The following is a 230,686-nucleotide window of genomic DNA, read 5'->3' as shown; positions in this document are numbered from 1 at the left end:
AAGCATTTGTACGGCGGTAAGCAAACAATGAAGCTGTAGCTGAGATGATAAAGATAACGATACCAATAGCTGAAGCGATGTTATAACTTGGAATCGACTTCATGGTTAAGCTATAAAGCCAGGTAATTAATAAGTCAGTGGAACCTGCTTGGAAGTATTCGGCGTTCAGTGGTCCACCACCAGTCAAAAGGAAAATAACGTTGAAGTTGTTAATATTCCCGATAAATTGTTGAATCAAGGCAGGGGTCATAACGAACAAAATTTGAGGGAAGGTAATAGAGCGGAAAATATCAAAACTGTTGGCACCATCAATTTTAGCTGCTTCAATCTGATCTGATGGCAAGTTTTGGATAATCGCTGTTGAAATTAACATAGAGACAGGAATACCAATCCACATGTTAACGCCGATAACAGAAAACTTCGCTAACAAAGGATCCATTAAAAATGGAATAGGATGATCAATAAGACCGATACTTTGGAGCCAACTGTTGAGCGGCCCATTGTTGTCTAGGAACATGTTCATCATTAAGAGTGAAACAAAAGAAGGAACAGCCATAACGATAACAAAGAGTGTCCGCCAGAAAGCTTTAAATTTAATTCCAGATGATTCAATCAAAAGAGCAAGTAAGACACCAAAGAAGAAAGTTGTCGCTGTTGCAGCCACAGCCCAAACGAGAGTCCAGCCTAAGACAGGGAAGAAAGTTCCAGCGATGTTACCGGTCAGAATCTCACCAAATGAAGCGAACCCCGTCCAAGAAAATCCAATAGGATGATCTTGATTAAAATTGGTAAAAGCAATGGTAATCATGAAAAGCAAAGGAGCAATCGTGAAAATTAAAATACCGAGTAAGGGAATCGCCATCAGTGTGTAATGGAGGCGACTATCTAAGAGCGTAGCCAAATCCTCCATAGTCGTAGGGATATGCTCTCCGTCACGATTCAAGACATAGAGATGACGTGTGGAACGAAGGCTTGTAATATAGATAACTGCAACCATTGCAATGAGCACTAAGGACATGACACCAAAAAGGAGGATGAGCATGGAGTTGTCAGGTTGTTGAGTGACATAAATTTGTCGTGCTTCATCAAAAACGACTTGCTTAGTCTTGACATGTCCAAGGCTACTCAAAAGACTGATGGAGCTAATGCCATTGAAGATGAGCCAGAAAAGGAAGACAATTTCGATAATGAGGAAGCTAAGGCCCTTGAGCCATTGTTTATTTTTTAGTTGCGCTAAACCCATGATAAAGAAGCTGAGTTTTGTGAAAATATCACCTTCATGCCACACCTCTTTGTATGTTGCTTCAGGAGATGGTTTAATTTTCTTTTTAAACATATATTTTACCCTTTTGTATATAAAAAATAAGAGGATTAGGATGAGCCCAATCCCCTTAAGTTAATCAAAAATTATTCAGTAGCTGATGAGATTGATTTTACGAAATTATCAAGTTGTGCTTGGTATTGTGTAGCCGGAGTCTTACCTGTGTAGGCATTCTCAATAAGTGGGGCAGCCAAGTTCCAGAATGTTGCCATTTGTGGCATCTTAGGCATCAATGTATCGTTTTCTACTTGTTTGATAACTGCAAGAGCTACGGGATCTTTTGCAACTTCAGAATCTTTTTGGGCTTCTTTTGAAACTGGAATTGCATTATTAGCTTTATAGAGTGCTAATTGTGATTCAGTATTTGATAGATACTGAGCTAAAGCAGAAGCAGCAACAGGATCTTCTGATTGTGAATTCACAGCCAGTGTACCGACACCGGAGAAGGCTTGCATTTGTTTAGATCCTGATCCAAAATCAGCAGTTGGTAAGGTTGTTGCACCAAAGTTGTCGCCAAGGATTTCCTTCACTGTGCTACCGTCCCATGGGCCATCGAGGATTGCTTGTGTTTTACCAGATTTGAGGTCGGCCAGGAGGGCTGTACCTGACTGTTTAACACCAGGATTTGCTTTTTGTTGCGCAAACCAAGTCATAGCTTGAACGCCAGCTTTAGTATTTGCATCTGTACCGTCAACCGTTTCACCATCTTTACCGAAGAGCTGTGTTCCATTAGCTAGGAATACAGGATACCAGTTGTAGGAGTTTGTAAAATCTGTTCCAATTGGTGTTTCTGCTGTAAAATCTGCCCAATCTTTTGGAGCTTCACTAAATTTTGCCTTGTTGTAGTAAACAATATTTGACTGTTCATCTTGTGGATAAGCGTAGAGTTTACCTTTCCAAGAGACAGCATCAACAGCGATAGAAATATCATTTGATTTCACCCAATCTGTTGCTGATGGTGAAAGAGGATTGATGTAGCCCGCTTCAGCCATGGCCCCCAACTGGTCGTTGGGTACTTTAAAGACATCTGCGGCTTGTCCGGGGTCTTTACTCACATCTTGTTTTGCATTTGCAGAACCATTTGGAGACTGTGTGACTGTAACTTTAATGTTTGGATATTCTTTGTTGAAGTTTTTAATTAAATCTTTATAAGAAGCAACATTTGCTGGATCGACCCAGAGTGTAACTGCACCTTTATGGTCTTTAGCATCTGAAGATGAAGAAGTTGTGCTTTCACTACCCTTACTATTCCCACAAGCAGCGAGGCTAGCAAGAGCAATCAGAGAAACGCTACTCAGAGCGATTTTTTTCCATGTGTTCATAAAATATTTCCTCCTAATGAAAATAATTATTCTAATTTGTAATTCTATTTTATGCAAACGCTTCCGTTTTGTCAAGTGCAAACTTATTACAATTTGATTACTGTATGTGTTGGTATATACATGTTATGGCTGCATATAATAGAAAGTTTTACAATGGTTTTTATTTTCGAGAAAAAAATATACTGCAAACGGTTGCGCAAAAGATGAGCTTGTGCTAAAATGAAAAAAACAAGAAAAAAAGAGGTATTTATTCATGAATAAAGCAGCCATTTATCACCGTCCAGAATCAGAATTTGCTTATCTCTATACAGAGGAAACAATTCATATCCGTTTACGTGTTGCACGTGACGACGTTCAAAGTGTTGCATTGATCTATGGTGACCCTTATATGTTTGTAAAACGCGATGATGAATCAGAAATGGTTTGGGATTATCAAGAAGTAGAAATGAAACATGGTTTATCCACAGCAGAAAGTGATTTCTATGTGACAGAGGTCGGCGTTCCACATAAACGTATGGACTACTTGTTCGTGATTACGGATTACGATGGGGAAAAGGTTGTCTATAGCGACTCTGGTATTCTTCCTTACGAAGTAAAATTACTCACAAAAAAATATGCAGCATTTCGTATGCCATTCTTCCATGATGTTGATCGTTTTAAGGCTCCTGAATGGGTTAAAAATACAGTTTGGTATCAAATATTCCCAGAACGCTTTGCTAATGGAAATCCAGCTATTAATCCAGTTGGAGTGAAAGAATGGGATCCAACTGAATCTCCCAATCGTCAAGACTTGTATGGCGGCGATCTCCAAGGAGTAATTGATCATTTGGATCATCTGACAGACTTAGGCGTAAATGGCATTTACTTTACTCCTGTTTTCCAAGCCTATTCTAACCATAAGTATGATACGGAAGATTATTTGAAAATTGATCAGTATTTTGGTGATTTAGAAGTTTTCAAAACATTAGTGAAAGAGGCACACCAACGAGGGATTAAAGTAATGCTTGATGCTGTCTTTAATCATATCGGTGATACTAGCCCGCAGTGGCAAGACGTTCTCAAGCATCAAGAAAATTCAAAATATGCAGATTGGTTCCATGTTAACGAATGGCCAGCAACCTACACACCGACCGAGGATTTTGAAGTTTCTGAAACAGCAACTTACGATACATTTGCTTTTACACCACATATGCCGAAACTAAATACTGCCAATCCAGAAGTTCAAGAGTATTTGCTCAATATTGCAGAATACTGGATCAAGGAATGTGATATTGATGCGTGGCGTTTAGATGTAGCAGACGAGGTCGATCATGCCTTCTGGAAAAAATTCCGTACAACATGTGATTCAGCAAAAGAAGATTTCTATATCTTAGGAGAAGTTTGGCACTCAGCACAACCTTGGCTCGTTGGCGATGAATTTTCAGCAGTTATGAACTATGCTTATACCAATGCAATCATTGACACTTTTGTGAAAGAAGATCTAAGTTTAGAACAAATGGTTTCGACAATTAATGCGCAGCTTATGCTTTATCGTCAACAGACGAATCAAGTCATGTTTAACATCTTAGATTCACATGATACACCACGTCTTTTAACACAAGCCAAAGGAAGTAAAGACTTGGTCAAACAAGTTCAAGCCTTTATGTACCTCCAACCCGGTGTTCCATGTATCTATTACGGTGACGAATATGGTCTAGATGGTGGTGCTGATCCAGATTGCCGCAAATGCATGCCTTGGACTGAAGAACACCAAGACTTAGAAATGTTTGCTTTCTTCAAAGCTTTGGTAGCTTTCCGTAGAGAATACGCAGAGACACTTAGTCAATCTGATTTAGAATGGCAGAGTGTTGATGACACTCAAGGAGTGGTGAAACTGGAACGTGGCGCACTTAAGGCAGTCTTTAATAAGGGGGAACAGCCGGTTAGTGTTGAAGAGGGAGAAATAGTCTTGGCCCACTTGGCTGAAGACAATCATGTTCAGAAAAACGGATTTATAATCTATAAATAGTAGAAATTAAACAAGAGATAGAGATGAAACGATAGCTCATTCTTCTAAAAGATAACTCTGCCCAGATATTGCTTCTTATATGGAAAAATTTTGACATAATAGAGAAAAAGCCCCTCGGTTTCGAGTGAGTGGGTGCAGGGAAACACCTAGAGTAAAATATTTAAGCAGAATTATAGACAAATGTCTTTCTGACTCTATTTATTGTTTGCGAAGGACTAGCTTTAATTTCAAGAGAGATAATCAAAAGGAAAAAAATGAAAAAAGACGATTTTGCGAATTGGACAGGTTACCAGATTTATCCCAAGTCTTTTAAAGACAGTAATGGTGATGGTATGGGGGATTTACAGGGAATTATCGAAAAGCTGCCTTACTTGAAAGATTTGGGGATAGATTTTATTTGGCTTAACCCCATTTACACAAGTCCACAAGTGGATGGCGGCTACGATATAGCTGATTTTTATAGTATTGATGCTCGCTTTGGTAGCTTGGAAGATTTAAAAGAACTTCTGCAAAAAGCGCATGATAACGGCTTGAAAGTGATTATGGATTTGGTTGTGAATCATACTTCCGATCAGCATCCTTGGTTTATTGAAAGTCAAAAATCAAAGGATAATCCCTATCGAGATTACTATCACTGGGCAGATGCAACACCCGAAAAAATGCCGAATGAGTGGCAATCTTTCTTTGGTGGCTCTACTTGGACTTATGATGAGCAGACGCAACAAGCTTATTTTCATGTCTTTGCGAAAGAACAACCTGACTTGAACTGGAAGAATCCCCAAGTGCGTCAGGAAATCTATACGATGATTAAATGGTGGTTGGAATTAGGTATAGATGGTTTTCGTTTGGATGCGATTTCTCATATTCAAAAGGAAGACTGGTCTTTTAATATCAAGTCTCTAAGAGGGAATGACCCTTGGCAGCCTTTTATGAATGTGTCAGGTATTGAAAATTATATGGCTGATTTAAAAGAAATATTTGACCAATATGATGCTTTAACAGTTGGGGAAGCTTCAGGTGTGACTTCAACTGAGGCGCCTGATTGGACGGATGCAAGGTCTGGCTACCTTAAGATGATTTTTGAATTGGAACACAATGTACGTCAGAAGAATTACGCAGGACGTGGCTGGATGTATGGTTACAAAAAGACAATTATACGTTGGCAAAAGGATATGCTTGCACGAGGTTGGAATGCACTTTATTTAGAAAATCATGACCAACCACGAGCAATCAGTTGTTTTGGTGATGGCAGCATCGCGTCGGCTAAAGCTTTAGCCGTATCTTATATGCTTCTTCGAGGGACTCCATTTATCTATCAGGGACAAGAAATTGGAATGAGTAATTTTCCTTTTACAGATATCACCCAGACAGATGCAACTGAAATCAAGCAGGCTTATGAAGCATTAATTTCTCAGGGAATGACTAAAAGTGAAGCTTTGGATACAGTGATGGCAAACAGCAGAGATCACTCTCGTACACCGATGCAATGGGACGCGAGCCCAAACGCAGGATTTACCAGCGGCAAACCTTGGATGCCTATTCATCCAGATTATAAGGAAGTAAACACAGAAAAATCACAGGAGCTTATCGATCTTTATAAAGTCTTAATTCATCTTCGCCATGAGGAAGAAGACATTGCGCGTGGGTCAATAAAGTTTTGGTTTGAGCAACATCTGACAGCCTTTGTTTACGAACGTGACTCATTTTTGATTATTACGAATTTAGGTACTAAAAAGGCACATCTGGAGTTTAACCAAGTAGAAATAGAAGATTACCAGCATATTTTAGGAAGCCGCCCAAGAAAGTTGGAAAAGAAGATGACTTTCCTTCCTTGGGAATATCAAGTGTTTAAGAAAAAGTAAGAAAAGAAAAAGATAGGAAAAAAGATGAAAAAAATCAGCAGAATTATGGAAATTGATCCTTGGCATATCCAATCCAGTAAATTAGAAAAGGAAGAACGCCGTCTTCAGGAATCTTTAACCTCAATCGGGAATGGTTACATGGGAATGCGCGGTAATTTTTCAGAAAAGTACTCAGGCGATCACCATCAAGGTACATATATTGCAGGTGTCTGGTTTCCAGATAAAACGCGTGTGGGGTGGTGGAAAAATGGTTACCCAGAATATTTTGGTAAGGCAATCAATGCTTTAAACTTCTCGGGAGTTTCACTTTTTATCGATGATGAAGAAGTTGACCTTTATACTGATAGTATCACTAATTTCCACCTTTCCTTAGATATGCAAAAAGCAGTTCTCTCTTATTCTTATGAAAAAGCTGGCGTTGCTGTTTCCGTTGAGCGTTTTATGTCGATCGTTCATCCAGAATTAGCTGTCTTCTCCTTCAAATTCTCTAGTGTGGATGGTCAATCGCACAAAGTACGTACTGCTTCATTTATTGATGCTGATGTGCACAATGAAGATTCCAATTATGAAGAAAAATTCTGGACTGTTTTAGATAAAGGAGGCGACAAAGAAGGAACTTACATTGCCAATCAAACGATTGCTAACCCCTTTGGCGTAGAGCAATTTACCGTACTGGCAGGGCAAAGTTTTAAGGGAGATTTTCAAGCTCAAGGGCAAGAAACTCAAGAAGAAAAAGTTATTAATTACCATGAAGCAACTGTGGAACAGGAAACACTACATTTTGAAAAACGTGTGCTTGTTCTGACGAGCCGTGATTATAGTAATTTAGCTGCAATGCATGAAGCCTTAGCAAGCCTAGAAGAAGTAATTCAAGTGAAATCTTATACACAACTTTTACAAGAGCATGCAGAAGCTTGGGGCGAACGTTGGGAACTTGCGGATGTTGAAATTAAAGGTTCTGATCAAGCACAACAAGGTATTCGTTTCAATCTCTTCCAACTTTTTGCAACTTATTATGGTGAAGACGAGCGCCTCAATATTGGTCCTAAAGGCTTTACAGGGGAGAAATATGGCGGAGCAACTTATTGGGATACTGAAGCCTATGCAGTTCCGCTTTATCTTTCTTTAGCAGATCAGCAAGTGACGCAAAACTTATTACGCTACCGTCATAAACAATTGCCCCAAGCACAACACAATGCAAGACAGCAAGGCTTGGTTGGAGCACTTTATCCAATGGTGACTTTTACAGGTATTGAGTGCCATAATGAATGGGAAATCACTTTTGAGGAAATTCACCGTAACGGTGCTATAGCTTATGCTATTTATAATTATAGCAATTATACTGGCGATGAAACCTATTTGGCTCAGGAAGGTCTTGAAGTACTTGTAGAAATTTCACGCTTCTGGGCAGACCGTGTTCACTATTCGGAGAGACAAAAAGCTTACATGATTCATGGGGTTACAGGACCAAATGAATATGAAAATAATATCAATAATAACTGGTATACCAACACATTGGCAACTTGGGTTTTGAATTATACAATGGAAGGTTTGAAAAAATACCCTCGGCCAGATTTACAGGTTTCGACAGAAGAATTATCGCAGTGGACTGATATCACTACCCATATGTATTATCCAACAGATGAAGAGTTAGGGATTTTTGTCCAGCATGATGGCTTTTTAGACAAGGATTTGACGCCAGTTGCGGATTTAGATCCCAAGCACTTGCCTTTGAATCAAAACTGGTCATGGGATCGTATTTTGCGCTCACCATATATTAAGCAGGCAGATGTTTTGCAAGGGATTTATTTCTTTGGCAACCAATATAGCTTAGAAGAAAAATGTCGTAACTTTAACTTTTATGAGCCATTAACTGTTCATGAAAGTTCACTTTCTCCATCCATTCACGCAATTTTAGCTGCCGAACTTGGAATGGAAGATAAAGCAGTTGAAATGTATGAACGGACTGCACGTTTGGACCTTGACAACTACAATAATGATACAGAAGACGGTTTACATATTACCTCAATGACAGGTTCTTGGTTGGCGATTGTGCAAGGTTTTGCCCAAATGAAAACATGGAACGGTCAGTTAAGTTTTGCGCCTTTCATTCCAAATGCTTGGGATGCTTATAGCTTCCGTATTAATTATCGTGGGCGTCTGCTCAAAGTCAGTGTAGGAGAAAAGCTTCAGATAAAATTGCTCAAAGGTGAACCGATTGCCTTAGAAGTTTATGGTGAATCAGTCCAATTGGAAGGTACTTATGAAGCAGAGGTGAAGCATGTTTAAAGCAGTATTATTTGATCTTGACGGAGTAATTACCGATACCGCAGAGTATCATTTTCAAGCCTGGAAAGCTTTGGCTGAAGAATTAGGAATAGCTGGAGTAGATAGAACTTTTAATGAACAGCTCAAAGGTGTATCCCGCGAAGATTCTTTGAAAAAAATATTGGAGCTTGGTGGAAAGAGTGAAACATATGATGCCGAAAGTTTTGCTCAGCTTGCTAAGCAAAAAAATGATAACTATGTCCAAATGATTCAAAAGGTAGGACCAGAGGATATTTATCCTGGCATATTAGATTTGCTGAAAGATTTACGCGCCCAAAATATCAAGATTGCTTTGGCTTCTGCCTCAAAAAATGGTCCATTCCTTCTTGAAGCGATGGAGTTGAGCACGTATTTTGATGCCATTGCTGATCCGGCAAAAGTTGCAGCTTCAAAACCTGCACCAGATATCTTTTTGGCTGCTGCAGCCGGTGTTGATGTTCCTATTACTTCATGTATAGGAATTGAAGATGCCCAGGCTGGTATTGCAGCGATAAAAGCAGCAGGCGCATTACCTTTAGGTGTGGGTTCTGCTGAAGACTTAGGAACGGATATTGCTTTAGTTTCAAATACAAACAGTCTGTCTCTTGAATTATTAACAAAAGTTTGGGAAAATAAGTAGAAGAGAGTAGAATCAGGAGATAGTATATGGCCGTTACGATAAAAGATGTAGCAAAAAAAGCGGGTGTGAATGCTTCAACAGTTAGCCGTGTTCTCAAAGATAGTTCGGAAATCAGTGAGAAGACAAAAGTTAAAGTAAGAAAAGCAATGCAAGAACTCGGCTACACGCGCAATGTGGCGGCTCAGATTCTAGCATCAGGGAAATCTAATACGATTGGAGTCGTCTTTCCTCCTGTCGAAGACAAATCAAACCAACCTTTTTATATGAAAGTTTTGACTTCGATTAATGAAACAGCACGCAAATACGATGTTTCAATTGCTGTTGTGACTGGTTATCAAGAGAGTGAGCTGAAACAACAAGTTGAGTTGATGTATTCCGAGAAGCGCGTGGATGGTTTTATTGTCCTTTATGCGGGGAAAGCAGATAGTGTTCGCAATTACCTTTTTGATAACAAGATTCCTTTCGTTCTTTTAGGCACGCCAACAGAAAAGCAAAATGAAATTACACATGTGGATAACGACAATGTCTTGATGGGGCATGAGGCGACCAAATATTTGATGGATTTGGGGCATTCGGAGATTTCTTTTGTGACCGATACGAAAGATGGTGAAGTCTTTGAGGAACGCTATCAAGGCTATCAAGATGAGATGCTGAAAAAACAGAGCAAGCCGAATTTACTCGTTTTTGAAGAAAACATGACCTTGAAAGAAGAAACAGGCCTTGTTGTTATGGATGAAGTCTTAGCTTTGAAAGTAATCTCTCGCTTGTCAGAGCAAGGTGTAAAAGTACCAGAAGATGTTAGCGTGATTACTTACAACAACTCTGCCTTTTCAACACTTGTTCATCCTTATCTGACAACCTTTGACATCAATATCGTACGTCTTGGAGCAGCAACAGTCGAGAAGTTTCTTGGGCTGACACAAAATGAGGAAGCCTTCCATGATAAAACAATTATTCCTTTTGAGCTTATCTTAAGAGAAACGACAGCGCCTAAAGAAAAAGAGTAAAGAAAAACAGTGAAGAAATCCCTTCACTGTTTTGTAATGAGTAAATTTCAAAAAAAGATTGGCTTTCACCTCCTTTTAGCTTTAAATAAGAAAAAAAGGTCATAATAGTGTAAAATAAAGGGAAGGATGGGCAAATTTCTCGTGTAAATTTTCCCGTTAGTGTAAGAAAGATGGATGCGATGATTAAAATATTATTAGTTGAAGATGACCTCTCTTTGTCAAAATCAGTTTACGATTTCTTGAAATCTTTTGCTGAGGTAAAGCAAGTTTTTGATGGCGAAGAAGGACTTTATGAAGCAGAAATGGGGATTTATGATTTAATCCTCTTAGACTTAATGTTGCCTGAGAAAAACGGATTCGAAGTACTCAAAGAATTACGTGATCAGAATATTGATACACCAGTTTTAATTATGACTGCAAAAGAGTCTTTAGATGATAAGATGCACGGTTTTGATGTTGGAGCAGATGATTATTTGACGAAACCTTTCTATCTTGATGAGTTGAAAGCGCGTATTCAGGCGCTCTTAAAACGTACAGGAAAACTGGAAGATGCTAACGGTCTTTCTTATGGCAATGTGCGTTTGAATTTGACCAATAAGTCAGCATTTGTGAATGACACACCAGTGGAATTAATCGGTAAAGAGTTTGATCTTGTAGTTTATTTGATGCAAAACCAAAATGTCATCTTGCCTAAAGAACAAATCTTTGACCGCATTTGGGGCTTTGACAGTGACACGACAGTAACTGTAGTTGAAGTTTATATGAGTAAAATCCGTAAAAAACTTAAAGATACAGACTTTGCCCAAAATCTAGCTACATTGCGTAATGTCGGCTATATTTTACGGTAAGCTTTATGAAAAAGATAATTGAAAAAATAAAATCGATGCCAATTGTGAAAAATGATGGGAAAAATTTCCTTCATTTTTTTCTAGATTTCACGATCATCTTCTTTGCACTCACAGTAATTATTTTGCAAGTGCTCACAAGCGGGGTCTATAAGTCCACTGACCAAAATTTACGGGATTTAGCAGCTAATCCCGATATATTAAGAGCGCTGGCACTTGATCAGGCGGGAGTTAATCAAGGAACATTTGAAATTAATCAAGGCAATTACAGTCCAACAAACAGTATCGTCATGTACGATGAAAAGGGCAATGTCTTAGGACCAACAGGCAGTGTTGATGCAACAACGAAACCAGGAAGCAGCAGTCAGCAACAAATCATACGTGTCGACCTCGTACGTTATCAACTTGAGAAGACAGCTAAGTTAGACAAGGACGCCCTTGGACAAATCAAGTCGATTTCTATTCGGAATCCTTATGGTCCTGATTGGCATTATCGATATGTTACCTTGGCGATGCCACAATCAAACCTGGACACAACCTATGGTGCAAGTAACATTGCTTATATTCAAGTTTTTAGTAACGTGGATCAACTTCAAGATAGCTTGAGCCGGAGTAATTTTATTATCATTACAACAATGGTTATGTTCTGGTTTATTTCCGTGATTATTAGCTTGTATCTTGCCAACTGGACGCTGCGTCCTGTTATGGTTGCCTATGAAAAGCAGAAAGCTTTTGTCGAAAATGCAAGTCATGAGCTAAGAACGCCTCTCGCTATTTTACAAAATCGCTTAGAATTACTTTTCCAAAATCCGAATGCAACAATAATTGAAGAATCTGAAAATATCTCGGAGAGTCTTTCGGAAGTACGTAATATGCGACTTTTGACGACTAATCTGTTGAACATGGCACGACAGGACAATAACATTAAAACAAATCCTGAGCCAACAGATAAGGAATTCTTTGAAGCCATCTTTAGCAATTACCAGCTCTTGGCAGAAAGTTCTGATAAGTCTTTAAAAACTTCCTTAAAATTTGAAGGAGCTTTAAGTCTAGATCAAAGCTTAGTGAAGCAACTTTTAACGATTTTGTTTGATAATGCGATGAAATATACAGGCGAAGATGGTGAAATTCAAGTTGATGTTCAAAAAAATGGAGCAACCCTTCTACTGAGTGTGTCTGATAATGGAGAAGGAATTACAGCAGCTGATAAGAAAAAAATATTTGACCGATTTTACCGTGTGGATAAAGCAAGAACACGACAAAAAGGTGGCTTAGGTCTTGGCTTATCCCTTGCACAGCAAATAGCTGAGGCACATAATGGCCGAATCACGGTTGAAGATAATCAACCGCGTGGTACAAAATTTACTGTCCGTTTACGGACAAGTCCATCTCCCAAATCAGCAAAAGTGAACAAAAAGTAATAGAATAGATTGTAAACTTATGCACTATGAATAAAAGTGAAAAATGAGTAGAAAGAGGCAAAGATGACTATTTTAGATAAAGTAAATGCGCCAGCAGATTTAAAAAAGCTAAGCGCTGCTGAATTAACCGAACTTGCTCAAGATGTTCGAGGAGCAGTGCTCAATAAAGTCAGTCAGATTGGGGGACATACAGGACCAAATCTGGGTGTCGTAGAATTAACCATTGCTTTGCATAAAGTCTTTCAATCGCCTGTGGATAAATTCGTTTGGGATGTTAGCCACCAAACTTATCCACATAAAATTCTAACAGGACGTAAACACGGTTTTCAAGATGGTCATTTTCATGACATCACGGGTTATACAAGTCAACATGAATCAGAACATGATTTTTTCACTGTTGGACACACCTCAACGTCTGTTGCAAATGCGATGGGGCTGGCTAAAGCACGTGATTTAACAGCGCAAAAAGGTAATATTATTGCTATTTTAGGTGATGGTTCACTTTCTGGTGGCTTAGCATTGGAGGCAATCAGCAATGCAGGTGCTTATGATAAAAATTTCATCCTGATTCTCAATGATAACCAAATGTCAATCGCTGAAAATCATGGTGGGATTTATAAAGGATTAGCTGAATTACGCGCAACAGATGGACAATCACCAAATAATCTGTTTAAAGCATTTGGATTAGATTATAAGTATTTAGCAGATGGTAATAATCTTGAGGCGCTCATTTCTCTTTTTGAAGAAGTAAAGGATATTGACCATCCGATTGTTTTACATGTCAATACCGAAAAAGGACATGGTTATCAACCTGCTGTTGACATGAAGGAAGCCTTCCACTGGCGCTCTCCCTTCAATTTAGCAGACGGCTCTTTGAAAAATATAAGTTCAGCGAAAAATTATACCCGTATTATTCTTGATTATATGGAAGAAAAAGTTGCTGAGGGTATGCCTTTAGTCGCAGTCAATGGTGGAATTCCAATGGTGAATAACCTAAAGGAATTTGCTGAAAAGCACCCAGAAAACTATGTTGACGCTGGGATTGCTGAACAATATGTGACGACCTTTGGCGGAGCGGTTGCAGCAGGTGGGGCACGTGCAATGATTTTTCACAATTCGACCTTCATGCAACGTGCTTATGATCAATTTTTACATGACTTGGCAATCAACAAGGAACCAGCGGTCGTTATTGTAAAATCAGCCTCCATCTCTGGTTCGGATAAAACTCACCAAGGGAGCTTTGCAATAGGTATGCTCTCTAACATTCCTGATTTGGTCTACTTGGCGCCAACGAGTGAAGAAGAGCTTGTAGCGATGTTGGATTGGGCACTGACACAAAAAGACCATCCAGTGGTACTACAAATTCCTGAGCATGGTGTGGAAAATCGTTCAACCGTGTTGACTGATTTCAGTAAAGCACAGTATGGAATTGTGCGTAAAGGTGAAGAAGTTGCCATTCTGGCCTTGGGCGGTCTTTTTAGTCACGGTCAAAAAGTAGCAGAAGAATTGGAGAAATTACAGATCAATGCTACGCTAGTTAATCCAATGTTCGTTGCAGAACTTGATAAGAAAACCTTGAAAGAATTGACTGGGGACCATAAAGTCTTTGTGACCATCGAGGATGGTATTCTTGATGGCGGTTTTGGTCAAAAAGTTGCTGGTTATCTTGGACAATTTGGTGTGAAAACATTGAATTATGGTGCAGATAAAGAGTTTAATGACTCTGTTGCTGTGGATGAACTTTATGATCGTTATCATTTGACGCCAGAACTGATGATTGCAGATATTCTAGAAGCCCTAAAATAAAAGGAAAAAATGAAAAAAGTTTTAGTCAAAACTGTACATGGTTATCAGAGATTTATTTCCCCTCTGTTACCGCCGGCTTGTCGTTATTATCCAACTTGTTCGAATTATATGATTCAAGCTATTGAGAAGCACGGAGCGACCAAGGGAATTGCAATGGGAACCTCAAGGCTTTTACGATGTCATCCATTTTGTAAACCAGGTTATGACTTGGTACCTGATAAGTTTTCCCTGCGAAGAAATTACGAGACACCTGAGGATAAAAAGAAGAAATCTTGAAAAATTTGTTATAATCATAGGTGAGGATGAATTTCCAAGACAGATTTAAACAAATTCATAATTAAAATAAGTAAACAGGACAACCTTCAAGTCATTGGGCTTGGGGGTTTTACTCTTGTAATTCTTACATTATAAGTAAAACGATAAAAGATCAAGATAGGGAAAATATCTGACTTAAAATAATTTAGAAAGTACTTGTTAACTTTTATAAAGTATGCTTTAATTAAATATGTAAAAAGTATTTGACATTATTGGCATCTTCGAGTGACTAGAGCTAAAAAGGAAGAACTCATGTATTTTGGGGCAAAAAATTTAAATGTATATTACGGTAAAAAGCAGGTTCTAAGAGATGTATCTTTGGAAATTGAGCAGGGAAAAACGACAGCGATTATCGGAATAAATGGCTCAGGGAAGTCGACATTACTCAAAGCCTTGGGACGTTTAATCAAGTATGAAGGGGAAGTTATCTATAAAGATGAACGTCTTTCTAATCGTAAAAATCTAGAAATCGCTAAAATATTGACCTTGCTCCCACAAGCCATGCAAGCCCCGAGTGATATAACTGTGTATGAGCTGGTCAGTCTTGGCCGCTTTCCACATCAAAAGCTTACTCAACAGAACTTATCTGAAGCAGACAAGCGCTTTGTGGAGCAAGTCATGAAGGAAACTGAGATTTGGGAGCTACGTAACCAAAGAGTTGCTCAACTTTCTGGCGGACAGCGTCAGCGTGCTTTTATCACGATGATTTTAGCGCAAGACAGTGAAATTATTCTTTTGGATGAGCCGACAACGTATCTCGATCTTTTGCACCAACTTGATATTTTAAAACTGTTAAAAACTTTTGCGAAAAAGATGAACAAAACAGTAGTTTATGTCATCCACGATTTAAACCACGCTGCGCGTTTTGCGGATAATTTAGTTATTGTAAAAGAGGGTGAAATCTTTGCTTCAGGTCCGGTGGAAGAATTATTTACAGAGGAAATTATTCATGAGAGCTTTGGATTACACGTTCGATTAGGTCGTGATCTTTTCTGCCAAACTCTTATGATTACAGGGGTTAAAAATGAAGATTAGGAAGTTTTCTTATCAAGTTGCACTGGCTTTGGTGACAATTATGGTCTTGTCTTTCTTATATCTCATGCTCGGTGATCAAAACTATAGTTTCAGCCAGATTTGGCACGAGAGTGTCGTCTTGCACTTGCGTTTACCGCGCTTATTGGCCTTAATGTTTGTAGGAATTCTCCTCTCCAGTAGCGGACTTCTGGTTCAAAGTATGACAGGTAATCCTATTGCCGAGATATCCACATTGGGGATATCAGGTGGTGCAAGTTTTGCACTTGCTTTGCTTTTAGTGTTCAATCTTTCCACAGGTGGATGGTTGGGCACTGCTGTAGCAAGCTTAGGAGCATTTATTGCTCTCGTTACTGTAGCTGTCCTTACCGTGAAAAGTAAATTTCAACCGATGAAAGTTGTTCTTGTGGGAACTTCTGTTGGCCTTTTTGCGACAAGTCTGGCAAGTATTTTGACCTTTTATAGTAAAAATATGCAGTCTTATTTTTTATGGATTGTAGGTTCCTTTTCCGGAATCACTCCACTAAAATTGGAAATTTTAATGGTTGTGACTGTACTGTTTGTATCAATGGTTCTTTTATTTGCAAATCAAATAAAAGTTTTATCCTTTGGTGAAGAGATGGCAACCAGTCTAGGTATTTCTGTAAATCGTCTCAGATTGTTGATTATGGCTATGGTGGCTCTGGCAAGTGGGGTGACAGTTTCGAGTGTCGGTGTGATTAGTTTTGTCGGACTCATGGCGCCACATTTGGCAAGGCGACTGGTAGGAGGACATTTTTTAAAAAGGTTCTTTATGAGCAATTTATTAGGCGTGATGCTATTACTTGTAGCAGATGTGTTGGCCCGTAATTTGTTCAAGCCTTATGAATTCCCAGCAGGCAGCTTAACTCTTTTATTTGGCGCAATTTTCTTCATTTATATGATGAGTAAGGAGGAAAAATGAAAAAGAAATTTTTATTTTTAATATTCCTCTTGGTTGCCTTTATTATTATCGACTTGACGCACTTTTCGACAGATTGGGATTTACTATCCATATTGATTCCTCAGTTTAGAATGCCAAGGACACTTGTGGTACTTATTGCAGGAACTGCTTTGGCTATGGCTGGCTATATTATTCAGACTGTAGTGGATAATCCTTTAGCAGATGCGGGTACACTTGGAATTACAAGTGGGGCCAGTGCAGGTGCGGTACTGTTCCTTTTTCTTAGTCAGTGGTTGAAACTTTCGGGCTCTTGGATCTTTATGTATCCTTTATTTGCCTTGTTGGGAGGACTTTTTTCCTTTACCTTGCTCTATCATCTTGCGCTAAAGAAAAATGTAAGTAATATCCAAGTCCTTCTGATTGGATTAGGAATTACCGCTCTATTTCAGGCCTTGATTACCTTAGCTCAACTTTCCATTAATCGGTTTGATTTTCAGCAAGTAGCGGTTTGGTTATCCGGAGACATCTGGCAAACAGATAAAACCTTTATTAGTGTGAATCTGGTCCTGTTGATAATTGGTCTGGTTATTTTCATTTTTTTCCGAAAAGAGTTAGACTTACTAAGTTTGGGTCAAGAAATGGCAACAAGCCTTGGATTAAATGTGAAAAAGAGTAAAATACAATTTTATATATTGGCACTACTTTTTGCATCAATTGGCGTTTTATTAGTTGGCGGTCTTGCCTTTATTGGCTTGATTGCACCACACATAGCCCGCGAACTGGTGGGATTTGAAAGTAAAAAACGAGCTTTGATGACTGCTTTGGTCTCAATGATTATTTTACTTTTAGCAGATAGTTTATCGCAAATTATTATTGCACCGTCAAGCTTACCGCTTGGTTTTGTGGTTGCTCTTATAGGTGCGCCTTACTATATATACTTAATACAAAAAATTTGAAAGAGGATTTCATGAAACACCTTAAATTATATTCTATAGCTTTAGCAGCAGTTGGCCTTTTGGGCCTTTCTGCATGTTCAAACTCAGATGTATCACAATCCCAAAAAGAGGAAAAGGTAACCTTCACTGCCTTAAATGGTGAAGTAGAAGTTCCTGCGCATCCGGAACGTATTGCAGTACAGAATTATCCGGATGATGTTGCAACCTTAGGTGGAAATGTAATTGGGACGGATTCTTGGGCTTTTCCTAATCCTTATTTGTCAGATAAACAAAAGGAAAATATGGTTGATCTTGGTTCGCCAAGCTTTAATATTGAAAAACTTATTGGTCAAAAGCCTGATTTGATTGTGACAGTGGATAAAACTCAAGTTTCTGATTATGAAAAAGTAGCACCTACTGTACTTGTTAACTATCAAGATTTGAATGATATGGATAAATCTTTGGATTTCTTTGCCAAATTGTTGAATCGTGAAGATGAAAAGAAAGAGTTTCTCAAAACTTTTGACAAAAAAGCTGAAGAGCAAAAAACAAAGCTAAAAGCTCAAGGCATAGATACTGCACAATCAAGCATTTCCTTGCTAGAGCTCCAAGGCGATAAAATTTACGCTTATGGCGATAACTTTGCGCGCGGTGGTCAAGCACTTACGCGTGGTCTCGGATTCCAAGAATCGCCAAAAATGTCGGAATTATCCGAAGGAACAGGATATGCAGAAGTCAACGCTGAAAGCCTCAAAGATTTTGATGCAGACTATATTTTTATCGATTTTAAAAATGCAGATAAAGCACAATATGAAGCACTTCAAAAAAATCCTGTGTGGAAAAATCTCAAGGCAGTTAAAGAAGGGCATGTCATCACAATGGATTATGAGAAGGTCTATTTCTTTGGTGGTCCCACAGCTTCAATGGCGCAGCTGACTGATTATACAGATGCACTATTAAAACAAACGAAATAAAAATTTGGATACATAAACTCTTGGAAGCTTTTTCGAGAGTTTTTTTAGACAAAAAGAGGGATAGTGTTATTTAAAACTCTTTTTTTGAGCAAAATTCACAAGAAAACAAGAAAAACAGAAAATTTTAGACTTTTATTTTGCTATAATGAAAATAAGCATATAGTAGATGTGTTAAAGTCTCAAATGTTAAAAATAAAAAGGATTTTGCGATCCTTTTTAAAAAGGAATTTTTTCATAAAAAAAAGATGAAATACCATGATTTCATCTTTTTGCTGTCGACTACATTTGGAAATTTTTCTTTATGAAGCAGGATAAAGACGTTATCCAAGCCATCAGAGGCATTTTTCAAATCTACTTAGCACTTGCAAATTATTTTTATTATGGTACAATTTTGTATTGTAAATGGTTTGTATCATCAAAATATCAGGAAGTACAAATGAAAACAGATTTTGACAAAATTAATGAATGGTTGATTCAACTTTTCCACGACTGCATGAACTTAGAAGAACAGTTCTTGAAGGATTCTGATTACCCAGATGTAACTGTGAAAGAACTTCAACAAATGACACTTATCCATACTTTGGGAACTTGCCGCGCTACAGACATTGCAAGGAATCAAAAATTAGCCCTTTCAACAATCACCATTACACTCAATCGCTTGGAAACTAAGGGATATATCAAGCGCGAACGATCAGATCGTGACCGTCGTGTGGCTTATATCGTATTGACTGAAAAAGGTATGGCTCTCTGTGCATCGCACAGCGAATTTTTCCGTAGCATTTCAGAAAAACTTATGTTAAGTGTTTACGGGACTACCGAAAACAAACTTGCAGGCGAACTTGAAGAATTACATAAGTCATTGGAGAATATGAAATAATGCCTTTCGCTAAAATTACCCAGGTGGCACACTATGTGCCCGAAAATATTGTGTCAAACGATGATTTGGCAAAAATCATGGACACGAGTGACGAGTGGATTTATTCACGGACGGGTATTAAGCAGCGACACATTACAGTTGACGAAAATACCAGTGATCTGGCTGCTAAGGTTGGTGAACAACTCTTAGCTCAAGCTGATTTGTCAGCAGACCAGATTGATTTTATTATCGTGGCGACTATCTCACCTGATAGCAGTATGCCAAGTACGGCAGCCTTGGTCCAAGCAAAAATTGGTGCACATCGTGCCTTTGCTTATGATTTAACAGCTGCTTGTTCGGGTTTTGTTTTCGCTTTATCAACGGCTGAGAAGCTTATTGCCGGCGGCTACAAACGTGGTATGGTTATTGGTGCAGAAGTTTTGTCTAAATCTTTGGATTGGTCGGATCGTTCTACCGCTGTTCTTTTTGGAGATGGTGCAGGTGGTGTTCTTTTGGAAGACACAGGTACACAACCTTTGATTATCGCAGAAAATCTAAGAACAGATGGCTCTCGAGGTGATTCCCTTACCTCAAATTATTTAGCACTTAATCCTGAACTTAGTGGTCAAGTTAACCATGTTACAGAGTTCATAAAAATGGACGGACGGGCGGTCTTTGACTTTGCGACACGTGACGTTCCAAAGAATATCCAAGAAACCTTGGAAAAAGCAAATCTGAAACCTGAAGATATTGACTATTTTTTATTGCATCAAGCAAATTCTCGAATACTTGATAAAATGGCTAAGAAATTAGGTGCTGAACGCAGTAAATTCCTGCAAAATATGCAAGAATATGGCAATACAAGTGCAGCTTCGATACCTATTCTCTTGTCAGAATCGATAAAAAATGGTAAACTTTCTTTGGACGAAAATTATAAAATTGTCCAGACAGGTTTCGGTGGCGGCCTCACATGGGGGACGCTCATTATTAATCTTTGATAAGATTGATAACATTTAAATTTGGTTATATGAGTGATTTATCACGCTATAATATATATACTTTCTACACATTAAAGGAGAAATAACATGGCAGTATTTGAAAAAGTACAAGACATCATCGCTGACGAACTCGGCAAAGAAAAAGAAGAAGTAACACTCGAAACTTCATTTGAAGAACTCGATGCTGACTCACTTGACCTTTTCCAAATCATTAACGATATCGAAGACGAATTCGATGTTGAAGTAGATACAGAAGCGGACATGAAAACTGTTTCTGATCTCGTTAAATATGTTGAAGCTCAACAATAAGAGAATTAATGGGGTGAAAGCCCCGTTTTTCACTTATAATAAATTTTGAAAATTAGGAAAGTGTCACAAAAATCTAAATTTTGTGAAATCTTAAAAATATGAAAACAGCATTTCTTTTTTCTGGTCAAGGCGCTCAAAAATTGGGTATGGCTAAAGACCTTTATGATGAATTTGACATTGTCAGAGAAACTTTTGATCAAGCAAGTCAAGTCTTGGGTTATAATCTTCGGGAGTTAATCGATAATGATGAAACAAAACTCAACGAGACACAATATACACAACCAGCTATTTTAACAACATCTGTAGCAATCCTTCGTTTGCTTTCAGAACAAGGTATTAAGCCAGATCTTGTGGCTGGACTTTCTTTAGGCGAGTACTCTGCATTGGTAGCCAGTGGTGCACTTGATTTTGTGGAAGCTGTTGCTTTAGTAGCAAAACGTGGTCAATATATGACTGAAGCTGCACCAACAGGATCAGGTAAAATGGTTGCTGTGATGAATACTGAAGCTGCTTTGATCGAAGAAATTTGTGAACAAGCAGCGGAACGTGGAATTGTAAGCCCAGCAAACTATAACACTCCGGCTCAAATTGTTATTGGTGGTCAAGCTGAAGCCGTTGATTACGCTGTTGAACTTCTAAAAGAAGCTGGCGTAAAACGTCTGATTGAGCTGAAAGTATCTGGTCCTTTCCATACAGCCATCTTAAAACCCGCGAGCGAAAAGTTAGCCAAAGAACTTGAACAGGTTAATTTTAATAGTTTTAAGTTGGAACTGATTTCAAATACGACAGCGAAAGTGATGAAAGACTCAGAAGTAAAAGAACTTCTCACGCGTCAAGTTATGGAGCCGGTACGTTTCTACGAATCCATTGAAACAATGAAAGCACTTGGTGTACAGCGCTTTATTGAAGTTGGACCTGGTAAAGTTCTTTCTGGTTTTATAAAAAAAATCGACAAAGAAGCAAGCTTTACGAATGTTGAAGATCTTAATTCATTCAAGGCTTTGGTGACAGAAGAAGCTTAAACTTATTTAATGAGTAAAAGTTGTCACTGTAGAACTTGGTTTGAGAGCAATTAAAAATCATAAGAACAGGAAAAAATAATGGAAATTAAAAATAAAAATGTCTTTGTGACGGGCTCAACACGTGGTATTGGTAAGGCGATTGCTTTACAGTTTGCTCAAGCTGGGGCAAACGTAGTTATCAATGGACGTTCTGCCATTTCTGAAGAACTTTTGTCAGAGTTTACTTCTTTTGGTGTTAAGGCTGTTGGCGTATCTGGTGATATTTCCCAGTCGGAAGATGCTAAACGTATGGTTGCTGAGGCAGTAGATGCTTTGGGGTCGGTTGATGTTTTGGTTAATAATGCGGGAATAACTCGTGATGGTTTATCATTGAAAATGAGCGAAGAAGATTTCGAAGCTGTTTTAAAAATAAATCTCACAGGTGCCTTCAATATGACACAGGCAGTTCTAAAACCAATGACGCGTGCGAGAGAAGGGGCAATTATTAATATTACTTCTGTTGTCGGTTTAATTGGGAATGCCGGCCAAGCTAATTATGCAGCTTCCAAAGCGGGATTGATTGGTTTGACAAAATCAATTGCACGTGAAGTTGCTGGGCGCAATGTCCGCGTCAACGCTGTTGCTCCAGGATTTATCGATTCTGACATGACTGAAGTCCTTTCGGATAAAGTCAAGGATACAATGAAGGCTCAAATCCCAATGAAACGATTTGGTCAACCAGAAGAAGTTGCTACAGTTGTGAAATTCCTTGCAGAGCAAGAATACATGACAGGGCAAGTATTGTCTATTGACGGTGGTATGGCAATGTAGCCTTATATCAGATTAGACTAAAAAGAAGTTTGTAACAAACTCCAAAGGAGAAAAAAATATGAATCGTGTAGTCATTACAGGTTACGGTGTAACCAGTGCTATCGGTAATACACCAGAAGAATTTTGGAATGGCCTAAAATCTGGTCAAACAGGTATCGGTCCAATTACGCGCTTTGATGCTGAAGCGACAGGAATCAGTGTAGCAGCTGAAGTTAAAGATTTTCCATTTGAGAAGCATTTTGAGAAAAAAGATGCCCGTCGTATGGATACTTTCTCACTTTATGCTGTCTATGCGGCTCTTGAAGCTATGGAAATGTCAGGCATAACTCCAGAGAACACAAATTACGATCGTTTGGGCTGTATCATGGCCTCAGGCATCGGTGGCTTGGAGCAGACACAAAAGAACTCACAAGCACTTCTTAAAGGTCCACGTAAAGTAACACCACTTTATGTACCATTGGCAATTGCCAACATGGCGACAGGTAATGTTGCCTTGCGCACAGGTGCTCGTGGTGTGTCGCGTGCTGAAGTAACAGCATGTGCAGCAGGTGCAAACTCTATTGGTTCAGCTTTCCGTGAAATCAAACACGGTTATGCAGATGCTATTATCGCTGGTGGTGCTGAAGCTGCAATTTGTGAGCTTGGTATTGCTGGCTTTGCCAACTTGACTGCTTTGACAAAAGAGGCAGACCCTTCAATTGCTTGCCGTCCATTCGATAAAGACCGTTCGGGCTTTGTGATGGGTGAAGGTGCAGGTGTCTTGATTTTGGAAAGTCTTGAACATGCTCAAGCACGTGGTGCAAATATCTTAGCTGAAATTGTTGGTTATGGTAACACAAACGATGCTTACCATATGACAACTCCATCAGGTGTTGGTGCTGAAAATGCGATGAAGCTTGCTTTAGAAGAAGCAGGGATTTCTGGAGCAGATGTTGATTATATCAATGCACATGGTACATCAACACATGCTAATGAAGAGACGGAAGCAAAAGCTATCCACAATGTTATTGGGGATAAAGCTCTGGTTTCATCAACAAAAGCTTTGCACGGGCATGCTCTCGGAGCGACAGGAGCTATCGAAGCAGTAGCAACTGTACAAGCTATTTTAAATCAGTTTGCACCAGTTAACGCTGGAACAAAAGAATTGGACGAAGGCATGACAATTAATGTCGTTCTTGGCCAAGGTCAAGATGCTGAAATCAATTATGCATTGTCACAAGACTTTGGGTTTGGTGGACACAATGCCGTATTGGCCTTTAAAAAATTCACAGATTAGTTTAAAAGAAAGATAAGCACTCTGCTTTCTTTCTCAGAGTCTAAGTGCACTTTAACTTAGATTGTGGAAAAGAAAGCGAGCGGGATATAAAAATGAATATTAATGAAGTAAAAGATTTGATGACACAGTTTGATGGTTCGAGCTTGCGTGAATTTTCTTGGCGCACAGCAGAAGGAGAACTGTCTTTCTCAAAAAACGAAAATAAAATTCTTGCAGCGCCTACAGGAACAGCACTTCCAGAAACAAAAGTAAGTGCACCAATGCCTGTAAGCGAAAGTTCTACAGAACTTGCAGTAGAAACAGAACTTGTAGAAGAAGTTGCTACAGTAGAAGGTGAAGCAGTAACAAGTCCTTTAGTTGGTGTAGCTTACTTACAACCAGCTCCAGGTAAACCTGAGTTCGTTAGTGTGGGAGATTCAGTTAAAAAAGGTCAAACCTTACTCATCATTGAAGCAATGAAAGTTATGAACGAAATTCCAGCACCTAAAGACGGTGTTATCACTGAAATCATGGTTAATGCTGAAGATGTAGTTGAATTCGGTCAAGAGTTAGTACGCATTAAATAAAGGAGCGGTAAAAATGGCAGAAGTAAATATTGACGTCACAAAAATTATGGAGGCATTGCCTCACCGTTATCCTTTCCTTTTAGTGGATCGTGTTATTGATATCGCGGATGATGAAATTACCGCCATTAAGAATGTGACGATTAACGAGGAATTTTTCCAAGGGCATTTTCCCCAATATCCAGTAATGCCGGGTGTTTTGATTATGGAAGCCTTGGCACAAGCTGCAGGTGTTTTGGAACTTTCAAAACCTGAAAACAAAGGAAAACTCGTATTTTATGCAGGAATGGACAATGTAAAGTATAAAAAACAAGTTGTACCTGGCGATCAATTGATCTTGCATGCAAAATTTATCAAGCGTCGTGGGCCAATTGCTGTTGTTGAAGCGGAAGCTAAGGTTGATGGTAAATTAGCTGCAAAAGGCACACTAACGTTTGCTTTAGGAAAATAAAAAAATAATCAATGCCACAGTTAGTCTGTGGCAACTTTTAAAAGTAAGTATACTTTGAAGTTTCAAAGCTTTGAGTTTACTGATCGTGGCCTTTGCCACTATAATCCCAAATAATGCACCGAGCTCAAGGCCTGGTGACACTCTTTTATACCAGAAACAGAGGATAAAAGAGAAATTGGTAGGAGTTATCAATCTATGTTTAATAAAATTTTAATCGCCAATCGTGGTGAAATTGCTGTACGTATTATCCGTGCGGCACGCGAACTCGGTGTCGCTACTGTTGCCGTATATTCAGAAGCTGACCGTGATGCATTACATGTAGCACTGGCAGATGAAGCTATTTGTATTGGCCCAGCCCGTGCAACAGAGTCTTATCTGAATATGAATAATATTCTAGAAGCCGCTGTTGCTACTGGAGCCCAAGCTATTCATCCAGGTTTTGGTTTTTTGAGTGAAAATTCAAAGTTTGCACGTCTTTGTGAAGAAATGAATATCAAATTTATCGGTCCCTCAGCCCAGGTCATGGATATGATGGGAGATAAAATTAACGCGCGTGCAGAAATGGTCAAAGCAGGCGTTCCTGTTACGCCAGGTTCTGAAGGTGAAGTGTATACGAGTGAAGAAGCACTGGATTTAGCCAATAAGATCGGTTATCCTGTCATGCTGAAAGCCTCAGCCGGTGGTGGCGGAAAAGGTATCCGTAAAGTCAGCAATGCTGAAGAACTCGTCCCCGCTTTCGAAGCAGCTACCGCTGAAGCCAAAGCAGCTTTTGGCAATGGTGCAATGTTTATCGAACGAATGATTTTCCCTGCACGTCATATTGAGGTCCAAATCTTAGCAGACCAACATGGTAATGTTATTCACTTAGGAGAACGTGATTGTTCCCTCCAACGTAATAACCAGAAAGTTCTTGAAGAAAGCCCATCTGTCGCGATTGGACATACTTTACGCGAACGTATCTGCCAAGCAGCTGTCAAAGCAGCAGCGCATGTGAACTATGAAAACGCAGGAACAATTGAGTTTCTTTTGGACGAAGCTTCAGGCGATTTCTTCTTCATGGAAATGAATACACGTGTACAAGTTGAACATCCCGTAACCGAGTTTGTTTCAGGTGTGGATATTGTTAAGGAACAAATTCGAATTGCAGATGGTCAAGAACTGTCTGTGAAACAAGAAGATATTGAGTTCAAAGGACATGCTATTGAGTGCCGTATCAATGCAGAAAATCCAAAATTTAACTTTGCCCCAAGTCCAGGTAAAATCACGAATCTGTTTCTACCAAGTGGTGGTGTAGGCTTACGTGTGGATTCCGCTATGTATACGGGATATACTATTCCACCTTATTATGATTCAATGATTGCAAAAGTCATCGTTCATGGCGAAAATCGTTTTGAAGCCTTGATGAAAATGCAGCGTGCCTTGATGGAATTCGATGTGGAAGGTTTAACAACTAATATTGACTTCCAACTGGAATTAATTTCAGATGATAATGTTATTGCCGGGGATTATGATACTAGCTTTTTAGCCAATACATTTTTGCCGGAATATTTGGAAAAATAAAAGCATGAAGTAACTTGATGAGTAAATCATCAAGTTTTTCTATCCTTGTAAAGTTATGTTGTGATGTAGGTAAAGTATATCTCGCAGTTTTAAACCTCTTGCTATTAGCTTGGTGCGATGTTATAATGAGAGTAAATAAAAAGGACTTGCGCTAACAAGTCCCAAGTAGCCGTATTTAGAGCGGTAGCCGATTTTTTGTTATAAATAACGTCAACGGGCTAAAGTTGGACGTTATTTTTTATTGTCTTTATCATAAACTTTGAGCACTAATAATGCAAATGCAATCATGAGTGTCAAGGTTTCATAAGTTGACAAGAAAAATTGTCGCCTTTCTGCATTGTGAAGTTATCGCCTACAATTTTTCATAAGCATCACCTCCCAGTTGGGCTACCGTCCATAAACTTCTACTTTCATTATTATATCACATGAAAAGCAACTAAAATAGGCCATAATTGGCTTATAATACTCACAGACACAATAAATCCTATCGTCAAACGATGGGAGTTATTTTGTTACAATATTACTTAATGTAACTAAAATGAAATCGTTTTATCTTAAAAGACACAAATGGTATAATGGAATTGGGTCTAACCGTAAAATATAAAAATACTTGATGGGGTAAAATTGATGTCTTATAATCTTTCAGCACAGCACAGCACAGCACAGCACAGCACAGCACAGCACAGCACAGCACAGCACAGCAATAATTTTCTGTCTAGGTGTAAGCTTTCTTTGTTTTAAGGAAAGGGGAAGCTTATGACACCAGAAAAGAAACGGAAATTGCGTAATATTGCACTTCTAACTTTATTAGGCTTAATCGGTGGAACCTTTGCCTTCATAGCCTTCAACCAACAGGTCATTAATGACCGAGCAAATGACATCGCAACCAATGTTACCGGACGTGTGCACGACTACTACAACCGTGACACAGGCAACAAGGATGTCTTTGTCGAAAACTACGGGCATGATGTGGCAGCCAATCCTGTTATGGTGCGCATTCGTCTATCCGAGTACATGGAAATACAAAGACAAGGCGAGGATTATCCCACACCTCTAGTTGATACTGCCCAGCGTGAAAATATCAATACTTGGACCACTTATCTCCCAGAAGAAGGGAACATTAATCAACGTAGAGGAGAAGATTCCTCACAATTTAACCGCTATTCTAACCTGACCTTTGGGCGAGAAGGTACAGCCCCTTGGTACATGCCCACCTTTAATCGTGACCTCGCAGACCTTAGGTCAGCCGCCGCAGGTCATGCCCGTGACTATATCCAAGGTGGTGGTGCAACAGATGCCGAAACAGACGGTAGGACACACCCGGGAGATGGTACAGAGAATTACTGGCAGGAAGGACAAAGCTATGACAATAGCGATGGTGATTGGCCGGGCGAAGCTATTGAGCAAGACACTAAACAACACTTGCAAGAAGACCGCCCACCGATGACTATTGAGCAATGGAACACGCTCTCTATCAGAAACAGAGTGGGAAATTACTGGGTCATTGACCACAATACAGGCTGGGCTTACTGGGCAAATCTTCTGGAGCAAGGTCAAGCCACCTCTTACCTGCTTGATGCGGCTAATATGACTGATGAAGTCGTGACCTCTATTGTCAATGGTTCCTATTATTACGCTATTCATGTGGATAGTCAAGCCATCTCGTCCGTGAATATGGATCGATTTTTGGAGGAAGACACGCAAGGCAATCATGACACACGCTTAGCGGCTTTCCTTGAAGGGGTCAAGAATGGTTTCTATGGCGATGGAAACCCACCAGCAAATGAGAATAATAATCCGAGTGAGTTCCAGTTCCACCTCATGAGTCCGGGGCGTCTCTTTAGAATGTGGGGGCATGACTTCCGTTATCTGGAAAATATGGGAGATGGTTACCATATGATTATCCGTAATGAAACAATTGGGGGAGCGAATTGGAATGACCTAGACAATGTACTGACCAGCTGGTACACTAACGATGTTGTCACAACTGTTCCAGCTATTCGAGCGCAGCGGGAACCGTATATTGCACCAGTAGCCAGCTCTTTCCCTACTACAGGCACTACAGCATTCGTGCCTTGGGAGGGTCCTGACCGTGCGGATGATGGGACTATTCCTAATCTGTCTAACTGGTCTGTTCCTTATGGAGATAGAACAGTAGTTGTCCCAAACGGTGTCCGTCGTGCCTTTGCTCTTTCTGTCGCAGATGTGAATCATTTGACGGCCATAGGCTCTTTCTCTAGTGTGGCAGACCGTGGCACTGGTGCGAATTGGTGGTTACGTACTCCTAATAATCCTACCTTTGGTTGGCGCGTGACTACCGCTGGCGTGTGGGGTCGCAGTAATTACTCCACTCCAGGTACTGCAGTTCGTCCAGCCCTTATTATTCATCAGCAACCCTAATTCCATTTTTCATCGTGAAAATACAAAAAACAGAAAGTTCCCACTTTCTGTTTTTTTATTTATCAATATTATCCTCTTTCACAAAGTAATTTGGACGTTGTTTGGTTTCGAGGAAGACCTTAGAAAGGTATTTTCCAATGATACCGAGAGATAAAAGTTGTAATCCACCAAGCATAAGAATAAGAATAATCAGAGTAGGAAAACCTTGTACAATTTCGCCCCAGATGATGGTTTTCAAAGCATAAAAAAGGCTCATACAAAGCGAGATAAGGAAGCTAATAAAACCGATAAAGGTAGCTAGGCTAAGTGGGGCATCTGAAAAGTTAATGATACCGTCAATTGAGTAGTGCAACAAGCCCCAAAAGCTCCAAGAGGTTTTGCCAGCTACCCGCTCGACATTATTGTATTCCAAATAGAAAACATCGTAACCCACCCAAGAAAAGAGACCTTTAGAAAAACGATTGTGTTCAGGTAGCTCGAGGATGCTATCAACGACTTGCCGTGTCATCAAGCGATAGTCTCGCGCTCCATCCACCATTTGAGTGCTTGAGATTGTGTTCATAATCTTATAAAAAGCTCGAGCAAAAATTGAACGAATAAAGGGCTCATCTTTCCGTGAAATTCTTCGTGTTCCCACAATATCGTAACCTTCTTGAAGCTTATCATACATCTCGTTGAGCATACTTGGGGGATCTTGAAGGTCAGCGTCCATCACAGTTACAAAATCACCTGAAGCAGCACGAAGACCTGCCAAAAGCGCTGCCTCTTTACCGAAATTTCTCGAAAAGCTAATATATTTAACATTGGGATGCTTTTGACTCAGCGTTTTTATCACATCAAGTGTACGATCAGAAGAACCATCATTTATAAAATAAAAGGTTTTATCAAGTGGTAAGTCTAAAGTTTGGGCATTAACTTCATCAAAAAAGAGTTCAATCGTTTCTTCCTCGTTATAAGTAGGAACGATAATCGATAAAGTTTTATTTTTCATGAAAAACTCCCTTCTTCTTGATGAGAAATACGTACATAGACCTTGTATTTTAATAGAATTAAACTCTTCATATTATAACATAGTTTGAAAGAGGTAAAGGAAGTTATGACGAAGTTTTGGCGAAATGAATACGTGTGTGTTCTTATATAATTCCGCCATTTTTGGACACTTATCTAGTTCTTGACGAATTTAATTTTTGCGTGTATAATTATATAATTAGACAATTAAAATAAAAAGAACGTAAGCAGATAGAAATCTGCTTAAAGACGTTCGTTATCAAGATGTAAAAATTTTTGATACAAAGGAGAAATAATTGGCTCTCTTTCAAAAGAAAAAATATATTAAAATTAACCCTAATCGTTCAACAGTTCAGGGAGAAATGACAAAGCCTGAAGTGCCTGACGAGCTTTTTGCTAAATGCCCGGCCTGCAAACACAGTATTTACAGCCAAGACCTTGGTGCAAGTAAAATCTGTCCGCACTGTAGCTACAACTTCCGTATTACTGCGCCAGAACGTTTGAAGCTTTTAGTTGATTCAGACTCATTTACAGAAATGTTCACTGGAATTGAAAGTGAAAATCCGCTAGATTTCCCCAACTATAGGGAAAAACTTGCAGCGATTAAGGAGAAGACCGGGCTGGATGAAGCTGTAATGACTGGCACAGCGATGATTAAAGGCCAAAAAGTGGCTTTAGCAATCATGGATTCAACTTTTATTATGGCTTCTATGGGGACTGTTGTCGGTGAAAAAATCACACGACTTTTTGAAATGGCAACTGCTGAAAAACTTCCAGTGGTTATTTTTACGGCTTCTGGTGGTGCACGGATGCAAGAAGGAATTATGTCTTTGATGCAGATGGCGAAAATCTCAGCAGCTGTCAAGAAACATTCTAATGCGGGTTTGCTCTACATTACAGTGTTAACGGATCCGACAACAGGCGGGGTAACAGCTTCTTTTGCCATGCTTGGCGATATTATCTTGGCTGAGCCACAATCTTTGGTTGGTTTTGCGGGACGTCGTGTGATTGAACAGACAGTGCGTCAAACGCTACCTGATGACTTCCAAAAAGCAGAATTTCTGTTGAAACATGGCTTTGTCGATGCGATTGTTAAACGTCAAGAAATGCGTGAGAAATTAGCCTTACTCTTGAAATTTCACGGAGGTGTAAAAAATGTCTGATATAGCAGAAATTATTAACAAAGCACGTGCTAACGATCGCGTTTCAGTACGGGAAATTATTTCAGAAATTTTTACGGACTTTTTTGAACTTCATGGCGATCGTCAGTTTACAGATGACGAAGCTATTGTTGGAGGGATTGCAACTTTTCAAGACAGAGCTGTCACCGTCATTGGTATTCAAAAAGGAAAAAATCTTGAAGAAAATTTAGCAACAAACTTTGGTCAACCTAGTCCTAATGGTTACCGAAAAGCCTTGCGATTAATGAAGCAAGCAGAGAAGTTTAAGCGTCCAATCATTACTTTTGTCAACACTGCCGGGGCTTATCCAGGGATTGAAGCAGAAGAACGTGGGCAGGGTGAAGCGATTGCGCGCAACCTTTATGAGATGTCCGATTTGAAAGTTCCTGTTTTAACTTTTATCACTGGTGAGGGTGGTTCTGGTGGAGCCTTAGCTTTAGCAGTCGCAAACAAGGTTTATATGTTGGAAAATGCCATGTATTCGGTTCTTTCTCCAGAAGGTTTTGCAACAATCTTGTGGAAAGATGGCTCACGTCGTGATGAAGCAGCCGATTTGATGAAAATAAAAGCTGAAGATCAGCTTGAAATGGGTATCGTTGAGGGTGTTGTTCAAGAAGAAAACCTTATGGAAAACTTGAAAACGATTATTGAAAAAGATCTCAACAGCTTGGTACAACTTTCAGAAGAAGAACTTCAAGAAAGCCGCTACCAACGTTTTAGAAAATATTAATTTTATACAAGCAAGTAAGATATAATTGCTTGTTTTTTTGTAAAAAAAACGCTCTATGAACGTTTTAATTATCCTTTTTTCCGAATAAAGCGGAAGCTACAAGTACAACAATAATTGCACCAACGATTGAAGGGATGAGTGACATTCCAGCCAATTGTGGTCCCCAGTTTCCTAAAAGCTTTTGTCCAACAAATGAGCCTAAAAGACCCGCCACAATATTTGCAATACAGCCCATACTTGAGCCTTTTGATGTGATTGCTCCAGCGGCCATACCAATGAGAGCACCAACTATAAGTGACCAAATCATAAAATAATCTCCTTAATTTATATTCTTATCTTATTTTAACATAATCTTTATTTTCTTTAAAATTGCATCCCCCTGTAAAAGTAATAAAAACGAGCAGCTTTGCCCTAGTTTTTGTTAAAATAGAGAACAAGGGAGGATGACAAATGTACGACTTTTATGAATATCCTAAATGTTCAACTTGCCGTAAGGCAAAGGCGACTTTGGATAATCTAGATATTGATTATAATGCTATCGATATTAAGCTAACCCCACCAACAGCTGAGCAATTTGAAAAATGGTTTGCAGAGGTTCCTGTTAAAAAGTTTTTCAACACCAGTGGCTTGGTTTATCGTGAGATGGGCTTAAAAGACAAGTTAGCAGACTTGAGCGAGCACGAAGCAGCGGAACTCTTAGCTTCCAATGGGATGTTGGTTAAGCGCCCACTGATTGTTAAAGATGATAAAATTATTTTGATAGGTTTTAAAGAAGAAGCGTATCAAGAGCTTGCACATTAAGAAAGAAAAGCACGACAAAAGTCGTGCTTTTTAGATATTGATTTCTAAAACGATGGGAACATGATCTTGACGAGCACCTGAATCTAAAGGTTCTGCGCGTGTAATCTGCTCGGCAATGCGGTCAGAAACCAGCCAATAATCGATTCTCCAGCCAGAATTATTGATTTTAGCTGTACGAGAGCGTTGAGCAAACCATGTGTAGATACTACGGTCTGGCGCATAGTAACTTTCTACATTGCCATGAATTTTACGGAAGCTGTCTGTAAATCCAGCAGCTAATAAAAGCCCAAACTTTTCACGTTCTTGATCAGTAAATCCGGCAGAATTACGGTTTCCTTTAGGATTGGCAAGATCGATTTCTGTGTAAGCAGCATTAAAATCACCACATGCTAAGACAGGTTTTTGGAGGTCAAGCATTTGTAAGTAGGCGCGATATTGATCATCCCATTGTCCACGTAAGTCCAAACGGTTAAGACCATCACCCGCATTTGGTGTGTAAACTGTTGTGATGAAAAACTCGGGGAATTCTAAGGTGATGATACGACCTTCGCTATCCATGGGCTCTGGCGCTCCAATCTCAGGCATGGTGATGATTGGTTCAGGCAAACTTTTCTTATAAAGAAACATCGTTCCCGAGTAACCTTTACGTGCAGGTGGTGTACTGATACGGTGAACAATTTCATATTCTGGGAAATGGCTGGCTAAAACATCAAATACTTTGTTTGTTTTTTTGAGGTCACCATTGAGCTTGGTTTCTTGAATAGCGATAACATCGGCTTCAGATGTGGCAAGTTGGTCAACCACAGCCATTGATAGAGCTGCACGATCACTCGTACCGGTCAATGCCGCGTTCAACGAATCAATATTCCATGAGATAAATTTGTAAGTCATAATAAAATCCTTTTGTCTTTATTAGGTTAATTATAACATACCTTATCGATTGGCAAATAACACGGGAAACTGAGAGTAAATTTATTTTAGCGAAAAATCAGTAAAACTTATTTAGAATAAGATTTACTTGAAAAGGATATGCTATAATAGAAACAAGGCTTTTTTCAATCTACAATTGGAAAAATACTAATCAAGTGGCTTTCATTAGGGCACGAATTAGGAGAAAAAAATGACTGAAAACAAAAACTTTTATATCACAACGCCGATTTATTATCCCTCAGGAAAATTACATCTCGGTTCAAGCTACACAACGATTGCTTGTGATGTTCTCGCACGTTACAAACGTTTGATGGGCTTTGACACCTTTTATTTAACAGGCCTTGATGAACACGGCATGAAAATTCAACGTAAGGCTGAAGAGTTGGGAATGACACCTAAAGAATATTTGGACCCAATGGCGGAAGATGTTAAAGAACTGTGGAAAATGCTGGATATTTCTTATGACAAATTTATCCGTACTACAGATAAATATCATGAAGAAGCTGTTCAAAAGGCATTTGAACAACTTCTAGCACAAGACGATATCTACTTGGATAAATATGCGGGTTGGTATTCTGTTTCTGATGAAGAGTTCTTTACGGAGACACAGTTGGAAGAAGTTTACCATGATGCAGACGGTAAAGTCATTGGTGGTAAAGCACCATCAGGGCACGAAGTAGAATGGGTCGAAGAAGAGTCATATTTCTTCCGTATGAGCAAGTATGCGGACTGGCTCTTAAGTTATTATGAATCACATCCAGATTTTATCCAACCTGAGATTCGCAAAAATGAGATGATCAACAATTTCATCAAACCGGGCTTGGAAGACTTGGCTGTGAGTCGTACGACCTTCACTTGGGGGATTCCTGTAAAATCCAATCCGAAACACGTGGTTTATGTTTGGCTTGATGCCTTGCTTAACTATGTAACTGCTTTAGGTTATGGTTCAGATGATACCAGCAAACTAGATAAATTCTGGCCCGGTGTGAATATGGTCGGAAAAGAAATCGTACGTTTCCACACTATTTACTGGCCAATCATGCTCCATGCTTTAGGTATGCAACCACCAAAACAAGTCTTTGGTCATGGATGGTTGGTGATGAAAGACGGTAAAATGTCAAAATCTAAAGGAAATGTCGTTTATCCTGATATGTTGGTGAATCGCTATGGTTTAGACCCAGTGCGTTATTATCTCATGCGCGCATTACCTTTTGGTTCTGATGGTGTCTTCTCACCAGAAGACTTTATTGACCGTATCAACTATGATTTGGCAAATGATCTTGGAAACTTACTCAATCGTACAGTTGCTATGGTCAACAAATATAATGGTGGTGTTTTGGTTAAGAATGACGCAACAACAGAATTTGATGCTGCCTTGGAAACAGTTCTTGCTGAAACTTTGGAAAAATTCCACACAGCTATGGATAAGTTTGAATTCAATGTTGCTTTAAATGAAGTTTGGGTTCTTATCTCACGTACAAACAAATATATCGATGAAACAGCGCCTTGGGTCCTTGCAAAATCAGAAGATGACAAAGATAAACTTAATAATGTGCTTTATCATTTAGCAGAAAATCTTCGTGTTGTTGCGGCACTCTTGCAACCTTTCATGCGTGCAACAAGCAAGAAGATTTTTGGTCAATTAGGTTTAACTGAAGAAGAGTTTTCTTTAGAAGATTTAGCTTTTGGTTACGAATTTACGCATAAAGTTGTAGAAAAAGGTGAACCTGTCTTCCCTCGTTTGGATAAGGAAGAAGAAGTAGAATACATCAAGTTACAAATGGCTGGTGGAAAACTTCCTGAAAAAGAATGGGTGCCAGAGGATGTTAAACTCAATCTTACTTTACCAGAAATTAAGTTTGATGATTTTGAAAAGATTGAGTTGAAGGTCGCTGAAGTTCTGGAAGTCAGCCGTGTTGAAGGTTCAGATCGTTTGCTTCGCTTTAAGTTAGATGCAGGTGATGAAGAACCACGTCAAATCTTGTCAGGAATTGCCGAATTTTATCCTAACGAACAAGACTTTGTCGGTAAAAAATTACAAATCGTGGCGAATTTAAAACCACGTAAAATGATGAAGAAATATGTCAGTCAAGGGATGATTCTCTCTGCTGAATTTGATGGTAAGTTGCGTGTGCTTGAAGCGCCTGCTGACGTACCTGCCGGATCATTAATCGGGTAATAAAAATAGAGAGCAAGAAGTGCTCTCTGTTTTTATTTTTTACGCTTGCCCATTTGTTTCAATCCGAGATTAAAAAATTTAATATAAATTTTAGGATGCGCACGCGCTGTATGTACCATCATACGGTCCAAAAAGGAGTTGTAATAACGAGCTTGAGCTTTCTTATCTGTTGCAGCTTTATAAAAAACTTGTGCCAAATCCGCCGAAGTTGCTGAACTCCCAAAGTTACCACTGAGTGCTGCGCGTACAGTTTGAACTAAGGGCTGGTAAGGGCTATCTGGATGAAGATTTTTTTCGGCATTTTCCATAGCGATGGTACTCCAGTTGGAAGCAGTACCGCCTGGTTGTACAACGATTGATCGAATGCCAAAAGCTTTAACTTCCGTATCAAGAACATCAGACCATTGTTGCATTGCAGCTTTCGTCGCATGATAAAAAGCACCTAGCGGCATGTAGACATCACCACCGATACTTGAAATGTTAACGATTCGTCCAAAGTGTTGTTGACGCATGATGGGAAGGACCAACTGTGTCAATTCTACAGCTCCAAAGAAATTTGTCTCAAACTGTTTGCGAACATTTTCCATGGGAATTTCTTCAGCGGGACCATACTCACCGTAGCCGGCATTATTAATTAACACATCGATTCGTCCTGCATGATTAATGATATGTTGGATAAAGTTTTGGTTACTTTTGCTGTCTGTAACATCAAGTTTTAGTGGGATAATTCCCTCATCAGTGGGGATTTTTTCAACACGACGTGCGCCAGCATAAACCTGCCAACCGCGTTGAGCAAAAGTTTTGGCGGCTTCATAACCCATGCCGTTTGATGCACCGGTGATGATAACAATTTTTTGATTATTTTCTGTATTTTTCATAGCTTCATTCTAGTTGAAGCACAGCATCTTGTCAAGTTGAAACAAAAAATGACAAAATAAAGCACAAAATGTTAAAATTAAAACACTACTAATATAAGAAGAGAGATTCAGTTTCAGAAAGGAATTAAAGATGACATTTGAAGAAATTCTTCCAGAACTTAAGGCTGGAAAAAAAATAGTACGCACAGGCTGGGGAGGCGCAGAAAACTATGTTGCCTTATATGACAGTATTACACTTGATAATGGTGAAAAACTGCAAGTTACCCCTTACTTTCTGATTAATGTCACAGGAGAAGGTGAAGGTTTTAGCATGTGGGCGCCTACACCTTGTGACGTATTGGCGACAGACTGGATTTTAGTGAATGACTAATCAAAAATTTAAAGGGAAAAAGGTTCTAGTAACAGGAGCAGCCAGCGGAATTGGTCAAGCCCAAGCGCAGGCTTTTATACAAGCAGGTGCAGAAGTTATTGGCGTGGACTTACAAGAATTCACTGCAGATTTTAGGACTATCGTCTGTGATGTTTCCTCTCCTGAAAAGGTAGCACAATTAGCCGCACAGGTAGGTGAAATTGATATCTTGCTTAATACAGCAGGTCGGCTCGATGACTATCGGACGATGGAAGATACGGACTTTTCACTTTGGAAAAAAATCCTAGCAACTAATCTTGACAGTATGTTTCTCGTGACCTCTGCCTTTTTGCCTCAAATGAAAAAGCAAAAGTCTGGTGTAATCATCAATATGGCTTCAGTTGCCGGTCTAGTTGCCGGTGGTGGAGGTATTGCCTATACTGCAAGCAAGCATGCTATTGTTGGTTTTACAAAGCAACTTGCCTTAGATGAAGCGCAGCATGGTATCCAAGTTGCCGGTATTGCTCCTGGCGCCATCGATACACCGATGAACGCTAAGGACTTTACTGAAAATAATGGAGAAATGGCAAAATGGGTAGCAAAAGAAACTCCAGCAAAACGCTGGGCAAAACCTCAAGAAGTTGCAGATTTGACCCTATTTCTAGCCAGTCCAGAAAGTTCCTATTTGACGGGGGCAGTGGTTCCTATCGATGGCGGCTGGACAATCAAATAAAAACTCAGTCTTTAAGGCTGAGCTTTTTTATACCTCAGAGAAGTCTTTTCATTCTTCCAGAAAATTGATATAATATAAAAGTTGCAAATTATCAGCAATCCTCAGGACTTTTAACCTTTGCCTGAGCATATTACAGGCGGTATTCAGCCGCTAAAGGAGAAAAAATTGAAAAAATCTACTGTTTACGACATGGTGACGATTGCCATTGTTGCTGCTCTTTACGTTGTCCTTACGATGACACCACCACTCAATGCCATTTCATATGGTCCCATGCAATTTAGGATTTCAGAAATGCTCAACTTTACAGCCTTCTTTAATAAAAAATATATTATTGCTGTGACTATTGGATGTATGATTTCAAACTTCCTCAGCTTTACTTGGGTTGATGTTATTGTGGGTGGTCTGTCAACGCTTATCTTCTTGACTTTAGGAGTGCTACTTTTTGAACGCTATATGAAACAGTACTTTTTCAATGGTCAGCTTAATAAAGCCTTTTTCTACTTTGCAATATTTTTCTCAATCAGTATGGTAACTATCGCTTTGGAAATGCATTTTCTTTTCGGAATGCCTTTCTTCTGGACCTGGTTTACATTAGCTGTGGGTGAATTTGCAAGTTTGCTTATTGGTGCAATTATTATGGATAAACTGGGCAAGCGGATTGATTTGACCAGATAAAATAAGAGAATAAAAAAAGCAGTGTGTCTAGAGGACGCTCTGCTTTTTGGGTGTCTAAATAAAGTTCCAATGTTTAAAGGCATTCACAATACCTTTTTCTGTATTTTTACTGCTGATAAAATCAGCGATTTCTTTGAGTTCAGGTACCGCGTTACCCATAGCTGTACCATGATCTGCAGCAGCTAAAAGATGCAAATCATTTCGTCCATCACCGAAAGCATAGGTTTCCCCCTTAAAGTTGAGGACGTCCTTCACATGTGTAATCCCAGTACCTTTATTGGTCGAGATGTTTGTAATATCGATAGAAGTAGGAGCATTCATAAAGAAATTAAGCTCGGGCATCTGTGCTTTGTAATAATCCACTTGTGACAGTTTATCAGTCAATAACAAGAGCATATTGACTTCTTCTGATTTGTAACCTTCGGGGTCAATCTCGGGAAGTGGCATATGTGTATAAGCATAAGCTTGACGGACAAAATCCGTATGACGATCTACCCAATAGCCCTCTTTGCCATAAAAGGCAAGTGCTTCGTCTTGCTCGATAGCTAACGTGTGTAATTTTTCGATGTTTTCAATTGAAATAGGATCTTTATATATCGTTTGGCCATCTAAAACAATATATTGTCCATTCATAGCAACAGCACCGGTGATGCCAGTGGCTGCCATAATATTGTCAAGCTCAAAATGTCCACGTCCTGTGGCAATAAAGGGAAGGACACCATTACGGCGAATTTCGTGAATAGCATCGATGACATCAGGGTCTAGCTGACTCTGTCCGTTAAGTAAAGTTCCGTCAAGGTCAAAAAAGGCTAAAGCCTTGTAAGCGTTTATATTTTCCATAAGTTCATTGTATCACAATAGTATATTCTATTGTTAATAATCTTCTTTTAGTATTATCTATCCTGGATTATTTCAAAACCACTCTAAAAGTTATAAGTCAGAATTTTTTAAATAATATACGATAAATGTTAAGATGAACTTATAGCATAGAATGAAACGAAAGGATGTGGTTGTTTTGAGGAAATATCTGATTCTCTCTGGACTAGCCTTTGTTCTTTTAGTAGGCTGTTCCAAACAAGATAATCAAAGTTCTCATGAAGGCGAAGCTAAACAAAGCACTACGATTTCGACTTCACAAAAGGCAGCATCCACCAACGAAAAGGCAACTTCGAAAAAAGAGGAGGTCAAACCGATGAAAGTTTTAGAGGCTGTAACAGAAAAGAAGAGCTTATCTGAAATTGAAAAAAGTATCAAAGCTAATCAGTCAGATATTAATGAGAGAAATGCACAAGGAGAATCACCTTTACTTATCGCGACTCATGAAAATAATGTTGCCCTAGCTCAGCTATTGATAGATAATGGGGCAGATGTTAATTTACAAGATCACATTCAAGATTCGCCTTACCTTTACGCAGCGGCTCAAGGTAAAACCGAAATCCTGCGATATATTTTGCAGCACAGTAAACCTAACCAAAAAGTCTATAACCGCTTTGGAGGAAATGCTTTGATTCCAGCAGCTGAAAAAGGACATTTAGAAAATGTAAAAATGTTACTGGAAGACGGTCAAGTGGATATTGATCATCAAAATAATTATGGATATACAGCATTGATTGAAGCAGTGGCATTGAGAGATGGTTCAGCACACTATCAAGAAATCGTGAAGACCCTCTTGCAATATAAAGCAAACACTGAATTACGTGACAACAATAATTTAACAGCCTTAGATTATGCCAAACAGCTCGGATATTCAGGTATGATTAATTTATTAAGTTAAATAACATGGATATAAATCAGTTCAATGAGAAAAAAGTGATAAAAAACAAAAATTTTAAACTTTTTATTGGACTTTGATATGAAAATATCTTATAATAAAGAAAAGGAGGCGTTTACAATGAGAGAAAATTACAAAAATATTTTAGTCGCAGTAGATGGATCTGACCAAGCAAATCAAGCTATCCAAGAAGCTATTGAGATTTCTAAAAGAAACCAAGCATCTTTATTTGTAGTACATGCTAAAGATGTTGCGCAACTTTATGGCACAGCTTACATCATGCCAGCTGTTTTGGAAGAAGCGGAAAAACAATCAACAGAAATTCTTGATGAAGCAGGAAAACTTATTGGTGACAAAGTTGAGTACAAAGCTTTTCAAGTGAGTGGTTCTCCTAAAAAAGAAATCGTTGATTTTGCTGAGGAAAATGATATTGACTTGATTGTTATGGGTTCAACAGGTAAAGGCGCTATTGACCGTGTACTTGTGGGATCAACTGCAAGTTATGTTGTTAACCATGCACCATGTAATGTTATGGTTGTAAAATAATGAAGCAAGATAAAAGTCGAAAGCACAAGCTTTCGGCTTTTTAATGTCTTAAAAAGCCAGTATTGAAAGATAAGCCTGTAAAATGTTACAATAAAGAGTAATATTAAGTTTTAGAACAGAGAAATAACATGCCCGCAAAAAGAACAACAAAAAGTAAATCAAAACCAAAAGCGAAGCGTTCAACAGCAAAGAAACCATCGACTAAAAAGTCAAATACTAAATTTTGGACGGCTAATAAAAAAATGGCGGCTTTTTTTGGGAGCTTTATTATCATTTTATTTGCTTTAGCACGTTTGGGCTTATTTGGTGTCTTTTTATATAATGTCACCCGACTGGCTGTAGGATCATTAGCAATCACTTTCTTATTAATCGTTTTATTCGTCATGTTTATGACGGTTTTCAAAAAGGATTTCTTTCGTGAAAACAAACGCTTTTTACCAGGGTTAGCTCTCTTTTTCTTTGGACTTCTTCTTGTTTTTCATGCAAGATATGATGTCCTGTCTCCCAATAAAAATGCTTTAGTTTTAGCAATGTCTGATCTGAAAAAAGGACAGGTGACGCATTTTCTTGGCGGTGGTTTTTTAGGAGACTTGTTTTTTGGTCCAGCTAAAGCCCTCTTTTCCGTAATAGGTGTTTATATTATTGTGGGAATTCTGTGGCTTGTCGCATTGTATCTTATGGCACCCGCTTTGATTGCACGGCTACGCATTTTTCTTAAAAGAAATATAAGCGAAACACGTACGCGTATGGCAGATCGTGCTGAAGCAAAACGTGCAGCAGCACTCTTAGAAGAAAAAGCCAAAGCTCAAGAAGAAGCTGAAAGAAACTTACGGGCGATGGAAGCAGAAGAAGTTCCTCTCCCCAGTGAACCCCTGTTTGAAGAAAGTACAACTTCCGACTTTTCCGAAATTCCTATAGCTATTCCTGATACGCCAGTATCACCTACAAAAGAAATGGGGGCTATACAACCGCAAGAGGAAGTAGAGGATGACCAAGAGCCAATCAGTTTTGAACGTTCTGTTGACAACGAGTTTTATCAACTTCCGACAATTGATTTATTGGAAGAAATTCCAACAAAAAATCAAGCGGGAGAACGAGAAAATGTCCGCAAAAATATTCAAATCCTAGAGCGAACATTAGAATCCTTCAAGATTTCAGCATCAGTTGAATCTGCTGTTGTAGGCCCATCCGTTACCAAGTACGAAATTAAATTAGCTACCGGGGTGAAAGTTTCGCGTGTTGTCAACTTATCAGATGATCTAGCTTTAGCTCTGGCAGCAAAGGATGTACGGATTGAGGCACCAATACCTGGGAAATCCCTTATCGGTATCGAAATTCCTAACAGTGAAGTTGCAACCGTTGGTTTCCGTGAACTTTGGGAAAATGCTCAACCCAAAACGAACAGTTTGCTCGAGTTGCCTTTAGGAAAAGCTTTAGACGGTACGATTCACACTTTTGATATGACACGGATGCCTCACTTACTTGTAGCAGGTTCTACAGGTTCAGGTAAGTCGGTTGCTGTGAACGGTATTATCACTTCTATCCTGATGAAAGCCTTGCCTAGTGAGGTTAAATTCTTGATGGTCGATCCTAAAATGGTTGAACTTTCTGTTTATAACGATATTCCTCATCTTCTTATTCCTGTGGTAACGAACCCTCGTAAAGCATCACGTGCCTTACAAAAGGTGGTAGATGAAATGGAAAACCGCTATGAACTCTTTAGTCAAGCAGGGGTACGTAATATTGCAGGTTATAATGAAAAAATAGAAAAATACAATGCACAGTCGAATGAAAAATATCAAACCTTACCATTAATCGTCGTTATTGTCGATGAGCTCTCTGACTTGATGATGGTAGCCAGTAAGGAAGTTGAAGACGCGATTATCCGTCTTGGACAAAAAGCGCGTGCAGCTGGTATCCATATGATTTTAGCAACGCAACGTCCATCCGTTGATGTCATCTCTGGCTTGATTAAGGCAAATGTTCCTTCACGTGTCGCTTTTGCTGTATCCAGCGGGACGGATTCTCGCACAATCATTGATACAAATGGTGCAGAGAAACTTTTAGGACGGGGGGATATGCTCTTTAAACCCATTGATGAAAATCATCCTGTACGTTTACAAGGTGCCTTCTTATCAGATTCTGATGTTGAGTCAGTCGTGAACTTTATTAAAAATCAATCCCAAGCTGACTATGATGAAAGCTTTGATCCTGGTGAAGCTGAAGAAGACAGCAGCCGTGGCACAGCAGCACCATCAAATTCAGCTGATCCCTTGTTTGAAGAAGCGCGCAATATGGTTATTTCTGCTCAAAAAGCCTCGACGGCCCAGTTGCAACGTGCGCTTAAAGTCGGTTTCAACCGCGCTTCCGATCTGATGAATGAACTGGAGGCAGCAGGTATTGTCGGCCCAGCCAAAGGTACAACACCACGAAAAGTTCTCGTTACAAAAGATGGAGAATTTTTAGAAGGACAGGAGTTTGACGAAGCATGAGCGCTTTTGAAGAATTAGAAAAAATAAAAAAAGCAGGTCTGCCTCAAATATTGGTACTTTACGGAGAGGAAGAAGACCTTGTTCAAGAACTAAAAAGTCGACTTTTAGAGTATGTCCATTTTGACAGTACGGACTTAGGGCAAGCCTATTTTGACCTGAATAATGCCAATGCAAATCTTGCCTTAGAAGAGCTAGAGAGTTTGCCTTTCTTTGTTGAGCAAAAGCTGGTTATTTTAGAAAATCTCACAAATCTTACAACAGTAAAAAAAGCGGTTTTTGATGAAAAACAGACAGTGCGTTTTGAAAATTTTTTGAATGATCCAGTCGAAACTACACAGCTGATTCTTATTTTACATGGTAAGTTAGATAGTCGACTGAAACTCACGAAAAAGCTAAAAGCACAAGCCACTCTGCTCGAAGCACAAGAACTAAAACCTCAAGAGTTAAGTCGAGTTTTTGCCGATACAGGCCTTTCTGGAAATATTCTCCAAAGGATATTTGAAAAATCAAATTTTTCTTTTCCAGTAATCAAACAAAACATCTCCTTGTTAAAAACATATGTGGGAGAACGAGCAATCACTCTTGCGGATGTCGAAAAAGTTGTTCCTAAATCTCTCCAAGATAATATTTTTTTGTTAACTGACTTGATTTTGAAGGGTGATGTGAATCAAGCACGTGATTTAGTACATGATTTGACTTTGCAAGGTGAGGAGTTAATCAAAATATTGGTTATTTTGACAAATTCCTTCCGGCTTTATTATCAGGTAAAACTGATGCAAAATAAAGGTTGGAATGAACAGAAACAAACTTCTTATCTTAAAATTCACCCCTATCGTGTCAAGTTAGCAAACCAGCAAGTACGTAATATGCAGGAAAACTTTCTGGCACAAGCTACATTGTCCCTCATTGAACTTGATTATAAAATAAAAAGCTCAGGAGTAGATGCAAATTATTTGTTTGATTTAGCCTTGATTAAGTTAGCTTTGAAAGACTTATAACAAGCCATTTATCCGGATATTTGCCAGTGGATAATTGACTTGAAAAATTAAAAAATTTCTGCTATGATTAAAGATGATAAAACTTTGATATGAAATGATAAAAGAGGACGATATGGCAACATTTAAATTTACACCTAAAGATATCTATGAAGCTGACTTTGGAACAAAAATGCGTGGTTATGATAAAGAAGAAGTTGACGAGCTCCTCGATGACGTCATTCAAGATTACGAAGCTTTTCAAGCAGAATTATTGCGCTTGCAAGAAGAAAACGAGTTTTTGAAGAAAAAAATCGTAGAACTTGAATCTCAAGCAAGTCGTCCTAACCAAGCAAATTTGGAAGAAACACAACGTTTGGATAACATGAGCCGCGTGGTTTCAAGCCGAATCAATAAACCAAAAACAGAAATTGGTCAACCAAGTAATTTTGAGCTTCTTAAACGGATTAACCGTTTGGAACAAGCTGTTTTTGGTCCAGGAAGTACTTCAAGTGAAGAAGCATAAAGCTGACTTCATAATTTAATGAAAAAGAAAAAAACAGTTTTTGGATAACTGCGTGATACCTTTGGTATCATGAGGAAAGTCCATGCTCGCACGGGCTGCGATGCCCGTAGTGTTTGTGCTTGGTGAAATAATAAACCAAGGTAGGAGTGTCATGCCTAACGGCTGAAGAAAGTGCTAAGTCTTTTGATATGCATGAGTATTCTGTAAAAGTGCCAAAGAGACGAGGCTTACTGGAAACGGTAAGATTGGAACGTGGTAAACCCCTCAAGCGAGCAACCCAAACTTATGGTCGGGGCACTTGACTAGCCGAATTGAAGGCGTGGTCGAGGGGGAAGACTATCTTCCCCAGACAGATGGTTATCGACGGTCGCAAGACCTGAACAAAACATGGCTTATAGAAAACTGTATGACACGCTGGGCTAGTCCCAGCTTTTTTTAGAAAGAAACAAAGGAACAAATGAAAAATAATTTTAAGCTGATAGCGACTGCTGCAGCAGGTCTTGAGAGTTTAGTGGCTCGTGAATTACGCAATATGGAAGTCGAAAATGTTACGATTGACGATCGTTCTCGTGTTTTTTTTACAGGAGATACAAGAACGATTGCTCAAGCAAATACTTGGCTTCGTACAGCAGATCGTGTAAAGATTGTTGTGGGTGAATTTAAGGCACGTACTTTTGATGAACTCTTTGAAAATGTATATGCGCTTGATTGGGAAGATTATATTCCTTTTGGTTCAGCCTTTCCTGTAAGTAAAGCGAAGTCTGTGAAATCAACTTTACATAATGAGCCAAGTGTTCAAGGGATTACTAAAAAAGCTATTGTGAAGAAATTGCAAAAAGCCTATCATCGTCCAGAGGGCGTACCTATACCAGAAAATGGTGCAAGCTTTTCCATCGAGATTGCGATTCATAAAGATAATGCGACGGTAATGATTGATACCACCGGCGATTCACTCTTTAAACGAGGTTATCGTGTTGAAAAAGGTGATGCACCATTAAAGGAAAACATGGCAGCAGCGATTATTATGTTGACAAACTGGCTGGCAAATCCAAAACGTATGTTTGTTGACCCGACATGTGGTTCAGGAACATTTACGATTGAAGCTGCGATGTTGGCACTTAATATGGCACCCGGTCTTAATCGCAAGTTTGCCTGTGAAGCATGGTCATGGATGAAGCCAGATGTTTTTGAAGAAGTACGCCAAGCCGCAAAACAAGCTATACGTAAAGATTTAGAGCTTGATATTCAAGGCTTCGATATCGATGGTCGAATGATTGAAATTGCAAAAGGAAATGCACTTGCAGCTGGACTTGACCATGTGATAAAATATAAACAGATGCGTCTGCAAGATTTTCATACAGATGCCCTTGATGGGGTTATTGTATCGAACCCGCCATACGGAGAACGTTTGGGAGATGAAGATTCAGTTGCAGGGCTCTATAAAGAGATGGGTGCAACTTTTGCGCCCCTCGAAACTTGGAGCAAATATATTCTGACAAGTGATATTGCTTTTGAAACACATTACGGAGCTAAAGCAACGAAAAAGCGTAAGCTCTATAACGGAACATTGCGTACAGACTTGTATCAATATTTTGGAAAAAGAATAAAAAAATAAGCAAATGCTATGGAGATCTAAATGACAGAAGAAAAAGATAAAGATATCAAAAATTCTGGCGAAAAAGTCTTAAAACTGGGCGATGTCTCAGATTTCACTGTAGGCGAAATTGTAAAAAAAGCGCAAAGGGTAGATAAAGAAAATAGTGAAAGCGAAAGCGTACTTGACAAATACATTCGTCAACATCGTGGAGAGATTGAAGCTGTTAAAAATCAAGCCTTAGAAAAATATATCCAAACTGAGCGTAAGAAAATGGATCAAGAAGAAACTGTTGATCCTAATGAAGAAGTGATTGTGGCTAAAGAAGAAGAAGCTGAAGAAAAGTTAGCTGAGGCGTCAGAGACACAAGATTCAGAAACTGGCACTCAAGAAGCAGAAACAGTTACTCCATCTAAGGAACCAAACTTCAAAGAAAAAAATAAGTCAGAGTTTGATAAAGTGGAGATTGCTGATGATGTACCTCCTGTTGTTCCTGTACCGGTAGAACTTGTCGATAAGGAAAGTGCAGCTGAACAAGCGGAAGAAACAGAAAGTACAGCACAAGATTTCCCAGAGCTTTCCAATCAAGTTCCTGACTCAAAAGAAGAAGTTGCGGAAACAAGCCCTACAGAAGAGTCAGTTTCGACTGCTGACGAGGAGCTGGAAAACTCAATAGAAGCAAATGAAAATGTACAAGATGAGGAAAAAGAAAGTGCACCTATCGAAGAGGCACAGCTTTCACAAGAAGAAGTTGTTGTGCCTCTAGAAAAAGCACCGGTTGCCGGTGAAACTGTGCCAACACCCTTACCTGTTACACCCGTAGTTGAGTCGGAAGCTTCTGCGCAAGAAGAGCAATCAGAGAAAAAGAAAAATAAGAAACCTTTGATTATTGGACTTTGTGCATTGGTCCTTTTGGCTGCAGGAGGCGCTGGTTATGCACTCTATAATCATAATAATAATGAAAAAGCAGTCAATCAAGCAGCTGTGGAAAACAAAGCTAACTTAAATGCTTTTAATAAAGCTTACGATGAATTTTTTACTGACTCAGATCATCAAGTACTGAAGAATTCTAATTTTGATCAATTGTCAGCTTTGAAAAATAAGCTCAAAACTTTAAAAGGAAGCGATTTTGATACCGCAGAAACAAAGGTAAATGCGCTTGAAGCACAAATAAAAGCAGTTGAAAAAGTTAACGCTCTCTTTAATAAATCAGCTATTGTAGATGGTGAACTTAATAAGGAAGCTCAAGTAAAAGAGGCAGTAAGTATACCAGCGGTTCCAAAGACTGAAAATGAGAAACTGAATAAAGTATTGGCTCAAGCAATTAACTTAGCAAAAACACAGCAATCAGAGGCTAAAGCTAAAGAAGAGCAAGCAGCGACGGCTACGCAAAATAATGCAGCTACTCAACCTGGAAATCAAACCTCAGATCAAACTGCAGGAACATCAGCTTCTACTGATACATCAAATGGAACAACAGGAGCCCCAACACAACAACAAACAGATAAAAATGCAGCACAAGGTGGAGCTTCATCTGCCACAGCCGTAGCGGCTGATGGTGCCCAAAATCCGACAGGTGCTACGCCAGATAATTCCAATGCGCGTGTTCAACCCCAAGCTAATCTTAATCCTCAAGATCCAGCTTTCACTTGGAATCCTGGAATCAGAGATAAAGTATTGAATATTGCGCGTCAGCGTGGTTATATCTCAGGTAATGATTTTATTCTTTTACCAGTAGCTATTCATACAATGACTTCCGGTTTCATGGCTGGTCAAGTTGCAGGTTATTTCAACTTGTATCGTCCAGACGGCAGTTACCTATTAACAATAAATAATAAAACGGGATATTTCTTCGGAAATGGTAAAGGTTTACCTACCGACTTTGGATAAAATAAAAACTTCTTTGTGGATAACAAAGAAGTTTTTTTATATCTAAAATTATATCTATTGCTTTTCAAGATTTTGCACAATTCTGGATAGAATTAAATCAATAACTGCGACCTGAAAAGTTCGAGGGGTAACATCATAGTTGTGGTAGCTAGCAGTCGAAGTATTAGTAGAGATATTTATTTTGCTTAAACGCCCTAGATGACTACTTTTAGCATTTGTTAGCGAAAGAACTGTGGCACCAGTATGATTGGCTTTTTGCGCAGAATTCGTCAGCCGTTTCGTCTGTCCTGATATGGAGACGTAAATAACCAGACTATGGCGATTAAGAATATTAGGCAATAAATCTAGGAGGGTAGCATCCGAAACATGAACGGCAGCATAGTCAAATTGATTTAACTTATGGCTGAAGTAAGTAGCAAGAGATTTAGAAGCTTCAACCCCGGCGATATAAATAGTTTTCGATTTAGATATTTCTTGCGCAAATAACCGCACTTTATCTGTGATAATATCTGTGGATAAAAAATTGCAAAAGTTTGTAAGCTCCTCTAAAAAGGAAATCTCGTATTTATTACTTGTCAAACTGAGCAGTTTCTGTGTTTCAAATTTAAACTCCGAAAATCCTGAAAATCCTAATTTTTGGCAAAGTCGTATGATTGAAGTTCCTGAAGAATGGAGCTCGACTGCAAGTTGTGTTAGATTATTATCTAAAAGCTCTGGCTGGCTATCCAGCTTTAACAATATGGATTGTTCTGTGTTGGAGAGCTGTGTACTCTGATAATTGTCAATAAATATTCCCATAAAATTATTATAACATGATTGTGGAGAATTCTCCGTTTTTTGGAGAAAGCGTTTACTTTTTCCGTGTTATAATATTTAAGAAGTAAGGAAGATAAATATAATGTTTTTCTTATAATAGCCATATCAAATAGGAGAGAATATGAATTTTGGACTTATCGGGCTTGGTAAAATGGGACTTAACCTTGTAAAAAATGCAGTTGATAAGGGTATGAAAGTGACTGTCTTAGACAACGACGAAGCACAAATCAGAAAAGCAGAACTATATTCTGAGCAAGTGATAAGCTGCTCTACTTTAGAAGAATTTATTGAAGTCACACCACAGCCACGTGTCATTTGGCTGATGTTGCCTGCAGGAAGCATAACAAATAGTATCGTTGAGGAATTAACCCAAAAGTTATCCGCTGGAGACATCCTTATTGATGGAGGAAATTCATATTATAAAGATAATCTCCAACAAAATGAAAAGCTAAAAGCTAAGAAAATTGATTTCTTTGATGTTGGTACTTCAGGGGGAATGGCTGGTGCACGTTCGGGGGGAAACTTTATGATTGGTGGTGATAGCAAAAAATCTTGGGAAAAATTGGAACCCCTCTTTCAAAAATTGGCCCAAAAAGATGGCTATCTTTATACAGGTCCGCTTGGAAGTGGCCATTATCTTAAAATGATTCATAATGGCATTGAGTATGGCATGATGCAAGCTATTGCAGAAGGCTTTGAGATTTTAGAAGCTTCTGCCTTTGAATACGACTATGAAGCAGTAGCCAAATTATGGAATCATGGGTCAGTTATTCGTTCGTGGCTTATGGAGCTTGCGGAAGAACAATTTGCAAAGGATGCAAAATTAGATCAAATTATAGGGCGAGTCCAAGCCTCGGGAGAAGGAAAGTGGACAGTCGAAGAGAGTCTAGACTTAGAAGTTCCTGCACCTGTAATTGCCATGTCTTTAATGATGCGTAATCGTTCCTTACAGGAAGATAGCATGAGTGGAAAAGTAGTCGCAGCCCTCAGGAATGGTTTTGGTGGACATGCTGTGGAAAATAAAACTAAGGAGTAAGAGAAAATGGCGCAAGATTTTAATATAATGGCGGAGACTATTCTGCAAGCAATAGGTGGAGTCGAAAATGTTGAAAATTTAACACATTGTATGACACGACTACGTTTTATCTTAAAAGATGAAAGCAAAGCAGATGATGATAAAGTAAAAAACATCAATGGGGTAATGGGGCTTGTCAAGCAAGGTGGGCAATACCAAATTATTGTTGGGAACAATGTAGCCGCAGCTTACGCAGCTATCTTAAAAAAGGGTGTTGCTGGCGGTGCTGTGACGAACGAGTCAGGTAAACCGAAAGAAAAATTAACCTTGAAAAAAATAGGAACAAACATCCTTGATGCCATTATTGGAACTATGTCTCCTTTGATACCAGCTATTATTGGCGGTTCAATGATTAAGTTGCTCGCGATGCTTTTGGAAATGACGGGGCTTCTAAGTATTGATGGTTCAACCTATAACATCTTGAATACCATTGGGGATGCTTCATTTTTCTTTTTACCACTATTAGTCGCTGTTTCTGCTTCTAAAAAATTTGGCTCAAACACTTACTTAGCGATGGCTATCGCTGGTCTAATGGTACATCCGGTCTTTATGGAATGGATGGCAAAGGCTGCTGAGGGTACTACTGTAACTTTTGCGATGATCCCTATGACATCTGTAAAGTATACTTATACTATTATTCCCGCTATCGTGATGACATGGCTCCTTAAATATATTGAAAATTATGTTGATAAAATCACGCCTGTGGTAACGAAAAACTTTTTGAAGCCAATGCTTATCCTACTTGTAGCAGCACCAATCGCTATACTTTTAGTAGGTCCAGCAGGAGTTTGGTTAGGGACAGCTATTTCTAATGGTGTGTTCTTTATTCATGATAAACTAGGGTGGTTAGCAGTAGCAATTGTTGGCGCACTGTGGCCGTTGCTTGTCATGACAGGAATGCACCGTGTCTTCACTCCGACAATTGTACAGACTATTGCGGATACAGGTGTTGAGGGAATGGTTATGCCATCAGAAATTGGTGCCAACCTCTCATTAGGCGGTGTTTCTCTAGCAGTTGCTTTGAAAACAAAAAATAGAGAATTACGGCAAACAGCTTTAGCCGCAGCATCTTCAGCTATCATTGCAGGGATTACTGAGCCCGCACTTTATGGTGTAGCTGTACGTTTGAAACGACCGATGATTGCCTCAGTGATTACAGGTTTTGTTGCCGGAGCTGTAGCTGGAATGGCAGGACTTGCCAGCCACTCAATGGCCGCTCCAGGTTTGTTTACGAGTGTTCAATTTATTGACCGTGATAATCCAATGACCATCGCTTGGGTAGCTATCGTGATGATTCTCTCCATTGTATTGTCATTTGTCTTAACCTTGGTTATCGGGTTTGAGGATTTGCCTGTGGAAGAAGAAAACTTAAAAGAAATCCATCTGGATCAAGTTGCTCAGACTGTAAGTATTAAATCTCCAGTAACTGGAAAAGTTAAAAAACTTTCAGAAGTTGCAGATGAGGTCTTTTCAAAAGAAGTACTGGGTAAAGGCTTTGCGGTTGTACCAAGTAATGGACAAATTGTTTCACCAATCACAGGGACGGTTACAGCTGTTTTTCCAACAAAACATGCCATTGGAATTACCAGTGATAAAGGATTAGAAGTTTTGGTCCATATTGGTATCGATACAGTAACTTTAGAAGGCAAAGGTTTTACTTCAAACATCAAAATGGGCGATAAAATTTACCAAGGAACTCCAATAGTAGAAGTTGATTTAGCACTGATTGAAGCAGCAGGACTTGCCACAGATACGATAGTTGTTGTGACAAATTCTGCAGAATATGCGAATTTTACGCTTTTAGAAAAGGATGAAGTCAGTGTGGGAGAGGTAATTTTAAACGTTGAAAAATAAAAAAGAAGCAGGAAAATTTCCTAAAGATTTTCTTTGGGGTGGAGCTATTGCGGCAAACCAAGCTGAAGGAGCATGGTTAGAAGGGGGGAGAGGAGCCAGTAATATTGATATGCTGCCTTTAGGTGAAAAACGCTTGCCCGTTAAATTAGGTGAAATTTCTCATCCAATCTTAGAGGAATCAGAATTTTACCCCAGTCATCAAGGCATTGATTTTTATCACCGCTATGAACAAGATATAGCACTGCTCGCAGAAATGGGATTAAAAATATTCCGCACATCAATCTCTTGGTCTCGTCTTTTTCCCAAGGGTGATGAAAGTGAGCCTAACAAAGAGGGGATAGCCTACTATCGTCAAATGTTTGCAGAGTGTAAAAAGTATGACATGGAACTTTTGGTAACCTTAGGACATTTTGACGTTCCGATGGGATTAGTTGAAAAATATGGCTCTTGGCGCGACCGTAAAATGATTAGCTTTTTCGAAAGATACGCTCGGACATGTTTTGATGAATTTGGAGACGATGTAAAGTACTGGATTACTTTTAATGAAATAAATATCATTCTACATAGCCCCTTTTCAGGAGCAGGATTGGCCTTCCAAACAGGTGAAAATAAAGCGCAAGTAATCTATCAGGCTGCCCATCATATGCTCCTTGCAAGTAGTTTGGCTGTGAAAGCTGCACATAAATTGGATAAGGATTTACAAATCGGCTGTATGATTGCTGGAGGTGCTTTTTATCCCTATTCCTGTAAACCTGAGGATGTCTGGCAAGCCTTGCAAGATGAACAGATGAATACATTTTTTACGGATATTCAAGCTCGAGGGTATTATCCTTCTTACACACAAAGGATTTTCCGCGAAAAAAATATCGAGTTAAAGATGGAAGTTGGTGACGAAGACATCTTGAAGCACACTGTGGACTTCGTTTCTTTTAGTTACTACGCTTCGCGTTGTTCAGTTGCAAGTTTTGATGATTTAGAAGTTAATGCAGGAAATGTGGTCAAGTCGGTGAAAAATCCATATCTAAAAACAAGCCAGTGGGGGTGGGCTGTTGATCCACTTGGGTTAAGGATTACCATGAATCAAATTTATGATCGCTATCAAAAACCTATTTTTATAGTTGAAAATGGATTGGGAGCGTCGGATAAGATTGTTGATGGAAAAATCAATGATGATTACCGTATTGCGTATTTAAAAGAGCATATCAAAGCGATGGCAGACGGTATTTCCGATGGAATACCCTTGATGGGTTATATCGTTTGGGGAGTCATTGACTTAGTTGCAGCTTCCACAGGCGAGATGAGTAAAAGATATGGTATGATTTATGTGGATAGAAAAAATGATGGATCAGGCTCGCTTGCACGGATGAAGAAAAAGTCGTTTGATTGGTATAAGTCTGTTATTGCATCAAATGGAAATGATTTATAAAATAAAAAGGCAATGGAGACTTGCCTTTTTTTGAAAGGAAACACATGGATTATTTAATAGGTATAGATTTAGGTACCACTGCGACAAAAGCAGTTCTCTTTGATCAATCAGGGATTCAGATCGCCACAAGTTCTCAGTCTTACCCACTTTATCGTGATGCCCAAGGAATGGCGGAAGAAGATTTAGAGGAGATATTTACTGCGATGATAAGTGTTGTTGAAAAAATAACACGCCAAATAAAAACAGGAGATTCTATTTTAGCATGTTCTTTCAGCACCCAAATGCATGCCTTGATTGCCTTTGATCAGGAATGGCAGCCTTTAACGCGTGTCTTAACTTGGGCAGATACTAGAGCTGAAAAATACAGTAACGATTTAAAAAGTGAAGATACTTCAAATGCTATATATCATAAAACAGGAACACCTTTACATCCGATGTCGCCTCTTGCCAAATTATTATGGCTCAAGAATGAAAGAAAAGAGATTTTCAAAAATGCAGCGCATTTTATGGATCTCAAAGGCGCAATCTTTCAACGCATTTTCCAAAGTAATACGATGGATCTATCAGTTGCTACAGGTACAGGTTTTTTTAACAATCAGAAAATGACCTGGGACGATGATATTTTAGACCTGTTAGGTATTTCAAAAACAAAACTTCCTAAAATCGTATCACCTTATGCAATAGAGAAAGGTTTACCAGAAAAATGGATACGAAAGATGGGGCTTTCACCAGATACCGTTTTTGTATATGGCGCTGGCGATGGTCCTATGTCAAACTTAGGTGTTGAGGCAATTAAAAAAGGTGAATTGGCAATTACAGTAGGTACTTCAGGCGCCCTTCGCATGGTAAGTGATGTACCTCAGCTAGATGAAGCAGCGAGAACTTTTAGTTACGCACTTGATGAAGACCATTGGGTAAATGGTGGAGCGGTAAATTCTGGAGGCGATGTTTTTCGGTGGTTAAAAGATAACATACTTGAGAAGTCTTATGACTTTGCAGCGATTACTGATTTAGCAAGAGGTGTGTCTCCAGGTTCGGATGGATTAATCTTTCATCCTTATCTAGGTGGAGAACGAGCACCATTGTGGAATGCAGCAGCTAGGGCTTCTTTTTTTGGACTTAGCTATCGTCATACAACAAGTCACATGGCGCGTGCAGTTCTTGAGGGCATTTCCTTTAACTTGCGTATGTTAGAGGAGACACTCACAGAAAATTCAGCATGTCCTACAAGTATCAAAGTTACGGGAGGTTTTTCTCAGTCGGAGCTTTGGTTGCAAATTCTTGCGGACATTTTTGAGTTACCAATAACGGTTCAAAAAGACCATGAGGCGGGATGCTTTGCAGCACAGATCATGGCTCAAAAAGCTTTGGGGATGATTGATAGTATTGAAGATGTTGCTAGTGGAACGATGGAAATAGTTTATAAGCCTCAGCCAGAAAATTTTAAATACTACCGCGCTTTATACCCTCTCTTCAAAAATTTAACACAAGAGTTTGCGAAAAGCTATGCCGAAATAGCTAAATACCAGCAAGAATTTTCATAAGCTCCGTACAGTTTGAGCGAGTACCGGGGGAAAATAGTGTATAATATGTAAAAATAGTTGAGGAGAGTTACTATGCTCAAAATCGCATTTATCTGTGTGCATAATTCTTGCCGTTCACAAATTGCAGAAGCTTTGGGGAAAAAATTAGCTGGGGATAAGTTTGAGTTTTACTCTGCGGGTACTGAGATAAAGCCACAAATTAATCAAGATGCTGTCCGTTTGATGAAAGAAATCTATGACATAGACATGGAAAAAACACAAAGTTCAAAGCTCTTACAGGATATTCCACCTGTGGATATTGTGATTACGATGGGATGTAACGTTGACTGTCCTTATCTTCCTTGTCAATATAGGGAAGACTGGGGCTTAGAAGATCCAACAGGTCAAAGTGATGCAGTCTTTAAGGATATCATCCAGCAAATTGAAACGAAAATACTTGCTTTAAGAAAACGAGACTTTGGTTAATAAAAAAAGCACTGATTCAGTGCTTTTTCATTTTCGATGACTTTAGAAAATCATCAATTCTTTATTTGTTTTAGTTAAAGGCTCACATCCTGTTTCAGTGACATAGAGACAGTCCTCGATACGTACGCCAACTTTACCTGGGATATAAATTCCTGGTTCATCAGAGAAGCACATGCCTTCTTCGATGATGATGTCCTCAGAACCACCAATAGATGGGAATTCATGGACATCCATACCGATACCGTGTCCAAGGCGGTGGACAAAGTATTCGCCATAACCAGCTTTAGTAATCACATCGCGGGCTACTTTATCAATCTCAAGTGCAGATACACCAGGTTTTACGAAGTCCATAGCAGCCATTTGTGCTTCAAGTACGATTTTGTGGATATCTGCATCAAAATCAGAAGGTTTACCGATTGAGATAGTACGTGTAGCATCAGAAGCGTAGCCATTTTTCATAACACCGAGGTCAAAGAGCAAGAGTTTATTATCTTGAATTTTGACATCTTCTGGCATACCGTGAGGATTAGCTGCACGAGCGCCTGAGAGTACGATTGTTTCAAAACTCATTTGAGGTACGCCCATACGCTTCATTTCGTATTCGATTTTTGCAACAACATCTGTTTCTGTACGATCTGAATTTGCATATTCAAAACCAATTTCGAAACATTTATCTGCGTAATCCCCAGAAATTTTCATTTTTTCGATTTCATCGGCAGATTTGATCAAACGCATACGTTCTACCAATGGTGTCAAGTTGACAAATTCAACACCAGAAAATTGAGATTTGAGCCCTTCAGTTTTTGACAAAGGGATGTCAGAAAATTCGACTGCAATTTTTTGGATATTTTTTGATCCCAAATGTTCTTTTACAACAGCCCACGGATTTTGTGAATCTTCATAGCCAAAAATATCAAAGCCAGTAGTGTTTTCTTTGGCTTTTTCTACCTCCAAAGCTGGAGTGAAGAGAGATGGCGCTTTATCCGGGAAAACCATCAAACCAGCAATACGTTCATGCGGGTCAATGGCAAGACCTGTTAAATAATTCAAGGTCGTAGGATTGGTGATGAAAGTCATGTCGACTTCATTTTCGTTCAGAAAATTAGAGATACGTTCGAGTTTGCTCATAGTATCCACCTTTCTATAATTATTATCTCTATTGTACGCTAAATTCTGAAAAAAATCATGTGCGACAATATCTACAATATACTACCAAAAATTATTGAAACGGTTTTCAAAAAGTGATATAATTAAATTTGGAAAAACTTTTCATAAATATTAAAAGATATAAAAAACAGACAAAGATTATTATAATTGAGGTTTAAAAAGAATGGAAGAATCAACAACAACAATTTATGACGTTGCTCGAGTTGCGGGCGTGTCAATGGCTACCGTAAGTCGTGTAGTCAATGGTAACGCCAATGTCAAAGAGAAAACACGTCAAAAAGTCCTTGATGCAATTGAAGAATTGGACTACCGTCCAAATGCGGTTGCACGTGGATTGGCAAGCAAACGTACAACGACAGTTGGGGTTGTTCTCCCAACAATCACGTCGCCATATTTTGCTGAAATCGCTCGAGGCATTGATGATATTGCTTCAATGTACAAGTATAATGTCATTCTCGCAAATAGTGATGGTGATGAAGAAAAAGAACTTAAAGTTATTGAAAGTCTCTTTTCTAAGCAAGTTGATGGTATTGTTTATATGGGCAGCTTCATGACAGAAAAAGTTCGTAAACAGCTTAAATCAACCCGTACACCGATTGTTCTTGCTGGAATGATTGATGTTGACAAACAAATGTCATCTGTAAATATCGATTATCATCTTGCAGCACACCAAACAACTGCTGAACTGGCAAAAAACAATAAACGTATTGCTTTTGTGTCAGGTTCTTTAGAAGAAGTTGAAAATACAGAACGTATGGTTGGTTATCAAGAAGCTTTGAATGAAGCTGGTATTGATTTTGACGAGTCACTTGTGTTTGAAGGTAATTACACTTTTGAAAATGGACAAGCTTTAGCAGAACAAATGCTTGCCAAGAAAATTAATGCTGCCATCGTGTCTTATGATACTGTAGCAGTTGGCTTACTCAATGCTTTGCTCTCAAAAGGTATCAAAGTACCTGAGGATTTCGAAATTATCGCAGGTTCAAACAGCCCGATTACAGCATACACTTACCCAGGTTTGACTTCTGTCAATCAACCGCTTTATGACTTGGGTGCAGTTTCAATGCGTTTGTTGACAAAACTTATGCACAAGGAAGAAGTTGAGGAAAACCAATTGATCCTCGCTCATCAAATCATTAATCGTGGTTCGACAAAATAAAAAGAAAAAGATACAGTGACGTATCTTTTTTTTATAAGCTCCAAGATTGAGGGATAGCACGACTTTGCGCATGGTGAGGAGAAGCCATTTGACTTTCTGGACAAAGCATGATACTATTAAGAGGTAAATTTAGTCTAAGTTATATATTTTTAATGTTTTCTTTCACATAATGATTTACAAATATGACGAAAGGAAAATATATACTATGACAAAAGGAACTGTAAAATGGTTTAACGACTCTAAAGGTTTTGGTTTCATCACTGCTGAAGATGGTACTGATGTGTTTGCACACTTCACTCAAATTCAAAGCGATGGCTTCCGTAAACTTGAAGAAGGCGAAAAAGTTACATTTGATATTGAACAAGGTCAACGTGGCCCTCAAGCATCAAACATTACTAAAGCATAATGATAAGGCACTCTTGGGAGTGCTTTTTTTATTTTAAAGTGCAAGATTAGGACTTTAGCTAAAAGTGTGTTACAATAGGTGTACCATTTGGATACATCCATAATGGAAGATCTCGTCCACTCAGTTATAGCGTGACTTTGGGATAGTTCAAATTTCTTCCATTTTTATTAGCGCGGGATGGAGCAGCTAGGTAGCTCGTCGGGCTCATAACCCGAAGGTCGTAGGTTCAAATCCTGCTCCCGCAATTGAGATATAGATTCCTGTTTTTCAGGAATTTTTTATTTAGTTCAATTGAAAAAATATCTTCAGTGACGTTCAGGATTATGTTTGGTACGCATGCAAATGTGTGCTAAACTTAAAATATGAGGAAAACGAAAATTGTAGTACCCGTTCTTCCGACAACAGTGGCGGAAGTACAGGCATTAAACGTAGAAAAGTACAGAAAGGCTGACATTATTGAATGGCGGGCGGATTTTTTGGGAGATATAGAAAGCATTCTTCAGGCTGCGCCTTTTATCTTTGAGAAATTTAAAGATTTTTCCCTTCTTTTTACTGTACGCACAGCCAATGAAGGCGGCAATATCTCCATTTCTAAAAAAGATTATGTCACTCTTTTAAAAAAAGTAGCCAAATTTGACCCAGATTATATTGATATTGAATATTTTTCCTATCGAAAAGCCTTACCACAGCTACTTGAATTTAAAGAAAAAATTGTCTTGTCTTATCATAACTTTTTCGAGTCACCTACAGATTTAACTGCTCGAATGATGAAAATGCAAAGAGAAGAAACAGGCTTTGTAAAAGTGGCGATTATGGCACAACGCGAGTGTGATGTTTTGGATTTGCTACAGATTACACGTGATTTTACGATGGAATATGGACCAAAATTTATCGGTATTGCAATGGGAGAACTGGGTAAAATTTCCCGCGTTGCCGGAGGTTTGACCGGATCTGTATGGACTTTTGTGGCACTCGATAAGGAAGAAGGAAGTGCTCCCGGGCAATTGACATTACCTCAGATGCTGGATGTTCTTGATGCCTTAGAAGCTTAACATTCGTCTTTTCCACATATTCCGTCAATAAATTGAGAATATTAGAGAAATTCCCGAAAAAATTTCTCCAAAATGGTATAATTTATAGTAAGTTAGAAATTTGGAGGAACTATGGTTATCAATCGTTACAGTCGCCCAGAAATGGCGGCAATCTGGTCGGATGAAAACAAGTATAAGGCGTGGCTTGAAGTCGAAATTCTTGCGGATGAAGCTTGGGCTGAACTCGGAGAAATTCCAGCAGAAGATGTAAAAAAAATTCGTGAAAAAGCAAGTTTTGATGTTGATCGTATCTTGGAGATTGAAAAAGAAACGCGCCACGATGTGGTTGCCTTTACGCGTGCTGTTTCTGAAACACTTGGCGAGGAAAGTAAGTGGGTACACTATGGACTTACTTCAACCGATGTTGTAGATACAGCTTATGGCTATCTCTACAAGCAGGCTAATGATATTATCCGCCGTGATTTGGCTAACTTTTTGGAAATTATTGCTGATAAAGCGCGTGAGCACAAGTACACTGTATGTATGGGACGTACGCACGGTGTCCATGCAGAACCAACAACTTTTGGCCTTAAATTAGCAACTTGGTATTCTGAAATGAAGCGTAATATCGAGCGTTTCGAACATGCAGCTAAAGGGGTTGAAGCGGGTAAAATTTCTGGTGCTGTAGGTACATTTGCCAATATCCCGCCTTTTGTTGAAGAATATGTATGTGGCAAACTTGGAATTCGTCCACAAGAGATTTCGACACAAGTATTACCCCGTGATTTACATGCAGAATACTTTAGTACACTGGCACTGATTGCGACTTCGATTGAGCGTATGGCGACAGAGATTCGTGGTCTTCAAAAATCAGAACAACGCGAAGTAGAAGAGTTCTTCGCTAAAGGTCAAAAAGGTAGCTCAGCAATGCCACACAAACGTAATCCAATTGGTTCTGAAAATATGACTGGCTTGGCGCGTGTTATTCGTGGACATGTTGTGACAGCCATGGAAGATGTTGTTTTGTGGCATGAACGTGACATTTCACACAGCTCGGCAGAGCGTATCATTACCCCAGATACAACTGAATTAATCAACTATATGTTAAATCGTTTTGGTAATATTGTTAAAAATCTGACTGTATTCCCAGAAAATATGAAGCGTAATATGGATGCAACTTTTGGATTGATCTATAGTCAACATGTTATGCTTATGCTTATTGAAAAAGGCATGACACGTGAAGAAGCTTACGATTTGGTTCAACCATTGACAGCAAAAGCTTGGGATGAACAAATCATGTTCCGCCCACTGGTAGAAAGCAATGAAAAAATCCGTGAAAAACTGACAGATGAAGATATTGATGCAGCTTTTGATTATAATTATCATTTGTCACGTGTAGATGTCATCTTTGAACGTCTTGGTTTGTAAAAATAATAAGATCCTAACACTTTCGTTTAGGATTTTTTTGTACAAAAAATTTAGATTTGAATAGATTTAAACAATTCAGTATTGACTAATATGAGTAAGTTTGATAACATATTAGTACAAACTAATATAAAGAGATGAATAATGAATTTAACCGAAAAACGTCAAAAAGTGATTCATGCCTTATCTAATACGACAAGGCTTAATGTCCTTGAAGCATTACGTGAAAAGGAAATGACAGTCACAGAACTACTTAATAAAACTAAATCAGGACAATCTAATCTCTCGCAACATTTATCATGTTTGCGTGATTGTGGGTTAATCACAAGTCGCAAAGAAGGAAAATATATTTATTATTCCTTGACAACCCCTGAGCTTAACCATTTACTAGAAGTCATTGATGCTACAGTTGAGTCAATGCACTGGTCCCCAACAGAAGATATCCATTGTGATACATATATAAAATAAAAGGAGTTTCATATGTTTAAATCTACTCAAAACAAGGCAACACATGATGCACGCTGTGTAAAAGGTACATGTAATTGCCTCAATCACAAAGCCAAAGCAGCTCTTACTACTGCTGAAGAGAGTGAGGGCTCAAGTAGCTCAGAAGTCACAGGGAGTTCTGACGATTCAGACCCTGCCTGTTGCAACACAACAATACATCTAAATACGAGTTTAGATGAAGGTGAAGAAGAGGGTAAATATGAGCTGTTGATTATTATCATCACCGCTTTATTATTGGCCGCCTTAAGTTTTTTAGACTTTACACCACAGTTTAAAATATCACTTTTCATTTTAACGTACTTGTTGATTGGGCACAGTGTTTTGCTCAAAGCAATCAAACAATTGCTTAAAGGAGATATTTTTAACGAATTCTTCCTCATGAGTATTGCAACTGTCGGGGCATTTGCTTTAGGAGAATATGCTGAAGCAGTTGCTGTTATGCTTTTTTATCAAGTCGGAGAATATTTCCAAGATCGTGCGATTGGGAACAGTAAAAAGTCAATCACAGCTTTGATGGACCTTCGACCAGAAGTTGCGACTGTTAAGCGACAAGGAAAACTTATTGATATGTCTCCAGAAGAAGTCAATATCGGTGAAGTTATACAAGTGAAGCCTGGAGAAAAAGTACCACTTGATGGTCTTGTATTATCGGGAAAATCAAGCGTTAATACAGCAGCTTTGACTGGTGAATCACTGCCACGTGAGGTGAGCAAGGGAGAAGAAGTTCTTTCAGGTTTTTTGAATATTAATAGTCTGCTGGAGATCAAGGTTGAAAAAACGTTTGGGGAATCATCAGTATCTAAAATTTTAAATCTCGTTGAGAATGCTCAAGAAAATAAAGCACCGACTGAACAATTCATTTCAAAATTTGCACGTTACTATACTCCAGTTGTGGTATTTGCAGCAGCGATAATCGCTCTGGCACCTCCACTTTTCTTCCGGCAAGATTGGTCAGACTGGTTAACACGCGCCTTTACGTTTTTAATTATTTCGTGTCCTTGTGCGATGGTAGTTTCCATTCCCCTTGGATTCTTTGCTGGGATTGGCGCTGCATCCAAAAACGGTATTTTAGTTAAAGGAGGTAATCACCTTGAAGCTATGACCAAGATAAAACACGTGCTCTTTGATAAAACAGGTACGTTGACACAAGGGAACTTTAAAGTTACTCAAGTTTTCCCTGCAGAAGATGTTGCACGAGAAGATTTGCTCTATCTGGGAGCTATCGGTGAACTTAACTCCACCCATCCCTTGGGACTTGCGCTTAAAGAAAATCAAAACTTAGATACAGTAAATGTAACAGAGTCGGAAGAAATTTCAGGTCATGGTACACGTACAATCTATGAGGGTGATGAGATTCTTGTCGGAAATGCAAAACTGATGAAAATGTACAACGTTAACTTTACCAAAAGCGACGCCTTAGGTTCTTTGATTTATGTTGCTAAAAATGGTATATATCAAGGTGTTATCCTTGTAGCGGATGTCCTTAAAGAAGATGCTGAAGAAGCAATTGCGGCTTTGAACCAGCTTCACATTTCCCAAACGATGCTGACAGGCGATAGTGAAAAAGTTGCCGCTCAGGTTGCTGGGAAACTGAACATCACGGATTATCATGCCAATCTTTTACCGGAGGATAAAGTTACTTTATTAGAGAAAGTACTTGATAAAGGTGATGGTCTTACCGCTTTTGTTGGTGATGGAATTAACGATGCACCAGTTATTGCGCGTGCTGATATCGGTTTTGCGATGGGGGGATTAGGCTCTGATGCTGCGATTGAAACAGCTGACGTGGTTTTAATGACAGATAAACCATCAAGTATCGCGAAGTCTGTTAAAATCGCCAAGAAAACTAAACGACTGGTGGTCCAAAATATCGTTTTAGCTCTTGGTGTAAAAGCCGTTTTCCTCGTCCTTGCGGTCTTTGGTATTGCCACGATGTGGGAAGCAGTTATCGCAGATGTTGGAGTAACACTCATCGCTATATTGAATGTTTTAAGACTCTTAAAATAAGACGAAACTCCCAAGATGGGAGTTTTTTTGCGCTTGCTTTTATCAGATGAAAATATGCTAAAATAAGGACATGAATGGTTTAAAAAACGGTGTGATCTTGCTTTTCAACTTTGCAAAAATCCAAGCCGCTTGTTGTCTCTTTCCACTTGCCGTTTTTGCTACCTTAGCGATAACACGTGGATTGACTTTTCCCAATATCCCACGTTATGATTTAATTTTTGTGATTTTACTTGTGTTTCAAGTTTTGATGGTTAAATTAAAATTTGAAACACTTGAAGAGTTAAAAATTATTTGCTTGTTTCATATCTTAGGGTTAATTTTAGAGATTTTTAAAGTCAATATCAGCCATAGTTGGACCTACCCTGAGCCGGCTTACTTAAAAATTTGGAATGTCCCTTTTTACTCGGGGTTTATGTATGCCAGTGTCGGGAGTTATGTTGTTCAATCGAGGAAAAAGTTGCAGCTAAATGTGGAATATTGGCCGCCATTAGGGCTTAGTTTTGGCTTATCCACAGTTTTGTATCTGAACTTTTTTACCAATTATTTCTTCCATGATTTACGGTATTTTATTATTCTGGCTATTGTCTTAATCTTTTGGCGCACTCAGTTCACTTTTTGTATTAATGGAAGAAAAAGATATAAAATGAAGGCACTCTTCTCTTTTGCTCTGATTGGCTTCTTTATCTACATAGCTGAAAATATTGCTTCATTTTTTAATGCTTACCGGTATCCTAATCAAGCAGAAACCTGGCATCTCGTAGGATTTGGGAAAATGTCTTCATGGTTTTTACTGGTCATTGTCAGTATTGTTTTAGTCGTTAATCTCAAATTAAAGCAGTCATCGAGAGAAAATAAGTTAATAAAAAAGACAAGGTAAAACTTGTCTTTTTTTGTTTAAGTAGGAAGGTTTATAAAACATTGCACAAATGCCGCAATCATAAAAAGAAACAATTCCCTTCACGACAGATAGTTCCAATTCATGATTAGCCCCTCCAGAATATGCTATAATAAGACCATGAATAACACGATTAAAGCAAAGCTGGAGCTCTTACCGGATAGTCCAGGATGCTACTTACATAAAGATAAAAATGGGACAGTTATCTATGTAGGGAAGGCGAAAAATCTGAAAAACCGCGTACGCTCCTATTTTCATGGCTCCCACAATACAAAAACTGAGCTTTTAGTCAGTGAGATAGAAGATTTAGAATGGATTGTTGTTGAATCAAACATTGAGTCTTTGGTTCTTGAAATTAACTTAATTCAACGTTACAAGCCCAAATATAATATCATGCTTAAGGATGATAAATATTATCCTTTTCTCATGATTACAAATGAAAAATATCCACGTTTGATGATTACACGTCGTGTCAAAAAAGATGGGGCAATGTATTTTGGACCTTATCCCGATGTTAAAGCAGCCAATGAAGTTAAGCGCCTCTTAGACCGCATCTTTCCTTTTAGAAAATGTGGTTTGCATGAAAAGAAAGTTTGTTTCTACTATCATATCCATCAGTGTCTTTGTCCAGTCGTTAATCATGTAGACCCTCAAGTTTATAAAGATATGGCTCAGGAAGTGAAGCATTTTTTAACGGGTGATGATAAAAAAATCATCAATGAACTTAAAGCAAGAATGTTTGCAGCTTCGGAAAAAATGGAATTCGAGCAAGCTGCAGAATACCGTGATGTGATTAATTCTATCGGTACTTTGAGAACAAAACAACGTGTCATGAACCACGATTTAAAAGACCGTGATGTTTTTGGTTACTATGTAGATAAAGGTTGGATGTGTGTGCAGGTTTTCTTTGTACGACAAGGTAAAATGATTCAACGTGATGTCAATATGTTCCCTTATTACAATGATGCAGAAGATGATTTCTTAACTTATATCGGACAGTTTTATCAAGAAGCTGAACACATGGTACCTAAAGAAATTTTAGTACCATCAGGAATTGATGTAGAGGCTGTTGAAGTGGTAACTCAAACTAAAGTTCTCAAACCAAGTCGTGGAGAGAAGAAGCAACTTGTAGCAATGGCGACTAAGAATGCACGCACACAATTACAATTAAAATTTGACCTCCTTGAAAAAGACCTGATTAAAACTCAAGGTGCTATCGAAAATCTCGGTAAAATTCTCAACATTCCTACACCAGTTAGAATCGAATCGTTCGATAACTCTAACATAATGGGGACCTCACCTGTTTCGGCAATGGTTGTCTTTATTAATGGCAAGCCCTCAAAGAAAGATTATCGGAAATATAAAATCAAAACTGTCGAAGGTGCCGATGATTACGCATCAATGCGTGAAGTGATTACGCGCCGTTATAGTCGAGCCATGCGTGAAGGGACTGCTTTACCTGACTTGATTGCAATGGATGGTGGTGCAGGTCAAGTCAATGCAGCCAAGGCTATTCTGCAGGAGATAGGGTTAGATATTCCTGTTGCAGGTATGGCTAAAAATGATAAACACCAAACCAGTGAGTTACTTTTTGGCGATCCTTTGGAAGTTGTGCCATTGAGTCGACAATCGCAAGAATTCTTTCTCCTTCAACGCATTCAAGATGAAGTTCACCGATTTGCGATTACTTTCCATCGGCAAGTACGTGGGAAAAATACCTTTTCTTCAAAACTGGATGGTATTACAGGTCTTGGACCAAAACGTAAGCAAAAATTAATGACGACCTTCAAGTCACTTAAAGCCATTTCTGAGGCTGATGTTGCTCAAGTCGCTGAAGCAGGTGTACCATATGAGGTCGCTGAAAGGGTAAAGGAAGTTTTGGGAAAAGAAAATTATTAATTCTTTCAGAAAAAATTCTCTCAACGAGGGATTTTTTTATTACAAAAGTGTAAGAAATTTGCTTTAAATTAGGAGTAAAATAGTTTTGAAAATAAAAATTGAGGTATAAATAAATGAAAAAAATATTGGTGACTCTTATTGCTGGAGCATTGTTGATTATTGGTGGCGGCTATACTTGGTATAATTACGAATATGGCGGTCAAGAATATTATGTTCAGATACACACAGATGGGGATAAAATTTCGAGCAAAACTACTGATGGTGGAACTTGGCAGGGATTTAACTATAAACAAAAAGGTTATGCAGATTCTGGCAAAGAAAAGGATCTAGAATTTACTTCAATTCATAATCTCAAGCATGATGCTTATTTGAAAGTTACTTATAATAATAAGAATGGTGTGACTAAATGGGAAGAAGTTCAAAGAAAAGATGTGCCCCAAAAAGCATTAAATAATATTTAATTAGCAAGCCTGTTTAGGACAGGTTTTTTTGTTCCCCAGATAAAGTCCTCTTTAAGAGCTTACTATTTGACTTTGTTTTATATAAATTTAATAATAGAGCTTATGAATAAAACCGAAATAGAAAAGTTCCAGCAGGATTTATTAGGATGGTACAATATTCACAAAAAGCCTTTGCCGTGGCGTAAAAATACAGAGGCTTATTCTGTTTGGATTTCTGAAATCATGTCTCAACAAACACAGGTTGAAACAGTAATGCCCTATTATCTGCGCTTCATGGAGAAGTATCCTCAGATTGAGGATTTGGCAGCCGCAGATGATGATGAGCTGCTGAAACTTTGGGAAGGGTTGGGTTATTACTCGCGCGCTCGTAATTTAAAAATTGCAGCTCAGCAAGTCATGACAGAATTTGATGGGCAATTTCCTAAACAATTAAAAGACATTCAAAGTTTGCAGGGGATTGGTCCTTACACAGCAGCGGCTATTGCTTCGATTTCTTTTGGCTTACCTGAACCGGCCATTGATGGAAATTTGATGCGCGTGACCAGTCGATTATTTGAGATTGAATCAGATATTTCTAAGGCTGCTTCGCGGAAAATATTTGATGAAAAGCTGAGAGAGCTAATCTCGGAAGAAAATCCCGGAGATTTTAACCAAGCACTCATGGACATAGGTTCCATGGTTTGTACGCCCAAAATTGCCAAGTGTGAGATTTGCCCCTTAGCTGCGTATTGCCAAGCCAGACCTAAAGGTACGCAACTGAAGTATCCTGTCAAAAGTAAAAAGATTAAGCAGCAGCATATTTACTACAATGCTTATGCATTAAAAAATTCGCAAGGCGAATACTATCTACAAAGACGTCCTAGCACAGGTTTACTTGCTAATATGTGGACTTTTCCTATGCAGGAGATATCTAAAGAAGAATTCAATAATGATAGGTTAGTGCCGCCAATAAATGTGCCAGATAGCATCTCACGTATGACAAAAGTTGGAGAAATCACACATGTTTTTTCTCACTTGAAGTGGTTTGTTCAAATTATTGAATGTATCCCTGAGGAAAATTTTATTGTTCAAGAAGAAAAACTGGATGAAAATCAATTTTGGGTAAAATTGACGGACCTTTCAAAAGTCGCTCTGCCTACACCACAAGTCAAAATGTTTAAGTTTTTTAAAGACTAGTTTTCACTTTATAAATGCAAACGTTTTACTTTTTTGGTATAATTATAGGAGTTTAGAAAACCGACTTTTTGTGAATATATTATCAAGAAGTCAAAATAATGGAGGCAATCATGACAACTATTGATTTTACTGCAGAAGTAGAAAAGCGCAAAGACGCAATGCTCGAAGATTTGTTTGAACTTCTTCGTATCGATTCAGCAATGGACATGGACAATGCGGACAAAGAAAACCCATTTGGCCCTGGACCTCGTAAAGCCCTTGACAAATTTTTGGAATTGGCTGAACGTGATGGCTACCAAACTAAAAACTATGATAACTATGTTGGTCACTTTGAATACGGAGAAGGTGATGAAGTTTTAGGCATCTTCGGTCACTTGGATGTTGTACCTGCCGGTTCTGGTTGGGATTCAAACCCATTTGAACCTGAAATCCGTAATGGAAACCTTTACGCACGTGGAGCTTCAGACGATAAAGGCCCAACTATGGCTTGTTACTATGGTTTGAAGATCTTGAAAGACCTTGGTGTGCCATTATCTAAAAAAATCCGTTTCATCGTTGGTACAAACGAAGAAACAGGTTGGAAAGATATGGATTACTACTTTGAACACTGTGAATTGCCATTGCCAGATTTCGGATTCTCTCCAGACGCTGAGTTCCCAATCATCAATGGTGAAAAAGGTAACGTTACAGAATACCTTCACTTTGACGGAAAAAATGCTGGTGCTGTAGTACTCCACTCTTTCAAAGCTGGTTTGGCTGAAAATATGGTCCCTGAATCTGCAACTGCAGTAATTTCAGGTGCGACAGACCTCCAAGCAAAATTGGAAGCATTTGTTGCTGAAAATGCAGACAAAAACTTACGCTTTGACCTGGAAGAATCTGACGGTAAAGCAACAGTAACAGTTTATGGTAAATCTGCACACGGAGCAATGCCATTTAAAGGTATTAACGGTGCAACTTACCTTGCTAAATTCCTTAACCAATTTGACTTTGAAGCAGGTGCAGCTGCATACATCAAACTTGCTGCTGAAACATTGATTGATGACCATGAAGGTGAAAAATTAGGTACAGCCTACAATGATGACCTTATGGGTGCAACTTCAATGAACGCTGGTGTTTGGAACTTTGACGAAAACGGTGAAGGTACAATTGCATTGAACTTCCGTTTCCCACAAGGTACTGACCAACACAAAATCAAAGCAGTTCTTGAAGCTCTTGAAGGCGTAAAAGAAGTGACTATGAACGATCACGTGATGGAACCTCACTACGTACCAATGGAAGATGAACTCGTTTCTACATTGATCAGTGTTTATGAAAAACACACTGGCCTTAAAGGTTACGAAACAGTAATCGGTGGTGGTACATTTGGTCGCCTCCTTAAACGTGGTGTTGCTTATGGCGCAATGTTTGAAGGTGAAGAAGATACAATGCACCAAGCAAATGAATACAAACCATTGGATGCTCTCTTCAAATCAGCAGTTATCTATGCTGAAGCAATTTACGAATTGGCTAAATAATATGAGAAAATTAAAATCCCCCTTATCGGGGATTTTTTTTTATTATTTTTTACATGAAATTTCATTCCATTATTTAAAAAACGATTCAAGATAAATTCAGTTAAACAACGGTTTTACAGGATTTATCTTTTTTATTTAAAAATAATGTGGAAAAATTTAAGTAAATTGTTGAAATAAAGTTTTGGATATGTTAAAATGAATGCGTTAACAAAAGAAATAAAGTTTCAGAGATAGAGAGGTGTTTATGTTTGGCTTTTCAATTTTTATGAATGAAGATCTTTCTACAAAAGATATTCATTATATAAAAAGTATGAAACAAGCAGGATTCAAGGGGATATTTACTTCAATGCATATTCCTGAAGATGATGCTCAAGCGTATAAAATGCGCTTAGAAAAATTAGGAGCTTGTGCTAAAGCAAACCAATTGGAGCTGATGGTAGATATTTCAGGTGAAGCTCTAGAACGTGCAGGTTACTCATTTGATCATTTAGAAGAACTTATTCACCATGGTGTCACAGGTTTACGGATGGATTATCATATTGACAATAAACAGATTGCCAAAGCCAGCCATAAAATGAAGATTAGTTTAAATGCCAGCACGTTGGTAGAAGATGAGATAGAGGAACTAAGAAGATTAGGAGCTAACTTCTCTAATTTAGAAGCTTGGCACAACTATTATCCTCGCCCTGAAACTGGGCTGGATACGGAATATTTGCTCAAGCAGAATCAATGGTTGCAAAAATATGGTCTTAAGCGAGTTGGTTTTGTTGCTGGCGATGCTCAGAAACGTTTACCTTTAAGACTTGGACTTCCGACACTCGAAAAGCATCGGGATAGACATCCGCTGGCTGCGGCTCTTGATTTATTAAAGTATGAGACGGATGAAGTTTATATTGGCGATGGAGATTTAGCAGCAACAACGATTGATCAGTTTGAAAATTATCTGCAGTGGGATAAAATAGTTTTACATGTAGAAAACCATGATTCAGCTTATTTTACGTCAGTTTTAGGAGAACATGACAATAGAAATGATCAATCTCCTGACTTGATAAGAAGTGCAAATGCCCGCTTTAAGAAGGTTGAACAAATTCAAAAAGAACATACAGAAAAGCGCAACAAAGGGGCGGTAACACTGGATAATGAACTTTATGGACGCTACATGGGTGAAACACAAGTGTGTAAAAAATCACTACCAGCTCACCCTAATATTAACGTTGTAGCGTATGTTATCGAAAAAGACAGAGATTTACTCGATGTAATTTACTCGAAGCAAAAGTTTGAATTAAAAGAAAAGGAAAGAAAATGAATTTAGAAAATTTGACAACAGAACGACGTAATGAAGAAACTTTTGGATTGGACGAAATGTCGGTCTCAACTGCTCTAGAAAAGATGAATAAGGAGGATAAAAAAGTTGCAGAAGCTGTAGAAAAAGCACTTCCGATGATTGAACCAGTTATTGAAAAAACGATTGAAAGTTTCAATCATGGGGGGCGACTTATTTATCTTGGTGCAGGGACCAGTGGACGTCTAGGTGTGCTTGATGCTGCAGAGTGTGTGCCTACTTTTGGTGTTGAAGCAAGCATGGTTGTGGGACTTATTGCAGGTGGAGAAAAAGCAATGACTCTTGCTGTGGAAGGCGCAGAGGATGACCTTGAGCTTGGCAAACAAGACTTGATTGACCTTCAGCTAACCAAAAATGACATGGTGATTGGAATTGCCGCAAGTGGACGTACCCCTTATGTGATTGGTGCGCTTGATTATGCGAAGAGTATTGGTGCACATACAGGTTCTCTAGCATGTAATATGAATGCCGAAATTAGCCAACATGCTGAATTTCCTATTGAAGTAGACTGTGGCGCTGAATTTTTGACAGGATCAACCCGCCTCAAATCAGGTACAGCACAAAAATTAATTTTGAATATGATTTCGACAATAGCGATGATTGGTATTGGAAAAGTATACAACAACTTAATGGTTGATGTGCGTCCAACAAATGAGAAATTAGTGGAGCGCAGCAAACGTATCATTATGGAGGCAACAGATTGTGATTATGAAACAGCAGAAAAAACCTTTATCCAAGCGGGAGAAGATGTTAAGCTGGCGATTGTCATGATTTTAACCAATAGTGCAAAAGGTGAGGCGCAGGAAAAACTCGTACAGGCAAAAGGATTCATTAAAAATACATTGAGCTAATAAATAAAAATTAGGAGATGAAGATGGCAGAAGATAAAGTAACACGTATTGCACGGCAAATTTATGAAGAAATTGGTGGACCAGAAAACGTTCAAAGTTTAGTTCATTGTATGACGCGCGTTCGACTTTCAATGATTGACGAAACAAAGGTAAATCTTGAAAAACTTAAAGCTATTGATGGTGTTATGGGAGTTGTTGAAGGTGAAACTCTACAAGTTATCGTTGGACCAGGGACAGTAAACAAGGTAGCCCAAAAAATGGTTGATACTGTGGGTGTTAAGCTTGGCGAACAGTTTCCACACTCAGCAGGACTCAGTCTTGAAGATCGGGCAGCTCAAACCAAAAAGGCAGCCAAGGAAAAATACAATAAACCTTCAAAGATAAAAGAAGTACTGAACTCGATTTCACGTATTTTTACACCGTTGATTCCTGCCTTTGTAGGTGCCGGACTTATTGGTGGTATTGCTTCTATCCTTGCAAACTTAATCACCGCTGGCACGATTGATGGTGCGACTTTTGCACAGATTGTTGCTGTCCTAGGTGTGATTCAAAAGGGTATCTTTGCTTATTTGGTAATCTATGTGGGGATTAATGCAGCGACCGAGTTTGGGGCAACACCTTCACTTGGGGGTGTTATTGGTGCTGTGACTATGTTGACTGGGATTACACCAGAAGCACCAATTAACAATATCTTTACGGGGCAGCCATTATCTGCACAACAAGGTGGGATTATTGGCGTAATCTTTGCTGTATGGCTTTTATCTCTTGTGGAAAAGAATTTACGGAAAGTTATTCCGGATTCGATTGACATTATCGTTACGCCTACACTTTCTCTCCTTGCTATCGGACTTTTGACGATTTTCTTCATCATGCCTGTTGCGGGAACAATTTCGACATCTTTAGTAGGCGGGATTAACGCTGTACTTAATGTTGGTGGTGGATTTGCTGGCTTCCTCTTAGGTGCTCTCTTCCTGCCAATGGTTATGTTTGGCTTGCATCAAATTCTTACACCGATTCATATTGAAATGATTGACAAAACGGGTTCAACTACCTTGCTTCCAATTCTTGCCATGGCCGGAGCTGGTCAAGTCGGTGCAGCTTTGGCACTCTGGGTACGTTTACGTAAAAATAAAGAATTTGCCGAAATTGTTAAAGGTGCTTTACCTGTAGGTTTCTTAGGCATTGGTGAACCTCTTATTTATGGTGTTACACTTCCGATGGGACGTCCATTTATTACAGCTTGTATTGGTGGAGGTATTGGCGGTGCTATTATCGGGTCACTCGGTCATGTTGGTGCCATTGCTATTGGTCCAAGTGGGATTGCTTTAATACCTTTGATTGCAGATAACCGTTGGTTGATTTACGTATTTGGTTTAATTGGTGGTTACGTTGGTGGTTTTGTTGCTACCTACTTCTTCGGCATTCCTCAATCTGAAAAAGATAAAGCAGACAACTATGTAGACGCAGCAACAGTAGCACAACCTGCTGTTGCAAATCTTGATAAAACAGTTGCTTCACCGATGTCAGGGAAAATTATTCCTTTAGCGAAAGTAGAAGATGAAGTTTTTTCTAAAGGGATGCTTGGGCAAGGTTTTGGTATTCAGCCTCGTGATGGGAAAGTTTTTGCACCATTTGATGGTACAGTGACGACAGTTTTCCCTACTAAACATGCGATTGGGTTACTTAGTGACTCCGGTGTAGAAGTGCTTATTCATGTGGGCTTAGATACAGTGTCACTAGAGGGTAAACCCTTCATCACTAAAGTAACGGACGGAAGCAAGGTTACTAAAGGCGACTTGCTTTTAGAAGCAGACTTAAAGATGATTGAAGATGCTAACTTGTCACCAGTAACTTTAGTTGTTGTTACAAATTCTGATGAATTTAAGCACATCTACATTGAAGCTCCTGAAGAAGTCTCTCCTGGAGAGCAAGTTATCATTGCGGAATAAAAAAATAGGTTGGGTGGAAGCTCAGCCTATTTTAGCTCTTTAAGCTGAGAATAAGAAGAATGATTTTAAATAAAGTATCTGAAAATTTGGTATAATAGAAAAATGATCTACGGTATAGGAACAGATAATGTCGAGATATCGCGCATTGTCCAAGCATTGGAACGCAATGATAAATTTGCACAGCGCGTTTTGACAATAAATGAGTTTGCTCATTTTTCAAGTTTTACTTCAAAAAAACGTCAAGCGGAATTCTTAGCAGGACGTTGGGCAGCAAAAGAAGCCTTTTCAAAAGCTTTAGGAACAGGCTTTGATAGTCAGCTTTCCTTTCATCATATAGAAATTTCTAAAAATGAAAAAGGCAAACCCTATTTTCTAGAACATCCCTTTGCTGGCCAAGCACATTTAAGTATTTCACATAGTAATCTAGAAGCAGTTGCTATGGTTGTTCTTGAAAGCAAAGATTGAGTATAAAAAGAAGGTAAATAATATGAAAGCAGCACCACATCGCCATACACCAGCGATTATTAAATTATCCGCAATTGAAAATAATGTCAAAAAAATGCGCGAACATATCGGTGATAAACCAGAACTTTGGGCTGTTGTAAAAGCGAATGCTTACGGTCACGGAGCAGTTGCTGTTGCGCAGCATATTGATGGTCTTGTAGATGGTTTTTGTGTGTCTAACTTTGATGAAGCCATCGAGTTACGTCAACAATTGATTATTAAACCTATACTTGTATTATCCGGTATTGTACCTGATCATGCAGAAATTGCAGCCAGTCAGCATATTACCTTAACAGCACCAAGTTTAAAGTGGCTCCAACAAGTCATTGATTCAAATAAAAATAAACACTTTTCACGTTTGCGTATCCATATCGCTGTCGATACAGGTATGGGCCGAATCGGTGTGACAACAGCAGAGGAAGCTAATCAAATTATCGAGCTAGCAGACCAATATAATATTAGTGTGCGAGGTATTTTTACACACTATGCCACTGCTGATGAAGAAGATACGACACAGTTTAAAGAACAAAAGGCAAAATTTGATGCCTTAGTTAGTCAATTGAGTCGTCGTCCAAAATATGTCCATTCGACAAATTCAGCGGCTGGCTTGTGGCAAAATCAAGAAGTGCAAGATATTGAACGTATTGGTTTAGCAATGTATGGTTTAAACCCAAGTGGTGATGAACTTGCTCTCCCTTATGAGTTGGAGCCTGCTTTGAGCTTGCATTCTGAGTTGACGCATGTTAAAAAGATCCACAAGGGAGACACTGTGGGTTATGGGGCAACTTTCCGTGCAGAAGAAGATACTTATGTAGGGACTGTGTCTATTGGCTATGCGGATGGTTGGACTCGTGATATGCAAGGCTTTAAGGTCATTGTGGATGGGCAATACTGTGAAATTATTGGTCGGATTTCGATGGACCAGATGACGATACGTTTGCCGAAAAACTATGAGATGGGTACACAGGTCACACTGATTGGAAAAAATGGTGATAAAGAGATTACTGTTCAAGATATTGCCAACTGGCGTCATACGATTGGCTACGAAGTTATCTGTCTTTTATCAGATAGAATTTACCGTGTCTATGAAGAATAAAAGCTGCTTTTGTGCGGCTTTTTTTCATTACATTTTCATTTAAAAATAAGTCCTAAGTTGAGTAATTTGACAATGACTTTAAAAATGATATAATTATATTAAATACATATGAGATAAAATTAAGAAAAGTGAGGGAAGGGATATGATTAAAGTATATACTGTCATGGCTTGCAGTTCTTGCAAAAAAGCCAAAGAATGGCTAACGAATCACGAACTAGAATTCGAAGAAATCAACTTGATAACTGACAAAATAGATCCCGAAGACTTTCTTAAGATTTTCTCTTTAACGGAAAATGGAACAGAGGAGATTATTTCCACAAGAAGTCGTGCTTACAAACGCTTATCTTTGGATTTTGAACGCCTTTCCCTTCATGAGCTGGTTAAGATAATCGAGGAAAATCGTACATTATTGCGTCGCCCTTTGATCCTTGATGATAAAAGGTTGCAAGTGGGCTACAATGAAGATGACATTAGGAAATTTTTACCACGTTCAGTACGCCGTGTCGAAATGCTTGAGGCGACCCATAATATTCGTCAGTTAGACATAGAACGAGCACTAGAAGAACAAGCGTAAGAGAAAAATGGAACAGAAATTGTTTCATTTTTTTTGTGTATTTAGTAAAAGAAATTCGTTTTTTCATTCCCGTCCGTGTTATAATTTAATAATCAAATTAAAAAGAGGGAACAATGAAAAACTATATTATTTGGTTGAAACATGAACTCAAATCTATCAATACAGCTGGCAGCGTAATGCTGGCTTTTATCATAGGCGTACAGCTTGCTTTTTTTCTTACGGGGCCAATAACTTTATTGTCTGTGATTACACTTTTTGCGACTCTTGTAGGCTCGGCTTGTACGGTCTATATGATGATTGGGCGGCCGATTAATGGTTTACTCGGATTAATTAGCGCTTTCGGCTTTATTTATATTAATTGGACTGCAGGACATTATGCTTCTGTTTTAGATCAAATCGTCTTTATCGCCTTTATTGATATTCCTTTAATCCTGACTTGGAAAACTTGGGGACATCGTATTGAAAACGGTGTGAAGTTTATGACGGTCAAAGGTTGGTTTATTGCAATAGCTTTAATGCTAATCGCTTGGTGGCCAATGATGCAAGTTTATGCACATTTGGGGGATACGAACCCTTTATGGGATTCTATTACGCTGATTATTGGCGCAACAGCTTCATTACTCGTTTTCAAAGGCTATGGTGACAGTTACTCTTTATGGTTACTTTCTAATATTGTAACCATTGTATTATGGGCTACAGCATTTGCACAAGGCTACTCTGCTAGTGCATTGCCGATGCTTCTCACCATCATCTTCTATTTGGCGACAGCGCTCTATGGGAAATATTTTTCAGTATGGAAAAGAGCAAACAAAAAAGCCTAGTTTAAAGCTAGGTTTTTTGTTTTCCTCTAGAAAAGCGAGACAAATCAATGACCACTTGTAACTTTTATCCCGATTAGTCCAACAACCAGCATCAGAACAAAGACCCAAGTCAGTGAAGGGACCTTGTCCTTAAAGATAAGGGCACCCACTAAGATAGCCCCGACAGCTCCAATTCCTGTCCAGATGGGATAAGCAATTCCTAAAGGAAGTTTCTTCATAGCTAAGGTCAAAAATCCAAAACTAACTAGCATTCCGATAATCGTTAAAATATCATACTTGATGATAGAAAAACCTTGACTTAATTTCATTGTTGAAGCCCAAACAACTTCAAAGATTCCTGCTAGAAATAAAAAAATCCACGACATATTACACCTCTTTCGAAAAGATTATTGAGCTAGCGTTAAAGGACCAGAAAAGAGCTAGCAAGTGATAAACAAAAAGAGTCATGTCAACTAACCACAAGGCCTAAGGTTAGTTGGCATGACTCTGATAAGCATCGCTCCGGCGAGTGATACTTTAGTCCTTCTTTATTATATTAACATTATTTCACATTTGCTACCTGAGGTCAAGTTCTAGACTTGCGAGATATGAAATGAACAGCAAAGAGATAAGCAACTAAGCTGATTTTTCTCAGCCATCATGAAAGGGATAAGTAAGATAAAAGTTAGAGGAGAGATTTAAATCAAATAATAAAACTGCTATAATAAAAACAGATAAATTTAAACAAAAAAGGAGTCCATGGTAAATACACTATGGACTCCGGGTTGATTTATACTTTTATTCTATCACTAAATCAGAGGTTTAGCTGACAATTTGATTATTATTTTGAAAAGTTTATGTAATGGAGGATGAAAATGAATCTTTTTATGACCTTTATAATCTATTCGGTTATTGGCTGGCTTTGGGAGACAGTCTATTGTTTAGTTAAATATAAACGTTTTGTTTTCTGCGGTGTACTCTTGGGTCCGTATTGCCCAGTCTATGGCTGCAGTATCGCTACGATTCTTCTTTTAACAAGAGATATTCAAAATTCCAATCATCTTTTTCTGCTCTATTTATTTATCGTCTTAATTGTTACGCTTATTGAATATATTGGCAGCTGGATATTGGAAAAGTTATTTAACATGAAGTTATGGGATTATTCAAATCTTCCCTTGAATTTTCAAGGAAGGGTAGCTCTTCCTATTTCTTTATTTTGGGGTATAGGTGGTTTGGTATTGATCAAGCTTATTAATCCAGTCATCCAAGATTTTTTGAGGGGATTACTAACAGTAACAGGCGATACACTTGTATTTATACTAGTGCTTATTTTTCTAGCCGATGTTGTTTCCACATTTAGCTTTACACTATCAGCTAAAAAGGATTTCATGCCGCTTGTTGATTCTTCGGACAATCAAAATCCTAACTTGAAAGAATTGAGGTTCAAGCATATTTTTGTTGCTGATAAACCCTCAACTAATCGTCAAAAAATATTGGAATGGCTTAGCAATAAACCGACCAAGTTTAAGTATTATAACTTAAAAAGGATTATCAAAAATCATCCTAATATCAAAATTATCAAAAAATAATAGCCAGATTCTGGTACTTTAGCTGAAAACGAACGTTCCCGAAAAATTTTTTCGAATCACGAAACACCTATTGGCACATATTTATGGAGTCTGATATAATAAATAGTATGAAAATAATTGATGGAAAAGCCCTTGCTGAAAAGATGCAAGAAGAACTCAAAAATAGAGTTATCAAACTGAAAGAACAAGGCATTCAGCCAGGACTCGCTGTCATTTTGATTGGAGAAAATCCAGCCAGTCAAGTTTATGTGCGAAATAAAGAGCGTGTAGCTGCAAAGCTTGGATTTAAGTCAGAAGTGATTCGTCTTCCTGAAACAACGTCTGAAGCGGAGCTGTTAGAGCTTATTGAAAGCTTTAACGAGGATCACTCTTGGCACGGAATTCTTGTGCAGTTGCCGCTGCCTTCACATATATCAGAAGAAAAAGTCTTACTCGCGATTTCTCCTGAAAAAGATGTAGATGGCTTTCATCCAATAAACATGGGTAAATTGTGGAGCGGAGCGCCATTAATGATTCCTTCAACACCAGCAGGAATCATGGAAATGTTCCGTGCCTATAATGTTGAACTTGCAGGAAAAAAAGCTGTTGTTGTGGGACGCTCTAATATCGTTGGAAAACCGATGGCACAACTGATGATGATGGCTAATGCTACTGTTACCATTGCACATTCACGTACAGAAAATCTTTCTGAACTTACACGTTCTGCAGATATTTTAGTCGTAGCCATTGGCCAAGACCGTTTTATCAAAGCAGAAGATGTAAAAGAAGGGGCAACAGTTATTGATGTCGGTATGAACCGTGATGAGAATGGAAAACTTCATGGAGATGTTGACTTTGAACAGGTGAAAGAAATTGCTGGATTAATCACGCCAGTTCCTGGAGGCGTGGGTCCGATGACAATCACTATGTTGATGGAACAGACTGTACGTGCAGCAGAAGCCTCTGTAAAATAAAAAAGAAAATTTCGTCCAGATTTATTTACAAGTCAGTACATGTAGATAAGCAGTGGATTTAGAAAGATTAAGGCATGACAGAGTATTTAACCGTATCAACTCTAACAAAATACTTAAAAGCAAAGTTTGACCGCGATCCATATTTGGAACGCGTTTATTTGACCGGAGAAATTTCTAACTTTCGCCAACGACCTAATCATCAATATTTTGCAATTAAAGACGAAAAGTCTGTCATACAAGCAACGATGTGGGCAGGTCAATTTAAAAAGCTCGATTTTAAACTTGAAGATGGAATGAAGGTGCTTGTAACAGGGCGTATCAGTCTTTATGCTCCATCAGGTTCTTATTCTATTAATATTGAAAATATTGTACCTGATGGTATCGGCGCTTTGGCAGTTAAGTTTGAACAGTTGAAGAAAAAGCTAACAGCGGAGGGATTATTTAATCCACAATGGAAGCAAGAGTTGCCGCTTTTTTCCAAAAAAATTGCAGTAATTACCAGTCCTTCTGGAGCTGTTATTCGAGACATTATTACTACCGTAAATCGCCGCTTTCCGATGAGTCAGATATTACTCTATCCGACAAAAGTTCAAGGAGCTGGCGCTGCGGAAGAAATCGCCGCAAATATTGAAGCAGTGAATAATCGATCTGATATCGATATTCTTATTGTTGGACGTGGAGGAGGATCGATCGAAGACCTTTGGTGTTTTAACGAAGAGATTGTCGTTCGTGCTATCTTTGAGTCTCGTATTCCCGTTATTTCTTCGGTTGGTCACGAGACGGATACGACCTTGGCGGATTTTGTTGCAGATCGCAGAGCAGCTACACCAACAGCCGCCGCCGAACTTGCAACTCCTAATACAAAACTAGATTTGCTGGCGTGGTCAAAGGACCAAGAACTTCGTATGAGAAATCGTGTAACACACCTCATCAAGGTCCAAAGAGAACGGGTGGAAAAGTTATCAAATTCGGTTGTTTTTCGTCAGCCAGAACGTCTCTATGATGGCCATATTCAGAAAATCGATCATCTCACTAGTCGTTTACAAAATTTAACTGAAACTAAGCTGAGTCGTGAGAAACACCGCTATGAACTAATATCAGGAAAACTAGTACCTGCTTTTGCAAAAAGCTATGAGCAAAAGAAAAATCAAGTTGATAACTTAGTACAGGCCCTTCTATTGATGGATATTAGTAAGATCAAGGCGCGTGGTTTTTCAGTGGTAACTGCGAATGATGGTAAAATTATAAAGAGTGTTCACGATGTTCAAGCTGGCGAGACAGTGAATATCGATTTGAATGATGGCATCGTTCATGCAGAAATAAAGTAAAGGATACATATGGCAACAAAAAAAGAAGCAAAATTTGAAGAAAATTTAGCAGAACTCGAAACAATCGTAAAAAAACTAGAAAGCGGAGATGTGGCTTTAGAAGATGCCATCTCTGAATTTCAAAAAGGAATGCTCCTTTCTGAAAAACTCAAAACAACATTAAATGAAGCCGAAAAAACACTGGTAAAAATCGTCGGAAAAGACGGATCTGAGAGTGAGTTTTTAGGAGAATAAAAAGATTGCTTAGGCAATCTTTTTTTGTTATGGCTTCCTGAATTAATTTTTTACACAAAGGTTTGGTGCTATAATAACACTAGCAAGTAAAAGTGAGGAAAAAAATATGAAAGTAGTAGTAGCGATAGATTCTTTCAAGGGATCAGCCACGAGTGCTGAGTTGAATCAGGCAGTAAAAACTGCGATTTTATCTACATTTCCCAAAATCAAGGTTGCGACGTTTGAAATTGCTGATGGGGGCGAAGGGAGTGTGTCCGCTCTTCAATCTGGTTTAGAGGGAAAACTTATTAATGTTAAAACGGTTGATTTAATGCAACGTCCCATGCAAGCCTCCTATTTACTCATCGATGAGCATCTGGCTGTGATTGAGGCAGCTGAGGTTGTTGGCATCGATAAGATTAAACCAAACGAAAAGACAATCAAAGAAGCCACAACTTTCGGACTTGGTGCCTTATTTCTTGATGCTAAAAAAAGAGGAGCGACTGAGATTATTCTAAGCCTGGGAGGGAGTGGCACCTCTGATGGTGGGTTGGGCCTTTTGGAAGCTTTAGAAGCTGAAGATTTTTCGGCGATAAAAATTACAGGATTAGCAGATGTTACTAATGTTTATGCTGGCGCTGAAGGATATGCCAAAGTTTTTGGAAAGCAAAAAGGCGGTACAGCAGAAATTCTGGAACAACAGGATAGAGCTGCGCAAGCTTTTGTCCAAAAGATAAAAAAAGAGAGAAAGATTGATTTACAAAAGATTCCAGGGACAGGTGCAGCAGGCGGTTTAGGTGGTGCTCTTATCCTACTAGGGGGTACACTTGAGCCTGGATTTAATAAAATAGCTGAGCTTTTAAAGATTGAAGAAGCAATCAAAACGGCGGATTTGATTATTACAGGCGAAGGGCAGATGGATTTCCAAACAGCCAAGGGCAAAGTTCCGTTTGGAATGGCAAAGCTGGGAGCGAAATATCATGTCCCTACAATCGCTTTTTGTGGCAGTTTATCGGAGGATTTAGGAGAGATGAATCAGGTATTACTGGCAAGTTATAGCATTCAGAGAAAGGTGCTTCCTTTAGCAAAAGCAATGGAAAAAGAAGTAACGCTAAAAAACATTGAAGTGTTAACGAAAAATGTCCTGAAAACATGGTGTTCTGGACAAAATGATTGTCAATAAAGACTTGTGGCACTGAATTTTGGTCATGTTTGAATAAAACTCGCTTCAGTACGAATCATTGATTTGTATGTCAGCACTTGTGCTATAATAAAACCATAAAAAAGGAGAAATTATGGATTTAAATAACCTTGTAGATAAAGCAAAAGATTTGGCTTCAAACGTGCCAGAGGATATGAAGCAAAAAGCAGAAGAAGTTATTGATGAGCAAGTGGATAAATATACTCCAGAAAATATGAAAGAACAAGCTCAAGGGCTCGTAGATGGCTTAAAAGGCAAACTCGGTCTATAATTCTGAAGTGCACGTAAACGTTCCTTATTTTAAAGAACGTTTTTTTCGTATTGAGAAATTATGTAAGAGTGAGGTACTCTATTTTCTATTGGACATTATTTCTGTGAAATGGGATAATATAACTAATGATTACCGATATGAATAGGCTCAATCAAGAGCTGATAAAATTTTATAAAAAAGCTGATATTCCTCAACATCTTGCAGATGCTGTGACTTACTCACTTGCTGCAGGCGGTAAAAGAATTCGTCCACTTTTGTTTCTGAAGATGTTAGAATCACTAGGAGTTACACTTGAAACGGCACATTATCAAGTGGCGACAACTGTTGAGATGATTCATGCGGGCAGCTTGATTCATGATGATCTACCCGCTATGGATAATGATGATTATCGCCGAGGTCAGCTCACCAATCATAAAAAGTTTGATGAAGCAACAGCGATATTGGCGGGAGATGCGCTCTTTTTAGATCCCTACTATCTATTGGCTACTGCTTCTTTACCAGCTGTAATGGTTGTTTCCTTAGTCAAAGAACTTTCTTTTGCAAGCGGTGCTTTGGGCATGGTTGCTGGACAGATTTTAGATATGGAGGGAGAAGGCAAAAACTTATCTTTAGAGCAGGTAAAGAAAATTCATCATTTGAAAACAGGAAGAATGTTAACCTTTCCTTTTGTTGCTGCTGGAATTATTGCTGAACAGTCTGAAGCAGTAATCGCAAAATTAAGAGAAATTGGTCAAAATCTAGGCTTAGCTTTCCAAATACGTGACGATATTATTGATGTTACAGGAACATTTGAAGAAATAGGAAAAACGCCTGGAAAGGACCAAGCAGAAGAAAAGTCAACCTATGTGGCCTTGCTCGGATTAAAAGGAGCTCAAGAAGCTTTAGAAGAATTATTAACGGCTGTGAAAAGTGATTTGGCACAGATAACTTCAAGTGCTGAAATTGTCGAAATTATAGAAAGTTTAGAAATAAAATGAAAGAAAGAGTAGATGTTTTAGCAGCAAATCAAGGCTTGTTCGAAACGCGAGAACAAGCAAAACGGGGAGTTATGGCTGGCTTAGTAGTAGATGCCAAGTCAGGGGAACGCTTTGACAAACCAGGACAAAAGATAGAAGAAGCAACAGAACTAAGACTCAAAGGTGAAAAACTTAAATATGTGAGTCGCGGTGGCTTGAAATTAGAAAAAGCTCTTTTAGAGTTTGGACTTTCTGTGGAAAATAAAACTTGCTTGGATATTGGAGCTTCAACTGGTGGTTTTACAGATGTTATGCTACAAAATGGCGCCAAACGTGTCTATGCTCTCGATGTCGGAACCAACCAACTGGCATGGAAACTTCGTAAAGACGAGCGTGTGGTTGTTATGGAACAGTTTAACTTCCGCAAGGCTGTCTTAGATGATTTTACGCAAGGACAACCTGAGTTTACTTCGATTGATGTGAGCTTTATCTCACTTGACTTGATTTTACCGCCTTTGTTTGATATTTTAGCTCAAGATGGTGATGTGGCTGCCTTGATCAAGCCACAGTTTGAAGCTGGTCGTGAGCAAGTGGGGAAAAATGGCATTATTAAAGACCCGAAGATTCACAAACAAACGATAGACAAAGTGATTCAAAAAGCTTTGAGTACTGGATTTTCAGTCAAAAATCTCACCTTTTCACCAATTAAAGGTGGCGCAGGAAATGTTGAATTTCTAGTACACTTAAAAAAAGAAGAGACAGCTACAGTGGCGCCTCTTGTTGATATTGAAGCTGTACTCCAAACAGAAAAGGAAACATTAGTATGAGAAGAGAAGAACGCCTTGATTTTATTTCAAGACTCATCACAACTAAAGAAGTACAAACACAAGATGAGCTTGTCCAAGAGCTTTTGGCTAATGATATTGATGTGACACAAGCCACAGTCTCTCGTGATATTAAGTCACTTGCCCTAATTAAAATTCCTGGAAGTCGTGGGGGTTATCGTTACGCATTGCCCCAACAACATGATGAAGAACAAAAGGACCTGCTGCATAATGAGTTAGCCAATGAGGCCATCTTAGAATTGAAGATGCATGATAATATGATTTCAATCACTGCTAAACCAGGGACGACCAGTGTGATTAAAAAAAGCCTCATCAATCGTTACAATAAGAAGATTTTTTCTATTATGACGGACGATGATAGTATTTTGATTATTTGTGAAACAAGACGGCAAGCAAATACCGTTTATGACGAATTAAGTTTGTAAAAGGAAAAAGTATGCTACAAGAAATTTCTATCAAGAACTTTGCGATTATCGAAGAGATTCATCTTTCTTTTGAAAGTGGGATGACCATTTTGACTGGGGAGACAGGCGCTGGTAAGTCAATCATTATTGATGCTATGGGACTTTTACTCGGTGGACGGAGTTCCAGTGATTTTGTCCGTACAGGTAAAGATAAGGCCGAAATTGAAGGTCTATTTTTTGCAGGGAAAAATGCAGAGTTGGATCAAAAGTTAGAAAACTTGGGCCTTGAAAGAAGTACTGAGCTCATTTTACGCCGTGATATTTTTGCTAATGGGCGCTCTGTTTGTCGGGTGAATGGGCAAATGGTAAATCTGACTACCTTACGTGAAATCGGCGAGCTTTTGGTTGATATTCACGGTCAACATGACAATCAAGAATTGATGAATGCTAAACATCATCTTCGACTTCTTGATGAGTTTGGTGATGAAAATTTTGAACAAATTAAGGCAGAATACCAAGTTAAGTTTGAGCATTATAAAAAAATTCGTCAAGCACTTGAAACACGTCAAAAGAACGAACAAGAATTTGCCCAACGTATCGAAATCTTGCAGTTTCAAGTTGAAGAAATTGAAGCAGCTGAGATTGATCTAAAAGAAGATGAGCAATTGCAGATCCGCCGTGATAAGCTGAACAACGCTAAAAATATAGCAGATGCTTTAAATACAGCCTATTTGGCTTTAGACGATGAAGAGGGTGATTTTTCAAGTCTGAGCGGAATACGTACAGCCATGGCAGAACTCGAAAATGTTGCAGAATTTGATCAAGATTACCAAGATTTGTCTGATAAAACGATGGATGCTTATTACTTGCTTGAGGAAGTTTCAACCAAGTTATCAACAGCAATTGAAGGTATAGAGTTTAATCCCACAGAACTTTTGCAAATCGAAGAGAGAATTCTCACTTTGAATACTTTGCGAAAAAAATATGGTCCAGAACTTTCTGACGTATTGAAAACCTTGGAAAAAATCCAACTTGAACTCTCAGATTTGATGGGTGGAACTGAAAATAGTGAGAGCCTTGAAGAAGCACTGAAAGAAGCGCAAGCAGAATTACTAATTGCAAGTGAACATCTTAACACAGCACGTCATGCAATCGCGAAAGAATTAGAGACAGATATTAAAAAGGAACTTGCTGATTTGTATATGGAAAAAGCTGATTTTTCTGTACAGTTTGAGAGTGGGAAATTCTCAAGCAAGGGTAATGAACAAGTAGAGTTTTATATTCAAACTAATCCAGGTGAGGGGTTCAAACCCTTGGCCAAAACGGCTTCAGGAGGCGAACTTTCACGCTTGATGCTTGCTATTAAATCAAGTTTTTCAAGACGAGAAAATAAAACATCGATTGTGTTCGATGAGGTTGATACAGGTGTATCTGGACGAGTAGCCCAAGCTATTGCTCAAAAAATTTATAAAATCGCTCAAGCAGGTCAAGTTTTAGCTATCTCACATTTACCACAGGTGGTGGCTATTGCGGATACACAATTTTATATTGAAAAGGCGTCGACAGATGATGTCACTACTTCAACAGTAAGAAAATTGAAACTGGAAGAGCGAGTTGAAGAAGTAGCAAAAATGTTAGCTGGAGATGACATAACAGTAGAAGCTCTCGCGCAAGCAAAACGATTATTAATGAAATGAGGAGATTATGTTTAATTTGAAAGAGTTCAAACAATCCTATCAAAAATTTTGGTTAGGCTATATTTCTTTTAAAGAAAGAACCAGTCGAAAAGACTATTGGCTCGCAATGTTAGGCCATATTTTAGTGACAGTTGTCCTACTTGCCTTTGCCACTTTGTTCCATCTTTTATCAAGTGATGTTTTACCAGATTTGTGGTCTGTATTTTCATATTTTTTCATTGCTTTATGGATATGTTATGGTCTAGTGGCTTTCTGCCCTTTCTTAGCTATAGCCGTACGTCGCTTACGCGATGTTAGTCTTCCTTGGGAATTGATTTTTGTAATTCTAGCTCCTTTTGGTGGTTTCTTCGGCATTCTTATTTTGAATGCTCTGCCTGCTGCTCAATCTGCAGCGGCCTTACCAGAATTTTCAGAACCGACTTATGGGCCAGCACGGATAGAAGAAAATGGTCAAGAGAACTTTTTGCAAGCGATCAAAAACTATTTTCTCGGTTATGTTTCCTTCAGAGGAAGAACAAGTCGCCTAAGTTTTTGGTTTGTTCAACTGATATTTGCTCTGGTATTTGCAGTGCTAGGAGTAATGTTTGTGGGGATTCATTTCTTTGAAAACATCCTCTTCGGAGGTGCATTTATTGCGACCTGGATGATGCTTGCCTTACTCTTTCTTATCGGAGTTGGCTTCTTGTTACCCACACTTGCATTGTTTACACGTCGCTTACGCGATGCTGGCTTATCCAATTATGGGATTGGATTAATCTTTTTTGTAGCTTTGTCTTTGTTCTTATTGAGCAATATAAGCCACGCTGTAGATGCTGTTAGCTTTGGAATTCATGATTTTTCATTGCTCAATTATCTTCTCTTCCTTGCTGACTTTGTCTTCATTATTACTCTCCTCTTTGTTTTACTTCAAGACAAAGATCAACTTTTACAAAAGGAAAAAACACTTCTATTTAGAAGGAAAGGCTGAAATATTCAGTCTTTTTTGCTATAATAAATAAAATCACTAAAGAAATAAGGATATGTTTTGAATTATAAATTAAGAGAAATTTCAGCTGAAGAATTCGCTCAATTCAATGAAAATGTAAGCCAAGGGAGTTTTTTACAGACTCCTGAAATGGCAGAGCTGATGATGGCAAACGGCTGGGAAGTAACTTTATTAGCTGTCCAATCAGATAAAATTGAAATGGCTGCTCTTTTGGGTGCAAAAAATATGACTGGAGGAAAACACTACGAAATCCAGTATGGCCCAATTTACCAAGAGTACCAAGAAGACGTAGAAAAGTTTTTCTACAAAGAATTACGTCAGTTTGTTAAAGACCATGGTGGCATGGAACTTTTAGTTATTCCTAATACAAATTATCAAGAGTTTGATAGTGCAGGTAATGCGTTGACTGCCGAAAACAAGCAGTTTATTCAATCAATGCAGGAGTTAAATTACGAACATACGGGCTTAGAAGTTGGTTACAACAAACGTGGCGAGTCTACATGGCACTATGTGAAAGATCTTTCTGATATCGCAGATGATAAAAAACTTTTAAAATCTTATACGAAAGATGGACAATACTCTGTTAAGAAAACCCAACAGTTTGGGATTCGAGTGCGTCCTTTAGCTTATGAAGAACTTGATAAGTTCAAAAAGATTACTTCAGAAACGTCGGAACGCCGTGGTTATGATGATCATGATTTGCCTTACTACCAAAGTCTTTATAAAACTTTTGGCGACAAGGCAGAGTTTTTAGTGGCTGAGATTAATTTCGCAGACTATGAAGCGGCAATTTTAGCTCAAATGGATAAACTTACTGGACAGATTGAAAAAACGAAAAAAGAAGGTAAACGCAAAGAGTTAGAAAGCCAGCTAGAAACTCAAAAAGTTCGTTTAGCAGAAGCGCGTGAATTTATTGCTCAACATGGGCGCGAGGATATTATCTTAGCGGGATCACTCTTTATCTATGGTGCAAGTGAAACTATCTATCTGTTTAGTGGATCATACGAAGCTTTTAAAAAGCTATATGCGCCGTTTGCTATTCAGCATTACGTAATGAAGAAAACCCTCGATAAAGGCGTGAAAAGTTATAATTTCTTTGGAGTAGCTGGAACTTTTGACGGTACAGATGGCGTTCTGCACTTTAAACAGAACTTTGCAGGGTATGTTGTACGTAAAGTTGGTTATTTCAATTATTATCCAAAACCAGTTAAACACAAAGTTTTAAGTATGGTTAAGACACTTTTAGGTAGAAAATAATGGAATTCTTAGAAATCTCACAAGAACAATTTACAGCTTTTGCAGCTGAAAAAACGGAGTCATTTTTACAAACCCCACAAATGGCAGAAATGTTAGAAAAACGTGGTTATAAACCGATTTTCCTCGCTGTAAAAGTCAATGACCAGATTAAAATGGCAGCACTTATGACTTCTGTTTCTGTTTCAGGTGGTGCAAAGTTGGAAATTAACTTTGGCCCTATTGGCAATTTTGATCAGATGGTCTATAACTGTTTTATTCAAGAATTAAAAAAATATGCGAAAAATCAGCAAGCTCTAGAAGTGAAGATACGTCCAGCTGTCGACTATATGGTTTATGACAGCAAAGGTCAAGAACTTCAAGAAGCTAATGAGTCTTTCATTTCAGAAATGAAAAAGCTTGGCTTAACTTACAATGGTCGACATGTGGGTTATGAAGAGCAGGATGCCGTTGCCGAATGGCAATACATCAAAGATCTTTCTGAAATACACAGTGAAGAAGAACTTCTCAAGAGTTACAACTCTAACGCAAAACGTAACGTTAAAAAAGCGATAAAAAATGAAGTAACAGTTAAAATAGCTACTTATGAAGAACTCTTTGAAGTGGAACGTTTGATTGGTAACACAGGTGAAAAGCGTCATTTTGCAACCAAAGATTTGGCCTATTATCAAGAACTTTATAAGGCTTTTGGCAATAAAATCGAATTTTTGATTACTTATAAAGATGGAGTGGCAATTGCAGCTGGTGTCTTTATTGAAGTCAATCAAGAATTTCTTTACCTTTATGGTGGATCTGACGGCGCTTATGGCAAGTTAGGTGGCCCTTTCCTTATGCAGCATACAGCCATGCTTCATGCAATTGAGCGTCAGATGAAAACCTATAATTTTTATGGTATCTCAGGAAACTTTGATGGCAGTGATGGTGTTTTGAAATTTAAGCAAAATTTTGGGGGCTATATCACACAAAAAGTAGGAGAATTCTCCTACTATCCAAACCCTGTAAAATATAAACTTATTCAAGGAATGAAAAAAATATTAGGGCGTGTTTAACTTAAAAAGCTGACGAAATCGTTTCGTCGGTTTTTTGTGTTAAAGATGGATGGAATTTAAAATGTAAAAAACTTTTGACAAATTTGCTATAATGAAGGCATGGAAACTTTATACGATTTAACAATTATCGGTGCTGGTCCTGTTGGACTTTATGCCGGGTTTTATGCTGGGATGCGGGGAATGACGGTCAAGATAATCGAAGCTCTAGAAGAAGCTGGCGGTCAACCTCAAACACTTTATCCAGATAAAATGATATATGATATAGCAGGTTTGCCTGAGATTTCAGGAGCAGATCTAACGGCCAACCTTTTGTCACAACTTGCTCGCGTGCCACATGAACTATATTTAGATGAAAAAGTTGAAAATATTAGCCAAGAAGAGAAAAATAAGCATTTTGTACTGCAAACAAGTAAAAGTACACATCATTCGAAAGCAGTATTGTTAACAACAGGATCTGGCTTGCTCAGTCCGCGTAAGCTTAATCTCGAGAAAGAAGAAGAACTTCATGCATTAGGGAAATTGAATTACTTTATTCAAAACTTAGAAGAATATCGTGAAAAAGAAGTTGCGGTTCTTGGCGGGGGCGACAGTGCACTGGATTGGGCACTGATGTTGGAAAAAGTTTCCAGAAAAGTTCACCTTATTCATCGTCGACCTTCTTTCCGAGCTCATGCTTTAACAGTGGCAGAGCTGGAACAATCAACCGTTGAAATACATACACCTTATCTTCCGCAGGAGCTATCACCTGAAGGCCTTAAGTTGCAACGTGTAAAATCCGATGAGCTCAATCATTTAGCAGTAGATAAAATACTCGTAAACTATGGAATGATGACAAACCATGTTGATTTAAATGAAGAACTCGAACTAAGCCGTAGAGGAAGAATAACGGCTAACCGCCAACAAGAGACCAATATTTCAGGGCTTTATGTAGCGGGAGATGCCAGTGATTACGATGGGAAAGCTCCCTTAATGTCAGTTGGTTTTGGAGAAGCTGTACTGGCAATCAATGATATGACTCAAAAGCTTAAATTTAGCCATAGCTTACAAAAAGGACATTCTTCAAGCCTGTTTGGTAAATGAGGAGAAAATAAGGTATAATGGGTAGTAAACGAATGATTTACAGAAATTTAGGAAAACATTATGCTTATTAACTTACTTATCTTAATATTACTTATATGGGCCTTTCTGGTTGGCTATTCAAGAGGCTTAGTCTTACAGGCTTTATATAGCTTGGGGATCATTATATCTGCAATTATTGCCTTCTTAAATTATAAGGAACTTGCTTCAAAATTAACGATGTGGGTACCTTTCTCCAGTGCAACAGCAGATTCACGATTACTGTTTTTTGATAATAACTTGCTTTTCCAAATCGATGATGCCTTCTATGCTGGTCTTGCTTTTATGATTATTTTCGTTATTTCTTATGCGGTGATACGTCTACTCGGACTTTTTGTCCACATTACACGTTTGCAACCCTTCGGAAAAACTGGAAAAATTATCGCAGGTGTTCTTGCACTCGGAGCAACTTATTTCGGCCTACAAATGGCTGTTACTTTACTTGCGCTTGTACCCATGCCCACTGTTCAAAACCATTTGAATGCTTCCGCTTTGGTTCGCTTGATGGTTAGCCACACTCCGATTTCTTCGGGGATGCTGAAAAATATATTTATTGAAAATATAATAGGTAATATTTAGAATTTATGAATAAAAAAATTATCCAAATTTTAGAATTTGACAAGGTCAAAGAGCAATTCTTGGCCTTTTTAACAACCGCTCAAGGCAAAAAAGAGTTGGAAGAATTAGAACCCCTCTCTGATGCCACTAAAATCCAAAACTTATTTGATGAATTGGCAGAATTTGAAAAGTTAGCTCAAGAAAATGGGCAGCTTCATCTTTCAAAAACGGCCGATATCAGTGAAATTTTGCGCCGCTTAGAATTAGATGCTCAATTGAGTGGGCGAGAATTTGTCGAAATAAAAAAAGTTGTCCAACAAGGGCTTAATATTTTGCGTTATTTTGACGAAGCAGAGAATGTTGAAATACCAACACTTGAGGAACTCATCCAAAAATTTTCTGATCTTTCTCCTGTGCATAAAACACTTGGAATTTTTGATAACTCTGGGGCACTTTACGACAATGCATCTGCTGAACTGATGCACATTCGTTCAGCCATTAAACGTTATCAGTCAGACATTAAAAAAGTGATGCAGGAACTTTTGTCTAAAAATGCAGGTTCTCTCACTGAAAATTTAATCACGGTTCGTAATGATCGCCAAGTGTTGCCTGTACGTGCAGACAGTAAAAATAAAATAGCAGGTGTGGTGCATGATATGTCTGCCTCAGGACAAACACTCTATATTGAACCCAATGCTGCCGTTTCGCTTAACAATAATTTAAACCAAAAGAAAATCGAAGAAAAAAATGAAATGCTTCGAATTTTTCGAGCAGTCAGTGAAGAACTTAAACCCTACAGTTTGGATATTCGGCAAAATGCATGGTTACAAGGTCATCTCGACTTGATTAAAGCCAAGTATAACTACTTATTGAAGCATAAGGCTAGTATTCCTGAGTTAACCCAAAACAAAGACATCTGTTTTTATGAGGCACGTCATCCTTTGATTGATCCAAATGTAGTTGTGGCCAATGACATCAAATTTGACAGTAGTTTAAACACAATTGTAATTACGGGACCAAATACTGGGGGTAAAACAATTACCCTAAAAACTGTAGGTCTGCTTACTATTATGGCGCAATCTGGTTTGCCTATTCTTACCAGTACAGGCAGTCGTGCACATGTCTTCCAGGATATTTTTGCGGATATCGGGGATGAACAGTCAATTGAGCAAAATCTCTCGACTTTCTCTAGTCACATGACCAATATTGTCGCTATTCTAGACAAGGCAGATCATAACGCATTGGTGCTCTTTGACGAACTTGGTGCAGGGACGGATCCCAAAGAAGGTGCCGCTTTGGCCATTGCAATTTTAGAATATTTACGTGGTAAACACGTGAAGACAATGGCGAGTACGCACTATCCAGAACTTAAAGCATATGGTGTTGAAACACCTGAAGTTCTTAATGCGAGCATGGAGTTTGATATCGATAAAATGCGCCCTGTTTTTCGTCTGCAGCTGGGTGTACCAGGTCGCTCAAATGCTTTAGAAATTTCACGACGTTTAGGTTTGTCAGACCAAATCATTCAGGAGGCTAGTAATATGGTTTCTGATGAGGAACACGATGTCAATCATATGATCGCAAGCTTAGAGGAAAAAACGCGTGAAGTAACAGAAGCAGCAGCCAATATTAAGAAGTTAGAACGAGAAAATATAAATCTTCATAAAGATCTAACCAAGGTTTATGATCAGATTAATCGAGAGCGTGAGCATGAGCTAGAGAAAGCAAAACAAGAAGCCCAAGAAGTTGTGAAAAAGGCCAGTCAAGAAGCTCAAGAAATTCTCAAAACATTGAATGATAAAGCGCAGCTCAAACCTCACGAAATCATTGCAGCCCGTAGCGAGCTTGAAAACCTAGTTCCATCTGTTGATTACAGTAAAAACAAAGTTTTGAAGAAAGCTAAGGCACAACGTGGGTTGAAGCAAGGAGCTGAAGTGGTGGTTACAGCATATGGGCAACGTGGAAAACTTATTCGTCTTGAAAAAGATGGACGTTGGCAGGTGCAAATGGGATCAATAATGACCAAACTGCAAGAAGATGAATTTGAGCTAACAGAGGAAGAGCTTGCTAAGAACCAACCTGCAAAAACGAAAGCCGTAACCCGAAAAGTAAGCAATAAAGTGAAAGCACAGCTTGATTTACGTGGTATGAGATATGAGGAAGCAGAGCTAGAATTGGATAACTATATTGATCAGGCCTTGCTTGCTAACTTATTACAAATTACCATTGTTCATGGTATCGGAACTGGTGTAATTCGTGAAATGGTACAGAAGAAGCTGCAAAAACACCGGCATATTAAGAGTTATGAGTATGCTCCTGTGAACGCTGGCGGAAGTGGCGCAACAATTGCAACCTTGAAATGACTCAAAATATAAAAACAATCATAATATTTGTAAAGTAGATAAAAATTCGCTAGAATGTACTCATAATAAAGAACGAGGAACGAAAAATGGAATATAACATTACTGATGCTACATTTAAAGAAGAAATTAAAGAAGGACTTGTGCTTGTAGATTTTTGGGCAACTTGGTGTGGCCCATGTCGTATGCAAGCTCCAATTCTTGAACAATTAGGAGAAGAACTTGACGAGTCTGAACTTAAAATTTGTAAGTTAGACGTTGATGAAAATCCTGAAACACCTCAAGCTTTTGGCGTTATGAGCATTCCAACTTTGATCTTCTTTAAAGACGGTCAAATGGTGAAACAAGTTGTCGGTGTTCAAACAAAAGCTCAATTGAAGGCAATTGTAGCGGAACTTTCATAAGAAAATAAAAAGAATGCCTCTTGGGGTATTCCTTTTTTTGTTTCAAATTATTGGTTATGTTTGACAATAAGGTACAGTGCAATTAAAATGGAAGACTCACATGAACGAAAACAGCGTGACAAAAACTCGGCAAAATGGTATCATTGAAAAGTTGAGATGGAAATCTCTAGATATGAAGGATAAAGGAGACTGATGATGTCGAAGAAAAAAGATACAGAAATTGAAGTTATTGACACAAAAACAGGTGTTCAAGTCAAATCAGGTAAAAAAATCATCGCTGATATTAATGAAGAAAATGGTAGTTTTGTTGTGGTGGCTTCTGGTAAAGAACTGGCGGTTACCCGAAATTTTGCAGATGCCATGGAAGAAGCAATCAAAGCCTATAATTTAGGCGCCTAATTTTATTTTATATCTCAGAGGTTAGAGTTAATCCTTGAAATCCTCTCATGATTTTGATAAAATATTTACTGTTGTCGAAAGATAGACAGTGGGGTATAGCCAAGCGGTAAGGCAAGGGACTTTGACTCCCTCATGCGTTGGTTCGAATCCAGCTACCCCAGTTGGTCAAACAGGTTCAAACTGAGCCTGTTTTTTTTAATAATTTTTGATAGAATAGAGATATGTACACAGTAAAAATTGGACTCGATCCTCAACTACATGACAAGTTTGTTGCTGCCTCTGGTATGCCAAACCTTTTACAAACCTCAAAATGGGCGACCATCAAAAGCAGTTGGAAATCGGAAATCATTGGATTTTATCAAGATGATAAGCTGGTTGCAAGTAGCTTGGTCTTGATTCGCCCCCTTCCATTGGGATTCACAATGCTTTATATCCCACGCGGAATTTTGATGGATTATACAGATAAAGCTTTATTAAAGTTTGTTCTGTTAGAATTGAAAAAATTTGGTAAAAGTCAAAAAGCACTTTTTATCAAGTTTGATCCGGCTTACAAATTTGACGATGCATATGATCTTCTGACGAATTTAACAAGTGCAGGTGTTGAGTATACTGGACGTACTACAGAAATGCATGATACGATTCAGCCTCGTTACAATGCTGTCATTTATAAAGAAGATTTTTCAGAAGAAAATTTAGATAAAAAAACACGTCAATTTATTCGTAAAGCACGCAATTCTTATCCAGAAGTTACTTTTGGTGGAAAGGAGTTAGTTCCTGTTTTTGCTGAATTGATGAAGAAGACAGAAGCACGTAAAAACGTAAGTCTTCGTAATGCTGATTATTATACAAAACTTTTAGACACTTATGGCTCGAATGCTTTTATTACTTTAGTAAAATTTAATATGGCTAAGGTAAAAAAAGATATGGAAGCAAATGTTGAAAAGATTAAAGATAATCAAGCAAAAGCCAAAAATGAAAAACGCTTAAAAACTTTAACTGAAGAACTTGCTATTGCTGAGAAAAACGTTGCGGACATTACGCAGTTTATCGCAGAAAAAGGAGAGATTATTCCGGTAGCAGGAACTTTATCTATCAATGCTTTTGGCGCTGCTGAAACCCTTTATGCTGGGACAGATACAGCATTCCAAAAATATTATCCTTCTTATCTAGTATGGTTTGAAACAATTCAACATGCATTTGAAAATGGAGCAAATACTTTGAATATGGGTGGCCTTGAAAATTCCCTTTCCGAAAAAGATGGATTATTGAAGTTTAAAAAGCACTTCAATCCACGTATTGAGGAATATGTAGGCGAGTTTGACCTCCCTGTAAGTAAACTTCTTTATAAAATGGCAAACGCCATGTATATGCGTCGAAAGACCAAACATTAAGAACAAGAGAAAAAAAGTTTACAATATATTGTAAACCACTATACATTTTGGAGAAAAATGTTATAATGAATATTAGCTATTAGGGAAGGATGGCGTTTTTCGCCTGTAAACTTGTAAACATGGAATTCAAGCATGATACTGTAATGCTACACGAAACTGTTGATATGCTTGAGGTGAAACCTGATGGCATCTATGTGGATGCAACTCTTGGTGGTGCAGGTCACAGTGAGTATCTTTTGAGTAAGTTGACAACAGGTCATCTCTACGCATTTGACCAAGATGATACTGCCCACGAAAATGCAAAGGTTCGTCTTAAAGCTGCTTTGGCAGAAAACAAGGTGACATTGATAAAGAGTAACTTCCGCTACTTACGTTCAAGTCTTGCAGACTTAGGAGTTACAAAAATTGATGGTATTCTTTATGATTTAGGTGTCTCAAGCCCACAGTTTGATGACAGCCAACGTGGTTTTTCTTATAAGAAGGAAGCACGATTAGATATGAGAATGGATCAATCTCAAGCACTTTCTGCATATGAAGTTGTAAATGACTATCCTTATGAGGATTTAGTACGCATCTTTTACCGCTATGGTGAAGAGAAGTTTTCAAAGCAAATTGCTCGAAAGATTGAACAAGCACGTAAGCTTCAACCTATTGAAATGACGACAGAGCTGGCGGATATCATTAAGTCAGCACTTCCTCAAAAAGAGCTCAAGAAAAAAGGCCATCCTGCCAAGCGTATTTTTCAAGCAATCCGAATCGAAGTAAATGACGAACTAGGAGCAGCTGAAGAATCAATAGAAGAAGCGATTGATCTGCTTAACGTTTCTGGACGAATAAGTGTGATTACTTTCCATTCTTTAGAGGATCGTTTAACGAAAACAATTTTTAAAGAATACAGCACAGTTGACGTGCCGAAAGGACTTCCTATGATTCCGAAAGATATGGAAGCAAAACTCAAGTTAGTCAATCGTAAGCCCGTTCTTGCGAGTGAAGAAGAACTTGCTTTTAACAATAGAGCGCACAGTGCTAAGCTTCGTGTGGCTGAAAAACAAAAAGATTAAAACTGATGAAAAAGGAGAGAGGAGAGAAAAATATGGCAGCGCAACCTAAAGAATATTTTGACATTGAGACAGCGGCCAAAAAGGACAGCTATGCGATTTCAAAAGACTCATTAGCACCAGAAGTTTTGGCCAAAAAGTTCAAAAGATTTTCTGGGGTTGAAAAAGTATTTTATCTTTCTATGGTAGTCGTAGCCTTGATGCTTGCGGTTACTCAACTCTTCATTCAAACAAAAACGCAAGAAATTGAAAGTAGTACCTTGCACTATAACAGTCAAATTACTGTTAAAGAGCAAAAAAATTCTGAGTATGACCAGAAAATTCAGGAGTTAACATCCCAAGACAAATTACAAAAAGTTACGGATAAGTATGGTATCTCCTACAATTCTGATAATGTATTGAAAGCGACAAAATGAAAAATATTTTTCGAATAATTACTCTCCCTTTCAGACGTATTTCGAAAAAAGCGAAAAAAAGTCATCAAAGACCTGAACAAAATCGTAAACATGTAGGTAAAAGTCTATTTGTAGTAGCTATTGCTCTGTTTGCGATTTTTATATTTCGCTTTGTCTGGATTATTACAGTGAATCAAATCGGTGGTGTAAACATCTCCGAAATGGCTAAGACGAACTATTTAAACACAACGACTGTTTATGCTAAGCGAGGCACAATTTTTGACCGAAATGGTGTGCCACTTGCAGTTGATGCAAGTGATTACACGATTTATGCTGTGCTCGATAAGACACAAGTCGACAATAACAATAATAAGCTCTATGTTGATGAGGCTGACTTTCCGAAAGTTACAGAATTTCTTAATAAAGAATTGGGAATTGACAAGGATTTGATTGAGCAACAACTCAATTCTGGAAAAGCTCAAGTCCAATTTGGTTCGGCAGGAACAAAGATTCCTCTCGCTAAAATGGAAAAGATAAAAAAAGATGCAGAGAATGCTGGATTAGTAGGTATTGGTTTCACACCTAACTTGACACGTTCTTATCCAGAACCAAATTACGCTTCACAATTTGTAGGTATAGCTTCTTTGAAAACGCCTGGGGATTCTGCCTCTGGTTTGGTTGGAATCAACGGCTTAGAAGCCTCGTTTAATGATGTTCTCAGCGGTACAAATGGTGAGGAAACTTATGAGAAAGACCGTTATGGTCGCCCCTTACCAGGAACAACAACAGTAAGCAAGCAGGTAAAAAATGGTCAAGATCTTTATACAACCTTAGATGCCCGTTTGCAAGGTAATCTTGAATCACTGATGGATACAGCTGTAGAAAAGTCAGGTGGTCAGCAACTTTCTGCCACACTGATGGATGCACACACGGGTGATATCTTGGCTACAACACAGCGTCCAACAATTACCGCCAATAACTTTAATGATAAAGCAGCGCGGGAACAGCCACATTTCACAGAGAACAGCATGCTTTACCAGTCACAATTTGAACCTGGTTCTGTTATGAAAACTTTCTTGATGGCTTCAGCTTTGGACAGTAATAAAGTGGATCTGAATGCCTCTTACTTCCGTCGTGTCAATCTCTATGATGTCGTTATTAATGACTGGGATGCCAATGAAAGCGAAGATGGAACTTTTAAACTTCCATCAACAGTTACTTTTGCTCAAGGGTTCATGATGTCTAGTAATGCTGGAATGACACGGATTGTTCAAAATATGGGTAGCGACCTCTGGGATAGCTACTTGCGCCGCTTTAAATTCGGTGTTCCAACCCGTATTGGGATGGGTGGAGAACAGTTTGGTGCTCTTCCTGACGATAACCCAGTATCTCAAATTCAATCTTCATTTGGGCAAGGTATCAGTACAACACAAATTCAACTTCTACGTGGTTGGACAAGCTTTGCAAATAAAGGAGAAATGCTTGAACCTCATGTTGTGAATAAAATTGTAGACAAAGATAAAAATACCTATTTGCAAAGTAAGGCAGAAGTTGTTGGACGTCCGGTGTCCGAAGATGCGATAAATAAAACAAAAGATTTGATGGTAGGTGTTAATACTGACCCAACATGGGGAACTTCTTATCTGACAGTAGAATCGCAAGGGCATGAACCTGGCCCGCTCTTCATGGTTAATGGCAATACAATGGCTGTCAAAACAGGTACAGCACAGATTGCATCGGATACAGGTGGCTATATGAAGGGAATGCAAGATAATATTTATTCTGCAGTTGCCATGTATCCACCAGAGAATCCAGATTTCATTTTCTATATGAATATCAAAATTCCATCAAGCACTTGGTCATTGACTTATATCTCAGATGTTGCTAATTCTTTGATTACGCGCGCAGAGCAAATAAAAAACCAAGAAGCAGCTCCACAAGATACTTCAGGTCTGAAGGCTGGAAAAGTTACTCTCGAAGATTACACAGGGAAATCTCCAGGTAACGTTTCAGATAGTCTACGTCGTAATCTTTTAGCACCGATTGTGATTGGTCAAGGGACAAAAGTAACCAAACAATCTGTAGCTAAAGGGCAAGAAGTTGGGGCAAATACACCTGTCATGCTTCTTACTGATGGCGATCATATCATGCCAGATATGTTTAAATGGTCTAAAGAACAAGTTGAGCAACTCGCAAAATGGTACAATCTGAAAATTGAATATCAAGGTTCTGGCGACCATGTGAACACACAAAGTGTGGGAATGGGAACCAAACTTAAAGACAATCAAACAATCACAGTCACAATGAATTAGGCGAAAATTTTCGCCTCTTTCAATTTTGAGCTGAGTAAGCTCTATAAATAAAGGAAACAAAGTTTCTAAGTAACAGTCGGAGGCACTATGTTAATCACTGCATTTTTAGCAGCTCTAGTCGCGTTGGTTTTGACCGCAATTGGAATACCACGCTTTATTATGTTTTTTCATAAGAAAAAACTTGGGGGACAACCCACTCTTGAAGAAGTAAAACAACATGCAAGTAAGTCAGGCACACCAACCATGGGAGGTCTTGTATTTGTAGTTGCAGCCCTCCTAGTTTCAGCAGTATTTGCTCTGATTTTTGCACAATTTACTCCTATGTTCATCACAGCATGGTGGGTATTAGCGATGTACTCTCTGATTGGTTTCTTAGATGACTTCATGAAAATCTTTAGCCAAAAAAATCATGGCGGGCTTAAAGCCAGTCATAAACTCTTAGCCCAAATAGCCACAGGTATTGTTTCTTATCTTATCCTGATGCAGGTGGATAGTACAAATGTACTTAATATCTTGGGTTGGAAAATTGATTTAGGATGGTTTTTTGCAGTTTTCATTATCTTCTGGCTTGTAGGTTGGTCAAATGCTGTGAATCTTACAGATGGTATTGATGGCTTAGCCAGTATCACAGTGGCTATCTCTCTCAGCGCATATGCTGTAATTGCAGCTGCTCAAGGACGATATGATGTCCTACTTATCATTCTTTCTGTCATTGGTGGTTTGATTGCTTTCTTTTTCTTCAACCACAAACCAGCAAAGATCTTTATGGGAGATGTGGGCAGCCTTGGTTTAGGAGGTTTTATCGCCATCGTTTCGATTCTTTTACATGTCGAATGGACGCTCCTTTTGATTGGCTTTATCTATATCTTAGAAACCGTTTCTGTTATGATGCAGGTTTCGTACTTTAAAGTAACACATGGTAAACGTATTTTCCGTATGACGCCGATTCACCATCATTTTGAACTTGGTGGCTTCTCTGGTAAAGGAAAAGGATGGAGTGAATGGAAGATTGATATTGTCTTTTGGTGTGTGACAGCACTTTTATCTATTTTAGCTTTAGTCATTTATTTTAATATATAAAAAAGAGGGAGATATTTCCTCTTTTTTTGTCCTCTATTTAAGTTGAGTGCATTTTAAGATTATAATTGTATAATTTTAATTATCTTAAAAGGAGCCTACGCTCCTTTCATTTTATTTGCAACCGTAAGTGGGAAGGGAAACAGAGTAGTTTCTAAAGCTGATAAATTTCGCAGCCTCTGGTATAATAGACATATGTGAAAACTCTTTCAAGAATGGAAATGAATATGAATAAAGAAATAAAAACGACCCGCTTTGAAGTTGAAGAGTTTGAGAAACTCAAGCGAAATTTGGTGAAATATGAATGTGCTTTGGCAGTCATCATGACAGAGCTTTCTAATCTTAATGCTTATTACAATGCTTATGAACCTGTTAACCCGATAGAACATATCAAGCAAAGAATTAAATCACCAGAAAGTATTGCAGGCAAGTTGAAGAAAAAAGCCTTACCTGTAACGGCAGAAGCAGCTGAAAAAAATCTTTCAGATATAGCCGGTGTAAGAATTATATGTGCTTATGCCAAAAATATTTATGAAATCGTAGAAATCATTAAAAATCAAGAAGCTTTCAATGTGATCAGTGAAAAAGATTATCTTAATCATCCAAAGCCGAGTGGTTATCGTTCTTATCATATGATACTAGAAGTTAATCTTGGCCCGCTTTTTAATAATGAAGCTCGTCGTGTTGAGATACAACTGCGCACATCGGCAATGGACTTTTGGGCGACATTGGAACATAAGGTTCGCTACAAATACGGCGGTGAAATGCCAGATCACTTAAGTAATGAATTGCAAGTATGTGCTGAGCAGATTCACGCATTAGATAATCGAATGTATTTGATTCATGAACTGGTAGACATGATTAATGAGGAGGAAATATAATGAGTAAAACAATATATATTGCGGATGACGATGATAATATTCGCTTAGCAATCAAAGCTTTTTTGGAAAAAGAAGATTTTAAAGTAGAGGACTTCTCAACTGGTGATCAACTCTTAGAGCGTTTTAATGAAGAGCCAAGTGATTTTGTTATTTTAGATGTGATGATGCCTGGCTCTAACGGATTTACAATCTTGAAAGCTTTACGTGCACAAAGTATCGTACCCATTATTATGTTGACAGCTCGAGACAGTGACTTAGACTATGCGACAGGATTGGATTTGGGCAGTGATGATTACTTCACTAAGCCTTTCAGTCCGATGGAGTTGGTGATGCGTGTTAAAGCTATTTTCCGTCGAATCGAGTTTGAAAAACAAAAAAATGAAGAAGCAGAGTAAGGAGCGATGATGATTAGGAGAAAACCTCTCAGCATCAAGACGCGCTTGCTTCTGACAAATATTGGTTTTGTCTTCTTTGCTTTTCTGTGGATTATCCTCATTTTTAATATCTTGATAAACAGCTATATTAGCAATTCGGCCTCACGGCAGTTATCTCAAGTCAGGATTTATCAAGCACAAGTTACTCCACCCTCAGGAAGTACCTCTGCGGACTTAGAAGATGCACCTCGTGGAAGCTTTAATACTCACCCCGTTGCTTTTAATATCAATGATAATTATGAAGTACAGGATTTGGAAAAAGTTGGTAACTTTGAGAGAGATACAGCAAATAATATCGCACAAGCTTTAAAAAATCAAAAAGTTCCACTGAGTAAGGTAAAAAATTATCGTCTGGATACGTCAGGAAGTACCTTTTATATTGAAACCATTCGTCAAAGTTCTGGAGAGTATCAAGTCCTATATGTGGATATCACCGGGATTATTAATTTTACAAACTCGGTTAACCTGTTCTTGGTCTCTGTTGCCCTAGCTGTCATTGTCATCCTTAGTCTAGCCGTTACTTTTGTAACGCAGCGCTTGATTAAGCCTCTATCAATTTTAGCGAAATTTGCGACACGTATTGGCCAAGGAGATTTTACCGAATATCAAGGAACCTTTCAGGACCGCGAGTTGGCTACTTTAGCACATAATATGAATGTTGCTGCTCGGCAATTGGATCATAACGATAAAAACCAAAAACTCTTCTTTCAAAATGCCTCGCATGAACTTCGGACCCCTTTAATGGCAATAAAAAGTTATGCTGAGGGGATTTCCTATGAGGTGATGGACCCCAAAAAGGCAAGTGAAACAATACTTTATGAGACCGATCGTATGAGTGAGCTAGTAGAAGATCTTCTAACTCTCTCACGCTTAGACAGCCTAAGTGTGCATCAAGAGCTTGTTTACCAAGATGTTCGTCTAATCATGAAAGATATTGCCAAAGAGCAAGAGATATTTGCTGAGCAAAAAGGCATTAAACTCACAACCGTTTTTGATAAAAAAGCGGTGATGCTTACTTGTGATTATAAAGCGTTACGGCGCGCCATAAGCAATCTTGTTTCCAATGCTATGCGGTATGTCGAAACAGAAATTGTACTTACCTGTACAAAAAAAGATGGGGCAGTGATTATTTCGGTAGCTAATGATGGCAGTGGAATTGATCCTGAAACCTTGCCGCATATCTTCGAGCGTTTTTATAAAGGTGCTGGTGGTGTTCATGGAATTGGTTTAGCGATTGTCCAAACGATAGTCGAACAACACCAAGGGCAGGTATCTGTTGAAAGTGATGAACACCAAACGACTTTTACAATGACTTTTACTAAAATGCCAAAGAAAGCTCTTGAAAAGAAAGCATAAATTTGGTAGAATGTTATAAGTGCCAATTTGGCATAAATAAAACTGTTTATCCGCTGGGCCAATGGCTTTATTGATGAGCAAAAGGAGAAAAAAATGTCTATTTCATTGATCGATTCTATCAATGCAGGTCAACTTCGTTCAGATATCCCTGAATTCCGCGCTGGAGACACTGTACGTGTTCACGCTAAAGTTGTCGAAGGAACTCGCGAACGTATCCAAATGTTCGAAGGTGTTGTTATTGCACGTAAAGGTTCTGGTATCTCAGAAACTTACACTGTTCGTAAAATCTCAAACGGTGTTGGTGTAGAACGTATCTTCCCACTTCACACTCCACGTGTTGAAAAAATCGAAGTTATCCGTCACGGTCGTGTGCGTCGTGCTAAACTTTACTACTTGCGTGCATTGCAAGGTAAAGCGGCTCGTATCCCAGAACGTCGTAAATAATTTTGACTTGTCTAACCGCTCTGTTGAGCGGTTTTTCTTTTTGTTTTATTTTATTGCAAAAGTAGAAACGATAAATTTTATGCTATAATATTCATTGCCTCTAGTGGTATATGGATTTAATGTCTATGAAGTTTGAAGTTATTTAACGATATCCAGTATCAAATGATTTATAGAATGATAAAGGAGACGAATATGCGAAAAAATAAAGATAAAGAATGGTTATCAGGTCCAGGGCTTGTTGTTCTGGTTATTATGTCGCCAATAGTGGTCATACTTGCTGTGCAAGCCTTAACAGCAGTTTATACAGTTTTACACTAATTTTTAATTTTCTAAATAGCGGTAAAACAAGCTTGAAAATAATAGGAACGGCTGTTATAATACGCCTACAAGGATTCATAAATTTTATGTATTCTTAATCGTATAAAAAATGAAATAAAAGCGTTAATAAACTGTGGAGAAAAAATGAATTTTGAAAATATTAACTCAAGTCTACAAGAGATTTGGAACAGTGCACCAGCAAATTTTTGGTTGGCTCTCTTTGTGTTAGTCATCGCAATTCTCATTTTCTTTTTGCCCGTCAAAATTGCCAGTTCTCGGGGCTTATCTGGGGGACAAATATTCGGTGTTTTTTTGGCTACGATATTTGGTTTCTGGTTTCTGGGATTAATCCTAGCATTTGTCTTGCCTCGTTCAGTTTAATATACATCTGTACTATTTACTTTAGTCTGGAGCAGATGTTAGTAATAATAAAGGCATGTAAATATATTTCTAAGGGCTTAATAGCCCTTATTTTTATGGAAAAAAGAGGGAGTTAAATTATTTAGAAAAATGAATTGAACAAAACAATCTCATAAATCAAGGAAGCGTTTTCTTGAATGGAACAATTGTGTATGCTACAATGAAGAAAAAGAAAAGCGAGGTATATTATGAATAAGAAACTTCTCTCATTGTTAGCTGTATCAACTTTGTCATTGGGAGTTTTGACAGCTTGTGGATCTGGTGAAAAAAAATCAGAAGAAACAAAAACTGAACAATCAGCTGAAGTGTTTGCTGGGGCAACTGCAGGCACAGATAATTTTGATACCCTTTCTAAAGGACTTTCGAAGGATGGCGCTTGGATTGCGGCCATTAATAAAGACTTAGATGCATCAGACAAAACCTTGAATGTTGAAGGCGACTTTAAAAATAAAGAGGGCGAAGAAGCACGTAAATTAGCCCTTTATACGCAAGATGCAGACCGTAAGGTTACAGATCGCTATACACTTACTATAAAAAAACTTGAAGTAAATTCTCCACAGTTCTATATTTCAAATGGTACAGTTAAGGGAGATGTTGAAGTAAATGCTGAAGGCTTCCATGGTCAAACTGGGAAAGGTGTTGATGGAGAAGCAATGATTGATGGAAATCTTATCTTTAAAAATCAAGAGTTGTTGGATGCTTATAACAAACTTCCTAGCGAAGAACAAGTTAAAGTAACTGGGGAAACGACTGTTAAATAAAAGGGGGTTCCCCTTTTTATTTACCTTACGAGCAAATCGTCTGAATAAGAACGAAAGTATTTTCCGATATCAATTTCTTGTTTTCTCTAACTTTAAATTATAAAATGTTATTAAAATAATATTCAGAAAATTAACGTAGTTCAAGAACTATGAAGAAATCTTTGATTTTACTGGATTTTGTCCTTGCAATAAAAAATTATCTTTTAAGAAAAGATAATAAAAAGTATTTTTGGAGGTATAAAATGGTAGAAAGAATTTCCTTAGAAACAGCTGCGCTAGAATTTAGCGAAGCAAATGCGCCCCATCCTCGTATTTATGAACTACCAGTAGAAGAGGGAAGAAGCTTATTAAATGAAGTTCAGGATTCTCCAGTCGTAAAGGAAGACGTTGATATTGAAGATGTCGCTGTTGATACAGGAGACTGGGGGGAAATAAATGTCAGATTTATTCGCCCCCTTAATCAAGAAAAGAAATTACCTGTAATCTTTTATATCCACGGAGCAGGCTGGGTTTTTGGCAATGCACATACACATGATAAACTAATTCGTGAGCTTGCCGTACGGACCAACTCCGTTGTGGTTTTTCCTGAATACTCCCTGTCACCCGAAGCCAAATACCCAACGGCTATTGAGCAAAACTACGCTGTCTTACAACAGCTAAAAGATTTTTCTAACGATAAGAAATTTGATGTAAATCATCTCACTGTAGCTGGAGATTCTGTTGGCGGAAATATGGCCACTGTGATGACACTTTTGACTAAACAAAGAGGCGGTCAAAAGATTGGACAACAAGTTTTGTATTATCCCGTAACAGATGCCAATTTTGATACGGATTCTTACAATGAATTTGCGGAAAACTACTTTTTGACTAAAGAAGGAATGATCTGGTTCTGGGATCAATATACGACAAGCGAAGAAGAACGTAATCAAATCACAGCTTCACCGCTTCGTTCGACGAAAGAAGATTTGACAGATTTACCTGCTGCTTTGATTATTACTGGTGAAGCCGATGTTTTGCGAGATGAAGGTGAAGCTTATGCACGTAAATTGCGAGAAGCTGAAGTGGAAGTAACTCAAGTGCGTTTCCAAGCCATTATCCATGACTTTGTTATGGTGAATTCAATGAATGATACTAATGCGACACGTGCTGCGATGACCCTCTCCACTGAGTGGATCAACGAAAAAAACAGTAAATAAGATAATGAGATAAAAGGAGTCTATAAGATAGGCTCTTTTTTGTGGAAAATTATGCTGCATGATTTGACATATTTAAGCGTTTTTATTTTAAAAAGAAACTATGGTAGAATAAAAGATAAGTGAAAGGCTTAAAAAGTCAAAGAAGAGGATAAATATGCTGAGTTTTCAGGAACGCGTAAAAAATAAAGAGAATAAGTTAACAGAGTTGGAAGAAGACTTGGTAGACTACATCTTGAAAAATAAAGAAGCGGTGAGTCAGACCAAGATTGTTATTTTATCACAGAAATTTTACACTGTGCCCAATACAATAACTCGTTTCTGTAAAAAATTAGGCTATGAAAATTTCTCTGAATTTAAGATTAACCTCAAACAGGAGCTTACAACTCCTGAAAGTATGAATGCACATAAGCATATTCTTTTAAAAAACTTTGATCTAATCGATAAAGAAAGAGAAATGAAGGTTGTGCAGCTAATGCAAAGAGCCAAGAGTGTAAATTTTTATGCGCTAGATCAAACAGGCCTTCTGACGAAGATGTATGTAAAAAGTCTCTTTGCTCTCGATGATAAATTTCAATTTTATGAATATCAGCAGGAAATGAAAAAGAAGATTTTAAGCTCTTCTCATGAAGTATTCTTTTTTGTTTCTTTATCTGGGGAAACACCTTCTGTTTTGGAATTAGCAGAACTGGCCAAATCCAGAAATCATAAATTGATTAGCCTTACCAATTTAACTGAAAATAGTTTGGTACAAATAGCTGATATCCCTCTTTATTGCTTAACACAAAAGGAAGAAGTAAATGGATATGACACGACCGATAAGACACCTTTACTTTTGGTTTTGCAATCACTTTACTACACTTATCGTGGAATTTTACACATTAAAAAAAATACTTTCAAATGAGAAGGTGTTTTTTTAGTAATTTTTGTGAAAGCGTTTTACATTGTGGTAATATTAACTTACAACAAAAATATAAAGGTAGGTTAAAAGATGAGTAACCAAAAAAACCTCTATTCTCCTTTTGAGGGAGAAATTATCCCATTGCAGGATGTTAATGACCCTATTTTCTCTGAAAAAACAATGGGAGATGGGTATGCTGTAGAACCAACAGGTGAAACAATCTATGCACCAGTTTCTGGTACAGTAAGAATGGTTCAAGGACATGCTGCTGGATTTAGTACTGCAGATGATTTGCAGGTATTACTTCATATTGGTATTGATACGGTCAGTCTGGATAAGGCAGTATTTGAGTTTACCATCAAAGAAGAGGAAGCTGTTAAAGCGGGCCAAGTAATTGGGCGCGTGAATTGGAGAGCAGTCGAAGATGCGGGACTTGAAAAAACAGCCATTGTTGTTATTACAAATACAGCAGAAAAATTAAAGAGTATGACGATCAGTGCCTCAGGAAAGGTAAAAGGAGGTTCACCAATAGGAAAAGCTTTGGCTAAAGGTACCGAAATAAAAACTAAAGTGCCACAAGCCAAGAAAAAGAAAAAATTTGCCCTAGGTGGTTTCTTCCAAGAATTAGGTAAAACTTTTATGCTCCCTGTAGCCTTAATGGCTTTTATGGGTCTTCTTTTAGGGCTAGGAAGTTCGTTTTCGAGTCAATCTACTATTGATGCTTTTCCTTTCTTAGGAAACGAAGTACTGCAAGTAGTCTTTCGTTTCTTTTCAGCCATTGGTGGTTTTGCCTTCAGTAACTTACCCGTGATGTTTGCTATGGCTATTCCTCTCGGTTTAGCTAAGAAAGAAAAAGGTGTAGCAGCTTTCTCAGGATTCGTTGGCTATATGGTTATGAATCTTTCTATCAACTTCTTTTTGACTGAACGTGGACAGCTTGCTGATCCTGAACTCATGCAAAAGGCTGGGCAAGGTATGGCTTTGGGTGTCCAAACTATCGAAATGGGTGTTCTTGGAGGTATCATTACTGGTATTATTGTTTACAACCTCCACAAGAAATTTTACAACATTCAACTTTCAGATAGTTTTGCTTTCTTTGGCGGATCAAGGTTTGTACCAATTATTACTGCCTTAATTATGGCTTTGGTAGGTCTCGCGATTCCTGTCATTTGGCCACTGTTTGCCCTTCTTATCCAGCAAGTCGGCAACTTGATTCAACGTGCAGGTATTTTTGGGCCATTTCTCTTTTTCTCTGGCGAACGTTTGCTTTTACCCTTTGGTTTACATCACATTCTTGTTGCAACCATTCGCTTTACTCAGGCTGGTGGAACAGCGCTCATTGATGGACATGAAGTTTACGGTGCTTTAAACATTTTCTATGCCGAATTAGCAAATCGTTTACCAATTTCCGGCTCTGCGACAGCTTTCTTGTCTCAAGGAAAAATGCCAACGTTTATGTTTGGGCTCCCAGCAGCAGCTCTTGCCATGTATCGTACAGCAAAACCAGAAAATCGAGCAAAAGTCAAAGGGCTCCTGATTTCTGGTGTGATTGCTACTTTTGTAACAGGGATAACAGAACCAATTGAGTTTCTCTTCTTGTTTATCAGTCCTTTCCTTTGGATTTTCCACGTGATTATGACTGGTCTAGGGGCAATGATTGTCAGCCTATTAGGCGTAAAAATTGGTAATACAGATGGTGGCGTGCTCGACTTCCTTATCTTTGGGGTAATGCAAGGCTCATATACACAATGGTTCTTGATTCCTCTCGTGGGTGCCTTTTGGTTTGCGGCTTACTACTTCACATTTAAAAAGGTTATCCTATGGAAAAACTTGAAAACACCAGGACGTGAAGCTGTACTCGAACCGGAATATTCAGAGCAAGAAATAGCACATGGAGGCAATACATCTGGATATAATGCCGAAGCAATCTTAGCTGCATTGGGTGGAAAAGAGAATATTGTCACACTCGACAACTGTATTACACGTCTCCGTTTGATTTTAAATGATGGTGACCTTGTTGAAGATGACAAGCTTAAAGATTTAGGTGCTTTAGGAGTCGTACATTTAGATGATACAAGTGTTCAAGTTATTATTGGAACGAAAGTAACGACTGTCCGAAACGCATTGGACAATTTGATTTAGAAGGAGAACAGTAAAACAAGACAAACGTCTTGTTTTACCATTTATTGATATGACAGAATTTGATAAAATAATTGAGCGAAAAGGAACGTTTTGTACACAGTGGGATTTTGTAGAAGATCGTTTTGGTCAGAAAGATTTATTGCCTTTTACCATTTCAGATACTGATTTTGCTATCCCAGAGACGGTTAATCAGGCACTGCAAAAGAGGATTCAACATCCGATTTACGGATATACGCGTTGGAATCACAAACATTTCAAATCAGCTGTCTCTGCGTGGTATCAAAAACAGTTTGATTTTGCGATTGAGGAGGACTGGATTTTGTATAGCCCAAGTGTGATTTACTCTCTTTCTCAGTTGATTGAAATCAAGTCTCAGCCCCAAGAAGGTGTTGTTGTCCAGACCCCAGCTTATGATGCTTTCTTTAAAACCATTACAGCCAACAATCGTTTGTGTGTGGAAAATCCATTGATTTTTAACGAAGGAAAGTATACGATTGATTTTATAGATTTAGAAGAAAAACTCGCACATCCGAACAACAAAATCCTTCTCTTTTGTTCGCCCCATAACCCTACAGGACGTGTGTGGACAAGTGAAGAGCTACAACAAGTGGTATTGCTTTGTCAAAAGTACGAAGTCTTCTTAATTTCAGATGAAATTCACATGGATGTTTTACGCAAGGATAAGCAACACCACCCGATTTTGCAATACGGTACAGAAAATATTGCTCTTTTAACATCTGCAAGCAAAACCTTTAATTTTCCAGGATTGATTTTTTCCTACTTATTAGTTCCTAATGCGAACCTTCGTGAAGAATTTTGTCAACATTTAAAGGAAAAAGATGGGCTTTCCTCTTGCAGCATTTTAGGAATGGAAGCAACGGTTGTAGCTTATCGGACATCGGATATATGGCTAAAAGAGCTGAATAGTTATTTGGACGATACGGTAGACTTCACGCGCGCTTTTTTAAAAGAGTATTTGCCAAAAATAAAGCTTATCGAATCAGAAGCAACTTACCTTTTGTGGCTTGATGTTTCAGAACAGGGTGTTCCTATGGATAAGTTACAACAAGCATTAATCAACATAGGAAAAGTAGCTATTATGGATGGAGAAGTATATGGTCAGGAAGGAAGGAACTTTCTCCGACTAAACATTGGCTGTTCACGAGCCAAGGTAAAAGATGGACTCGAAAGACTACTTAAAAGTATTCAAGCTTTATAAAAAAATATCCAAACATAGGGTTTGGATATTTTTTGGATAATTAATTAGTTGATAAGCTTACTGAGTATTTTTGTAATTTCTTCAGGCGTTTCTTTACGCTTACGACGAATCCAGGCCTGTGTAAGACCAAACATAGCATTAGCATAATAAGTCGCAGCATAAATTTTACCTAAGCGACCGAGGCTATTTCTTCTTGAATCTCTTGGAATAATTGAGTTTTCAATCATACTTTTTAACTTCGCTTGCATGAATTGATGGATTTCCTTGCTGCCGTTCTCAGAAAGCAGGGCTGCGTAGATTTCGTTATTATCTAAAAATTCATAGGTTTCAAGCATTGTTTTTTGCAAGTCACCATCATTTTTTTCAAAGACATATTGAATTGTGTTGATCAATGTTTTTTGATATTGATCAATCATTTCATACTTGTCTTGATAATGCGTATAAAATCCGCTCCGACTAATCTTTGCAACTTTGACAAGCTCAGTGGTTGTAATTTGATCAAATGGCTTTTCATGTAAAAGTTGAGTCATTGCATCGCGAAGACGCGCTTTTGTACGTTCTTTTCTATTCTCCACAGTGTATCCTTTTCCCTACACAGCAAGTGCTGTCTTAAAACTTTATATCACCATAATTATAACAATTTTTAGACGTTGTGTCTATAAAATGATTTATAAATTATCTTCTACTCTTCTCGTCAAATTTTTAAAAATATGATAGAATAACAATGTCAAATAGATTTTACAATGAAAATGTGGAGAAATTTATGAGTGAAGAAAGCAAATATTCTGATACACAAATAGAAGAAATTAAAACAAAGATTTTAGCAGCCTTGGAGACTGTTATTGACCCTGAGCTAGGTATTGATATCATTAACTTGGGCTTGGTCTATGAAATTTCCTTTGAAGACAATGGGTTTACTGAAGTTAAAATGACACTGACAACAATGGGTTGTCCGCTAGCAGACGTTTTGACTGATCAAATTCATGATGCGCTCAAAGAAGTTGAAGAAGTAACTGAAATCAAAGTCAACCTCGTCTGGTATCCAGCATGGACAGTAGATAAAATGAGCCGCTATGCTCGTATCGCTTTAGGGATTCGCTAAATAGAAATTTCAAAATAAGACCAAAGACCGAGCATAGAGCGGTCTTTTTTTGGTAGAATAGAGGTATGAATAGACGGATAAAAACATTTATTGTTATAGAGCTTTGTATCATAGTTGCTTTGCTTTTGCATATTATAAAATCACCGTACTTTCTTGTATTGCTTGCTTTAGCTATATCTTTCAGTATATTGTCACGTAAAATAACCTTTCTCCGTCCTGTCACAGCTGTGCTCTGGATTTTCTTTGCAGTAATGCTCTTGACAGCTGGATGGTTTTGGCTTGCTCTTCTCTTTCCTCTTTTGGTTGGGATTAGTTTTTGGAAAAGGCAAGCCTACACGATGCCAAATTCTTCTTATAGCCAAGCTTATGCGGAGAGTCAGGAAGACATCACACGGGCAAATGGAAATGATGTGATTGATCTCTACGATGTCAATTTTAGGCCTGAAGGAAACAGCTTGAGCATTAAAAAATCAGCAGGAAATACTAAAATTATCGTGCCGGAAGATGTTGCCGTAGCTTTAGAAATTACGGTACACAATGGCATTGTCAAGATTTTTGATGAAGAGACCGAAATTAACCCTGTAAATTTTCGTTATTTCTCAGATATGACAGAAGATACGCAAAAACGGATGCGTATTAAACTCCAGGTTGAAACAGGAAATGTTGAGGTGGTGAAAGGATGAAGAAATCAATCATTAAAACCTTTACCGTCCTTTTTATCATTATTGTTTTGGTTGATGTGCTATTGTTTTCAATCACAAGCGGTGTTTCAACAGCAAGTATTATGGGGGAGATTGCGAATAATTTTTATGGTATTTGGATTTTTCTCTCGGTAGCAGGATTATTGGCCTTAGTTTTTACTTTTTTCAATTTTTTGGAAAACAGCAAAATTAAGAGAGATTTTTATGAAGATATCCAGCGTGTGAGTCAAAATCAAGAACCGGAGCATCCGGAATTGAAGGCTCTTCATTTGCGCTTAAAAGAGATGTCTGTCGAACTTCAAGAACTCTCAAGTCAAAAATCAGCAAATAAAGCAGAAATTGTGGAAACGGAAAGAAAACGTATTTCACGTGAGCTTCATGATTCGGTCAGTCAAGAACTTTTTGCCGCAACGATGATTCTCTCTTCTGTAACGGGTAGCGAAGCTGAAAACTCTAATCTCACGCAAGATCAAATTTTGACGCAAACACGTTTAGTTTTAAAAATCTTGCATGAAGCACAAAATGAGATGCGAGCCTTATTGTTGCATTTAAGACCTATTGAATTGGACGGCAAGTCCCTTTCGGCAGGTTTAAATTCCTTAACGGATGAATTACAAGCAAAGATATCCGCCAATATTAATGTGAAACTCAGTGATATTCAAGCTTCATCTAACATTGAAGATAACCTCTTCCGTATGGCACAGGAAATTCTGAGCAATGCACTACGGCATTCACAAGCTGATAATATTGAAGTTGTTCTAAAAGAGCAGTATGACAATATTATTCTTAGAATAGCAGATGATGGTGTCGGCTTTGATACACGAGACAGTAAATCAGCCAGCTATGGTCTGGTCAATATAAAAGAGCGCGCGCTTTTGCTCGGTGGGGATGTTAAAATTATTAGTGCGCCAAATCAAGGTACAAGTGTCGAGATACGCATTCCACAAGTGAACCAATAAGAAGTTAAAAGGAAAAAATGGATAAAATAAAATTATTAATTGTTGATGATCATCAAATGGTCCGCTTAGGGCTCTCTAGCTTTATGAATATTCAGCCCGATATTGAAGTCGTAGGAGAGGCAGCGGATGGCGAATCAGGCTATCTTAAAGCAAAAAATTTAAAACCAGATGTCATTCTGATGGATTTGGTTATGGACCGTCTAGATGGCATTGGGGCGACGCAAAAAATCTTAGCGGAAATGCCAGAACAGAAGATTTTGATTTTGACGAGCTTTTTAGATGATGAAAAAGTCTTTCCAGCTTTGGCTGCTGGGGCAAAAGGCTATATTCTCAAAACTTCTCAGGCTGCCGAAATTGCCAGTGCTATCCGTAAAGTTGCGAGCGGGCAAGATGTTTTGTCGGGAGCGGTTAAAGAAAAAATCAATCAACAAAAGCATCGAAAACCTGAATTGTATGACAATCTTTCAAAAAGAGAAATGGAAGTTTTGAAAATATTAGCCCATGGGCTTTCTAATCAGGAGATTGCGGATCAACTATTTATAAGTCTTAAAACAGTTAAAACACATGTCTCTAACATCTTTAATAAATTAGAAGTGAATGATCGGACGCAAGCAACAATTTATGCTATCCAACACAAACTGGTCGATCAGTAAAAAATTTTAAAAAGTAGAAATCATCATCCCTAATTGTATGTACAATAGCGAAAATAACCTATATCTGGTATAATAGAGTCATGAAAGATTTAATCGAAAAAGCTTCAAAAATCAAAATTATTTTTTTCGATATTGATGATACTTTACGTGACCTAAAAACAGGCTATATCCCCGAAAGCTTACCCTTTATCTTTGAAACTTTACGCCAAAAAGGAATAAAAACAGGTATTGCGACAGGACGAAATTACTATAATGTTCTCCCTGAAATCCGCAATTTAAATCCTGATTTTTTTGTAACGATTAATGGTGCTTTGGTGCAAAACCAGGCGCAGGAGATTATTTACAAAAATCCCTTGGACAAAAAAACAGTTGATGAAATAGTGTCTTGGCTAAAGAGTGAAGGTGCTGAATATCTTTTTGTAGGAAATGAGAACTTAAAAGCTTCAAAATGGGAAGGATTAACTGAGAGCGTTATTCCCGCTGATTATGGCGTACTCGAAGTTAAACCAGATTACTACAAAGAGCATGATGTTTTTCAACTCCTTACAATCTCTGAACATGATCAAAGACTTCGACTGCCTCAACGTTTGGCTCAAAAAGTAAGAATGGTACGATGGCACCCGAATTCTTCCGATATTGTTCCGGTTTTAGGGAGTAAAGCCAATGGTTGTATGAAAGTATTAGAATATCTCGGTCTTGCACCAGAAAATATGATGAATTTTGGCGATGAGCTTAATGATAAGGAGCTTTTTGATTTGGCTGGACTTTCGGTGGCTATGAAAATCTCACATCCTCTCATTTTGGAAAAAGCAGACTATGTCACGGATACAGTACAGAATGATGGTATTTTAAAAGCTTTGCGTACACTTCAACTCATCGATTAAACTTACAAAAATGAAAGTCTCATCTACGAGATTTTTGATAAAATTTAGAAAAGAGAAACAAATGACTTACCCACAACTTAATCTTGAAGCATATGATGGAACAACAGCAATCATCCATACTAATCATGGGGATATGACTGTGAAACTCTTTGACGAGCTTGCTCCAAAAACTGTTAAAAACTTTGTTGAACTCAGCAAAAAAGGATACTACGATGGTATTATTTTCCACCGTATTATCAAAGACTTTATGATTCAAGGTGGCGACCCAACAGGAACAGGTATGGGTGGTGAATCAATCTATGGTGAAAAATTTGAAGATGAATTTTCACAAGATGCCTTCAACATTCGTGGTGCCTTGTCAATGGCCAATGCTGGACCAAATACAAATGGAAGCCAGTTCTTCATTGTTCAAAACCAAAACCTCCCTTATCCAAAATCAGCCTTGATTGATGGTGGTTGGCCTGAAGAAGTTGCTGAAGTCTACACTCAAGGTGGAACACCGCATCTGGATGGGCGTCACACAGTATTTGGCCAACTTGTAGATGAAAAATCATTTGAAGTTTTAGATAAAATTGCCGCTGTACGTGTCGGAATGCAAGATCGTCCAGTTGACGATGTAATCATCGAAAATATTGAAATTATCGAGAAATAAAATGATTGATAAATCCGTAAAAATTGGTGATAAAGTCACTGCTGAGATAATCGGGCTCCAAGATTATGGTGCTTTTGTAAAGTTTGCGGACCGTCAAAATACTGAACATAAAGGCTTGATTCATATTTCTGAAGTTCAGTCAGGTTTCGTCAAAAATATTCGAGAAGTTATCAAAGTAGGGCAACATGTAAAAGCCCAGATAATAGATATTGATGAGTACAATGGTAAAGTCAGTCTCTCCATTCGCAGTCTCGAAGAAAATCCACAAAATCATTACTTTTATCGTAAAAAACGATTCACAGATTCTCGTAATAAGATTGGCTTTAAAAGTTTAGCTGAGAAAAGAGAACTTTGGATTGAAGAAGGCGAAAAATATCTGAAAGAAAGAGCAAACTAAATCCACACGAGGTGAAGATGAACAACAATGTCTTAAAATATACCAAACGAGTTTTTAACGTGATTACAATTTTGGGTTTTATTGCTACTATTGTTGGTAGTGTTTACCTCTGGCATCTCGGGGCTTTTCAAGATCAAGAAATTTTGAAACGTCTAGTAACAGCGCATGCTTTGCTTGGTCCGATAATTTTCTTCTGTATGCAAATTATTCAAGTAATTATTCCGATTATTCCGGGAGGATTAACAATTGCAGCAGGGGTCTTAATATTTGGGCCTTTCTGGGGGTTTGTTTACAATTATGTCGGGATCGTTGTTGGCTCAGTGATACTTTTCCATCTTGGTCGAAAGTATGGACAGTCCTTAGTTCAGGTCTTTGTTAAAGAGAAAACCTACAATAAGTATATGGCTTGGCTCGAAAAAGGGCAAAAGAGATTTAATATCGCTTTTCTACTTTTAATTCTCTCACCAATCGCGCCTGATGATGCTTTGGTTCTCATTGCGAGTCAGACTCGTATGAGTTGGAAATTCTTTAACTGGGTGATGATTTTATGTAAGCCACTACCGATTTTATTCTATTCGTATGCTTTAATCTTCGGTGGAAACTTACTTGGAAATTTGTTCTAAGAAGAACTTTAAATAACAAACAATAATGGTTTTGCGAAAGCAACCATTTTTATATAAATAATGTATAATAGAGCCTATAGACTTTCTAGTGATGGAGCTTCATTTTGAATAATAAAACAAATACAATAAATAAAAAGAAAAAGCAGCCTAAAAATAAGCTAACTTTTGACAGTCGTATTGACTATGCGCTTATTCTGCCGGCTTTTCTTTTAACAGTTATCGGTCTTTATGCCATTTGGGTTGCTGTAAGTCATGATTATCCGACACAAGCGGTTAAGATGGTTGGACAACAAGGGACTTGGATTATTGTCGGTGTTATTTTAGCCTTAATTGTCATGCATATGGACTCGAGGCTGCTTTGGAACCTTACGCCGGTTCTGTATGGTTTTGGTCTTATTTTGATGGTGCTGCCCATATTCTTTTACAGCCCTTCGATGTATGAGCTGACAGGTGCAAAGAACTGGGTTGCCTTTCATAACACCAACCTTTTCCAGCCCTCGGAGCTCATGAAAATAGCCTATATATTGTTTTTAGCAAGGATTGTCGTTTCCTTTCAAAACAAACTGAAAAAACGTTATCTTAAAGATGATTTTATCTTAATTGGACAAATTGGCTTGGCTACTGTGCCCATTGCTATTCTTGCAGCTTTGCAAAAAGACTTTGGTACCTTTATGGTTTTCCTTGTGATTGCAGCGGGAATCATTCTTGTTTCAGGGGTATCTTGGAAAATTATCTTGCCTGTCCTCCTCATAGCTATCCTTGTTGCTGTGGGTGTTGTAGCTATGGTGATGAATCCTAAGGGACAAGAGCTCTTAGGAACTGTTTTCAGCCAATATCAGGTTAATCGTTTCTTAGCTTGGCTTCATCCCTTTGAGTACACACAAACATTCTCACTTCAACAATCTCGTGCTTTGATTGCTATCGGTGTCGGCGGTCTCTTTGGACATGGATTTGGAGTGGCAAATGTCAACGTACCAGTCCGTGAATCAGATATGATTTTTACCGTTATCGGAGAAGATTTTGGTTTTGTCGGTGCAACTTTTGTCATTTTACTTTATTTCATCTTGATTTATCGTATGATTCGGGTGACTTTTCAATCCAATAACCAGTTCTATATCTTTATATCCACGGGGATTATTATGATGATTCTGTTCCATGTCTTTGAAAATATTGGAGCAGCGATTGGCTTGGTCCCATTGACGGGTATTCCTTTACCGTTCATTTCACAAGGTGGTTCGGCATTGATCAGTAATATTATTGGTTTAGGGCTCGTACTTTCCATGAAATATAATCAATTGCCTGAGTTCGTATTAGTTCGCGAAGCAGGTAGAAAGAAATTAGAACATAAAAGAGCGCGTCTGTCTCGTTCATCCTATAAAAGAGTGAAGCCAAAAGGGAGACGTAGAATAAGTAAATAAAAAAGCTTTTCAAGGAAAAGCTTTTTTATGTGGAATACCGCAACAATATGAAGAAGTCCACGAAATTTATAAGCTAGAAATTTCACATACTTCACAAAATATGATAGTCTATAAGTGAAGGAACAAAGGAGGAATTATTAAGATGAAATATGCAGTAAGATATGCTTCACGAGGTGGAAATACACGTGCAGTTGCTGATGAAATTGCGAAAAAAATTGATGTGAAAGCAGAACGAATCTCTGAACCTCTAGAAGAGGAAGTAGATGTCTTGTTTCTTGGAGCAGGTGTTTGGTTTGCTTCTGTAACAAAAGACATGAAGGAATACTTGGCAGCTTTAGACAGTGGTAAAATCAAACAAATTGTTGCCTTTTCTACTTCGGGTCACTTGGAATCTGCAATTAAAAAAATTACTGCAGCAGCAAAAGACAAAGGCATTAAAGTTAATGAAGAATCTTTTGATTTGCATTTAAACATGCAAGGTATGACATTTTTCGCACCTGCTGGTGGTGATTTAACAAAAGAACAAATCAATGAAGTTGATGCCTTTGTTGATAAAGTTCTTGCAAAACTATAATATTAATTAACGCCCTTTTATTTAAAAGCTCCTTATTTTGGAGCTTTTTTTGTTTCTTTAAATTATATAGTGTATTAAAAACAAGTTACGCCGGTGCAATAATAGGTAATTTAAATGTAACACGATAAGCAGCTTCTGTAACAAAAATAAAAGGTTTTGTGATACAATAGTAATGTTAAAACAAGAAAACCTAGAGGAAGTAAATTTAAAATTTATGAAAAAGAAATTAATTATGACACTGATGCTTTCAACGGTTGTCCTGACTACAGGTGCTCCCTTAGCTGCTGTAAAGGCAGATTCAACGGAAAATAAGTTGGCAGCACAGGACTCAAAGATTGCAAACTTGAAGGATGAGGCCAGTCTAGCTCAAGCGAAAGTTGAAGCAGTTGGGACCCAAGTAGGGGCTCTAAAAGCTAAGCAAACTTCAATGCAAGAACAGATAGAAAAGCTATTAGAACAGCAAAAAGCGCAGTCTACACAGATTCGTGAATTGGATAAGAATATTGAGGAACGTAGTCACGCATTAGAAGCCCAAGCACGAAGTGCTCAAACTGATGGTTCAGCAACGAATTATATTTCAGCAATTTTGGATTCTAAATCTTTAACCAATGCCATTCAAAAAATCACAGCTATGTCGACTGTTGCAGGTGCCAATAAGGCAATGATTGTACAGCAAGAACAAGATCAAAAGAATGTTCAAGCGAAACTCAAAGATAATATGGAAAAATACGCGGAAGTCACGCGCTTGCAACAAGAGTTGAGCACTCAAGCCGATGAATTGGCAACACAAGAAGCACAACTTAAAGTTGCGCAACTTAATTACCAAGCCACAATCACATCTGAAGAAGGCAAAAAACAAGAATTGTTAACTCAAAAAGCTGAAGCTGAGCAAGCAGCACAAGAAGCTGTTCAAGCTCAAAAAGTAGCTGCACAAGAGTCAGTGGTAGCCCAACAGGAAAAGGTCAAAGAAACTGTAGTGGAAAACAAACCAGCTCCAGTGGCGCCGCCAGTTGTTGATGAAGGCAATCCAACTGTAGAACCTGAAATTGAGCAACCTAAGCCGCCAATTACAGATCCTAAACCACCAGTTTCAACGACGAATCCATATCCAGCTGGACAATGTACGGCTTATGTTTGGGATTACTTTGGTGGTGCAATTCCAACATATGTAGGCAATGCGGCAGACTGGGTACGTTACGCAAACAGTGGCCCAGCAGCGGGAACCATTGCTGTCTTTCCACCAGGAAACCAGGGTGCCGGTGGCGTTGGACATGTTGCAGTAGTCATCTCTGTTTCTGGCTCTACGATGAGAGTCAAAGAAGGCAACTTTAACGGTGGTTGGGGGACTGAACGTGAATGTTCAACAGCCGGCGTGAGCTTTATCCGTCCTTAGTAAAAAAGTAGACACAAGAAGCAAGGAGAACTTGCTTCTTTTTTAATTTTTCACCTCTAACTAGGAAAGGATAAGGTTTTTACTTCAATATATCTACTTAATAAGGTATACTAAGTTAAAAGATTATCATTTAATTTTAAGGAGGAAGGGATGCTCGAAGTGAAAAATCTCCGAAAGACATTCGGAGAACTTGTTGCTGTTGATGATCTGAGTTTTACTATTGAAGATGGTGAAATTTTAGGTTTTATTGGACAAAATGGATCGGGAAAAACAACAACATTTAGATTAATATTGGATTTTTTGATGCAAGATTCAGGAAGCGTGCTCTGGAATGGTAAGCCGCTCTCTAGTGATGAATATAACATTATTGGTTATTTACCAGAAGAAAGAGGACTTTATCCTAAAGATAGTATAGAAACTCAGTTGCGTTTCTTTGGTCAACTAAGAGGCAAAACGCGAAAAGAAATCGATGAGAAAATCGATTATTGGATGGAAAAATTTGAGGTTAAAGGCAAGCGCACAGATAAGGTTAAAACATTATCAAAAGGGAATCAGCAGAAGGTTCAGCTTATAGCTACGCTGATTCATGAACCGAAGCTTGTTATTTTAGATGAACCGTTCTCTGGTTTAGATCCTGTGAATGCAGAGTTGCTCAAAACAGCTGTAGCTGAATTACGTGAGCAAAAAGTCTGCGTTGTCTTTTCAGACCATAATATGCTGAATGTCGAAAAAATGGTGGATAAGATGATAATGGTAAAAGAAGGTAAGAAAATCCTCGATGGAACCGTTGATGCTGTACGTCAAAGTTTTGGGCGGACCAAAGTATTTATTGAAGCACCGGTATCACAAGAAGAATTAGCTCAGCTAGAAGGTGTAAAAGAAGTACAGGTGGAACGTAATGGTACTTATGAGTTAACTTTAGAAAATGAAGAAGCAGGAAAAGCTGTTTTTGACTATGTTACACAATCAGGATATATCCAGATGTTTTCACAACAACCACCAAGCTTGGAAGAAATATTCAAAATGAAGGCAGGTGATGCTCATGAATAGTAAGTTTTGGACAATCGTGAAAGAAGTCTTTCGTAAAAATGTTAAATCAGTTGCCTTTTTAGTTATGGTCTTTCTCCCGCTTCTTATTGGATTAGTTATTTATGTGATTGCAAGAGTAGCGGATGATGGAGCAGGTGATGTTGATCGTATTGCGGTAGTGACAAAAAGCAAGGAAATTGGAAGTGCGCTGACTGAAGTTAAAGGCAATATTAAGTATGAAGTAATGGACAGAACAGCGGCAAATCGTAAACTTAAAGATGAAGATGTAGGCGCGATTTTAGCTTTAGAGATGGAACAAGGGAAAATAAGCTCAACCTTAGAAACCACACGTTCTCTTGATACGGCAACTCAAATGACTGTCTCACAGACACTTACAGCAATCCAGCAAAGTGTCTTTGCCACTCAATTAGGCTTGTCACCAGAAGAAAAAACGAACCTTCTTTCTCCCGCGAAATTAGAGCCTGTGCATGTTGAGTTTGACGCGGATGGCAATCGAATTCAAGGTACAGATTATTCTGGTTTGAGACAGGTGATAGCAACAGTTTTGATTGTCATGATTTGGATTTTTGTTGCAACTTATGGTAGTATTGTGGCGCAAGAAATTGCCAGCGAAAAAGGAACACGTATCATGGAAGTGATTCTTTCAAGTGTTAAAGCCGAAACTCATTTTTATGGAAAATTAGTGGGGATTATCTTAGTCTGCTCAGTCAATGTTCTTGCTTATGCTGTTCAGATTGGGGTAGGTTATCTAATCTTCAGAGATAATGACATGATGCGTAGCTTCCTTAACGGTTTAAATCTTCAAGAAGTATTTACTGGACAATTTTGGCTCGTAATTCCGATTGTCATCTTAGGAATTCTCCTGTTTACATTTTTAGCAGCTCTTTCCGGTTCATTGATTTCTCGTGTTGAAGATGTACCTAAAGCACAAACACCAATGACAATGATTGGGCTACTTGGTTACATGCTTTCTGTAATTTTTGCTTCTCAACCTGATAATATCGTGATGACCGTGACAAGTTATATCCCTTTTATTTCGAGTTTTGTCTTGCCAATGCAAATTGCAACAGGTGTAGCAAGTAATTTACAAGTCTGGATTTCCATGGGGATTATGTTTGTAACGATGTTGTTTATACTCCTGTTCTCTGCTCGACTTTATAAATCAAATGTTTTAATCTATAGTAGCGATGGTTTACTTAAAGTTTTGAAACAATCACTTAATAATATCAAAAATGAAGACAAGTTAAAAAATAAAGCTTAATAAAAAAACCAAGTCTCTGAATTCAGAGGTCTTGGTTTTTTATTAACTCGCATGAATATGGAAGTCACGTTCTAATACAATATCACGTACTTTACGACTAATATCGCTCAATCTTACCTCACGAACAGGACGTGGGAGAAATTTTCGAATATCATCGTCATTATAACCAATCTGAAGGCGCTTGTCATCCAAAATAAGCGGACGACGTAAAATGGAACGGTTCTCTTTCATGATTGTAACCAGAGTATTTAAAGAAAATCGCTCAAGGTCTAATGATAAACTCTGATATGCACGGCTTCTTTTGGAAATAATTTCCTCCGTACCATTTTCAGTCAAAGCAAGAATTTCAAGAAAGTCTTCTTTCTTAATATCATCTGTAAGAAGATTTATTTCTTGAAAATCTACACCGTTGTCAACGAGCCATTTTTTTGCTTTTTGGCTTGAGCTGCAACCAGCAACTGTATAAATTTTTATCATATTATCCCCCTTGTCGAAAATCTTATTTATTTCTAATTTACTTATGAATTAATTATAACATTTTTACGGAAAGTGTCAAGGATATTATTATAAAAATTTAATTGTAAATTTATAATTAATTTTAAAAGTAGCATTTTTCATTTAAAATAAAGGGTTTATACTATATTTATAGAGGGATAATAGAATAATTTTTCAAAGAGCAAAGAACTTTTTTCTTTTTTTATTTATTAAATAGAAGGCGCTTTCTATTTAATGTAAATCTTATTACTGTTTTTTGATACAAGTTTTTTTCACTGAAATCTCTCAAGGAAGAGAGCTCTCAAAGTTTTCATTTGACTGCATCTTTAGAAAATGATATTCTACTAAAGATAAAACTTTTAAACTGGTCCAGAGAGGCTAGCAAGGTTGTGAACATGAATATTAAATCCTTTTGAATAAAAAGGGAATACTCTATCTTCTTTGCACTTGCTTTTTCTGGCAGGTGCTTTTTTCTTAAAATTCCTAGGAAATGAGAAAAATGTCTGTCAGAGAGTAGTACAAAGTTTATCTCACAGCTGCTTTGGAATTTTAGAAATGGGGATATTATGCCAAAACGTACGGATATTAAGAAGATTATGATTATCGGTTCAGGACCGATTGTTATTGGTCAAGCTGCTGAATTTGACTATGCTGGTACTCAAGCCTGTTTAGCGCTCAAAGAAGAAGGCTATCAAGTTATTTTGGTCAATTCAAATCCAGCAACGATTATGACTGACCGTGAAATTGCTGATAAGGTTTATATTGAGCCGATTACGCTTGAGTTTGTCAGCAAAATCCTTCGCAAAGAAAGACCAGATGCCCTCTTGCCAACCTTAGGTGGTCAAACAGGGCTAAATATGGCGATGGAATTGGCGGAAAGCGGTATTTTGGAAGAACTTTCGGTTGAACTTTTGGGCACAAAACTATCAGCAATTGACCGGGCAGAAGATCGTGAATTATTTAAAGAACTCTGTGAAAGTATTGGGGAGCCTTTGTGCGAATCTGAAATTGCCACAACGGTTGAAGAGGCAGTTGCTCAAGCAAAAGAGATTGGCTACCCGATCATTGTCCGTCCAGCATTTACGATGGGAGGAACAGGAGGCGGGATTTGTGACAACGAAGCTGAACTTCGCGAGGTAGTTGCCAATGGATTAAAACTTTCTCCAGTGACACAATGTTTGATCGAAAAATCAATAGCCGGATATAAAGAAATAGAGTACGAAGTAATGCGCGACTCGGCAGATAATGCCATCGTGGTCTGCAACATGGAAAACTTTGATCCCGTAGGTATACATACAGGAGACTCGATTGTCTTCGCGCCTAGTCAAACCTTGTCAGATGTTGAATACCAAATGCTTCGTGATGCTTCATTAAAAATCATTCGTGCTTTGAAAATCGAAGGAGGATGCAATGTTCAGCTTGCTTTGGATCCACATTCTTATAAATATTATGTGATTGAAGTAAATCCCCGTGTCTCACGCTCCTCTGCCTTAGCTTCTAAAGCGACAGGTTATCCGATTGCTAAGATGTCGGCCAAAATTGCAATCGGAATGACATTGGATGAAATCATCAATCCGGTAACAAACACGACTTATGCTATGTTTGAGCCAGCACTTGACTACGTTGTCTCTAAAATTGCCCGCTTCCCCTTTGATAAATTTGAAAATGGTGATCGTAATCTCGGGACACAAATGAAAGCGACTGGAGAGGTAATGGCTATCGGACGCAACATCGAAGAAAGCTTACTCAAGGCAGTACGTTCATTGGAGATAGGTGTGAGCCACAACCGTTTAGAAGGTGCTGAAGAAGTCACAGAAGAGTTCCTGTACGAAAAAATTATTAAAGCACAGGATGACCGTCTCTTCTATATTTCAGAAGCGATTCGCCGTGGTATTCCAATTGAGGAAATTGCGGCTTTAAGTAAGATTGACATTTTTTTCCTAGACAAATTACTCCATATCGTTGAGATTGAAAAAGAGTTAGAACTTAACGTTTTCGATCCAGAGATTTTGAAGATAGCCAAGAAAAATGGTTTTTCGGATAAAGAGATTGCTCGTCTTTGGAATGTGACAGAGTCAGAAGTACGTCGTCGTCGCAAAGATGGTGAAATTCTGCCAGTCTACAAAATGGTAGATACTTGTGCTGCTGAGTTTGAAAGTAGTACGCCATATTTCTACTCGTCTTACGCATGGGAGAACGAGTCTGTCAAATCTGAAAAAGAAAAAATCCTTGTTCTAGGTTCAGGTCCAATCCGTATCGGTCAAGGCGTGGAGTTTGACTATGCGACTGTTCATTCAGTTAAAGCAATCCAAGCTTTAGGCTATGAAGCAATTATCGTCAACAGTAATCCAGAAACGGTTTCTACTGATTTTTCAATTTCGGATAAACTCTACTTTGAACCTTTGACTTTCGAAGATGTCATGAACATTATCGATTTAGAGGAGCCCAAAGGTGTAATCGTTCAGTTTGGTGGGCAGACAGCGATTAATCTAGCGGAACCTTTGGAAAAAGCAGGAGTACGTATTTTAGGAACACAAGTAGCAGACCTTGAACGTGCAGAAGACCGAGATTCCTTTGAAAAGGCTTTGTCCGACTTGGATATTCCACAACCACCGGGAGCAACAGCCACGAATGAAGAAGAAGCAGTTGCCAATGCTGAAAAAATTGGTTATCCTGTCCTGCTACGCCCATCCTTTGTCTTAGGTGGACGTGCTATGGAAATTATTGATAATGAAGCAGATTTGCGTAATTATATGAACCGTGCAGTCAAGGCTTCGCCAGAACACCCAGTATTAGTAGACAGCTATTTGACTGGACAAGAGTGTGAAGTAGATGCTATTTGTGATGGAAAAGATGTTTTGTTGCCAGGAATTATGGAGCATATTGAACGTGCGGGAGTTCACTCGGGAGACTCAATGGCTGTTTATCCACCACAAACCTTCAGTCCTGAAATTATTGAGACAATCGTGGATTATACTAAACGATTGGCAGAAGGATTAAACTGCATCGGTATGATGAATATTCAGTTCGTTATCCACGAGGAAAAAGTCTATGTTATTGAAGTTAACCCACGAGCTTCACGTACGGTACCCTTCTTATCAAAAGTTACAGGAATTCCGATGGCACAACTTGCCACACAGATGATTTTAGGGAAAAAATTAGCAGATCTTGGATACGTCTCAGGTCTTGCCCCAGAATCTGAACTGGTCCACATCAAAGCGCCAGTCTTCAGTTTTAGCAAATTGGCAAAAGTTGATAGCCTCCTTGGTCCAGAGATGAAATCAACGGGGGAAGTGATGGGATCAGATACAACCTTAGAAAAGGCGCTTTATAAATCTTTTGAAGCTGCAAAACTGCACATGGCTGACCATGGGTCAATTCTCTTTACAGTGGCCGATGAAGATAAAGCAGAAACCTTAGAGATGGCAAAGCGCTTTGCTGATATTGGTTATTCGCTAGTAGCGACTTCAGGAACTGCACAGTACCTAAAAACTGCAGGGCTTTATGTTCGAGAGGTTGGTAAAGTGACGGAATCCACTGAGGACACAGTTATTGATGACATTCGTATGGGGCGTGTTCAAGCTATTGTCAATACAATGGGTAGCAAACGCGTATCAACACAAGAAACAGATGGCTTCCTCATACGTCAGGAAGCAATTAGTCGTGGTATTCCACTCTTTACAGCTTTAGACACAGCAGAAGCTATTCTTCGTGTGATGGAGAGCCGCTCATTTACCATGAATGTTATTTAAACAAAAAAAGCAGACTGGTACTGCTTTTTTTATGTGACATTTTCTTTATGGCAGGTGCGAAGCTGGACCACTTTTGGTACAATAGAGGAGATGATATTACTATTTAATAAACCCTTTGACGTACTCACAAAATTTACGGATACTGAAAATCGTAAAACATTGAAAGATTATATTGATGTTCCTAATGTATATGCTGCAGGACGTTTAGATAAAGACAGTGAAGGCTTACTTTTGCTGACAGATGATGGAAAGTTAAATCATAAGCTTACTGACCCCAAGTCCAAGTCTTATAAGACTTATCTTGTACAGGTCGAGGGAGAATTCACTGAGTCAGCAGCTCAAAAACTCCGTGCAGGTGTTTTGCTTAAAGATGGTAAAACACTTCCGGCGAAAGTTAGACGAGTTTCAGAACCAGAGTGGCTTTGGGAGAGAACACCACCGATTCGTGAGCGAAAATCAATACCCACAAGCTGGGTCGAAATCTCTATCAAAGAAGGAAAAAATCGTCAAGTGCGTCGAATGACAGCCAATGTTGGTTTTCCAACATTACGTTTAATCCGTACAAAGATTGGAAATTATGAATTGGGGAATCTTCCTTCAGGAAAGTATAAGATAATAAAATAAAAAAGAGCATTTGCTCTTTTTGTTTTATTAAAAACTCCGTCCACCGCCAGAACCTCCGCCACCAGAGAAGCCGCCTCCACTAGAGTTATTATTTCTAGGAATACGGCGAGTAGTAATGAAGGAGTTGACCAACGTATCGCTTTGTTTGGATAAGTTTAATTTTCCATTCTCTTGATAACCATAATTCCAGTGTGCGCCCATCTTTAATTGATAGCGAGAGACCAGAACAATAACAAAGGCACCAGCGGATATGAGTGCAAGAATAACTGCAATTAGAATATAAGCAGGACGGAAGGAACGATGAAAAGTAACGGCTCCCGTTTGCGGGTCAACCGTATATTTTCGTCCGCCAGGTATCCCCTGTTCATAATAATGCGTCACTTGTGCATAAAAACTCTCTATGGCTTGTGGATAATTCCCATCGGACAATTGAGGTTGCACAACATCTAAAATCGACTCAATCCGAGAAGAGGTAATGTAATACTTCAAGTTTCCTGTTGCCCAGATATAAAGTTTCCGCTGTGACATATTAATCACCAAGACAATACCATTGTTCCCTTGCCCGACTTTTTGTGCTAAATAATTGACTGCTAACTCTTTGGGCGATTCAGTATCGTCCATGGTTGTAACTACAAAAACTCCAGCTTTGGTCTGGTTTGCAAGCAGTTGAGCTTCTTGCTCAAGGGATTGTGTTGAGTCACTCAAAAGAGCAGCCTGATCGTCAATACCTACCTGCTGCGCAGAAGTATCTTTAGCAAAAGCAAACAATGTACAGAGTGTAATTACTGTAAAAAATAGTGTTAAAAGTATTCGTTTCTTTTTCATGAGACAAACCACCCCACAGTTACGCCAAGTATGAGTACAGTGATGAAAATAAGAAGTGCCACCAGAGCGACTTTCATTTTATCCACAGGAAGGATACCAGCGGTTTTACCTGTTTGCCCATTCATTGCATAATAGAAAAGTTTATCACTATTTTTTTGACGATAAGTCACGAGCCAGAGTGGTAAAAGCACATAATCACTTTCCAAATTTTTAATGCTTTGTTGAGAGTGAACACTGGTTACAGCAGTGTAGCCTTGAATTGTGTCGCGCATGAGCGCTTCGGAATACTGACGTAATTCGCTATCTACGCGTTCCTTGATTTCTGCATACTCAATATCTCTTTTTTCAGTTAAAAAACCGGAGAGATACTGATTTTTAAAAGATACCGCTTTGGATAAATCGAAAGGTTGGACCGCACCAACCATTTTTTCAGGTTCATTTTTTTTCAAGGCATTTTTAACTAAATCTTGAAAAGAACTGTTCCCTTCTCGGATAATTTGGTACTGCTTGGTTTCTGTGTATTCTAAATCTCCAACAATCCAGACCCGTATCCTATTGGCACGTGCTTGCAATTGTCCTTCTAAATCTGCACCAACAACCCAATAAGGAAAATAAACGCCTTGAAGTTGCTTGATTTGTTTTTTATCAAAGAAATCTTTTGGGACAAATCTCTTTTTCCCTACCCAGTCGAGGAAAGCTTTTTCAGCATCCTTCTGTTCAATCTGGAAAGGTAGAACTTTTTCTGGGAGAAATTTCCCAGAGAGACGTTCTGAAAGAACGACAGGATTGTGACAATAATAGCAGAAAGTAGAAGCAGTAGTTGCATCTGTCACAATTTCTGCACCACATGAAGGACAAACAAAGAGTCCAACCTGATCATCAATCGGTGTTTCTGCCTCATCAGTTTCTAAAGGAACATCTGGAATGCTTTCTTCTGGAATTCCCTTGTCTTTTTGTTTGGCTTCAAAGGCAGTAACTTCCTCTTCCGTAAAGGTAGATAAGCAGTACTGGCAATGAAACTTTTGACTTTTAGGATCAAATAAGAGGGGACCGCCACAATTAGGACAGAGATGGGTGAGAACCTTCGACTGGCTCATAATTTACCTCTTTTCTGATTTTTATAAAGGTTTAGCAACGAAAGGTTGTCCACATTCTGGACAGAATTTTGGAACACCATTAGCTAAATTAACGACTGCATTACAAGCTGAGCAAGCCATTTCAATCTTTAAGTTAGCTTGCGCTTCAGGTTTTTTCTCACCACAGTTTGAACAGAATTTTCCTGCATTTTCTGTACCACAAGCTGAACAAGTCCACGTGTCTTCCGATTTTGTCGCTGCCTTTTCCTGTTGAGCCATTTGGGCTTGATTTGAGGCACTGGCCTGACCAAGCACATCTCCCGCTTGGTTCATTCCCATGCCCATTCCCATAAAGGCTTGCATGGCCCCACCAGTATTGCTTCCAGCTGCTTCAATACCGCGCGCCACAGCACCTTGCATATACCCTTCACGCACACTTGGATCACCTAGCATTGCACCTTGGTTACGCATATTGATTAGTTTTTGGCTGTCATCTGTGTAACTGATTGAGCTTACAGCAACAGCGACCACTTCGATTCCACGAAGTTTGCGCCATTCTTCGTCAAGTGTATCCGCCATATATTTTGAAAGTTCAACAGATTTTGAAGGGAGGAAAGAAACGCGCTCACCTTGTGCTGAGTAGAGGTTGATTGACGTATTCAATGCTGTTAAAAATTCTTGGAGATATTGTTCATTGATATCTGAGATTTCAACTTGCGTTTGATTTTTTGGAATGGCATTAGCATAGAACAAGATAGGATCTGTAATTCTTATCGAATATGTTCCATGTGTACGGAGAAAGAGTTCCGCATTATAGAAGTTATCAAAGTATTGTAAAGGCGTAGCTGTTCCAAACTTAATGCCTTTAATTTCTTGAAGATTAATATAGTAAACTTCTTGTTTTTGAGGTGTCACACCACCAAATTTAAAACGAAAGAAGGCTTCTTGAACAGATTCTTTAAGTCCACCGTTAAACATAGAAGGTGCAGTATCATTTTTGACCGTATAATAACCTTCTTCTGCGGTATAGTCAATGATTTTACCGCCGTCAACAAGGAGCATCATCATATTAGGATAGACATGCACGACAGATCCATCTGTAATGACATCAGAAGTTCCTTTACGATTGCTACCACGTTTATCGTCCTTGCGCACCATAACACCTTTGGTCATCACAGTTTGATCGGACATATCTTCTGGTTCGATGACTTCAAGCCATTGATCGGCTAACGTTCCTCCGAGGCTACTTGTCGCTGCTTTAATGATACCCATATTTTTCTCCTGTCTTTATTTAAATTACACGCTTTCATTATACCATATAAAGAAAGGATTTTTTTACAACTTGAGTAGGATTTATTGATTCTTGTAATTCCTCTTAATTTAAGTTATAATACTTTAAAACCTTTAACTTAGTCCAGAGAGGCTAGCAAGGATACGATAAATTATATCCCCTTTGTTTCGCGTACTTTTAAGTATGAGAAAAGGATGATAGATGCTTTTTGTACACCTGCAGCCTCTCTGCGGGTGTTTTTATTATCATTCTTTCTGCTTTAGCAGATTAGAATGATAATACGCAAGGAGCAAAGCGAGTGGTGAACCATCAGTCATTCTTTCTGCTTTAGCAGATTAGAATGATAATACGCAAGGAGCAAAGCGAGTTGTAAAACATTAGTTATTATTTCTGCTTTAATATGCTGGTTCATTGTAGATAAAGAACTCTTGACCTGCAAAACGCATTGGCTAATGGATTCGTTTTATAAAAAGGAGGAGTAATGAAGCTTCAAGAAGAGATGCTTATTGTTAGTCAGAAAGAAGTTGCTGAAGATATTTTTGAGTTGGTGTTGCAAGGCGATTTGGTAGATGATATGGAAATGGCAGGACAGTTTTTGCAATTAAAAGTTCCCAGTCAAGAATTACTTTTACGGCGGCCAATTTCGATTTCGAGTTGGAATAAGCAGAAAAAAACGTGTACATTACTCTATCGTCGAGGTGATAAAACCACGGGAACCCACCTTTTGTCAAAAATGGTTGCAGGACAATCAGTGGATATTCTTGGTCCTTTAGGTAAAGGATTTCCAGTTGATGAAGTAACAGAAAACGATAAAGTCCTTATAGTAGGTGGAGGAATAGGTGTTCCTCCGCTGTACGAGTTAGCGAAGCAACTTAGTAAAAAAGGCTGCAATATTACGGTTTTGCTCGGATTTGCACGTGCGGAAGTCAAGATTCTTGAAGAGCAGTTCGCGCAGCTCCCTAATATTGAGGTAAAAGTAGCTACAGATAATGGTTCTTATGGCTCTCGAGGACATGTTGGGCATTTATTCAATCAGCTTGAACAAGAGGTAGATGTGGTCTATGCTTGTGGTGCACCAATGATGTTAAAAACCGTAGCAACAAGGTTTGAAACTTTAGAGCGCTTGTATTTGTCAATGGAAGCACGTATGGCTTGTGGAATTGGTGCATGTTATGCTTGTGTTGTCCCAGATAAAAAAGACCCAGAACATGCTTTAAAAGTATGTCAAGACGGGCCGGTATTTAAAGGAAATGGAGTAGTAATATAATGAATCGACTTGCAGTGGAACTTCCTGGATTGAATCTAAAAAATCCAATTATGCCTGCTTCAGGCTGTTTCGGCTTTGGCGAGGACTATGCACGATATTATGATTTAAATCAACTGGGTTCCATAATGGTTAAGGCCACAACCCTTAAACCACGTTATGGTAATCCAACGCCACGTGTTGCAGAAACAAGTGCCGGCATGCTTAATGCGATTGGTCTGCAAAATCCTGGTCTAGATGCAGTACTCTCAGATAAATTGCCTTGGCTGTATGAAAACTTTCCTGAGCTACCTATTATTGCTAACATAGCCGGTTCTGAACTATATGATTATGTAGCTGTTTGCGATAAAATAGGGACAGCACCAAATGTTAAAGCTATTGAACTCAATATTTCTTGTCCTAATGTGAAGCATGGCGGGCAAGCATTTGGTACAGATCCGAAAGTTGCTTATGATTTGGTCAAAGCTTGTAAGGAGGTAGCGGATGTCCCACTTTATGTCAAGCTCTCGCCAAATGTGACGGATATCGTAGAAATCGCTCAGGCCGTAGAAGCAGCAGGAGCTGATGGGATTACGATGATAAATACTTTAATGGGAATGCGTTATAATCTGCAGACTCGTAAACCGATTTTAGCCAACATTACAGGTGGTCTCTCAGGTCCAGCGATTAAACCAGTAGCTTTAAAATTGGTTCACCAAGTGGCACAAGCAGTGGATTTACCGATTATCGGAATGGGCGGTGTAATGACTGCTCAAGATGTTCTTGAATTTTATCTGGCTGGTGCAAGTGCGGTTGCAGTAGGGACAGCAAACTTTTCCGATCCCTATGTGTGTCCGAAAATTATTAATGAACTTCCTGAACTTATGGATAAGTATGGGATTGAAAGTTTAGAAGAATTACGTAAAGAAGTAAAAAAGGAGAAAAAAGAAAATGCATGAATCAAGACCAATGGTAGCCCTTGACTTCCCAAGCTTACGCGACGTAAAAAATTTTTTACTGCGCTTTGATGATCACGAAAAACTCTATGTAAAAGTGGGAATGGAGCTCCTCTATCAAGAAGGGCCTGTTGTTGTAGACTTCCTTAAATTTCAAGGTCATGATGTCTTCTTAGATTTGAAACTCCATGATATTCCAAATACAGTTGGCTCAGCCATGAAAGGTCTAGCCCGTTTAGGAATAGATATGATTAATGTTCATGCTGCTGGAGGGATTGAGATGATGCAGCAAGCTAAAGAAGGTTTGATAGCTGGAACACCTGCTGGAGAAAAGGTTGCAGATTTGATTGCTGTCACTCAGCTGACTTCCACTAGCCAAGAAAGTATGCACCATGATCAAATGATTATGACAAGTTTGGAAGAATCAGTTCTACACTATGCTAAATGCACAGATGAGGCTGGTTTAGATGGTGTTGTATGTTCAGCTCATGAGGTTCAAAAGATTAAAAGTGTCACACGTCCAGATTTCATCTGTTTGACACCAGGTATTCGTCCTGCAGGCACAGCCAAGGGAGATCAAAAACGAGTGATGACACCAGAAGAAGCACGCAATATCGGATCGGATTATATTGTTGTTGGCCGTCCAATTACTCGTGCTGAAAATCCAATTCAAGCCTATCAAACTATTAAAAATGAATGGAATGGGCGTGCATAATAAAGAAAAAGCTCTGAATGAACCAGAGCTTTTTAAAGTGGCTTTTTATTGGGCGTTCCCGCTTTTCGTGGGTACTTTTTCGGCGTTTCTTTTTTCTTTTCGATAATAGCAATGTGTCGCTCATCACCATTTGGAAGTTGATAATCAATCTGTTCGATAAATTTGCTTCCTAAGACGGCAATTGCATGTTTAGCATCCGAAAGTTCTTCATCAAATTTAGCCGCTTTGAGTGACAAGAGATGGCCATTTTTCTTAAGAAAAGGAATAGTGAGTTCAGAGAGTACACTGAGACGCGCAACTGCGCGTGCTGTAACAATATCAAATTGAGCGCGGTAGAGAGGATTTTGTCCAAAATCCTCAGCGCGACCGTGCAATAAAGTCACTTTCTCTAAGTGCAACTCTTTTGATAAAAGAGACAAGAAGTTGATGCGCTTGTTAAGCGAATCAATAATAGTTACTTGTAGCTCTGGGAAAATAATCTTCATTGGTAAACTAGGAAAGCCTGCCCCGGCACCAATATCAAGGATTTTTAAGGGTTCATTTTGAATGAGCTTGTAGAGAATCGGTGCAATTGAATCATAGAAATGCTTGAGAAAGACTTCTTTTTTCTCTGTAATTGCCGTAAGGTTAATTTTTTCATTCCACTCAACGAGAAGCTCAAAATAGCGTTCAAATTGTTCTTTTTGTTGATCATTTAAGAAAAGGTCAAAAGTTTCAAGTTGCGCATAAAATTCTTCAGGGTTCATTATAAATTCCGTTCCAAAAGTTTTCTTGTAACACTGCTAATGTTATCACGTGTTTGGCCCTCAGGGAGCTTATTAATTAGATTGAGAGCTTGATTAGTATAATATTGGGCCAACTCTTTAGTTTTAGTCAGCGCTCCAGAACTTTGAATGAAGCTGTAAACTTCTTCAAATTGTTCTTTTTGAATCAAAGATTTCACATGACGATGATCGATCTCTAAAGCAAAAAGAACGGGTGCAGAAAAGATACCTTGCTTGATGTCTTCATGTACAGGTTTTCCCAGGGTTTGACTGTCGCTAGCATAATCAAGATAGTCATCCATAATTTGGAAGGCAATTCCAATGTCCATCCCAATATTATAGGAGAGTTCAGATAAGTGAACATCTTGCATAATTAAAGGAGCGATTGAGGATGACATAGCAAAAAGTTCGCCAGTTTTTCCAGAAATATTTTGAATATAATCATCGAGCGTTTGCTCAAAATCAAAATGTTTGTTGAGTTGTCCAAGTTCTCCGCCTAAAAGGCGTTCAATAGATCCGATGTTTTTTGTTAAATTTGGCAAATCAAAAGAATATTTTGACAAAAGTTTAAAAACAGCTACAAAAAGATAGTCGCCAGCATAAACAGCAATTGACGGATCGTATTTTTTCGAGAGAGTCTCGACACCGCGACGTGTATCTGCTTGGTCAACAATATCGTCGTGAATAAGCGTTGCAGTGTGCAGCATTTCGACGCTTGCAGCAAGTGCGATTTTACTTTTATTATCCATAGCAGTGAAATCAGCAAACATTAATAAATAAGCCGGACGTAGCATTTTTCCACCTGCATCAAACAGGTCAAAAATGGCTGACTTGATTTCTTTATTTTTGATGCCAACCTGTTGCTTCATCAGCTTTTGAACTTTGACTAAGGAAGATTCTAATTTTGGATATTCTGACCAAATTGTATTTTTTACGTCCATTTTTTACTTTCTTTAATAAATAATAACTGTATTGGTGCTACACGCTGAATGATTTGGTTTCCACCAACACCGATGGCAAAACCAGCGAGCATACCGAAAAAAGAGAGCCATGGTAAATAAAGCATTACGGAGCTTGTACCTGTAATAAGCGAAGCAACAAGCAGTTGTCCGAGATTATGAAAGAAGCCTCCGACAACAGAAATGCCAATGAGAGAGACCCATTTGGGTCCTAGTTGCTTCATGAGGTACATGGCTAAGAGGCTTAAAATAGCTCCTGCCGCAGAGTAGATAACCACAGAAACACCTGTGAATAAGGCAGTAATTAGCAAGCGCAAGACTTGCATTGTCCAAACTTTTCGCCAATCTAAGGTGAAAATGGCAATAATCATTACCAGATTAGCTAGGCCAATTTTGGCTCCCGGAGCAAAAGCGAAGAAGGAGGGAATCCAGCTCTCAAAAATGCCCATAACAACAGCTACTGCAGTGAGAAGTGCTATATAAATATTTTCTTTTACATTCATCCGCTATAATCCACTCCAGATTCTGATTGATCTCCAATGATTTGAATGACTAAATCATGAGGTAAACAAACGATAGTATCGTTAACTTTTGAAATAAAGCCACGTTGCACATCAATTTGATCGCGACAAGAAGCCTTAACAACAGCAATCGCTCCATCCTTTACCTCTATTTCATTGTAATCCCCATCCTCAGAGCGATAAGTCCAGCGCTGATTTTTGCTTAAATCAAATGTTTTAATCACTTTCCCTTGCACACGTAATTGGGCCTTTGTCCCAGAGCTATTGTGAGGCAGGAGAAAAAAAACAGAAAAAGAAGCACAAAATAAGGCAAGAATAATGATAATATCCAGAGCTTTAATCTTGATTTCTTTGAAAAATTTCATCCCCTCCATGATAGCATAATTTAGGCAAAATAAGAAGTTCGGAATGATTTGTTCTTACAAGGAAAAAGGGGATAAGAAGAGCTGCCCAAGCAAATGCTGGACAGCCTTGAATTATTTTTCAGTTTTGCTTTCAGATTTTAAAAGTTCTTCTGCTTTAGCGATGATGTAATCATGTAATTCATCCTTGATTTGTGGATGATTGAGACCATATTCGATAGTTGTTTCAACGAAACCAAATTTATCGCCGACATCATAGCGTTTGCCAGTGAACTCGTGTGCAAAAACGCGTTGTGTTTTATTTAAAGTTTCAATCGCATCCGTCAATTGGATTTCGTTACCTGCACCAGGTTTTTGTTTTTCTAAAACTTGGAAAATTTCTGGAGTTAAGAGGTAGCGGCCGATGATAGCCAAATCAGAAGGAGCATCTTCAACAGCAGGTTTTTCGACGAATTCTGCAACATTGTAAAGACCCTTAGAAACTTCACCTTCTGGAGCAATAACACCATATTTGTCCACATCGTCATGTGGAACTTTCATTACAGCGATTGTTGAAGCGTGTGTCTTCTCATAGTCAGAAATTAATTCTTTTGTGAGTGGTGTACCATCTCCCATGATGTTCATAAGATCGTCACCAAGCATAACAACAAATGGTTCATCGCCAACAAAGGCTTTTGCTTGAAGAACCGCATGTCCAAGCCCCATTGGGTGGCTTTGACGAATAAAGTGAAGATTGATATCTGTTGTTTCTTCAACTAATTTTAAAAGCTCTGTTTTACCTTTTTCTTTAAGGTTTTGTTCCAACTCAATATTTGAGTCAAAGTGGTCTTCGATAGGACGTTTAGCTTTACCTGTAACGATTAAGATATCTTCAATTCCTGATTTTAAGGCTTCTTCAACGATAAATTGAATTGTTGGTTTATCAACGATAGGTAACATTTCTTTAGCAAGGGCTTTAGTAGCAGGCAAGAAACGTGTACCCAGACCGGCTGCGGGAATAATTGCTTTTCTTACTTTTTGTTTTGGGTTTGTTTTAATCATTTTAAAAATTAGCTCCTTTTGATTTAGATACTGAATTCGTTTTCGGTACGTGTTTCACGGCGCATAATGTCTAAGATGCCTTCACGGGCATCCATATTTTCATAAAGCACCTTGTAGATTGTCTCAGTGATGGGCATATCGATATGCATACTTTGTGCGAGTTCGTAAGCGGCTTTAGTTGTTGAAACACCTTCGATAACCATTCCCATATTTGCTTCGATATCCGCAAGCTTCTCACCTCGACCGAGAGCATCACCTGCTCGCCAATTGCGTGAGTGAATTGATGTACCCGTAACAATCAAGTCACCTACACCAGACAAGCCGCTATAAGTAAGCGGTTGAGCGCCCATAGCAACACCTAAACGGGTAATTTCTGCTAAGCCACGCGTGATGATTGCTGCTTTAGCATTATCACCAAAACCAAGACCATGTAAAGCCCCAGCACCGACTGCAATAATATTTTTCAAAGCACCCGCTGTTTCTACACCAATAACATCCGTATTGGTATAGAGTCGGAAATAATCGTTAGAAAAAATTTCTTGGGCATATTTAGCCGTCTCTAAATCATTTGAAGCAGCAGAGATTAAGGTAATATCACGTCGAATTGTTTCTTCGGCATGCGAAGGACCAGAAACCACAACAATTTCGCTTCGGTATTCTTCTGGAATCTCTTCTTCGAGTATTGAAGAAATACGTTCATGGGTCCCTTGTTCGAGCCCCTTAGATGCATGCATGATTGTCACTTTATGTTTAAGAACTTTTGCGACTTGTTGAGCAACCAAACGTGTGACTTTTGTTGGAACAACGAAAAGAATAGCATCAACATCAGACAAGGTAAATTCGAGATCGGTATAAGCAGAAATTTTCTGATTTAAAGTGATCCCTTTGAAGTAACGTTCGTTGGTATGCTTTTCATTAATTTCAGCAATTTGGTCAACATTGTTTCCCCAAATACGAACTTCATGTCCATTGTCATTAAGAACTTGAGAAAGAGCAGTTCCCCATGATCCAGGGCCGAGCACGGCAATTTTTTGTGGATTCATATTTTTTCCTTTACTAATTTATCCTAGCTTATAAAAGCCCAATACATCCTCATTTTACCATAATCTATATTAAAATTCACTGAAAACCCAAGTGAGAAAATAAAACAAAAAAGAAATTTTGCTTAAAAGATGTCAATAATACAGTAAACGCTTTTATTTACAGCGGGTTCATTGTATAATAAAGTCTAACTATTTTATTATGAGATAAGGAAGGTGAATATGCAAAGACAAAAACATATTGCGCTTTTGGAACGCTGTGTGGAGATTTCCCAAAATGCTCGCAATCATGGGAATACTCCTTTTGGTGCACTTTTGACAGATAGCAAGGGAAATATTCTCCTAGAACAAGAAAATATTGAAATTACAGAACAGATTTGTACGGGACATGCAGAAACCAGTTTGGCTGCAAAAGCTTCCAAGCTTTATTCCAAAGAATTTTTGTGGCAATGTAAACTTTATACTACAGCGGAACCTTGTGCAATGTGTACCGGAGCTATTTATTGGGGGAATATTGGAACTATCGTTTATGCTCTAACTGAAAAACGTTTGTTAGAACTAACAGGAGACAATGAACAAAATCCCACTTTTGATTTGCCTGCGCAACAGATTATTGATCGCGGACAAAAGCTCATACAGATTATCGGACCCTTTCCAGAAGTAGAGGAAAAAGCTAGAAAAGTTCATGAAGGATATTGGAAATAAAAGCAAGGAGATTCTAAAATGAAAATCAGAGCACTAGAAAGAACAGACTTAAAAAATATTCATATCATCAACAATGAAGCTAAAACTATGCATTTATGGTTTCAAGAACCTTACGAATCCTTAGATGAATTAACGGCTCTATATGATAAGCACATTCATAGTATGGATGAACGTCGTTTTGTTGTAGATGTGGATGGTGCATTTGCGGGCATAGTAGAATTGATGGAAATCAACTTCATCCATCGTAGTTGCGAAATACAGCTTATCATTACAGAAGAGTATTCTGGTCGAGGCTTGGCACAAGAAGCATTTCACCAAGCCTTAGAATATGCTTTTAAAGTATTAAACATGCATAAAGTTTATCTTTGGGTTGATGTTGATAATGCTCCTGCTGTTCATATCTATGAAAAAGTTGGGTTCAAAATTGAAGGAACAATGAAAGAACATTTCTTTGCAGCTGGAAGTTACCACGACAGTCATTTTATGGGTCTTTTGAAAAAAGATTATTTAAAATAAAAAGGAGAAGAAGATGACAAGGATTCGTCCGGCACATTATTCTGATTTAGAAGAAATAGCACATATTAACGTAGACAATTGGCAAACGACATATGAAAGTATCTTGCCTCCTACTTATTTAGAAAGTTTAGAATATGATACATTTCAGAAAAATTGGGAGCAATTTCTTGCACAAGCTTCACAACATATTCTCGTCAAAGAGTTAGAAAATAATGTTGCAGGTTTCATTGCTTACTCAGAAAGTAGCGACCAGAGAGGTAACTTGTACATTGATTCCCTTCACATCTCCCAGAAGTTTCAAAGAAAAGGGGTGGGGACTCAGTTATTGTCACAGGTGTTGCAGCAAGCAAAAGAAGCCCAAATGACAGTTACCATTGCAATTCTTAAAAATAATGAAAATGCAAGAAGCCTTTATACAAAGTTAGGTGCAGTGCATTTTAAAGATTTTTCGGATAAGTTTGGGGATGTTACTACAGAGTCAGAACTTCTTATTTGGAAATAAGCTTATAATAAATTTAGAAAGAAGGTTTCTGTGCTATCCTTACTAATTGCGACCAAAAAATTATTCACTTCCTTTAGTTTTATCTTAAAAAAGGACGATACTAAAGCTTTGTTTTTCTTAATGGCAACAACCTTGATGAGTGGAACTATCTTTTATTCAACAGTAGAAAAATTTAGCATTCTCGATGCCTTATATTTAAGTTTTATGACCTTAACAACGATAGGATACGGGGACTTATATCCGATAACTACAACAGGTAAAATATTTACAATGATCTATGCTACGGTTGGTTTAGGTATCATGGCTATGTTCATCTCTGTTATTGCCAAGGCCTTTATATATTCCAAACAAAAGCACAAAGAATAAATGTGCAAAAAAAAATCAGTTGTATTTGACAACTGTTTTTTTCTTTTAATATTCATAAACGTTTAATGATGTTGGAGCATATACTGACGAGTCATTGGAAGACCAACACCTGAAGGCCCTTTTGTTAAAAGATATTGAACCACATCAATGTTCCCTGATTCAAAACTAGCGGCACAAGCTTGAAGATAAAGCGTCCACATGCGAGCAAAGGGACGGCCCATTTCCTTTTCAACATCTACAAAAACTTTACTGTAGTTTTCGTTCCAGATTTCTAGTGTTTTTTGATAGTGACGACGTAAAGGTTCCAAATCATCAAGTTGTAATTTTGCAGTCATAATGTGTTCGACATTTTCAGCGATGTTTGGAATATAACCTCCTGGGAAGATATATTTTTCGATGAAAGGATCAACACCTGCTCCACGATGTTGACCAGTAATTCCATGGATGAGGGCACGAGAATTTGGTTTGAGATAATCATAAACCTTTTGGAAATACATTTCTAAATTTTCTTTACCCACATGCTCAAACATGCCCACAGAAGTTACATAATCAAAGGTTCCTTCATTTAGATCACGATAATCTGTAAGGAAGACTTTGACTTTATCCTCAAGTCCGAGTTTTTTTGCCTTATTTACGATATAGTTGTATTGTTCTTCAGAAAGAGTAACACCTACAGTTTCTAAGCCGTATTCTTGTGCAGCGGTAAAGAGCAATGTTCCCCAGCCACAACCAATATCTAATAAACGTCCGCCAGGTGTACTGTTGAGCTTGTCAAGGATATGATGTACTTTAGCGATTTGTGCTTGTTCCAGTGTCATATTCTCATTTTCAAAATAAGCACAAGAATAAGTCATCGTTGGGTCCAACCATTTTCTGTAAAAGTCGTTCCCAATGTCATAGTGCTGATGAATATCCTTTTTCGATTGCTTTTGGGAGTGATTGCCCAAGAGCTCAACAATGGATTTTCCGAAGCCTGATTGATTTGTTAAAAAGCTATCTGCTTTACGATAAGCGGAAGCGACAAGTTCTTGAATACTTCCTTCAATTTCGATTTCATCGTGCATGTAAGCTTCAGCAAGAACCAGAGTAGGCATGGATGCTAAATCGCTAAAAGCGAATTTTTTATTGAAAATGATGTGTACTTGAGCTTCACCATCGCCATATTTCTCTGTTTTGCCATCCCAGTAAGTTACTTTTACTGGAATATCAAAGGCAGAGGCGAGAGCTTTGTTTAATACTGTTTTTTCAAATACCAAGTTATTTCCCCTTTTCTAACTTTGCTATAGATAAAACTATACTCCGAGTTTTTTTGAATGTCAAATAGTTAAATTTTACAGATAAATGAGGTTAAGTGCTTCATTTATTTGATAGTCTGTTATGACTTCAAGCCCAGCAAGTGATATAATGAATAGCATAAAGATGAGTTAAATTGATAAAAAGTTTTAAATCACCCAATGAATGAAGCGATTAACCATTGGTATTTAAAACTTCTTAAAAATAAATTTAAAAACAGAAAGATAACAATGACAACAACAGGACTTCTTATTTTAACAGCACTTATTATTTGGAACATTATTGTCTTTTTGTTTTATGCTATTGACAAATACAAGGCGCAACATCATTTGTGGCGGATTCCTGAGAAGGTGCTTATTTCCCAGGCAATATTGGGCGGTGGTTTAGGCGCATTTCTAGGTGGAAAAATTTGTCGACATAAAACACAAAAAACATATTTTATCGTTTCATGGTATCTTGGCTTGGCTATTGATTTAATTTTAGTGGTTCTGATTTTTAAAACCTTGCTCAAATAAATCAAAACAGGCTTTTCAAAAGGAGTTCACTTATGAAAAAGGTAAAATTATCCGCACGTGAAGAACAGATTTTAAACGATATTTATCGATTAATATTGGACGAATCCTTGACGATCCAAGAACGGGAAGTACTGACTAAGGCGAAAAACTTGATAGAGAGCGGTGACTATGTCCCGCAGATAGTTCAACGTATTCAAGTGAGCTTTACCTTGCTTGCCTTAAACGGAAAATTATCGCCAAATGCAAGAAAATTTAGTCAACAAATTCCTGAAAGGCTTTATGAAATTTTGCCTTTTGGAAGTGTTCCGCTGGGGATAAATCGACCTTTATGATTGATCTAAAATAGGAGGAATAATAATCTGGAAGAAGGAGATGAGAGATGAGGTTATGGCACGAAGATTTAATAAAGCATCTTCCGCGGATGCAATTGCTTGGACAGCACAGAGAATGCTGTGCTTTGAGAGGGAGAGGCTGGGGCAAGCCACACGCGACTGTAAATTATGTTTTTGATTATTCACCCTATAAATTATTTCAATATCATCAACAAGTTATGGAGGAAATGAAGCGAAGAGGATACAAACCGGCTAAGGAATGGGAAAGTCCCTTGTACCGTGGAAACCATTGTTCAAGTTATGAGTCACTGGAGACTATGTCTTTGACTGTTCCTATTTATCCAGAGCATAATGTAGATTATTTGATAGAATGCCTGGATAACTTAAAGGCTAAAAATGTGCTGATTGAACTCTAAATTATAAGGAGTTATATTATTAAAATTAAAAAAACAAGTGCAAAAATTTCAGTATCTATTCGCTCTCTTTTGATAATCCTAGTTGCTGCCCTATTGATTTATTTCAGCCCACTTTTATTAGTGTTGGGTTCTTTTGCATTGACGGATATAAGCGCCAAAATGTATAGCCAACAAAATATTACGGACATTATTAACGATCCACAGATGCGAGGCGCTAAGATTCAGCAGGATAAGGACAGTTCGAGTTTATCATGGGATGCCTTAAGCACTCCTATGATAAATATCAAAAATGCTTCTACCAAAGATCTGGAACGATTAGCAAAATCTGTTTATGGTAAAACAAATTATGACAGATGTGCCGTCAAAAAAATGAATCTTGACACTAAAGTAGAATTTTATAAAGAAGATTACCTTATTTATACTGTTAATTTTACAGGAAATTAGTGCTCACAGCCAAAAAGAAAAACAAGAAAGTCAAGGAGGAAGAGAAAATGGAAAATAAAAAAATGAGTTTAATAAATGCAGTAATGAGTGCCTTTTTAGGCAGTGTCCTCATTGTGTTGTCTCTTTTTGGCTTTCAACTTTTCTGGAATACTAATCCATACTTTAATGGGATTCACGGACACGTACCAGAGAACTGGAATCTTCAATTATTATTAGGTATGTTTGGTGTAACAGTAATTATTAGTATTATTTTGATTATTATGGGGGTTGTTGACCGTAAATCTTCAACAGAAAAAGATACTAGGCGTGCAGGTTTTTATTTTATCTTGGGCGGAATATTTGGATTGTTTCCATTTTTAGGCTTTGTTGGAGGAATCTTGACTTGGATTGGCAGTGGAATGAGTGTCAAGGATTAATAATAGTATTAACAATTACTTATGAAATAGAAGTTGTGGAAGGAATAAATTAAAATGAAAAAAGCACAACCTTTTGAAGCTTACTTTAATGATAATGACTTAAGTGAAGAAAAACTTGCGAGAATGCGACTTACACGACAGTTGGTCCATACTATCTATCCTGATGTGCAAGAACGTGTTTCTTATGCAATGCCAGGTTTTTACCCTAAACAGGCCAAGAAAGCGACACAACAACTTTTTTTACTAATGGCTAATAAGGGCTGGTTAGGTATTTATGGAACACAAGGTATGGAAGAAAACGATTTTACTGATTATGGTCTTGAATTTGGAAAAGGGTCACTCAAGATCCCCTACGATATGCCAGAGCTTGAGTATAAAAAATTGCTTCAACTCATAATGAGTTATAATGCTAAGAGAAATGGATTTGATATCTCTTAGCTATAAAGGTTCTATATATGTATCGTATCACTTTACTGATTGAGCTTCTAGAATAAAAAAATGATAAAAAAACAAAAAATATTTATTGCTCTTCTAGTAATGAGTTTCTTCATCATCTTTGCTCCCCATGTTCTGGCATTAGCTGGGGGCTTCCATGGAGGTGGAACTACGGGTGGTGGAGGTTTCCATGGAGGGACTGGAGGCATTCACACTAGTAATAACTCACCATCAAGTGTGGAAGGTGGTATATCAAATAAAGTAAAGCTTATGCTTTCTCTTGTAGGTCTTGGTATTATCATAGCTATTAGTGCAGTTATTAAACCTAAGGAAATATATACTGAGGGAGTTCATATTGATGATATGGAACTTTCTAATGCCATAAAGAAACAGTTCTTATCTATTCAAGATGCTTGGAATACACAGGATATATCAAGAGTATCGCAGTTATATAGCGAAAAACTTTATACCAAGCATACTAAAACTTTGTTAAGCTACTTAGATAAGCGAAAAATAAATCACACAGAAAATATTGAAATCGAAGGACTCAGTCGCCTATACTGGAAAAAATCTAACACTTTCGAGATAGATATATCTTTTAAAGCTGTTGATTACGTAATAGATAAGGATACTCAACAAATACTAAAAGGTCTTCCCAATTATCAACAAAAATTTAAACAAAGATGGACATTTGTTACTGATAAAGAAGGAATGAAGGTTGATAAGATTAAGGAATTTAAGATTTAAAACTATTATTTTCGAGATATTTACTTGAGGTTTACATTTTTATCATGCACCTCTTGATTAAAGTAGTGTTCTAATAAATATGAGTGCTGTACATCACTTTTACACATTGAAATGTTTCTACGAGTGAAAAAGGATAGTTACATTTATTGATGTTATAATTGGAAGTATTAACTCCTTTTCTAGGGAGGTAGTTCTATGTAATGGCAAATCCTAAAAATCCTTATAAAATAAAAAAACGAACATCTCTAGGTGTTCAGAGTTATTAAAAAGATTGGAAAAAAATCATGAAATTTATTATTTATAGTTGTGAAATAGTAGCAATAATTTTATTGTACTTATTTGCGCCATTAAGTCTTTTGCTTAAAATTATAGGTTTTGTAATAATTATTTGCATTTCACAGTACGCCCTTTCAACCTTAAAAGAGAATGAAACGAACGATACTCTTTCTTAAAATTTACGCTGAATTTTCAGTTTTTTCACTAAAGTGTGATGAACTCTCAAAATAAAAGGAACACTAATTCATGACTAAAAAACATATTAACCTATTGATCACGTTACTTTCACTTATTGCTATTGGAATAAATTTTATATTTTACAACAGCAATCCTTATGTATCCCTCGTAATTGCTGTTGTTTTACTATTCAATCTTTACTTTTCACTGCCTAAAAGAACACAGAAACCAAGCCAGACCACAAATAAAGAAGTATAAAAGAGATATGTTTGAGAAAAAGGAATGAAAAAACTTTTTTCTCTTTTTTTTCTTACGAAAAATTATATCTTCAGTCTTCAAAAATCGAGCTTATAATCTTACGATAAGCACTCTTATCTCAAATTAGAAATCATACGAAAGTCTGAAAAGTTTCCTTCAGAATATGATAAAATTAAAGTATAGCCAGTTGGCTGATGAAATAAGTAAAGAAAGCTTGTTATAACAGGAAAACAAGAATGGAGGCTAAAAATGCATATGACAGGAATGATGATGGGTGGAATGCATGGATTCATACGAACAATTCTAATTCTACTAGTGGCACTTTGGCTGATTAGCTTAATGAGAAACAAATCGAATAAAAAGAATAAAACAGCAAAAAAACCACCGCGTAAAGAAAATATACAACGCTATCAAGAAGCAGGACTTTCTGAGAGTGACATCGAAATTTTTCGTGACACTTTAGCAGATGCTAAAGAAAACATTGAAAAATGGGAAGCAAATACGAAGAAAAATGACGAGCTACAAGTTGTGGAATCTGTCACAGGTGGCCTTGAAGCAAGTAAACTCCTCTTCAAACATATCGTGCAAAACCCAACACAATTGACAAAACAGAATGATTTTCTCTATAAAGATTTGCCCAATATGGTAAAATTAACAGAGAAATATCTGGAAATGCAAAAACAATCTGTTAAGTCTGATGATGTTAGTCGTGATATGGATGAAACACTGCTTCTGATTAAGACACTGGCAACAAATATCTCGAAAAATTATCATGAAGTTTTGATGGATGATGTCAATGTTATTAAGCATGAAGTAAAGTTTGATTAAGGAGTGAGAATGGAAAACCCTATTTTAGATGAATTAATTAATGATGATAAAATCGTGAAAGAAGCAGAAGCGCTGTCTGAAACTCAAAAGACAGAACTTGTTGATATGCATCAAAGAGCTTCTTTGCGCGCGATAGATGCTCTAAGTCCAGAAGAGCGTGAAAAAGCGAAGGAACTGGCTAAACAACTCGATGAGAATAGCTCACAGTCTGTGATTGCTTATGGGGCAAATGCGCAAGATAAGATTTCAGCTTTTTCACAAAGTGTTTTGGATAAAGTACAGGCGCAAGATTTAGGAGATGTCGGCGGCTCTTTGACTGATTTGATGTACAATCTCCAACAAGCAAATCCTAACGAACTTGTTGCTGAAAACAAAAGTGTTTTCCAAAAAATGTTTGGAAAAGTTAAAAAATCAATCTTTGAAGTCACTCAAAAGTACCAAAAAATTGGTGCTGGAATTGATAAAATTTCGGCAAAACTTAATAATGAGCAACAAGGGCTTCTTCAAGACAATGAGATGCTTGATAAGCTTTATGATGAAAATCTCAACTATTTTAAAGCCCTTAATGTTTACATTGCAGGAGCAGAATTTAAGATTGAAGAGCTAGAACAAGAAATCCTACCAGCAGCACGTCAAGAAGCTCAAGGTGCTGGTGATGATGGGGCTTTAGCAGTTCAAAAGGTAAGCGATCTTGAAGCTTATAAAAATCGTTTAGATAAACGGGCGCACGACTTGCGTTTGGCGCGTCAATTAACGATTCAGCAAGCTCCCCAGATCCGTTTGATTCAAAATACAAATCAAGAGCTTGCAGAAAAAATTCAAACCTCAATCAATACAGCGATTCCTTTGTGGAAAAACCAAGTCGCAATTGCCTTGACTCTATTGAAGCAAAAAGATGCTCTAGCGAGTCAACGTATTGTTTCAGAAACAACCAATGATCTTCTACGTAAGAATTCTGAAATGCTTAAATCTTCAACGATTGAAGCAGCTGAAGAAAATGAACGTGGACTTATTGATGTGGAAACATTAAAAGTTACACAACAAAATCTTATCGATACAATTCAAGAAACTATGCGCATCCAATCTGACGGACGTCAAAAACGTCAGCAAACTGAGCAAGAATTGGTCAAAATGGAAGATGAAATTAAGCAAAAATTGCTCGAACTTTCTAATAAAAAATAAGCAAAAAGTCAAGTATTGATATATACCAATTCTTGACTTTTTTAGTACCGAGTGTTAAAATGTTGGAGAATACAAAGTATCGGAGGAACCCTTTTATGACTTACTATATTAAAGCAGACAAATTTTTCTATCCTTATGAAGTGAAAACAGGTGGTTTCCTGCAAATCACAGACGGCAAATTTGGAAAGTGGGCAGCAGATGCTCCAGCTGGAGCTGATATTCTAGATTATTCAGGTCAATCCATTGCTCCTGGTCTGGTAGACACACACATTCACGGTTTTGGTGGAGCAGATACTAATGACCGTAAAATCGAAGGTATCGTCCAAACAATGAGTGAAGGACTTTTAGCAGCAGGTGTTACAAGTTTCTTCCCAACAGCTGTGACTGCAAGTCATGAAGAATTGTTGGAAGTCGCTGATGAAATTGGTTCAAATGTAGATAAAGCAGCTGGTGCTAAAATCCGTGGTCTTTTCTTTGAAGGTCCTTACTTTACGGAAGAATTTAAAGGTGCTCAAAATCCTAAATACATGCGCGACCCTTCATATAGCGAACTTGCTGAATATGGTGAAGCAGCCAAAGGTTTACCTATCAAAATTGGTATTGCACCAGAACGTGAAGGTTCAACTGCCTTTGTGAAAGAAGCGGTAGAACATGGCTTTACAATCGCCCTTGGACACTCAAATGCAACTTATGCAGATGCAGTTGCAGCAGTTCAAGCTGGAGCTACAATGTGGGTACATGCTTTTAATGGAATGCGTGGTCTTAATCACCGTGAGCCTGGTATGGTTGGTGCGGTTTTCAACTTGCCAAATACTTATGCAGAATTGATTTGTGATGGCTTCCACGTACGTCCAGAAGCATGTCAGATTTTGATGCGCGAAAAAGGTACAGACCATGTCGTATTAATTACAGACTCAATGCGAGCTGCTGGATTAAGCGATGGTGAGTATTACCTTGGCGAATTCCCAGTAATCGTTAAAGATGGTGCCGCACGTTTGAAAGAAGGGGGCAACCTTGCTGGCTCTATTCTTTTGCTCAAAGATGCAGTGAAAAATGTTGTAGATTGGCAAATTGCAACACCAGCTGAAGCTGTAAAAATGGCTTCTTTGAATGCTGCTAAATCTACGAAGATTGATGATGTTTGTGGTCAAATCAAAGAAGGTTTAGATGCAGACTTTATCGTTCTTGATGAACACCTTGAGCTTGTTGCAACTTATCTTGATGGTGAAAAACGATATCAAGCTTAATAAAAATGATATGAATAAATCGACCAGACTTCTTCCAGAAAGAATGTCTGGTTTTTTTTATGTGAAAATCAGTTTGGTTTGCTTTTGAAAGTCTCCAAAATTCTGGTAGACTTGGAGTATATAGTAAAATATTATCGTCATAATGCTTGTTAATAAGGAGAAGACGCTATGCACCCAACACCAAATTGGTTAAAAACCATTCCTAAATTGCCGGAGTTTAATGACAATATCAAGTTATTTGGCGGACATAAGCAGAAAGTAGCGGCTGGTTGGTCTGTTGATTGGGAACGCCATTTCGCTTTTGAAATTCTTTTTATTATTGAGGGTATCCAACACACGGAGCTTTCAACACATCACTTTGATTTTAAGGAGGGCGATATTCTTTTATTTCCTCCTGGACTTTTGCATCGAAATTCGTGTCATTTAGGAGACGGCTTATCTTATTTTTGCGTCCATTTTGATATTGATAACCCAGAATTGCAACGTAAACTCATAACTAATTGTTCGATTCTTTTAAATAAAGACAATGCTGCACATATCCAAATCCGGAAAACCTTGCAAGAATATATTAAAATTCTCGATAAGCCAGAGTTTTCTTTACAGGATAAGTTTACAATAGAAAAATTATTACTGGAGCTGATCATCCATTTGATTTCTTATAGTGATTGTGAGTCTTCACAACAAAGCGGAGATAATCATCTTATTTTAGCGAAAATGATTGCTGAAACTATTAAAAGTAATTTTGTAAAATATACTCATCAACCTGTTGACGAAGGAAGAAAGTTACTGTCCTTGAGTCATGTTGCGAGGTCGTTAAATATCAGTGATTCAACAATGCTGAAAACTTTTAAAAAAATGTATTTTATTTCGCCCAAACAATTTTTAAATCAGTTAAAATTTAATGAGGCAAAATATTTGCTCAATCAGCCAGAAATGAGTATACAAGAGATTGCTGAATGTATAGGATATCAAGATGTCTCTCATTTCTCACGCCAATTCAAAAATTGGTATGGAAAATCCCCTAGTGAATATAGGAAAAGAGCACATACTGCATCATAAAAAATAGAAAAGAAATAAAAAGTACTTATGAAGAGTACTTTTTTTGATGTCTTTTATCTGTAGAAATATGGAAAATGGTAAATTTATGATTTTTTTTGGTATTTTCCATGTAAATTCTTTTTGATAAGATGATATCAGAAAAAGAAAACGCTAACAAGGAGAAACAATGACTATTATAAAAAATCCGATTATTCCCGGTATGGCACCCGATCCATCCGTAATTCGAGTGGAAAATACCTACTACCTCGCCACCTCAACTTTTCACTGGCAACCGGCCATCCAAATTTATGAATCGCAAGACTTGGCTAATTGGAAGTTGGTGAATTATGCGCTGAAGTCAGGACAAGTCAACTTACAAGGCACGAACACTCCCGCAGGTATTTGGGCACCTCATTTGTCTTATGACTCCTCTTCTAAAAAATATTGGTTGGCTTATTCCCATATGGTCAATATGGGAGGACGTGAGTTTAATGCTGACTCATATATTATGTTTGCGGATAGCATTAGTGGTCCATGGTCAGATCCAATTTTTGTAACGGCTATTGGTTTTGATCCCTCTCTCTTCCATGAAAATGGTAAACATTATATCAGTATTTTAGAGTGGGAAAGTCGTTCAAGATACCAAGCACCTGGTCACATCGTTATTGCCGAGATTGACTTGGCACAAGGTTCTATCGTGGGAAAATGGCACAGAGTAACGCAAGGTTTTACAAGTCGTGGCTGTGCAGAAGCACCACAAATCTACAAGAAAAATGATTATTACTATCTTCTCATCGCAGCAGGCGGCACTGGTTATGCTCATGGCGTGGAAATTGGGCGTTCCAAGCATATCTTTGGACCATATGTGCCCCATCCATCTGGGGAACCCATCATCACTTCATCTCCAAAACATCTCTTTTCACTTGGAGATCCTGATGCGGGACATTTTGAAATGTACAACCCAAATTCTGCTATGCAAAAAGCAGGACACGGTTCTCTAGTGGAAACATCGACAGGCGAATGGTACATCACCCATCTCATGTCTCGTCCTTTGAAAAATAAACTATTGAATCCTTTAGGGCGTGAAACTTCTATTCAAAAAATGATTTGGACTGATGATGATTGGCTAGAAATGGCTGATGGTTCAAATATTGCCAAAATGGAGGTAGAGGGTATTTCGGGACTTGAGTTTGTTCAAAATTTTGACTGGGATATTTATGATGATTTTAATGCTGACTTTGATGCAAGATTTATGACTCCTTATCGTGAACAACACAAAGATTGGGTCAATACAAGTGAACATCAAGGACATTTAAGAATACATGGAGAAAATTCACTATTTTCTCAAATCAAGCCAGCAATCATGGCGACAAGAGCAACATCATTTAACTATGAGTTGAAAACTAAGCTTGAGTTTCACCCTAAACATTATTCGGAAACCGCAGGAGCGGGCTTGTACTATGACTGTAACAATTGGTTGTATTTGAATTTGACTTATTCTGAAGAGCATAAGTCGACAATTTTAACCATTTCGCAAGCAAAGCTGGGGCAAAAGATAGAGTATCCAGATCATAGTGTAAAAGTCTCACATGATAAAGCAGAGCTGAAAATCACCTACAAGGACGGTTTTGCAAGTTTATTCTATAAGACAGAGTATGAGGATTGGGATAATGTGTTGCGTAATCTTGATGTGAGCTATCTTTCGGATGAAGGCGTCAATGGTGAGCCTGGAGAAATAGGTGGTTTTACAGGACTCTTTAATTTTATTGGTGCAGTAGATGCGCATCAAAGAGAATCTTATGCTGATTTTGATTACTATCAAGTAGTCAATGAACAGGAGGAAAATAAATTATGAAAAAAGAAGTAGCAATCAAAAGGCTCGTACCAGCTTTGATCATTGGTCCGGCAAGCTGGCTTGGTCCTTATATAATAGCAGCCAGCTTGTTCTTACCAATCTTACTTCAAGAAATTGATGCGCCTAATAAAATTAATCTTTTAGCCTTGTTTTCGACTTGTGGAATGATTGTTGCAGCTCTTTCTAATATGACTGCGGGTTATCTTTCTGACAGAACCTATTCTAAGTTTGGAAAACGTACACCTTGGCTACTTGGGGGGAGTTTTTCATTCATGATTGTGATGATTTTAGCTTCCTTTGCACACTCTGTTCCCTATCTTTTAGTTATTTGGATGCTGGGTCAAGTTGCTCTAAACTTTATTGTCGCACCAATGGTTGCTTGGATTGATATGGCACCCGAAAATGGACGCGGAACGGCTTCAAGCGCCTATGGTGGACTTGGGATGGCTTTGGGAAATAATGGCTTTATTATTTTTGGTGCGATGCTCATTAACCAATTCCGACTAGGATTTATTATCTTTGGAATAATAACTTTTTTAGGAACACTAATTGCAACGCTTATTGTCAAAGAGCCTTCAAATTTAGACGAAAAAAAGTTAAATGCAAATCAAGCAAATAGCAAAAAAGAAAAGAAAAAAATAACACGTGATTCTTTGAAAATTTTTCCAACTTGGAAGATTGGACGGGATTATTATTTAGCCTTAATGGGAAAATTATTACAAGGAGTAGGTAACTTTGCTGTTACAGGTTACATGTTATACATAATGACAGATTTTCTCGGCAAAAGTACAACAGGGGCGCAAAATTCCATCCAAATTGTCAATACAATAATGCTCGTTTTTGGTATTAGTATGGGATTTCTAGCTGGTCCCCTTTCAGATCGCTACAAGCTATTAAAACTCCCGATTGTATTTTCGACACTTTTTCTAGCTTTGGGAGCTTTGAGCATCTTTTTCCTAAAAAATGATACCAGTATTTGGATTTATGGATTTACAGCAGGGCTTGGAATGGGTATTTGGAATTCTTTGGATAATTTATTGAATTTAGAAGTTATTCCTGATAAAAATCGTGTGGCTTTCTTCCTTGGAGTATATAATTTAGGAAATACAATTACACAGGCTTTGGCACCTGTTCTAGCGGCAGCAGTTATTAGTATGTTTGGTTTCTCAGCTATTTTTATGGTGTCTTCAGTTTTTGCTCTATTAGGAGGAATCTGTATCTTTTCAATTAAAACGATTCGTCGATAATTTGAAATCATATATTTATCCTAATTTTGCTTCAAAAGTAATTTATGCTTGAGACCAGTTTTAGACAGTAATAATCTTTTTGTAATCTGAAAACCATTACATTTGAAAAACTATAAATAAAAACGCTGTCATAGCGTTTTTATGAGATTTTTTTTTCGTATCGTGATATAATAAACAATGAAATAAAAATTGAACTTTAAATTTGCAATTGCAAATATAAGTATCAGATATGATGGAGGAAAAAACTTTAATGAAACGCATTGCAGTTTTGACTTCTGGTGGTGATGCACCAGGTATGAACGCAGCTATTCGTGCTGTTGTTCGTAAAGCGATTTCTGAAGGTATCGAAGTTTACGGTATCAACCACGGATATGCAGGGATGGTAGCGGGCGATATTTTCCCACTAACATCTGCAAGTGTTGGTGATAAAGTTGGACGTGGCGGTACATTCTTGTATTCAGCACGTTTCCCAGAGTTTGCTCAACTTGAAGGGCAACTTGCGGGTATCGAGCAACTTAAAAAACATGGCATCGAAGGTGTTGTTGTTATTGGCGGTGATGGTTCTTATCATGGTGCAATGCGCTTGACTGAACATGGTTTCCCAGCAGTAGGACTTCCAGGTACTATTGATAATGACATCGTTGGTACAGATTTTACAATCGGTTTTGATACAGCTGTATCTACAGTTGTGGATGCCATTGATAAAATTCGTGATACATCATCATCTCACCACCGTACTTTCGTTGTAGAAGTTATGGGACGTAATGCTGGAGATATCGCGCTTTGGTCTGGTATCGCTGCAGGTGCTGATGATATTGCAATTCCTGAAAAAGAATTCAAATTTGAAAGTATCGTACGTAATATCAAATCAGGATATGCCAAAGGTAAAAACCACCACATCATCGTAGTTGCTGAAGGCGTTATGTCGGGCGAAGAATTTGCTATGAAGCTGAAAGCTGCTGGTGATGATTCTGACCTTCGCGTATCTGTTCTCGGTCACATCCAACGTGGTGGATCACCTACAGCGCGCGATCGCGTTCTTGCATCACGCATGGGTGCTCGTGCAGTAGAATTGCTTCGTGATGGTATTGGCGGTGTAGCTGTCGGTGTTCGTAACGAACAACTTGTCGAAAGCCCAATCCTTGGTACTGCAGAAGAAAATGCCCTTTTCAGTCTGACAGATGAAGGTAAAATCGTTGTCAACAATCCACACAAAGCTGGATTGGAACTCTATCGTTTAAACGCTGATTTAAACAATCTTGACATCAAATTTAATTAAGTTATTGTTAGTAATCTTATTTGGTTGATGTCAGAGTGAAGTTAAAACACTGAATGCTCACATTGACTAAATAATGAGTACATTTATAAAAATAGGAGAATTACTCAAAATGAACAAACGTGTAAAAATCGTCTCAACACTTGGCCCTGCAGTAGAAACTCGTGGTGGTAAAAAATTCGGAGAAAAAGGATACTGGGGAGAAGAGCTTGATGTTGAAACATCAGCACAAACCATTGCTGATTTGATCAAAGAAGGTGCTGACGTTTTCCGTTTTAACTTCTCTCACGGTGACCACGCTGAACAAGCTGCTCGTATGGCAACAGTACTTCGTGCTGAAGAAATTGCTGGCCGTAAAGTTGGTTTCTTGCTTGACACTAAAGGTCCAGAAATGCGTACAGAAGTGTACGAAGATGGTGCAGACGAATACAAATATGTTACTGGTGACCAATTCCGCGTTTCTACAAAACAAGGTTTGAAATCAACTCGTGATAACATTGCTTTGAACGTTGCTGGTGGTCTTGATATCTTTGATGATGTTGAAGTTGGTCAAACTATCCTTATCGATGATGGTAAATTGGGTCTTACAGTAGCTGCTAAAGACGTTGAAGCACGCGAATTCGATGTTGTAGCACAAAATGATGGTGCTATTGGTAAACAAAAAGGTGTTAATATTCCTAACACTACAATTCCTTTCCCAGCTCTTGCAGAACGTGATAACGACGATATCCGTTTCGGTCTTTCACAACCAAATGGTTTGAACTTCATCGCAATCTCATTCGTACGTACTGCGAAAGACGTTAACGAAGTTCGTGCTATCCTTGAAGAAACTGGTAACACACACGTTCAACTTTTGGCTAAAATCGAAAACCAACAAGGTATTGATAACCTTGATGAAATCATCGATACAGCTGACGGTATCATGATTGCTCGTGGTGACATGGGTATTGAAGTACCATTTGAAATGGTTCCAGTCTTCCAAAAAGAAATCATCCGTAAAGTTAACCAAGCAGGTAAAATCGTTGTTACAGCAACAAACATGCTTGAGTCTATGACTGAAAAACCACGTGCAACACGTTCTGAAATCTCTGACGTCTTTAACGCTGTTATCGATGGTACTGATGCAACTATGCTTTCAGGTGAGTCAGCTAACGGTAAATACCCACGTGAATCAGTTCGTACAATGGCTACAGTTAACAAAAACGCTCAAACATTGTTGAAAGAATACGGACGTCTTCACCCAGAAAACTTTGATAAAGATTCAGTAACAGAAGTTGTAGCATCAGCAGTTAAAAACGCTGCAGAATCAATGGAAGTTAAACTTATCGTTGCTTTGACTGAGTCAGGAGCAACTGCTCGTTTGATTTCAAAATACCGTCCAGAAGCTGATATCTTGGCAATCACTTTTGATGAAAAAGTTGAACGCGGATTGATGATCAACTGGGGTGTTATCCCAATGCTTATGGACAAACCAGCTTCAACAGACGATATGTTCGAAGTAGCTGAAAAAGCAGCCTTGGCTTCAGGTCTTGTTGAATCAGGTGATAACATCGTTATCGTTGCTGGTGTTCCAGTTGGTTCAGGACGTACAAACACAATGCGTATCCGTACTATCAAATAATAAAAATTTTTCAAGAGCAGTTTTTGCTCAAAAAAAAAGCATCCAATGTGGTGCTTTTTTTGATTGATTTTCTTTATGGAAAGCTCACGAAATATAAACGTATCACGCTTTAAATGTAAGCGTTATAATGTGATATAAATCACTTTCCAATGTGACAAGAATGTGAAAAAATGCTATAATAATATAGTAAACATTATTATTGCATTCAGGAAAGGAATGAACAATTATGACTAAACAACATAAAAAAGTTATCCTCGTTGGTGATGGTGCCGTAGGTTCAAGCTATGCTTTCTCACTTGTAAACCAAGGAATCGCCCAAGAATTGGGTATCGTAGATATTTTCAAAGAAAAAACACAAGGTGATGCAGAAGACCTTTCACACGCTCTTGCGTTCACATCTCCTAAGAAAATCTATTCAGCAGACTACTCTGATGCACATGATGCTGATTTGGTTGTGTTGACTTCAGGTGCGCCACAAAAACCAGGTGAAACTCGTTTGGATCTTGTTGAGAAAAACTTGCGTATCACTAAACAAGTTGTTACTGAAATTGTAGCATCAGGTTTCGATGGTATCTTCCTTGTTGCTGCTAATCCTGTTGATATTTTGACATATGCAACTTGGAAATTCTCTGGTTTCCCTAAAGAACGTGTTATCGGTTCTGGTACTTCACTTGACTCAGCACGTTTCCGTCAAGCGTTGGCTGAAAAACTTGATATTGACGCGCGTTCAGTTCACGCTTATATCATGGGTGAACACGGTGACTCTGAGTTTGCTGTATGGTCACACGCTAACGTTGCGGGTGTTAACCTTGAGGAATTCCTCAAAGATAGCCGTGGCGTAAAGGAAGAAGAATTGGTTGAACTTTTCGAATCAGTTCGTGACGCTGCTTACTCTATCATTGAGAAAAAAGGTGCGACATTCTATGGTATCGCTGTAGCTCTTGCACGTATCACAAAAGCTATCCTTGACAATGAAAATGCTGTATTGCCACTTTCAACTTTCCAAGAAGGTCAATACGAAGGCGTAGAAGGACTTTACATTGGTCAACCAGCTATCGTTGGTGATAAAGGTATCGTTCGTCCAGTCAACATTCCATTGAACGACGCTGAATTGCAAAAAATGCAAGCTTCAGCTAAACAACTTAAAACTATTCTTGACGAAGCTTTCTCAAAAGAAGAGTTTGCTTCAGCATCTAAAAACTAAGTATAAAAAAATACCTAAATTTAGGTATTTTTTTTTGAGCTTTTTTCAATTTTTTTTCGTACTAAATAATAAGAATAAAAAAGTTGAGGAAAAAGATATGATATGGCTAATAAAGTACACTATGGAAAAGTTTTTCAAAAGATAAGGAAGAGAAGAAAGTTATCTCTAAAGGATTTCGAGGGGATCATTCCGCGTAGGAGTCTGTCTCGTTATGAAAGAGGGGAGACTGTGTTCCCGATAGTTAAACTGCAGGCATTATTGGAAAGTATTGACTTAAATATTATTGATTTTTATCATCTGGCCCACAAAGAGAAGATATATGGCAGATACGGAAAAATATTTACAAAAATCAGAAAACAAAACGGCTTTTCGCGAGAAGCCTTTACGCATCTTTCTATTTCTGCGGCACAACTGAAACTTTTTGAGTCAGGAAAAATTATGTTTGAGTTTGATAAACTATATGCGATGCTTATGGAGATGAATACAAGTCTTGAAGATTATTGTTCTCTCCTCGAAAAAGGTAGTGAAAGTCCTGTAGAGTATGTACTGAAGCAGGTAGACCTTGCTTATTATAGTGCTGATACTACGATGCTGAATAGTTTATATGCGGAGCTGGATGAGTATAGTGATCATTTTTTCCTATCCCTTTGCCTCAAAGGAATCTTGAATAAAATTTCTGAACAAGAGATGCTAGAACTAAAAAACTATTTTATTACAAGAGAATATTGGACAAATCAGGAGCTTTTTATTTTTCAATATAGTTCTAAGTTTTTAAGTTCAGACCACTTGAAGTTAATTTGTGAAAATTTGCTGTCTTCTAAAACAATTTTTAAAGGACAAAATATTTACCAAAGACGTTTAGTTTTGGCGGGCCTTGAAATAATGCTCGTAAGACTAAAGGAAAATAGTCTTATTGAAGCAGCATATTTCTTGAAATTTGCTAGAGAATTTGTTCATGAAACAGATGAACTTGCCAAAATTGCCTGTCTTTTTGTAGAATGTTTATTTAAATACAAACAAACTGGAAAAGTACAGTACAAAACTACAATGAAGTCTATCTGCAAAGCTTCTTATATGTATGATGGACTCATGAAAAACTGGTATCAGAAAAATTATGAAAGCTATGTAAAGTAGGATATATCTAATTAAATATGGATTATCAAAGAGCTCTAGATGATTTATATTTAAAGGAACTTTTATATAGAGAAAAAATAAGGAGGTTAATTATTTATAGTTGAGATGTGTCACCCATAAAAAATTGGAAAAAGAAAGGAAATATCGTGAAAAGGACTATTATTCGTTTAAGCAGCATAGTAACTTTATTCTTAGCTTTTGTACTATTTTCTGCTTCCATTGCTTATGCAGAAGACGGAGCGGGCGTTTCTTCATTAGTGGAATCTACTCTTGTAAGGGATTCAACTTTTGATTTAGAAGCTTTACCACAAGAGGGAGAAACTAAGACAGTGAGAGACAAGAATGGAGAAGAAATTCATTTTTCAGTAATACCTGAAAACAGTAATTTAAATCGTATAGCTAATGGAAGATATAGGATAAGCGCTTGGGGGATTGGCTGGAGAGTTACTTATTATATCAGAGTAGTTAATAATAGGATACTTTCCGCATATGATTTAAATTACATTATAGCAATGCCTGTTCGTTACTCTAATGTAAAAGTTGATCATAGTAGGCAAGCAACGGCACGCTTTGGTTTTAATACACCAATACACAATGTACTTTCTTGGACAGGGTGGGTTCGAGTAAGACTGGATAATTCTAATAGGATAGTGGTATATAATAATTGATTTTAGTTAGTATAGTTTTTATAATAATCATAGTTTTAATTGTCGTACTCGTTTATCTCCTCAAAAAACTTATTTTGAAAATAAATAAGTAACCATCCGTAATGATGTGATATATGATTCGATTAATCCTTATAAAATAAAAAAGCATCTCAAATTGAAATGCTTTTTGATTTTATTTCGTTTTGATATAGTTAACACCATCAGCTTTAGGTGCGACAGCTTTTCCAAGAAAGGCCGCAAGAACGATGATAGTCACTACGTATGGTGCCATTTGGAGGAAGGCAGAAGGAATTTCTTTGATAACGGGAATTTGGCCGCCTACAACTGCCAGTGAGGTAGAAAGTCCAAAGAGGAGGGAAGCAAGCATCGCTCCAACAGGATTCCATTTACCAAAGATCATAGCAGCCAATGAGATGAAACCTTGCCCTGCGATTGTAGCCACAGAGAAGTTACCCGAGATAGATTGGGCATAAATTGCACCACCAATACCACCAAGGATACCGGAGATGATAACCCCAGCATAACGCATAAGGTAAACATTGATACCGAGAGTATCTGCTGCTTGAGGGTTTTCACCTACTGAGCGGAGACGAAGTCCGAATTTCGTTTTAAAGAGAAGATACCAAGAGAGGAAGGCAACGAGAATTGCAAGGAATCCTGGTAGTGAAGTTTGTGAGAAGAAGATTTGTCCAATTACAGGAATTTTTGAGAGAACGGGGAAATTCCAGTAACCAATTTGGTTAGTAATATTTACCTGTCCAGCATTGTAAAACGTTTGAATTAAGAATACGCCAAGCGCAGGAGCCATTAAGTTAAGAACTGTACCTGAGACGATATGGTCAGCGCGGAAGTTAATGGTTGCTACCGCATGAATCAGAGAGAAGATACCACCAATAAATGCTCCAAAGAGGATGGAGAGCCAAGGTGTCATTCCACCAAATGTTTCTGTGAAAGTAAGGTTAAAGACGACCGAACTGAAAGCCCCCATTGTCATAATACCTTCTAAACCAACGTTGACGATACCACCACGTTCAGAGAATACTCCACCGATACTTGTAAAAATTAGAGGTGTTGAGTAAATAAGCATATTTGCAACAATAATTTGCAATGTATCTACGATATTCATTATGCTTTTTCTCCTTTCTTCTTAATATTTGGGAGAACCTTTTCGATAATATATTTTACGGCAATAAAGAAGATGATTGTAGCTGTGACAATCTGTACAATTTGCGGTGGAATATTATCGATATTACTCATATTTCCTGAACCTGTTTGAAGCATTGAGAACAAGAAGGCAGCAAATAGGATACCGACAGGATTTGTTTCACCTAAGAGTGCAACAGCCATACCGTTGAAACCAATGTCTAGTGTTGCGGATTGTGTAACGAAGTTTTGCATGTATCCAAAACCGTAAACTACACCGCCAAGACCTGAGAGAGCTCCAGCAACTAACATTGACATGATGATTGTACGTTTGGCTGAAATTCCTGCATACTCAGAAGCATCTGGATTTAAACCGACAGACTTAATTTCAAAACCAAGTGTAGTCTTAGAAAGGACAATAGCCATAATGACAAGAACGATTAAAGCAATAAAAAGGCCAATATTCAAGGTTGAATTATTTGTCAAATCTGACAACCAACCTGTACGGAAGGAAGCATTTGCACTAATCAATTTTGTTTGGTCAGTTGAGTTAGGCATCATGATTTTTGAACTAAAGACATCATGAATCAAGAAGGTTGACATAAAGAGGATGACATAGTTAAGCATGATGGTAGTGATGACTTCCGAAGTACCTAAGAAAGCACGTAAGATACCAGGAATTGCACCCATAAGAGCTCCAAAGAGCATACCGATAATGATTACTAATGGAATCATAATTGGTTTAGGGATGTCAGGGAAACTGAGGGCAAACCACATTGACATAATCCAACCTGCAAGAGCCTGACCTGACATACCGATATTAAAGAGACCGGCCTTCATACCAACAGAGAAACCTAAGGCACAAAGAATCAAAGGTCCCATAGTTTGAAGTGTTTCACCAATGGCACGTGGTGTACCAAAGGCACCGATAATTAAATCTTCGTAACCATATATAGGATTAAAGCCGAAGATGAGCATAATGATTGCACCAATTAAGAAACCAGAAAGTACGGCGATAATAGGTACAAGGATTTTTTTAGTTTTGCTGTTCATTGATATTACCTCCGACCATGAGAATTCCAAGTTCTTGTTTGCTTGTCGTTTCAGGACTGACAATTCCTTGAATTTGTCCATCGTGAATAACAGCAATACGGTCCGAAACATTCAGAATTTCATCTAATTCAAAAGATACAACGAGCACAGCTTTTCCTTCATCACGTGCTTGAATCAAACGCTTGTGGATATATTCAATGGCACCGACATCAAGCCCACGTGTTGGTTGAGCAACAATAAGCAAGTCAGGATTACGATCGACTTCACGCGCAATAACAGCTTTTTGTTGGTTCCCGCCTGAAAGTGATTTGAAAGGAATTTGTTCACCAGCACCGCGGACGTCGAACTCTTCCATAAGTTCGCGGGCTTTAGCATTGATTTTATTGTAATCTAAGAAACCGTACTTACTTAATGGTGCTTTGTAATAAGTTTGAAGCGCAATATTTTCAGCAACAGTCATCTCGAGTACTGCACCATCACGGTGACGGTCTTCTGGGACATGACCTACAGAATCTTCAATGATTTTACGAGGTTTGTGAGTGGTGATGTCTTTACCTTTGAGTTTAACAGAACCAGAATCAATCTTCATCAAACCAGTAATGGCTTTAATCAATTCTGTTTGACCATTGCCATCAATACCAGCAAGACCGACAATCTCCCCAGCACGGACATCTAAAGAAAGTCCTTTTACAGCGAAGGAACCACGTTTTTCTTTAACAGAAATATTATCAATACAGAGAACAACGTCCTGCGGTTGAGCAGCTTCTTTTTCCGTTTTGAAAGATACAGAACGCCCCACCATCATTTCAGCGAGTTCTTTATTTGACTTATCTCCCAGTTCGACTGTTTCAATAGAAACACCGCGGCGAATAACAGTAATACGATCAGCTACCGCACGGATTTCATCAAGCTTGTGGGTAATAAGAATGATGGACTTGCCTTCTTTAACCAAATTGCGCATGATTTCCATGAGCTCAGTGATTTCAGAGGGAGTCAGCACAGCTGTAGGTTCGTCAAAAATTAAGATATCTGCTCCACGATAAAGTGTCTTCAAAATTTCAACACGTTGCTGCTGTCCAACAGAGATATCGCGAACAAGTGCATCGGGTTCGACAGAAAGTCCATAACGTTTTGACAATTCCACGATTTTATTTCGAGCTGTTTTAAGGTCAAGGCTTAAGCCTTTCGTCACTTCACTTCCGAGCATGATATTTTCAGTAACAGTAAAGGCATCAATCAGCATGAAATGCTGGTGAACCATACCGATACCAAGCTGAGAAGCTTTTGTTGGAGAGTCTATTTGCTCGAGTTTGCCGTTAACATGAATCTCGCCTTCTGTAGGTTCCAGAAGACCAGAGAGCATGTTCATCAGAGTTGATTTACCGGCACCATTTTCACCGAGCAAGGCGTGAATTTCACCTTTTTTCAGCTCCAAGTTGATCTTGTCGTTTGCGACAAAGTCACCAAACTTTTTGGTAACGTTGATCATTTGGATAACATTTTCGTTGGCCATGGCGGCTCCTTCTAAAAAAATTTATGACATAATGCCTAAAGTTAAAAAAGAAAGACTTACTGGAAAGCCCTAATATAGCTACACTTTAGACAAAATAATTACATTTTATTATAACAAATATCGGGGCTTTTATAAAGAACTTTCTATACCTAAAAATGAAGCGTTTTCACAAAATGTTAAAGTTTTCAGTGTTTTAAAGGGTTTTTGACAATTTTTACATAGAAAATTTAACGGGACTTTGATAAACTAAAAAGTTCACAAAAATTATATGTGAACTTTTTTTATTTTATTTTTGCATTTTTGATGATGGTCTCATCAGGCGTAACACGAATAGTTTTTTGACCAGTATAAGTCACAAATCCTGGAGGAGTTCCTGTTGGCTTATGAAGTTTCTTCACATCAATCATATCAACCTGTACTAAGTTAGAATAACGGGCCTTAGAAAAATAAGCTGCGAGTTCTCCGGCGAAAGTTATCGTTTCATCTGAAGGATTTGCATTCCCAGTAATTAAGACATGGGAACCAGGAATATCCTTCACATGGAACCAGAGGTCACCTTTACGACTGAGTTTAAAACTGACTTGCTCATTTTGAAGGTTATTTTTACCGACAAGAATAATCGTTCCATCTTCAGCTTGATACTTTTCTGGAGGCAGCATTTTTTGTTTTTTATTATTCCGATATTTTGCCTTAACAAATCCTGTTTGAATGAGTTCTTCACGGATATCGGCAATTTCAACGACGTCAGCATGCGTAAGATTAGCTTCAACAGATTCCAAGTAAGAAATTGTCTGTTTAGTGTTCGCGATTTGATCGCCAAGAAACTTCACAGCCTGTTTTAATTTTTGGTAGCGGTGGAAGTAGCGTTGGGCATTCTGTGAAGGACTAAGTGCAAGATTTAGGCTAATCGTGATTGGCTCATTGGTATAATAATTATCTAAGGTCACTTCAGGCTTATCGTTTGGAACTTGATGAAGGAAGGTTGTAAGCAGCTCTCCTTTTTGGCGGAAAATCTCAGCATTCTCTGTAGCACGTAACTCCGCTTCCTGTTTTTTGAGCTTGTCACGATTTTTCTTAAGCTCATTTTGAACTTTTTTGATCACTTCACTAGCAACTTGCTTTACACGATCACGCTCGGCTTTATCCGCATAATAAACATCGAGCATTTCAGATAAGCTGGGAAATTCTTGATAGTCTTCCGCAAGTTGAATGGCCGAAAATTTATCATTAGGATAGATTGAAGGAAGGACTTTATGCAATTTTTCCTTGAATTCCGGAAGTGTCAAGTTCTCTAAAGCTTGGAGGCTATCACGCCCGATACCTTGAAAGGTTGACTGTAATGTATGTGTCTGCAGTGCCTCAAAAATCTTTTCGTCAGAAGCTGTAAAAGGATCGACCTTATCGCTTGCCGGAGGGGCAATATAAGTCGAACCAGGAAGAAGGGTACGATATTGGTTTTGCGAAAATCCGACATGTTTAATGGTTTCAATAATTTTATTGCTGCTTTTATCCATAAGGATAATATTACTATGTTTCCCCATGATTTCAGCAACCAGTGCAATCTTCATGGCGTCACCAATTTCATCTTTGGTTGAGATATGGAAAATCAATTGGCGGTCATTGCCTACTTGCTCAATATCTTCAATAAAAGCGCCAGACAGGTACTTGCGTAAAATCATGACAAAATTATTGGGATTTTGAGGATTTTGGAAGTCTGTCTTAGTGATTTGGATTCTGCCGAAAGTTGGATGAGCAGATAATAATAATTTATGTGATGTTCTTCCTGAACGAACCGTTAAAAGAAGTTCTTGTTCAAAAGGCTGATTGATTTTTTGAATTCGTCCTCCTTTAAGGATTTCAGAAATTTCAGCTGTCATATGATGTAAAAAAATACCGTCGAAAGCCATGTTTTACCCCGTGTTTCTTAATAATCTAATGCTTATTTTAACATAATTATGAAGGCTGTTGGTAAAAATTATGTTAAGATGTCTATAAAGAAAGGTTTAACAGATGAAAAGTTTAAAAGAAGAGATCCAAAAGCTTGCGGCAGACCTCAATATTCAAAAAATTGGATTTACAAAAGCGGATGATTTTGAATATCTTCGTGCCTCTTTGATTGAACAGAAAGAAGCAGGACACACGTCTGGTTTTGAACATAAAAATCTCGATGAGCGTTTACAACCAAAGTTGTCTCTCGAAGATGCAAAAACAATCATATCCATCGGTATAGCCTATCCTAATAAGGCAGAAGAAAATCCCGAAAAAACAGAATTTCGCCGAGGCTCCTTCTCCCGGGGAAGTTGGGGTGAAGATTATCATCATGTGCTTCGCCGAAAGTTAAAAGAACTTGCGGAAGGGATAGAAAAAATAGCGGGTCGTTTTAACTATACAGCCATGGTAGATACAGGGGCGCTTGTGGATGTCGCTGTAGCTGCGCGTGCAGGTTTGGGATTTGTTGGGAAAAACGGTTTACTCGTCAGCAAGGAGTACGGTTCTTGGATGTTTTTGGGCGAATTGGTGACCAATTTAGAGATTGAGGAAGATCAGCCTGTCGATTATGGCTGTGGCTCTTGTACACGCTGTGTCGATTTCTGTCCGACGAAGGCACTTTTAGGAGATGGGCGCTTAAATGCACAGCGTTGCTTATCTTATCAAACACAAACACGCGGGCCTATGCCAGAAGAATACCGTGAAAAAATTAAAACGGTAATTTATGGTTGTGATATTTGCCAAGTGGTTTGTCCCTATAATAAGGGAATAAACAGCCATTTCCACCCGGAAATGGAGCCCGATCCAGACTTGACAAACCCAGAGCTGCTCCCACTTTTGGATTTATCTAATAAAGAGTTTGCGAATAAATTTGGCAATATGGCAGGCAGCTGGCGAGGGAAGAATCCTATCCAACGCAATGCGATCTATGCCTTAGGAAATGCAAATGATCGCTCAGCATTACCTAAGTTGCACGAAATCGCTGAGAATGATGTTAGGGATTATATGGTAGATGCTGCCGAATGGGCGATTGAAAAACTCGAAAACAAGCATCGTATGCGACCACGAAAAAGATAGGAGCCTTAGAGCTGCTGTCTTTTTTTGGACAAATATGCTAAAATAGAGCCTATGGAACTATCTGAAATTAGAAATAAACTAGAGGCATATGGTCAGAAAGTCGAAGATTTTCGTGGCTCACTTGACTTAGATCGCTTAGAAGAAGAAATCGCTTTGCTTGATAATGATATGGCTGAGCCTGACTTTTGGAATGATAATGAAGCTGCGCAAAAAGTCATTGATGAATCAAATGCGCTTAAGGCAAAGTATGAAAACTTCATGTCAATTGCAACACTTCATGAGGACAGTGAAGTGTTGTTGGAGATGCTTCAGGAAGAAGACGATGAAGATATGCAAGTCGAGCTTGAAGAGAACGTTGAGAAGTTAGGTAAAAAGATTGAAACTTACGAGTTGGAAATCATGCTCAACCAACCTTATGACCACATGAATGCCATCTTGGAAATTCACCCAGGATCTGGGGGAACCGAGTCACAAGACTGGGGCAGCATGCTCATGCGTATGTATGAACGCTGGGGCGCTGCACACGGCTTCAAGGTAGAAGTTTTGGATTATCAAGACGGAGATGTTGCAGGTCTAAAATCAGCGACATTAAAATTTGAGGGCCGAAATGCCTATGGCTTCTTACGAGGCGAAAAGGGAGTACACCGATTGGTGCGTATCTCGCCTTTTGACTCACAAAACCGTCGTCATACTTCATTTACTTCGGTAGATGTCATGCCAGAACTTGATGATACAGTTGAAGTTGATGTTCGCGATGCAGATATTAAGATGGATACTTTCCGCTCAGGTGGTGCAGGTGGGCAAAATGTCAATAAAGTCTCAACAGGTGTACGTTTGACACACGTTCCTACTGGAATTGTAGTGGCTTCTACAATGGACCGTACACAATACGGTAACCGAGACAAAGCAATGGCCATGCTGAAATCAAAACTTTATCAATTAGAGATGGATAAAAAACAAGCCGAAGTCGACGAACTCCGTGGTGATCAGTCAGACATCTCTTGGGGAAGTCAAATTCGTTCTTATGTCTTTATGCCTTATCAGTTGGTCAAAGACACAAGAACAGAGTATGAGACAGGGCAAATTGATAAAGTAATGGACGGAGATCTTGATGGCTTTATCCATGCTTACCTACGTTGGAAAATGTAAGTTGGTAATTCAAGCGAAATTCATTTGTAACTTTAAAGAAAAACTGTAAAATAATTTATACCTAAAAATCTTTTTATCTGGTATAATGAGAAGAACTTTGTTTTTTTGGAGCAGAAAAAATAGTTTCAAAAAAGGAACTCCCTTCCCTCTTTATAGAGAGGAAAGGGGAAGAAAAAAGTTGCAAAACAATTCAATGGAGACTAGGGATAATGAGTATTATTAAATTAAATAATGTATCAAAAAAATACTCTAACGGTACAACAGCCTTACGTAACATCTCTCTTGACATCGAGGCAGGAGAATTTGTTTATATTGTTGGACCGTCTGGAGCTGGTAAGTCGACCTTTATTAAGTTGCTCTACCATGAACTAAAAATTGACAAGGGGACAGGCGTCGTTGCAAAGTTTGACTTGATGAAACTTAAACGTCGTGATGTGCCTTTGTTACGTCGTTCTGTAGGGGTTGTCTTCCAAGACTACAAACTCTTGCCGAAGAAGACTGTATATGAGAATATCGCTTATGCAATGGAAGTTGTCGGAAAACGTCCACGCGAAATCAAAAAACGTGTCAATGAAGTTTTGGATCTTGTAGGCCTAAAACATAAATTGCGTTCTTTCCCTGATGAACTTTCAGGTGGTGAACAACAACGTGTAGCAATTGCACGTTCAATCGCTAATGCGCCTAAACTCTTGATTGCTGACGAACCTACAGGGAACTTGGACCCAGAAAATTCATGGGAAATTATGAATTTGCTCGAAAAAATTAACTTGCAAGGAACAACTGTTCTCATGGCAACTCACAACAGCCAAATCGTAAACACATTACGTCACCGCGTTGTTGCTATTGAAAATGGACGTATCGTTCGAGACCAAGCGGAAGGAGATTACGGTTACGATGATTAGAAATTTATTTAAACATTTATTGGAATCACTGAAAAATCTCCGTCGTAACGGATGGATGACTGTAGCAGCAGTTTCCTCTGTAATGATTACTTTGACTTTAGTCGGACTTTTTCTCTCAGTTATTTTAAATACGGCGAAATTGTCCAGTGATATCGAAAAAAATGTACGTATTGTTGCATATATGGATTTGAATATTCATGATATGGATAAGAAAATTGAAGATCCAAAAAATCCTAAGAAAGAAATCAACAATCCAAACTATCGTAAAATTTATTCAGAAATTGAAAAAATCCCTGATGTTGCTTCAATCAAGTTCTCAAGTAAAGATGAACAACTTAAGCAATTGACAGAGACATTGGGCAGTACTTGGGCTCTTTTCCAAGGTGATGCTAACCCGCTCTACGATGCTTATATCGTTGAAGCAGATAACCCACAAGATGTCGAAAAAGTTGCCAGTGCTATTAAGAAAATCAACGGTATCCAATCTGCAAACTATGGTGGTGCCAATACAGAACGTATCCTTGCTTTAGGGAATAACGTGAAGATTTGGGGTGGTGCAGCAGCAGCTCTACTTATCTTAGTTGCTGTCTTCCTCATCTCAAACACAATCCGTATCACGATTATGTCACGTCAACGTGAGATTCAGATTATGCGATTGGTGGGTGCGCGTAATGGTTATATTCGTTGGCCATTCTTCCTGGAAGGTGCTTGGGTTGGACTCTTGGGAGCTATTGTCCCAAGTGTATTGATAGCTTGGCTTTATAACCTAGCTTTCACAAGCTTCACACCAAGCTTGAAACCACAAAGTCTATATCTACTTCCCGCAGACACCTTTGTGCCAATGATGGTTGGCTTACTCTTCCTTATCGGTATCTTGATCGGTTCACTCGGAGCAGTAACTTCAATGCGTCGTTTCTTGAAAGTTTAAAAATGAAAATAAGTCCTACTAAAAAGTAGAACTTATTTTTTTGTCCTTAAATTAACTTGTACCTTGAGTAAAAACTAGAAAGTCATCATTAAGAGTGCCCAGATATTATTGAGTGCCCAGATATTATTTTGAAAAACTTAGAAGATACATTACAATAAGATTATAAAATGTTATTAGCGTTTCTTATAGATAACAAAAACTTGACGAGGTAAATGCGATGGTTTATAATCTTTTAGCACAGCACAGCACAGCACAGCACAGCACAGCACAGCACAGCACAGCACAGCACAGCAGTAATTTTCTGCTCTTTTTCTGTTTACAATCCGACGTCCTTAGAACACAGGACGTTTTTGACTTTCTCCGCGGTATGGAATAAAAAACGAGTGAAAGGAGAAATGAGGCTATGAAGCAGAACAAAAAACAGAAACTAAGGAACATACTATTACTCTTCTTGCTTTTGCTTATAGGTGGTACTTTTGCCTTTAGAGCTATACAACAACAGACTATTACTGAACGGTCACTTGATAATAATGTCGGTGGGCGCGTACATGATTATTACGATGTAGAAACGGAGAATAAGGATGTCTTTGTGGAAAACTATGGTCAAGGTGAAATCATGGTACGTATCCGTTTGTCAGAGTTCATGGAAATCCAAGAACGTGATCAAGACACTCCGGTCTCTGTAGTAAGTGGTGCAAAACGCGAAGATGTAACAACATGGTCTGCTTATCGGCCAGCAGCAACGGATATTAATATGCGTGTAGGTTCGGGGAGTATTTACTTTAATCGCTTCTCGAATCTTACCTTTGGTCAAGCAGGAGAACTCCCTTGGTATTTACCGACATTCAATCATGATGAGATTGATTTGAGGACAGCTGCCGCAGGTGATGCACTCGACTATGTGGCAGGTGACGCAACTCATCCTGGAAACGGTGAAGCAGACTTCTGGGCTGCGGATGACTATTACGAGAATACTGCAGGCAGGTGGCCAGGTTCCACAGGGAGACGTGACACTGCACAAAATCTAAGTCAAGAGAAGGCCCCAATAACTATGGCAGAATGGCTTGAGCTTGATGATGATGAGAAAATCGGTAACTTTTGGGTTATCGACCATCAGACAGGCTGGGCATATTGGGCAAGTAAGCTGGAAGCTGGACAAGCAACCTCTTACTTACTGGATGCCGCGGAAATGACCGCACAAGCAAAGAGTATTAATGGTGTCGTTAATTATGCTATCCATGTAGCGAGTGATTTGGTCAGTCCTGAGCATCGTGAGGAATTTCTAGCCCCTGATGAGGAGGGGGAACATCATCCAAGTCTACAAAAGTTCATTGAAGGTGTTAATAGCAATGCTATTCGAGAAAACCACCTGGCAATGTACTTGTAGATATTGAGGACTTAAACTTTCGACTCATGAGCGCTTCAGCCGGAACTCGATTTACCGTGCGTGCGCCCGCTCCCTACAACCAATGGACATTCCGCTACCTTGAAAACTTAGGTAATGGCAATCACTGGATTATTCTTGACCAAGCTGTACGAAATTTTTCCATGGAAAACCAAGAGGCTGCACTTGAACACTGGTTCAACAACGCAATTCCACCAGCTCTTAAAGAAATGACCCTTCCTGTACAGGGAACCTTTGTCACAGGAAGTACTTTTGGGGCTGACATTGGACTTACTGCAGGAGGCTGGGTGGTCAGGGACTTTGCGGATCTAGATCTGCCTGAGGTTATTGCGGATAGGACAAGAGTTGTTCCAGAAGGAGAGGGTGGTGTGCGCCGTGCGTTTTCTCTTTCTCTAGCAGATGTGCAGCACTTGTCAACTGCTTCAAGTAGAGGATTTATGAGTGCATGGGATCGCCGCGGAATGTGGGAGGTTTTCTGGTGGTGGCTACGTACTCCTAATGCAACAAATAACCTTTGGGCTCTTGATGATAGCGGTAGACTGGTTGCAGATGCTTCCCCTGATATAGTTCAGACGCATGGTGGATTCCGACCTTCCCTCATTATTCGTCAATAGTATTCCACAAATTATCAACATCAAGAAAACAAATCAAAAAAGATTAGGAATCAATTCCTAATCTTTTCATCTTATTTCATACCAATCATATAGTCGTCATCTGACATAGCTTCAACTTCACCGAGCAGGTAAGAATTACCAACTTGACTAAAGAAGTCATGGTTTGATGAAGAAGTAGAGATACCGTTCATTACAACAGAGTTGACATCCGCTGCTGTATCGGGGAAGAGGGGATCTTGTCCTAAGTTCATAAGTGCCTTGTTGGCATTGTAACGAAGGAATTTCAAGACTTCATCTGTCCAGCCGATTTCATCGTAAAGCAAGTGTGTATAAGCTTCTTCGTTCTCATAAAGTTCGTAGAGCAAGTTATACATCCAATCACGGAGTTCACTTTGTTCTTCTTCAGATAACTCGTTGAAACCAAGTTGGAACTTGTAACCGATATAAGTGCCGTGGACACTTTCATCACGAATAATAAGTTTAATGATTTCAGCAGAGTTGATCATCTTGTTGTTGCCGAGATACCAGAGTGGTGTGAAGAAACCAGAGTAGAAGAGGCAAGTTTCAAGGAAGACACTTGCGATTTTCTTCTGAAGGGCTGTACCCTTTTGATAGATATCATTGATGATTTCTGCCTTCTTTTGCATGTAAACATTTGTATCGACCCAATCAAAGAGCTCTTCAATCTCTGATTTTGTATTTAAAGTACTAAAGATTGTAGAGTAAGATTTGGCGTGAACGGACTCCATAAACTGGATATTGTTGAAACATGCGATTTCTTGAGGAGTACGTGCATCATGTTTGAGCACCTCTGCACCGTCTACAGATTGTAAAGTATCCAAGAGAGTCAAACCAGCAAAAGCTTTCGCAAAAGTATCACGTTCAACTTGAGGCAATTTGCGCCAATCGTCAAGGTCATTTGAAACAGGGACACGTGTGTCCAACCAAAACTGGCTGGTCAGTTTTTCCCAAGTATATTTATCAATAGAATCTTCAATTGCATTCCAGTTAATGGCTGCATAGTAAGTAGGGACTTTTTGGTTATTTTGTTCAGACATAGTATTTCCTTTTTTTAAACAACACAGCTTTCACATTGGTTTGAGCCAACTTCCTCTTCATCGTCAGTAAAGGTACGGACGTAGTAGATAGTTTTGATACCTTTATTGTAAGCATAGTTACGCAAGATACTCAAATCACGTGTTGTCATTTTATTATTTGCAATTTTCCACTCATAAAGGCCTTCAGGTAAAGTTGAACGCATGAAGAGGGTCATAGACAAACCTTGATCGACATGTTCTGTTGCAGCGGCGTAAACGTCAATGACAGCACGCATGTCTGTATCGTAAGCAGATTTGTAATAAGGAATGGTATCTGTTGAAAGACCAGCGGCTGGATAGTAAATCTTACCGACTTTCTTTTCTTGGCGTTCTTCGATACGGTTAACGATCGGGTGAATTGAAGAAGAACAGTCGTTGATATAAGAAATTGATCCATTAGGAGCAACGGCCATACGGTAAGAGTTATAAAGTCCACCTTGCATAACTTTTTCTTTTAAGGCAGCCCATTCAGCTGGACCAGGTACAGCAATACCAGCGAAAAGTTCTTGGATTTCGTTTGGAACAGCGGCGAAATAGTCATGGTTAAGGTATTTGTCGAAGTAAGAGCCATCAGCATAAGCAGATTTATCAAAGTCTTTGAAGGTTGCTTGGCGTTCAACTGCAAGTGTATTTGATGCAACTAAAGTATAGTAGTTCAAGAGCATAAAGTAAACACTTGTAAAGTCAACAGCGGCTTTGCTGTCGTAATGGATATGGTTTTTAGCGAGGAAAGAATGAAGCCCCATAGCACCAAGTCCAATGGCACGCATTTCGTTATTTCCTTTACGTACAGTTGGTACAGAGTCAAGATTTGAAGTTTCAGAGATGAAAGTCAAGGCACGAACCATTGATTCAATTGAGCTTCCAAAGTCTGCGCCTGAAGTCATCATGTTCATGACATTTGTTGAACCCAAGTTACATGCAACGTCAGTACCTAATGTTGAATATGTTTGATCATCATTAAGCACAGAAGGTGTTTGAACTTGAAGGATTTCAGAACAAAGATTACTCATAGAGATAACACCATCGACAGGGTTAGCTTTGTTTACTGTATCGATGTTCACGATGTAAGGATAGCCAGATTCTTGTTGGAGTTTAGAAAGTTCTTGTTCCAACTCACGCGCGCTGATTTTGATTTTACGGATATTATCGTTTGCGAGCATATTGTCGTATTCTGCTGTAATATCAACATGGGCAAAAGGCATGCCATATTCTTTTTCAACAAAGTAAGGCTCAAAGAGGTACATATCTTCGCCCTTAGCTGCAAGTTCGTAGAATTTATCAGGAACAGTTACACCGAGTGACAAAGTTTTCACACGGATTTTCTCATCAGCATTTTCTTTTTTCGTTGAGAGGAATTCCATAATGTCAGGGTGGAAAATGGAAAGATAAACCACACCAGCCCCTTGACGTTGCCCAAGTTGGTTGGCATAAGAAAAGCTATCTTCGAAAAGTTTCATCACGGGAACAACGCCCGCTGCAACGCCATCGTAACCTTTGATTGGTGCACCAGCACCACGTAAATTGGTCAAGTTAAGACCAACACCGCCTCCGTTTTTTGAAAGTTGGAGGGCAGAGTTAATGGTACGACCAATCGAATTCATATCGTCTGTCAGCTGTAAAAGGAAACAGCTGACAAACTCACCGCGGCGTTTACGTCCAGCATTGAGGAAAGTTGGAGTAGCAGGTTGGTAACGGCGATTAACCATAGCAAAGGCTAAATTACGTGCAAGTTTTGTATCACCATCAGCCATGTAGAGCGCGTTCATCAAGACGCGATCTTCAAAGTTTTCCAGATAGAGTGTACCTTCGTTGTTTTTCATGGCGTATTGATTGTAGAACTTGTAAGCAGCCATAAAGCTATCAAACTTAAAGCCAAAGTCCAACAATTCTTGATGAAGTTGTTCAATGAAACTCATTTCATACTTACGGATGAAGTCTTCTTCTAGGTAATCACCTTCTAGAAGGGCTTCAATTTTTTCGGCATAAGTATCTTTAGTGAAAGTGTTAGGCTCAACATTTTCCTTGAAGAAGGCAGTGATTGCTTCTTTGTCTTTTGCTAAAGGAATAGAGCCGTTAACGGGGATATTGATTTGATTGTTAAGTGTAAAGTACGTAACATCTTCAAGATTTTTAAGTGACATATATTTCTCCGGGGCTTTGCGCCCGCATGCTAATTTTTTATTTTTAGTGAAATTTATGATTTGAGACTGATGTTTGCTCCAGACTCTAATCGAGCTGCAATGTCTTCGACAGCAGCTACATCGCTCGGTGTGCCATTAAATTCGAAATCGTAAACAATAGGAATTTGGAATTGAGCGGATAATTCTTTTGCGGTAAATATATATAAAGAAGCAAAATTTCGATTTCCTGTACCGACAATGCCTTTACAGTATTGTGCGTTATTGGCATAGGACATAAATTCAAAGACTGGGTCCATAATGTCCATGCTTTTTTCAGCTCCAGGAGTTTCATCCGCATAACTTGGGACGATAATCAGGAAATCTTCATTTGCTTCAAATTCGGGATCGTTAGGCAGAATTTCTTCATGCTCTAAGTTGGTTTTATTGACAAAACGACGTGTTTGGCCAGTTATACTGAAATAGATTAATTTCATGCCAATTTTGCCAATTCGCTTGGGTTAAAACCAGAGAATGAAACGTCGTCTTTGACAACGACAGGTGCAGCACGATATCCCATATCAAGCACTGTTTGTACAAATTCTGGTTTTTCATCAATGTTAATTTCTTCAAAGTCCACAGTGTGTTCTGTGAGCCATTTTTTTACCATTTTACATTGCATGCAGTTGTTTTTTGAGTATACAGTGACCATAATTATTCTCCAATTTTTTCATTATTTTTATTCTTTTATTTTAGTATAAAAAAAATACCTAGTCAAGTTATCGATACTAGATATTGTGGTCTATAATTATGTAAAATACTATATATTGTGTTGTTTGCTGAGGTTTAAGCCGAATGGTACCAAAGATTCTTCTTTATTTTTTATTCTCTTAATGTTACTCTTGTGTCGAACGATGATAATAGAAGCCAAGGCTAAAATTATTACCGAAAACAGGGGGTCGTAATCGGGTAAAATAAAGTGGAAATAAGGAAAAACAAGAACGCCAATCAGTGCAGCAATGGCTCCTAAAATAGAAGACAGGCTAATCATGCTGAAAAGGTAAAGCACGAGGAAGAAAACTACGGCCAGATAAAGGAGGAAAACGGGGTTAAATCCAAGAACAACACCAGCTGAAGTCGCAACAGCCTTTCCACCTTTAAATTTGTCAAAGACGGAAATGGTGTGACCAACGACCGCTAACAATCCAAAAATAAGTGGCGAAACACCATGAACATGGAAAATGAGAGGCAGAAGTGTGGCCAATGTACCTTTGAGAAGGTCAAAGATGAAAACAATGATGCCAGCTTTTTTTCCAAGAATACGGAAAGTATTCGTTGTACCAGTATTTCCAGAACCATACGCGTGCAGATCTTTTTTAAAGAAAATCTTTCCAATCCAAAGTCCTGCAGGAATCGCTCCAATAAGGTAGGCAGCGATGCATAAAATTATTATAGTCATATCATCTTTCTTTTACGTTTGTAATAGCTCTACAATTATAACATAAAAGTTGACGATTTTTAGCGATTCTTTGAAAGAAAATCTTTTCAAATTTAATTTTTTTAGGTAATAGGGATAAAAAAGCTCAGTTTGTATTATAAAGACTTTTGACAAAGGCTCTTGAAGAATGTAGAATAGGAAAGATGAATATTTCTGCTGGTTTATAGCTAGCTTAAATGGAGAATAATGAATGGTAGATATAAATAATTACGACGACAGCGCGATTCAGGTCCTGGAAGGGCTTGATGCCGTAAGAAAGCGCCCAGGGATGTATATTGGTTCAACGGATTCAACAGGCTTGCATCACTTGATTTGGGAAATTGTAGATAATGCTGTCGATGAAGCCTTGTCAGGCTTTGGAACAAAGATTTCGGTAATATTAAATAAAGACGGCTCTGTTACTGTGGAAGATGAAGGGCGTGGAATGCCTGTCGGAATGCACGCTACAGGCAAACCGACTGTTGAAGTTATCTTTACTGTCCTTCATGCGGGTGGTAAGTTTGGCCAAGGTGGCTACAAAACATCCGGAGGCTTACATGGTGTAGGTTCTTCCGTCGTGAATGCTTTGTCAAGCTGGCTTGAAGTAGAGATTACGCGTGATGGTAATGTTTATCGTCAACGTTTTGAGAACGGTGGACATCCTGTAACAACATTAGAAAAAATAGGTAAGGCACCAAAATCTAAAACAGGGACAAAAGTTACCTTTATGCCAGATGCGACGATTTTTTCGACGATTGAATTTAAATACCAAACAATCTCGGAAAGGTTAAACGAATCTGCCTTTCTTTTGAAAGACGTCACTCTCTCGCTTACAGATCAGCGTGGAGAAGAGGAAGTTAAGGAAGAATTCCACTATGAAAATGGTGTACAAGATTTTGTAGACTACCTCAATGAGGATAAGGATACGCTCACCCCCGTTTTATATTTTGCAGGGGAACAAGATTCTTTCCAAGTAGAAGTAGCTTTACAATATAATGATGGTTATTCGGAAAATATCCTTTCTTTTGTTAACAATGTTCGGACAAAGGATGGCGGAACACATGAAGCTGGACTTAAAACGGCCTTGACCAAAGCCATGAATGATTATGCCAGAAAAACAGGTTTACTCAAAGACAAGGATAAAAATCTCGAAGGCTCAGACTATCGTGAAGGGCTGACAGCTGTTCTCTCTATTCTTGTACCAGAAGAATACTTGCAGTTTGAAGGGCAAACGAAAGATAAACTTGGGTCACCCTTAGCACGTCCAGCAGTTGATGCTCTGGTCTCTGAAAAATTGACTTTCTATCTTCTGGAGAATGGTGAACTGGCACAAAATTTAATTCGTAAGGCAATTAAAGCGCGTGAAGCACGTGAAGCAGCACGCAAAGCACGTGAAGAATCTCGAACAGGTAAAAAGAATAAGAAAGACAAAGGACTTCTTTCAGGGAAATTAACACCAGCACAAACTAAAAATCCTAATAAAAATGAACTTTATCTTGTCGAAGGAGATTCTGCCGGTGGTTCAGCAAAACAAGGACGCGACCGTAAATTCCAAGCGATTTTACCTTTGCGTGGTAAGGTAATCAATACTGAAAAAGCCAAAATGCAGGATATCCTTAAAAATGAAGAAATCAACACAATGATTTACACTATTGGTGCGGGTGTTGGAGCAGATTTCACCCTTGCGGATCGGAACTATGATAAAGTAATTATTATGACCGATGCGGATACAGATGGTGCACATATCCAAACCCTACTTCTTACCTTTTTCTATCGCTACATGAAGCCTCTTCTCGAAAATGGGCACGTTTATATTGCCTTGCCACCGCTCTATAAGATGAGTCAAGGTAAAGGCAAAAAAGAAAAAGTTGCTTATGCTTGGACAGATGCTGAACTTGAAGAACTTCGTCAAACTTTTGGCAAGGGAGCAACGCTTCAGCGTTATAAAGGTCTAGGGGAAATGAATGCTGACCAGCTGTGGGAGACAACTATGAATCCTGAAACTCGTACATTGATTCAAGTAACTATTGATGATGCAGCGCAAGCTGAAAAACGGGTTTCAGTTTTGATGGGAGACAAGGTGGAGCCTCGTCGTAAATGGATTGAGAACAATGTTAAGTTTACATTGGAAGAAAACACAGTCTTTTAAGTAATTGCATATTTTTAGGAAAAATGAGAAAGGAATGTGATAAGGTGGAGCATTACGTAGTATTTGACTTTGAGACAACAGGATTTAGTACTCAAAAAAATGAGATTATTCAAATTGGTGCTGTCAAATATGACCAATCGCACCAAGAAATTGCGCGCTTTAATCAGTTGATCAAACCCACGCGTTCTTATCTTCCGACTAAAATTTCAGAACTGACTGGAATTTGGCCGGCTTCCTTACTGGGGCAACCAGTTCTCGCTGAAGTTTTACCTGATTTTATAGCCTTTTCAAGAGATAGCTTGATGGTGGCTCATAATGCTCCTTTTGATGTCAGCTTTCTTTATCAGGCGATAGTAGATTGTGAGATTGGTGATGCACCTCATTTTCAAGTCTACGATACACTTTCTGAAGCAAAAAAATTAGTGCAGATGCCCAACTATAAGTTGGAAACCTTCAAGGATGTTTTAGGTATTGATTTGCGTAGCCACGATGCACTCAATGATTGCCTTATCACCGCCCGTCTCTATCAGTACTTACAAGACTTGTCACGTCCACCAAAACCGCAACTAGTATCAAACGAAAGTTTACAAATGGATTTGTTTGGTGAGATAGATACGACAATCACGGAAGAAGTTCGCCGAAAATTGAGCTTACCAATTACTAAAGATTTGGTTTATTATCGTAGAGATACACAGCGAAATTGGCAAAAATTCGAGGTGACAGGCTTGGCGATAACAGCAGCTTATTCAACGGGTTACAGTCTGACAGCTACGCTTTATAATAATGAGACAGTAACCATTCATTCTGACTTTTTGAAGGAAATGCAGAAAGCTAACTTTACAAACGAAATAGAAAAAGAGGGATAAATATGGCATGGAAGATTAAAAATTTCGAAGAACTTACGCGATCAGAACTCTACAAAATTTTACAAGTCCGCTCTGAAGTCTTTGTTGTTGAACAAGAATGTGCTTATCAAGATGTCGACGGTAAGGATCAAAAGTCATTGCACTTGTGGTTAGAAGATGATGAAGGTGCCATTCAATCCTACTGTCGTATCTTACCGGCGGGGCTTTCTTATCCTGAGGCCTCTATTGGCCGTGTACTGGTGAAGGAAAGCCAACGTGGCAAAGGAACGGCGCGTAAAATGATGCAACAGGCTCTTGAGTTTCTGGCTCAATCATGGCGAGAACCTGTAGTGCGTATTGAAGCGCAGTACTATCTCCGTGCATTCTATGCTTCTTTTGGATTCAAGGAAGATTCAGAACCCTTTTTGGAAGATGGCATAAAACATGTTGAAATGATTTTGGACTTAAAGGATTTTGCCTCTTAAAAAACATTTTGTAAACTTAAAAATGAAATAACTGTTGGAGGACTAATGTCTAATATACAAACTCTACCTTTAGAGGATATTATGGGCGAGCGTTTTGGACGCTATTCAAAATACATTATTCAGGAACGTGCCCTACCTGATATTCGAGACGGCTTAAAACCCGTTCAACGACGCATCCTGTATTCAATGAATAAGGATGGCAATACTTTTGATAAAGCTTATCGTAAGTCTGCCAAGTCTGTCGGAAATGTTATGGGTAATTTTCACCCTCATGGAGACAGCTCGATTTATGATGCGATGATTCGCTTGTCGCAAGATTGGAAAATGCTTGAGCCTTTGATTGAGATGCACGGGAATAATGGATCGATGGACGGTGATCCACCGGCTGCTATGCGTTATACTGAAGCACGTTTGGCAGAAATTTCTTCGTATTTATTAAAAGATATTGAGAAAGATACAGTTGCTCATGCTTGGAATTTTGACGATACGGAAAAAGAGCCAACTGTACTTCCCGCAAGCTTTCCTAACTTGTTGGTGAACGGTTCAACGGGGATTTCGGCAGGTTATGCAACAGATATCCCACCGCACAATCTTGGAGAAGTTATTGATGCGACAATCTATATGATTGATCATCCTAAAGCTGATGTTGAGAAAATCATGACTTTCATGCCCGGCCCCGATTTTCCGACAGGTGCCATTATTCAAGGGCGTAGTGAGATCAAAAAGGCATACGAAACAGGCAAAGGGCGTATTGCTGTCCGTTCAAAAGTAGAAGTTGAAAAACTTAAAGGCGGTCGTGAACAACTCGTTGTTACAGAGATTCCTTATGAAATCAACAAAGCAACTTTGGTTAAACGGATTGATGATGTGCGCGTAAATGCCAAAGTGCCTGGAATTTCTGAAGTGCGTGATGAATCCGATCGTGAAGGGCTACGCATTGCTATTGAGCTGAAAAAAGAAGCCAATAGTCAGCTGGTGCTTAACTACCTCTATAAAAACACAGATTTGCAAATTAATTATAATTTCAATATGGTGGCAATTGACAATATGACGCCACGTCAAGTCGGTGTTCTTCCTGTTCTGCGCTCTTATATTGCCCATCGTCAGGACGTTATTGTTAAGCGTTCAAAATTTGACTTGAGTAAAGCAGAGAAAAGATTACATCTGGTTGAAGGTTTGATCCGGATGGTCTCTATCTTGGACGAAGTCGTTGCTTTAATCCGTGCATCTGAAAACAAATCAGATGCTAAGGAAAACTTGAAAGTGAGCTATGCTTTCAGTGAGGAACAGGCCGAAGCCATAGTCACACTGCAACTTTACCGTTTAACTAATACCGACATCGTAACTCTAGAAAATGAACAAGCTGAACTTGAAGCTAAGATTTTAGAACTCCGTGCGATTATCAATGATGAACGTACACTTTATAACTTGATGAAACGTGAGTTACGTGAAGTCAAGAAAAAATTTGGCAAGGAACGACGTTCAGAACTACAAGATAATGTTGAAACGATAGAGATCGAGGCGCAACAACTGATTGCGGAAGAGGAAACGGTTGTTTCAGTTACGCGTGGTGGTTACATTAAACGCACATCACCACGTAGTTTTGCCTCTTCCAATATTGAAGAAGTTGGTAAACGTGAGGATGACGAATTAATCTTTGTTAAAGCAGGCGCACGGACTAAGCAGCACCTGCTGATGTTTACCAGTCTTGGAAATGTTATTTATCGTCCAGTCCATGAATTGTCTGATGTCCGCTGGAAGGATATTGGCGAGCATATCTCCCAAACTTTGAACAATTTTGCCAGCGATGAAGAAATTATCTTTGCACAAGTACTTGATAATTTTGAGTCTGGCGAAAATTACATGGTAGTCACTGCAGCTGGTCAAATCAAGCAAGTTGAACTTGATTCCTTTAAACCTTGGCGGACATACCGCTCTAAGTCAATGGTTTACGGGAAACTCAAAGGAGACAAAGACAGTATTGTAACCATCGCACCGATTGTTAAAGGTGATGAAGATGTGATGTTGATTTCTGAAAATGGCTACGCCCTTCGCTTTAACATCTCAGAAATTCCAGTTGTGGGGGCTAAAGCAGCTGGTGTTAAGGCAATGAATCTTAAAGCAGGAGATTTGGTCAAGGCCGCCTTCTTTGTGCAAACAGACAGTTGGTACCTACTCACACAACGTGGCTTTATCAAGCGGGTAAAATCTGAGGATATTCCGGAAACAAGTCGAGCAAATCGTGGCCTACAGGTTTTACGTCCTTTGAAGACCAATCCGCATACCGTATTCTCAGCAGGCAGTGTGATCAATACTGATAAGACACCACTTTCAGAGACAGTTGATCTTTTCAGTCCTGCAGAAGCAGAAGATACGCCAACTGATAAGAGCCAGATTTTGGAGGTAACTTCAGCAGTGGGTAAAGTCTATCAAACAGAACTGACAGACTTGAATTTATCCGATCGTGCAAGCAATGGCCATCCCTTAGCCGAAGATATTGATCGTGTGATTGAAGCAAAAATAAAATAAAAATGATCCTCAATGAGGATTATTTTTTTATTTAGAAATACTGTCAAAATAAGCCTGATTTACAAGGGAAAAGTATATTCAAAAGATTTAAAAACAACTGTAAACAATAAGAAATTATGGTATAATAGAGACAGTGTTTATACATTGAAAGAGGAGAACATGGAAGATAAAAATATCATAAATGTCAATCTTGCTGAGGAGATGAAAACCAGCTTTCGTGACTATGCAATGTCAGTTATTGTGGCACGTGCCCTACCTGATGTACGCGATGGTTTGAAGCCGGTTCATCGCCGCATTCTTTACGGAATGAACGAGCTTGGTACAACGCCTGATAAGCCACATAAAAAATCTGCCCGTATTACCGGGGATGTCATGGGTAAATATCACCCACATGGAGACAGCTCGATTTATGAGGCCATGGTACGTATGGCTCAGTGGTGGAGCTATCGCCACATGCTGGTTGACGGACATGGGAACTTTGGTTCCATGGATGGAGATGGCGCTGCCGCTCAACGTTATACCGAAGCACGTATGTCAAAAATTGCCTTGGAAATGCTTCGTGACATCAACAAAAACACTGTTGACTTCGTTGATAACTATGACGGAACGGAACGAGAACCAGAAGTACTTCCGGCACGTTTTCCGAACCTTTTGGTTAACGGAACAACGGGGATTGCCGTTGGGATGGCGACAAATATTCCACCTCATAACTTAGGAGAAACAATTGATGCGGTTGACTTGCTGATGGAAAATCCAGAGGCGACAACACGTGATTTGATGGAAGTATTACCTGGGCCAGACTTTCCTACTGGTGCTCTAGTCATGGGTAAATCTGGTATTCGCCGTGCTTATGAAACAGGTAAAGGCTCAATTACGCTTCGTGCGAAGACAGAAATTGAGGAATTACCTGGCGGTAAGGAACGCATTGTAGTTACTGAGTTCCCTTATATGGTCAATAAGTCAAAAGTTCATGAGCATATTGTCCGTTTGGCACAAGAAAAGCGTATTGAAGGTATTACAGCCTGTCGTGATGAGTCAAGTCGTGAAGGTGTACGTTTAGTGGTTGAAGTCCGTCGCGATGCATCGGCACACGTGATTTTGAACAACTTGTTCAAGCTTACACAACTTCAAACATCCTTTGGTTTTAATATGTTGGCCATTGAAAAGGGTACGCCAAAGATTCTGTCATTGAAACAAATCTTGACCGACTACATTGAGCATCAAATCGAAGTTGTAGAACGTCGTACACGCTTTGATAAAGCTCGTGCAGAAGCTCGTGCTCACATCTTAGAAGGTTTGCGTATAGCCTTGGATAACATTGATCGTATGATTACTATTATCCGTGAATCTGCAACAGATGCAATTGCTCAAAAAGCGATGATGGACGAATTCCAACTGTCAGACAAGCAATCGCAAGCTATCTTGGATATGCGTTTGCGCCGTTTGACAGGTTTGGAACGTGACAAGATTGAAAATGAGTATCAAGAGCTTATTGCCTTGATTGCTGATTTGGCAGATATCTTGGCTAAACCAGAACGTGTTAAAGCTATTATTCGAGAAGAATTAGGTGAAATTAGACGTAAATTTGCAGACAAACGTCGCACAGAGCTTTTGGTTGGAGAAGTCTTGAATCTGGAAGACGAGGATTTGATTGAGGAAGAAGATGTTCTTATCACTCTCTCAAATAAGGGATATATCAAACGTCTTAGCAATGACGAATTCCGTGCACAAAAACGTGGTGGACGTGGTGTTCAGGGCATGAACATGTCCGACGATGATTTTGTACAACATCTGGTATCAACAAGTACACACGATCATTTGCTCTTCTTTACTAATCTTGGACGTGTCTATCGGATGAAGGGCTATGAAATCCCAGAATACGGTCGTGCTGCTAAAGGCTTGCCTATCGTCAATCTTTTAAAACTTGATGAAGGTGAAAAGATTCAAACAATTATTAATGTTGTGAAGTCAGACGAAGAAAGATATCTGTTCTTTACAACACGTAAAGGCTTAGTCAAACGTACCAATACCCAACAATTTGCTAATATCCGAACTAACGGTCTCAAAGCTCTAAATCTTCGTGAAGGTGACGAGCTTATCAATGTTCTACTCACATCAGGCAAAGAAAACATCATTATCGGAACGCATAATGGCTTCTCCGTACGCTTTGAGGAAGCTGTAGTACGTGATATGGGCCGTTCTGCTACGGGTGTTAAAGGTGTCAGCCTGCGTGAAGGCGACTTTGTTGTTGGTACAGCGATTGTTCATGATGAACAGGAAGTCTTAGTGATTTCTGAAAAAGGTTTAGGTAAGAGAACGATTGCGAGTGAATATCCTGTTAAAGGTCGTGGTGGTAAAGGGATTAAAGTCATGAACATCACTGACCGCACAGGTAAACTTGCCGGTTTGACTGCTATCAATGGTGATGAAGATATTATGGTCATTACTGATACAGGTGTTGTGATTCGTACAAGTGTTGATAATATCTCACAAACGGGTCGTGCAGCGCAAGGAGTGAAAATCATGCGTTTGGATGATGATGCACAAATTGTGACATTTGCTCTGGTTGAACCTGAACAGGAAGAGGAAGAAATAAACGAGGCAGAGAGAGCTTCAAATACGGAAGAATAAAATGAAAAAATTATTTATATTCTTAACTGCAGCTGTCAGTATCTTTTTACTGGCAGCTTGTAGTTCAAATAAGGAGACCCGTGATCTTTTAGAGCAGCCAATCAAAAAAGATGCCACAACAATGGGAACATACATCCAAGTCACTGTCTACGATAAAGGTAAGGAAAAAGCGGTTGAAGAAGCTTTAAATATTGCTGAGAAATATAACGATTGGGTATCTGTAGATCAAGCAAAGTCAGTTGTCGATAAAATCAATGACAATGCTGGTATTAAACCTGTCAAAGTAAATTCTGAAATTTATCAATTGATCAAGCTAGGCTATAACTATTCTGCTAAGAACATGGGCTATGATATTACCATAGGTCCTTTGAGCAAGCTCTGGAATATAGGCTTTCCTGATGCACGGAAACCTTCACAAGATGAGATAGACAAGGTCTTACCTCTAATTAACTATCAATTTATCCAGTTTAATGAAAAGGACAGTACCGTCTATTTAAGTCAAAAAGGTGCCCGCTTAGATTTAGGTTCAATAGCTAAAGGATATACAGCCATGAAGATGGTTGAAAGTCTTAAAAATAATGGCGTAACCACTGGTATTGTCGATTTGGGATCAAGTTCTATCTACGTGATTGGACATTCTCCACGTCAAACAAATGATGCGTGGACGATTGCTATAAAAGACCCCAATGATCCAGAAAAATCGCAGTTAGGAATTTTAAAAGCAAGTGATCAACATGTAAATACTTCTGGTATTTATGAACGTTATTTAGAAGTGGATGGGCATCGCTACTCTCATATCCTTAACCCTAAAACGGGCTTCCCATTTGACAATGATATTGCCAGCATCACTCTTTTAATTTCTGGTGATGATGCTACAAATGGTGATGGTTTATCTACTATGATTTACGCTATGGGAACCAAAAAAGGTTATGAATATGTCGAAAGCCTGAAAAATGTTCAAGCTGTATTTGTGGATAAAGATAACAAGGTCTATATTACGGATGGCTTAAAAGATAAATTTGACTTAACCAGTGAAAACTATAAGCTCGGTCAAATTAAAGACTTAAAATAGAAAGAGGCAACATGGCGAAAAAAAGTAAGAGTTGGAAACGCGTGCTAGTCAATTTGCTTATTTTGGTTCTCTTTCTTGTGGGTTTAATCCTTGTTTTTAACAAACCTATCCGAAACTGGTTAATCGGCAGAAATACGGCGCATTATCAGATAAATAATGTGACGCGGGAAACGATTAAAGAAAACAAAGAAGTAAAGGGCAACTTTGACTTTGACAGTGTAGAGTCGATTAGTTTTGAACAAGTGGTACGTAACCAGTTAAACCGTCAACCCATGCCAGTCATTGGGGGCATTGCAATTCCAGATGTTGGCATTAATCTGCCAATTTTCAAAGGCTTAGCAAATGAGAACCTTGCTTTTGGAGCGGGTACGATGAAGGAAGACCAAGTGATGGGGCAAGGAAATTATGCTTTAGCCAGCCATAACGTCACTGGATTTAGCAGCGATGTTAGCCTACTCTTTACCCCGCTTGAACGTGCGAAAGAGGGGATGGTTATTTACGTCACGGACAAAAATAATATCTATCAATATCGTATCAACAAAATATCTGTCGTTTCTCCAGAACATTCAGAGGTAATCGATGATACACCAGGAAAAACGGAGATTACCTTGGTAACCTGTGCTGATCCAGAAGCTGTAAATCGAATTATTGTACATGGTACATTTGAGAAAAAAGTTGCTTATGATGCTGCGACACAAGAGATGAAATCTGCTTTTGACCGCAGTTATAATCAAGTACTTTAATAAAAATAAAAAAACTTCCAGAAATGCTCTGGAAGTTTTTTTCGATACTTTTATAAATCCTGTTTGCGAAGATAGAAAATACCAATGAGGCCGAAAACTAAGATTTCTATAATATGGTAACCAATACTGAAGAGACTGTTATTACTTACAAAGGTAGAACTAAAGTCTGAAGTTCCTACTTGTGCAAGGAAGAGGAAAAATAGACTCATTAAGACTGTTTGAAGAATGCGAGAGGTGAAATTAAAAGCAATGTATACAAATAAACCTGATGTTCTTCCGCGCGTGATAATAACGGCTAAAGCCATTGTTACCATCATAGCTACGAGTCCTAAAATATAAGAAAGAAGTCCCGTAAAAATATCGGCAGAATGAACGAGTAAGTCAAGCGATCGAAAGAGAGAAAAGACCGTTTCTTGGTTGAAGATAAAGAAGGTGACAAAGGGGACAACCAAGACAAGAAAAAGAGCAATTAATTGAGTCAAAATTGTTGTGCCAATCTTGACAAAGTAATATTTGACCCGAGAGACTCCACTTGCAATCATCAAACTCATGACCTTGTTTTTATAATCAATATTGAGCAGATGAAAAGGATATAAGAGGGAAAAGATAGCTAACCCAATGACGGCAAAGACAGTCGTAATCGAAAGAAAGGTGAGGAGGATGGGAAAGTTTTGAAAATCAATGTTTGTCAAACTGACAGCTAACCATGAAAAGTTAAGCAGTAAACTTAAAGAAATGAATACGGCAAGGACAATCATGTAAGTTTTATCCTTTATGTTTTTATACATTTCCATTTTAAAAATATTTTTGGCATTCATACTGAGTTCCTCCTATTTCACAAGTTCAATGAACTTGCTTTCTTTTTTAATCTGATAAAACTCAATATCTTGAGCTACAGCTTCCTTGAAGAATTCACGATACTTGTCTTCATTCATTTCAAAAATAGTCCAGTTTTCGGATTGCTGTGAAAACTTGACTTGTAACTCGGTTAGGAAGGTGTGAAGCGCTTGAGGCTGATTTGTTTGTACACGGTAAATATAGGTCTGATTCTTCTTATGAAGATCAAATTTTTCAACAAAATTACCATTTTCTAGGACTAAAACTTCATCGGCTAGAGTTTCAATGTCTTCTTGAACATGACTTGAAATAAGAATCATTCGTCCCTCTGTCTTTAAATGAAGCAAGTAATGTTTAAACCATTCGACTGTTTTTTTATCTAAGCCACGGAAAGGCTCGTCAAAAATGAGAATATTTGCATCGCTCATCAGGGAAATCAGAAGAATCAACTTTTTATTCATTCCTAAAGAATAACGGCTTACTTTTTCGTTCAGGTTATCGTAAATATTTAATTCTTTAGCTAAGATGCGGGTTCTCTCTTCATCAAAATTTCCACGTAGCCCACCAAAGTAGCGAAGATTAAACCAACCTGAGTAGTTTTTATAAAGTTCCATATCATCAAGAACAATACCGACAGAAGTCAGTACTTTAGGATTTTCTTTAATATTCTTCCCATCAATTTCGATGCTACCGGAATAGTTGGTAATAATATTAGTCAGCGTTTTAAAAAATGTTGTTTTTCCGACACCATTTCTTCCCACAATCCCATAAATTTTTCCTTGTTCAAAAGATACAGGGGATAAATTCAGGACATTGTGCGCTTGGTAAGAGAAGCGGAGGTTTTGGATGTTCAGCGTCATGTTTTTCCTTCTTTCATTTTATGAATAATTCTATCATGTGTGCGTTGCTTTTACAAGCCAATCCATAAAGTGTAATACCATATTTACAGCTTTGTTTATTGCGAGAATCATTACATTTAATGAAAAAGAATTTAGGGAAAACAGATGTGCAGGATAGGTCCTCTTTTGTTATAATAGGAGAGCAAGACTAGACTGGAATTGAGAGAATAAATGAATCCTTTATTAAATGGAATGAATGAAAAACAAGCAGAAGCAGTACAAACTACAGAAGGACCACTTTTGATTATGGCGGGCGCGGGTTCCGGAAAGACCCGTGTTTTGACACACCGCATTGCTTATCTTATCGATGAAAAAATGGTGAATCCTTGGAATATTTTGGCGATTACCTTTACCAACAAAGCCGCACGGGAGATGAGAGAACGTGCGCTTAATTTAACCCCGGCAGCTCAAGATACATTAATTGCAACATTTCACTCAATGTGTGTTCGAATCCTCCGACGCGATGCAGATCATATTGGTTATAACCGAAACTTTACGATTATTGATCCAGGGGAACAAAAAACCTTGATGAAGCGTATTTTGAAAGAAGCTAACTTGGATCCTAAAAAATGGGAACCCAAAACGCTCCTTAATACGATTTCAAACGCTAAAAATGACCTTCTCGATCCCGAGGCTTACGAAGGACAAATCAATGCGCGTAATCCTTATGAGTTACTGACAGCCCGTGTTTATAAAATCTATCAGGCAGAACTGCGTAAAGCGGAGTCGATGGATTTCGATGATTTAATCATGCAAACCTTACGTCTTTTTGATAAAAATCCAGATGTTTTAGCCTATTATCAAGGTAAATTTCAATATATCCATGTGGATGAATATCAAGATACTAACCATGCGCAATATCAGCTCGTCAAGTTAATGGCTCAACGTTTTAAAAATATTTGTGTCGTTGGTGATGCTGATCAATCGATCTATGGCTGGCGTGGTGCAGATATGCAGAATATTCTTGACTTTGAAAAAGATTATCCCGATGCGAAAGTTGTTTTACTTGAAGAAAATTATCGTTCCACAAAAACAATCTTACAAGCTGCCAATAATGTGATAAACAACAATGTGAACCGTCGTCCTAAAAAATTATGGACTCAAAATAATGATGGGGAGAATATTCTTTATTATCGTGCCAACGATGAGCGGGATGAAGCAATCTTTACAGCTTCGACAATCAATGAGCAAGTGCAAGCTGGACGGAAATACTCTGATTTTGCAGTCCTTTACCGGACAAATGCACAGTCACGTACAATAGAAGAAGCCTTCTTGAAGTCTAATATTCCTTATAGTATGGTCGCTGGGACAAAGTTCTACTCACGTAAAGAAATTCGTGATGTGATCTCTTATCTTAACGTGATTGCCAATCCTCGAGATAATATGAGTTTTGAGCGGATCGTTAATGAGCCTAAACGTGGTGTTGGTCCAAGTGCTCTGGAAAAATTGAGAAACTTTGCGGATATGCAAGGTAAATCTTTAGCAGAATCAACGTTGGATATTACTTTATCGGATATTCGAGGCAAAGCAGCTGGCGAAATCTACAATCTTGGGCTAATTTTTGATTTCTTGCGTAGCTTCATTGAAACATCTAGTATCACGGAACTTGTCGAAGAAATGCTCGACCGCACGGGCTATATGAAGTTCCTGCGAATGCAAGCAAATCTTGAAGCTCAGACACGGATTGAGAATATCGAAGAATTTCTCTCCGTGACAAAGAATTTTGATGAAAAGTCAGAAGTACCACTAGATGAAATGACCGGAGAACCAATCAAGGAAACCGGTTTGGACCGCTTGAGTCGTTTCCTTAATGAAGTGAGTCTTCTTTCTGAGGTGGATGAATACGAAGAAGCGAGTGACGCGGTTACCATGATGACCTTACATGCTGCAAAGGGTCTAGAATTTCCTGTTGTATTTCTTATTGGGATGGAAGAAAATATCTTTCCACTTTCACGTGTTAATGATGATCCTGATGAATTGGAAGAGGAACGTCGTCTTGCCTATGTGGGAATCACGCGCGCCGAAGAATTTCTTTATATGACCAATGCAAATCAACGTGTGCTCTACGGTAAAACCAGCTATAATCGTCCGAGCCGTTTCATCTCTGAGATTGATGATGAGTTATTGGACTATGGAGGGATTGCACGTAAGGCCAATTCAAGCTTCAATGCTAGTTATAAAATGGCTGGAGGTGCGACACGATTTGGTACTGGCATGTCCATGACAGATGCTCTTCATCAACGTAAAGCTGCAGTCAATCCTGGAGCATCACGTGTGATTGAAAAAGCAGATGTAGCTACAGAAGATTGGACGATTGGAGATACTGCCGTCCACCGCAAATGGGGTGAAGGTATTGTGTTAGCTGTTACTGGAACCGGTAAGAATATGGAGCTGAAAATTAAGTTTCCTGAAGTGGGTATGAAACGTCTTTTGGCTGCAATGGCACCAATTGAGAAAAAGGAGTAGTAAATGGATAAGAAGCGATGCAAGTGGTGTCTTTCTTCGGAGAAGATGATTCATTATCATGATACATATTGGGGTACTCCGGTCCATGACGATCAAGAGCTTTTTGCAAAACTCGTTTTAGATATGAATCAAGCAGGCCTCTCTTGGTCAACCATTTTAAACAAACAAGAAAGCTTCTATAAAGCTTATGATCAGTTTGAGATTGAAAAAGTAGCCAGCTATAGTAAGGAAAAGGAAGAAGAACTCCGCCAAAATGCGGGAATTATCCGCAACAAGCTAAAGATAGCAGCTGCAGTAAATAATGCTCAAAAAGTTTTAGAACTTCAGAAAGAATTCGGTTCTTTGGATAAATATATTTGGTCTTTCTCAGAAGGTCAAGTGTTGCAACATCAAATTACTGATGAGAGCCAAGTACCTGTTACTAATGCTTTAGCTGAAGCTATGTCTAAAGACATGAAGAAAAGAGGAATGAAATTTGTTGGACCAACAATCATCTATGCTTATCTTCAAGCTGTAGGCGTGATTAATGACCATGCGGATTATTGTTTCCGTAATAAAGAGCTGTTGTAGAAAGAGGAGCGTCTGACATTTATCAGGCGCTTTTTGATGCTTCTTAAAAATCAGCAAAATACTAAAGGTTAAGGTTTGAATTGCTTTGAGAACTCTTCCTTTTTTGATATGCTAATATTTAAAAAGGAGAAGAATATCTGTTTGGATTACGGATAAAATTTTAGGCTCCTTAAAGAAAATATAGAAAAAGGAACTCTATGAACACATCAGTCCCGCCAAATTGGCGGAAAAATTTTTATTTGTTTTTGATAGGTCAGCTCCTAACGGGCGTGACTTCAATGATTGTCCAGTATGCGATTATTTGGTATTTGACCCTTGAAACAGGTGAAGAATCTGTCCTTGCAATTGCTACACTTGTAGGTATGTTACCAATGGCGCTTCTAAGCCCGTTTGTTGGGCCATTCATTGACCGTATCAACAAGAAGTTCTTACTTATTTCATATGATGCTGTGGTGGCAGTAATAGCCTTGGGTCTTTTTATTTACGGGATTAATAATGATGTTTATCCACTTTGGATGGTCTTTGTGACTATTGGTATTCGTGCGGTTGCACAGACCGCTCAGATGCCAACAGTCCAATCTATTATGCCCACAATGGTACCAGAAGACGAAATTACTCGAGTCAACGGACAGTTCGGTATTATTCAATCTTTGATATTTATTGTTTCACCTGGGATTGGAGCTTTTATGGTAGCAACTATGCCGATTCATTGGGTTATTTTACTTGATGTGATTGGATTCATCCTTGGTGCTGGAATGCTGCTTTTGGTTAAAATTCCGGAAGTCGCTTCACAAGGTGAAAAGATTTCTGTTATTAAGGATGCACTTGAAGGGTTTAATATTCTCCGTGAGAATAAACCGATGTGGAAAATGACTCTCATTGGCGCCCTTTTTATGTTACTTTTTATGCCCGCAATGAGTCTCTATCCTCTAGTGACCACAAAATATTTTGGCGGTACAATTGTCCACGCGGGTTGGGTTGAAGTTCTATTTGCTGCTGCGATGCTGATTGGCTCTTTTGCTGTTGGTATTTTTGGAAAAACTAAGGACCGTATGCCCTGGATTATTGCGGCTTATCTTATCGTTGGCTTGAGCATCGGTGGTTCAGGCTTTCTTCCTGGCAATATGAACGGGTTTTGGGTTTTCCTTGTTTTGAATGTTTTTGCTGGAATTGTGGGACAGATTTATACCACAATGAATATGGCAATCACGCAGCAATCATTTGAAGCCCAATACTTAGGACGGGTTATGGGAATAGTCTCTGCATTGATGAGTATTGCCGGGCCAGTGGGGCTAATCTTCGCAGCTCCAGTAGCGGAATCCATAGGTGTTCAAAACATGCTTGTGATTGCAGGCTTTGGAGGCATATTAGCTGCAGCTCTATTATATTGTACGCCCTCAGTTCGGAACTATGATAAACATTTGCAAAGAAAGTTAGAAAATGAAGGACAATGAAATAAATGTCAAATCAATAGTTGAAAGAGCTTCCTTATGATAAAATGAAGGTATCACAATAGCAAGTATAAAAAAGAAAGAGGCGCTTATGGCTAACATACATCCTTATATTGCTCTTAATAATACCAAAGAAGCACTTGCTTACTATGAAGAAGTTCTTGGTGCAAAAAATATCCGCCGTGTTCCTGTTGCTGCTGAACAGGCAAAAGAATTTGGTTTATCTGAAGAACAAGCAGCAGAAATGACAATGCACAGTCAGTTTGATATCTTAGGAACGACTATTATGGCAGCAGATAATTTTCAACATGAAGCTTTAAGTTATACAGGAATATCGATCTTATTAGATCTTAATTCAGAAGATAAAGAGGCGATGGCAGAAGCGCAGGAATTTTGGAAACACTTATCTGATTCAGGAAAAGTGACAATAAATATGCCTTTTGAAGAACAATTCTGGGGCGGCGCTATGGGTGATTTTACTGATAAATATGGCGTACGATGGATGTTGCATGCGCAACCTTACTCTAAACTTGGAGAAATGTAAAAACGGGCAAAGTTCACTTGTATTTTAACGTAGCAGAAAATGCTACGTTATTTTTATGTAAATATTTTAAATTGAAGCGCTCCTTTATCTGAAATAAGTCTGAAAAAGTGCTATAATTATGTATCTATGAATGGAATTTTAAATGTATATAAAGAAGCGGGCTGGACATCTTTTGATGTTGTTGCTAAACTTCGAGGAATTTTAAAAACAAAAAAAATCGGCCACGGAGGAACGCTTGATCCACAAGTGACAGGAGTTCTCCCTGTAGCTGTTGGTAAAGCCACTCGCCTTCTGGAATACATGGAAGAGGCGGGGAAAGTATACGAAGGTGAAGTGACAATCGGTTTCTCTACAGAAACAGAGGATGCTGAAGGTGAAGTCATTGAAACTACACCTGTGCCATCAACCCTCTCAGACGAAGAAATTGATGAGGTAATGACACGTTTTGTCGGGGAGATTCAACAGGTCCCACCTATGTATTCAGCAGTTAAAGTGAAAGGCAAGCGCCTTTACGAATATGCACGGGCTGGGCAAATGGTTGAGCGTCCCATACGAAAGGTTACCATCAAATCATTTACGCGGACAAGTCCAGTGACTTTTGAAAAGGGCTGCGCACGATTTACGTTTCGTGTAGCTTGTAGCAAGGGTACTTATATTCGTACTTTGGCAGTTGATCTCTCTGATGCTTTGGGCTATGCGGGGCATATGTCTAAATTACAGCGGACTGCAGCTAACGGTTTGCATATTGCTGATGCACTGACTTTGGAGCAGATTGAGACTTTAGTTAAGGCTGAAAAACTTGATGAAATATTACAGCCAAACGAAGTCGCAGTCTCTGACTTGCCACGCCTTGATGTGACAGACGAACAAGCAGCAGCAGTACGCGTGGGTAAAAAGTTTGAAGAAGCTGAGTTTGCTAAGCTTGGCGAAGCCACACGTTTTGCTTTCTTTTATCAAGATCAATTGATTGCTGTCTATATGAGACATCCCGAAAAACCAGGAATATTAAAACCAAATAAGGTAATAAATTAAAATGAAAACTTTATATTTTGACGAAATTGAAAATTGGACTGAACCGACAGTTCTTGTCTTGGGCTATTTTGATGGTTTACATCGTGGTCACCAAGCTTTGTTTGCTGAGGCAAAAAAACTCGCAGCTGTTCTAAATTTGAAGATTGCCGTCTTAACTTTTCCAGAAAAACCGACACTTACTTTTCAAAAATTTGAACCAGATATGTTGCTTAAGTTAACAAGTGATAAAAAACGAGAAGCACTTTTTGCAGAAAATGGTGTGGACTATCTAATTTTTAAAGATTTTACTTCAAGTTTTGCTAAACAAACAGCAGAAGAATTCTCTAAAAATGTAGTGGAAAAATTCTTACCGAAAATTGTTATTACAGGCTTTGATCATAAAACAGGCTCAGACATGACACAACTCAAAAGCAATGATCAATATAAAGTGGTCGTTATACCAGAAGTTGCAGATGATGAAGGAAAAATTTCCTCTACTCGGATACGTGAACTTGTAAAAACTGGAGATATTGAAGCAGCAAACGAGCTTTTAGGTTATCCTTATGAGACAACTGGAATTGTGGTGCATGGTTTTGCACGTGGCCGAACAATCGGCTATCCAACTGCTAATCTAGCGATTAAAGACTTTATTCATCTCCCATCAACTGGTGTTTATACGGTAGATGTTCTTTGGGAGGGCCAACGTCAACGTGGCTTTGCTTCAATCGGCTATAATGAAACTTTTAATGGCAAAGAAAAAACAGTCGAAATCCATATTTTTGATAAAGATTTGGACTTGTATGGAGAAAACTTAACGGTTCTATGGCTAGATAAGATTCGAGAAATGATTAAATTTGACAGCATTGAAGCTTTGATTGTTCAGATGAAAGATGACGAAGAAAAAGCACGTCAATATAAAGTAAAAAAAGCCTAATTTTGATTAGGTTTTTCTGTTACCCTTTACTTGGTTCACGAGTTGGCGGGTAAAAGGTTGAAACGTTAATCCAAGCAGAAAGAGCCAGATTGTGATATACTTAATAAGAACAATTTTTAAGGAGAACATTAATAATGTCACGTAAACCTATTATCGCTGGTAACTGGAAATTGAATAAAAACCTCAAAGAGGTTAAAGAATTTATCGCTAACATTGACGGTAAATTGCCATCAGAAGACAAAGTAGAAGTTGCTATTGCAGCTCCTGCACTTTACCTTGTATCAATGGTACAAGAACGTGGAAATAATCCACTTAAAGTTGCAGCAGAAAATGTTTACTTTGAAAATTCAGGTGCCTTCACTGGGGAAATCGCTCCAGCTATGCTTGCAGCAGAAGGAATCGAATACTCAGTAATCGGTCACAGCGAACGTCGTGAGTACTTCCACGAAACAGACGAAGACATCAACAAAAAAGCTAAAGCTCTTATCGCAGCTGGTGTAACACCAATCCTTTGCTGTGGTGAAACACTTGAAACTTTTGAAGCTGGTAAAACAGCTGAATGGGTTTCAGCTCAAATCGAAGCTGGTCTTGCTGGTATCGACGGTAAAGATGTTGCAAACATGGTTATCGCTTACGAACCAATCTGGGCTATTGGTACAGGTAAAACTGCTACTGCTGAAATCGCTGACGAAACTTGTGGTGTTGTTCGTTCAACAGTTGAAAAACTTTACGGAAAAGAAGTTTCAGATGCTGTACGTATCCAATACGGTGGTTCTGTAAAACCTGAAACAGTTGCTGAACTTATGTCTAAAGAAAACATTGACGGCGCTTTGGTTGGTGGAGCTTCACTCGAAGCTGATTCATTCCTTGGCTTGCTTGAAATTTACAAATAAGATTAACATGCATAATAAAAAAGGGAACCTTTAAGGTTCCTTTTTTTATTTCATATAGTATTATTTACACTCATCTCTTCTTCAAATAATCCGAGTAATATTCCTTAAGGAGATTGATAATCTGCTTCCCAATCAAGTAATAATCCTCTGTAGGTAAGTTGGCTTGAGAGATGCGGAGTGTTCCGCTAGAAGCACCAAAACCTGTCCCGTCCATCAAAACAACGCCATTTTTGTCGGCGAGATTGAGCAAGAACTCTAAGTAATCAAAGTTTTCTTCCAAATAGATACGGAATTTTTTACCAAAACGGATTTCGGCAAGTTGGTAAATATCTACGAGCGTATAATATTTAGCATTCTCTTTCGAGTTGTCTGGCTCTAATTTCATGGCTTTAAGCAAATCTTGATAACGTTCATCAATAAGAGCATCACAAGCCTCAAAGTAAGGATCTGCCTCTTTACGATGAATCAAATGCGTAAAGGCAAAAAGAACTTCCATGATTTGTTGCGGTGTAGAGAGGCCAGCTGTGTGATAGAGACCAACAGAACGTGAATCCGCAACAATACGTTCGATAAATGGCAACTCTTTAGTGTCATGTGTTACAATATCATAGCGCTTGTCGAGTTTCTCAATATCCTCAGGATCAAGCTCAGAGATAAGACGGTCAAAGACATTATCTTCCTGCATGGCAATAAGCCCTAAACGCCAACCTGTTGCACCAAAAAGTTTTGAGAAAGAATAAACGAGAATGGTATTATAGGGAACAACACTATAGACAGATTGGAAATCTTGAACGAAAGTTCCATAGACATCGTCTGTAATAATGATGAGATCCGGATTTTTTTCAACAGCTCGTTTTAAAGCGTCAAGTGTTTCTTGACTGAAAGCTTTAGAACCTGGATTTGATGGATTAACTAAGAAGAATGCCTTGATTTCAGGATCTGATAATTTTTCGATTTCTGTTTCGGGAATGCTCCAATTGTCGCTCTCATCAGAAGTAATTAATGTTTCAACCAGATTGAATTCACTTAAACCAGGAAGTTGCAAGTAAGGTGTAAAGATAGGTGTGTTAATAGCTATTTTATCACCCGGCACAACTAATTTATTGCGCTTGAGTGAGTTGAAGATATAGACAATCGCAGCTGTACCGCCTTCCGTTGGGAAGATTTGTGTCTTATTTTCGAGGTGAACGCCATTATACAGAATTTTTTCCATAAAACGATTCAAGACAATTTCGGTATTTCTCAGACAGCGGCTAGGAACAGGATAATTATTTCCGATAGCACCATCGATAAATTCCTTAATCACATCGTCAATATTTAGTTTAAGATCAATTTCGATATAATCCATGACATCAATCAAGAATTTATCAATCTCATCATCGTCAGGTTCTAAGAAAGCCTCAAAGCGTTGCCCAATACCTTTCAATGTTGTGTATCCAGCCATATCAGCTTTTTCAATCGTACGAAGGGAGTCTTTAATACCAAATTCAATCAAGCGATTAAAGGCTAAACGTGCTTTTGTATTAATCCAGTTTGGATTGCCGCGACCGGCATTCAAAAAGATATTGGCTTTTTTATTTTTTTCTGCCAGTTTAAGCATTTCAAAGCTAACTTCAAAAGCTCCTAAACCGGTATAATCAGTAATGGTAACTTCTTTTTCCATGTGTTCTCCCATTTAAATTTATTGAACTTTTGTTATTAATTATAACACAATAAATAGAAAACAAATTGACTCAAATAGTCTAAAATGATAAAATTTTCGCTCGTTTTTTGTTACAATAGTAAGATATGAGTTTTTACCAGTAAAGGAGAGCGGCAAGATGGCATATTTACTTATTTTGAGTGCTGCTGTTACCTTATATTTTGCTTTGGGCTACGTTAGAGCCACACTCAAAGGCTGGGTTATTCCCAATAAAGTAACTTGGTTTCTCTGGGCTTTAGCGCCAATGATTGCTTTTTTTGCCACCTTTTCTTCGTCGGGGTTTAGCCTTGGTCAAATTCCTGTTTTTATGGCTGGCTTTACGCCCTTGCTTGTTTTTGGCGCTTCCTTTATAAATAAGCAGTCTTTTTGGAAAATAACCTTTTTTGACTTGTCCTGTGGAATAGTTTCACTGATCACCTTAGTCATCTGGTATTTGACACAGAATTCTAATCTGGCGATTTTATTGGCCATCATGAGTGATGCTTTAGCAGCTTTGCCTACCTTGATTAAAGCTTGGAGATTTCCTGAAACTGAAAGCATTAAGCCCTTTGCTGCGGGAATAGTGACCACGGGAATTGCCCTTCCCGCTACAAGTACTTGGGATTTTGCACATCTTGCTTTCCCTGTTTATCTTTTTCTATTAAACATCTTAATGACAGTGATTTTAAAAGTGAAAGATAAGTCGATAAAAACTAGCGTAAAATGAAAATTTGTAAAAATCATAGAAACAAATAATGAAGAGGAAATAAAGTGAAAAAGAACGAAACAAAAGCAGCTTATGTACATATCCCTTTTTGCTCACATATTTGTTACTATTGTGATTTTGCTAAAGTTTTGATGACGGGACAACCGGTCGAAGCCTATATTGATGAGTTGCTCAAAGAATATGATAGTTATGATATTAGTAGTTTAAAAACGCTTTATATTGGAGGTGGGACACCGAGTGTTTTACCTGCAGATCAGCTTGAAAAATTACTCACGCATCTGACAAAAACGCTTGACTTAGAAGAACTTGAAGAGTTCACAGTGGAAGCAAACCCTTCTGATTTAACAGATGAAGTCCTTGCTGTTTTAGCGAATTCGCCTGTGAACCGCATCTCACTTGGTGTACAATCGTTTGATGATAAACTCTTGAAAAAAATTGGGAGAACACATACTGAAGCACAAGTTTACTCTTCAATCGAAAGACTACGTGCTGCCGGATTTGAAAATATCACAATAGATTTAATTTATGGCTTACCGAACCAAACGATGGAAATGGTTGAGCGGGATGTTCAAAAATTCTTAGAATTGGACCTTCCCCATGTTGCCTTATATAGCCTGATACTAGAAGATCATACAGTATTCATGAATCGTCAACGTCGTGGACGCCTCCGTTTACCATCTGATGATCGCAATGCGGATATGTATGAGTATATTATTGAAATGCTGACTTCTAAAGGTTATTCGCATTATGAAGTTTCAAACTTTGGAAAAATCGGCTATGAAAGTAAGCACAATATGACATATTGGGACAATGCGGAATACTATGGCATTGGAGCTGGAGCTTCAGGTTATCTTGATGGTATTCGTTATAAAAATCATGGACCTGTTCATCATTATTTACGCGAGGAAAATAAACGTGTAAATGAAGAAATATTGACAAGAAAACAAAGGATTGAAGAGGAAATGTTTTTAGGCTTACGCAAAAAAAATGGTGTATCCATTGAACGTTTCCATAAAAAGTTTGGTCAAACACTTGAAGAAGTTTATGGCACAATTATTGAAGAATTGGCGTTTCAAAAAATGTTGTTTGAAGCTGATGGACGGATTCAGATGACGGAAAAAGGATTTGAATTAGGAAATGAAGTTTTTGAGCGTTTTTTGTTAGATTAAGTATGCATATCTGAAAGATATTGTTCTAATCTATGTTACAATAGTGTGAATGAAGAGTGAAAATAGTAATATGAGAAAAAAACTTACCCCTCTAGCAACCATGATTGTTGCTGGAATTTTTACTGCTCTGGTCTTTGCTTTTGGTAACCTAAGATACCAGGTTCCCGAAATGGCAGCGACGCATGAAAAAGAAGAAACGGTGGTTGTAAATAAATCATTAAGCAATGATGATGTTGATTTGAACCGTTTTGTAGTAGATATCTCCGCATGGCAACGCCCAGAAGATATTGATTATAATTTAATGAGTCAAGAAGTCATTGGTGCTGTCGTACGTGTACAGACAGGAAAGTCAAGTAAGGACAATGCAGCAGCTTATAAAAGTGGTGAAGATCGTCAATTTAAAACGCATATGAGCGAATTGCAAAAGCGTGGTGTTCCTGTTGCTGTATATGCCTATGTCAATGGTAAAAATGTTGAAGAGATGAAAGAACAGGCACGTCTTTTTTATGAGCGGGCTCATCCTTTTAAACCAACGTATTATTGGCTGGATATTGAAGAAGTCAGCATGGATAACATGAGCGAAGGTGTGGATGCTTTCCGTGAGGAGCTTAAGAGCCTAGGTGCCAAGAATATAGGTATCTACGCGCAAGATTGGTTCTTGACTGACCATAAGATTGACTCTAGCCATTTTAGTTCAATTTGGATGGCTGATTATGGTCGAAATACCGGGATGTGGGATACATCTCCTAAAACAGATTTGAACTATGACATGCACCAGTTCACGGACCGCGGACAATTGTCGAGCTATGGTGGACATTTAGATTTAAATATGATTCGTACGCAAGAACAGTACGATAAACTTTTTAGAAATCCCTAATCTAATAAAGGGAAGTAGCAGTAGACGAAAGTCTATTTTCTTTATGTTGTTTTTGAGACAAGAAGAAACAAACATTGAACGAGTAATAAGATAAAATCAGGAGCGAAGATGGCAAAGAAAAAACAAACAGGTTTGAAAGCAGGGGCAGGGATTCTAGGAACAGTTGTCGTTCTTGGTTTAGGATTTCTAAAGTCGAATCCCGAAATATTGTCGACAGTCACAGGAACACCATCACTGAATCAGCCAACGCAAAGCCAGCAACTTAAGAATTTTAGCAAGGTAGATTATGGCAGTGTCAAAGACAAAGTGCCGACACAATCTTTAGCACAATCAGTTTTGACACCTTCAATTAAAAAGAACCTCAAAGATTCAGTCACTTATAATGGAACTGGTGCCTTTATTGTCAATGACAATAAAACAGACTTGGATGCTAAAGTTAACAGTGCACCTTATGTTCAACTGGCAAAACAAGATGCTTTAGGTCGTCCCAAACTTGCCAATGCACTCCTCAACAAGACAAGCCGCCAGTACAAAAACCGTTCAGAAACAACGGGAGCAGATGGAAAGTCCAACAGTGCGAAAATAAATCCTGTAGGCTGGAAACAACTCATGATTCCTTCTGGTTCATACAGCACACTCTATAACCGAGGACATTCAATTGGCTACGCGCTAGCTGGAAATATTAAAGGCTTTGATGCTTCTGAAGCAAATCCACAAAATATCAGTACACAAACCGCTTGGGCCAATCAGGCAAGTAATGGCAATGAGGAAAATACAGGACAAAACTATTATGAAGGTTTAGTGCGTAAAGCGCTCGATAAGAACAAAACAGTCCGTTATCGTGTAGAACCTATGTATGATGGGAATGATCTCGTTCCCTCAGGGACTCATATGGAAGCCAAGTCGAAAGATGGAAGCTTAGAGTTTAATGTTTTCATTCCAAATGTGCAGCCAGGTATTCAAATTGATTATGCTTCAGGCAAGGGCATGATTTTGCAGTAGGAGAGTAGATTCCTGTTTGAATAAAATAAAAAACGTAGAAACAGAGTTTTTATTTCTACGTTTTTTATGTCTTTGAGAAAGAAAGACTAAATCTTATCGTATTGATCTAAACCGTAACTCTCAATCATTTGAATGAGCTTTTCAGTATAGGCTGGGTCAGTTGCATAACCAGAAGTTTGCACCGCTTTAGCAGCTTCTTTATAGTTTTTCGCAGCTAAAACGCTCGCATATTGCTTAGGGTTCCATGTTGTGCCCTTAGTAAAGAGATAGGCATGTCCTTCGACAGATTCTTTCCAACCATCGTAAACGCGAAACTGCGCTTTTACAGTCACCCATTTATCATTTTCAAATTCTTTGGTTTCTAAAGTTACTGTGGGGACATTTCCGTAAGCTTTGATACCAAAAAGATTGTAATATTTTGCGGCAAGTCCGCTTTGGCCAAAGTTACTTTCTAAAGCAGCCTGAGCCAAAGTCAGAGAAGCGAGAACATTATACTTTTCTTGTGATTCTTGCGCATATGGTGCTATAGTACGAATGAAGTTATATTCTGTAATTGTTTCAACTTGGTTGGCAAGCTCAGTGTCATTACGATTATCACTGGTTTGTATCACTCTAAAATTCAAGAGGTTAGCTGCAACAAAGAGAAAAATCAAAAGCTGCAAAATAATGCGAAAGAAACTTCGGATTTTAGAAGTCGCCTTGCGGCGCTTTTTATCATATGTCATGTCACTAGTATAACAAAAAAGTCTCAATTTGTGGATAGGTTCAACACTTGTTATGCTAGAAAAATATGCCAGTAGCTTCGCTTTTGAACACAAATAAAAAAGTTTCCACATTTTTGGAAACTTTTTTTCTTACTTTCTATTTCGCTCTTTAATCGTTTGAGTACCAAACTGAGGTAGACGTATGAATGAAAGACGTTGCAAGAGTTCTTGACGATAGTCAGCACGGCCAACAATCAAAGTGACCTTACTGAAGAGGTAACAAGACAACAATGTGACAGCAAAATTGGGTAAGGTAAGGTATGTGAGAAGAGAAAGACTCAAAACAATGACATCACCACCAAATAAAACTTTGTCTACTTTGAAGCTCCATTTTTCTTCTAAAATTCGTCCTAGAAGTAGGGTTCCACCAAAGGTTCCTTCAGAAATAATGACTAAACCAGCAGCTGTTCCTGAGAGAATTCCGTCGAAAATACCAGCAAAGACAATATTAGAAAACTGAATCCCTGTAATTCCGATTGCTTCATAAATTATCATCCAGACACTCATAGCGGCTGCACCCGGAATACTGAGAAGAAGCTCACGCGAAGATAAGTATTTACGGCCAAAAGTAAAGAGTGGCACATTAACGAGGAAGAAAGTTAAAGCTGGATTAACACCAAAGACAAAGTCCATCAATACAGAAAATCCAGCAACGCCATTACTGGCTAGTCGGTTGGGGATGACGAAAAGCTGTACAGATAGGACATATAGTCCTACGCCGATCAGTAGTATCAGTAAATCCCGCATAAAATATTTATCTATTTTTACGCCTAAAAGTGTCATAAGTTCTCCTTAACAGTTCGTTATTTCTAGGATATCCTTAAAGCTTTGAATAAATAATTTCGTATCTTTGTAATTGCTTTAAAAGGAGCCTATATTTATCAGTGTTGTAACTATTATTATTACATTTAAAACTTAATTAAACCTTGTTTAAGGTCAAAATTACTATTATATTATAGTAAATATATAAAAATTCAGACAAATCTAGAAAAAAAGATATTAATTCATTAAAAAAGCAGTCTTTTTTAGTCTTGGTTAAGAAGACGAATGTATAATATAACTATTCCAAATAATACTCTTTTTGTAACATCTTTAGTCCTCACCAATGTGAGGACTTTTTAAAATCACAAAATGTTATAATATAAGAATTAGTTAACAATTTAGTTTTTAAGGAGGGAAATAAAAATGAGCAATGCAAATGAGATAGGTGTTACAAGTGAGTTTGCACCACTGAGACGTGTAGTTTTAACACAATCGGAATTTATCTTACCTCACGAAGAACATACCAATGATGATGGCTCCTTCCTTGAAGATGATGTTCTTGATATGTTTAATAATAAAGACACCAGTGGAAAAAATTATGCAGAAGTATTTCCTGAAAGACAAAGAAAATGGGAAGCAGAGCGTACTAATCTACAAGCTTTGTTAGAAAAATATGATATTGAAGTTTTGCGACCACGTCTTCTCACGGATTATGAGAAAGAACAAGGAAAAGTCTATGGTGCTGCAAACTTTTTTGTACGTGACCCGTTCTTTACGATTGGTGACTCTTTGATTGAAGGGTCTATGCGCTTTTTCCATCGCCGCAACGAGGTTTTACCCGTAAGAAACTTACTCACTGAACAAGCCTATTCTAGCGATGCTTTTTACGTTTCTCTTCCAATGGCAGATACTTCACAAGGAGAAACGGATGAGAGGGGACCTTTCTTAGAAGGTGGCGATATCCTCGTTTTAGGAAAAACAGTATTTGTAGGAAATTCAGGTAAAGCGAGCAATCATAACGGCTATTTATGGCTTAAAGCTTATTTAGCACATTGGGGCTATCAGGTGATTGAGGTTAAACTTCATCATGATGTTTTGCATCTTGATTGCGCTCTAAGTCTAGTTAGAGATGGTCTAATGATTATCTGTGAAGAAGCCTTTCTAACGGGTATACCTGAACAGCTTAAAAATTGGGATAGAATAAATGTTCCTTTTGAAGATATTGCAAAGCTAGCAATAAATGGTCTACCAATAAATGACGAGGTATATATACTAGATTCTGAATTTAAATACATTGGTGAAGCTCTTGAAGCACGAGGTATCCGTCCAGAATACCTTGATTTTAAAATATCCCGAAGCTTGGGCGGTTCATTTAGATGTAGCACACAGCCTTTACTTAGAAAATAAGAAGTATAAGTTTAAAACAGAAAGCCAGCCCTAGGCTGTGATATAATTATCAAATGAACTACGAAAACTATATCTGGGATTTAGGTGGCACTTTACTTAATAATTACGAAAATTCTAGTCATGCTTTTGCTGCAGCACTTTGGCAAAAGGAAGAACGAGTAGTTTTGCATGACGATGTCTATGCAGCACTCAAAGTTTCTACAGCACATGCTGTGGACCAATACGCGAGTCATATACCGCAGTTTCTTGAAACATATCGGAAACTAGAAGCAGAAGCTTTGGACAAGCCAATTTTGTTTGAAGGTGCTGTTGATCTTTTGCATACTATCGTGAGCCAGAACTGCAAAAACTTTATGATTTCTCATAGAGATAAGCAAGTACTGGACATTCTTGAGGCAGCCCATATTTCTCAGTATTTTACTGAAGTTGTTACTGCTGATAATGGTTTCCCACGTAAACCAGCACCAGATTCAATAAAATATTTAGTACAAAAATATAATTTAGACCCCAAGAAGACGGTGATGATTGGTGACCGTCCTTTGGACATTGAAGCCGGTCGTGCAGCGGGTATTGCGACTATTTTCTTTGATAGCCTGCAGGAGTATCCCCAAGCAACGCGAAGCATCAAAAAATTATCAGACATTATGGAGTAAACTGAACCACAATGAATACTTTTCTTATATCGAATGAAAAAGCAGTTGGGCCAGGCTTTGGCCTTTTTAGTGCCAATCACTTTTTTGCCCTTGCTGTTCTAGCACTGCTCAGTTTTGGCTTGATTCGTATTTATCTGCGCGCAAATGACGAGAGACGTAAACTGTTACGTCTACTCGTTGCCTCGTTTACCTTGTTGCTCGAAATCATTAGAGATATCATTTTAGTGATGACTCATCAATTTTTGTACGCAGACTTGCCTTTGCAGCTGTGTGGACTTGGCATATTCATTATTGTTTTTGATGCAATGCGTTCAAATAAAACCAGTCGTGAGCTCTTGTATAGCTTAACTTTACCTGGAGCAATTTTTGCACTTGTGACACCGAACTGGGTAACCAATGATTTTGTTAATGTCTTTGTATGGCAGAGCTTTTTGATTCATTGCTTACTTATCTCGTATGTTTTAATGCGTCTGATTGCAGGCGATTTTGTTCCTCAATGGCGTGAACTCTGGCGCTCTGCTACCTTTTTGGCGATTGTTGTGCCAATTTGTGCAGTCCTCAATCAAGTTTGGAATCAAAACTTTTTCTTCCTAAGGACACCAGTTCCGGGAAGTCCACTTGAACCCATCTATAATGTGTTCGGTTCTTATTATATCTTAGGTTTAATTTTTATTGTATTGATGTTTTGGCTTGTTATTTATCTTCCTTGGTCATGGAAAAAATCACCGAAAGTTCGGATGAATTAAGAAAAAAGACGAAATATATTAAACAAAAAAGCAGCGAAAAGTTGCTTTTTTTCTGAAATTATTAAGATGGAGTAAAAGGTTTTATGGCTCGCAGTATATAGTAAAAAAAGCTAGAATGTGCTATAATTATAAGTAAGTATTTTCAAAGAAATGAGATTATTTTGAACGAAGAAAATAAAGAACAAATTGAAAAAATGGCAGAAGAATATGATGCCAGTCAAATTCAAGTTTTAGAAGGACTTGAAGCGGTGCGTATGCGTCCTGGGATGTATATCGGATCAACTTCAAAGGAAGGATTGCACCACTTAGTGTGGGAGATTGTTGATAACTCGATCGATGAAGCGCTCGCGGGATTTGCCAGCCATATCGAAGTGTTTATTGAACCTGATAACTCAATTACAGTTGTCGATGATGGACGTGGTATTCCCGTAGACATTCAAGAAAAAACAGGACGCCCTGCGGTCGAAACGGTCTTTACTATCCTTCATGCTGGTGGTAAATTTGGCGGTGGCGGCTACAAAGTTTCTGGTGGTTTACACGGTGTTGGGTCATCCGTTGTTAATGCCCTCTCAACACAGTTAGACGTTACTGTACATAAAGATGGTCAAAAATACTATCAAGAATACCATCGTGGTGTTGTCGTCGAAGATTTGGCCATTATTGGTGAAACAGATAAACGAGGGACAGTCGTTCACTTTACACCAGATCCAACAATTTTCACCGAAACTCAAGTTTTTGACTATGATAAGTTGGTGACACGTGTCCGTGAGTTGGCTTTCTTGAACCGTGGTTTGCGTATTTCTATTACCGATAAACGTGAAGGCCAAGAAGACAATCATGCTATGTTCCACTATGAAGGTGGGATTCAATCTTATGTTTCCTTTATCAATGAAAACAAGGAAGTTATTTTTGATACGCCAATCTATACAGAGGGTGAGTTAGATGGAATCACTGTCGAAGTTGCTATGCAATATACAGGAACTTACCATTCAACAATCATGTCATTTGCAAATAATATCAATACGCATGAAGGTGGTACGCATGAACAAGGTTTCCGTACAGCTTTAACGCGTGCGATAAACAATTATGCAAAGGCTCAAAAGCTTCTTAAAGATAACGAAGAAAACCTTACTGGGGACGATGTTCGTGAAGGTTTGACCGCTGTCATTTCTGTTAAACACCCTAATCCACAATTTGAAGGTCAAACGAAAACCAAACTGGGGAATAGTGAAGTAACTGGTATCGTCAATAAGCTTTTCTCAGAAGCTTTGCAAACCTTTATGCTTGAGAATCCTCAAGTTGCGAAGAAGATTGTTGAGAAAGGGATTCTTGCAAGCAAGGCACGTATTGCGGCCAAACGCGCACGTGAAGTAACGCGTAAAAAATCCGGTTTAGAGATTTCTAACTTGCCTGGTAAACTTGCGGACTGCTCTTCCAATGATCCTAAACAAACAGAACTTTTCATCGTCGAAGGGGATTCTGCTGGTGGTTCTGCTAAGTCTGGCCGTAATCGAGAATTTCAAGCTATTTTGCCCATCCGTGGTAAAATCTTGAACGTGGAAAAAGCGACAATGGATAAGATTTTAGCAAATGAAGAAATCCGTTCACTCTTTACAGCGATGGGAACTGGTTTTGGTGCTGACTATGATTTATCTAAAGCACGGTATCATAAACTGGTTATCATGACCGATGCCGATGTCGATGGGGCACACATTCGTACACTCTTGTTAACTCTTTTTTACCGCTATATGCGTCCTGTAGTTGAGGCCGGTTATGTTTATATTGCTCAACCACCAATTTACGGAATCAAAGTCGGTTCGGAAACAAAAGAATACATTCAACCAGGGGAAAATCAAGAACGTGAGCTGAAGCTTGCACTTGAAAAATGGTCTCAAGGTCGTGCTAAACCAACAGTACAGCGTTATAAAGGTTTAGGAGAAATGGATGACCACCAACTTTGGGAAACAACTATGGATCCAGATGCCCGCCTCATGGCGCGTGTATCTGTAGAAGATGCCGCTGAAGCAGACAAAATCTTTGATATGCTAATGGGCGATCGTGTGGAACCACGTCGCGAATTTATCGAAGCCAATGCACAATATTCTACTATTGACGTTTAATAATTAAAAAAGCTCTCAGCTATAAAACTGAGAGCTTTTTTTTGATTTTATTTGTTTTGACGATTGTTAAAATAATTTAAGTATCCAATTGATGATAACATAATAATCGCTGGAAGGAATTGTATTAAGTAGCGACTTCTACCAGCTTCGAATATTGATAAGTATAGAATAACCCCAAATAATACAATCTGCAGGTAGAATTCAAAATTAGAGGTCTGCCTAAATTTTTTAAAATAAGCAACCAATCCCAAAATTATTATAGACCAAGCGATTTGAAGGTATAGGGAGTAATTACCATAGTGAGGATTTCCAACATAGATTACTGATCTTATCTTTTGACCAAATTTAGAGTTTGTAAATTTGGTTTTAACAATATTTTGTTCTTTTAAAACATTTTCTGCAGTCCAACCTAGACTACCATCTTGTGTAAAAATTTTAAATTTAGTACTTTGGTGTTTGATAAGACCCAAAGTACTAAATCGCGAGAACCTTTTTTTAACATCCTCTTTAAGTTGAGGTTCCAGTTCAGATCTTGGTTTAAATTGACCCTTAGCGTCCAAAAACTTAACATCCTGACTGACTGCTGCATGATCTGCTCCTGTAGCAGTCAAGCCTAAGTCTACAAAAAACCAGGGACTCATAGTGTATTTTCCATCATATTCTACAAACTTTTGATTTTCCGCATAAAAATTAATAGCGAAAGTCATTGTGAGCATCCCTAAAAGAAGGAGTAAGCTCCGAATGAACAGGCGCTTAAGGTTCACTTGTTTCTTGTCGAAAATCATCCTATAGATAATCAGGAGGATTAAGGCGATAAGGTAAATAAAAATGGGTACTCTAATTTTGTAGGCAATACTAAAAAGAAGGCCAATAGCAAACCATCTAAAAATCCCAGCTTTATCTAAATTTATAATCACTAAATAACACAGCAGAGCCATTAGGAAGAAGGTAGCTGGATCGCTATAGAAAGATAAAAAATGTGGTTGTAACCCAAATAGAAATAGGCTTTCTAAAAAGACAATTCGAGCTAATTTTTCCCCCTTCAGATGATCAGCCAGACCAGTCAGCAATAAAATACCGCCATCAATAAGTAGAGCATTTAAAATTGACACGGTTAAAATAAGGTGCGGGGCTGTAACAATGCCGTTCAAGATTTTAAAGGTGATAAAAATGAGAAAGTTATTCGGAAATAAGGAGAAGTACCTAATGGATGAACCACTGTGTGTTGGTGGAGCGGTTGCTACCTTATATAGAATAGAAGCATCTCCGTTGGGAAGGCATTGGGCAAATACAGATATCACAATCTGACCTATGAAAAGTATTCCGATAACAAAATAACGATAAGTATAAAGGAGTTTGAAGATCTTGATAACCAAGGGTTTTAGAGATTTATAAAAGATGATTCCCGAAACAATTCCCAAAACAAGTAGTGATAAAAAGAATGTGTGACTTATACTTGGAAGAACATCCGAAAAAATATACCTTACAGACCAAAAAAGCCAATAAAACGAAAGTAAAAATAATAAGAAGAAAAGTATTCTTTTTATTCCGCTATCTATGTGTTGCATCCCCATTTTTCTTATTCACTCCTGTAAAATTAAAATTTTCCAATATTTATATTTTATCATAAAACCGAAGAAATTAAATCCTTATTTTATGGAAACACCAATAAAAATCAACGTTTAAAAAAACTATGTTTAAAATATCAATAAGTCTCCTCCAGTTCACAATGTTTTTTTTAATGATTATGATTTTTTGTGCCTAAACTGCATATCGCAAAGCTAAAATTTAACCTTTTTTATTCAGTTTACCTTAAGATACAAGACTTATAATACATATATTCCATAAAAAGAGTTGGAGATTTTCAAAAACTATTTTTTATCTCCTTGCTCTGTACTAGTATTATCGAAAAAAATGGCCATTAAAGTAGACCACTATTAGGAGGTCTCTTTTTATATGAAAACTTTTTCACTAATATTCCCAAATAAAAAAGAGGGATAACCTTGAGGGATTAAGCTTTCTTTATCGTAGTAAATTTTTGACAATTGATAATAAAGAGAATATAATACTAACAGTGTTAGATAATTAATAGTGTTAGGAATGGAAGATATGGATTACAATCAAGCAGCAGAAACTTTTTTATCTTGTGTGAAGAGTCGCAGTAAAACTGAAGTTATGAGCCGTTTTAGTAAGTATGCGCATGGTGAAAAACTCGTTTTGGTTGGCCTCTATAAAAATACTGGCTCACCAATTTTACCTAGTGACATTGCGAAGCAAACCAATATGAGTACAGCGCGAGTAGCAACAATTCTCAATAATCTTGAGGAGAAAGGACTTGTTACACGTGAAATTTCTCGTACGGACCGTCGTAAAATTTTAGTGGCTATCACGGCTAAAGGTCGTGAAGAAGCGGAGCAATCAAGAAAAGAAGCAGTGAGCCGTATTGTGAAAATCCTTGAACGAATGGGCGAAGAACGCACCAAAAGTTTTGTCGAAAATGTCCAACTATTTTTTGATTTAGCAATGGAAATATTTGAGGAGGAAAACGAAAAAGTATGACTGAAGAATTAACAAAAGATCAGCCACTCGATATTCATGGGAAACCATTTAATCGAGGGATTGTTCTTGCACTTATTTTGATTGCTACTTTTGGAGGGATGCTCATGCAAACCTCATTGGGTACAGCAATGCCCACATTGATGAATGATTTTAATATCTCTTTAGCTACGGGGCAACAAGCCACAACATGGTTCTTGTTGGCAAACGGAATTATGATCCCTGTATCGGCCTATTTAACAACAAAATTCCCAACACGCTGGTTGTATTTGATTTCTTATGCAATTTTATTGGCTGGAATGTTTGTCGCCTATTCGGCACCGACTTCGACATGGAGCGTCTTTTTAGGAGCTCGTATCATGCAAGCTATTGCCGTTGGTATTTCGATGCCCTTGATGCAGGTTGTTATGGTCAATATGTTCTCACCAAAACAAATGGGTGCTGTTATGGGTGCTATGGGACTTGTTATAGGTCTTGCACCAGCAATTGGCCCTACTTATGCAGGATGGATTCTAGATAAAGATCATGTCATTTTAGGATTCACTCTGGAACAATCATGGCGTACAATCTTCTTGATTCCAATGGTTGTTATTGCCATTTGTTGGGTATTGATGCTTATTTTTATGCGTGACATTGTGCCTAATCGTGACATGAAGCTAGATTTTATGTCATTAGTCGAATCAGTTCTTGGTTTTGGGCTCTTTTTATGGGGTTTTACAAATGTAGCTAGCGATGGCTGGGGTGATCTTCAAACGGTTATCCTACCTATCGTTGCGGGGGTAGCAATCATTGCTCTCTTTGTCCGTCGTCAATTGCATATGGAAACACCATTCTTAAATGTTTCCGTATTTAAAAATAAACAATTTGCTTTGACAACCGTTGTTATGGCACTTTCAATGATGGCTATGATGGGTGTTGAGATGATGTTGCCTTTGTATATGCAACAAGTCCACGGTCTTTCACCATTGAGTTCAGGTTTGACACTCTTACCTGGTGCCTTGATGATGGGGATTGTGAGTCCACTTGCGGGTGCTGCTTATGATAAAGTAGGTGCGAAACGCTTGGCCCGTGTTGGTTTTACCATTTTGGCCATTGGTACAATTCCATTTATGTTTTTGACAACAACAACACCAGAACACTTTATTACTGTGCTCTATGGTTTGCGTATGTTTGGTATTGCGATGGTAATGATGCCTTTAACTGCATCAGCCATGAACGCTTTACCACGCGAACAATCAGCACATGGTACTGCAGCAAATAGTACAGCACGTCAAGTTGCTTCAGCTGTTGTTGTGGCGCTCTTAAGCTCTGTTACGCAAAATATTATTACCAATTCACAACCTGCAGCAAGCTTGAAAGAGTCCAACCCACTTGCTTTTGCAGGAGATATGTTAGATGCCATGCTTAAAGGCTATCACGCCTCTTTCGCTATAGGGTTAGCCTTTGCTATCCTTGGGCTCGTGCTTTCATTTTTCCTTCAAGGGCATATTGTTAAAAACAAAAAAGAAGTAGGAGGTGAGAAATAATGATTATCATACTTATTGTTTTATTTACACTTTTAACCTTCTACGGCTTTATCCACATTGATAAAATATTTTGGCGTGGTCTTGTTGGTGGTTTATCATTAGTCCTACTCACAGCATCAGTTATGGCTTTGACAATACACATTAAAGATAACTGGGGTATGGAGAAAGTAACTTCTACTGAAACGAAGAAAATTTACACAGCAGGAGATACTAATGCTGCCTTTGGGATGCTTTTAAAAGCAGAAATCGGTCAAGATACTAATAATTATGCTTTAGTCTACCGTACAAACAAAGAAGATAAGGAGCCTGAAGTTCATTTCCAACCGGATCAAAAACATATGGTTGAAACTTTGAAAAAAACGGCAGACTACAAGCTGACGTCTGAGTCTGAAGCCAAAGTTGTTACAACAACAGTCAAATGGAAATTTAAAGACAACTTTATGAAGTTCCTTTTCGGTATTGGCGGAGAAGAAGGAAAGCTTGTTTCTCAACACGCGCGTGCTTACGTGCCTAAGGATACGTGGCTCGTCTTGACCCAAGATGAAGCTAAAAAACTTCAACAAGAAGTACCAGCGATGCAAGCTCAGCAAGAAGCAGCACTGAAAGCAAATCCTGCGCAAGCAAAAGCAATGATGGAACTACAAAAGAACAGCCCAGAGGAATTCACAAAACTGCAAGTTAAGCAGATTAAAGAACGCCTAGGCCTTAAAGAATAACAAGAGAGTCTGAATTTATTCAGACTTTTTTCTTTTAAAGTGTATAGAAAACTGAACTCTTCCCTAATATACGTAAAAAAACAGGAAATGTAACTAAATTGTAATTTTATTCGCTGGGAAATATTGTAAAATAGTGAACATAGAAAGGTTGGTATTATAAAAGTGAACTCTGATAGTAGAAAAAGAATCAGGAACTTGGTGATTGGTGCTCTTCTTACGGCTTTAGGGATTTTAATTCCGATGATTATGCCGGCAAAAATCGTAATTGGCCCCGCATCATTTACTCTTGCTTCACACGTGCCAGTTATGGCCGCTATGTTCTTTAGCCCTTATTTAGCAGCGCTTGTAGCTGTTGGGACCACACTTGGTTTCTTTATTAGTGTCCCAGTTCCCCTTATCTGGATGCGAGCAGCAACTCATATTGTAGTAATGACTGCTGGTGCTTGGTTCTTGAAGAAGAATCCAGATTTAGTTGACAAAAAAGTTAAACTACAAGTTTTTAACCTGATTTTGGGAGTTTTCCACGCAGGATTGGAGGCCTTGGTTGTTTTAGCCTTTTATCGTATTGGTTTTGCAGATCTTAACCCTCAAGCCTTAAATAGCTTGCTTATGCTTGTCTTCTTCGGTGGAATTGTTCATAGCTTTGTCGATTTCAACCTTGCATTTGGTTTATGTAAAGTCCTCAATAAAATTTATACTATTGATGTCTTTAAAAATTCAAAATTAAAATCATTAGCAGAATAACACCAGACAATTGCGCTCATGAAGAGCGCTTTTTTGTATCTTCTTCCTTCTTGGATATGATATAATTGAGTAACTATGGAAAAATTATCAGATGCGGAAATGTATACTTGGGAATTTTTGGAAGAAAACAAGTCAAAAGTTCAATTGATGTCAATTACTCAAATTGCTGAAGAAGCACATGTGAGTACAGCCACAATTGTGCGAACTCTCAAAAAAAGAGGATTTGATGGCTTTGCCGATTTCAAAAATTCTCTCAAAAGAAATAAAAATGGAGCTAATGCGGAAGAAAATAAGATAGTTGGTTTGTCTGATGAGGCTAATCAATATGTTTTTAAGAACTTGATTGAAGTTTCACGGACGATTGGTTTACTTAACCCTGCCGACTTGGAAGCTATTTCGAAAGCTTTAGTGGAAACGAAGATGATCATGACAGTAGCGCGTGGCGCAAGTGAAGCTGTAGCGGATGATATGATTCATCGGTTTCAAACGCTAGGGAAAAATGCAATCAGTCGTTACTATGATGATATGGAAATGTATGCTGAAAAACTGACTTCAGAAGATATGATGCTTATCGTTTCTTCAACAGGTGAGGAGAAAATCATTGTTTCTGCAGCTAAAAAAGCAAAGAAGAAGGGTGCAAAAGTAATAGTTCTGACAAGTAACTACCGAAGCCAATTGGCCCAAATGAGTGACTACTATCTACTTGCTTATCAAAGTAAATTAGAGAAAGAAGAACTCTATGGAGATGCTGGAAGTATTTTACCTTTAGAAGTCATTTGTCGTATTATGGTGGATATGTTTACTATCTATCGCGCAAAAGGTACAATCAGATAAAAGAAGACAAGTTAGTAACTTGTCTTTTTTTGTAAAGTTTTTCAAGATATTTCATGAGAAAGCGAATACATTTTCAGAAATGTTTAAGATATAATAATTATATTCTTTAAAGATAGCGTTTTCATGAAGCGCTTAAATATATCATATCGGAGGACTAACTGTGGAAGCACAACTCTCTACAAGTCAGCAAAATACAACACAAGAAGTACAGGTGGGCAAAGCTGTTCCTGTCATCCTTTTATTGATGATTTTTTCTTTGGTCATTGATAATTCTTTTAAAATAATTTCCCCTAAACTGGTTGAATATTTCCATGTTTCTGCGAGTACAGTAGCTTGGCAAGTGACCTTGGCCGGATTAGTTATAGGGATGGGAGCAGTCGTCTATGCATCCCTTTCTGACAGTATTAGTATTCGTTCATTACTTATTTTTGGTATTCTTTTGATTTCTGCAGGTTCCTTTATGGGTTACCTGGTTCATGATAATTACTGGTTGGTTGTTTTTGCGCGTGTCATTCAGGCAGCTGGATTGGGTGCTACTGAAACCCTCTATCTTATTTTTGTAGCCCGCTATGTTGCACCAGATAAGCAAAAAAAATATTATGGCTTTTCAACGTCTAGTTTTCAAATTGCGACAGTTATTGGCACTTTGACTGGAGGATTTATCACTACGCATTTGGCTTGGCAAACACTTTTCCTTGTGCCGTTACTTTCTTTATTGGTTATCCCCTTCCTTTTAAAATATCTTCCCAAAGAATCTGGTGAGAAAAAATATATTGATGTGATGGGAATTATGCTTGTTGCAGCTGTTGCTGTTACTGCAATGGTTTACCTGACCAACTTCTCGTGGCTTGTTCTGATTGGTTTTATTTTGGCAACAATTGTTTTCTTACTTTATATTTCGAAAAAGAAAAATGCTTTTATTACGATTGACTTCTTCAAAAACAAATTGTTTGTCTTTACTTTGATTGCTGCACTTTTGATCTACTCGACACAAGCTGCCTTTACCTTGAATACATTTTCATTTTTGCTTACAAATGTGTATCAAATGCAATTAGATAGTGTATCTTTGATGTTTATTCCTGCATGTTTAGCAGCTGCGATTGTAGGTAGTCTTTCAGGAGCAATTGCTTCCAAACTTAATTCATTTAAAGCCGTTATTGTTTCAATGGTGACTATTGTGGTGACAATTGTGCTTGCTGCATTGTTCATGGGAGCCTCAGTTTTCCTTTTCACAGGCTTACTTATTTTAAGTTCATGTGCTTTTGCCATGATGTATGCACCACTTATGCACACAAGTTTGGAAAAAATGCCAGAAGAAAATAAAGGAACAGCAATTGGTTTCTACAATCTTTGCATCAATATTGCAATGTCAATCGGGTTTACTTATTCTTCACGTTTTATTGATGGTGTAAATCTTCATGTTTTTGCGGCAACCGTCAAAGGACATTATAGTGAAGTTCTTCTCATGATTGCATGTGTAGCCATTGCGGCTTTAGCAGTTTTCGTTTTTCTCATCAAAGGGCAACTTCCGAACGAGAAAAGTTTTTCTGCATGAAGGTTTAGCTCTGGAAACCTATTCATCACTAAATAGTTTATAATGATAATATAGAAGTTCACTAAGTAAGGAGAAAATAATATGCCTAAGAAATTTAATCGTGTTCACCTCGTAGTTATGGATTCCGTTGGAATCGGTGCTGCACCAGATGCAGATAAGTTTTTCAACCACGATGTAGAAACACACGAAGCAGTAAATGATGTGAATTCGGATACAATTGGTCACATCTCAGAAATCCGTGGTCTAAATGTTCCTCATCTTCAAGAAATGGGCTGGGGCAATATCCCACGCGATACAGCCCTAAAAACTATTCCAGCTGCTGATCAGCCTAAAGCTTATGTGACCAAGTTACAAGAAGTTTCTAAAGGTAAAGACACAATGACAGGGCACTGGGAAATCATGGGCTTGAATATTCAAACTCCTTTCCCAACATATCCGGAAGGATATCCTGAAGATCTCCTTCAAAAAATTGAAGAGTTTTCAGGCCGTAAAGTCATTCGTGAAGCCAACAAACCTTATTCTGGAACAGCTGTTATCGATGATTTTGGACCACGTCAAATGGAAACAGGCGAGTTGATTATTTATACTTCAGCTGATCCTGTGTTACAAATTGCGGCACACGAAGATATTATTTCTCGTGAAGAATTGTACAAAATTTGCGAATACGTGCGTTCAATCACACTGGAAGGTTCTGGTATTATGATTGGTCGTATAATTGCTCGTCCTTATGTGGGTACACCAGGGAACTTTACACGTACTGATGGCCGTCGTGATTATGCCTTGAGCCCATTTGACGAAACAGTGTTAGAAAAACTTTATAATGCTGGCGTAGATACATACTCAGTAGGTAAAATCTCTGATATTTTCAACACAGTTGGTGTGAAATATGATATGGGACATAATAAAAACGATATGGATGGTGTCGATCGTCTTCTCAAAGCAATGCGTAAAGAAGAATTCGTTGAAGGCTTTAGCTTTACGAACTTGGTTGATTTTGATGCGAAATATGGTCACCGTCGTGATGTAGAAGGTTATGGACAAGCGATCGAAGACTTTGACGGACGTTTGCCTGAAATTCTTGAAGCCATGCATGAAGATGACTTGTTAATGATTACAGCTGATCACGGGAATGATCCAAGCTATGTAGGTACAGACCATACACGGGAATATATTCCACTTGTTATCTTCTCACCTTCATTGAAAGAACCAAAAGTTCTACCTTTGGGCCACTTCGCGGATATCTCTGCTACTATTGCAGATAATTTTAATATTGACAAGGCTGAAATCGGGGAGTCCTTCCTTGGAAGCTTGGTCTAATTCATGACTAAAAAAGTTTTTTGTCAATCTTGCGGTATGCCTTTAGCACAAGCGGTCGATTTTGGAACGGAAAGAAACGGCCAAGCAGCTACCGAATATTGTAGATATTGCTACCAGAATGGCTCTTGGACACAACCCAATATTACTTTGGAAGAAACAATTGCTTTAGGAAGTAAAGCCTTGGAACAACTGGAAATATCAGGAATTAAAAAATGGCTCCTCAAGACACTTTACCCGATGCAAATAAAGGGCTTGAAGCGCTGGAAAAAATAAAAATTAAAGGAACACAAAAATGGAATTGAAAATGAAGTTAGCTGAAACGACAAAATACCTCAAAGATCAAGGTGTTGGCGCTATTGATGTCGCTCTTATCTTGGGATCAGGTTTGGGAGAATTAGCAGGAGAAATTGAAAATCCTGTTATTATCAAATATGAAACAATCCCTCACTTCCCTATTTCAACAGTTGTTGGTCATGCTGGACAACTCGTTTATGGTGATTTATCTGGTAAGAAAGTTATTGCTATGCAAGGGCGTTTCCACTTCTATGAAGGAAATACAATGGAAGTTGTGACTTATCCTGTACGTGTGTTCTCAGCTCTTGGTACACCATCAATTATTGTTACCAATGCTGCAGGTGGAGTAAATAAAGACTTCGCACCTGGCGACTTGATGATCATCAACGATCATATCAACTTCATGGGAACAAACCCATTGATTGGCCCTAATGATGATGAAATCGGACCACGTTTCCCAGATATGTCACAAGCCTACGACAAAGCCTATCAAGAGCTTGCTAAGGAAACAGCAGCAGAAATGTCAGCTAAAGTTCAAGAAGGGGTCTACATGGGCTTCACCGGACCTACTTACGAAACACCAGCAGAAATTCATATGGCTCGCACGATGGGAGCTTCAGCCGTAGGTATGTCAACTGTTCCTGAAGTTATTGTGGCTGTTCATTCAGGAATGCGTGTTCTAGGGATTTCATGCATTACTAACTTAGCTGCAGGAATGCAAAGTGAACTTAATCACGCTGAAGTTGTTGAGACAACAGAACGTGTGAAAGAAACATTTAAAACACTTGTTAAGAATGTTTTAGTGAAAATGTGATAAAATAAGAGAAAACGTGTTAGCGTTTTCTTTTTTTAGTGAAGAAAGCTGGCACCAAAATAACCTAAACATAAGGAGTAACTATGTCAGTTCATATCGAAGCTAAAAAAGGTCAAATTGCAGATAAAATCCTCTTGCCAGGCGATCCATTGCGTGCCAAGTTTATTGCTGAGAATTTTCTCGAGGATGCTCAACAATTTAATAATGTGCGAGGCATGTTGGGCTATACAGGGACTTATAAAGGACACCGTATCTCAGTTATGGGAACAGGCATGGGAATGCCATCAATCTCCATCTATGCACATGAATTAATCACCGAATACGGCGTGCAAAAATTAATCCGAGTAGGCACAGCAGGTGCGCTAAATGAAGATGTGCATGTACGAGATTTAGTCTTGGCACAAGGCGCTGCCACAACTTCACGCATTATTAAAAATGACTGGCCACAGTTTGATTTGCCGCAAATTGCTGATTTTGATTTGTTAGATAAGGCCTATCACATTGCGAAAAACTTAAATATTCCAACCCATGTAGGAAATGTTCTTTCGGCTGATTTATTCTACAGTGATATTGATACGCTGGCTATAGGTAAATTGGGCGTAAAAGCAGTAGAGATGGAAGCAGCAGCTCTTTATTACTTGGGTGCAAAGCATAATGTCCAAACATTAGGAATCATGACCATCTCTGATAGTCTAGTGACGGGAGAGTCAACAAGTTCAGAAGAACGTCAAACTACCTTTACTGATATGATGCGTGTAGGGCTTGAAACACTTATTGTTTAGGAAAAAGTAAAAGTTAAAGCCGAACATTCAAAGGGTAAAATTATTAAATTTAGCATTTGCAAAGGAAATTTCCAAATGTTTCTGTTAAAATGATAAGAAAGTTATGGAGATTAGGGAGTTATTTAAAAGATGAAAACAGATATCGAAATTGCACAAGAATGCAAGATGGAAGCTATCACAGACGTCGCTGAAAAAATTGGTTTAAGTTTTGAAGATATCGAACTTTACGGAAAATATAAAGCAAAAATACCACTCGAAAGCCTTAAAAAGTTTGAGGATAATGCTGAGGGAAAACTTGTCTTGGTTACATCCATTAACCCAACTCCTGCTGGTGAAGGAAAATCAACGGTGACAGTTGGACTAGCAGATGCCTTTGCACGCTTGAACCAAAAGGTAATGGTGGCGCTACGTGAACCTTCATTGGGCCCTGTGATGGGGATAAAAGGTGGTGCAACAGGTGGAGGATATGCTCAGGTTCTTCCGATGGAAGATATTAACTTGCATTTCACAGGCGATATTCATGCCATGACAACAGCGAATAATGCTATTGCAGCACTTTTAGATAATCATATCTTCCAAGGAAATGCTCTAAACATCGATAGTCGTCGTGTTGTTTGGAAACGTGTCTTAGATATGAATGACCGCGAGCTTCGTCATATTGTTGCTGGCTTAGGCAGTGTAGTTAATGGTGTGCCCCGTGAGGACGGTTTTGATATCACGGTAGCCAGTGAGATTATGGCTGTTTTATGTTTGGCTACCTCATTGACAGATTTGAAAGAACGTCTTTCACGTATTGTTGTGGCTTATACTTATGATCGTCAGCCGGTCACTGTGGGTGATTTAGAGATTGAAGGTGCAATTACAGTCCTATTGAAAGATGCACTTAAGCCAAATCTGGCCCAAACTATTGAAGGGACACCCGTATTAGTACATGGCGGTCCTTTTGCCAATATTGCTCACGGCTGTAACTCTGTTTTAGCCACAAAAACAGCCTTAAAATTAGCAGATGTAACTATTACAGAGGCTGGATTTGGAGCAGATTTAGGTGGCGAAAAATTCCTTGATATCAAAACACGTCAACTGGGAAAAACCCCTGATGCTATTGTAATTGTTGCTACTCTTCGTGCATTGAAAATGCATGGTGGTGTAGCTAAAACGGAACTAACTGGCGAAAATGTTGCAGCCGTTACCCAAGGCTTTGCAAATCTGAAACGCCATATTAAAAATATGGCGAGCTATGGTGCGCCAATCGTTGTAGCCATTAATCAATTTGCCAGCGATACTGAGGCGGAAATAGCTGAGTTAACACGACTTGTTGAAGCAGAAGGTGTTGCTGTGAGTTTGACACAAGTCTTTGAAAAGGGCGGCGCAGGTGGAATTGATTTAGCCGAAAAACTAACAAGTATTTTCACGCAGGAAGCAAGAGAGTTCCATTATCTTTATGATTTAGAAGCATCGGTAGAGAGCAAGATTACAACAGTTGTGACACAAATTTATGGTGGCAAGAAAGTTAATTTTTCTGCAAAAGCAGCGCGTCAATTAACAGAAATTGAGGAGAATGGTTGGGATAAGTTGCCTGTTTGTATGGCGAAGACACAATATTCATTTTCTGATAATCCTAAACTTCTGGCAGCACCAGAAGGCTTTGAAGTTACCGTGCGTGAGTTGGTGCCAAAGATTGGAGCAGGATTCATCGTGGCCTTGTTAGGTGACGTGATGACTATGCCTGGCTTACCTAAAAAACCAGCGGCTTTAAATATGGATATTGACGAAACCGGGAAAATTACTGGTTTGTTTTAAGCAAAGGAGAACGATGGTAAAAGCAAAACTCACCCCTTTTATTACATTAAATGGTAAGGCCAAGGAAGCGATGACTTTTTATGCTCAAGTTTTGCCAGACACAAAGATTATACGGATGGAGTTTTATCATGAAAACCCAGCTTTTTCTGAGCTGAAAGAAGAACTTGTTTTATATGGAAGTTTGGAAATAAAAGGGACAGAACTTTTCTTTCTTGATATGCAAAAAGAATATGCAGCACCAACACCAAATTGGTCAAATTCCCTTCTTCTGGACTGTGCGACCGAGGCTGAATTTGATGAAATCTTTGCAGCTTTAGCAGACCAAGGAAGCGTGATGATGGGGCCGGAAGCTGTAGGAGATATTCGTAAATGTGCCTGGATCACTGACAAATTTGGCATTACATGGCAACCGGTCTGGAAATAAAGAGAAATAGTTATCCTTTTTTGCGGATAACTTTTTTGTTTGCTGATATTAAATAAATAAAATGCCGGCATAAAAAAATCTTAACCCCTCGATAAACAAATAATATGACAAACCAATAGGGAGCGTGATAAACTTTAAATATCAAAAAATTAAGGAGAACATTACTATGAAAAAGTCACTGAAGCTTTCACTCGCGCTCGTTTCGCTTATCGCCGCAGGAGCTTTAGCTGCTTGCAGTAATGGTGGTTCATCAAGTAAAGAAGAATCAAAAACCAAGCAAACGGAGATTGTTGTAGCTACAGATGGAGCAACTAAACCCTTTACCTATTCTGATAATCAAGGAAATTTAACAGGATATGACATTGAGGTTGCACGTGCTGTCTTTGATAAGTTACCTGAATATAAAGTAACGTATCAAGCGGTTGACTTTTCTGGGATTGTTCCAGGTTTGGACAGTGGACGTTATCAGATGGGAGCCAATGATTTTGGTTGGTCAAAAGAACGTGCAGAAAAATATAATTTTTCATCACCAATTTCTAAATCGAATAATGCAGTATTAACGAAAGATGGTGATTATAAAACCCTAGAAGATCTTGCAGGTAAAAGTACAATCGGTAATCCAGCTTCTAACTATACAAAGATTATCAATGATTGGAACAATGCGCACCCAGATAAGAAAATAAATATCAGCTACTCTTCAGATAGCACATCTATCAATACACGCTTTAACCAGATTGAATCTGGGAAGATTGATTTCATGCTTTATGATAAAATCTCTCTGCAATCAAGTATTAAGGATCAAGGGTTTGATAGCTTGAAAATTCAAGATATCGATACTTCAACAGGTGATCCTGAACATGACGGTTATGAGTATTTCCTCTTTGCAAAAGATGATGCTGGCAAAGAACTTCAAACTAAAGTCAACAAAGTACTTGCGGAGCTTGAAAAAGATGGTACCTTGAAAAAACTTTCAGAAAAATTCTTTGATGGAGATTTTGTACCTGAAGCAAGCAAGTTTAAATAAATATTTCACAGACAAGAAAAAATTTTTAGTTTCTTGTATAATAGTAGGAGTAGTGTAAAAGCTGTCCCTGAGTCTCTCACACACAAATGCTTGTGGCACGAGTGAGGGGTTCAGACAGCTTTCTTTGATGAAGAGAATAAAAATGAATAAAAATAAAAAAATAATTTTAGGCTTGGGAGTTTTGCTCCTGTTGATTATTTTGCCTATGCTTCCCTTTTTAATCATGCAAGGGCAATATAGTTTTGACGAATTTTGGACGATGTTTTTCACCAAAATTTTTAGTTGGAAAGACTTTACAGCAGCCTTTGTACCAATCATTAAAATGATTCCTATTTCATTGCAGATGACACTTATCGCAATGTTCTTTGGTCTTATTTTGGGATTGCTCCTTGCACTTGTCAGAATAAATAAAATTCCTATTTTAGATCAGTTACGTGCCTTGTTTGTTTCCTTTACACGTGGGACACCAATTCTGGTACAACTTTATTTAACTTATACAGGGATTCCCTTGATTCTTAAAGCAATCAATATGAATTACGGAACAAATTATACAGTTAACTCGGTTCCTGCTATGCTCTTTGTGATTGTGGCTTTTGCCCTTAACGAAGGTGCTTATAATTCAGAAACAATTCGCTCAGCCATTCAATCAGTAGATAAAGGTCAAATCGAAGCAGCACGCTCCCTAGGAATGACAAATTTTCAAGTTTTTTGGCGTGTAACCTTACCTGAAGCAGCTTCTGTTGCAACAGCGCCATTAGGCAATGCTTTGATTGGCTTACTCAAATCAACTTCACTCGCTTTTGTTGCTGGTGTAGTCGAAATGACCGCTCAAGCCCAAATAATTGGCGGTTCAACCTTCCGTCTTTTTGAAACCTATTTGGCTCTGGCCTTAATTTACTGGCCAATCTGTATCGTTCTGGAAATCTTGATTCGTAAGATTGAAAGCAAACTGGAAATCAAAATGCCTAAAGCAGCGCGGAAAATCTCACTTGGACGCAATCCTTTTGATAATGGGGTGACCAACAAATGATAAAAATTTCAAATTTAAGTAAATCTTTTGCAGGTAATGTTGTTCTTGATAATCTTAATCTGGAAATTAATGAAGGTGATGTCATTGCGCTTATTGGTGCATCAGGTGCCGGTAAGTCAACATTTTTACGCTCTATTAATTATCTGGAAGAAGCAGACAGTGGACAGTTAGAAATTGATAATTTTAAAGTCGACTTTGAACATATCAGTAAACAAGAAATTCTTGAGCTTCGTCGCAAAACAGGAATGGTCTTCCAGCAGTTCAATCTCTTTGAACGTCGTACAGCCCTCCAAAATGTGATGGAAGGTTTAATTCAAGTTAAGAAAATGTCCAAAGCAGAAGCACAGAAGCTTGCTGAGGAAAATTTAAGAAAAGTCGGTCTTGAAGATCGTATGGATTACTATCCAAAATTCTTATCCGGCGGTCAAAAACAGCGTGTAGGAATAGCACGAGCGATGGCAATGCAGCCAACTTTGCTCTTGCTTGATGAGCCGACATCAGCGCTTGATCCGGAACTTGTTGGCGAGGTACAAGACACTATTCTCAATGCAGCTAAAAATAAACAAACAATGGTTTTGGTGAGTCATGAGATGGACTTTGTCTATAATGTTGCTACAAAAGTACTCTTCCTTGAAAAGGGTAAAATCATTGAAGAAGGTAGCCCTGAGGAAGTGTTCCATCATCCTAAAAATCCGCGGACGAGTGAGTTTCTCTCTCGTCATGTTAAAACCATTGATATAGGAAGTTCAAATGATTAATTTAGTTTTACAGTTTTATCTTAAAGGTTTACTCATTTCTTTTTTAGTTGTAGGTTTACTCAGTCTTTTGTACGGTTTTATCTATTGGCTCCGTAATCATCATAAACCCCGAAATGTCTGGCGCAATCGTTTATTTGACATTATTTTGGTGGATATTTTGACGATTCCGATTTTGAGTTTTGCAGTTGTTGGTATACTGATTATTTTAAGAATCAGATGATTGTAAATCAAAATAATGGCAAATAATCAAAAGAGAATTTATAATGGTTCTATACTTGAAGAGGTGAATTATGACAGAAAAAATTTACGATGTAGTAGTTATCGGTGCAGGGCCTGCAGGCATGACCGCAGCTATGTACAGCGCTAGAAGTGAAATGAAAACCTTGCTTTTGGAACGAGGTGTTCCGGGCGGGCAAATGAATAATACAGCAGAAATTGAAAACTACCCAGGCTATGGTCAAATCATGGGTCCTGAACTTTCAATGAAAATGTATGAGCCTTTAGCTGATCTTGGTGTTGAAAATGCTTATGGCTTTGTCACATCAATCGTCGATAATGGTGCAACTAAAACAATCAATACTGAAGAAGAAGTATTTGAAACAAAATCAATCATCATTGCGACAGGAGCAAATCACCGTAAGTTAGGAGTTCCTGGAGAAGAAGAATACGGTGCCCGTGGTGTATCTTACTGTGCTGTCTGTGATGGTGCATTCTTCCGTGATCAAGATATCTTGGTTGTTGGTGGTGGTGATTCCGCTGTTGAAGAAGCCATTTTCTTAACTCGCTTTGGTAAAACAGTAACAATTATGCATCGACGCGACGAATTACGTGCGCAAAAAATTATTCAAGAACGCGCCTTTGCTAACGATAAAATAAAATTTATCTGGGATTCTGTTCTTGAAGAAATCAAAGGTGATGAACGTAAAATTGAATCTGTACGTTATAAAAACGTTAAGACAGGTGAAGTTACAGAAGCCAACTTCGGTGGTCTCTTTATCTATGTAGGTTTGGATGCCGTATCTGAATTTGCTCGTGATTTAGGTATTACAGATGAAGAAGGTTGGATTATCACAGATGCTACGATGAAGACAAGCATTCCAGGTATCTTTGCCGTTGGTGATGTTCGTCAAAAAGATTTCCGCCAAATTACTACTGCAGTAGGTGATGGAGCCCAAGCAGCTCAAGAAGCTTACAAATATGTAGAAGGTTAAACAAAAAAGAACGTGCATTACTGCCGTTCTTTTTTGTTTTTATCGTTCGTATTCTAGTAGCAAATGTGTTATAATCTTATTAGTGTAATTCTGATTAAGGAAGAAAAGTATATATGGATAAAGTAATTTACGACGTTTTACTCGTCATTATGTTGGTTATTTCTGCAATTTTAGTTATTTCAATTTTGATGCAACCTTCTAAACAAGATGGTGCTGCTGATGCTTTTTCAGGTGGTTCAGGCGAGCTATTTGAACGACGTAAAGCGCGTGGTTTTGAGGCTGTGATGCAACGTTTTACAGGTATTACTATTGGTATTTGGCTTGTACTTGGTTTCATCTTGGTCGTTCTCTCTACGAAATAAAAGAATGACAATATGCAAAATGAAGCGGTCGAAAAATAATGGACCGCTTTTTTTATTTAAAAAGAAAAATTTATAGACAAATGTTAACCACTAGTGTAAATTTTTTGATACAATTTAAATACATAATTTCATAATTTCAATTTACTCTTCAACTTGGAGAGTTTTTTCTTTTGACTAAAAAGTCCCTTTATCTTTTAAAGGGACTTTTTAGTATTCTTCAGGTATTTAACGATAAATTTTCGCAAATATAAATCGTGAACTTGGACCGACCAAAAGTAATTGAAGAGGAAGTGCAACGACGATGTTTAATGCCCATGTTTTACCATACAAGAGAAGAAGACTATCTGTTGTTGGTGTCCCTTCCATGATAATCCCAAAAATAGACATAAGGGTAACCATTCCTAGAATCATAAACAAGGAAATAAAAATACCAAGTTGCGCAGGAGAAGGCTGTAAGTTCTTTTTTTCGATATGAGAAAAGACAATTTTTTTCGCCAGCGGACCAACAAGTGCAAGATCAAGTATGACAGCGACAAGTAGAGCGAGTGGAAAACCAGTAGCTACATTTCCCCAACTTTCCATACTTATACCGCTGGCTTTAAAAACATTATACATGGTCATTCCAAAAACCATCATTCCAGCAATTAATCCGGTAAAAACAAGTTCTTCTTTAAAATTTTTAGGCATCTTTTTTTCTCCATTCTTTTTAAGTGCACTATATCATAACATAAATGACCGTGTCTTCGTAAGTGAAAACTTGATAAAGAACAAAAAAAGTAAAAATTCAAGGACAATTAAAGTAAGTTGCAGGATTTTAGTCACTAAAAAATTTTTGAAAAAATAATCTTAAATACTTGACGTTTACAAAAGTAAACGATATAATACAAATATAGTTTACAAACGTAAACGAAAAGGGACAAAAAATGAAAATTAAAAAAAACATAAAACGATGTTGAGGCTGTATCAAAAATAGGCAAGTCTAATCTGTATCAGAAAGAGGAAATGAAATGACCAACTATATTTTTAAACCCGGCGATGAAAGCCTTGCACCTGTTCTGGTTTTGCATAGCACAGGTGGTGATGAAGAGCAGCTGATTCCATTGGCTGAAGACTTATTTCCCAATCACCCTCTCTTATCCATTCGTGGACGCGTCAGTGAGCAAGGGATAAACCGCTACTTTAAACTCAAAGGTCCTGGTTTTACGAAAGAAAATTTTGACTTGGAATCGCTGAGCCAAGAATCCCAATGGTTAGCTACAGAAGTGACACGTTTAGGACAAAAATATCAGCTGGATCTTACGCGACTTGCAGTGATTGGTTATTCTAATGGTGCGAATGTTGCACTATATATGCAACTGAAAGGCATAATGCAATTTGATAGAGTTTTAGCCTTTCATGCCATGCAACTTACCGATATAGAAGAACCCGTAATTGCAGATGAAAGTAAAATTTTTCTGACTCACGCGGACAATGATCCTATCGTAAGTCGAGCAAATCTGGAAGAGCTCTCTTCTGACTTGCAAAAGACAGAATGTGAGCTGGAAGTATTTAAAACCAGTTTTGGTCACCAATTAAGCAATGATGAACTTGTAGCAGCAAAGAAATGGTTAGCAGCATGAAGAAAAAGATAAGCTTACATGAACATGTCTTTCCAATCGAGAAAATCATAAAAAAACTAAAAAAAGAGGAAAATCCCATGAACACAGAAATTGAAACACAAAATATCCTTGGTGGAGTTCACCACGTTACAGCAATCACATCAAGCGCACAAAAGAATTATGACTTTTTTACAAATATCTTAGGCTTACGTTTGGCAAAATTAACCGTCAATCAAGATGATTATGAGACTTATCACCTTTACTTCACAGGGGAAGATGGGAAAAGTCCAAATATGACCTTCTTTGACTTCAAAGATATTCCCAAAGGAATGCATGGGGCAAACAATATTGAGCGTGCTTCGTTTCGTGTACCAAGTGACGCTTCTCTTACTTACTGGACAGAGCGTTTTGAAAAAGCGCATGTTAAACATGGCGAAATTAATGTCAAATTTGGCAAGAAAACACTCGAATTTGAAGATTTTGATGGTCAAAAATACCAATTGATTTCCGATCAAGACAACACAGGTGATGCTGCACTGGATCGTTCATGGCTTCTCTCAAATGTAGCGCCTGAACATGGAATCATTGGCATGGGTCCAGTCTTTGTGAAAGTTACGGACACTTACAATTTACGGATTATTTTGGAAACAGTCTTTGGCTTCCGTTATGCTGGTCAAGAAAATAATTTGCATCTTTTTGAAGTAGCCAATGGAGGCAATGGTGCAGCTTTGATCATTGAAGAAGCGCAAGAAAATGAGCGTTATGCTTATCAAGGCTACGGTACAATTCACCATTTAGCATTAGGAACGACAAATCCTGAAACTTTAAATTACTGGATTGAACGTATTCAAGCCTTTCGTTTACCACATTCTGGCTTGGTGGATCGTTTCTACTTCTCTAGCGAATACGTGCGTGTAGCTCCGGGTGTTCTGTTTGAAATTGCTACATTTACACCAGGTATTGGCGCTCTTGATATGGCTGAGTCAGGTGATGGTGCTGTCGACAGTTATGAAGAGGCATTAATTACTTCAGGTTTCTGGATTGACGAATCAAAAGAAGAAGCAGGGAAAGACCTAAGTTTACCTCCTCATCTCTTCCCAGAAGATGAAGCTGTCAAAGCACGTACAGCAGCAAGTTTACGTCCTCTAGATACTTCGGATACGATGCGTGATCGTAGCCATGATGAATTATGGACTGTTGAAAAAGTTGTTGAACGTCGAGAAGGTGAAAGCCTTGAAGCTTTTGAACAACGTTATCTTGGAAAATAAATAATATAATAAAAAAACGTTTCTGTCCTTATGACAGAAACGTTTTTTATTATAAATTAAAGCGATAGCCCACGCCCCAAATAGTTTCGATAGGCTGTGTTGGCGACTGAACGCTTTTGAATTTTTCTCTTAGTCTTTTAATATGAACAACAACAGTAGCAACATCTGTATCATAAATATCCATCTCCCAGATTTGTTCAAATAAGCTTTCCTTGCTCCATACTCGATTTGGGTGTTCGGCTAAAAAGAGCAACAGTTGGAATTCCTTGTTCGTGAGGATGATTTCTTTGTCTAATACGTAAACCTTATGTGAATCCTTGTGGATGATAAGGTCATCTATCTTAAGAATATCGGAGTTTTCTTTAGGTTTTAAAAGTTTATAGTTCTGGATATGAGCTTTGACTCGTGCCACCAGTTCATTGGGACTGAATGGTTTAATCATATAATCGTTAGCACCCAAGCCAAGTCCGCGAATTTTATCAATATCTTCTTTTTTTGCGGAAACAATCATGATAGGCGTTTGTTTTTTATTTCGAATTGCTTTACAAATCTCAAATCCATCAACCCCAGGAAGCATAATATCCACGATAATTAAGTCAAAATCTAGATTTAGAGCAGTGATTAAACCAGCTGTTCCGTCTGTTTCAATCACAGCATCCATTCCGTTAATTTCCAAATAGTCCTTTTGTAAGTTGGCGATACTCACATCGTCTTCGATGATTAAAATTTTATCTTTCATTGTTACTCCTTATGCTTTAGGCAGAATTATTATAATACGTGTGCCTTTATTTAAAGTACTTTCGGCATGAACAGACCCTCGATGTTGTCCTACGATTTGTTTGACAATACTCAGCCCTAAACCACTGCCCTTTATCTGAGAAGTGCGCGACTTATCAGATCGGTATAAACGATCGAAAATATAAGGTAAGTCCTCAGGTGAAATTCCTCTGCCATTGTCTTCAAATATAAACTGGACACCTTTTGAGGTTTTAAATAAAGTGAGTATAATCTCTAACTGCTGCTCTGCTTGCGCAAATTTAAAACTGTTTTGGATGAGGTTTTGCATAACTCGGTCAAAGTAAGCTGTATCCAACAGCACAGGAAGTTCATCTTGTGGGAGCTGAAGGATAACATTGACATTTTCGTGTCTTGCAATTTCGGATTCAAACTTCTGAATATAGAAGGTAAAGTCGATTTTGCTAAAACTTAAGTTGACACTATCCATATCCAGCTTCGAGTAAAGGAAGAGTTCATCGATAAGTTCATTGAGTACCAAGCTCTTTTCATGGATGGTTGCCAAATAAAGTGCTCGTTTTTCTGGCGTCTGGGCAATGTTTTCCTGCAAACCTTCGACATAACCAAGGATTGAAGTTATCGGTGTTTTAAGATCATGCGAGATGTTGGCAATCAGTTCTTTGCGATTTTCTTCATACTTTTTCTGAACCAGACGTGCAGCTTGAAGATCCGTCCACATCTGGTACAAACTTTCTTTTAGCTGTTCAACCTCTTTTGCACCCTTTGAATCATCAGTAAATGGATTTTCCGTAAGTATATTATCCTGTTCGATCAGATAGCGGGCATTTTTTTCTAGAGTAACTAAGGGTTTGATGACGGTTTTTGAAAGCCGCTTACTGATAAACCAGAAAATAAGAGCAGATAAAATGAGAATGAACAGAATCATCCAGATGCCCCAACGAATGAAGAACTCAAATAAGTTAGTTTGTCTTTTTAAAATTAGAAAATCACCAAAAGTCCCATCTTCATATCTAAAGCTGTACTTGATGTAATTATAAAAACGTCCATTGTTATCCATCGTGCCTGTCGGATTAAGATTGCTTTCGTCGAACTCAGGCATATGAACCCGAAGTGAAGAAGCTTTCAGCTCTTCGGAATGATAGAGGACATTATTGCCTTTGCGAATGACGATATTAATATTTTGCTTTTCGATGCTCTGAATAATATCTTTGGCTTCGTCCTTTAAAGGAGGCTCAAGAAGATTTGGCGAACTTTTTACCAATGTTTGCAAAGTCAGAAAACTTTGCTTTTCTTGCTCTGAGAGAGGCTGGTTTGTCGTTAACATACTGTAAATATTTTTTATAGAAGGAATCTTACCCAAAGTACTGTAAGATACAACAGAAAAAATTAAGAACACAGAAACTAATGTCACTGCGATAGCACTGATGTAAGTTGTGATAAATCTATGTTTTATTGTCATATAGCTCTTTCTCAACCAAATGCTAAAAGTTTATAATTTGTTCATAATTTAGCCATTTGGAGTTTATATTTGCTTGCTATAATAAATTATACAATAAAAAAGGAGATTATCTTATGAAAGTTCAAAAAATAGTATTGTTCTCATCTGTCTTAGCACTTGGTGTCTTTGCAGATACTTATGTGTCAGATCACTCGACCCAAGCCAATCAGGTGTCTCAACATTCATCTTCACATAAAAACGATTCTTCATTAGGAAATCAATATGAAAAAACATTGTCACAGACAAACTGGCAAGGCACAAAAGTTTATGATGCGCAGGGCAATGATTTAACAAAAGAAAATAGTAACTTCATCGGCCTTGCCAAGTATGACAGCAAAACAGGTTACTATGAATTTTTTGATAAGACAACTGGAAAAACAAGAGGTGATGAAGGAACATTTTTCGTAACAAATGATGGTACAAAACGTGTTCTCATCTCTGCGACACAAAACTATCAAGCTGTCGTTGATATCACAGAGTTGAATCACCACAAATTTACTTACAAACGAATGGGTGTCGATAAAAATGGTCAATCTGTCGAAGTATATGTCGAACATGTACCCTATAAGGCGAAAAATCTTAAATTTACACATGGTCGTGAAAAATTGCATATTCAAACAGGCAAAATTGTGAAGTCAAAGCCCGGCAGTCAAATTCTTGGTAGTACCTTATGGCATGGTACAGTAGTACGTGATGAGCAAGGTAATGACGTGACAAAAGAAAACCAGATGTTTATTAGTCTTGCGAAATTTGATGCACAAACTAGCAAATATGAATTTTTCGATGTCAATACAGGCAATACCCGTGGTGATTTTGGTTACTTTGATGTGATTTTCAAAAATAAAATTAGAAGTCATGTTTCTATTGGTCAAAATAAATACGGTGCAGTATTAGAAATCACCGAGCTAAATTCTCAAAAATTTACTTACAAACGTATGGGGAAAGATGCAGCTGGTAAGGATATTGCGGTCTATGTTGAACATGAGCCATATAGAGGGGCTTTTAATCCAGCATTTACCTTCTAGTAAAAAAATAGAGTATTTTACTCTATTTTTTTTATGCCGATTCAAGGAGGGACAATAGAAAAGCATTTTATTTACATTCATACTTACTGCAGTTTATTAATAAATTCTTGCATAAATATACATATAGCTGTATAATAAATCCAAAGAAATACATAAAGAGGAAGAAAATGTCGCAACTTAAAAAAAATAAATTAACAGCAATTTCTTTAGCCCTGATGATTTTTACATCGGTGTATGGCTTTGGGAATGTTCCGCTCGCCTTTTTTCAAATGGGCTACGGAT

General features: G+C 38.3%; 224 protein-coding genes, 2 tRNA genes, 1 other RNA gene and 1 riboswitch (2 of these 228 cut by a window edge). Of the genes, 187 read left to right on the top strand and 40 right to left on the bottom strand.

The genetic code is table 11. From position 1 onward, the window contains the following. Positions 1-1,336, bottom strand: partial view of a carbohydrate ABC transporter permease gene (locus BZZ03_RS01800; RefSeq protein ID WP_086582236.1) — the 5' portion only. It extends 14 nt beyond the left edge of the window; 1,336 of the gene's 1,350 nt are visible here — the first part of the coding sequence; it begins with the start codon at positions 1,334-1,336; its stop codon lies off the left edge, out of view. A gap of 71 nt (positions 1,337-1,407) precedes the next feature. Continuing rightward, positions 1,408-2,643, bottom strand: a complete 1,236-nt coding sequence (locus BZZ03_RS01795) for an extracellular solute-binding protein (RefSeq protein WP_019293810.1) — start codon at positions 2,641-2,643, stop codon at positions 1,408-1,410. 253 nt (positions 2,644-2,896) lie between these two features. Between BZZ03_RS01795 and BZZ03_RS01790 the strand changes: the two genes are divergently transcribed. The 23 genes from BZZ03_RS01790 to BZZ03_RS01680 all read left to right on the top strand — a co-directional run bounded on the left by BZZ03_RS01790 (position 2,897) and on the right by BZZ03_RS01680 (position 28,962). Beyond that, positions 2,897-4,651, top strand: coding sequence for a glycoside hydrolase family 13 protein (locus BZZ03_RS01790; protein WP_086582234.1), 1,755 nt, complete (start codon positions 2,897-2,899; stop codon positions 4,649-4,651). Between the two features lie 254 nt (positions 4,652-4,905). Then, positions 4,906-6,513: an alpha-glucosidase gene (locus tag BZZ03_RS01785; RefSeq protein ID WP_086582232.1), complete on the top strand. Its 1,608-nt coding sequence runs from the start codon at positions 4,906-4,908 to the stop codon at positions 6,511-6,513. A 24-nt stretch (positions 6,514-6,537) separates the two neighbouring features. Further along, a complete protein-coding gene (locus BZZ03_RS01780) occupies positions 6,538-8,802 on the top strand; it encodes a glycoside hydrolase family 65 protein (protein ID WP_086582231.1) in 2,265 nt (754 codons plus the stop codon). Next, entirely contained in the window at positions 8,795-9,460 is a 666-nt protein-coding gene (gene pgmB / locus BZZ03_RS01775; protein ID WP_086582229.1) for a beta-phosphoglucomutase, read from the top strand. Before BZZ03_RS01780 ends, pgmB begins: the two co-directional genes overlap by 8 nt. Positions 9,461-9,486: 26 nt before the next feature. Next, entirely contained in the window at positions 9,487-10,467 is a 981-nt protein-coding gene (locus tag BZZ03_RS01770; protein ID WP_086582228.1) for a LacI family DNA-binding transcriptional regulator, read from the top strand. A gap of 179 nt (positions 10,468-10,646) precedes the next feature. Further along, complete coding sequence (locus BZZ03_RS01765) at positions 10,647-11,315, top strand: response regulator transcription factor (protein ID WP_213438991.1); 669 nt, start codon at positions 10,647-10,649, stop codon at positions 11,313-11,315. Positions 11,316-11,320: 5 nt separating this feature from the next. Continuing rightward, positions 11,321-12,733 (top strand): sensor histidine kinase, encoded by a 1,413-nt coding sequence (locus BZZ03_RS01760; RefSeq protein WP_061413491.1) that lies wholly within the window; start codon positions 11,321-11,323, stop codon positions 12,731-12,733. Between the two features lie 63 nt (positions 12,734-12,796). After that, positions 12,797-14,539 (top strand): 1-deoxy-D-xylulose-5-phosphate synthase, encoded by a 1,743-nt coding sequence (locus tag BZZ03_RS01755; protein WP_061413489.1) that lies wholly within the window; start codon positions 12,797-12,799, stop codon positions 14,537-14,539. Positions 14,540-14,548: 9 nt separating this feature from the next. Continuing rightward, positions 14,549-14,815, top strand: coding sequence for a membrane protein insertion efficiency factor YidD (yidD, locus tag BZZ03_RS01750; RefSeq protein WP_019293801.1), 267 nt, complete (start codon positions 14,549-14,551; stop codon positions 14,813-14,815). A gap of 291 nt (positions 14,816-15,106) precedes the next feature. Further along, positions 15,107-15,889 carry an ABC transporter ATP-binding protein gene (locus tag BZZ03_RS01745; RefSeq protein ID WP_086582226.1) on the top strand — a complete coding sequence of 261 codons (783 nt, stop codon included), beginning with the start codon at positions 15,107-15,109 and terminating at the stop codon, positions 15,887-15,889. Beyond that, a complete protein-coding gene (locus BZZ03_RS01740; RefSeq protein ID WP_019293799.1) occupies positions 15,879-16,829 on the top strand; it encodes a FecCD family ABC transporter permease in 951 nt (316 codons plus the stop codon). Before BZZ03_RS01745 ends, BZZ03_RS01740 begins: the two co-directional genes overlap by 11 nt. Continuing rightward, positions 16,826-17,764, top strand: coding sequence for a FecCD family ABC transporter permease (locus BZZ03_RS01735; RefSeq protein WP_086582225.1), 939 nt, complete (start codon positions 16,826-16,828; stop codon positions 17,762-17,764). Before BZZ03_RS01740 ends, BZZ03_RS01735 begins: the two co-directional genes overlap by 4 nt. Positions 17,765-17,775: 11 nt before the next feature. Then, a complete protein-coding gene (locus tag BZZ03_RS01730; protein ID WP_019293797.1) occupies positions 17,776-18,717 on the top strand; it encodes an iron-hydroxamate ABC transporter substrate-binding protein in 942 nt (313 codons plus the stop codon). Between the two features lie 436 nt (positions 18,718-19,153). Beyond that, entirely contained in the window at positions 19,154-19,594 is a 441-nt protein-coding gene (locus tag BZZ03_RS01725) for a MarR family winged helix-turn-helix transcriptional regulator (RefSeq protein WP_004258807.1), read from the top strand. Further along, positions 19,594-20,571 (top strand): beta-ketoacyl-ACP synthase III, encoded by a 978-nt coding sequence (locus BZZ03_RS01720; RefSeq protein WP_086582224.1) that lies wholly within the window; start codon positions 19,594-19,596, stop codon positions 20,569-20,571. The genes BZZ03_RS01725 and BZZ03_RS01720 overlap by 1 nt, the downstream gene beginning before the upstream one ends. An 87-nt stretch (positions 20,572-20,658) precedes the next feature. Continuing rightward, positions 20,659-20,880 carry an acyl carrier protein gene (locus tag BZZ03_RS01715; RefSeq protein WP_003135454.1) on the top strand — a complete coding sequence of 74 codons (222 nt, stop codon included), beginning with the start codon at positions 20,659-20,661 and terminating at the stop codon, positions 20,878-20,880. A 98-nt stretch (positions 20,881-20,978) separates the two neighbouring features. After that, a complete protein-coding gene (gene fabD / locus BZZ03_RS01710; RefSeq protein WP_086582223.1) occupies positions 20,979-21,902 on the top strand; it encodes an ACP S-malonyltransferase in 924 nt (307 codons plus the stop codon). 78 nt (positions 21,903-21,980) lie between these two features. Further along, on the top strand, positions 21,981-22,712 hold the full coding sequence (gene fabG / locus BZZ03_RS01705) for a 3-oxoacyl-[acyl-carrier-protein] reductase (RefSeq protein ID WP_061413474.1): 732 nt from the start codon (positions 21,981-21,983) through the stop codon (positions 22,710-22,712). 58 nt (positions 22,713-22,770) lie between these two features. Continuing rightward, positions 22,771-23,988 (top strand): beta-ketoacyl-ACP synthase II, encoded by a 1,218-nt coding sequence (gene fabF / locus BZZ03_RS01700; protein ID WP_019293792.1) that lies wholly within the window; start codon positions 22,771-22,773, stop codon positions 23,986-23,988. Positions 23,989-24,080: 92 nt separating this feature from the next. Then, the gene (accB, locus tag BZZ03_RS01695) at positions 24,081-24,554 is read left to right on the top strand and encodes an acetyl-CoA carboxylase biotin carboxyl carrier protein (RefSeq protein WP_019293791.1); all 474 of its coding nucleotides are present in this window, start codon (positions 24,081-24,083) and stop codon (positions 24,552-24,554) included. Between the two features lie 13 nt (positions 24,555-24,567). Next, positions 24,568-25,002 carry a 3-hydroxyacyl-ACP dehydratase FabZ gene (fabZ, locus tag BZZ03_RS01690; RefSeq protein WP_004258779.1) on the top strand — a complete coding sequence of 145 codons (435 nt, stop codon included), beginning with the start codon at positions 24,568-24,570 and terminating at the stop codon, positions 25,000-25,002. Between the two features lie 195 nt (positions 25,003-25,197). Continuing rightward, a complete protein-coding gene (locus BZZ03_RS01685; RefSeq protein ID WP_019293790.1) occupies positions 25,198-26,562 on the top strand; it encodes an acetyl-CoA carboxylase biotin carboxylase subunit in 1,365 nt (454 codons plus the stop codon). A gap of 756 nt (positions 26,563-27,318) precedes the next feature. Next, positions 27,319-28,962, top strand: a complete 1,644-nt coding sequence (locus tag BZZ03_RS01680) for a DUF6273 domain-containing protein (protein ID WP_086582221.1) — start codon at positions 27,319-27,321, stop codon at positions 28,960-28,962. Between the two features lie 55 nt (positions 28,963-29,017). Here the strand turns inward: BZZ03_RS01680 and BZZ03_RS01675 are convergent, their stop codons facing one another. After that, positions 29,018-29,953, bottom strand: a complete 936-nt coding sequence (locus BZZ03_RS01675; protein WP_086582219.1) for a glycosyltransferase family 2 protein — start codon at positions 29,951-29,953, stop codon at positions 29,018-29,020. A 313-nt stretch (positions 29,954-30,266) separates the two neighbouring features. On the opposite strand from BZZ03_RS01675, the gene accD reads away from it, so the two are divergent. Together accD and accA are read left to right on the top strand one after the other, a co-directional pair. Then, positions 30,267-31,133 carry an acetyl-CoA carboxylase, carboxyltransferase subunit beta gene (gene accD / locus BZZ03_RS01670; protein ID WP_061413471.1) on the top strand — a complete coding sequence of 289 codons (867 nt, stop codon included), beginning with the start codon at positions 30,267-30,269 and terminating at the stop codon, positions 31,131-31,133. After that, on the top strand, positions 31,126-31,881 hold the full coding sequence (gene accA, locus BZZ03_RS01665) for an acetyl-CoA carboxylase carboxyl transferase subunit alpha (RefSeq protein WP_086582218.1): 756 nt from the start codon (positions 31,126-31,128) through the stop codon (positions 31,879-31,881). The genes accD and accA overlap by 8 nt, the downstream gene beginning before the upstream one ends. 64 nt (positions 31,882-31,945) lie before the next feature. Here accA and BZZ03_RS01660 read toward each other — a convergent pair whose 3' ends face one another. Then, entirely contained in the window at positions 31,946-32,188 is a 243-nt protein-coding gene (locus BZZ03_RS01660; protein WP_017368954.1) for a GlsB/YeaQ/YmgE family stress response membrane protein, read from the bottom strand. A 143-nt stretch (positions 32,189-32,331) separates the two neighbouring features. Between BZZ03_RS01660 and BZZ03_RS01655 the strand changes: the two genes are divergently transcribed. After that, positions 32,332-32,682, top strand: a complete 351-nt coding sequence (locus BZZ03_RS01655; protein ID WP_019335674.1) for an arsenate reductase family protein — start codon at positions 32,332-32,334, stop codon at positions 32,680-32,682. A gap of 30 nt (positions 32,683-32,712) precedes the next feature. Here the strand turns inward: BZZ03_RS01655 and BZZ03_RS01650 are convergent, their stop codons facing one another. Beyond that, complete coding sequence (locus tag BZZ03_RS01650) at positions 32,713-33,573, bottom strand: exodeoxyribonuclease III (protein ID WP_086582216.1); 861 nt, start codon at positions 33,571-33,573, stop codon at positions 32,713-32,715. Between the two features lie 229 nt (positions 33,574-33,802). Here BZZ03_RS01650 and metG point away from each other — a divergent pair, with 229 nt between their 5' ends. Further along, on the top strand, positions 33,803-35,791 hold the full coding sequence (metG, locus tag BZZ03_RS01645) for a methionine--tRNA ligase (protein WP_061413465.1): 1,989 nt from the start codon (positions 33,803-33,805) through the stop codon (positions 35,789-35,791). A gap of 32 nt (positions 35,792-35,823) precedes the next feature. Here metG and BZZ03_RS01640 read toward each other — a convergent pair whose 3' ends face one another. Next, a complete protein-coding gene (locus BZZ03_RS01640; protein WP_086582214.1) occupies positions 35,824-36,669 on the bottom strand; it encodes an SDR family NAD(P)-dependent oxidoreductase in 846 nt (281 codons plus the stop codon). Between the two features lie 130 nt (positions 36,670-36,799). Here BZZ03_RS01640 and BZZ03_RS01635 point away from each other — a divergent pair, with 130 nt between their 5' ends. From BZZ03_RS01635 to BZZ03_RS01625, 3 genes are all read left to right on the top strand, one after another. Then, a complete protein-coding gene (locus BZZ03_RS01635) occupies positions 36,800-37,039 on the top strand; it encodes a DUF2829 domain-containing protein (protein WP_004258747.1) in 240 nt (79 codons plus the stop codon). Further along, on the top strand, positions 37,032-37,751 hold the full coding sequence (locus BZZ03_RS01630; RefSeq protein WP_086582212.1) for a 3-oxoacyl-ACP reductase: 720 nt from the start codon (positions 37,032-37,034) through the stop codon (positions 37,749-37,751). The genes BZZ03_RS01635 and BZZ03_RS01630 overlap by 8 nt, the downstream gene beginning before the upstream one ends. A gap of 63 nt (positions 37,752-37,814) precedes the next feature. Further along, a riboswitch (PreQ1 riboswitch) is annotated at positions 37,815-37,918 on the top strand. Continuing rightward, entirely contained in the window at positions 37,917-38,426 is a 510-nt protein-coding gene (locus BZZ03_RS01625) for a QueT transporter family protein (RefSeq protein WP_019293781.1), read from the top strand. Its footprint overlaps the riboswitch before it by 2 nt. 54 nt (positions 38,427-38,480) lie before the next feature. On the opposite strand, the gene BZZ03_RS01620 is transcribed toward BZZ03_RS01625, so the two are convergent. Then, on the bottom strand, positions 38,481-39,266 hold the full coding sequence (locus BZZ03_RS01620; RefSeq protein ID WP_019293780.1) for a Cof-type HAD-IIB family hydrolase: 786 nt from the start codon (positions 39,264-39,266) through the stop codon (positions 38,481-38,483). Positions 39,267-39,417: 151 nt separating this feature from the next. Here BZZ03_RS01620 and BZZ03_RS01615 point away from each other — a divergent pair, with 151 nt between their 5' ends. The 8 genes from BZZ03_RS01615 to BZZ03_RS01580 all read left to right on the top strand — a co-directional run bounded on the left by BZZ03_RS01615 (position 39,418) and on the right by BZZ03_RS01580 (position 48,219). Further along, a complete protein-coding gene (locus BZZ03_RS01615; protein WP_086582210.1) occupies positions 39,418-40,200 on the top strand; it encodes an ankyrin repeat domain-containing protein in 783 nt (260 codons plus the stop codon). A 117-nt stretch (positions 40,201-40,317) separates the two neighbouring features. Beyond that, positions 40,318-40,743, top strand: a complete 426-nt coding sequence (locus tag BZZ03_RS01610) for a universal stress protein (protein WP_019293778.1) — start codon at positions 40,318-40,320, stop codon at positions 40,741-40,743. Positions 40,744-40,871: 128 nt separating this feature from the next. Further along, on the top strand, positions 40,872-43,235 hold the full coding sequence (locus BZZ03_RS01605; RefSeq protein ID WP_086582208.1) for a DNA translocase FtsK: 2,364 nt from the start codon (positions 40,872-40,874) through the stop codon (positions 43,233-43,235). Beyond that, positions 43,232-44,233, top strand: coding sequence for a DNA polymerase III subunit delta (gene holA / locus BZZ03_RS01600; RefSeq protein ID WP_086582207.1), 1,002 nt, complete (start codon positions 43,232-43,234; stop codon positions 44,231-44,233). The genes BZZ03_RS01605 and holA overlap by 4 nt, the downstream gene beginning before the upstream one ends. A 112-nt stretch (positions 44,234-44,345) precedes the next feature. Further along, on the top strand, positions 44,346-44,735 hold the full coding sequence (locus BZZ03_RS01595) for a cell division regulator GpsB (protein ID WP_061413453.1): 390 nt from the start codon (positions 44,346-44,348) through the stop codon (positions 44,733-44,735). A 36-nt stretch (positions 44,736-44,771) separates the two neighbouring features. Continuing rightward, positions 44,772-45,135, top strand: an RNA gene (rnpB, locus tag BZZ03_RS01590) — RNase P RNA component class B. A 57-nt stretch (positions 45,136-45,192) separates the two neighbouring features. After that, a complete protein-coding gene (locus tag BZZ03_RS01585; RefSeq protein ID WP_086582205.1) occupies positions 45,193-46,350 on the top strand; it encodes a THUMP domain-containing class I SAM-dependent RNA methyltransferase in 1,158 nt (385 codons plus the stop codon). Between the two features lie 21 nt (positions 46,351-46,371). Continuing rightward, positions 46,372-48,219: a cell division site-positioning protein MapZ family protein gene (locus BZZ03_RS01580; protein WP_086582203.1), complete on the top strand. Its 1,848-nt coding sequence runs from the start codon at positions 46,372-46,374 to the stop codon at positions 48,217-48,219. A gap of 54 nt (positions 48,220-48,273) precedes the next feature. On the opposite strand, the gene BZZ03_RS01575 is transcribed toward BZZ03_RS01580, so the two are convergent. Then, positions 48,274-49,017, bottom strand: a complete 744-nt coding sequence (locus BZZ03_RS01575) for a MurR/RpiR family transcriptional regulator (RefSeq protein WP_086582201.1) — start codon at positions 49,015-49,017, stop codon at positions 48,274-48,276. Between the two features lie 139 nt (positions 49,018-49,156). Between BZZ03_RS01575 and gnd the strand changes: the two genes are divergently transcribed. The 5 genes from gnd (at position 49,157) to BZZ03_RS01550 (ending at position 55,399) form a co-directional block, all read left to right on the top strand. After that, complete coding sequence (gnd, locus tag BZZ03_RS01570; protein ID WP_086582199.1) at positions 49,157-50,071, top strand: phosphogluconate dehydrogenase (NAD(+)-dependent, decarboxylating); 915 nt, start codon at positions 49,157-49,159, stop codon at positions 50,069-50,071. Positions 50,072-50,077: 6 nt separating this feature from the next. Beyond that, a complete protein-coding gene (ascF, locus tag BZZ03_RS01565; RefSeq protein WP_086582197.1) occupies positions 50,078-51,964 on the top strand; it encodes a PTS cellobiose/arbutin/salicin transporter subunit IIBC in 1,887 nt (628 codons plus the stop codon). Then, complete coding sequence (gene ascB / locus BZZ03_RS01560; protein WP_086582195.1) at positions 51,954-53,390, top strand: 6-phospho-beta-glucosidase; 1,437 nt, start codon at positions 51,954-51,956, stop codon at positions 53,388-53,390. The genes ascF and ascB overlap by 11 nt, the downstream gene beginning before the upstream one ends. A 44-nt stretch (positions 53,391-53,434) precedes the next feature. Beyond that, positions 53,435-54,934, top strand: a complete 1,500-nt coding sequence (gene gntK, locus BZZ03_RS01555) for a gluconokinase (RefSeq protein ID WP_086582193.1) — start codon at positions 53,435-53,437, stop codon at positions 54,932-54,934. A 72-nt stretch (positions 54,935-55,006) separates the two neighbouring features. Continuing rightward, positions 55,007-55,399, top strand: coding sequence for an arsenate reductase ArsC (locus tag BZZ03_RS01550; RefSeq protein WP_086582191.1), 393 nt, complete (start codon positions 55,007-55,009; stop codon positions 55,397-55,399). 42 nt (positions 55,400-55,441) lie between these two features. Here BZZ03_RS01550 and BZZ03_RS01545 read toward each other — a convergent pair whose 3' ends face one another. After that, positions 55,442-56,527: a M24 family metallopeptidase gene (locus tag BZZ03_RS01545; protein WP_017368973.1), complete on the bottom strand. Its 1,086-nt coding sequence runs from the start codon at positions 56,525-56,527 to the stop codon at positions 55,442-55,444. Positions 56,528-56,729: 202 nt separating this feature from the next. On the opposite strand from BZZ03_RS01545, the gene ccpA reads away from it, so the two are divergent. The 19 genes from ccpA (at position 56,730) to pnuC (ending at position 76,186) form a co-directional block, all read left to right on the top strand. After that, positions 56,730-57,725 (top strand): catabolite control protein A, encoded by a 996-nt coding sequence (gene ccpA, locus BZZ03_RS01540; RefSeq protein ID WP_019293765.1) that lies wholly within the window; start codon positions 56,730-56,732, stop codon positions 57,723-57,725. Positions 57,726-57,930: 205 nt separating this feature from the next. Further along, a complete protein-coding gene (locus BZZ03_RS01535) occupies positions 57,931-58,131 on the top strand; it encodes a cold-shock protein (RefSeq protein ID WP_003135419.1) in 201 nt (66 codons plus the stop codon). Positions 58,132-58,302: 171 nt separating this feature from the next. After that, a tRNA-Met gene (locus BZZ03_RS01530) sits at positions 58,303-58,376 on the top strand. A 117-nt stretch (positions 58,377-58,493) separates the two neighbouring features. Beyond that, complete coding sequence (aroD, locus tag BZZ03_RS01525; protein WP_086582189.1) at positions 58,494-59,183, top strand: type I 3-dehydroquinate dehydratase; 690 nt, start codon at positions 58,494-58,496, stop codon at positions 59,181-59,183. A gap of 111 nt (positions 59,184-59,294) precedes the next feature. Beyond that, positions 59,295-60,590 (top strand): adenylosuccinate lyase, encoded by a 1,296-nt coding sequence (purB, locus tag BZZ03_RS01520; protein WP_019291982.1) that lies wholly within the window; start codon positions 59,295-59,297, stop codon positions 60,588-60,590. A gap of 141 nt (positions 60,591-60,731) precedes the next feature. After that, positions 60,732-61,055 (top strand): ArsR/SmtB family transcription factor, encoded by a 324-nt coding sequence (locus BZZ03_RS01515; RefSeq protein ID WP_019291983.1) that lies wholly within the window; start codon positions 60,732-60,734, stop codon positions 61,053-61,055. 12 nt (positions 61,056-61,067) lie between these two features. Beyond that, positions 61,068-63,101 (top strand): heavy metal translocating P-type ATPase, encoded by a 2,034-nt coding sequence (locus BZZ03_RS01510; protein WP_086582187.1) that lies wholly within the window; start codon positions 61,068-61,070, stop codon positions 63,099-63,101. Between the two features lie 70 nt (positions 63,102-63,171). Beyond that, entirely contained in the window at positions 63,172-63,978 is an 807-nt protein-coding gene (locus BZZ03_RS01505; protein WP_086582184.1) for a DUF817 domain-containing protein, read from the top strand. A gap of 138 nt (positions 63,979-64,116) precedes the next feature. Beyond that, positions 64,117-65,895 (top strand): excinuclease ABC subunit UvrC, encoded by a 1,779-nt coding sequence (gene uvrC / locus BZZ03_RS01500; RefSeq protein WP_086582182.1) that lies wholly within the window; start codon positions 64,117-64,119, stop codon positions 65,893-65,895. A gap of 113 nt (positions 65,896-66,008) precedes the next feature. Beyond that, entirely contained in the window at positions 66,009-66,356 is a 348-nt protein-coding gene (locus tag BZZ03_RS01495; protein ID WP_019291987.1) for a YxeA family protein, read from the top strand. Positions 66,357-66,458: 102 nt separating this feature from the next. Beyond that, positions 66,459-67,532 carry an A/G-specific adenine glycosylase gene (mutY, locus tag BZZ03_RS01490; protein ID WP_086582180.1) on the top strand — a complete coding sequence of 358 codons (1,074 nt, stop codon included), beginning with the start codon at positions 66,459-66,461 and terminating at the stop codon, positions 67,530-67,532. A gap of 110 nt (positions 67,533-67,642) precedes the next feature. After that, positions 67,643-69,049: a dipeptidase PepV gene (gene pepV, locus BZZ03_RS01485; RefSeq protein WP_017368994.1), complete on the top strand. Its 1,407-nt coding sequence runs from the start codon at positions 67,643-67,645 to the stop codon at positions 69,047-69,049. 244 nt (positions 69,050-69,293) lie between these two features. Beyond that, positions 69,294-70,355, top strand: coding sequence for a MupG family TIM beta-alpha barrel fold protein (locus tag BZZ03_RS01480; protein WP_086582179.1), 1,062 nt, complete (start codon positions 69,294-69,296; stop codon positions 70,353-70,355). After that, positions 70,352-71,242 carry an N-acetylmuramic acid 6-phosphate etherase gene (gene murQ / locus BZZ03_RS01475; protein WP_086582177.1) on the top strand — a complete coding sequence of 297 codons (891 nt, stop codon included), beginning with the start codon at positions 70,352-70,354 and terminating at the stop codon, positions 71,240-71,242. Before BZZ03_RS01480 ends, murQ begins: the two co-directional genes overlap by 4 nt. 23 nt (positions 71,243-71,265) lie before the next feature. Beyond that, positions 71,266-73,191: a glucose PTS transporter subunit IIA gene (locus BZZ03_RS01470; RefSeq protein WP_086582175.1), complete on the top strand. Its 1,926-nt coding sequence runs from the start codon at positions 71,266-71,268 to the stop codon at positions 73,189-73,191. Between the two features lie 102 nt (positions 73,192-73,293). After that, positions 73,294-73,656, top strand: coding sequence for a holo-ACP synthase (acpS, locus tag BZZ03_RS01465; protein ID WP_019291992.1), 363 nt, complete (start codon positions 73,294-73,296; stop codon positions 73,654-73,656). Positions 73,657-73,678: 22 nt separating this feature from the next. Continuing rightward, a complete protein-coding gene (gene alr, locus BZZ03_RS01460; protein ID WP_019293757.1) occupies positions 73,679-74,791 on the top strand; it encodes an alanine racemase in 1,113 nt (370 codons plus the stop codon). 142 nt (positions 74,792-74,933) lie between these two features. Further along, complete coding sequence (locus BZZ03_RS01455) at positions 74,934-75,365, top strand: Spx/MgsR family RNA polymerase-binding regulatory protein (RefSeq protein WP_019293756.1); 432 nt, start codon at positions 74,934-74,936, stop codon at positions 75,363-75,365. 113 nt (positions 75,366-75,478) lie between these two features. Next, complete coding sequence (gene pnuC / locus BZZ03_RS01450; protein ID WP_086582174.1) at positions 75,479-76,186, top strand: nicotinamide riboside transporter PnuC; 708 nt, start codon at positions 75,479-75,481, stop codon at positions 76,184-76,186. Positions 76,187-76,230: 44 nt separating this feature from the next. On the opposite strand, the gene BZZ03_RS01445 is transcribed toward pnuC, so the two are convergent. After that, positions 76,231-76,551, bottom strand: coding sequence for a DMT family transporter (locus BZZ03_RS01445; protein WP_019291995.1), 321 nt, complete (start codon positions 76,549-76,551; stop codon positions 76,231-76,233). 489 nt (positions 76,552-77,040) lie between these two features. Between BZZ03_RS01445 and BZZ03_RS01440 the strand changes: the two genes are divergently transcribed. The 35 genes from BZZ03_RS01440 to BZZ03_RS01280 all read left to right on the top strand — a co-directional run bounded on the left by BZZ03_RS01440 (position 77,041) and on the right by BZZ03_RS01280 (position 110,049). After that, positions 77,041-77,754, top strand: a complete 714-nt coding sequence (locus tag BZZ03_RS01440) for a putative ABC transporter permease (RefSeq protein ID WP_086582172.1) — start codon at positions 77,041-77,043, stop codon at positions 77,752-77,754. A 107-nt stretch (positions 77,755-77,861) separates the two neighbouring features. Then, a complete protein-coding gene (locus BZZ03_RS01435; RefSeq protein ID WP_019291997.1) occupies positions 77,862-78,707 on the top strand; it encodes a bifunctional methylenetetrahydrofolate dehydrogenase/methenyltetrahydrofolate cyclohydrolase in 846 nt (281 codons plus the stop codon). Positions 78,708-78,781: 74 nt separating this feature from the next. Further along, positions 78,782-80,035, top strand: coding sequence for an exodeoxyribonuclease VII large subunit (gene xseA / locus BZZ03_RS01430; RefSeq protein WP_086582171.1), 1,254 nt, complete (start codon positions 78,782-78,784; stop codon positions 80,033-80,035). Between the two features lie 9 nt (positions 80,036-80,044). Beyond that, positions 80,045-80,269, top strand: a complete 225-nt coding sequence (locus BZZ03_RS01425; RefSeq protein ID WP_014024456.1) for an exodeoxyribonuclease VII small subunit — start codon at positions 80,045-80,047, stop codon at positions 80,267-80,269. A gap of 106 nt (positions 80,270-80,375) precedes the next feature. Next, entirely contained in the window at positions 80,376-81,431 is a 1,056-nt protein-coding gene (locus tag BZZ03_RS01420; protein ID WP_086582169.1) for a glycerate kinase family protein, read from the top strand. Between the two features lie 112 nt (positions 81,432-81,543). Beyond that, a complete protein-coding gene (locus BZZ03_RS12135) occupies positions 81,544-81,720 on the top strand; it encodes a hypothetical protein (RefSeq protein WP_019293751.1) in 177 nt (58 codons plus the stop codon). 125 nt (positions 81,721-81,845) lie between these two features. Continuing rightward, positions 81,846-82,697 (top strand): polyprenyl synthetase family protein, encoded by an 852-nt coding sequence (locus BZZ03_RS01415; protein ID WP_086582168.1) that lies wholly within the window; start codon positions 81,846-81,848, stop codon positions 82,695-82,697. After that, complete coding sequence (locus BZZ03_RS01410) at positions 82,694-83,503, top strand: TlyA family RNA methyltransferase (protein WP_086582166.1); 810 nt, start codon at positions 82,694-82,696, stop codon at positions 83,501-83,503. The genes BZZ03_RS01415 and BZZ03_RS01410 overlap by 4 nt, the downstream gene beginning before the upstream one ends. Continuing rightward, on the top strand, positions 83,500-83,946 hold the full coding sequence (locus BZZ03_RS01405) for an arginine repressor (RefSeq protein WP_019293749.1): 447 nt from the start codon (positions 83,500-83,502) through the stop codon (positions 83,944-83,946). The genes BZZ03_RS01410 and BZZ03_RS01405 overlap by 4 nt, the downstream gene beginning before the upstream one ends. A gap of 11 nt (positions 83,947-83,957) precedes the next feature. Beyond that, positions 83,958-85,622: a DNA repair protein RecN gene (gene recN, locus BZZ03_RS01400; protein ID WP_061413393.1), complete on the top strand. Its 1,665-nt coding sequence runs from the start codon at positions 83,958-83,960 to the stop codon at positions 85,620-85,622. 7 nt (positions 85,623-85,629) lie between these two features. Then, a complete protein-coding gene (locus tag BZZ03_RS01395) occupies positions 85,630-86,589 on the top strand; it encodes a DUF805 domain-containing protein (RefSeq protein ID WP_086582165.1) in 960 nt (319 codons plus the stop codon). 57 nt (positions 86,590-86,646) lie between these two features. Then, the gene (locus BZZ03_RS01390; RefSeq protein ID WP_086582163.1) at positions 86,647-87,864 is read left to right on the top strand and encodes an aminoacyltransferase; all 1,218 of its coding nucleotides are present in this window, start codon (positions 86,647-86,649) and stop codon (positions 87,862-87,864) included. Continuing rightward, positions 87,864-88,910 carry a peptidoglycan bridge formation glycyltransferase FemA/FemB family protein gene (locus BZZ03_RS01385; RefSeq protein ID WP_019292007.1) on the top strand — a complete coding sequence of 349 codons (1,047 nt, stop codon included), beginning with the start codon at positions 87,864-87,866 and terminating at the stop codon, positions 88,908-88,910. The genes BZZ03_RS01390 and BZZ03_RS01385 overlap by 1 nt, the downstream gene beginning before the upstream one ends. Before the next feature lie 99 nt (positions 88,911-89,009). Beyond that, positions 89,010-89,990: an NAD(P)/FAD-dependent oxidoreductase gene (locus BZZ03_RS01380; RefSeq protein ID WP_086582161.1), complete on the top strand. Its 981-nt coding sequence runs from the start codon at positions 89,010-89,012 to the stop codon at positions 89,988-89,990. Positions 89,991-90,050: 60 nt separating this feature from the next. Next, on the top strand, positions 90,051-90,605 hold the full coding sequence (locus tag BZZ03_RS01375; RefSeq protein ID WP_019293745.1) for a CvpA family protein: 555 nt from the start codon (positions 90,051-90,053) through the stop codon (positions 90,603-90,605). Positions 90,606-90,610: 5 nt separating this feature from the next. Continuing rightward, positions 90,611-92,947 (top strand): endonuclease MutS2, encoded by a 2,337-nt coding sequence (locus BZZ03_RS01370; protein ID WP_086582159.1) that lies wholly within the window; start codon positions 90,611-90,613, stop codon positions 92,945-92,947. 86 nt (positions 92,948-93,033) lie between these two features. Beyond that, complete coding sequence (gene trxA / locus BZZ03_RS01365; RefSeq protein ID WP_004258600.1) at positions 93,034-93,348, top strand: thioredoxin; 315 nt, start codon at positions 93,034-93,036, stop codon at positions 93,346-93,348. Positions 93,349-93,543: 195 nt separating this feature from the next. Then, positions 93,544-93,747: a DUF2969 domain-containing protein gene (locus BZZ03_RS01360; protein WP_004258597.1), complete on the top strand. Its 204-nt coding sequence runs from the start codon at positions 93,544-93,546 to the stop codon at positions 93,745-93,747. A gap of 89 nt (positions 93,748-93,836) precedes the next feature. Continuing rightward, positions 93,837-93,908: transfer RNA gene (locus tag BZZ03_RS01355), tRNA-Gln, on the top strand. Positions 93,909-93,968: 60 nt separating this feature from the next. Further along, positions 93,969-95,138: a peptidoglycan bridge formation glycyltransferase FemA/FemB family protein gene (locus tag BZZ03_RS01350; protein WP_086582157.1), complete on the top strand. Its 1,170-nt coding sequence runs from the start codon at positions 93,969-93,971 to the stop codon at positions 95,136-95,138. A 119-nt stretch (positions 95,139-95,257) separates the two neighbouring features. Next, positions 95,258-96,199, top strand: a complete 942-nt coding sequence (gene rsmH / locus BZZ03_RS01345) for a 16S rRNA (cytosine(1402)-N(4))-methyltransferase RsmH (RefSeq protein WP_004258590.1) — start codon at positions 95,258-95,260, stop codon at positions 96,197-96,199. 32 nt (positions 96,200-96,231) lie between these two features. Next, positions 96,232-96,612, top strand: coding sequence for a cell division protein FtsL (locus tag BZZ03_RS01340; protein ID WP_019292013.1), 381 nt, complete (start codon positions 96,232-96,234; stop codon positions 96,610-96,612). Next, the gene (locus BZZ03_RS01335; protein ID WP_086582155.1) at positions 96,609-98,903 is read left to right on the top strand and encodes a penicillin-binding transpeptidase domain-containing protein; all 2,295 of its coding nucleotides are present in this window, start codon (positions 96,609-96,611) and stop codon (positions 98,901-98,903) included. Before BZZ03_RS01340 ends, BZZ03_RS01335 begins: the two co-directional genes overlap by 4 nt. A gap of 87 nt (positions 98,904-98,990) precedes the next feature. Next, positions 98,991-99,983, top strand: a complete 993-nt coding sequence (mraY, locus tag BZZ03_RS01330) for a phospho-N-acetylmuramoyl-pentapeptide-transferase (protein WP_017369022.1) — start codon at positions 98,991-98,993, stop codon at positions 99,981-99,983. A gap of 224 nt (positions 99,984-100,207) precedes the next feature. Beyond that, on the top strand, positions 100,208-100,861 hold the full coding sequence (locus BZZ03_RS01325) for a GTP pyrophosphokinase (protein ID WP_017369023.1): 654 nt from the start codon (positions 100,208-100,210) through the stop codon (positions 100,859-100,861). After that, complete coding sequence (locus BZZ03_RS01320; protein WP_019293741.1) at positions 100,861-101,256, top strand: response regulator transcription factor; 396 nt, start codon at positions 100,861-100,863, stop codon at positions 101,254-101,256. Before BZZ03_RS01325 ends, BZZ03_RS01320 begins: the two co-directional genes overlap by 1 nt. A gap of 9 nt (positions 101,257-101,265) precedes the next feature. Next, on the top strand, positions 101,266-102,651 hold the full coding sequence (locus BZZ03_RS01315) for a sensor histidine kinase (protein ID WP_086582153.1): 1,386 nt from the start codon (positions 101,266-101,268) through the stop codon (positions 102,649-102,651). Between the two features lie 93 nt (positions 102,652-102,744). Further along, a complete protein-coding gene (gene rplS / locus BZZ03_RS01310; protein WP_004258564.1) occupies positions 102,745-103,095 on the top strand; it encodes a 50S ribosomal protein L19 in 351 nt (116 codons plus the stop codon). A gap of 192 nt (positions 103,096-103,287) precedes the next feature. Beyond that, positions 103,288-103,413, top strand: a complete 126-nt coding sequence (locus tag BZZ03_RS12330) for a hypothetical protein (protein WP_016170978.1) — start codon at positions 103,288-103,290, stop codon at positions 103,411-103,413. 144 nt (positions 103,414-103,557) lie between these two features. Further along, positions 103,558-103,794, top strand: coding sequence for a hypothetical protein (locus BZZ03_RS01305; RefSeq protein WP_061413375.1), 237 nt, complete (start codon positions 103,558-103,560; stop codon positions 103,792-103,794). Positions 103,795-104,021: 227 nt separating this feature from the next. Beyond that, complete coding sequence (locus tag BZZ03_RS01300; protein ID WP_086582151.1) at positions 104,022-104,594, top strand: hypothetical protein; 573 nt, start codon at positions 104,022-104,024, stop codon at positions 104,592-104,594. 242 nt (positions 104,595-104,836) lie between these two features. Further along, positions 104,837-105,790 (top strand): alpha/beta hydrolase, encoded by a 954-nt coding sequence (locus tag BZZ03_RS01295; protein WP_086582149.1) that lies wholly within the window; start codon positions 104,837-104,839, stop codon positions 105,788-105,790. A gap of 154 nt (positions 105,791-105,944) precedes the next feature. Continuing rightward, on the top strand, positions 105,945-106,691 hold the full coding sequence (locus BZZ03_RS01290; RefSeq protein ID WP_086582147.1) for a MurR/RpiR family transcriptional regulator: 747 nt from the start codon (positions 105,945-105,947) through the stop codon (positions 106,689-106,691). Positions 106,692-106,778: 87 nt separating this feature from the next. After that, positions 106,779-108,830, top strand: coding sequence for a maltose/glucose-specific PTS transporter subunit IIBC (gene malX, locus BZZ03_RS01285; RefSeq protein WP_086582145.1), 2,052 nt, complete (start codon positions 106,779-106,781; stop codon positions 108,828-108,830). Between the two features lie 49 nt (positions 108,831-108,879). Further along, positions 108,880-110,049: a MalY/PatB family protein gene (locus tag BZZ03_RS01280; protein WP_086582144.1), complete on the top strand. Its 1,170-nt coding sequence runs from the start codon at positions 108,880-108,882 to the stop codon at positions 110,047-110,049. A gap of 44 nt (positions 110,050-110,093) precedes the next feature. Here the strand turns inward: BZZ03_RS01280 and BZZ03_RS01275 are convergent, their stop codons facing one another. Further along, entirely contained in the window at positions 110,094-110,624 is a 531-nt protein-coding gene (locus BZZ03_RS01275) for a TetR/AcrR family transcriptional regulator (protein ID WP_086582143.1), read from the bottom strand. A gap of 188 nt (positions 110,625-110,812) precedes the next feature. Between BZZ03_RS01275 and BZZ03_RS01270 the strand changes: the two genes are divergently transcribed. From BZZ03_RS01270 to BZZ03_RS01210, 13 genes are all read left to right on the top strand, one after another. Then, the gene (locus tag BZZ03_RS01270) at positions 110,813-111,151 is read left to right on the top strand and encodes a metal-sulfur cluster assembly factor (protein WP_017369035.1); all 339 of its coding nucleotides are present in this window, start codon (positions 110,813-110,815) and stop codon (positions 111,149-111,151) included. A gap of 65 nt (positions 111,152-111,216) precedes the next feature. Beyond that, complete coding sequence (gene liaF, locus BZZ03_RS01265) at positions 111,217-111,834, top strand: cell wall-active antibiotics response protein LiaF (protein ID WP_019291665.1); 618 nt, start codon at positions 111,217-111,219, stop codon at positions 111,832-111,834. After that, positions 111,831-112,811: a sensor histidine kinase gene (locus BZZ03_RS01260; RefSeq protein WP_019291664.1), complete on the top strand. Its 981-nt coding sequence runs from the start codon at positions 111,831-111,833 to the stop codon at positions 112,809-112,811. The genes liaF and BZZ03_RS01260 overlap by 4 nt, the downstream gene beginning before the upstream one ends. Positions 112,812-112,828: 17 nt before the next feature. After that, a complete protein-coding gene (locus BZZ03_RS01255) occupies positions 112,829-113,464 on the top strand; it encodes a response regulator transcription factor (protein ID WP_086582141.1) in 636 nt (211 codons plus the stop codon). A gap of 80 nt (positions 113,465-113,544) precedes the next feature. Beyond that, entirely contained in the window at positions 113,545-114,348 is an 804-nt protein-coding gene (locus tag BZZ03_RS01250) for a Cof-type HAD-IIB family hydrolase (RefSeq protein WP_061413357.1), read from the top strand. A gap of 61 nt (positions 114,349-114,409) precedes the next feature. After that, the gene (locus tag BZZ03_RS01245) at positions 114,410-115,000 is read left to right on the top strand and encodes a peptidylprolyl isomerase (protein WP_086582139.1); all 591 of its coding nucleotides are present in this window, start codon (positions 114,410-114,412) and stop codon (positions 114,998-115,000) included. A 1-nt stretch (position 115,001) separates the two neighbouring features. Then, on the top strand, positions 115,002-115,397 hold the full coding sequence (locus tag BZZ03_RS01240) for a CvfD/Ygs/GSP13 family RNA-binding post-transcriptional regulator (protein WP_019291661.1): 396 nt from the start codon (positions 115,002-115,004) through the stop codon (positions 115,395-115,397). Between the two features lie 17 nt (positions 115,398-115,414). After that, positions 115,415-116,020, top strand: a complete 606-nt coding sequence (locus BZZ03_RS01235) for a TVP38/TMEM64 family protein (protein ID WP_019291660.1) — start codon at positions 115,415-115,417, stop codon at positions 116,018-116,020. Between the two features lie 104 nt (positions 116,021-116,124). Then, a complete protein-coding gene (locus BZZ03_RS01230; protein WP_019293734.1) occupies positions 116,125-117,438 on the top strand; it encodes an FtsW/RodA/SpoVE family cell cycle protein in 1,314 nt (437 codons plus the stop codon). A 142-nt stretch (positions 117,439-117,580) separates the two neighbouring features. Next, complete coding sequence (locus BZZ03_RS01225) at positions 117,581-118,012, top strand: flavodoxin family protein (protein ID WP_004258465.1); 432 nt, start codon at positions 117,581-117,583, stop codon at positions 118,010-118,012. A gap of 214 nt (positions 118,013-118,226) precedes the next feature. Further along, positions 118,227-119,405 carry a coiled-coil domain-containing protein gene (locus BZZ03_RS01220; protein ID WP_086582386.1) on the top strand — a complete coding sequence of 393 codons (1,179 nt, stop codon included), beginning with the start codon at positions 118,227-118,229 and terminating at the stop codon, positions 119,403-119,405. Positions 119,406-119,555: 150 nt separating this feature from the next. Next, positions 119,556-120,455 carry an ABC transporter ATP-binding protein gene (locus BZZ03_RS01215; protein ID WP_061413350.1) on the top strand — a complete coding sequence of 300 codons (900 nt, stop codon included), beginning with the start codon at positions 119,556-119,558 and terminating at the stop codon, positions 120,453-120,455. After that, the gene (locus BZZ03_RS01210; protein ID WP_086582137.1) at positions 120,448-121,716 is read left to right on the top strand and encodes an ABC transporter permease; all 1,269 of its coding nucleotides are present in this window, start codon (positions 120,448-120,450) and stop codon (positions 121,714-121,716) included. The genes BZZ03_RS01215 and BZZ03_RS01210 overlap by 8 nt, the downstream gene beginning before the upstream one ends. A 42-nt stretch (positions 121,717-121,758) precedes the next feature. On the opposite strand, the gene BZZ03_RS01205 is transcribed toward BZZ03_RS01210, so the two are convergent. Next, positions 121,759-122,193, bottom strand: coding sequence for a Spx/MgsR family RNA polymerase-binding regulatory protein (locus tag BZZ03_RS01205; protein ID WP_019291655.1), 435 nt, complete (start codon positions 122,191-122,193; stop codon positions 121,759-121,761). A gap of 584 nt (positions 122,194-122,777) precedes the next feature. Between BZZ03_RS01205 and carB the strand changes: the two genes are divergently transcribed. Continuing rightward, on the top strand, positions 122,778-125,963 hold the full coding sequence (gene carB, locus BZZ03_RS01195) for a carbamoyl-phosphate synthase large subunit (protein ID WP_086582135.1): 3,186 nt from the start codon (positions 122,778-122,780) through the stop codon (positions 125,961-125,963). 90 nt (positions 125,964-126,053) lie between these two features. Further along, entirely contained in the window at positions 126,054-126,587 is a 534-nt protein-coding gene (locus BZZ03_RS01190) for an rRNA large subunit pseudouridine synthase E (protein ID WP_019291653.1), read from the top strand. A 27-nt stretch (positions 126,588-126,614) separates the two neighbouring features. On the opposite strand, the gene BZZ03_RS01185 is transcribed toward BZZ03_RS01190, so the two are convergent. Genes BZZ03_RS01185 through BZZ03_RS01175 form a run of 3 tightly spaced genes read right to left on the bottom strand, consistent with a single transcriptional unit; the run spans position 126,615 to position 129,760 of the window. Beyond that, on the bottom strand, positions 126,615-127,412 hold the full coding sequence (locus BZZ03_RS01185; protein ID WP_019293729.1) for a TPM domain-containing protein: 798 nt from the start codon (positions 127,410-127,412) through the stop codon (positions 126,615-126,617). Next, a complete protein-coding gene (locus BZZ03_RS01180; RefSeq protein ID WP_019293728.1) occupies positions 127,409-128,509 on the bottom strand; it encodes a Rieske (2Fe-2S) protein in 1,101 nt (366 codons plus the stop codon). Before BZZ03_RS01180 ends, BZZ03_RS01185 begins: the two co-directional genes overlap by 4 nt. 21 nt (positions 128,510-128,530) lie before the next feature. Beyond that, complete coding sequence (locus tag BZZ03_RS01175; RefSeq protein WP_086582133.1) at positions 128,531-129,760, bottom strand: SPFH domain-containing protein; 1,230 nt, start codon at positions 129,758-129,760, stop codon at positions 128,531-128,533. Between the two features lie 500 nt (positions 129,761-130,260). On the opposite strand from BZZ03_RS01175, the gene BZZ03_RS01170 reads away from it, so the two are divergent. The 3 genes from BZZ03_RS01170 to pyrF are packed head-to-tail and all read left to right on the top strand — an operon-like array spanning position 130,261 to position 132,693. Beyond that, positions 130,261-131,046: a dihydroorotate dehydrogenase electron transfer subunit gene (locus BZZ03_RS01170; protein WP_086582132.1), complete on the top strand. Its 786-nt coding sequence runs from the start codon at positions 130,261-130,263 to the stop codon at positions 131,044-131,046. Continuing rightward, on the top strand, positions 131,046-131,981 hold the full coding sequence (locus BZZ03_RS01165; RefSeq protein ID WP_086582130.1) for a dihydroorotate dehydrogenase: 936 nt from the start codon (positions 131,046-131,048) through the stop codon (positions 131,979-131,981). The genes BZZ03_RS01170 and BZZ03_RS01165 overlap by 1 nt, the downstream gene beginning before the upstream one ends. Beyond that, complete coding sequence (pyrF, locus tag BZZ03_RS01160) at positions 131,974-132,693, top strand: orotidine-5'-phosphate decarboxylase (RefSeq protein ID WP_019291647.1); 720 nt, start codon at positions 131,974-131,976, stop codon at positions 132,691-132,693. The genes BZZ03_RS01165 and pyrF overlap by 8 nt, the downstream gene beginning before the upstream one ends. 32 nt (positions 132,694-132,725) lie before the next feature. Here the strand turns inward: pyrF and rsmG are convergent, their stop codons facing one another. The 6 genes from rsmG to BZZ03_RS01130 form a co-directional block, all read right to left on the bottom strand. After that, the gene (gene rsmG, locus BZZ03_RS01155) at positions 132,726-133,439 is read right to left on the bottom strand and encodes a 16S rRNA (guanine(527)-N(7))-methyltransferase RsmG (RefSeq protein WP_061413336.1); all 714 of its coding nucleotides are present in this window, start codon (positions 133,437-133,439) and stop codon (positions 132,726-132,728) included. After that, complete coding sequence (locus BZZ03_RS01150) at positions 133,439-134,398, bottom strand: polyprenyl synthetase family protein (protein WP_019291645.1); 960 nt, start codon at positions 134,396-134,398, stop codon at positions 133,439-133,441. The genes rsmG and BZZ03_RS01150 overlap by 1 nt, the downstream gene beginning before the upstream one ends. Then, positions 134,389-134,919 (bottom strand): Gx transporter family protein, encoded by a 531-nt coding sequence (locus BZZ03_RS01145; RefSeq protein WP_014025081.1) that lies wholly within the window; start codon positions 134,917-134,919, stop codon positions 134,389-134,391. The genes BZZ03_RS01150 and BZZ03_RS01145 overlap by 10 nt, the downstream gene beginning before the upstream one ends. After that, complete coding sequence (locus BZZ03_RS01140) at positions 134,916-135,311, bottom strand: NusG domain II-containing protein (RefSeq protein ID WP_004258398.1); 396 nt, start codon at positions 135,309-135,311, stop codon at positions 134,916-134,918. Before BZZ03_RS01140 ends, BZZ03_RS01145 begins: the two co-directional genes overlap by 4 nt. 102 nt (positions 135,312-135,413) lie before the next feature. After that, positions 135,414-136,340 carry a UTP--glucose-1-phosphate uridylyltransferase GalU gene (gene galU, locus BZZ03_RS01135; protein WP_019291643.1) on the bottom strand — a complete coding sequence of 309 codons (927 nt, stop codon included), beginning with the start codon at positions 136,338-136,340 and terminating at the stop codon, positions 135,414-135,416. Positions 136,341-136,363: 23 nt separating this feature from the next. After that, a complete protein-coding gene (locus tag BZZ03_RS01130; protein ID WP_086582128.1) occupies positions 136,364-137,383 on the bottom strand; it encodes an NAD(P)H-dependent glycerol-3-phosphate dehydrogenase in 1,020 nt (339 codons plus the stop codon). Between the two features lie 219 nt (positions 137,384-137,602). On the opposite strand from BZZ03_RS01130, the gene BZZ03_RS01125 reads away from it, so the two are divergent. Genes BZZ03_RS01125 through BZZ03_RS01110 form a run of 4 tightly spaced genes read left to right on the top strand, consistent with a single transcriptional unit; the run spans position 137,603 to position 139,469 of the window. Continuing rightward, positions 137,603-138,085 carry a nucleoside deaminase gene (locus BZZ03_RS01125; protein ID WP_019291641.1) on the top strand — a complete coding sequence of 161 codons (483 nt, stop codon included), beginning with the start codon at positions 137,603-137,605 and terminating at the stop codon, positions 138,083-138,085. A gap of 18 nt (positions 138,086-138,103) precedes the next feature. Beyond that, a complete protein-coding gene (locus BZZ03_RS01120) occupies positions 138,104-138,601 on the top strand; it encodes a GNAT family N-acetyltransferase (protein ID WP_086582126.1) in 498 nt (165 codons plus the stop codon). 13 nt (positions 138,602-138,614) lie between these two features. Further along, complete coding sequence (locus tag BZZ03_RS01115) at positions 138,615-139,103, top strand: GNAT family N-acetyltransferase (protein WP_086582123.1); 489 nt, start codon at positions 138,615-138,617, stop codon at positions 139,101-139,103. A 30-nt stretch (positions 139,104-139,133) separates the two neighbouring features. Further along, positions 139,134-139,469, top strand: a complete 336-nt coding sequence (locus tag BZZ03_RS01110) for a potassium channel family protein (protein WP_019293719.1) — start codon at positions 139,134-139,136, stop codon at positions 139,467-139,469. A 62-nt stretch (positions 139,470-139,531) separates the two neighbouring features. On the opposite strand, the gene BZZ03_RS01105 is transcribed toward BZZ03_RS01110, so the two are convergent. Beyond that, positions 139,532-140,725: an SAM-dependent methyltransferase gene (locus tag BZZ03_RS01105; RefSeq protein WP_019293718.1), complete on the bottom strand. Its 1,194-nt coding sequence runs from the start codon at positions 140,723-140,725 to the stop codon at positions 139,532-139,534. Between the two features lie 267 nt (positions 140,726-140,992). On the opposite strand from BZZ03_RS01105, the gene BZZ03_RS01100 reads away from it, so the two are divergent. The 18 genes from BZZ03_RS01100 (at position 140,993) to BZZ03_RS01010 (ending at position 158,078) form a co-directional block, all read left to right on the top strand. Beyond that, positions 140,993-141,277: a DUF1294 domain-containing protein gene (locus BZZ03_RS01100; RefSeq protein WP_029343287.1), complete on the top strand. Its 285-nt coding sequence runs from the start codon at positions 140,993-140,995 to the stop codon at positions 141,275-141,277. 32 nt (positions 141,278-141,309) lie between these two features. Beyond that, positions 141,310-141,609, top strand: a complete 300-nt coding sequence (locus tag BZZ03_RS01095; protein WP_061413324.1) for a bacteriocin immunity family protein — start codon at positions 141,310-141,312, stop codon at positions 141,607-141,609. A gap of 47 nt (positions 141,610-141,656) precedes the next feature. Continuing rightward, a complete protein-coding gene (locus tag BZZ03_RS01090) occupies positions 141,657-142,025 on the top strand; it encodes a TIGR02328 family protein (protein ID WP_019291634.1) in 369 nt (122 codons plus the stop codon). Between the two features lie 138 nt (positions 142,026-142,163). Continuing rightward, the gene (locus BZZ03_RS01085; protein ID WP_233128943.1) at positions 142,164-142,469 is read left to right on the top strand and encodes a hypothetical protein; all 306 of its coding nucleotides are present in this window, start codon (positions 142,164-142,166) and stop codon (positions 142,467-142,469) included. A gap of 47 nt (positions 142,470-142,516) precedes the next feature. Further along, entirely contained in the window at positions 142,517-142,885 is a 369-nt protein-coding gene (locus BZZ03_RS01080) for a hypothetical protein (protein WP_233128942.1), read from the top strand. Between the two features lie 54 nt (positions 142,886-142,939). Beyond that, on the top strand, positions 142,940-143,323 hold the full coding sequence (locus tag BZZ03_RS01075) for a hypothetical protein (protein ID WP_086582117.1): 384 nt from the start codon (positions 142,940-142,942) through the stop codon (positions 143,321-143,323). Positions 143,324-143,383: 60 nt separating this feature from the next. Continuing rightward, positions 143,384-144,067, top strand: coding sequence for a TIM44-like domain-containing protein (locus BZZ03_RS01070; RefSeq protein WP_086582115.1), 684 nt, complete (start codon positions 143,384-143,386; stop codon positions 144,065-144,067). A 960-nt stretch (positions 144,068-145,027) separates the two neighbouring features. Next, on the top strand, positions 145,028-145,606 hold the full coding sequence (locus BZZ03_RS01060; RefSeq protein WP_086582111.1) for a 5-bromo-4-chloroindolyl phosphate hydrolysis family protein: 579 nt from the start codon (positions 145,028-145,030) through the stop codon (positions 145,604-145,606). A 9-nt stretch (positions 145,607-145,615) separates the two neighbouring features. Beyond that, positions 145,616-146,788, top strand: coding sequence for a toxic anion resistance protein (locus BZZ03_RS01055; protein WP_086582109.1), 1,173 nt, complete (start codon positions 145,616-145,618; stop codon positions 146,786-146,788). A 95-nt stretch (positions 146,789-146,883) separates the two neighbouring features. After that, positions 146,884-148,035, top strand: coding sequence for an N-acetylglucosamine-6-phosphate deacetylase (nagA, locus tag BZZ03_RS01050; protein ID WP_086582108.1), 1,152 nt, complete (start codon positions 146,884-146,886; stop codon positions 148,033-148,035). 168 nt (positions 148,036-148,203) lie between these two features. Further along, positions 148,204-149,094 (top strand): helix-turn-helix domain-containing protein, encoded by an 891-nt coding sequence (locus tag BZZ03_RS01045; protein ID WP_086582106.1) that lies wholly within the window; start codon positions 148,204-148,206, stop codon positions 149,092-149,094. A gap of 166 nt (positions 149,095-149,260) precedes the next feature. Continuing rightward, a complete protein-coding gene (locus tag BZZ03_RS01040; RefSeq protein ID WP_086582104.1) occupies positions 149,261-150,928 on the top strand; it encodes a glycoside hydrolase family 43 protein in 1,668 nt (555 codons plus the stop codon). Further along, on the top strand, positions 150,925-152,175 hold the full coding sequence (locus tag BZZ03_RS01035; protein ID WP_191672573.1) for an MFS transporter: 1,251 nt from the start codon (positions 150,925-150,927) through the stop codon (positions 152,173-152,175). The genes BZZ03_RS01040 and BZZ03_RS01035 overlap by 4 nt, the downstream gene beginning before the upstream one ends. A gap of 250 nt (positions 152,176-152,425) precedes the next feature. Further along, positions 152,426-153,454, top strand: coding sequence for a 6-phosphofructokinase (gene pfkA / locus BZZ03_RS01030; protein WP_004258348.1), 1,029 nt, complete (start codon positions 152,426-152,428; stop codon positions 153,452-153,454). Between the two features lie 109 nt (positions 153,455-153,563). Further along, entirely contained in the window at positions 153,564-155,072 is a 1,509-nt protein-coding gene (pyk, locus tag BZZ03_RS01025) for a pyruvate kinase (RefSeq protein ID WP_014025066.1), read from the top strand. A gap of 226 nt (positions 155,073-155,298) precedes the next feature. Further along, complete coding sequence (locus BZZ03_RS01020; protein WP_019293709.1) at positions 155,299-156,276, top strand: L-lactate dehydrogenase; 978 nt, start codon at positions 155,299-155,301, stop codon at positions 156,274-156,276. A 102-nt stretch (positions 156,277-156,378) separates the two neighbouring features. Then, the gene (locus BZZ03_RS01015; RefSeq protein WP_086582101.1) at positions 156,379-157,410 is read left to right on the top strand and encodes an Rgg/GadR/MutR family transcriptional regulator; all 1,032 of its coding nucleotides are present in this window, start codon (positions 156,379-156,381) and stop codon (positions 157,408-157,410) included. Between the two features lie 146 nt (positions 157,411-157,556). Then, complete coding sequence (locus BZZ03_RS01010) at positions 157,557-158,078, top strand: DUF5626 family protein (protein WP_198943942.1); 522 nt, start codon at positions 157,557-157,559, stop codon at positions 158,076-158,078. Positions 158,079-158,250: 172 nt separating this feature from the next. On the opposite strand, the gene BZZ03_RS01005 is transcribed toward BZZ03_RS01010, so the two are convergent. The 4 genes from BZZ03_RS01005 to BZZ03_RS00990 form a co-directional block, all read right to left on the bottom strand. After that, positions 158,251-159,204 carry an ABC transporter permease gene (locus BZZ03_RS01005; RefSeq protein ID WP_019293707.1) on the bottom strand — a complete coding sequence of 318 codons (954 nt, stop codon included), beginning with the start codon at positions 159,202-159,204 and terminating at the stop codon, positions 158,251-158,253. Further along, positions 159,204-160,274, bottom strand: a complete 1,071-nt coding sequence (locus BZZ03_RS01000) for an ABC transporter permease (protein ID WP_019292477.1) — start codon at positions 160,272-160,274, stop codon at positions 159,204-159,206. Before BZZ03_RS01000 ends, BZZ03_RS01005 begins: the two co-directional genes overlap by 1 nt. Beyond that, positions 160,258-161,787, bottom strand: a complete 1,530-nt coding sequence (locus BZZ03_RS00995) for an ABC transporter ATP-binding protein (protein WP_004258328.1) — start codon at positions 161,785-161,787, stop codon at positions 160,258-160,260. Before BZZ03_RS00995 ends, BZZ03_RS01000 begins: the two co-directional genes overlap by 17 nt. A 281-nt stretch (positions 161,788-162,068) precedes the next feature. Next, positions 162,069-163,694 carry an Rqc2 family fibronectin-binding protein gene (locus tag BZZ03_RS00990; protein ID WP_019292478.1) on the bottom strand — a complete coding sequence of 542 codons (1,626 nt, stop codon included), beginning with the start codon at positions 163,692-163,694 and terminating at the stop codon, positions 162,069-162,071. Between the two features lie 103 nt (positions 163,695-163,797). On the opposite strand from BZZ03_RS00990, the gene queG reads away from it, so the two are divergent. From queG to BZZ03_RS00955, 6 genes are all read left to right on the top strand, one after another. Then, positions 163,798-164,853: a tRNA epoxyqueuosine(34) reductase QueG gene (queG, locus tag BZZ03_RS00985; protein WP_086582099.1), complete on the top strand. Its 1,056-nt coding sequence runs from the start codon at positions 163,798-163,800 to the stop codon at positions 164,851-164,853. A 51-nt stretch (positions 164,854-164,904) separates the two neighbouring features. Further along, positions 164,905-166,002 (top strand): peptide chain release factor 2, encoded by a 1,098-nt coding sequence (prfB, locus tag BZZ03_RS00980; RefSeq protein ID WP_086582384.1) that lies wholly within the window; start codon positions 164,905-164,907, stop codon positions 166,000-166,002. A gap of 209 nt (positions 166,003-166,211) precedes the next feature. Then, positions 166,212-166,904, top strand: coding sequence for a cell division ATP-binding protein FtsE (gene ftsE / locus BZZ03_RS00975; protein WP_017369093.1), 693 nt, complete (start codon positions 166,212-166,214; stop codon positions 166,902-166,904). Further along, positions 166,897-167,832, top strand: coding sequence for a permease-like cell division protein FtsX (gene ftsX / locus BZZ03_RS00970; protein WP_019293704.1), 936 nt, complete (start codon positions 166,897-166,899; stop codon positions 167,830-167,832). The genes ftsE and ftsX overlap by 8 nt, the downstream gene beginning before the upstream one ends. 403 nt (positions 167,833-168,235) lie before the next feature. After that, the gene (locus tag BZZ03_RS00960) at positions 168,236-169,219 is read left to right on the top strand and encodes a hypothetical protein (protein WP_086582097.1); all 984 of its coding nucleotides are present in this window, start codon (positions 168,236-168,238) and stop codon (positions 169,217-169,219) included. Between the two features lie 26 nt (positions 169,220-169,245). Continuing rightward, entirely contained in the window at positions 169,246-169,851 is a 606-nt protein-coding gene (locus tag BZZ03_RS00955; protein WP_086582095.1) for a hypothetical protein, read from the top strand. A gap of 71 nt (positions 169,852-169,922) precedes the next feature. Here BZZ03_RS00955 and nrdF read toward each other — a convergent pair whose 3' ends face one another. The 5 genes from nrdF to plsY all read right to left on the bottom strand — a co-directional run bounded on the left by nrdF (position 169,923) and on the right by plsY (position 174,527). After that, entirely contained in the window at positions 169,923-170,909 is a 987-nt protein-coding gene (gene nrdF / locus BZZ03_RS00950) for a class 1b ribonucleoside-diphosphate reductase subunit beta (RefSeq protein ID WP_086582094.1), read from the bottom strand. A gap of 14 nt (positions 170,910-170,923) precedes the next feature. After that, entirely contained in the window at positions 170,924-173,092 is a 2,169-nt protein-coding gene (gene nrdE, locus BZZ03_RS00945; RefSeq protein WP_019293703.1) for a class 1b ribonucleoside-diphosphate reductase subunit alpha, read from the bottom strand. Between the two features lie 53 nt (positions 173,093-173,145). Beyond that, the gene (nrdI, locus tag BZZ03_RS00940; RefSeq protein ID WP_019292484.1) at positions 173,146-173,565 is read right to left on the bottom strand and encodes a class Ib ribonucleoside-diphosphate reductase assembly flavoprotein NrdI; all 420 of its coding nucleotides are present in this window, start codon (positions 173,563-173,565) and stop codon (positions 173,146-173,148) included. Then, positions 173,562-173,780 (bottom strand): glutaredoxin-like protein NrdH, encoded by a 219-nt coding sequence (gene nrdH / locus BZZ03_RS00935; RefSeq protein ID WP_019292485.1) that lies wholly within the window; start codon positions 173,778-173,780, stop codon positions 173,562-173,564. The genes nrdI and nrdH overlap by 4 nt, the downstream gene beginning before the upstream one ends. 108 nt (positions 173,781-173,888) lie before the next feature. Then, positions 173,889-174,527 carry a glycerol-3-phosphate 1-O-acyltransferase PlsY gene (gene plsY, locus BZZ03_RS00930; RefSeq protein ID WP_019293702.1) on the bottom strand — a complete coding sequence of 213 codons (639 nt, stop codon included), beginning with the start codon at positions 174,525-174,527 and terminating at the stop codon, positions 173,889-173,891. Positions 174,528-174,756: 229 nt separating this feature from the next. On the opposite strand from plsY, the gene parE reads away from it, so the two are divergent. From parE to BZZ03_RS00895, 7 genes are all read left to right on the top strand, one after another. Further along, positions 174,757-176,694, top strand: coding sequence for a DNA topoisomerase IV subunit B (gene parE / locus BZZ03_RS00925; protein WP_019292487.1), 1,938 nt, complete (start codon positions 174,757-174,759; stop codon positions 176,692-176,694). A gap of 23 nt (positions 176,695-176,717) precedes the next feature. After that, positions 176,718-177,560, top strand: a complete 843-nt coding sequence (locus BZZ03_RS00920) for a 3'-5' exonuclease (protein WP_086582092.1) — start codon at positions 176,718-176,720, stop codon at positions 177,558-177,560. A gap of 2 nt (positions 177,561-177,562) precedes the next feature. Beyond that, the gene (locus BZZ03_RS00915; protein WP_019292489.1) at positions 177,563-178,024 is read left to right on the top strand and encodes a GNAT family N-acetyltransferase; all 462 of its coding nucleotides are present in this window, start codon (positions 177,563-177,565) and stop codon (positions 178,022-178,024) included. A gap of 45 nt (positions 178,025-178,069) precedes the next feature. Next, positions 178,070-180,553 (top strand): DNA topoisomerase IV subunit A, encoded by a 2,484-nt coding sequence (gene parC, locus BZZ03_RS00910; RefSeq protein WP_086582090.1) that lies wholly within the window; start codon positions 178,070-178,072, stop codon positions 180,551-180,553. A gap of 159 nt (positions 180,554-180,712) precedes the next feature. Further along, entirely contained in the window at positions 180,713-183,184 is a 2,472-nt protein-coding gene (gyrA, locus tag BZZ03_RS00905; protein ID WP_019292491.1) for a DNA gyrase subunit A, read from the top strand. 1 nt (position 183,185) lies between these two features. After that, positions 183,186-184,256, top strand: coding sequence for an FAD:protein FMN transferase (locus BZZ03_RS00900; protein WP_086582088.1), 1,071 nt, complete (start codon positions 183,186-183,188; stop codon positions 184,254-184,256). A gap of 11 nt (positions 184,257-184,267) precedes the next feature. Then, complete coding sequence (locus BZZ03_RS00895; RefSeq protein WP_061413268.1) at positions 184,268-184,999, top strand: class A sortase; 732 nt, start codon at positions 184,268-184,270, stop codon at positions 184,997-184,999. A 50-nt stretch (positions 185,000-185,049) separates the two neighbouring features. Here the strand turns inward: BZZ03_RS00895 and BZZ03_RS00890 are convergent, their stop codons facing one another. Next, entirely contained in the window at positions 185,050-185,817 is a 768-nt protein-coding gene (locus BZZ03_RS00890; protein ID WP_061413267.1) for an ABC transporter permease, read from the bottom strand. Between the two features lie 12 nt (positions 185,818-185,829). Next, positions 185,830-186,696: an ABC transporter ATP-binding protein gene (locus BZZ03_RS00885; RefSeq protein WP_086582086.1), complete on the bottom strand. Its 867-nt coding sequence runs from the start codon at positions 186,694-186,696 to the stop codon at positions 185,830-185,832. A gap of 210 nt (positions 186,697-186,906) precedes the next feature. On the opposite strand from BZZ03_RS00885, the gene pcrA reads away from it, so the two are divergent. The 7 genes from pcrA to tpiA all read left to right on the top strand — a co-directional run bounded on the left by pcrA (position 186,907) and on the right by tpiA (position 194,604). Further along, positions 186,907-189,201 (top strand): DNA helicase PcrA, encoded by a 2,295-nt coding sequence (pcrA, locus tag BZZ03_RS00880; protein ID WP_086582084.1) that lies wholly within the window; start codon positions 186,907-186,909, stop codon positions 189,199-189,201. A 3-nt stretch (positions 189,202-189,204) separates the two neighbouring features. Next, the gene (locus BZZ03_RS00875) at positions 189,205-189,771 is read left to right on the top strand and encodes a DNA-3-methyladenine glycosylase I (RefSeq protein WP_061413264.1); all 567 of its coding nucleotides are present in this window, start codon (positions 189,205-189,207) and stop codon (positions 189,769-189,771) included. Between the two features lie 197 nt (positions 189,772-189,968). Then, on the top strand, positions 189,969-191,225 hold the full coding sequence (gene mdt(A) / locus BZZ03_RS00870; protein ID WP_086582082.1) for a multidrug efflux MFS transporter Mdt(A): 1,257 nt from the start codon (positions 189,969-189,971) through the stop codon (positions 191,223-191,225). A gap of 88 nt (positions 191,226-191,313) precedes the next feature. Then, complete coding sequence (locus tag BZZ03_RS00865) at positions 191,314-191,766, top strand: VOC family protein (protein ID WP_004258242.1); 453 nt, start codon at positions 191,314-191,316, stop codon at positions 191,764-191,766. A gap of 126 nt (positions 191,767-191,892) precedes the next feature. After that, positions 191,893-192,798: a tRNA pseudouridine(55) synthase TruB gene (gene truB, locus BZZ03_RS00860; protein WP_086582080.1), complete on the top strand. Its 906-nt coding sequence runs from the start codon at positions 191,893-191,895 to the stop codon at positions 192,796-192,798. 1 nt (position 192,799) lies between these two features. After that, on the top strand, positions 192,800-193,711 hold the full coding sequence (locus tag BZZ03_RS00855; RefSeq protein ID WP_086582079.1) for a bifunctional riboflavin kinase/FAD synthetase: 912 nt from the start codon (positions 192,800-192,802) through the stop codon (positions 193,709-193,711). Positions 193,712-193,845: 134 nt separating this feature from the next. Beyond that, a complete protein-coding gene (gene tpiA, locus BZZ03_RS00850) occupies positions 193,846-194,604 on the top strand; it encodes a triose-phosphate isomerase (RefSeq protein ID WP_004258230.1) in 759 nt (252 codons plus the stop codon). Positions 194,605-194,674: 70 nt separating this feature from the next. On the opposite strand, the gene BZZ03_RS00845 is transcribed toward tpiA, so the two are convergent. Further along, positions 194,675-196,267, bottom strand: a complete 1,593-nt coding sequence (locus BZZ03_RS00845) for a bifunctional aspartate transaminase/aspartate 4-decarboxylase (protein WP_019294126.1) — start codon at positions 196,265-196,267, stop codon at positions 194,675-194,677. A gap of 157 nt (positions 196,268-196,424) precedes the next feature. On the opposite strand from BZZ03_RS00845, the gene BZZ03_RS00840 reads away from it, so the two are divergent. The 4 genes from BZZ03_RS00840 (at position 196,425) to BZZ03_RS00825 (ending at position 200,060) form a co-directional block, all read left to right on the top strand. Then, on the top strand, positions 196,425-197,012 hold the full coding sequence (locus BZZ03_RS00840) for a hypothetical protein (protein ID WP_086582077.1): 588 nt from the start codon (positions 196,425-196,427) through the stop codon (positions 197,010-197,012). A 44-nt stretch (positions 197,013-197,056) separates the two neighbouring features. Next, complete coding sequence (gene hemW / locus BZZ03_RS00835; protein ID WP_086582075.1) at positions 197,057-198,181, top strand: radical SAM family heme chaperone HemW; 1,125 nt, start codon at positions 197,057-197,059, stop codon at positions 198,179-198,181. A gap of 70 nt (positions 198,182-198,251) precedes the next feature. Then, the gene (locus BZZ03_RS00830) at positions 198,252-199,058 is read left to right on the top strand and encodes a GH25 family lysozyme (protein WP_019292139.1); all 807 of its coding nucleotides are present in this window, start codon (positions 198,252-198,254) and stop codon (positions 199,056-199,058) included. A gap of 108 nt (positions 199,059-199,166) precedes the next feature. Next, positions 199,167-200,060 carry a DNA/RNA non-specific endonuclease gene (locus tag BZZ03_RS00825; RefSeq protein ID WP_086582073.1) on the top strand — a complete coding sequence of 298 codons (894 nt, stop codon included), beginning with the start codon at positions 199,167-199,169 and terminating at the stop codon, positions 200,058-200,060. A gap of 86 nt (positions 200,061-200,146) precedes the next feature. Here the strand turns inward: BZZ03_RS00825 and BZZ03_RS00820 are convergent, their stop codons facing one another. Continuing rightward, positions 200,147-200,785, bottom strand: a complete 639-nt coding sequence (locus tag BZZ03_RS00820) for a glycoside hydrolase family 73 protein (protein WP_227671653.1) — start codon at positions 200,783-200,785, stop codon at positions 200,147-200,149. Positions 200,786-200,914: 129 nt separating this feature from the next. Beyond that, entirely contained in the window at positions 200,915-201,607 is a 693-nt protein-coding gene (locus BZZ03_RS00815) for a YitT family protein (RefSeq protein WP_019293293.1), read from the bottom strand. 402 nt (positions 201,608-202,009) lie between these two features. On the opposite strand from BZZ03_RS00815, the gene BZZ03_RS00810 reads away from it, so the two are divergent. From BZZ03_RS00810 to gyrB, 4 genes are all read left to right on the top strand, one after another. Beyond that, positions 202,010-202,993, top strand: coding sequence for a dimethylarginine dimethylaminohydrolase family protein (locus tag BZZ03_RS00810; RefSeq protein ID WP_086582070.1), 984 nt, complete (start codon positions 202,010-202,012; stop codon positions 202,991-202,993). Positions 202,994-203,046: 53 nt separating this feature from the next. Then, positions 203,047-203,646, top strand: a complete 600-nt coding sequence (locus BZZ03_RS00805) for an HAD family hydrolase (RefSeq protein WP_086582069.1) — start codon at positions 203,047-203,049, stop codon at positions 203,644-203,646. An 11-nt stretch (positions 203,647-203,657) separates the two neighbouring features. Next, positions 203,658-204,392, top strand: a complete 735-nt coding sequence (locus tag BZZ03_RS00800) for a YwaF family protein (RefSeq protein ID WP_086582068.1) — start codon at positions 203,658-203,660, stop codon at positions 204,390-204,392. A 161-nt stretch (positions 204,393-204,553) separates the two neighbouring features. Beyond that, the gene (gene gyrB / locus BZZ03_RS00795) at positions 204,554-206,512 is read left to right on the top strand and encodes a DNA topoisomerase (ATP-hydrolyzing) subunit B (protein WP_019292133.1); all 1,959 of its coding nucleotides are present in this window, start codon (positions 204,554-204,556) and stop codon (positions 206,510-206,512) included. A 47-nt stretch (positions 206,513-206,559) separates the two neighbouring features. Here gyrB and BZZ03_RS00790 read toward each other — a convergent pair whose 3' ends face one another. After that, positions 206,560-208,086, bottom strand: a complete 1,527-nt coding sequence (locus BZZ03_RS00790; protein ID WP_086582066.1) for a glycosyltransferase family protein — start codon at positions 208,084-208,086, stop codon at positions 206,560-206,562. 535 nt (positions 208,087-208,621) lie between these two features. Here BZZ03_RS00790 and BZZ03_RS00785 point away from each other — a divergent pair. The 18 genes from BZZ03_RS00785 (at position 208,622) to secG (ending at position 224,259) form a co-directional block, all read left to right on the top strand. Beyond that, positions 208,622-209,071, top strand: a complete 450-nt coding sequence (locus tag BZZ03_RS00785; protein ID WP_029343317.1) for a MarR family winged helix-turn-helix transcriptional regulator — start codon at positions 208,622-208,624, stop codon at positions 209,069-209,071. Then, positions 209,068-210,594, top strand: a complete 1,527-nt coding sequence (locus BZZ03_RS00780; protein ID WP_019292130.1) for an MDR family MFS transporter — start codon at positions 209,068-209,070, stop codon at positions 210,592-210,594. Before BZZ03_RS00785 ends, BZZ03_RS00780 begins: the two co-directional genes overlap by 4 nt. Beyond that, positions 210,594-211,310 (top strand): DUF4811 domain-containing protein, encoded by a 717-nt coding sequence (locus BZZ03_RS00775; protein WP_061413253.1) that lies wholly within the window; start codon positions 210,594-210,596, stop codon positions 211,308-211,310. Before BZZ03_RS00780 ends, BZZ03_RS00775 begins: the two co-directional genes overlap by 1 nt. A gap of 162 nt (positions 211,311-211,472) precedes the next feature. Beyond that, entirely contained in the window at positions 211,473-212,054 is a 582-nt protein-coding gene (locus tag BZZ03_RS00770; protein WP_004258153.1) for a hypothetical protein, read from the top strand. A gap of 75 nt (positions 212,055-212,129) precedes the next feature. Next, on the top strand, positions 212,130-212,888 hold the full coding sequence (locus tag BZZ03_RS00765) for a MurR/RpiR family transcriptional regulator (protein WP_019292127.1): 759 nt from the start codon (positions 212,130-212,132) through the stop codon (positions 212,886-212,888). A gap of 160 nt (positions 212,889-213,048) precedes the next feature. Next, the gene (locus BZZ03_RS00760) at positions 213,049-214,443 is read left to right on the top strand and encodes an MFS transporter (protein WP_019293163.1); all 1,395 of its coding nucleotides are present in this window, start codon (positions 213,049-213,051) and stop codon (positions 214,441-214,443) included. Between the two features lie 81 nt (positions 214,444-214,524). Continuing rightward, positions 214,525-215,760, top strand: coding sequence for a phosphopentomutase (locus BZZ03_RS00755; protein WP_086582063.1), 1,236 nt, complete (start codon positions 214,525-214,527; stop codon positions 215,758-215,760). 3 nt (positions 215,761-215,763) lie between these two features. Further along, positions 215,764-216,033 (top strand): zinc ribbon domain-containing protein, encoded by a 270-nt coding sequence (locus tag BZZ03_RS00750; RefSeq protein ID WP_019292125.1) that lies wholly within the window; start codon positions 215,764-215,766, stop codon positions 216,031-216,033. 19 nt (positions 216,034-216,052) lie between these two features. After that, on the top strand, positions 216,053-216,868 hold the full coding sequence (locus BZZ03_RS00745; protein WP_086582061.1) for a purine-nucleoside phosphorylase: 816 nt from the start codon (positions 216,053-216,055) through the stop codon (positions 216,866-216,868). Between the two features lie 83 nt (positions 216,869-216,951). Then, a complete protein-coding gene (deoD, locus tag BZZ03_RS00740; RefSeq protein ID WP_061413250.1) occupies positions 216,952-217,650 on the top strand; it encodes a purine-nucleoside phosphorylase in 699 nt (232 codons plus the stop codon). A gap of 129 nt (positions 217,651-217,779) precedes the next feature. Next, complete coding sequence (locus tag BZZ03_RS00735; RefSeq protein ID WP_086582058.1) at positions 217,780-219,450, top strand: formate--tetrahydrofolate ligase; 1,671 nt, start codon at positions 217,780-217,782, stop codon at positions 219,448-219,450. Between the two features lie 13 nt (positions 219,451-219,463). Next, on the top strand, positions 219,464-219,874 hold the full coding sequence (locus tag BZZ03_RS00730) for a VOC family protein (RefSeq protein ID WP_086582056.1): 411 nt from the start codon (positions 219,464-219,466) through the stop codon (positions 219,872-219,874). 166 nt (positions 219,875-220,040) lie between these two features. Further along, on the top strand, positions 220,041-220,898 hold the full coding sequence (locus BZZ03_RS00725; RefSeq protein WP_017369767.1) for an amino acid ABC transporter substrate-binding protein: 858 nt from the start codon (positions 220,041-220,043) through the stop codon (positions 220,896-220,898). Positions 220,899-221,040: 142 nt separating this feature from the next. Next, entirely contained in the window at positions 221,041-221,928 is an 888-nt protein-coding gene (locus tag BZZ03_RS00720; protein WP_004258125.1) for an amino acid ABC transporter permease, read from the top strand. Further along, entirely contained in the window at positions 221,925-222,686 is a 762-nt protein-coding gene (locus BZZ03_RS00715) for an amino acid ABC transporter ATP-binding protein (RefSeq protein WP_061413248.1), read from the top strand. The genes BZZ03_RS00720 and BZZ03_RS00715 overlap by 4 nt, the downstream gene beginning before the upstream one ends. Further along, positions 222,679-222,906 carry a DUF4059 family protein gene (locus tag BZZ03_RS00710; RefSeq protein ID WP_004258121.1) on the top strand — a complete coding sequence of 76 codons (228 nt, stop codon included), beginning with the start codon at positions 222,679-222,681 and terminating at the stop codon, positions 222,904-222,906. The genes BZZ03_RS00715 and BZZ03_RS00710 overlap by 8 nt, the downstream gene beginning before the upstream one ends. Positions 222,907-222,976: 70 nt before the next feature. Next, positions 222,977-223,897: a thioredoxin-disulfide reductase gene (gene trxB, locus BZZ03_RS00705; protein ID WP_004258118.1), complete on the top strand. Its 921-nt coding sequence runs from the start codon at positions 222,977-222,979 to the stop codon at positions 223,895-223,897. Between the two features lie 113 nt (positions 223,898-224,010). Next, positions 224,011-224,259, top strand: a complete 249-nt coding sequence (secG, locus tag BZZ03_RS00700) for a preprotein translocase subunit SecG (RefSeq protein ID WP_004258115.1) — start codon at positions 224,011-224,013, stop codon at positions 224,257-224,259. A 225-nt stretch (positions 224,260-224,484) separates the two neighbouring features. Here the strand turns inward: secG and BZZ03_RS00695 are convergent, their stop codons facing one another. Beyond that, entirely contained in the window at positions 224,485-224,946 is a 462-nt protein-coding gene (locus tag BZZ03_RS00695) for a DUF2798 domain-containing protein (protein ID WP_086582054.1), read from the bottom strand. 320 nt (positions 224,947-225,266) lie between these two features. On the opposite strand from BZZ03_RS00695, the gene BZZ03_RS00690 reads away from it, so the two are divergent. Together BZZ03_RS00690 and BZZ03_RS00685 are read left to right on the top strand one after the other, a co-directional pair. Continuing rightward, positions 225,267-225,878, top strand: coding sequence for an alpha/beta hydrolase (locus BZZ03_RS00690; RefSeq protein WP_019293156.1), 612 nt, complete (start codon positions 225,267-225,269; stop codon positions 225,876-225,878). Between the two features lie 77 nt (positions 225,879-225,955). Next, positions 225,956-227,125, top strand: coding sequence for a VOC family protein (locus tag BZZ03_RS00685; RefSeq protein WP_029343325.1), 1,170 nt, complete (start codon positions 225,956-225,958; stop codon positions 227,123-227,125). 49 nt (positions 227,126-227,174) lie between these two features. Here BZZ03_RS00685 and BZZ03_RS00680 read toward each other — a convergent pair whose 3' ends face one another. Together BZZ03_RS00680 and BZZ03_RS00675 are read right to left on the bottom strand one after the other, a co-directional pair. Then, complete coding sequence (locus BZZ03_RS00680) at positions 227,175-227,864, bottom strand: response regulator transcription factor (protein ID WP_086582052.1); 690 nt, start codon at positions 227,862-227,864, stop codon at positions 227,175-227,177. A gap of 9 nt (positions 227,865-227,873) precedes the next feature. Continuing rightward, positions 227,874-229,340: a sensor histidine kinase gene (locus BZZ03_RS00675; RefSeq protein ID WP_086582050.1), complete on the bottom strand. Its 1,467-nt coding sequence runs from the start codon at positions 229,338-229,340 to the stop codon at positions 227,874-227,876. A 113-nt stretch (positions 229,341-229,453) separates the two neighbouring features. On the opposite strand from BZZ03_RS00675, the gene BZZ03_RS00670 reads away from it, so the two are divergent. Both BZZ03_RS00670 and yjeM read left to right on the top strand, forming a co-directional pair. Next, a complete protein-coding gene (locus BZZ03_RS00670; RefSeq protein WP_086582048.1) occupies positions 229,454-230,404 on the top strand; it encodes a DUF4822 domain-containing protein in 951 nt (316 codons plus the stop codon). Positions 230,405-230,571: 167 nt separating this feature from the next. Further along, positions 230,572-230,686: the beginning of a glutamate/gamma-aminobutyrate family transporter YjeM gene (yjeM, locus tag BZZ03_RS00665; RefSeq protein WP_019293151.1), read on the top strand. 1,415 nt of this gene lie beyond the right edge of the window; only the first 115 of its 1,530 coding nucleotides appear in the window; the start codon lies at positions 230,572-230,574; its stop codon lies beyond the right edge, outside the window.

The sequence above is a fragment of the Lactococcus petauri genome (assembly GCF_002154895.1).
Taxonomy (GTDB): Bacteria; Bacillota; Bacilli; order Lactobacillales; family Streptococcaceae; genus Lactococcus; species Lactococcus petauri.
Note: the sequence above shows the minus strand (reverse complement) of the source record. Positions and strands in the feature narration are given on the sequence as shown.

What these genes read in the sequence shown, in the direction of transcription:
- BZZ03_RS01795 (WP_019293810.1), bottom strand. Translation starts at nt 2,643, where the DNA reads ATGAACACATGGAAAAAAATCGCTCTGAGTAGCGTTTCTCTGATTGCT.
- BZZ03_RS01790 (WP_086582234.1), top strand. Translation starts at nt 2,897, where the DNA reads ATGAATAAAGCAGCCATTTATCACCGTCCAGAATCAGAATTTGCTTAT.
- BZZ03_RS01785 (WP_086582232.1), top strand. Translation starts at nt 4,906, where the DNA reads ATGAAAAAAGACGATTTTGCGAATTGGACAGGTTACCAGATTTATCCC.
- BZZ03_RS01780 (WP_086582231.1), top strand. Translation starts at nt 6,538, where the DNA reads ATGAAAAAAATCAGCAGAATTATGGAAATTGATCCTTGGCATATCCAA.
- pgmB (WP_086582229.1), top strand. Translation starts at nt 8,795, where the DNA reads ATGTTTAAAGCAGTATTATTTGATCTTGACGGAGTAATTACCGATACC.
- BZZ03_RS01770 (WP_086582228.1), top strand. Translation starts at nt 9,487, where the DNA reads ATGGCCGTTACGATAAAAGATGTAGCAAAAAAAGCGGGTGTGAATGCT.
- BZZ03_RS01765 (WP_213438991.1), top strand. Translation starts at nt 10,647, where the DNA reads ATGATTAAAATATTATTAGTTGAAGATGACCTCTCTTTGTCAAAATCA.
- BZZ03_RS01760 (WP_061413491.1), top strand. Translation starts at nt 11,321, where the DNA reads ATGAAAAAGATAATTGAAAAAATAAAATCGATGCCAATTGTGAAAAAT.
- BZZ03_RS01755 (WP_061413489.1), top strand. Translation starts at nt 12,797, where the DNA reads ATGACTATTTTAGATAAAGTAAATGCGCCAGCAGATTTAAAAAAGCTA.
- yidD (WP_019293801.1), top strand. Translation starts at nt 14,549, where the DNA reads ATGAAAAAAGTTTTAGTCAAAACTGTACATGGTTATCAGAGATTTATT.
- BZZ03_RS01745 (WP_086582226.1), top strand. Translation starts at nt 15,107, where the DNA reads ATGTATTTTGGGGCAAAAAATTTAAATGTATATTACGGTAAAAAGCAG.
- BZZ03_RS01740 (WP_019293799.1), top strand. Translation starts at nt 15,879, where the DNA reads ATGAAGATTAGGAAGTTTTCTTATCAAGTTGCACTGGCTTTGGTGACA.
- BZZ03_RS01735 (WP_086582225.1), top strand. Translation starts at nt 16,826, where the DNA reads ATGAAAAAGAAATTTTTATTTTTAATATTCCTCTTGGTTGCCTTTATT.
- BZZ03_RS01730 (WP_019293797.1), top strand. Translation starts at nt 17,776, where the DNA reads ATGAAACACCTTAAATTATATTCTATAGCTTTAGCAGCAGTTGGCCTT.
- BZZ03_RS01725 (WP_004258807.1), top strand. Translation starts at nt 19,154, where the DNA reads ATGAAAACAGATTTTGACAAAATTAATGAATGGTTGATTCAACTTTTC.
- BZZ03_RS01720 (WP_086582224.1), top strand. Translation starts at nt 19,594, where the DNA reads ATGCCTTTCGCTAAAATTACCCAGGTGGCACACTATGTGCCCGAAAAT.
- BZZ03_RS01715 (WP_003135454.1), top strand. Translation starts at nt 20,659, where the DNA reads ATGGCAGTATTTGAAAAAGTACAAGACATCATCGCTGACGAACTCGGC.
- fabD (WP_086582223.1), top strand. Translation starts at nt 20,979, where the DNA reads ATGAAAACAGCATTTCTTTTTTCTGGTCAAGGCGCTCAAAAATTGGGT.
- fabG (WP_061413474.1), top strand. Translation starts at nt 21,981, where the DNA reads ATGGAAATTAAAAATAAAAATGTCTTTGTGACGGGCTCAACACGTGGT.
- fabF (WP_019293792.1), top strand. Translation starts at nt 22,771, where the DNA reads ATGAATCGTGTAGTCATTACAGGTTACGGTGTAACCAGTGCTATCGGT.
- accB (WP_019293791.1), top strand. Translation starts at nt 24,081, where the DNA reads ATGAATATTAATGAAGTAAAAGATTTGATGACACAGTTTGATGGTTCG.
- fabZ (WP_004258779.1), top strand. Translation starts at nt 24,568, where the DNA reads ATGGCAGAAGTAAATATTGACGTCACAAAAATTATGGAGGCATTGCCT.
- BZZ03_RS01685 (WP_019293790.1), top strand. Translation starts at nt 25,198, where the DNA reads ATGTTTAATAAAATTTTAATCGCCAATCGTGGTGAAATTGCTGTACGT.
- BZZ03_RS01680 (WP_086582221.1), top strand. Translation starts at nt 27,319, where the DNA reads ATGACACCAGAAAAGAAACGGAAATTGCGTAATATTGCACTTCTAACT.
- BZZ03_RS01675 (WP_086582219.1), bottom strand. Translation starts at nt 29,953, where the DNA reads ATGAAAAATAAAACTTTATCGATTATCGTTCCTACTTATAACGAGGAA.
- accA (WP_086582218.1), top strand. Translation starts at nt 31,126, where the DNA reads ATGTCTGATATAGCAGAAATTATTAACAAAGCACGTGCTAACGATCGC.
- BZZ03_RS01660 (WP_017368954.1), bottom strand. Translation starts at nt 32,188, where the DNA reads ATGATTTGGTCACTTATAGTTGGTGCTCTCATTGGTATGGCCGCTGGA.
- BZZ03_RS01655 (WP_019335674.1), top strand. Translation starts at nt 32,332, where the DNA reads ATGTACGACTTTTATGAATATCCTAAATGTTCAACTTGCCGTAAGGCA.
- BZZ03_RS01650 (WP_086582216.1), bottom strand. Translation starts at nt 33,573, where the DNA reads ATGACTTACAAATTTATCTCATGGAATATTGATTCGTTGAACGCGGCA.
- metG (WP_061413465.1), top strand. Translation starts at nt 33,803, where the DNA reads ATGACTGAAAACAAAAACTTTTATATCACAACGCCGATTTATTATCCC.
- BZZ03_RS01640 (WP_086582214.1), bottom strand. Translation starts at nt 36,669, where the DNA reads ATGAAAAATACAGAAAATAATCAAAAAATTGTTATCATCACCGGTGCA.
- BZZ03_RS01635 (WP_004258747.1), top strand. Translation starts at nt 36,800, where the DNA reads ATGACATTTGAAGAAATTCTTCCAGAACTTAAGGCTGGAAAAAAAATA.
- BZZ03_RS01630 (WP_086582212.1), top strand. Translation starts at nt 37,032, where the DNA reads ATGACTAATCAAAAATTTAAAGGGAAAAAGGTTCTAGTAACAGGAGCA.
- BZZ03_RS01620 (WP_019293780.1), bottom strand. Translation starts at nt 39,266, where the DNA reads ATGGAAAATATAAACGCTTACAAGGCTTTAGCCTTTTTTGACCTTGAC.
- BZZ03_RS01615 (WP_086582210.1), top strand. Translation starts at nt 39,418, where the DNA reads ATGAAACGAAAGGATGTGGTTGTTTTGAGGAAATATCTGATTCTCTCT.
- BZZ03_RS01610 (WP_019293778.1), top strand. Translation starts at nt 40,318, where the DNA reads ATGAGAGAAAATTACAAAAATATTTTAGTCGCAGTAGATGGATCTGAC.
- BZZ03_RS01605 (WP_086582208.1), top strand. Translation starts at nt 40,872, where the DNA reads ATGCCCGCAAAAAGAACAACAAAAAGTAAATCAAAACCAAAAGCGAAG.
- holA (WP_086582207.1), top strand. Translation starts at nt 43,232, where the DNA reads ATGAGCGCTTTTGAAGAATTAGAAAAAATAAAAAAAGCAGGTCTGCCT.
- BZZ03_RS01595 (WP_061413453.1), top strand. Translation starts at nt 44,346, where the DNA reads ATGGCAACATTTAAATTTACACCTAAAGATATCTATGAAGCTGACTTT.
- BZZ03_RS01585 (WP_086582205.1), top strand. Translation starts at nt 45,193, where the DNA reads ATGAAAAATAATTTTAAGCTGATAGCGACTGCTGCAGCAGGTCTTGAG.
- BZZ03_RS01580 (WP_086582203.1), top strand. Translation starts at nt 46,372, where the DNA reads ATGACAGAAGAAAAAGATAAAGATATCAAAAATTCTGGCGAAAAAGTC.
- BZZ03_RS01575 (WP_086582201.1), bottom strand. Translation starts at nt 49,017, where the DNA reads ATGGGAATATTTATTGACAATTATCAGAGTACACAGCTCTCCAACACA.
- gnd (WP_086582199.1), top strand. Translation starts at nt 49,157, where the DNA reads ATGAATTTTGGACTTATCGGGCTTGGTAAAATGGGACTTAACCTTGTA.
- ascF (WP_086582197.1), top strand. Translation starts at nt 50,078, where the DNA reads ATGGCGCAAGATTTTAATATAATGGCGGAGACTATTCTGCAAGCAATA.
- gntK (WP_086582193.1), top strand. Translation starts at nt 53,435, where the DNA reads ATGGATTATTTAATAGGTATAGATTTAGGTACCACTGCGACAAAAGCA.
- BZZ03_RS01550 (WP_086582191.1), top strand. Translation starts at nt 55,007, where the DNA reads ATGCTCAAAATCGCATTTATCTGTGTGCATAATTCTTGCCGTTCACAA.
- BZZ03_RS01545 (WP_017368973.1), bottom strand. Translation starts at nt 56,527, where the DNA reads ATGAGCAAACTCGAACGTATCTCTAATTTTCTGAACGAAAATGAAGTC.
- ccpA (WP_019293765.1), top strand. Translation starts at nt 56,730, where the DNA reads ATGGAAGAATCAACAACAACAATTTATGACGTTGCTCGAGTTGCGGGC.
- BZZ03_RS01535 (WP_003135419.1), top strand. Translation starts at nt 57,931, where the DNA reads ATGACAAAAGGAACTGTAAAATGGTTTAACGACTCTAAAGGTTTTGGT.
- aroD (WP_086582189.1), top strand. Translation starts at nt 58,494, where the DNA reads ATGAGGAAAACGAAAATTGTAGTACCCGTTCTTCCGACAACAGTGGCG.
- purB (WP_019291982.1), top strand. Translation starts at nt 59,295, where the DNA reads ATGGTTATCAATCGTTACAGTCGCCCAGAAATGGCGGCAATCTGGTCG.
- BZZ03_RS01515 (WP_019291983.1), top strand. Translation starts at nt 60,732, where the DNA reads ATGAATTTAACCGAAAAACGTCAAAAAGTGATTCATGCCTTATCTAAT.
- BZZ03_RS01510 (WP_086582187.1), top strand. Translation starts at nt 61,068, where the DNA reads ATGTTTAAATCTACTCAAAACAAGGCAACACATGATGCACGCTGTGTA.
- BZZ03_RS01505 (WP_086582184.1), top strand. Translation starts at nt 63,172, where the DNA reads ATGAATGGTTTAAAAAACGGTGTGATCTTGCTTTTCAACTTTGCAAAA.
- uvrC (WP_086582182.1), top strand. Translation starts at nt 64,117, where the DNA reads ATGAATAACACGATTAAAGCAAAGCTGGAGCTCTTACCGGATAGTCCA.
- BZZ03_RS01495 (WP_019291987.1), top strand. Translation starts at nt 66,009, where the DNA reads ATGAAAAAAATATTGGTGACTCTTATTGCTGGAGCATTGTTGATTATT.
- mutY (WP_086582180.1), top strand. Translation starts at nt 66,459, where the DNA reads ATGAATAAAACCGAAATAGAAAAGTTCCAGCAGGATTTATTAGGATGG.
- pepV (WP_017368994.1), top strand. Translation starts at nt 67,643, where the DNA reads ATGACAACTATTGATTTTACTGCAGAAGTAGAAAAGCGCAAAGACGCA.
- BZZ03_RS01480 (WP_086582179.1), top strand. Translation starts at nt 69,294, where the DNA reads ATGTTTGGCTTTTCAATTTTTATGAATGAAGATCTTTCTACAAAAGAT.
- murQ (WP_086582177.1), top strand. Translation starts at nt 70,352, where the DNA reads ATGAATTTAGAAAATTTGACAACAGAACGACGTAATGAAGAAACTTTT.
- BZZ03_RS01470 (WP_086582175.1), top strand. Translation starts at nt 71,266, where the DNA reads ATGGCAGAAGATAAAGTAACACGTATTGCACGGCAAATTTATGAAGAA.
- acpS (WP_019291992.1), top strand. Translation starts at nt 73,294, where the DNA reads ATGATCTACGGTATAGGAACAGATAATGTCGAGATATCGCGCATTGTC.
- alr (WP_019293757.1), top strand. Translation starts at nt 73,679, where the DNA reads ATGAAAGCAGCACCACATCGCCATACACCAGCGATTATTAAATTATCC.
- BZZ03_RS01455 (WP_019293756.1), top strand. Translation starts at nt 74,934, where the DNA reads ATGATTAAAGTATATACTGTCATGGCTTGCAGTTCTTGCAAAAAAGCC.
- pnuC (WP_086582174.1), top strand. Translation starts at nt 75,479, where the DNA reads ATGAAAAACTATATTATTTGGTTGAAACATGAACTCAAATCTATCAAT.
- BZZ03_RS01445 (WP_019291995.1), bottom strand. Translation starts at nt 76,551, where the DNA reads ATGTCGTGGATTTTTTTATTTCTAGCAGGAATCTTTGAAGTTGTTTGG.
- BZZ03_RS01440 (WP_086582172.1), top strand. Translation starts at nt 77,041, where the DNA reads ATGAATCTTTTTATGACCTTTATAATCTATTCGGTTATTGGCTGGCTT.
- BZZ03_RS01435 (WP_019291997.1), top strand. Translation starts at nt 77,862, where the DNA reads ATGAAAATAATTGATGGAAAAGCCCTTGCTGAAAAGATGCAAGAAGAA.
- xseA (WP_086582171.1), top strand. Translation starts at nt 78,782, where the DNA reads ATGACAGAGTATTTAACCGTATCAACTCTAACAAAATACTTAAAAGCA.
- BZZ03_RS01425 (WP_014024456.1), top strand. Translation starts at nt 80,045, where the DNA reads ATGGCAACAAAAAAAGAAGCAAAATTTGAAGAAAATTTAGCAGAACTC.
- BZZ03_RS01420 (WP_086582169.1), top strand. Translation starts at nt 80,376, where the DNA reads ATGAAAGTAGTAGTAGCGATAGATTCTTTCAAGGGATCAGCCACGAGT.
- BZZ03_RS12135 (WP_019293751.1), top strand. Translation starts at nt 81,544, where the DNA reads ATGGATTTAAATAACCTTGTAGATAAAGCAAAAGATTTGGCTTCAAAC.
- BZZ03_RS01415 (WP_086582168.1), top strand. Translation starts at nt 81,846, where the DNA reads ATGATTACCGATATGAATAGGCTCAATCAAGAGCTGATAAAATTTTAT.
- BZZ03_RS01410 (WP_086582166.1), top strand. Translation starts at nt 82,694, where the DNA reads ATGAAAGAAAGAGTAGATGTTTTAGCAGCAAATCAAGGCTTGTTCGAA.
- BZZ03_RS01405 (WP_019293749.1), top strand. Translation starts at nt 83,500, where the DNA reads ATGAGAAGAGAAGAACGCCTTGATTTTATTTCAAGACTCATCACAACT.
- recN (WP_061413393.1), top strand. Translation starts at nt 83,958, where the DNA reads ATGCTACAAGAAATTTCTATCAAGAACTTTGCGATTATCGAAGAGATT.
- BZZ03_RS01395 (WP_086582165.1), top strand. Translation starts at nt 85,630, where the DNA reads ATGTTTAATTTGAAAGAGTTCAAACAATCCTATCAAAAATTTTGGTTA.
- BZZ03_RS01385 (WP_019292007.1), top strand. Translation starts at nt 87,864, where the DNA reads ATGGAATTCTTAGAAATCTCACAAGAACAATTTACAGCTTTTGCAGCT.
- BZZ03_RS01380 (WP_086582161.1), top strand. Translation starts at nt 89,010, where the DNA reads ATGGAAACTTTATACGATTTAACAATTATCGGTGCTGGTCCTGTTGGA.
- BZZ03_RS01375 (WP_019293745.1), top strand. Translation starts at nt 90,051, where the DNA reads ATGCTTATTAACTTACTTATCTTAATATTACTTATATGGGCCTTTCTG.
- BZZ03_RS01370 (WP_086582159.1), top strand. Translation starts at nt 90,611, where the DNA reads ATGAATAAAAAAATTATCCAAATTTTAGAATTTGACAAGGTCAAAGAG.
- trxA (WP_004258600.1), top strand. Translation starts at nt 93,034, where the DNA reads ATGGAATATAACATTACTGATGCTACATTTAAAGAAGAAATTAAAGAA.
- BZZ03_RS01360 (WP_004258597.1), top strand. Translation starts at nt 93,544, where the DNA reads ATGTCGAAGAAAAAAGATACAGAAATTGAAGTTATTGACACAAAAACA.
- BZZ03_RS01350 (WP_086582157.1), top strand. Translation starts at nt 93,969, where the DNA reads ATGTACACAGTAAAAATTGGACTCGATCCTCAACTACATGACAAGTTT.
- rsmH (WP_004258590.1), top strand. Translation starts at nt 95,258, where the DNA reads ATGGAATTCAAGCATGATACTGTAATGCTACACGAAACTGTTGATATG.
- BZZ03_RS01340 (WP_019292013.1), top strand. Translation starts at nt 96,232, where the DNA reads ATGGCAGCGCAACCTAAAGAATATTTTGACATTGAGACAGCGGCCAAA.
- BZZ03_RS01335 (WP_086582155.1), top strand. Translation starts at nt 96,609, where the DNA reads ATGAAAAATATTTTTCGAATAATTACTCTCCCTTTCAGACGTATTTCG.
- mraY (WP_017369022.1), top strand. Translation starts at nt 98,991, where the DNA reads ATGTTAATCACTGCATTTTTAGCAGCTCTAGTCGCGTTGGTTTTGACC.
- BZZ03_RS01325 (WP_017369023.1), top strand. Translation starts at nt 100,208, where the DNA reads ATGAATAAAGAAATAAAAACGACCCGCTTTGAAGTTGAAGAGTTTGAG.
- BZZ03_RS01320 (WP_019293741.1), top strand. Translation starts at nt 100,861, where the DNA reads ATGAGTAAAACAATATATATTGCGGATGACGATGATAATATTCGCTTA.
- BZZ03_RS01315 (WP_086582153.1), top strand. Translation starts at nt 101,266, where the DNA reads ATGATTAGGAGAAAACCTCTCAGCATCAAGACGCGCTTGCTTCTGACA.
- rplS (WP_004258564.1), top strand. Translation starts at nt 102,745, where the DNA reads ATGTCTATTTCATTGATCGATTCTATCAATGCAGGTCAACTTCGTTCA.
- BZZ03_RS12330 (WP_016170978.1), top strand. Translation starts at nt 103,288, where the DNA reads ATGCGAAAAAATAAAGATAAAGAATGGTTATCAGGTCCAGGGCTTGTT.
- BZZ03_RS01305 (WP_061413375.1), top strand. Translation starts at nt 103,558, where the DNA reads ATGAATTTTGAAAATATTAACTCAAGTCTACAAGAGATTTGGAACAGT.
- BZZ03_RS01300 (WP_086582151.1), top strand. Translation starts at nt 104,022, where the DNA reads ATGAATAAGAAACTTCTCTCATTGTTAGCTGTATCAACTTTGTCATTG.
- BZZ03_RS01295 (WP_086582149.1), top strand. Translation starts at nt 104,837, where the DNA reads ATGGTAGAAAGAATTTCCTTAGAAACAGCTGCGCTAGAATTTAGCGAA.
- BZZ03_RS01290 (WP_086582147.1), top strand. Translation starts at nt 105,945, where the DNA reads ATGCTGAGTTTTCAGGAACGCGTAAAAAATAAAGAGAATAAGTTAACA.
- malX (WP_086582145.1), top strand. Translation starts at nt 106,779, where the DNA reads ATGAGTAACCAAAAAAACCTCTATTCTCCTTTTGAGGGAGAAATTATC.
- BZZ03_RS01280 (WP_086582144.1), top strand. Translation starts at nt 108,880, where the DNA reads ATGACAGAATTTGATAAAATAATTGAGCGAAAAGGAACGTTTTGTACA.
- BZZ03_RS01270 (WP_017369035.1), top strand. Translation starts at nt 110,813, where the DNA reads ATGAGTGAAGAAAGCAAATATTCTGATACACAAATAGAAGAAATTAAA.
- liaF (WP_019291665.1), top strand. Translation starts at nt 111,217, where the DNA reads ATGAATAGACGGATAAAAACATTTATTGTTATAGAGCTTTGTATCATA.
- BZZ03_RS01260 (WP_019291664.1), top strand. Translation starts at nt 111,831, where the DNA reads ATGAAGAAATCAATCATTAAAACCTTTACCGTCCTTTTTATCATTATT.
- BZZ03_RS01255 (WP_086582141.1), top strand. Translation starts at nt 112,829, where the DNA reads ATGGATAAAATAAAATTATTAATTGTTGATGATCATCAAATGGTCCGC.
- BZZ03_RS01250 (WP_061413357.1), top strand. Translation starts at nt 113,545, where the DNA reads ATGAAAGATTTAATCGAAAAAGCTTCAAAAATCAAAATTATTTTTTTC.
- BZZ03_RS01245 (WP_086582139.1), top strand. Translation starts at nt 114,410, where the DNA reads ATGACTTACCCACAACTTAATCTTGAAGCATATGATGGAACAACAGCA.
- BZZ03_RS01240 (WP_019291661.1), top strand. Translation starts at nt 115,002, where the DNA reads ATGATTGATAAATCCGTAAAAATTGGTGATAAAGTCACTGCTGAGATA.
- BZZ03_RS01235 (WP_019291660.1), top strand. Translation starts at nt 115,415, where the DNA reads ATGAACAACAATGTCTTAAAATATACCAAACGAGTTTTTAACGTGATT.
- BZZ03_RS01225 (WP_004258465.1), top strand. Translation starts at nt 117,581, where the DNA reads ATGAAATATGCAGTAAGATATGCTTCACGAGGTGGAAATACACGTGCA.
- BZZ03_RS01220 (WP_086582386.1), top strand. Translation starts at nt 118,227, where the DNA reads ATGAAAAAGAAATTAATTATGACACTGATGCTTTCAACGGTTGTCCTG.
- BZZ03_RS01215 (WP_061413350.1), top strand. Translation starts at nt 119,556, where the DNA reads ATGCTCGAAGTGAAAAATCTCCGAAAGACATTCGGAGAACTTGTTGCT.
- BZZ03_RS01210 (WP_086582137.1), top strand. Translation starts at nt 120,448, where the DNA reads ATGAATAGTAAGTTTTGGACAATCGTGAAAGAAGTCTTTCGTAAAAAT.
- BZZ03_RS01205 (WP_019291655.1), bottom strand. Translation starts at nt 122,193, where the DNA reads ATGATAAAAATTTATACAGTTGCTGGTTGCAGCTCAAGCCAAAAAGCA.
- carB (WP_086582135.1), top strand. Translation starts at nt 122,778, where the DNA reads ATGCCAAAACGTACGGATATTAAGAAGATTATGATTATCGGTTCAGGA.
- BZZ03_RS01190 (WP_019291653.1), top strand. Translation starts at nt 126,054, where the DNA reads ATGATATTACTATTTAATAAACCCTTTGACGTACTCACAAAATTTACG.
- BZZ03_RS01185 (WP_019293729.1), bottom strand. Translation starts at nt 127,412, where the DNA reads ATGAAAAAGAAACGAATACTTTTAACACTATTTTTTACAGTAATTACA.
- BZZ03_RS01180 (WP_019293728.1), bottom strand. Translation starts at nt 128,509, where the DNA reads ATGAGCCAGTCGAAGGTTCTCACCCATCTCTGTCCTAATTGTGGCGGT.
- BZZ03_RS01175 (WP_086582133.1), bottom strand. Translation starts at nt 129,760, where the DNA reads ATGGGTATCATTAAAGCAGCGACAAGTAGCCTCGGAGGAACGTTAGCC.
- BZZ03_RS01170 (WP_086582132.1), top strand. Translation starts at nt 130,261, where the DNA reads ATGAAGCTTCAAGAAGAGATGCTTATTGTTAGTCAGAAAGAAGTTGCT.
- BZZ03_RS01165 (WP_086582130.1), top strand. Translation starts at nt 131,046, where the DNA reads ATGAATCGACTTGCAGTGGAACTTCCTGGATTGAATCTAAAAAATCCA.
- pyrF (WP_019291647.1), top strand. Translation starts at nt 131,974, where the DNA reads ATGCATGAATCAAGACCAATGGTAGCCCTTGACTTCCCAAGCTTACGC.
- rsmG (WP_061413336.1), bottom strand. Translation starts at nt 133,439, where the DNA reads ATGAACCCTGAAGAATTTTATGCGCAACTTGAAACTTTTGACCTTTTC.
- BZZ03_RS01150 (WP_019291645.1), bottom strand. Translation starts at nt 134,398, where the DNA reads ATGGACGTAAAAAATACAATTTGGTCAGAATATCCAAAATTAGAATCT.
- BZZ03_RS01145 (WP_014025081.1), bottom strand. Translation starts at nt 134,919, where the DNA reads ATGAATGTAAAAGAAAATATTTATATAGCACTTCTCACTGCAGTAGCT.
- BZZ03_RS01140 (WP_004258398.1), bottom strand. Translation starts at nt 135,311, where the DNA reads ATGGAGGGGATGAAATTTTTCAAAGAAATCAAGATTAAAGCTCTGGAT.
- galU (WP_019291643.1), bottom strand. Translation starts at nt 136,340, where the DNA reads ATGATTAAAACAAACCCAAAACAAAAAGTAAGAAAAGCAATTATTCCC.
- BZZ03_RS01130 (WP_086582128.1), bottom strand. Translation starts at nt 137,383, where the DNA reads ATGAATCCACAAAAAATTGCCGTGCTCGGCCCTGGATCATGGGGAACT.
- BZZ03_RS01125 (WP_019291641.1), top strand. Translation starts at nt 137,603, where the DNA reads ATGCAAAGACAAAAACATATTGCGCTTTTGGAACGCTGTGTGGAGATT.
- BZZ03_RS01120 (WP_086582126.1), top strand. Translation starts at nt 138,104, where the DNA reads ATGAAAATCAGAGCACTAGAAAGAACAGACTTAAAAAATATTCATATC.
- BZZ03_RS01115 (WP_086582123.1), top strand. Translation starts at nt 138,615, where the DNA reads ATGACAAGGATTCGTCCGGCACATTATTCTGATTTAGAAGAAATAGCA.
- BZZ03_RS01100 (WP_029343287.1), top strand. Translation starts at nt 140,993, where the DNA reads ATGACAACAACAGGACTTCTTATTTTAACAGCACTTATTATTTGGAAC.
- BZZ03_RS01095 (WP_061413324.1), top strand. Translation starts at nt 141,310, where the DNA reads ATGAAAAAGGTAAAATTATCCGCACGTGAAGAACAGATTTTAAACGAT.
- BZZ03_RS01090 (WP_019291634.1), top strand. Translation starts at nt 141,657, where the DNA reads ATGAGGTTATGGCACGAAGATTTAATAAAGCATCTTCCGCGGATGCAA.
- BZZ03_RS01080 (WP_233128942.1), top strand. Translation starts at nt 142,517, where the DNA reads ATGGAAAATAAAAAAATGAGTTTAATAAATGCAGTAATGAGTGCCTTT.
- BZZ03_RS01075 (WP_086582117.1), top strand. Translation starts at nt 142,940, where the DNA reads ATGAAAAAAGCACAACCTTTTGAAGCTTACTTTAATGATAATGACTTA.
- BZZ03_RS01070 (WP_086582115.1), top strand. Translation starts at nt 143,384, where the DNA reads ATGATAAAAAAACAAAAAATATTTATTGCTCTTCTAGTAATGAGTTTC.
- BZZ03_RS01060 (WP_086582111.1), top strand. Translation starts at nt 145,028, where the DNA reads ATGCATATGACAGGAATGATGATGGGTGGAATGCATGGATTCATACGA.
- BZZ03_RS01055 (WP_086582109.1), top strand. Translation starts at nt 145,616, where the DNA reads ATGGAAAACCCTATTTTAGATGAATTAATTAATGATGATAAAATCGTG.
- nagA (WP_086582108.1), top strand. Translation starts at nt 146,884, where the DNA reads ATGACTTACTATATTAAAGCAGACAAATTTTTCTATCCTTATGAAGTG.
- BZZ03_RS01045 (WP_086582106.1), top strand. Translation starts at nt 148,204, where the DNA reads ATGCACCCAACACCAAATTGGTTAAAAACCATTCCTAAATTGCCGGAG.
- BZZ03_RS01040 (WP_086582104.1), top strand. Translation starts at nt 149,261, where the DNA reads ATGACTATTATAAAAAATCCGATTATTCCCGGTATGGCACCCGATCCA.
- BZZ03_RS01035 (WP_191672573.1), top strand. Translation starts at nt 150,925, where the DNA reads ATGAAAAAAGAAGTAGCAATCAAAAGGCTCGTACCAGCTTTGATCATT.
- pfkA (WP_004258348.1), top strand. Translation starts at nt 152,426, where the DNA reads ATGAAACGCATTGCAGTTTTGACTTCTGGTGGTGATGCACCAGGTATG.
- pyk (WP_014025066.1), top strand. Translation starts at nt 153,564, where the DNA reads ATGAACAAACGTGTAAAAATCGTCTCAACACTTGGCCCTGCAGTAGAA.
- BZZ03_RS01020 (WP_019293709.1), top strand. Translation starts at nt 155,299, where the DNA reads ATGACTAAACAACATAAAAAAGTTATCCTCGTTGGTGATGGTGCCGTA.
- BZZ03_RS01015 (WP_086582101.1), top strand. Translation starts at nt 156,379, where the DNA reads ATGGCTAATAAAGTACACTATGGAAAAGTTTTTCAAAAGATAAGGAAG.
- BZZ03_RS01005 (WP_019293707.1), bottom strand. Translation starts at nt 159,204, where the DNA reads ATGAATATCGTAGATACATTGCAAATTATTGTTGCAAATATGCTTATT.
- BZZ03_RS01000 (WP_019292477.1), bottom strand. Translation starts at nt 160,274, where the DNA reads ATGAACAGCAAAACTAAAAAAATCCTTGTACCTATTATCGCCGTACTT.
- BZZ03_RS00995 (WP_004258328.1), bottom strand. Translation starts at nt 161,787, where the DNA reads ATGGCCAACGAAAATGTTATCCAAATGATCAACGTTACCAAAAAGTTT.
- BZZ03_RS00990 (WP_019292478.1), bottom strand. Translation starts at nt 163,694, where the DNA reads ATGGCTTTCGACGGTATTTTTTTACATCATATGACAGCTGAAATTTCT.
- queG (WP_086582099.1), top strand. Translation starts at nt 163,798, where the DNA reads ATGAAAAGTTTAAAAGAAGAGATCCAAAAGCTTGCGGCAGACCTCAAT.
- prfB (WP_086582384.1), top strand. Translation starts at nt 164,905, where the DNA reads ATGGAACTATCTGAAATTAGAAATAAACTAGAGGCATATGGTCAGAAA.
- ftsE (WP_017369093.1), top strand. Translation starts at nt 166,212, where the DNA reads ATGAGTATTATTAAATTAAATAATGTATCAAAAAAATACTCTAACGGT.
- ftsX (WP_019293704.1), top strand. Translation starts at nt 166,897, where the DNA reads ATGATTAGAAATTTATTTAAACATTTATTGGAATCACTGAAAAATCTC.
- BZZ03_RS00960 (WP_086582097.1), top strand. Translation starts at nt 168,236, where the DNA reads ATGAAGCAGAACAAAAAACAGAAACTAAGGAACATACTATTACTCTTC.
- BZZ03_RS00955 (WP_086582095.1), top strand. Translation starts at nt 169,246, where the DNA reads ATGAGCGCTTCAGCCGGAACTCGATTTACCGTGCGTGCGCCCGCTCCC.
- nrdF (WP_086582094.1), bottom strand. Translation starts at nt 170,909, where the DNA reads ATGTCTGAACAAAATAACCAAAAAGTCCCTACTTACTATGCAGCCATT.
- nrdE (WP_019293703.1), bottom strand. Translation starts at nt 173,092, where the DNA reads ATGTCACTTAAAAATCTTGAAGATGTTACGTACTTTACACTTAACAAT.
- nrdI (WP_019292484.1), bottom strand. Translation starts at nt 173,565, where the DNA reads ATGAAATTAATCTATTTCAGTATAACTGGCCAAACACGTCGTTTTGTC.
- nrdH (WP_019292485.1), bottom strand. Translation starts at nt 173,780, where the DNA reads ATGGTCACTGTATACTCAAAAAACAACTGCATGCAATGTAAAATGGTA.
- plsY (WP_019293702.1), bottom strand. Translation starts at nt 174,527, where the DNA reads ATGACTATAATAATTTTATGCATCGCTGCCTACCTTATTGGAGCGATT.
- parE (WP_019292487.1), top strand. Translation starts at nt 174,757, where the DNA reads ATGGTAGATATAAATAATTACGACGACAGCGCGATTCAGGTCCTGGAA.
- BZZ03_RS00920 (WP_086582092.1), top strand. Translation starts at nt 176,718, where the DNA reads ATGAGAAAGGAATGTGATAAGGTGGAGCATTACGTAGTATTTGACTTT.
- BZZ03_RS00915 (WP_019292489.1), top strand. Translation starts at nt 177,563, where the DNA reads ATGGCATGGAAGATTAAAAATTTCGAAGAACTTACGCGATCAGAACTC.
- parC (WP_086582090.1), top strand. Translation starts at nt 178,070, where the DNA reads ATGTCTAATATACAAACTCTACCTTTAGAGGATATTATGGGCGAGCGT.
- gyrA (WP_019292491.1), top strand. Translation starts at nt 180,713, where the DNA reads ATGGAAGATAAAAATATCATAAATGTCAATCTTGCTGAGGAGATGAAA.
- BZZ03_RS00900 (WP_086582088.1), top strand. Translation starts at nt 183,186, where the DNA reads ATGAAAAAATTATTTATATTCTTAACTGCAGCTGTCAGTATCTTTTTA.
- BZZ03_RS00895 (WP_061413268.1), top strand. Translation starts at nt 184,268, where the DNA reads ATGGCGAAAAAAAGTAAGAGTTGGAAACGCGTGCTAGTCAATTTGCTT.
- BZZ03_RS00890 (WP_061413267.1), bottom strand. Translation starts at nt 185,817, where the DNA reads ATGAATGCCAAAAATATTTTTAAAATGGAAATGTATAAAAACATAAAG.
- BZZ03_RS00885 (WP_086582086.1), bottom strand. Translation starts at nt 186,696, where the DNA reads ATGACGCTGAACATCCAAAACCTCCGCTTCTCTTACCAAGCGCACAAT.
- pcrA (WP_086582084.1), top strand. Translation starts at nt 186,907, where the DNA reads ATGAATCCTTTATTAAATGGAATGAATGAAAAACAAGCAGAAGCAGTA.
- BZZ03_RS00875 (WP_061413264.1), top strand. Translation starts at nt 189,205, where the DNA reads ATGGATAAGAAGCGATGCAAGTGGTGTCTTTCTTCGGAGAAGATGATT.
- BZZ03_RS00865 (WP_004258242.1), top strand. Translation starts at nt 191,314, where the DNA reads ATGGCTAACATACATCCTTATATTGCTCTTAATAATACCAAAGAAGCA.
- truB (WP_086582080.1), top strand. Translation starts at nt 191,893, where the DNA reads ATGAATGGAATTTTAAATGTATATAAAGAAGCGGGCTGGACATCTTTT.
- BZZ03_RS00855 (WP_086582079.1), top strand. Translation starts at nt 192,800, where the DNA reads ATGAAAACTTTATATTTTGACGAAATTGAAAATTGGACTGAACCGACA.
- tpiA (WP_004258230.1), top strand. Translation starts at nt 193,846, where the DNA reads ATGTCACGTAAACCTATTATCGCTGGTAACTGGAAATTGAATAAAAAC.
- BZZ03_RS00845 (WP_019294126.1), bottom strand. Translation starts at nt 196,267, where the DNA reads ATGGAAAAAGAAGTTACCATTACTGATTATACCGGTTTAGGAGCTTTT.
- BZZ03_RS00840 (WP_086582077.1), top strand. Translation starts at nt 196,425, where the DNA reads ATGGCATATTTACTTATTTTGAGTGCTGCTGTTACCTTATATTTTGCT.
- BZZ03_RS00830 (WP_019292139.1), top strand. Translation starts at nt 198,252, where the DNA reads ATGAGAAAAAAACTTACCCCTCTAGCAACCATGATTGTTGCTGGAATT.
- BZZ03_RS00825 (WP_086582073.1), top strand. Translation starts at nt 199,167, where the DNA reads ATGGCAAAGAAAAAACAAACAGGTTTGAAAGCAGGGGCAGGGATTCTA.
- BZZ03_RS00820 (WP_227671653.1), bottom strand. Translation starts at nt 200,785, where the DNA reads ATGACATATGATAAAAAGCGCCGCAAGGCGACTTCTAAAATCCGAAGT.
- BZZ03_RS00815 (WP_019293293.1), bottom strand. Translation starts at nt 201,607, where the DNA reads ATGACACTTTTAGGCGTAAAAATAGATAAATATTTTATGCGGGATTTA.
- BZZ03_RS00810 (WP_086582070.1), top strand. Translation starts at nt 202,010, where the DNA reads ATGAGCAATGCAAATGAGATAGGTGTTACAAGTGAGTTTGCACCACTG.
- BZZ03_RS00805 (WP_086582069.1), top strand. Translation starts at nt 203,047, where the DNA reads ATGAACTACGAAAACTATATCTGGGATTTAGGTGGCACTTTACTTAAT.
- BZZ03_RS00800 (WP_086582068.1), top strand. Translation starts at nt 203,658, where the DNA reads ATGAATACTTTTCTTATATCGAATGAAAAAGCAGTTGGGCCAGGCTTT.
- BZZ03_RS00790 (WP_086582066.1), bottom strand. Translation starts at nt 208,086, where the DNA reads ATGGGGATGCAACACATAGATAGCGGAATAAAAAGAATACTTTTCTTC.
- BZZ03_RS00785 (WP_029343317.1), top strand. Translation starts at nt 208,622, where the DNA reads ATGGATTACAATCAAGCAGCAGAAACTTTTTTATCTTGTGTGAAGAGT.
- BZZ03_RS00780 (WP_019292130.1), top strand. Translation starts at nt 209,068, where the DNA reads ATGACTGAAGAATTAACAAAAGATCAGCCACTCGATATTCATGGGAAA.
- BZZ03_RS00775 (WP_061413253.1), top strand. Translation starts at nt 210,594, where the DNA reads ATGATTATCATACTTATTGTTTTATTTACACTTTTAACCTTCTACGGC.
- BZZ03_RS00765 (WP_019292127.1), top strand. Translation starts at nt 212,130, where the DNA reads ATGGAAAAATTATCAGATGCGGAAATGTATACTTGGGAATTTTTGGAA.
- BZZ03_RS00755 (WP_086582063.1), top strand. Translation starts at nt 214,525, where the DNA reads ATGCCTAAGAAATTTAATCGTGTTCACCTCGTAGTTATGGATTCCGTT.
- BZZ03_RS00750 (WP_019292125.1), top strand. Translation starts at nt 215,764, where the DNA reads ATGACTAAAAAAGTTTTTTGTCAATCTTGCGGTATGCCTTTAGCACAA.
- BZZ03_RS00745 (WP_086582061.1), top strand. Translation starts at nt 216,053, where the DNA reads ATGGAATTGAAAATGAAGTTAGCTGAAACGACAAAATACCTCAAAGAT.
- deoD (WP_061413250.1), top strand. Translation starts at nt 216,952, where the DNA reads ATGTCAGTTCATATCGAAGCTAAAAAAGGTCAAATTGCAGATAAAATC.
- BZZ03_RS00735 (WP_086582058.1), top strand. Translation starts at nt 217,780, where the DNA reads ATGAAAACAGATATCGAAATTGCACAAGAATGCAAGATGGAAGCTATC.
- BZZ03_RS00730 (WP_086582056.1), top strand. Translation starts at nt 219,464, where the DNA reads ATGGTAAAAGCAAAACTCACCCCTTTTATTACATTAAATGGTAAGGCC.
- BZZ03_RS00725 (WP_017369767.1), top strand. Translation starts at nt 220,041, where the DNA reads ATGAAAAAGTCACTGAAGCTTTCACTCGCGCTCGTTTCGCTTATCGCC.
- BZZ03_RS00720 (WP_004258125.1), top strand. Translation starts at nt 221,041, where the DNA reads ATGAATAAAAATAAAAAAATAATTTTAGGCTTGGGAGTTTTGCTCCTG.
- BZZ03_RS00715 (WP_061413248.1), top strand. Translation starts at nt 221,925, where the DNA reads ATGATAAAAATTTCAAATTTAAGTAAATCTTTTGCAGGTAATGTTGTT.
- BZZ03_RS00710 (WP_004258121.1), top strand. Translation starts at nt 222,679, where the DNA reads ATGATTAATTTAGTTTTACAGTTTTATCTTAAAGGTTTACTCATTTCT.
- trxB (WP_004258118.1), top strand. Translation starts at nt 222,977, where the DNA reads ATGACAGAAAAAATTTACGATGTAGTAGTTATCGGTGCAGGGCCTGCA.
- secG (WP_004258115.1), top strand. Translation starts at nt 224,011, where the DNA reads ATGGATAAAGTAATTTACGACGTTTTACTCGTCATTATGTTGGTTATT.
- BZZ03_RS00695 (WP_086582054.1), bottom strand. Translation starts at nt 224,946, where the DNA reads ATGCCTAAAAATTTTAAAGAAGAACTTGTTTTTACCGGATTAATTGCT.
- BZZ03_RS00690 (WP_019293156.1), top strand. Translation starts at nt 225,267, where the DNA reads ATGACCAACTATATTTTTAAACCCGGCGATGAAAGCCTTGCACCTGTT.
- BZZ03_RS00685 (WP_029343325.1), top strand. Translation starts at nt 225,956, where the DNA reads ATGAACACAGAAATTGAAACACAAAATATCCTTGGTGGAGTTCACCAC.
- BZZ03_RS00680 (WP_086582052.1), bottom strand. Translation starts at nt 227,864, where the DNA reads ATGAAAGATAAAATTTTAATCATCGAAGACGATGTGAGTATCGCCAAC.
- BZZ03_RS00675 (WP_086582050.1), bottom strand. Translation starts at nt 229,340, where the DNA reads ATGACAATAAAACATAGATTTATCACAACTTACATCAGTGCTATCGCA.
- BZZ03_RS00670 (WP_086582048.1), top strand. Translation starts at nt 229,454, where the DNA reads ATGAAAGTTCAAAAAATAGTATTGTTCTCATCTGTCTTAGCACTTGGT.